This window comes from Tessaracoccus sp. O5.2 (assembly GCF_964266725.1).
Lineage (GTDB): Bacteria > Actinomycetota > Actinomycetes > Propionibacteriales > Propionibacteriaceae > Arachnia > Arachnia lapidicapta.
The window spans coordinates 1-201,081 of record NZ_CAXWGV010000012.1; the positions used below are offsets into that span (position 1 = coordinate 1).

The 201,081-nt window shown below is 70.9% G+C and carries 165 protein-coding genes and 5 pseudogenes; 83 read left to right on the forward strand and 87 right to left on the reverse strand.

Going from position 1 to position 201,081, the window contains the following annotated elements:
* Window positions 1–11: 11 nt before the first annotated feature.
* Together ACFQPD_RS06050 and ACFQPD_RS06055 are read right to left on the reverse strand one after the other, a co-directional pair.
* Entirely contained in the window at window positions 12–713 is a 702-nt protein-coding gene (locus ACFQPD_RS06050; protein ID WP_385899446.1) for a transposase, read from the reverse strand.
* Window positions 682–1,164, reverse strand: a complete 483-nt coding sequence (locus ACFQPD_RS06055) for a transposase (RefSeq protein ID WP_385899649.1) — start codon at window positions 1,162–1,164, stop codon at window positions 682–684. Before ACFQPD_RS06055 ends, ACFQPD_RS06050 begins: the two co-directional genes overlap by 32 nt.
* Window positions 1,165–1,360: 196 nt before the next feature.
* On the opposite strand from ACFQPD_RS06055, the gene ACFQPD_RS06060 reads away from it, so the two are divergent.
* Window positions 1,361–2,740 (forward strand): hypothetical protein, encoded by a 1,380-nt coding sequence (locus ACFQPD_RS06060; protein ID WP_385899447.1) that lies wholly within the window; start codon window positions 1,361–1,363, stop codon window positions 2,738–2,740.
* A gap of 46 nt (window positions 2,741–2,786) precedes the next feature.
* Here ACFQPD_RS06060 and ACFQPD_RS06065 read toward each other — a convergent pair whose 3' ends face one another.
* The 8 genes from ACFQPD_RS06065 to pglW form a co-directional block, all read right to left on the reverse strand.
* On the reverse strand, window positions 2,787–3,701 hold the full coding sequence (locus tag ACFQPD_RS06065; RefSeq protein ID WP_385899449.1) for an FRG domain-containing protein: 915 nt from the start codon (window positions 3,699–3,701) through the stop codon (window positions 2,787–2,789).
* A 477-nt stretch (window positions 3,702–4,178) separates the two neighbouring features.
* On the reverse strand, window positions 4,179–6,308 hold the full coding sequence (locus tag ACFQPD_RS06070; RefSeq protein ID WP_385899451.1) for a DEAD/DEAH box helicase: 2,130 nt from the start codon (window positions 6,306–6,308) through the stop codon (window positions 4,179–4,181).
* On the reverse strand, window positions 6,308–7,639 hold the full coding sequence (brxD, locus tag ACFQPD_RS06075) for a BREX system ATP-binding protein BrxD (RefSeq protein WP_385899453.1): 1,332 nt from the start codon (window positions 7,637–7,639) through the stop codon (window positions 6,308–6,310). Before brxD ends, ACFQPD_RS06070 begins: the two co-directional genes overlap by 1 nt.
* 294 nt (window positions 7,640–7,933) lie before the next feature.
* Window positions 7,934–8,704 (reverse strand): hypothetical protein, encoded by a 771-nt coding sequence (locus ACFQPD_RS06080; RefSeq protein ID WP_385899455.1) that lies wholly within the window; start codon window positions 8,702–8,704, stop codon window positions 7,934–7,936.
* A gap of 83 nt (window positions 8,705–8,787) precedes the next feature.
* The gene (pglZ, locus tag ACFQPD_RS06085) at window positions 8,788–11,460 is read right to left on the reverse strand and encodes a BREX-2 system phosphatase PglZ (protein ID WP_385899456.1); all 2,673 of its coding nucleotides are present in this window, start codon (window positions 11,458–11,460) and stop codon (window positions 8,788–8,790) included.
* Window positions 11,457–15,188, reverse strand: coding sequence for a DUF6079 family protein (locus tag ACFQPD_RS06090; protein WP_385899457.1), 3,732 nt, complete (start codon window positions 15,186–15,188; stop codon window positions 11,457–11,459). The genes pglZ and ACFQPD_RS06090 overlap by 4 nt, the downstream gene beginning before the upstream one ends.
* Complete coding sequence (gene pglX, locus ACFQPD_RS06095; RefSeq protein ID WP_385899458.1) at window positions 15,185–18,706, reverse strand: BREX-2 system adenine-specific DNA-methyltransferase PglX; 3,522 nt, start codon at window positions 18,704–18,706, stop codon at window positions 15,185–15,187. The genes ACFQPD_RS06090 and pglX overlap by 4 nt, the downstream gene beginning before the upstream one ends.
* Window positions 18,703–22,953, reverse strand: coding sequence for a BREX system serine/threonine kinase PglW (pglW, locus tag ACFQPD_RS06100; protein WP_385899459.1), 4,251 nt, complete (start codon window positions 22,951–22,953; stop codon window positions 18,703–18,705). The genes pglX and pglW overlap by 4 nt, the downstream gene beginning before the upstream one ends.
* Window positions 22,954–23,606: 653 nt before the next feature.
* Here pglW and ACFQPD_RS06105 point away from each other — a divergent pair.
* Entirely contained in the window at window positions 23,607–24,566 is a 960-nt protein-coding gene (locus ACFQPD_RS06105; RefSeq protein ID WP_385899461.1) for an aldo/keto reductase, read from the forward strand.
* Window positions 24,567–24,891: 325 nt separating this feature from the next.
* Complete coding sequence (locus tag ACFQPD_RS06110; protein ID WP_385899463.1) at window positions 24,892–25,743, forward strand: serine protein kinase RIO; 852 nt, start codon at window positions 24,892–24,894, stop codon at window positions 25,741–25,743.
* 95 nt (window positions 25,744–25,838) lie between these two features.
* Here the strand turns inward: ACFQPD_RS06110 and ACFQPD_RS06115 are convergent, their stop codons facing one another.
* The gene (locus ACFQPD_RS06115; RefSeq protein ID WP_385899465.1) at window positions 25,839–26,096 is read right to left on the reverse strand and encodes a helix-turn-helix domain-containing protein; all 258 of its coding nucleotides are present in this window, start codon (window positions 26,094–26,096) and stop codon (window positions 25,839–25,841) included.
* On the opposite strand from ACFQPD_RS06115, the gene ACFQPD_RS06120 reads away from it, so the two are divergent.
* Window positions 26,086–26,211, forward strand: a complete 126-nt coding sequence (locus ACFQPD_RS06120; protein WP_385899466.1) for a hypothetical protein — start codon at window positions 26,086–26,088, stop codon at window positions 26,209–26,211. The two genes, ACFQPD_RS06115 and ACFQPD_RS06120, sit on opposite strands and share 11 nt — an antisense overlap.
* Before the next feature lie 285 nt (window positions 26,212–26,496).
* Window positions 26,497–26,946 carry a helix-turn-helix domain-containing protein gene (locus ACFQPD_RS06125; protein WP_385899468.1) on the forward strand — a complete coding sequence of 150 codons (450 nt, stop codon included), beginning with the start codon at window positions 26,497–26,499 and terminating at the stop codon, window positions 26,944–26,946.
* A 36-nt stretch (window positions 26,947–26,982) separates the two neighbouring features.
* Here ACFQPD_RS06125 and tal read toward each other — a convergent pair whose 3' ends face one another.
* From tal to ACFQPD_RS06145, 4 genes are all read right to left on the reverse strand, one after another.
* Entirely contained in the window at window positions 26,983–28,056 is a 1,074-nt protein-coding gene (gene tal, locus ACFQPD_RS06130; protein WP_385899469.1) for a transaldolase, read from the reverse strand.
* Window positions 28,057–28,417: 361 nt separating this feature from the next.
* Window positions 28,418–28,729 carry a hypothetical protein gene (locus ACFQPD_RS06135; protein WP_385899471.1) on the reverse strand — a complete coding sequence of 104 codons (312 nt, stop codon included), beginning with the start codon at window positions 28,727–28,729 and terminating at the stop codon, window positions 28,418–28,420.
* Window positions 28,730–28,871: 142 nt separating this feature from the next.
* Window positions 28,872–29,126, reverse strand: coding sequence for a hypothetical protein (locus ACFQPD_RS06140; RefSeq protein ID WP_385899473.1), 255 nt, complete (start codon window positions 29,124–29,126; stop codon window positions 28,872–28,874).
* Between the two features lie 21 nt (window positions 29,127–29,147).
* Window positions 29,148–29,450 carry a hypothetical protein gene (locus tag ACFQPD_RS06145; protein WP_385899475.1) on the reverse strand — a complete coding sequence of 101 codons (303 nt, stop codon included), beginning with the start codon at window positions 29,448–29,450 and terminating at the stop codon, window positions 29,148–29,150.
* Between the two features lie 45 nt (window positions 29,451–29,495).
* On the opposite strand from ACFQPD_RS06145, the gene ACFQPD_RS06150 reads away from it, so the two are divergent.
* The 3 genes from ACFQPD_RS06150 to ACFQPD_RS06160 all read left to right on the forward strand — a co-directional run bounded on the left by ACFQPD_RS06150 (window position 29,496) and on the right by ACFQPD_RS06160 (window position 30,929).
* Window positions 29,496–29,837: a type II toxin-antitoxin system Phd/YefM family antitoxin gene (locus ACFQPD_RS06150; RefSeq protein WP_385899476.1), complete on the forward strand. Its 342-nt coding sequence runs from the start codon at window positions 29,496–29,498 to the stop codon at window positions 29,835–29,837.
* Entirely contained in the window at window positions 29,834–30,109 is a 276-nt protein-coding gene (locus ACFQPD_RS06155; RefSeq protein ID WP_385899478.1) for a type II toxin-antitoxin system RelE/ParE family toxin, read from the forward strand. Before ACFQPD_RS06150 ends, ACFQPD_RS06155 begins: the two co-directional genes overlap by 4 nt.
* 100 nt (window positions 30,110–30,209) lie before the next feature.
* Window positions 30,210–30,929 (forward strand): DNA polymerase beta superfamily protein, encoded by a 720-nt coding sequence (locus ACFQPD_RS06160; protein ID WP_385899479.1) that lies wholly within the window; start codon window positions 30,210–30,212, stop codon window positions 30,927–30,929.
* A gap of 148 nt (window positions 30,930–31,077) precedes the next feature.
* Here ACFQPD_RS06160 and ACFQPD_RS06165 read toward each other — a convergent pair whose 3' ends face one another.
* Window positions 31,078–31,548, reverse strand: a complete 471-nt coding sequence (locus ACFQPD_RS06165; protein ID WP_385899481.1) for a nucleotidyltransferase domain-containing protein — start codon at window positions 31,546–31,548, stop codon at window positions 31,078–31,080.
* A 328-nt stretch (window positions 31,549–31,876) separates the two neighbouring features.
* The gene (locus ACFQPD_RS06170) at window positions 31,877–32,734 is read right to left on the reverse strand and encodes an NAD(P)H-binding protein (RefSeq protein ID WP_385899483.1); all 858 of its coding nucleotides are present in this window, start codon (window positions 32,732–32,734) and stop codon (window positions 31,877–31,879) included.
* 235 nt (window positions 32,735–32,969) lie between these two features.
* Here ACFQPD_RS06170 and ACFQPD_RS06175 point away from each other — a divergent pair, with 235 nt between their 5' ends.
* Window positions 32,970–33,518, forward strand: a complete 549-nt coding sequence (locus tag ACFQPD_RS06175; RefSeq protein ID WP_385899485.1) for a DUF488 family protein — start codon at window positions 32,970–32,972, stop codon at window positions 33,516–33,518.
* 352 nt (window positions 33,519–33,870) lie between these two features.
* On the opposite strand, the gene ACFQPD_RS06180 is transcribed toward ACFQPD_RS06175, so the two are convergent.
* Both ACFQPD_RS06180 and ACFQPD_RS06185 read right to left on the reverse strand, forming a co-directional pair.
* On the reverse strand, window positions 33,871–34,818 hold the full coding sequence (locus ACFQPD_RS06180) for a LacI family DNA-binding transcriptional regulator (protein WP_385899487.1): 948 nt from the start codon (window positions 34,816–34,818) through the stop codon (window positions 33,871–33,873).
* Window positions 34,819–34,861: 43 nt separating this feature from the next.
* Window positions 34,862–35,122 (reverse strand): hypothetical protein, encoded by a 261-nt coding sequence (locus ACFQPD_RS06185; RefSeq protein WP_385899488.1) that lies wholly within the window; start codon window positions 35,120–35,122, stop codon window positions 34,862–34,864.
* A gap of 151 nt (window positions 35,123–35,273) precedes the next feature.
* Here ACFQPD_RS06185 and ACFQPD_RS06190 point away from each other — a divergent pair.
* From ACFQPD_RS06190 to ACFQPD_RS06210, 5 genes and pseudogenes are all read left to right on the forward strand, one after another.
* A pseudogene (locus ACFQPD_RS06190) lies at window positions 35,274–35,600 on the forward strand (HAD family hydrolase); the annotation flags it as partial.
* Between the two features lie 196 nt (window positions 35,601–35,796).
* Window positions 35,797–36,000, forward strand: a complete 204-nt coding sequence (locus ACFQPD_RS06195; RefSeq protein WP_385899661.1) for a hypothetical protein — start codon at window positions 35,797–35,799, stop codon at window positions 35,998–36,000.
* A complete protein-coding gene (locus ACFQPD_RS06200; RefSeq protein ID WP_385899651.1) occupies window positions 35,997–37,688 on the forward strand; it encodes an ABC transporter ATP-binding protein in 1,692 nt (563 codons plus the stop codon). The genes ACFQPD_RS06195 and ACFQPD_RS06200 overlap by 4 nt, the downstream gene beginning before the upstream one ends.
* Window positions 37,689–37,700: 12 nt before the next feature.
* Window positions 37,701–38,528 carry an energy-coupling factor transporter transmembrane component T family protein gene (locus tag ACFQPD_RS06205; protein ID WP_385899490.1) on the forward strand — a complete coding sequence of 276 codons (828 nt, stop codon included), beginning with the start codon at window positions 37,701–37,703 and terminating at the stop codon, window positions 38,526–38,528.
* A 207-nt stretch (window positions 38,529–38,735) separates the two neighbouring features.
* Complete coding sequence (locus ACFQPD_RS06210; protein ID WP_068749612.1) at window positions 38,736–39,080, forward strand: HNH endonuclease; 345 nt, start codon at window positions 38,736–38,738, stop codon at window positions 39,078–39,080.
* 21 nt (window positions 39,081–39,101) lie between these two features.
* Here the strand turns inward: ACFQPD_RS06210 and ACFQPD_RS06215 are convergent, their stop codons facing one another.
* Together ACFQPD_RS06215 and ACFQPD_RS06220 are read right to left on the reverse strand one after the other, a co-directional pair.
* The gene (locus tag ACFQPD_RS06215; RefSeq protein ID WP_385899492.1) at window positions 39,102–39,602 is read right to left on the reverse strand and encodes a flavodoxin family protein; all 501 of its coding nucleotides are present in this window, start codon (window positions 39,600–39,602) and stop codon (window positions 39,102–39,104) included.
* A 91-nt stretch (window positions 39,603–39,693) separates the two neighbouring features.
* Window positions 39,694–40,206, reverse strand: coding sequence for a DinB family protein (locus tag ACFQPD_RS06220; RefSeq protein WP_385899494.1), 513 nt, complete (start codon window positions 40,204–40,206; stop codon window positions 39,694–39,696).
* A gap of 125 nt (window positions 40,207–40,331) precedes the next feature.
* Here ACFQPD_RS06220 and ACFQPD_RS06225 point away from each other — a divergent pair, with 125 nt between their 5' ends.
* Together ACFQPD_RS06225 and ACFQPD_RS06230 are read left to right on the forward strand one after the other, a co-directional pair.
* Complete coding sequence (locus tag ACFQPD_RS06225; protein ID WP_385899495.1) at window positions 40,332–41,465, forward strand: glycoside hydrolase family 3 C-terminal domain-containing protein; 1,134 nt, start codon at window positions 40,332–40,334, stop codon at window positions 41,463–41,465.
* A complete protein-coding gene (locus tag ACFQPD_RS06230; protein ID WP_385899652.1) occupies window positions 41,363–42,820 on the forward strand; it encodes a glycoside hydrolase family 3 N-terminal domain-containing protein in 1,458 nt (485 codons plus the stop codon). Before ACFQPD_RS06225 ends, ACFQPD_RS06230 begins: the two co-directional genes overlap by 103 nt.
* 294 nt (window positions 42,821–43,114) lie before the next feature.
* Here the strand turns inward: ACFQPD_RS06230 and ACFQPD_RS06235 are convergent, their stop codons facing one another.
* The 3 genes from ACFQPD_RS06235 to ACFQPD_RS06245 are packed head-to-tail and all read right to left on the reverse strand — an operon-like array spanning window position 43,115 to window position 45,502.
* Complete coding sequence (locus ACFQPD_RS06235) at window positions 43,115–43,945, reverse strand: FMN-binding negative transcriptional regulator (RefSeq protein WP_385899497.1); 831 nt, start codon at window positions 43,943–43,945, stop codon at window positions 43,115–43,117.
* Between the two features lie 55 nt (window positions 43,946–44,000).
* Window positions 44,001–44,456 (reverse strand): GyrI-like domain-containing protein, encoded by a 456-nt coding sequence (locus ACFQPD_RS06240; protein WP_385899499.1) that lies wholly within the window; start codon window positions 44,454–44,456, stop codon window positions 44,001–44,003.
* Between the two features lie 56 nt (window positions 44,457–44,512).
* The gene (locus tag ACFQPD_RS06245) at window positions 44,513–45,502 is read right to left on the reverse strand and encodes an alpha/beta hydrolase (protein ID WP_385899500.1); all 990 of its coding nucleotides are present in this window, start codon (window positions 45,500–45,502) and stop codon (window positions 44,513–44,515) included.
* A 156-nt stretch (window positions 45,503–45,658) separates the two neighbouring features.
* Here ACFQPD_RS06245 and ACFQPD_RS06250 point away from each other — a divergent pair, with 156 nt between their 5' ends.
* Complete coding sequence (locus tag ACFQPD_RS06250) at window positions 45,659–46,642, forward strand: squalene cyclase (RefSeq protein ID WP_385899501.1); 984 nt, start codon at window positions 45,659–45,661, stop codon at window positions 46,640–46,642.
* Between the two features lie 21 nt (window positions 46,643–46,663).
* Here the strand turns inward: ACFQPD_RS06250 and ACFQPD_RS06255 are convergent, their stop codons facing one another.
* The gene (locus ACFQPD_RS06255; protein ID WP_385899503.1) at window positions 46,664–47,377 is read right to left on the reverse strand and encodes an NYN domain-containing protein; all 714 of its coding nucleotides are present in this window, start codon (window positions 47,375–47,377) and stop codon (window positions 46,664–46,666) included.
* A 168-nt stretch (window positions 47,378–47,545) separates the two neighbouring features.
* Window positions 47,546–48,592 (reverse strand): LacI family DNA-binding transcriptional regulator, encoded by a 1,047-nt coding sequence (locus ACFQPD_RS06260; RefSeq protein ID WP_385899505.1) that lies wholly within the window; start codon window positions 48,590–48,592, stop codon window positions 47,546–47,548.
* A 225-nt stretch (window positions 48,593–48,817) separates the two neighbouring features.
* On the opposite strand from ACFQPD_RS06260, the gene ACFQPD_RS06265 reads away from it, so the two are divergent.
* The 4 genes from ACFQPD_RS06265 (at window position 48,818) to ACFQPD_RS06280 (ending at window position 54,956) form a co-directional block, all read left to right on the forward strand.
* The gene (locus ACFQPD_RS06265; RefSeq protein ID WP_385899506.1) at window positions 48,818–50,113 is read left to right on the forward strand and encodes an ABC transporter substrate-binding protein; all 1,296 of its coding nucleotides are present in this window, start codon (window positions 48,818–48,820) and stop codon (window positions 50,111–50,113) included.
* Window positions 50,114–50,183: 70 nt separating this feature from the next.
* A complete protein-coding gene (locus ACFQPD_RS06270; protein ID WP_385899508.1) occupies window positions 50,184–51,143 on the forward strand; it encodes a carbohydrate ABC transporter permease in 960 nt (319 codons plus the stop codon).
* A complete protein-coding gene (locus tag ACFQPD_RS06275) occupies window positions 51,136–51,948 on the forward strand; it encodes a carbohydrate ABC transporter permease (protein ID WP_068750418.1) in 813 nt (270 codons plus the stop codon). Before ACFQPD_RS06270 ends, ACFQPD_RS06275 begins: the two co-directional genes overlap by 8 nt.
* Window positions 51,945–54,956 carry a glycoside hydrolase family 2 TIM barrel-domain containing protein gene (locus ACFQPD_RS06280; protein WP_385899511.1) on the forward strand — a complete coding sequence of 1,004 codons (3,012 nt, stop codon included), beginning with the start codon at window positions 51,945–51,947 and terminating at the stop codon, window positions 54,954–54,956. The genes ACFQPD_RS06275 and ACFQPD_RS06280 overlap by 4 nt, the downstream gene beginning before the upstream one ends.
* A gap of 334 nt (window positions 54,957–55,290) precedes the next feature.
* Here ACFQPD_RS06280 and ACFQPD_RS06285 read toward each other — a convergent pair whose 3' ends face one another.
* The 6 genes from ACFQPD_RS06285 to ACFQPD_RS06310 all read right to left on the reverse strand — a co-directional run bounded on the left by ACFQPD_RS06285 (window position 55,291) and on the right by ACFQPD_RS06310 (window position 60,111).
* Window positions 55,291–56,682, reverse strand: a complete 1,392-nt coding sequence (locus tag ACFQPD_RS06285) for a hypothetical protein (RefSeq protein ID WP_385899513.1) — start codon at window positions 56,680–56,682, stop codon at window positions 55,291–55,293.
* Window positions 56,683–56,948: 266 nt separating this feature from the next.
* Window positions 56,949–57,833: a 3-methyl-2-oxobutanoate hydroxymethyltransferase gene (gene panB, locus ACFQPD_RS06290; protein ID WP_385899514.1), complete on the reverse strand. Its 885-nt coding sequence runs from the start codon at window positions 57,831–57,833 to the stop codon at window positions 56,949–56,951.
* Window positions 57,834–57,841: 8 nt separating this feature from the next.
* The gene (gene panD, locus ACFQPD_RS06295) at window positions 57,842–58,243 is read right to left on the reverse strand and encodes an aspartate 1-decarboxylase (protein WP_385899516.1); all 402 of its coding nucleotides are present in this window, start codon (window positions 58,241–58,243) and stop codon (window positions 57,842–57,844) included.
* The gene (gene panC, locus ACFQPD_RS06300; protein WP_385899518.1) at window positions 58,243–59,085 is read right to left on the reverse strand and encodes a pantoate--beta-alanine ligase; all 843 of its coding nucleotides are present in this window, start codon (window positions 59,083–59,085) and stop codon (window positions 58,243–58,245) included. The genes panD and panC overlap by 1 nt, the downstream gene beginning before the upstream one ends.
* Window positions 59,082–59,819, reverse strand: a complete 738-nt coding sequence (locus ACFQPD_RS06305) for a DUF2520 domain-containing protein (protein ID WP_385899520.1) — start codon at window positions 59,817–59,819, stop codon at window positions 59,082–59,084. Before ACFQPD_RS06305 ends, panC begins: the two co-directional genes overlap by 4 nt.
* Window positions 59,820–59,883: 64 nt before the next feature.
* Window positions 59,884–60,111 (reverse strand): hypothetical protein, encoded by a 228-nt coding sequence (locus tag ACFQPD_RS06310; protein WP_385899522.1) that lies wholly within the window; start codon window positions 60,109–60,111, stop codon window positions 59,884–59,886.
* Window positions 60,112–60,127: 16 nt separating this feature from the next.
* Between ACFQPD_RS06310 and ACFQPD_RS06315 the strand changes: the two genes are divergently transcribed.
* From ACFQPD_RS06315 to ACFQPD_RS06350, 8 genes are all read left to right on the forward strand, one after another.
* Window positions 60,128–60,913, forward strand: coding sequence for a hypothetical protein (locus tag ACFQPD_RS06315; protein ID WP_385899524.1), 786 nt, complete (start codon window positions 60,128–60,130; stop codon window positions 60,911–60,913).
* Between the two features lie 52 nt (window positions 60,914–60,965).
* Window positions 60,966–62,327, forward strand: coding sequence for a right-handed parallel beta-helix repeat-containing protein (locus tag ACFQPD_RS06320; RefSeq protein WP_385899525.1), 1,362 nt, complete (start codon window positions 60,966–60,968; stop codon window positions 62,325–62,327).
* Window positions 62,328–62,331: 4 nt separating this feature from the next.
* Entirely contained in the window at window positions 62,332–63,414 is a 1,083-nt protein-coding gene (locus tag ACFQPD_RS06325) for a phage tail sheath family protein (protein WP_385899526.1), read from the forward strand.
* 2 nt (window positions 63,415–63,416) lie between these two features.
* Window positions 63,417–64,292 (forward strand): hypothetical protein, encoded by an 876-nt coding sequence (locus ACFQPD_RS06330; protein WP_385899528.1) that lies wholly within the window; start codon window positions 63,417–63,419, stop codon window positions 64,290–64,292.
* A gap of 904 nt (window positions 64,293–65,196) precedes the next feature.
* A complete protein-coding gene (locus tag ACFQPD_RS06335; protein ID WP_385899529.1) occupies window positions 65,197–66,645 on the forward strand; it encodes a DUF222 domain-containing protein in 1,449 nt (482 codons plus the stop codon).
* Between the two features lie 680 nt (window positions 66,646–67,325).
* Window positions 67,326–69,260 (forward strand): acyl-CoA dehydrogenase family protein, encoded by a 1,935-nt coding sequence (locus ACFQPD_RS06340; RefSeq protein ID WP_385899530.1) that lies wholly within the window; start codon window positions 67,326–67,328, stop codon window positions 69,258–69,260.
* A gap of 166 nt (window positions 69,261–69,426) precedes the next feature.
* Window positions 69,427–69,864: a hypothetical protein gene (locus ACFQPD_RS06345; RefSeq protein WP_385899532.1), complete on the forward strand. Its 438-nt coding sequence runs from the start codon at window positions 69,427–69,429 to the stop codon at window positions 69,862–69,864.
* Window positions 69,865–69,882: 18 nt separating this feature from the next.
* Window positions 69,883–71,379: an FAD-dependent oxidoreductase gene (locus ACFQPD_RS06350; RefSeq protein WP_385899533.1), complete on the forward strand. Its 1,497-nt coding sequence runs from the start codon at window positions 69,883–69,885 to the stop codon at window positions 71,377–71,379.
* Here the strand turns inward: ACFQPD_RS06350 and ACFQPD_RS06355 are convergent.
* Window positions 71,376–72,206: a hypothetical protein gene (locus tag ACFQPD_RS06355; RefSeq protein WP_385899535.1), complete on the reverse strand. Its 831-nt coding sequence runs from the start codon at window positions 72,204–72,206 to the stop codon at window positions 71,376–71,378. The genes ACFQPD_RS06350 and ACFQPD_RS06355 overlap by 4 nt on opposite strands.
* 33 nt (window positions 72,207–72,239) lie before the next feature.
* Here ACFQPD_RS06355 and ACFQPD_RS06360 point away from each other — a divergent pair, with 33 nt between their 5' ends.
* The 4 genes from ACFQPD_RS06360 (at window position 72,240) to ACFQPD_RS06375 (ending at window position 75,401) form a co-directional block, all read left to right on the forward strand.
* Complete coding sequence (locus ACFQPD_RS06360; RefSeq protein WP_385899653.1) at window positions 72,240–72,374, forward strand: BBE domain-containing protein; 135 nt, start codon at window positions 72,240–72,242, stop codon at window positions 72,372–72,374.
* 84 nt (window positions 72,375–72,458) lie between these two features.
* On the forward strand, window positions 72,459–73,031 hold the full coding sequence (locus ACFQPD_RS06365; protein ID WP_083196606.1) for a DUF4956 domain-containing protein: 573 nt from the start codon (window positions 72,459–72,461) through the stop codon (window positions 73,029–73,031).
* Complete coding sequence (locus ACFQPD_RS06370; RefSeq protein WP_385899536.1) at window positions 73,028–73,777, forward strand: polyphosphate polymerase domain-containing protein; 750 nt, start codon at window positions 73,028–73,030, stop codon at window positions 73,775–73,777. Before ACFQPD_RS06365 ends, ACFQPD_RS06370 begins: the two co-directional genes overlap by 4 nt.
* Before the next feature lie 28 nt (window positions 73,778–73,805).
* Window positions 73,806–75,401, forward strand: coding sequence for a carbohydrate-binding domain-containing protein (locus tag ACFQPD_RS06375; RefSeq protein WP_385899538.1), 1,596 nt, complete (start codon window positions 73,806–73,808; stop codon window positions 75,399–75,401).
* 6 nt (window positions 75,402–75,407) lie between these two features.
* On the opposite strand, the gene ACFQPD_RS06380 is transcribed toward ACFQPD_RS06375, so the two are convergent.
* Window positions 75,408–76,502 (reverse strand): Gfo/Idh/MocA family protein, encoded by a 1,095-nt coding sequence (locus ACFQPD_RS06380; protein WP_385899540.1) that lies wholly within the window; start codon window positions 76,500–76,502, stop codon window positions 75,408–75,410.
* Window positions 76,486–77,418 (reverse strand): DUF808 domain-containing protein, encoded by a 933-nt coding sequence (locus ACFQPD_RS06385; RefSeq protein ID WP_385899542.1) that lies wholly within the window; start codon window positions 77,416–77,418, stop codon window positions 76,486–76,488. The genes ACFQPD_RS06380 and ACFQPD_RS06385 overlap by 17 nt, the downstream gene beginning before the upstream one ends.
* 59 nt (window positions 77,419–77,477) lie before the next feature.
* Between ACFQPD_RS06385 and ACFQPD_RS06390 the strand changes: the two genes are divergently transcribed.
* The 6 genes from ACFQPD_RS06390 (at window position 77,478) to ACFQPD_RS06415 (ending at window position 82,458) form a co-directional block, all read left to right on the forward strand.
* Complete coding sequence (locus tag ACFQPD_RS06390) at window positions 77,478–78,422, forward strand: Sir2 family NAD-dependent protein deacetylase (protein WP_385899544.1); 945 nt, start codon at window positions 77,478–77,480, stop codon at window positions 78,420–78,422.
* Window positions 78,419–79,195 carry a fructosamine kinase family protein gene (locus ACFQPD_RS06395; protein WP_385899545.1) on the forward strand — a complete coding sequence of 259 codons (777 nt, stop codon included), beginning with the start codon at window positions 78,419–78,421 and terminating at the stop codon, window positions 79,193–79,195. The genes ACFQPD_RS06390 and ACFQPD_RS06395 overlap by 4 nt, the downstream gene beginning before the upstream one ends.
* Before the next feature lie 48 nt (window positions 79,196–79,243).
* Window positions 79,244–80,479, forward strand: a complete 1,236-nt coding sequence (locus tag ACFQPD_RS06400; RefSeq protein ID WP_385899546.1) for a dicarboxylate/amino acid:cation symporter — start codon at window positions 79,244–79,246, stop codon at window positions 80,477–80,479.
* A gap of 22 nt (window positions 80,480–80,501) precedes the next feature.
* Complete coding sequence (locus ACFQPD_RS06405) at window positions 80,502–81,104, forward strand: DsbA family protein (RefSeq protein WP_068752376.1); 603 nt, start codon at window positions 80,502–80,504, stop codon at window positions 81,102–81,104.
* A gap of 78 nt (window positions 81,105–81,182) precedes the next feature.
* Window positions 81,183–81,668 carry a flavodoxin domain-containing protein gene (locus ACFQPD_RS06410; protein WP_068752375.1) on the forward strand — a complete coding sequence of 162 codons (486 nt, stop codon included), beginning with the start codon at window positions 81,183–81,185 and terminating at the stop codon, window positions 81,666–81,668.
* A 25-nt stretch (window positions 81,669–81,693) separates the two neighbouring features.
* Window positions 81,694–82,458 (forward strand): extensin family protein, encoded by a 765-nt coding sequence (locus ACFQPD_RS06415; RefSeq protein WP_385899547.1) that lies wholly within the window; start codon window positions 81,694–81,696, stop codon window positions 82,456–82,458.
* Between the two features lie 7 nt (window positions 82,459–82,465).
* On the opposite strand, the gene ACFQPD_RS06420 is transcribed toward ACFQPD_RS06415, so the two are convergent.
* Both ACFQPD_RS06420 and ACFQPD_RS06425 read right to left on the reverse strand, forming a co-directional pair.
* Window positions 82,466–84,130, reverse strand: a complete 1,665-nt coding sequence (locus ACFQPD_RS06420; protein WP_385899549.1) for a DUF885 domain-containing protein — start codon at window positions 84,128–84,130, stop codon at window positions 82,466–82,468.
* 28 nt (window positions 84,131–84,158) lie between these two features.
* Window positions 84,159–85,199: an LLM class flavin-dependent oxidoreductase gene (locus ACFQPD_RS06425; RefSeq protein WP_068752372.1), complete on the reverse strand. Its 1,041-nt coding sequence runs from the start codon at window positions 85,197–85,199 to the stop codon at window positions 84,159–84,161.
* 273 nt (window positions 85,200–85,472) lie between these two features.
* Here ACFQPD_RS06425 and ACFQPD_RS06430 point away from each other — a divergent pair, with 273 nt between their 5' ends.
* Both ACFQPD_RS06430 and ACFQPD_RS06435 read left to right on the forward strand, forming a co-directional pair.
* On the forward strand, window positions 85,473–85,787 hold the full coding sequence (locus ACFQPD_RS06430) for a DMT family transporter (protein WP_385899550.1): 315 nt from the start codon (window positions 85,473–85,475) through the stop codon (window positions 85,785–85,787).
* Window positions 85,784–86,158, forward strand: a complete 375-nt coding sequence (locus ACFQPD_RS06435; protein WP_385899552.1) for a DMT family transporter — start codon at window positions 85,784–85,786, stop codon at window positions 86,156–86,158. The genes ACFQPD_RS06430 and ACFQPD_RS06435 overlap by 4 nt, the downstream gene beginning before the upstream one ends.
* A gap of 16 nt (window positions 86,159–86,174) precedes the next feature.
* Here ACFQPD_RS06435 and ACFQPD_RS06440 read toward each other — a convergent pair whose 3' ends face one another.
* Complete coding sequence (locus ACFQPD_RS06440) at window positions 86,175–88,079, reverse strand: penicillin-binding transpeptidase domain-containing protein (RefSeq protein ID WP_385899554.1); 1,905 nt, start codon at window positions 88,077–88,079, stop codon at window positions 86,175–86,177.
* A gap of 163 nt (window positions 88,080–88,242) precedes the next feature.
* On the opposite strand from ACFQPD_RS06440, the gene ACFQPD_RS06445 reads away from it, so the two are divergent.
* The gene (locus ACFQPD_RS06445; RefSeq protein ID WP_385899555.1) at window positions 88,243–89,433 is read left to right on the forward strand and encodes a TerC family protein; all 1,191 of its coding nucleotides are present in this window, start codon (window positions 88,243–88,245) and stop codon (window positions 89,431–89,433) included.
* A gap of 15 nt (window positions 89,434–89,448) precedes the next feature.
* Window positions 89,449–90,774: an MFS transporter gene (locus tag ACFQPD_RS06450; RefSeq protein WP_385899556.1), complete on the forward strand. Its 1,326-nt coding sequence runs from the start codon at window positions 89,449–89,451 to the stop codon at window positions 90,772–90,774.
* Window positions 90,775–90,781: 7 nt separating this feature from the next.
* On the opposite strand, the gene ACFQPD_RS06455 is transcribed toward ACFQPD_RS06450, so the two are convergent.
* A complete protein-coding gene (locus tag ACFQPD_RS06455; protein ID WP_068752368.1) occupies window positions 90,782–91,435 on the reverse strand; it encodes a response regulator transcription factor in 654 nt (217 codons plus the stop codon).
* Window positions 91,432–92,643 (reverse strand): sensor histidine kinase, encoded by a 1,212-nt coding sequence (locus ACFQPD_RS06460; RefSeq protein ID WP_385899558.1) that lies wholly within the window; start codon window positions 92,641–92,643, stop codon window positions 91,432–91,434. Before ACFQPD_RS06460 ends, ACFQPD_RS06455 begins: the two co-directional genes overlap by 4 nt.
* Window positions 92,644–92,777: 134 nt before the next feature.
* On the opposite strand from ACFQPD_RS06460, the gene ACFQPD_RS06465 reads away from it, so the two are divergent.
* Entirely contained in the window at window positions 92,778–92,903 is a 126-nt protein-coding gene (locus tag ACFQPD_RS06465) for a hypothetical protein (protein WP_385899560.1), read from the forward strand.
* A gap of 33 nt (window positions 92,904–92,936) precedes the next feature.
* On the opposite strand, the gene galE is transcribed toward ACFQPD_RS06465, so the two are convergent.
* The 3 genes from galE to ACFQPD_RS06480 are packed head-to-tail and all read right to left on the reverse strand — an operon-like array spanning window position 92,937 to window position 95,204.
* Window positions 92,937–93,959: a UDP-glucose 4-epimerase GalE gene (galE, locus tag ACFQPD_RS06470; RefSeq protein ID WP_385899561.1), complete on the reverse strand. Its 1,023-nt coding sequence runs from the start codon at window positions 93,957–93,959 to the stop codon at window positions 92,937–92,939.
* Between the two features lie 34 nt (window positions 93,960–93,993).
* Window positions 93,994–94,617, reverse strand: a complete 624-nt coding sequence (locus ACFQPD_RS06475; RefSeq protein WP_068752365.1) for an MBL fold metallo-hydrolase — start codon at window positions 94,615–94,617, stop codon at window positions 93,994–93,996.
* A complete protein-coding gene (locus tag ACFQPD_RS06480; RefSeq protein ID WP_385899564.1) occupies window positions 94,614–95,204 on the reverse strand; it encodes a TetR/AcrR family transcriptional regulator in 591 nt (196 codons plus the stop codon). The genes ACFQPD_RS06475 and ACFQPD_RS06480 overlap by 4 nt, the downstream gene beginning before the upstream one ends.
* Window positions 95,205–95,308: 104 nt before the next feature.
* On the opposite strand from ACFQPD_RS06480, the gene ACFQPD_RS06485 reads away from it, so the two are divergent.
* The 4 genes from ACFQPD_RS06485 to glpK all read left to right on the forward strand — a co-directional run bounded on the left by ACFQPD_RS06485 (window position 95,309) and on the right by glpK (window position 102,993).
* On the forward strand, window positions 95,309–97,969 hold the full coding sequence (locus ACFQPD_RS06485; RefSeq protein WP_385899565.1) for an MMPL family transporter: 2,661 nt from the start codon (window positions 95,309–95,311) through the stop codon (window positions 97,967–97,969).
* Window positions 97,966–100,473: a hypothetical protein gene (locus ACFQPD_RS06490; protein ID WP_385899567.1), complete on the forward strand. Its 2,508-nt coding sequence runs from the start codon at window positions 97,966–97,968 to the stop codon at window positions 100,471–100,473. The genes ACFQPD_RS06485 and ACFQPD_RS06490 overlap by 4 nt, the downstream gene beginning before the upstream one ends.
* A 201-nt stretch (window positions 100,474–100,674) precedes the next feature.
* Window positions 100,675–101,448, forward strand: a complete 774-nt coding sequence (locus tag ACFQPD_RS06495; RefSeq protein ID WP_385899569.1) for an MIP/aquaporin family protein — start codon at window positions 100,675–100,677, stop codon at window positions 101,446–101,448.
* Window positions 101,449–101,472: 24 nt separating this feature from the next.
* Window positions 101,473–102,993 (forward strand): glycerol kinase GlpK, encoded by a 1,521-nt coding sequence (gene glpK / locus ACFQPD_RS06500; RefSeq protein WP_385899570.1) that lies wholly within the window; start codon window positions 101,473–101,475, stop codon window positions 102,991–102,993.
* 304 nt (window positions 102,994–103,297) lie between these two features.
* Here glpK and ACFQPD_RS06505 read toward each other — a convergent pair whose 3' ends face one another.
* On the reverse strand, window positions 103,298–103,552 hold the full coding sequence (locus ACFQPD_RS06505; RefSeq protein WP_385899572.1) for a hypothetical protein: 255 nt from the start codon (window positions 103,550–103,552) through the stop codon (window positions 103,298–103,300).
* Window positions 103,553–103,824: 272 nt separating this feature from the next.
* On the opposite strand from ACFQPD_RS06505, the gene ACFQPD_RS06510 reads away from it, so the two are divergent.
* Entirely contained in the window at window positions 103,825–105,990 is a 2,166-nt protein-coding gene (locus ACFQPD_RS06510; protein ID WP_385899574.1) for an ATP-dependent DNA ligase, read from the forward strand.
* 12 nt (window positions 105,991–106,002) lie between these two features.
* On the opposite strand, the gene murJ is transcribed toward ACFQPD_RS06510, so the two are convergent.
* The 3 genes from murJ to ACFQPD_RS06525 are packed head-to-tail and all read right to left on the reverse strand — an operon-like array spanning window position 106,003 to window position 113,133.
* The gene (gene murJ / locus ACFQPD_RS06515; RefSeq protein WP_385899575.1) at window positions 106,003–109,713 is read right to left on the reverse strand and encodes a murein biosynthesis integral membrane protein MurJ; all 3,711 of its coding nucleotides are present in this window, start codon (window positions 109,711–109,713) and stop codon (window positions 106,003–106,005) included.
* Complete coding sequence (locus tag ACFQPD_RS06520) at window positions 109,710–111,593, reverse strand: DUF6049 family protein (RefSeq protein ID WP_228383479.1); 1,884 nt, start codon at window positions 111,591–111,593, stop codon at window positions 109,710–109,712. Before ACFQPD_RS06520 ends, murJ begins: the two co-directional genes overlap by 4 nt.
* A gap of 40 nt (window positions 111,594–111,633) precedes the next feature.
* Complete coding sequence (locus tag ACFQPD_RS06525) at window positions 111,634–113,133, reverse strand: CCA tRNA nucleotidyltransferase (protein ID WP_385899577.1); 1,500 nt, start codon at window positions 113,131–113,133, stop codon at window positions 111,634–111,636.
* Between ACFQPD_RS06525 and ACFQPD_RS06530 the strand changes: the two genes are divergently transcribed.
* The 3 genes from ACFQPD_RS06530 (at window position 113,123) to ACFQPD_RS06540 (ending at window position 118,006) form a co-directional block, all read left to right on the forward strand.
* Window positions 113,123–114,001 carry a mechanosensitive ion channel family protein gene (locus ACFQPD_RS06530; RefSeq protein WP_385899578.1) on the forward strand — a complete coding sequence of 293 codons (879 nt, stop codon included), beginning with the start codon at window positions 113,123–113,125 and terminating at the stop codon, window positions 113,999–114,001. The genes ACFQPD_RS06525 and ACFQPD_RS06530 overlap by 11 nt on opposite strands.
* Window positions 114,002–114,415: 414 nt before the next feature.
* Window positions 114,416–116,698: a transglycosylase domain-containing protein gene (locus ACFQPD_RS06535; protein ID WP_385899580.1), complete on the forward strand. Its 2,283-nt coding sequence runs from the start codon at window positions 114,416–114,418 to the stop codon at window positions 116,696–116,698.
* Window positions 116,699–116,740: 42 nt separating this feature from the next.
* Complete coding sequence (locus ACFQPD_RS06540) at window positions 116,741–118,006, forward strand: glycosyltransferase 87 family protein (RefSeq protein ID WP_385899582.1); 1,266 nt, start codon at window positions 116,741–116,743, stop codon at window positions 118,004–118,006.
* On the opposite strand, the gene ACFQPD_RS06545 is transcribed toward ACFQPD_RS06540, so the two are convergent.
* On the reverse strand, window positions 118,003–119,028 hold the full coding sequence (locus tag ACFQPD_RS06545) for an alanine racemase (protein ID WP_385899583.1): 1,026 nt from the start codon (window positions 119,026–119,028) through the stop codon (window positions 118,003–118,005). The two genes, ACFQPD_RS06540 and ACFQPD_RS06545, sit on opposite strands and share 4 nt — an antisense overlap.
* Before the next feature lie 2 nt (window positions 119,029–119,030).
* On the reverse strand, window positions 119,031–120,158 hold the full coding sequence (locus ACFQPD_RS06550) for a lipid II:glycine glycyltransferase FemX (protein ID WP_385899584.1): 1,128 nt from the start codon (window positions 120,156–120,158) through the stop codon (window positions 119,031–119,033).
* A gap of 73 nt (window positions 120,159–120,231) precedes the next feature.
* Between ACFQPD_RS06550 and ACFQPD_RS06555 the strand changes: the two are divergent.
* A pseudogene (locus ACFQPD_RS06555) lies at window positions 120,232–120,602 on the forward strand (FKBP-type peptidyl-prolyl cis-trans isomerase).
* A gap of 934 nt (window positions 120,603–121,536) precedes the next feature.
* Here the strand turns inward: ACFQPD_RS06555 and ACFQPD_RS06560 are convergent.
* From ACFQPD_RS06560 to ACFQPD_RS06580, 5 genes are all read right to left on the reverse strand, one after another.
* Window positions 121,537–122,454 carry a DUF222 domain-containing protein gene (locus tag ACFQPD_RS06560; RefSeq protein ID WP_385899586.1) on the reverse strand — a complete coding sequence of 306 codons (918 nt, stop codon included), beginning with the start codon at window positions 122,452–122,454 and terminating at the stop codon, window positions 121,537–121,539.
* A 713-nt stretch (window positions 122,455–123,167) separates the two neighbouring features.
* The gene (locus tag ACFQPD_RS06565) at window positions 123,168–123,887 is read right to left on the reverse strand and encodes a hypothetical protein (RefSeq protein WP_153302381.1); all 720 of its coding nucleotides are present in this window, start codon (window positions 123,885–123,887) and stop codon (window positions 123,168–123,170) included.
* Window positions 123,888–123,939: 52 nt separating this feature from the next.
* Entirely contained in the window at window positions 123,940–124,107 is a 168-nt protein-coding gene (locus tag ACFQPD_RS06570) for a VOC family protein (protein WP_153302380.1), read from the reverse strand.
* 152 nt (window positions 124,108–124,259) lie between these two features.
* Entirely contained in the window at window positions 124,260–126,686 is a 2,427-nt protein-coding gene (locus ACFQPD_RS06575) for a sodium-translocating pyrophosphatase (RefSeq protein ID WP_083196607.1), read from the reverse strand.
* A gap of 248 nt (window positions 126,687–126,934) precedes the next feature.
* Window positions 126,935–127,333, reverse strand: coding sequence for an SRPBCC domain-containing protein (locus tag ACFQPD_RS06580; RefSeq protein WP_068752347.1), 399 nt, complete (start codon window positions 127,331–127,333; stop codon window positions 126,935–126,937).
* 227 nt (window positions 127,334–127,560) lie between these two features.
* Here ACFQPD_RS06580 and ptsP point away from each other — a divergent pair.
* From ptsP to ACFQPD_RS06610, 6 genes and pseudogenes are all read left to right on the forward strand, one after another.
* A pseudogene (ptsP, locus tag ACFQPD_RS06585) lies at window positions 127,561–129,876 on the forward strand (phosphoenolpyruvate--protein phosphotransferase); the annotation flags it as partial.
* Window positions 129,877–129,973: 97 nt separating this feature from the next.
* Window positions 129,974–130,153 (forward strand): hypothetical protein, encoded by a 180-nt coding sequence (locus ACFQPD_RS06590; RefSeq protein WP_385899654.1) that lies wholly within the window; start codon window positions 129,974–129,976, stop codon window positions 130,151–130,153.
* Between the two features lie 13 nt (window positions 130,154–130,166).
* A pseudogene (locus ACFQPD_RS06595) lies at window positions 130,167–131,931 on the forward strand (PTS transporter subunit EIIC).
* Window positions 131,932–131,953: 22 nt separating this feature from the next.
* Window positions 131,954–132,841, forward strand: coding sequence for a pyruvate, water dikinase regulatory protein (locus ACFQPD_RS06600; RefSeq protein WP_353082940.1), 888 nt, complete (start codon window positions 131,954–131,956; stop codon window positions 132,839–132,841).
* Window positions 132,842–132,942: 101 nt separating this feature from the next.
* Window positions 132,943–135,591 (forward strand): pyruvate, phosphate dikinase, encoded by a 2,649-nt coding sequence (gene ppdK, locus ACFQPD_RS06605; protein ID WP_385899588.1) that lies wholly within the window; start codon window positions 132,943–132,945, stop codon window positions 135,589–135,591.
* 141 nt (window positions 135,592–135,732) lie between these two features.
* On the forward strand, window positions 135,733–136,386 hold the full coding sequence (locus ACFQPD_RS06610; RefSeq protein ID WP_385899590.1) for a hypothetical protein: 654 nt from the start codon (window positions 135,733–135,735) through the stop codon (window positions 136,384–136,386).
* 66 nt (window positions 136,387–136,452) lie between these two features.
* On the opposite strand, the gene ACFQPD_RS06615 is transcribed toward ACFQPD_RS06610, so the two are convergent.
* The 9 genes from ACFQPD_RS06615 to ACFQPD_RS06655 all read right to left on the reverse strand — a co-directional run bounded on the left by ACFQPD_RS06615 (window position 136,453) and on the right by ACFQPD_RS06655 (window position 148,921).
* Window positions 136,453–136,575 (reverse strand): methionine/alanine import family NSS transporter small subunit, encoded by a 123-nt coding sequence (locus tag ACFQPD_RS06615; protein WP_353082934.1) that lies wholly within the window; start codon window positions 136,573–136,575, stop codon window positions 136,453–136,455.
* Window positions 136,572–138,125: a sodium-dependent transporter gene (locus tag ACFQPD_RS06620; RefSeq protein WP_385899592.1), complete on the reverse strand. Its 1,554-nt coding sequence runs from the start codon at window positions 138,123–138,125 to the stop codon at window positions 136,572–136,574. The genes ACFQPD_RS06615 and ACFQPD_RS06620 overlap by 4 nt, the downstream gene beginning before the upstream one ends.
* Window positions 138,126–138,217: 92 nt before the next feature.
* Entirely contained in the window at window positions 138,218–138,988 is a 771-nt protein-coding gene (gene yaaA, locus ACFQPD_RS06625) for a peroxide stress protein YaaA (protein ID WP_068752340.1), read from the reverse strand.
* Between the two features lie 71 nt (window positions 138,989–139,059).
* A complete protein-coding gene (locus ACFQPD_RS06630; RefSeq protein ID WP_385899594.1) occupies window positions 139,060–140,766 on the reverse strand; it encodes an FAD-binding oxidoreductase in 1,707 nt (568 codons plus the stop codon).
* Window positions 140,763–141,566: a lysophospholipid acyltransferase family protein gene (locus ACFQPD_RS06635; protein WP_385899595.1), complete on the reverse strand. Its 804-nt coding sequence runs from the start codon at window positions 141,564–141,566 to the stop codon at window positions 140,763–140,765. Before ACFQPD_RS06635 ends, ACFQPD_RS06630 begins: the two co-directional genes overlap by 4 nt.
* Before the next feature lies 1 nt (window position 141,567).
* The gene (locus tag ACFQPD_RS06640) at window positions 141,568–142,344 is read right to left on the reverse strand and encodes an SDR family oxidoreductase (protein WP_068752337.1); all 777 of its coding nucleotides are present in this window, start codon (window positions 142,342–142,344) and stop codon (window positions 141,568–141,570) included.
* A gap of 136 nt (window positions 142,345–142,480) precedes the next feature.
* The gene (locus ACFQPD_RS06645) at window positions 142,481–143,668 is read right to left on the reverse strand and encodes an acetate/propionate family kinase (RefSeq protein ID WP_385899597.1); all 1,188 of its coding nucleotides are present in this window, start codon (window positions 143,666–143,668) and stop codon (window positions 142,481–142,483) included.
* 33 nt (window positions 143,669–143,701) lie between these two features.
* Complete coding sequence (gene pta, locus ACFQPD_RS06650) at window positions 143,702–145,759, reverse strand: phosphate acetyltransferase (protein WP_385899599.1); 2,058 nt, start codon at window positions 145,757–145,759, stop codon at window positions 143,702–143,704.
* Between the two features lie 114 nt (window positions 145,760–145,873).
* Window positions 145,874–148,921, reverse strand: coding sequence for a S8 family serine peptidase (locus ACFQPD_RS06655; RefSeq protein ID WP_385899600.1), 3,048 nt, complete (start codon window positions 148,919–148,921; stop codon window positions 145,874–145,876).
* A gap of 228 nt (window positions 148,922–149,149) precedes the next feature.
* On the opposite strand from ACFQPD_RS06655, the gene ACFQPD_RS06660 reads away from it, so the two are divergent.
* Window positions 149,150–150,220, forward strand: coding sequence for an LLM class flavin-dependent oxidoreductase (locus tag ACFQPD_RS06660; protein ID WP_385899602.1), 1,071 nt, complete (start codon window positions 149,150–149,152; stop codon window positions 150,218–150,220).
* A gap of 2 nt (window positions 150,221–150,222) precedes the next feature.
* Here ACFQPD_RS06660 and mnhG read toward each other — a convergent pair whose 3' ends face one another.
* The 10 genes from mnhG to ACFQPD_RS06710 form a co-directional block, all read right to left on the reverse strand.
* Window positions 150,223–150,612 carry a monovalent cation/H(+) antiporter subunit G gene (gene mnhG / locus ACFQPD_RS06665; protein ID WP_228383457.1) on the reverse strand — a complete coding sequence of 130 codons (390 nt, stop codon included), beginning with the start codon at window positions 150,610–150,612 and terminating at the stop codon, window positions 150,223–150,225.
* Window positions 150,609–150,923: a monovalent cation/H+ antiporter complex subunit F gene (locus tag ACFQPD_RS06670; protein WP_068752333.1), complete on the reverse strand. Its 315-nt coding sequence runs from the start codon at window positions 150,921–150,923 to the stop codon at window positions 150,609–150,611. The genes mnhG and ACFQPD_RS06670 overlap by 4 nt, the downstream gene beginning before the upstream one ends.
* 3 nt (window positions 150,924–150,926) lie before the next feature.
* Entirely contained in the window at window positions 150,927–151,514 is a 588-nt protein-coding gene (locus ACFQPD_RS06675; RefSeq protein ID WP_078919811.1) for a Na+/H+ antiporter subunit E, read from the reverse strand.
* Window positions 151,511–153,061, reverse strand: coding sequence for a Na+/H+ antiporter subunit D (locus tag ACFQPD_RS06680; RefSeq protein WP_385899605.1), 1,551 nt, complete (start codon window positions 153,059–153,061; stop codon window positions 151,511–151,513). The genes ACFQPD_RS06675 and ACFQPD_RS06680 overlap by 4 nt, the downstream gene beginning before the upstream one ends.
* A complete protein-coding gene (locus tag ACFQPD_RS06685) occupies window positions 153,058–153,486 on the reverse strand; it encodes a Na(+)/H(+) antiporter subunit C (RefSeq protein WP_385899606.1) in 429 nt (142 codons plus the stop codon). Before ACFQPD_RS06685 ends, ACFQPD_RS06680 begins: the two co-directional genes overlap by 4 nt.
* Window positions 153,483–156,485 (reverse strand): Na+/H+ antiporter subunit A, encoded by a 3,003-nt coding sequence (locus ACFQPD_RS06690; RefSeq protein ID WP_385899608.1) that lies wholly within the window; start codon window positions 156,483–156,485, stop codon window positions 153,483–153,485. The genes ACFQPD_RS06685 and ACFQPD_RS06690 overlap by 4 nt, the downstream gene beginning before the upstream one ends.
* Window positions 156,486–156,570: 85 nt before the next feature.
* The gene (locus ACFQPD_RS06695; RefSeq protein WP_385899609.1) at window positions 156,571–157,365 is read right to left on the reverse strand and encodes a deoxyribonuclease IV; all 795 of its coding nucleotides are present in this window, start codon (window positions 157,363–157,365) and stop codon (window positions 156,571–156,573) included.
* Window positions 157,366–157,375: 10 nt separating this feature from the next.
* Window positions 157,376–158,404, reverse strand: a complete 1,029-nt coding sequence (locus tag ACFQPD_RS06700; protein WP_385899610.1) for a LacI family DNA-binding transcriptional regulator — start codon at window positions 158,402–158,404, stop codon at window positions 157,376–157,378.
* A 299-nt stretch (window positions 158,405–158,703) separates the two neighbouring features.
* Entirely contained in the window at window positions 158,704–159,711 is a 1,008-nt protein-coding gene (locus tag ACFQPD_RS06705) for a Gfo/Idh/MocA family protein (RefSeq protein ID WP_068752329.1), read from the reverse strand.
* Window positions 159,712–159,739: 28 nt separating this feature from the next.
* Window positions 159,740–160,672, reverse strand: a complete 933-nt coding sequence (locus tag ACFQPD_RS06710) for a sugar phosphate isomerase/epimerase (protein WP_068752328.1) — start codon at window positions 160,670–160,672, stop codon at window positions 159,740–159,742.
* 159 nt (window positions 160,673–160,831) lie between these two features.
* Here ACFQPD_RS06710 and ACFQPD_RS06715 point away from each other — a divergent pair, with 159 nt between their 5' ends.
* From ACFQPD_RS06715 to ACFQPD_RS06760, 10 genes are all read left to right on the forward strand, one after another.
* A complete protein-coding gene (locus ACFQPD_RS06715) occupies window positions 160,832–162,643 on the forward strand; it encodes an AMP-dependent synthetase/ligase (RefSeq protein WP_385899612.1) in 1,812 nt (603 codons plus the stop codon).
* Between the two features lie 45 nt (window positions 162,644–162,688).
* Window positions 162,689–163,066 (forward strand): rhodanese-like domain-containing protein, encoded by a 378-nt coding sequence (locus ACFQPD_RS06720; protein ID WP_068752326.1) that lies wholly within the window; start codon window positions 162,689–162,691, stop codon window positions 163,064–163,066.
* A 10-nt stretch (window positions 163,067–163,076) separates the two neighbouring features.
* The gene (locus ACFQPD_RS06725; protein WP_385899614.1) at window positions 163,077–163,829 is read left to right on the forward strand and encodes an SGNH/GDSL hydrolase family protein; all 753 of its coding nucleotides are present in this window, start codon (window positions 163,077–163,079) and stop codon (window positions 163,827–163,829) included.
* Window positions 163,830–163,944: 115 nt separating this feature from the next.
* Window positions 163,945–164,232, forward strand: coding sequence for a 30S ribosomal protein S6 (gene rpsF / locus ACFQPD_RS06730; protein ID WP_068752325.1), 288 nt, complete (start codon window positions 163,945–163,947; stop codon window positions 164,230–164,232).
* Window positions 164,233–164,385: 153 nt separating this feature from the next.
* The gene (locus ACFQPD_RS06735) at window positions 164,386–164,913 is read left to right on the forward strand and encodes a single-stranded DNA-binding protein (protein ID WP_068752324.1); all 528 of its coding nucleotides are present in this window, start codon (window positions 164,386–164,388) and stop codon (window positions 164,911–164,913) included.
* Between the two features lie 98 nt (window positions 164,914–165,011).
* On the forward strand, window positions 165,012–165,251 hold the full coding sequence (gene rpsR, locus ACFQPD_RS06740; protein WP_068752323.1) for a 30S ribosomal protein S18: 240 nt from the start codon (window positions 165,012–165,014) through the stop codon (window positions 165,249–165,251).
* Between the two features lie 21 nt (window positions 165,252–165,272).
* Window positions 165,273–165,719, forward strand: a complete 447-nt coding sequence (rplI, locus tag ACFQPD_RS06745) for a 50S ribosomal protein L9 (protein WP_385899616.1) — start codon at window positions 165,273–165,275, stop codon at window positions 165,717–165,719.
* Window positions 165,720–165,849: 130 nt separating this feature from the next.
* The gene (locus ACFQPD_RS06750) at window positions 165,850–166,029 is read left to right on the forward strand and encodes a hypothetical protein (protein WP_385899617.1); all 180 of its coding nucleotides are present in this window, start codon (window positions 165,850–165,852) and stop codon (window positions 166,027–166,029) included.
* A gap of 62 nt (window positions 166,030–166,091) precedes the next feature.
* Window positions 166,092–166,415, forward strand: coding sequence for a plasmid stabilization protein (locus ACFQPD_RS06755; RefSeq protein WP_385899618.1), 324 nt, complete (start codon window positions 166,092–166,094; stop codon window positions 166,413–166,415).
* Between the two features lie 55 nt (window positions 166,416–166,470).
* Entirely contained in the window at window positions 166,471–167,313 is an 843-nt protein-coding gene (locus ACFQPD_RS06760; RefSeq protein WP_385899620.1) for an oxygenase MpaB family protein, read from the forward strand.
* A 126-nt stretch (window positions 167,314–167,439) separates the two neighbouring features.
* Here the strand turns inward: ACFQPD_RS06760 and ACFQPD_RS06765 are convergent, their stop codons facing one another.
* The 3 genes from ACFQPD_RS06765 to ACFQPD_RS06775 form a co-directional block, all read right to left on the reverse strand.
* Window positions 167,440–169,767 carry an ATP-binding cassette domain-containing protein gene (locus ACFQPD_RS06765; RefSeq protein ID WP_385899656.1) on the reverse strand — a complete coding sequence of 776 codons (2,328 nt, stop codon included), beginning with the start codon at window positions 169,765–169,767 and terminating at the stop codon, window positions 167,440–167,442.
* An 85-nt stretch (window positions 169,768–169,852) separates the two neighbouring features.
* Entirely contained in the window at window positions 169,853–170,341 is a 489-nt protein-coding gene (locus ACFQPD_RS06770) for an SRPBCC domain-containing protein (RefSeq protein WP_385899621.1), read from the reverse strand.
* Window positions 170,342–170,343: 2 nt separating this feature from the next.
* Complete coding sequence (locus ACFQPD_RS06775; RefSeq protein ID WP_385899623.1) at window positions 170,344–170,670, reverse strand: ArsR/SmtB family transcription factor; 327 nt, start codon at window positions 170,668–170,670, stop codon at window positions 170,344–170,346.
* An 86-nt stretch (window positions 170,671–170,756) separates the two neighbouring features.
* Here ACFQPD_RS06775 and ACFQPD_RS06780 point away from each other — a divergent pair, with 86 nt between their 5' ends.
* On the forward strand, window positions 170,757–171,266 hold the full coding sequence (locus ACFQPD_RS06780; RefSeq protein ID WP_385899625.1) for a glycosyltransferase: 510 nt from the start codon (window positions 170,757–170,759) through the stop codon (window positions 171,264–171,266).
* Between the two features lie 5 nt (window positions 171,267–171,271).
* Here the strand turns inward: ACFQPD_RS06780 and ACFQPD_RS06785 are convergent, their stop codons facing one another.
* On the reverse strand, window positions 171,272–171,796 hold the full coding sequence (locus tag ACFQPD_RS06785; protein WP_068752314.1) for a 4'-phosphopantetheinyl transferase superfamily protein: 525 nt from the start codon (window positions 171,794–171,796) through the stop codon (window positions 171,272–171,274).
* Window positions 171,797–171,851: 55 nt separating this feature from the next.
* On the opposite strand from ACFQPD_RS06785, the gene ACFQPD_RS06790 reads away from it, so the two are divergent.
* Genes ACFQPD_RS06790 through ACFQPD_RS06805 form a run of 4 tightly spaced genes read left to right on the forward strand, consistent with a single transcriptional unit; the run spans window position 171,852 to window position 178,084 of the window.
* Entirely contained in the window at window positions 171,852–174,467 is a 2,616-nt protein-coding gene (locus ACFQPD_RS06790; protein WP_385899627.1) for an AMP-binding protein, read from the forward strand.
* Window positions 174,464–175,498, forward strand: coding sequence for an extracellular solute-binding protein (locus ACFQPD_RS06795; protein ID WP_385899628.1), 1,035 nt, complete (start codon window positions 174,464–174,466; stop codon window positions 175,496–175,498). Before ACFQPD_RS06790 ends, ACFQPD_RS06795 begins: the two co-directional genes overlap by 4 nt.
* Window positions 175,482–177,017, forward strand: a complete 1,536-nt coding sequence (locus ACFQPD_RS06800) for an ABC transporter permease (protein WP_385899629.1) — start codon at window positions 175,482–175,484, stop codon at window positions 177,015–177,017. The genes ACFQPD_RS06795 and ACFQPD_RS06800 overlap by 17 nt, the downstream gene beginning before the upstream one ends.
* On the forward strand, window positions 177,014–178,084 hold the full coding sequence (locus tag ACFQPD_RS06805) for an ABC transporter ATP-binding protein (protein ID WP_385899630.1): 1,071 nt from the start codon (window positions 177,014–177,016) through the stop codon (window positions 178,082–178,084). Before ACFQPD_RS06800 ends, ACFQPD_RS06805 begins: the two co-directional genes overlap by 4 nt.
* On the opposite strand, the gene ACFQPD_RS06810 is transcribed toward ACFQPD_RS06805, so the two are convergent.
* Window positions 178,074–179,333, reverse strand: coding sequence for a glycosyltransferase 87 family protein (locus tag ACFQPD_RS06810; RefSeq protein WP_385899631.1), 1,260 nt, complete (start codon window positions 179,331–179,333; stop codon window positions 178,074–178,076). The two genes, ACFQPD_RS06805 and ACFQPD_RS06810, sit on opposite strands and share 11 nt — an antisense overlap.
* A 77-nt stretch (window positions 179,334–179,410) precedes the next feature.
* Complete coding sequence (locus ACFQPD_RS06815) at window positions 179,411–180,934, reverse strand: alpha-N-arabinofuranosidase (RefSeq protein ID WP_385899632.1); 1,524 nt, start codon at window positions 180,932–180,934, stop codon at window positions 179,411–179,413.
* A 263-nt stretch (window positions 180,935–181,197) separates the two neighbouring features.
* Between ACFQPD_RS06815 and ACFQPD_RS06820 the strand changes: the two genes are divergently transcribed.
* Both ACFQPD_RS06820 and ACFQPD_RS06825 read left to right on the forward strand, forming a co-directional pair.
* The gene (locus ACFQPD_RS06820; RefSeq protein WP_385899633.1) at window positions 181,198–182,256 is read left to right on the forward strand and encodes a LacI family DNA-binding transcriptional regulator; all 1,059 of its coding nucleotides are present in this window, start codon (window positions 181,198–181,200) and stop codon (window positions 182,254–182,256) included.
* Between the two features lie 78 nt (window positions 182,257–182,334).
* Window positions 182,335–182,700 (forward strand): RNA-binding S4 domain-containing protein, encoded by a 366-nt coding sequence (locus tag ACFQPD_RS06825; protein ID WP_068752307.1) that lies wholly within the window; start codon window positions 182,335–182,337, stop codon window positions 182,698–182,700.
* 1 nt (window position 182,701) lies between these two features.
* Here ACFQPD_RS06825 and ACFQPD_RS06830 read toward each other — a convergent pair whose 3' ends face one another.
* From ACFQPD_RS06830 to ACFQPD_RS06845, 4 genes are read right to left on the reverse strand one after another with little or no spacing between them, the layout of a single operon-like run.
* Window positions 182,702–183,805 carry a cell wall metabolism sensor histidine kinase WalK gene (locus ACFQPD_RS06830; protein ID WP_068752306.1) on the reverse strand — a complete coding sequence of 368 codons (1,104 nt, stop codon included), beginning with the start codon at window positions 183,803–183,805 and terminating at the stop codon, window positions 182,702–182,704.
* On the reverse strand, window positions 183,802–184,512 hold the full coding sequence (locus tag ACFQPD_RS06835; RefSeq protein WP_385899635.1) for a response regulator transcription factor: 711 nt from the start codon (window positions 184,510–184,512) through the stop codon (window positions 183,802–183,804). The genes ACFQPD_RS06830 and ACFQPD_RS06835 overlap by 4 nt, the downstream gene beginning before the upstream one ends.
* A 55-nt stretch (window positions 184,513–184,567) precedes the next feature.
* Window positions 184,568–186,325, reverse strand: coding sequence for a SulP family inorganic anion transporter (locus ACFQPD_RS06840; protein ID WP_385899637.1), 1,758 nt, complete (start codon window positions 186,323–186,325; stop codon window positions 184,568–184,570).
* A gap of 35 nt (window positions 186,326–186,360) precedes the next feature.
* A complete protein-coding gene (locus ACFQPD_RS06845) occupies window positions 186,361–188,082 on the reverse strand; it encodes a hypothetical protein (protein ID WP_385899639.1) in 1,722 nt (573 codons plus the stop codon).
* Window positions 188,083–188,216: 134 nt separating this feature from the next.
* On the opposite strand from ACFQPD_RS06845, the gene ACFQPD_RS06850 reads away from it, so the two are divergent.
* From ACFQPD_RS06850 to ACFQPD_RS06860, 3 genes are all read left to right on the forward strand, one after another.
* Window positions 188,217–188,450 carry a hypothetical protein gene (locus ACFQPD_RS06850; RefSeq protein WP_385899640.1) on the forward strand — a complete coding sequence of 78 codons (234 nt, stop codon included), beginning with the start codon at window positions 188,217–188,219 and terminating at the stop codon, window positions 188,448–188,450.
* Between the two features lie 25 nt (window positions 188,451–188,475).
* Window positions 188,476–189,144 (forward strand): PIG-L deacetylase family protein, encoded by a 669-nt coding sequence (locus tag ACFQPD_RS06855; protein WP_385899641.1) that lies wholly within the window; start codon window positions 188,476–188,478, stop codon window positions 189,142–189,144.
* An 86-nt stretch (window positions 189,145–189,230) separates the two neighbouring features.
* Complete coding sequence (locus ACFQPD_RS06860) at window positions 189,231–189,953, forward strand: DUF2202 domain-containing protein (RefSeq protein ID WP_385899643.1); 723 nt, start codon at window positions 189,231–189,233, stop codon at window positions 189,951–189,953.
* Window positions 189,954–190,568: 615 nt separating this feature from the next.
* Here the strand turns inward: ACFQPD_RS06860 and ACFQPD_RS06865 are convergent.
* The 3 genes and pseudogenes from ACFQPD_RS06865 to ACFQPD_RS06875 all read right to left on the reverse strand — a co-directional run bounded on the left by ACFQPD_RS06865 (window position 190,569) and on the right by ACFQPD_RS06875 (window position 194,574).
* On the reverse strand, window positions 190,569–192,014 hold the full coding sequence (locus tag ACFQPD_RS06865) for a DUF222 domain-containing protein (RefSeq protein WP_385899645.1): 1,446 nt from the start codon (window positions 192,012–192,014) through the stop codon (window positions 190,569–190,571).
* 814 nt (window positions 192,015–192,828) lie between these two features.
* Window positions 192,829–193,882, reverse strand: a pseudogene (locus ACFQPD_RS06870) (sensor histidine kinase); the annotation flags it as partial.
* Complete coding sequence (locus ACFQPD_RS06875) at window positions 193,879–194,574, reverse strand: response regulator (RefSeq protein WP_385899646.1); 696 nt, start codon at window positions 194,572–194,574, stop codon at window positions 193,879–193,881. The pseudogene ACFQPD_RS06870 and the gene ACFQPD_RS06875, both read right to left, overlap by 4 nt.
* A 503-nt stretch (window positions 194,575–195,077) precedes the next feature.
* On the opposite strand from ACFQPD_RS06875, the gene ACFQPD_RS06880 reads away from it, so the two are divergent.
* From ACFQPD_RS06880 to ACFQPD_RS06890, 3 genes are all read left to right on the forward strand, one after another.
* Complete coding sequence (locus ACFQPD_RS06880) at window positions 195,078–196,526, forward strand: DUF222 domain-containing protein (RefSeq protein ID WP_385899647.1); 1,449 nt, start codon at window positions 195,078–195,080, stop codon at window positions 196,524–196,526.
* Between the two features lie 185 nt (window positions 196,527–196,711).
* Entirely contained in the window at window positions 196,712–196,849 is a 138-nt protein-coding gene (locus tag ACFQPD_RS06885; protein ID WP_385899648.1) for a sugar-binding domain-containing protein, read from the forward strand.
* Window positions 196,850–197,010: 161 nt separating this feature from the next.
* Window positions 197,011–199,776: an FAD-binding and (Fe-S)-binding domain-containing protein gene (locus ACFQPD_RS06890; RefSeq protein WP_385899658.1), complete on the forward strand. Its 2,766-nt coding sequence runs from the start codon at window positions 197,011–197,013 to the stop codon at window positions 199,774–199,776.
* Window positions 199,777–199,957: 181 nt separating this feature from the next.
* Here ACFQPD_RS06890 and ACFQPD_RS06895 read toward each other — a convergent pair whose 3' ends face one another.
* The gene (locus ACFQPD_RS06895) at window positions 199,958–200,947 is read right to left on the reverse strand and encodes an IS5 family transposase (RefSeq protein WP_385899659.1); all 990 of its coding nucleotides are present in this window, start codon (window positions 200,945–200,947) and stop codon (window positions 199,958–199,960) included.
* Window positions 200,948–201,081: the final 134 nt, after the last annotated feature.

Below are 201,081 nucleotides of genomic sequence, written 5' to 3' on the forward strand. Positions count from 1 at the left end.
CTAGTACCGCGTCAGGCAACCTTGGCCCTCTTGATGATTGCGGCTCGTTTGAGGACTTTGCGGAGTCGTGGGTCGGTGGCGTGGGAGTTGCGCCAGATGATGTAGCGGCGGATCAGGCTGGCTTGCTCCCGGTGGGTGTTGTGGTCGGTGCCGTCGAGGGCGAAGTAGCGCAGGCCGGTGAATTGCGCCTCGATCCGGTTCAGCCAGGAGCCGTAGAACGGTACGAAGGCGAGCTCGACGTTGTTGGCTGCGGCCCAGTCACCGACGCGGGTGTCGGTCTTGGTGGAGCGGTGCGGGCTGAAGTTGTCGAGCACGATCGCGATCCTCGTCTCGGGTGGATGGAGCGTGCGGAGGTAGCGGCAGAACGCGAGGAACTCGGTGCGGGTCTTGCGGGTCTTGATGTGTCCGTAGAGACGGTCGGTGGACAGGTCGTAGCCGGCGAGGAGGTGCCGCACTCCGTGTGGCCGGTTGTAGGTCGCTCGGCGCCGCCTCCGCCGGGGAGAGTCCTGGGTGCCGTTACCGGTGGCGACAGGGGCCCACTGCTTGCCGGGGTGGGGCTGAAGGTTGAGGGGTCCGAACTCGTCCATACACATCACCACGGACGGGTCACCCGGTGCGGGTTCCTTGCGGCCATCGGCGATGGCGTACAACTCCAGGACCCTGTTCTTCTTGGCCTCGTAGTCAGGGTCGGTGCTGGTCTTCCAGGTCTTCACGGCTTGGAAAGGAGACGCCTTGGTCACGCAGCAGCTGCCTGAGCCCTTCGTGAGAGATGTCTTCGACCACCCCCTGAGCGACCAGGTAGTCGGCCAGTTTCGACAGTGACCAGGTCGAGAACGGGAGCCCGTGATCACCGGGCCTGGCCAGGGCGATCTGTGTGATCGCGGCCCGATGCGCGGTGGTGAACTTCGGGGGCCGGCCACCGGCATACTTCGGGCGCAGCGAGTCGAACCCGTCGGTGTTGAAGTTGTGGATCACATCACGGACCCGGTCGGCGCTGGTGAACGTGACCGCCGCGATCTGCGGAGCTTCCATGCCCTGGGCCGAGAGCAGCACGATCTGCGCTCGGCGCCAGGTGACAACCGACCCTGAGTCGCGCCGTACTATGCGCAACAGCCGGTTGCCCTCGTCGTTGGTGATTTCCCGGACCCGAACACGTTCGGCCATCGAGGACACTCCTGAGGGGAAGAACAGGAACTGACCTCCGCACGATCCCGCGTCCCCGCAACCCAGCAGCGGACCCTGCCCGGTGTGTCAGCCAACAGGGCAAAGGTTGATGGCCGCGGTACTAGGTGGGGTAGCGTTCGAGGCGAAGTCGCACAGGCGCGGCAGTATCCGCCCCGGCAGCGCACAAGGAGCCGACATGAGCAACGGGATTCAACTATTCACCGACGGCGAGGGCCTGGCAGTGATCGGCGCTGCGCCTGATGTCGAGCGATTCCTTCTCGATCAGGGCCTCGACCGGATGGAGCCGAAGGTCCTGGACGTCCGCCGACTCGGATCACTCCTTGGTGGCGGAAGTGCTGCGGTCCAAACCGGATCAGAACTGGCAGCCAACTCCGGCCGCTGGGTCAAGCTCACCGCAGAGTCCGCCGAGGCGGTCAAGCGATTCGGCCTGATGCCCAGCAAGACTCGCGGCGTCGACCACGCCATGATCGGTAAGCCGGGCGAAGTCCAGCGATGGCTCCAGATTGCCAAGGCGCCCGGTGCTCTTCTCACCGGACCGTTGGCGCTGTCCGCGCTGGCCACGATGATGCAGCAGCAGGCCATGCAACAGCAGATGGACCAGATCGTCGAGTACCTGCAAGAGATCAACGAGAAGGTCGAGGACATCCTCAGGGCTCAGAAAGACGCGGTCCTGGCTGACATGATCGGCGTGGACCTGATCATCGAGGAAGCGTTCACTGTTCGCGAGCAGGTCGGCAGGGTTTCGGACGTGACCTGGTCGAAGGTGCAGGCCACCTCCATGGCCATAGCTCGGACGCAGGGGTACGCCCTCCGCCAACTCGACGCCATCGCGGAGAAGCTCCAGAAGAAGACCACCGACCTCGGCGGCCTGGCTAAAGAAACCAAGGCGGCTGAGCCGAGGGTGCGGGAATGGCTGACGGTTCTCGCCCGCACTTTCCAACTCCAGGATGCTGCCTCTGTGCTCGAATTGGATCGAATGCTCGATGATTCGCCTGCGGACCTCGACCGTCACCGACTAGGCCTGGCCGCCGCGCGCCGCAACCGCCTCGACCTCGTCGCTCGCAGCACCGCACGCATCCTGGAGCAGATGACAAGGACGGTCGGCATGGCGAACTCCAAGGTGCTCTTCAATCCCTTCGACTCGCCGGCTGCCGCTTCGTCGAGCGTCCTCGTGGCCAGTGGCGTCGTGGACTTCCGTCGGATGCTCGGCATCGAAACTGAACATGAGTCCGCCGTCCTCAAGCGGTGGAGGCAGGCCGCCGGAGAAGCGGTCCAGAAGGCGGCTGCCGCGGGCTCCGAGAGTGCTGCAGCCGTCAAGCGGTTCGGTGGCCAGGGATTCGACAAGGCCACTGGGGTCTTCCGTGCAGTGGACATCGATGGCGACGGGGTCCCGGATCAACCGCGTGCTGCCGCGGCGGTTCAGCAGGCGGGTCAGGCGCTGAGGGGCGCCGCGGGCTCGGTCGGGGGTGCGATTGGAGGCTTGTTCAGGAGGAAGTCAGACGACGCTCCATCGATCGAGGAACACCGTGAAGGTGAATCCGTCGACGGCAGCTGACCGGGAAGGGCTCCCGGGTCCCGTACGCGTCTCGGATCCGAGGACCCTATCCCCTCAGAACGCTTGGATTCCTGACGAGGTACGTGGCCAGCCCTTCGATGTCGGCGTAGATCGTGGCGAAGCGATACCCGAACCGATCTTCCAATTGGCGGCGGATTTTGGGCTTGGCGCTCGCGGTGATGCGGTACGTGAACACCAGACCTTTGGACAACGGTCGGGATTCGGGTCTGATCCTCGCCAGCCTCAGCGGGATAGACGCCACCTCGCGGGTCTGTGCGGCGGTCCAGGTAGACGCTTCGTCAGGATTGTGTCGGGGCATGGCGTTGACTGGCCCATCAACTGGGACGCCGTCGAGCAGGAACGCCGCGCTCTGGGCGGGAATTCTGGCATGCAAGGCAGGGGGAAGCCATACTCGCCGACCCAACCCGGTTCCCCAGTCCCTCGGGTTCTGGAAGTAGGCGTTCGGATGCCAGCGGGGCGAGTTGCCACTCCACTTGGTGTTCAGCTGGATCTTTCCCTTGACGGTGAAAGCAAATAGACGGGCGTCCTTGTCCGCGTCGACGTCGGAGGCGACGGCGAACCACGCTGCGATGAGGGGGTTGAGGGTGGCATCGATCAGTCTCGTGGGAACTCCCACGTGTTGCATGCGGGCGAACAGCGGAAGTGCTGGGATACCGTCGAGCCGCCAGTCCTCCCGGGCGAGAGTCAACAGCCGGCGCTCCGCGGCAACCAAGTCCTCTTCGGTCGGTACTCTCCGCAACTGCTCCGCCACCTGTCGGTAGAGGGAGCTGAAGAGACCCCACGACGCGTCAGCCTGGCCGCGCCAAACGAACTGCTCGTGCAGATAGGCCTCGCCCAATTGATCGACCGCGGCGTTCAAGGCGTGCCAATCGTCGATGAGTGTCTCGTAGGGCGCATAAAGGGGGGTTGCGTCTTCGCGCAGGCCGCCGGTGGTCAGCATGGCGCGATCCTTTCACACAGGGCTTCCTGTTGTTCCTCGAGCGTCACCGAGGTGAGGCATGGTTGGGGTATGGCTGCTGACCAGACCTACGCAAGGTTCGCCGACCTGCCTCTCGATGAGCTGGTCCCCCTGACGGCTCTCACTGGGGACCCGCACAGATACGGCGACTTCGCGGAGGGTAGCTACTGCTCGACGTGCGGAAAGAACTCTGCCAGACGCGCACGGGCCGACCTGTGGATGATGCGGCGCGAGTGGGGCGACACATTTCACACCCGGTTCTATTGCCGCGAGCACTTCCCTGACGGTCACGCGGACGGCCAGGGTGGCGGCCGGTCACGGCAGCCGGTAGACGAGGTCACGTGCCCGAGTTGTTTTCTGCGGACTCCATCGGGAGATGACTGCAGCAACTGTGGAGCGTCACTGGCCGGAATGTGACCCGCGCTCAGAGTCGCCTGAGCAGCCGATCCGCAGCTGCTATCAACGGTGGCGGCGCTCGGTGGGCGGCAAGGCCGCCTTATCAGCGGCACGGCGGTGGTCGCTGAGCCTGCGAGCGACCGTCATGACGGCCAGATCCTCCGGGAGCATGTCCGAGAACTTCAAGTCCTGGATGGCTCGGTCGCTGATCTCGGGCTCGACACCGGTCAGGTCGTCGCCGTACTGCTGCCTCGCCAGAGCGAGAGCCGCCCGCAGCTCGGCCATCGTCGTGTCGCCGCGAAGCACCACGTGATCGTTGGTGAACGTCGACACGGGGTCGCAGTTCTTCGGCGCCACCCGCTCCAGGGCTGCCCACAGCACGGCGTTGGCTCGGCTTCCCGCCCATGTCCACCACCGGGTATCACCGGACTCGTGCAGCAGGACAGTGCGCTGGGCGTCGACGCGGTGCGCCATCTCGAAACGGAGCTCGTCCAATCTCTGGCGGGCACGCCTGCTCAGCTCCACCCCATTCGGTTCGGCGCCCAGGAGGACGCGTCGCATGGCGTCGACGAGTTCGAAGCTGAGCGGCGACGATGACCCCATCCATCGGGCCAACCCCACGCCCTCCGACGGCTCCACGAACGCCCGCCGCCGATCCCAGTCGACCGACGTGACCACCCACGATCGGCCAGCCAAGGCCAGCCGCCGCGGTCCCTGCACCTTGGTGAGCAGGACCATCGGATCCACGGTCCCGATCTCGGTGCGGCCATGCAGCACCGTCACCTGGGGGTCTGAGGTGAACACCGACATCAGTTCCATGAAGTGCCGGCGGCCGTAGCGTCCCTCGGCCTCGGGTCCCACCATCAGCATGTCCTGATCGCTGTCCAGCCACCCCCGCTCGAGCAGGGTCGCGATCAGCCGCTCCTCATCGCCCGGGTCCACAAGGGCGAGGTCGCCGATCCAGTCCCGCCACGTCTGCCGGCCAACCCGGCCCTCTTGGAGCGTGATCGCCAGCACCTGCTGAGCCGCGATGTGCACGGGAGTCGGTGGGGCTGTGATCGACTCCACGAATCCCTCGGACCACAGCAGCAGCAGGGCAGCGGCCCGGAGTAGTTCGGTGTCGCTGCTGGCGAGCAGAGTCATGTTGCGGCTGGTCCCCGGGCGTCGTCCCGTCCGTCCCAGCCGCTGGAGGAGCGACGCGACAGTGGTGGGAGCCCCCACCTGTAGAACCCTGTCCAGGTCGCCGACATCGATGCCCAGCTCCAGCGTCGAGGTGGCGACGATCACGCAGTCGCGGGCCTCCGCGAAAGCCGTCTCAGACCTCCGTCGCTCGGAGGCCGACAGGCTCGAGTGTGAGACGTAGGTGTCGACGGCGAGCTCACCCAGCCGGACACCCAACTGTTCGACGGTGCGTCGGGAGTCGGCGAACACCAGGCGCTTCTCACCCCGGTGCAGCAGTGAGACCACTGTGGCCGCGTTGTCGATCGAGCCGACGAAGTCGAGCGTCACCTCGGCCTGAGTCGCTGACTCCGGCGGTGGTGCGATGACGACCCCCGGCAACCCGGTACGTCGGTTCGAGCCCTGTATCCAGCCGAGCAAGTCCTCGGCGTTACCCACCGTCGCGGACAGGCCGATCCGCTGCAGTGGACGGCTGCTGAGGTGGGTGAGCCGTTCCAGGACGGCGAGCAGATGCCAGCCCCGGTCGTCGCCCGCAAAGGCGTGCACCTCGTCGACGATGACGGCCCGCACGTTCGCCAGCAGCACCCGCGGGTCCAAAGTGCTGGAGACAAGCATCGCCTCGATCGACTCGGGGGTGGTCATGAGAATGTCCGGCCGCTCCACGGCGATGCGACGCCGCACGCTCTGTGCAGTGTCCCCGTGCCGCACGGCGGCGCTCCTGCCGAGCCATTTGGCGTAGGAATCGACGCGGTGCTCCAGGTTGTTGAGCAGCGCGCGGAGCGGGCAGATGTAGAGCACGGAGGTGCCCGACCAGGTTTCCGTTGCCATCCGGGTCAGCATCGGGAACACCGCCGCCTCGGTCTTGCCGCCGGCCGTGGGCGCGAGGAGGAGGGCATCCTTGCCAGCGATCAGGGGCTCAACAGCGGCGTCCTGAAGTGGCCGCAGGTCGCGCCAGCCCAGGGTGTTGACGATGTGGTGCTGCACCACTGGATGCAGGGCGTCGAATCCACTCATCAGTGGGTGTCGAGCTCGATCTCGTCCAGCGAGGCGGCGCCGCGGGCGGCGTTGCGCTCCACAGCGGTGAGCTCGCCGGCGTCGACGGTGAGCGCGTAGTGGGTGCGCGGGTCGAAGTCAGGGAACTGGTCGACCCGGTCCAGTACGTCGCCCACCAGCTTCTTGAGGAACACTCGCGGTGCAACGCCCACCCTGCCCCCGAGGGATCCGGCGACGGCGTCGGCCAAGTCGCCGATGTACTGCTCGTCGATCACCTGCCGGAGGCGTTCGGGCTCGTCGGCGCCGTCCGCGTAGAGGTCGCGGACCCTGCCGCCCAGCTCGATGAGGCTCTCTCGGGTGAAGCCCGGGAGCCGCACCTGCACTGCCCGGGGGTTGTCGAAGCGGGCATCGGTGGTGAAGTCGGTGTGGACGCGCTGGGCCAGCGGTGGCAGGCGGCTGAGCCCCGAAGGGCCCTCGAAGAAGGCCGGGGTACCTGTGATCAGGAGGTACAGGCCGGGGTACCGGCCGGAGTCCACCTCATCGATGAGCTGTCGCAGGGCGTTGAGGGCCTTGTCTCGGACGTCGCCTCGGACCCGCTGCAGCGTCTCGACTTCGTCGAGGACGACGAGCAGTCCGGGGTGTCCGGCGTCCTTGAGGACGGTGAGAAGGCCCTGGAGGAAGGCCATGGCGCCGAAGTGGTCGAGGTCGCCTCGGAGGCCGGCGCTGCGTTTCGCGGAGGCTGCGACGTGCGGCTGGCCGCCGACCCATGCGGCGAGTCCGTCGGCGGTGGCGACATCACCGGTCAGCGAGGCCGCGCGGTAGCCGCGCAGGGCCTGAGCGAACGCGGGGGTCTTGCTGGAGACGGCCGCGAGCCGCGCCTCCATGAGCCGCTCGACGGCCGTGGACAGGGCGCTGTCTGAGGCGTGGAGCAGCGCGGGATCGGCCTCCGTGGCGTCGGATTCGAGGGTGAACAGCCAGCCGTCGAGCACCGACCTGAACGCGCTGGGCGGGACCGTCGCGGTGCGCAGCGACTCGGTGATCCGTCGGTAGACGGTCTCGAGCCGATGCAGAGGTGTTTCGGTCTCGCTGATCTGAACCTCTGCCGTCGCCCAGCCCAGGCGGAGCGCTCGCTCGGCGAGGTGTCGGGTGAAGAAGGTCTTGCCGGAGCCGTATTCGCCGCGCACCGCCTTGAAGACGGCGGATCCGCCGGACGCAGCGGCAAGCTCAGAGTCGAGAGACGAGCCGAACCTGTCCAGCCCCACTGCCAACAGGTCCAGCCCGTTCGCGGGTACCGTTCCGCGGCGCAGAGCGTCGATCACTTCACGACGGCGACGCGGGGAGACGTCCCCCATGATTCGTCCTCCTCGGTTCATGCGTCATCCGAACCTATCGGGTTCGCCGGCGACCGACGCCGAGAAGGGCGTGACTCTGCGGCGCACGACCGCGTCGGCATCCATTGGCCCTCCAACTGGACTTGGAGCGTCGACGCCAACTTCCAAGTTTCGAGGCCGAAACTTGGACCTGCCCTCGCAGCCAGTACAGAGACGGCCGACCACGAAAAAGACAAAAAGACCTGGCTCCCAGAAGGAACCAGGTGGGTTATGGGTCAAGTCAAGCCCAGTATGCAGATTCTGTCAAGGTGTCGCTCACCATCCGCTCGGTTTCCGGAATCCTCCGGCAGGGTCTGGTAGTTGGTTCTGCGTGAAGTCCTCGGGCCGAAGGTTGCGGTTCCAGTGATGAGATGAGCCAACGGTTCCGGGCGCGACGAGATCGGCAACAGCCCTGCCGCCGCGCGGGTTGATGACTCCGACGGGCACTCTGCTGCGCGCGAAGGAGACCGCGAACTTGAGATCTGAGTCGTTGGACACGACGATGGCCGCGTCAACTGTCCCGGTGAGGACGTCGATCAGGAGGTGGCTGGCCACGTTAACGTCGCTGCCCTTCTCCTCGTCAGATTGGTAGGAGACCTTGAACATGGCTCCGCCAAGGGGCTTCCATGAAGGGTCCATGACGATAACGGGCCCCCCCGATGTGACGGGCTCCGGGGCCTGGCCCCGTTGCTGCGTTGCGAGCGGTGCCTGCTTGACCCGGGACTTGTAGATGCCGTATTCGATGTGGTCCACAGCGCTGGCTGACTTGATGGCGCTCAGATAGATGTCCTGATCCGTGGCAGCTGTTGGGTTTCTGACGCCTGAGATGCGGGCCGTACAGTAGACGACTCGGTCCACCGTGGCGTTCATCCAGGTGTTAACCGTCTGAGTGTGCCCGGCCTGTACCGCAAAGCTAAGTTGATGCGCCAGCGCCCCCTCAACCATCGTGCGGGGGTTGAACCATTTCCAGGGGAGGGTGCCACCCCCACAATGGCGGCGTCCGCCGTAGTAGAGGTTGTAGCCGTCGATGTACACCCCAATACGCATGCGAAGACAGTAGCGGGCACGCTGCGCACATCGGACTCGCCTCCGGTCACCTCAAGCGGATGGCTAGCCCCTCGCCTCGGGCATCAGGCTCGGACGCCGTACTGCTCCGCCAGCAACGAGGCGTCGAGGGTGACGGCCTGGGTGGACGCCTCGGTGGCGACGACGGGGTAGCCCTCCACATTCAGCAACTTCGACACCTGGCTCATCACCATCGAAACCCTGTTCGCCGGAACGCCCAGCAGCGACGCTGCACGGGTGGCGCTGAGGCGACGGTCGGGCGTCGAGGTGAGGGCGTCGACGAGGGCGGCGACGGAGTCGTCGGTGACGGCTACTCGGCCGACGAGCTTCTTCTGCGAACGGTACGTCGTCGATTCGATGAGCGCCCGGCCCGCGCCGCCGGCGACGGACGGTTCCGGGACGGAGGAGAACAGGTCGGGCTGCGGGACGTCCGGCACCTCGACGGGGGGCGAGGGGGCCGCGACGGGGAGCGTGGGTGCACCGGTCAGGTCCCACCACGACGGCTCAGCTACCGGGGCGGCGGCGAGCTTGTGGGAGAGGGTCGACGGCGCCAGCAGTGCGACAGGAACAACCACCTCGGCCGGGGCTGCGCCGCCGTGGTAGCCCGCCTTCAGAGGTCCGTAGCGGAGCCGTTCGTTGACGGCCAGCACCGCCTCGTGCCCGTCGGCGAGGACGCGAGGACCGGACACGAGCACCTCGTCGGGTGCGGCCGGAGCGGACGCAGTGCGGTATCGGCCGCCGAGTCCGGTCCCGCGCTGTTGCCCCCGGCGTCGCTCCACGACGTGGCCGTGGTCGCTGGTCAGCACCACGAGTCGACCCGCCGCACGCGCGGCACGAAGGAGCGGTCCAAGATGCTTGACGGTCTCGGCGGTCCAGTCGGTGCCGCCCGGGTCGGTGCGGTCGAGGGCGTCGTCGATGGTGTTGAGGACGCATCCGACGAGGCGATGGCGGTCAGTGTCGGCGATCGCGAGGCGGACGTCGTCGGCGATGGCGAAGCCCTGACGGCCGGTGTCGAGGCCCTTCTTGTGGAACAGCGGGGCCTCGCCCAGGCCCTTCGCCGAGGTGAAGGCGGCGAAGTTGCGGCGCTCGGCGTCCTGCTGGCCGCTCGTCAACCGACCAGCTAGCAGCGAGGTGCGGCTCATCTCCGTGACGCTGGGCAACACGGCCAGGGCGGGCGTGCGCCGGTCGGCCCCGGGGACGAGGCACTCAACCAAGCCGAACTCCACCTCGGTGGTGGCGTGCTGGATGATCTCGGTGGCCACGCCGGCGCTCATCCCGTCAAGCACCAGCAGCAGCGTCGGGTAGTCACGGGCCAGGGGCGCGACGATGTCGGGCAGCACCTGCTCCAGGCCGCGCACCCCGGCGAGCGAATCACCGCAGCCCTCGCGTGCCAGGGCGGAGGCGAACTCCAGGTCATGGGCGTCGCGACGGGACTCGACGGCGCGCAGCACAGCCTCGAGCGCCGAGGCGAGTTTGGGATCGTCGACCCCCGCCTCGGCGTCGTTGACAGCCGAGTCCACCCACGCGTCCACCAACAGGTGACGATCGGCCAGAGCGGCGAGCGCCGAAGGCGACTCGTCGTCGGAGGTGGCGGTCAGCCAGCGCACCAGCCGCACCCCGGCGCGGGCGGGGGCAACGCGGGTGTCGCCGTCGACCAACTCGTGCTCGGCGACTCGCGCCCACGCCGATTCCAGGGCGGAGATGTCGCCGTCGGCGCCGTGGCGAAGGGCCTCGGCCAGGCCGCGGAGGCGGTGGGTGAGCCCGGAGCGCAGCAGGGTTGAGGCCTCGGTGAGGTGCTGGGCCTGCGCCGAGTTGAGGAGGTCGTCGGCCTGGGCCAGGAGCGCGGCGCCGGTGCGTGCGGTGGCACTCGCACCCAGCAATCCTGACAGCACCACCCGCGAGAGCCGGCCGGCCGCGGCGAGCGACTCGCGGGGCACCGAGCCCCAGCGGTGCTGGAGCCGGGCCAGGGCGAGCTCTCCCTCGTGCCGGTCGCGGGCGTTGAGCAGGCAGTCGACGGCGACGCCGAGCGGCACGAGGTCGTTGACGGTGCCGGTCCGCAGCAGCGCGGCGACGAAGGGGGCCGCCTCGCCGGAGGAGTCGGCCACCCAGTCGAGGATGGCATCGACGGTGGTCTCCCCGGCCCTGCTGCGGAGCCGGGCGATGGCGGCGGGCAGCGAGGCGTCGGTGGACCAGTGGAGGACGGCGATGAGGTCGACCGGCCCGGCGGGCAGTCCCAGCTCGGCGCGGGCCGCCGACGACAGCGCGTGGTCGCGGGTCAGCACCCCGGCGGGGGCTGGCGGCCAGCCGTCGGTGGGGGCGAGCTCGAGGAGACCGGAGGCCACGTCGCGTGCGTTGCCGAGGCTGAGCAGGCGGGCGTCGACGCTGTGCGCGGCGAATGCCTGCTGCACGGCCTGCCAGGGGTCGGGGTGGCGGAGCCGCTGCCAGATGAGGTGGGACAGGAGGCCGGCGCCGAGGTCGTCGTCGCTGCGGTCGGTGACCACGACGAGCCAGCCGTCGGGGTCGGCTCTCCGGATGGCCTCGCGGAGGGCCAATGCCGAGCCGGCCGGGACGATCCGCACGGTCTGCCCGCCGAACTGGAAGGTGGTCTCGCGGGTGGCCTCGGGGCGGGCCCGCACCCCGATCACCCCGTGCGAGTAGTTCTTGTGACGGGCCTGCTCGATGAACGCGCGCGCGATGGCCGGGGTGACCGCCGCGCTGGCGGCGACGTCAACCGTCATTCGACCCGCCACTCCACGACGACGTTCTCATCCGGGTGCTCCTCGACGAACTGGCCCAGCTGCCGGGACACCTCGGACAGACCGCCCCTCCCGCGGAGGCTGGCCCGCCCCGACGTGCCGGCCTTGGGTGGAACGGGTGGCGGCGACACGGGCGGAACGGGAGGCATGGGGCCTGGGTTGCCCCGGGCGAGCCAGTCGAACAGCTCCCGGTCCGCGTTCGTGATCGCGGGCGCAAGCTGGGTGGTGAACTCGTCGGCCAGGAGCGCCTCGCGCAGCCGGGTCAGGATCCCGGCGGCCTCGTCGGCCCGCTCGCCCTCGCCAGAGGAGGCGGTGATGAGGGGCTCGAAGCGGTGCCAGTCGTACCCGGTCACCTTGGCCGCGACAGCGCCCGCGCTCGCCAGCGACCGGCCGGTGGCCGTCGCCTGGGGGATGTCTGCGGCCGCGAGCCGCTTGATCAGCGGCAGGCCGTTCAGCCCGCGCAGCACTTCGCACAGGTCCGCGGCGGCCCGGGCGGTGGCCAGCCGCTGGTTCGGCCGCGACTCGTCGAGCCCCACCGACTTCCCGGCCGCCTCAAGGGCCGTGACCAGCCGGGCGCTGGGCTCCGACCACTCGATGGCCTTCGCGCGCACGGCCTGGGCCAGGTTCGCCACCGCGCTGGGTGTGGCGTGTGTGGAGCTGGTGAGCCCGAACAACGAGCCGGCCAGGCGGATGGCCGTGGCCCACTCGTCCTCGCTGGGCATGGGTTGCTCGCGCAGCTCCATGTCGTCGCGCAGCGCACCGGGCTTGGGGGCGTCGATCGTGGCGCCGTGGTGGTACCAGGCGCGACGGCGCAGCGCCGCCCAGGCGAGGATCACCAGGTCGGCCACCTCCCGGGTCAGTCCGACCTTGGGCTCCATCGCGGCGATCCAGCCGCGCACCTCGCCCACGGTGACCGGTCCGCGGGCGTCGGCGTCGCGGGAGCCGAGCCGTCGCTCGAACTCCGGGCCCCAAGCGGCGAAGTACTCGTCTCCCATGAGGAAGTGCGTCTCTGCCGCCTTGCCCACGCCCAGCGGGTTCGCGACCCGGCGCGCGGCAGCGGCGTCCGATCCCAAGGGCACCCGGTTTTCGCGGTCCGCCAGCGCCTGCTCGACGTAGGAGTACGCCACCTGCAGCTCGCGCGGGCGCACCTCCTCGTCGCCCGGCTCGAACCGCGGGTGCGCCGGGTAGGTGGCGGAGAACGCCTCCCGCACCAAGTACTCGTAGGCCTGCTTGAGGGTGCCGCCGGCCGAGGGTCGGGGCGTGAAGCTGGGCGTCAGCGAGGCCAGCACCTCGGGGTGCGAGGCGTCGCCCACCACGTCGCCGCTGCCCAGCGGGGACTCGACGTCGTAGGCCACCTGAATAGCCTGCCGGATCCGGTGCAGCAGCGCCTCGCGCTGCGACTGCAGGATGGTCTTCGCCTGCACCCGGCCGGTCTCGGAGAGGTGGTCGGCGAAGGACGCGTAGCGGTCGCCGGCGCCGTCGAGGAGGTAGTTGAGGATCACGAGGCGGCTGACGTCGCGCATCCGCTCGGAGCTGAAGAACCGCGGCAGCCACACGATGGTGCGCTCGTCCCAGTTCCGGGCGCGCATCTGGTCGATCCGGGCAAGGTCCTCGGCGGCGGAGTGGCCCGGGTCGTCGAACGGGTGGTCGACGACGAACCGCCACGTCGACGGGCGGGCGCGGAAGTGCTCGTCGGTCAGCCAGCCGGCGTCGCGGACGTTGCCGAAGACCAGATCCACCTCGCGGGCGGTGCCGCGCCAGATCACCTTGTGGGTGTGGGCGCCGAGCATGTCCTGCGGGCCGAGCGCGTCGAGGCCGAAGCCCTCCGCGACGAGCCGCTTGATCAGCTCGCGGCGGCGGCCGTCGTTGTCCTCGCCGCGGGCGCGGTCCACCACCGACTCGTAGTCCACGTCGGAGAGCTGCACGGAGATCAGCGGGTTGCGGCCCTCGGTCTCGACGCGGATCTCCGGCACCTGCGTGGCCCACTGCCGCACCTTGGACAGCACCACGCTGGCCTCGCCGTTGGGCAGGGGGGAGCGGATGGAGCCGTGGTTGAGCGACGCCAGCCGGCCGGCGGTCAGCCCCTTGAGGGCGGGCACGTTGGGCGCGACGGCGCTCAGCAGCAGCGTCTTCGCCAGCCGCAGGTCACCGACGAGCGCCGGGGGCAGCGGGGCGCCACTGCGCAGATCCTCGGCGGTGAGGTTGTACTGCTTGAGGATCATCGGCTCCAGCCGCTCCTTGTAGAGGCTGTTGGCGGCCCGGAAGAGGGCGGCCGAGGCCTCGTCGAGCGGCTGGTCGCCCGCGGCTCCGGTCACCAGGTAGTCGAAGGCGTCGCCGACGGGGATGACGTCGGCGATGGAGAGCTCGTCGCGGCGGTCGACCAGGAGTTGCTGCATCACCTTCAGCGCGGTGCGCTCGCGCTGCATGACGCCGGCAAGCGACCGGAGCGTGGAAACCAGCGCGGGGGAGAAGGGGTAAGTGAGCCGGAACTGGGCGGCGTCGGCGCCGCGGTGCCTGTCGTCGGTGTTGATGCCGTCGAGGAGCACGTCCCAGGATTCGGCGCGCCGGTCGAGGGTGTCGAAGGCGCGGTCGATCTCGCGCTTGGCGTCGTCGTCGCGGGGGGTGAGGAGGCGCTTGTTGGCGACGTAGGGCAGGTTGTCGTCGCCCAGCCGGATCTCCGGGAAGCGGCCCTCCTGGAAGCGGAACGCCTGGTCGAGCGCCTGCTGCTCGGCGCCGCTGGCGCCCGAGTCAGCCAGCCAGCGGCGGAGGTCCATCTGGCGGGCGATGAAGGAGACCAGCGGGATACGGCGGCCGCCCTGCCCGCCCTCGACCAGCTTGCTGATCTTCTGCGCCTCGGCGCCGAAGAACGCGTGGTCGCGGATGCGGAACGCCAGCCACAACACCAGCTCGTCGAGGAACAGCACCACGGCGTCGTAGCCGAGCGACTGCGCGTGCGCCGAGATGGCGGTGAGGCCCTCGTCGAGCCCGATGTGGGAGGCGTGCCGGCTGTAGGCGGCGAAGTACCGCTCCTGCAGGGCGGCCACCAGCTCGGCGCGGCGCGGGTCCTGCGCGGAGGCGGCGCGGGCAGCGTCGTAGCTGGCGGCGTCCCAGGTGGCGGCCCCGCCGAGGAAGGAGTCCCACACGTCCCCGGCCTCGGTGCCCTCGTTGAGGCCGTCGAAGAACGCCTGGTCTCCGATGCGACGCCGCAGCGAGTCGGCGTCCTCCAGCAAGCGGCTGGTCTGGTGCAGCAGTGGCGGGGTGGCGTCGGGGTGGAGCTCGTGGACCTGGCGGAGGTAGCCGTCGAACAGGGCCTGCTCCAGCGACTGCGCCCCCAGCAGGTGAAAGGTGAGGGGGAGAATCTTGCGGCCCTGGAGCTGGGGGTCGTGCCGGGCGACGACGCCCGCCAGCTCGGGGATGGCGCGAGCCTTCGGGGTCTGCCGGAGCAGCGCGTAGAGGACGGCCATGAAGTGGCTCTTGCCGGAGCCGAACGAGCCGGTGAGGAACGCGCCCTTGCTGGAGTTGGCCGAGATGGCTGTGGCGACGACACCCAGCGCGCTGTCGAACGCCCTGGCCAGCTCGTCGGTGACCACGTAGTCGTCGAGCGTGCGGGCGAGGTGGGCGTCGTCGACGCTCTCGGTGAGCCGCAGCACGTAGTCGGCGGTGCTGGTGGTCTCCGGGATGGTGAAGATGTCACGCAGTAGGGCGCTCACTTGGCGGCCCTCCTTCCGCGGGTGGGGGCTGGGGGACGCCACGCGGCGAGGTCGTCGACGGTGAGGCCGAGCGACTTGAGGTGCTCGCTCAGCTGCTCCCGGGCGAACTGTGCCGGGCTGACGCCGAAGGTGGGGTCGAGCTCGGAGTGCCACTGCTCCACCCACGGCTGCAGCTCGGCCAGCCCCGCGACGAGCGGGACGAGCTGGGTGTCTGGGGCCCCTTCGGCGATGCGCTCGTGGAGAATCGTGGCCAGGGCGAGGGACTGCTGCGCGTGGTCCCAGCCGGCCCAGCCCAGCAGGGGGGTGGGGTCGGTCTCGCGCCCGGCGCCGGGGTAAAGGATGAACCGCTCCTTGGGCACGTCGAGCTTGCCGCGAGCCTGCCAGTAGGAGGGCTTGAGGAAGTCGGTGGAGCCGTACTTGGGCGGGACGGGGATGGCGCCGACGGGCTCGCCGGCGTCCTCGCGGCGTTGCAGGTCCCAGGTGCGCTGCCAGTCGGCGAACTTCCGCAGGCCCGGTTCTTTGAGGCGGAGCGCGGCGAGGTAGGGGACAGCCTCGGTCTCGACGAGGGAGGTGAGCGCTGCTTCGAGGTCGGTGTCGCGGCGGCCCTGCCAGAGGTCGACGACGCTGCGGAACTCCGGGTCGCGGCCGAGCGTGTCGGCGAGCTGGCTGACCGACTGCGGCCGCACCTGGCCCTGCGCCGTGAACCACAGCGAGCGGTCCTCCAGACGGTCGAGCAGCCAGCCACGCAGGGCGCGGTCGGCCTGCTTCTCGAACGGCTCGGTGGCCCAGCGGCGCTTGTACTCGGGCGCCTCCAACAGCCGGATGGCGTCGACGGACTCGATCGCGTCGATGCGCCGCTGCACCAGCTCGCGGTAATCGGCCGGCCAGTGAGCAGGGATGTCCGTGATGGGGGTGGAGCCGTGCCGGTCGAACCAGGCGGTGCTTTCCTCGCCGGCGGCGATCTTCCTGGCCAGCACGATTTCGAAGGCGCGTTCGCCGAGTTGCACCTCGGGGGGCTCGCCCGCATAGACGAGCGCCTCGTCCAGCAGGCCGTAGGAGGCGTAGACCTCCCAGTCCAACTCCTCCTGGTGGGAGATCATCCGCGCACGAAGTGACGCCTGGGTCCGTTCCGCGTCGGCGAGCAGGGCCGCCGACGGTGTGTCGACGGCGATCCGCGCGTTCACCTGCTGAGCGGATAGCTCCTGGGCGAGAGAGTCGAGGGTGGTGGCGCGCTCCAGCGGGAAAGACGCGGGCAGCGGGAAGTCCTGCAGGGTGGTGCCGTTGAACTGGTAGCGCGGCTCCCACGCCTCGTCTCCGATTCCACCACCGATTCCGCCGTTGCCCTTGTTGAAACAGTTCTGTTTGAGCCAGAAGCAGGCCGTGGATGAGTTGAGGACGCCGAGGAGCTTGAGGTGGTCGTCCTCGGTGGCGTTGGCGGGCAGCTTGATGACCGGCGCCGTCTGCTTGAACACCTTCCCGCCCCGGTCCAGGACGAAGTGGTTGTGCGTGGCGACTTCGGCGAAGGTGATCGACAGCGGGATGCGGAGTTTGGTTACCGTCAACCGTCCGTACTCGGTCCACTGCAGTCCGGTGTCGACCTTGGTCTTTCCTCCGAACATGACGTTGTTCTTCAGGTTCGTCCTCGTTCGCCACAGCCACTTTAGGATGCTTGCGTCAGAGTCCGGGGCCATGGGACGTAGGTCCTCTTCGTAAGGAAAGATGGCTGCCGTCGTCGGGGACGTGATCCAGTCTCGAATCTCGTCACCGAGCATCATCCAGCGCGTGTAGCGCCTGTTAACGTCTCTTGTCTCCAAAGACGCTCGTGGGGCGAGATACGCCTCGTCCTCCAGGGTGAACGATGTGATCCCGATGGAAGCGGCGTGATCTGAAAGGCGCCGACCTGTGGCGAGCACCGGAACTACTGCTGCGGCTCCGCCTCCTGAAAGGCTCCAGGGGTGCTGAGCCAAGGATCGTCGAGGGAGATCGGTGGTGGAGATCCACGGAGTCTCGGATTCCGGCATTTCAATATGTTGCAGGATCGAGGACCAGACCAGTCCACGGGCAGCGTCCTGTGGTCGACCCGGCTCGCCCTGCTTCCCGAGGACGGCGCGAACATGATCGCTCACGGGGCGTTGGTTTCTGCCCACAATGATGACGGTGGGGGTCCCATGACCCGGGATGTACGCGCCCGAGGTGTCGATGATGAGCTTGAGATCCAGTGCGGCCAGGAGATCTTCGACCAGAGGGGTGCCGAATTCGCGCTTCATGAAGGCGTTGGACGTGATCTGGCCGACCCAACCGGCCTGAGTCGATCCGTCGCCTCGTTTGGCGAGCTTGAAGAGTAGTTCCATGAACGGCGCGGTCAGCTGATACTTGCCCTTGAGGTAGTTGTAGCGCTCGCGGTAGCCCGCGTTGAGGGCCTTGTCCTTGACCGTGATGTAGGGCGGGTTTGCCACCACGGCGTCGTACTGTCCGCGGCGAAGGGCGTCGATGAGTTCTTGTCTGTGTTCGGTGGAGTAGGCGAAGTCGTCCTTGTGGTCGAACAGCCCCTCCTGGTCGTGGCTGAACCACAGCGAGTCGCCGGCGAGCACGTGGATGTTGAAGCCGGGTGCGGTCTCGAGGGAGGTGTGGTCGATGGCTCTGAGGGCGGCGACGGTGAGGCGGAAGACGGCGATCGCGGCGGCGAAGGGGTTGATATCGACGCCCCACACGGCGTCGAGGGCGTTCTGCACCTGGTCGCGGCGGCCGAGGGCGGGGGCCTCGGCCTGCCAGCGGGCCAGGATGCGGCTGAAGGCGCCGAGGAGAAAGTGGCCCGAGCCGCAGGCCGGGTCGATCATCTTGAACCCGTCGAGCGGGCGGTCGTTCAGGGCCGGTTCGAGGGTGCGGTCGAGGATGAACTCCTCGACGAACTCCGGGGTCTGGAGGAGGGCGTAGGTCTTCTTCGCGTGGTCGGAGAGGTCCTGGTAGAGGTCGCCGAGGAAGCGGGTACTGAGCTCCGGGTCGGTGAAGTCGTGCAGCAGGGCGCCGTCGTCGGTGCGCTGTCGCCAGAACTCCAGGAGCCGGCCGACGGCCTGGCCGGAGGGGGAGACGGTGTGGAGCATGGCCTGGTCGTCGACCAGCCCGCGGGTGGCGGGGGTGTTGGCGAGGTGGTGACAAGCCTGCTCCACCCATTCGCGGTGGGTGTGCTCGGGGTTGCGGCGGAAGTAGGCGAGCTCCGCGTCGAGGGCCTCCTGGTAGCGGTGGCCGGGGCCGGCGATCCAGACGGGGGTGAGGAGGCGGTTGTCCTCGCAGAACCGGACGAACACCGTCGTCAGCACCCAGGAGACGGCGGCCTGGGTGATGCGGTCGTCGGCCCAGGCGGTGTAGGTGGCGGCGGTGCGGTCGCCGGAGGTGGCGGCGGCGTGCTCGCTGCGCCACGGCTGGTCAAACTCCGGCAGCGTGATCCGCTGGCGCAGGTCGTCCTCCAGGAGAAGCACCTGCTTCTTCAGATCGGCGACGAGAGCGGCGGGGCTGATCACGCGGGGTGTCCTTCCGGGGCGGGGGTGCGATGGTACGTGTCGATCCAATCGCGCGGCACCGACACATATTGATTGGGGGCGGTCAGGGGCAGGGAGTGCCCGTCGACCATGGGGCCGATGTTGCCGTGGAGCTGCGGCACGACGAGCCACACCGCCGTCGGGCGGGGGGTGGAGAGGTCCATCCAGCCGGCCAGCATGCCGAGGGCGTCGTAGCGGGCGAGCAGCGAGGCGTCGAGGAGCGCGACGGGGCGGCCCGCCGCCTCCTGCAGGGTGGTCTCGATGGTGGCGCGGACGGTGGGCAGGGATCGCTCGACCAGGGCGCGGAGGCCGTTGTGGGCGCGGGAACCGGGCTGGTCGGCGTCGGCGCCGAGGACCACGTCCCAGGGGAGCCCGGCCGCGGCGGCGGTGGCGTGGAGGGCGTCCATGAGGGTGTGGGTGAGGTCCAGCGTGACGGCGTCGAAGTGGGTGGTGAGCACGCCGACGAGGCGCTCGTGGGCACCGGCGTCTACGCCGAGGGCGACGAAGGAGCGACCCTTGCGGCTATCGATCAGCCGCTGCCCGACGGCGCCGGGGCCGGAGGCGAGCGTGGCGGGGGTGCCGAGCTGGGTCTGGAGGCGCGACTCGAGGCCGGTGGTGTCCTTGCCGGCCGCGGCGGCGGCGCGGTAGCCGCGGGCCGTGTCGTCGTAGCGGAGGCCGCGGCCGAGGCCGTCGACGATGGAGTCGAGCTCGGGCCGCTGGGGGAGGGGGCGGAGCTGGGGGAACCGGGCCTGGACGCGTTCGCGGAGTTCGCTGGGGCGGTAGAGCTGGCCGGGGATGACGGCGGGCAGGGTTGCGCGGAGCGCGGCAGCGGGGGTGAGGTCGCGGTGGTGGAGTTCGCCTGCGGCGGAGGCTCCGGTGTGCCGGGAGACGAGGGCGGCTAGCTGGGCGAGGCGCTGGCCCTCGCGGAGGTCGTCGAATGGGGCGGCGGCGCGGGGCGGGGTGGCCTGGTCGAGGACGGCGCCCAGCTGCTGGGCGGCGCGGGCGGCGGGGACGATGGCGTCGGTGCCCGACCCGTTGGCCTCGTCGACCAGGGAGTCGGCGCGGCGGCCCAGTGCTTCGGCGACGTCGAGGAGGTCGTGTCGGACGGCCACGAGCAAGGGTTGACCCTCGCGACGGCGGAGCAGCCAGCCCGCCTCGCCGTCGTCGGAGCCCTCGGCGCGTTCGCGGGCGGCCTCCCGCTCCAGGGTCCAGCGCAGGAGACCCTGGGCGAGGCGGAGCTTGGTGGCCTCGTCGGCGGAGGGTCCGGCGAGCATGAGGCTCAGCAGGTGGGTGGCGAGCTCGTCGAAGGTGGCCACGCCGCCGAGGTCGGCGAGGCGCTGGTCGACGGCGTCGGTGAGTTGGCTGAGCAGGGTGAGGGCGGCGGGGTCGGCGGCCCAGCGGTCCTGGAGGGTGGCGAAGAGCTGGCTGACGCGGCCGCGGGTGAGCGGCGGTGCGAGGGCGGCGGCCAGCTCGGCCTGGGTGGCGTTGGGGTCGGTGTCTCTGAGGAGGCCGAGGACGAGGGTGGCGAGTTCGACGGCGCGGTCATCCTTGCCCCGGCGGGCCGCGGCGAGGAGGACCTCGGCGCTGTCGTGAGGGTCGGGCAGGGAGGTGGTGCCCTCGACCACGCGCCAGATGCGCTCCCTGCTCTTGTACTTGTCCCGCCAGGTCTTCGCGTGGCGCTTGATCTCCTCGCGGGTGGCGGCCGACGAGCCGGGGAGCCGGTTGAGGCGGACGGCGTCGATCTGCGCGACGTCACCCACCGTCACCACCTTGAGCGGCTCCAGCGCGGAGATGGCGCGGGGGGTGAGGCCGGACTGGGCGAGCGGAGTGTCGGCGGTGGCCTGGGCGGCGAGCTCGTCGGCGTTGGTGGGCGGCACGGAGCTGGCGGGGAAGCAGGCGCGCCAGTCGAGGAGCATCTGAGTGGCGGTGTCGTGCCGGGCGGAGGCGTCGCGGGCCAGGGCGCGGGCGAAGAAGGCGGTGAGTTGCGCGGAGGCCGAGGGGTCGAACCGGGTGGGGTCAATGGCCGCCTCGTCGGGGATGGCGGCCGGGTCCGAGAGGCCGTCGCCGTAGACGGGCGGGTGGCCGGTGGCCATCTCGAACAGCACGACGGCGGCGGCGTAGCGCTCCGCGGCCGAGTCGTACTGGCGGCGGGCGGTGAGGAACGGGTCGAGGTAGGGGCGGGTGCCGGCCTGGATGTCGGAGGCGGCGGCCTTGGCCAGGGAGAAGTCGAAGAGGACGAGGTGCTTGGCGCGGTCGCTGCTGCCGCTGCGCTCGGTGCGGACGCCGAGGTTGGCGGGCTTGATGTCGCGGTGGGTGACGCCGGCGTCGTCAAGGACGACGAGGGTCTCCAGCAGGTCGGTGCCCCAGCGGTCGAGGAGGTCCAGGGAGAGTCGCTCGCGGTTGCCGAGGTGGGTGGCGAGGGTCTCGCGACCGGCGGAGGCCAGGAGGAGGGCACGGCGGCCGGCGACCTCCAGCGGACCCTCGATGAGCTTGACGATGCGTGGGCTGTTGACCTGCCGGAGAGTGTCGGCCTCGTCCTCCAGGCGGCGGGCGGCGGCGTCGTCGACGGCCACCTTGAGGACCCGCTCGGGCCGGTCGTCGAGGCTGAGGTCCTCCACCAGCAGACCGACGGCGGTGGAGCCGGCGCCCAGGCGGCTCTTCAGTTCGAACCGGCCGCCGAGGATGGCGCCGGGGCCGGCGTCGAGGGGATCGGCCGCCTCCTCCTGCGCGGGGCCGGCGGTGGCGGCGTCGAGGGCACCGAGGAAGGCGGCCACGTCGGGGAGACGGTCGGAGACCTGCGGGTGGGTGGCCTGGAGGATGGCGTCGCGGAGGGCGGGCGGCACCTCGGGGAGCTCGACCGATACGTCGAGGCCGCGCTGCTCGCGGAGGCGGGTGGTGAGGTCCGCGCGGTTGCGGGCGGGGAGCTGGCCGCCGGTGACGAGGTAGAACGCGAGCGCGCCGAGCGAGAAGACGTCGAGGCGGAGGCGGTCCGGGGTGCCCACCTGGATGCCCTCGGGGGCGGTGAACGCGGCGCGCGCCCAGCGGTCGGCCAGCGGGATCTCGCCGGCGAGGACGTCGGCCAGTTGGGTGACGCCGCGGGTGGCCTCGGTGTGGGTGGCCTCGTCGGTGCGGCCGACGCCCTGCCAGTCGCCGACCTTCACCTGGAGACGGCCGTCGCGGTCGGTGTTGACGAGGACGGCGCGCGGGTTGAGGCCGCGGTGGACGACGTTCTTGCCGTGGGCGTAGGCGAGGGCCTCGGCGACCTGGCGGACGAGCGCGAGCTGGTCGTCGAAACCGAGGGTGGGGCGGCCGGCGAGCCAGAGGTCGAGGCGCTGCCAGGCGGGGTCGTAGGGGTAGACGAGGCCTGGCCCGAGGTCGGAATCGACCAGATCCTCGGGGCGGAGGACGGCGTCGTGGCTCAGGTGCTGCATGACCCGCATCTCGTGCTCGGCGATGCGGCGGACCCGGCGGCGGGCCTCGTCGGGCGAGCCCTCCGGGACGGTGCGGAAGCGGATGCGGCGGCGGGTCTTGAGGAGCTTGTGGGTGCCGAGCCAGTCCTGCCAGCCCGGGCCGTCGTCGACGGGCTGGGGGTCGAGGACGAAGCTGCCTGCCTCGCGCTGGTGGGAGCGCAGTCCGATGAGCTTCATCATTCCGACGACGGCGTTCTCGCGGACCTCGCTGCCTGGGTGCGGGGTGCCGTTGAACAGCTCGGTGATGGGGGTGAGGCCGGAGGCGGCCTCGTTGCCGGGGAGGCCGTAGAGGTCGCGGCGGTCGGGCTCGGGGAGATCGACGACCAGGTCCGGATGGTGGAGGAAGACGGACTCCTGGATGTAGGGGATGACGTCGCGGGCGGGGGGCGGCGGGGAGTCGAAGCGCCGGCCGCGGCGCCAGTCGTCGTAGGCGCTCATCAGCTTGGAGCGCAGGCGCTTGGCCTTGCGGTTGGCGAGGCGGAGGGGGGAGTCCTCCGCAGCGCGGCCGTCGCGGAGCCAGGTCTGGTCGTTGCCGTGGAGGCGTCCGGAGTAGTACTTCAGCTCGACCAGGTGGAGGCCGTCGGGGGCGAGGATGAGGAGGTCGACCTCGGACCAGTTGCCGCGGTCGTCGCGGAACTCAAAGTTGGTCCAGGCACGGAACGGGGCACGCTTGGGGAGGAGGTCGCGGACGATGCGGAGGCCGTCGGCTTCGTGCGCGAACTGGGAGGGGGTGACTTCGACCCACCGGTCGTCGACCACGCAGCCCCTCCTTGCCTCGATGCTCCGAGTCAGCTTAGCCAGGTCGGGGTGCGGCGTCTCGCCGACGCCGTAGCGCCCGCTGCTATCACCCGGAGAGTCATAACTTTGAGAGGAGACGCCGTCTCACAATGAAGCACCTGCTCCCGGAACTGGAGGCTTTGGGAGTGTCGCGCGCCACCTTCGAATCTCGGGGCAGGGCCGATGATCAGCGGGATCGGCGCATGCTGGATACTCTCCGAGCGGACAGGTCTATGGGCTCCCTACTCAGGATCCAGCATCAGCCTGGCCGGAGCGACCCAGTGCTCTGGGTGCCTGACGCCCTCTGTGGCATCGTCACGGAAATGCGTTGTGGAGATCTGGAGCTCTGGGAGCTCGTCCAGGCAAAGGTCACGCTCAGAGAGATCAGCCCTTGAGAAGCGCGAAACCCGGGCCCTGTCGTCCGGCAGGAATCCCGGGTTCACTTCCAGCACCACCGCAATGGGCTGGCTACACGGCCATCATGCCAGATCTGAGGGTCTCCGCCAAGGGAGGGTGACGAATCCATCCTCTGCTCACCCAGGTACCTGGGTCGCGGTGGCTGGCGGCTCCGCGCCAGTGCCACGCCAATGGGAACCACGGCCACAGTGTGGCAGGTACTGATCGAAAGGACCCCCATGCATCAGCGGCAACTCGGCACCTCCGGCCTCTACGTCTCTGACATCGGCCTGGGTTGCATGAGCCTCACCACCTCGGAGCAGGCGTCGGCGGTCATCGGCGCCGCCCTCGACGCCGGCGTGATCTTCTTCGACACCGCCGAGGTCTACGGCGCGCACGAGAACGAGCGCCTCGTCGGCCAGGTGCTGCGCCCCCTCCGCGAGCAGGTGAAGATCGCCACCAAGTTCGGCTTCAACGTCAACAACGGTCTCGAGGGCCTCAACTCCAGGCCTGACCACATCAGGGAGGTCGTCGACGGCTCCCTGCAGCGACTCGGCGTCGAGCGGATCGACCTGCTGTACCAGCACCGCCTCGACCCCGGCGTCCCCATCGAGGAGACCGCCGGCGCCGTCAAGGGGCTGATCGAGGCGGGTAAGGTGGCCCACTTCGGCCTGTGCGAGGTGGGCGTTGACATCATCCGTCGCGCGCATGCTGTGCAGCCGGTGACGGCGCTGCAGTCGGAGTATTCGCTGTGGTGGCGCGAGCCGGAGGCGGAGATCCTGCCCCTGTTGGAGGACTTGGGCATCGGGTTCGTGCCGTTCAGCCCGTTGGGAAAGGGCTTCTTGACGGGCACCATCCAGAGCGCCGACGACGTGGCGGGTAAGAACGCCGCCATCTTCCCGCGCTTCAACGACGACACCCTGGCCCGCCACCAGGGGCTTGTCGACGCCGTCGCCGCGGTGGCCAGCAGGCACCGCTGTACGCCTGGCCAGGTCGCGTTGGCGTGGATCATCGCGCGACTGCCGTACGCGTCGCCGATTCCGGGCACCAGCAAGGCCGAGCGAGCGACGGAGAACTCCCGCGCCGCGGACGTGCACCTCACGCAGGCCGACGTCGCGGAGCTGGATGAGATCTCGGCGAAGTTCCAGGTGGACCCCGTCAGGTACCCGGAGCACATGCAGCGGTGGGTCAACCGCTGAGGTTGGGGCTGGGCTGGTGCGGGCGGCGGCCCAGGTGGGCGCAGACCGCGCCGCCGACTCCGGCCGATGCGTCAAGCTCACGGCAGAGTCGGCGGAGGCGGTCAAGCGCCACGGACTCAGCGGGTCTGGCAGCCGCTTCCCGGCACCTAGTCACGCGGTGTTCGGTTTGCTAGCCTGAATGGGCGCAAAGCCGCGCTCCCGAGCCTCGTGAAGGGAGGAGAGAGATGTCACCCGTTGCCGTGCACGCCTTCTCAACCCCCCACACACTTGAGGCCCCCGCCGCCTGACATTCACCGCCGGGTGCCTCCTCCTCAGGAGAACACCCTTGCCCAACCTTCTGTCGTCGTTCAGCTGGAGCGACGCCCCCACCACCGCCTACCGCGACACCCTCGCCGACAACCAACGCTGGTCCACCTGGGACTCCATCGAGCGGCTCTGCCGCGGACCTGAGCCCTGGCCGGACTGGCTGGTGACCGCCGCGGCCGCCGTCGACACCGACCTCGGCCTCCTCAAGTCCGGCAAGGAGGCGGACGTCTCCCTGCTCGAACGCGCTGTGCCCGACGACCCGTCGCGCTCCGTCGTCCTGGCCGCCAAGCGCTACCGGTCCACCGACCGCCGGCTCTTCCACCGCGACACCGGCTACACGGAGGGCCGCCGCATCCGCAACAGCCGCGACACCCGCGCGGTGGCACGGAAGTCGTCCTACGGCCGCACCGTCGAGGCGGGCCTCTGGGCGCGCGCCGAATGGAACGCGCTCGTCGCCCTCCACACGGCCGGCGTCCCCGTGCCGTACCCCGTGCAGATCGACGGCACGGAGATCCTCATGGAGTTCATCTCCGACGGCGACGCCGCGGCCCCGCGCCTCCACCAGACCCGCCCGTCGACGGCGCAGCTCGAGCAGCTCTTCGAGCAGCTCCGGGAAGCGATGCAGACCATGGCCCGCCTCGGCCTGGTCCACGGCGACCTCAGCCCGTACAACACGCTGGTCTCCGGGATCGACGACGAGCCGTGCCTGGTGATCATCGACGTGCCGCAGCTGGTGGACCTAGCGTCCAACCCGTACGCCTTCGACTTCCTCCACCGCGACTGCACCAACATGGCCACCTGGTTCAGCCGCGCGGGGATGGAGGTCGACGGCGACGACCTCCTCGGGGAGGTGTTGGCGCACGCCTGGTGAGTGGCGGCGAACCGGTCGCTCTCATGGTTGGTCTACCCACCTCGAGAGCGACCGGTTCTGTCACACCTACTGCAACACCAATGTTGCAGTAGGTGTTACAGCTGACCCAGTGCCCAGGTGGCCCGTGGATCGCGCTTGGAGTTCCCGCGCCACGTGATGATGCCCTCCTGCTCCAGCGCGGCCAGCGCCCGGGTGGCTGTCATCCGGGTGACGCCGGCGAGGTCGGCCAGCTCGCCGGTGCCCATGGGGCGGTGGTGGAGCCGCAGCACGGTCAGGATCGCCTGAGCACTGGACGTGAGACGCGCGGTGACCTCCGCGGGGAGGGCGTCGACGGCGAGCAGGGTGAGCTTCACGGAGGAGGACATCCTCGAGGACGCCGTCGTGCATGCGGACCATGATGACGCCGCCGTCGGCGTTGGCCATGGCTACGAGCGGAACCGCCAGGTCGCGTGGCGAGACCCGGGCTGACTTGTGTTCGAATTCGAACCACTGGTCCTCTGGCACCCTGGCGAGGGCGCTCTCGAGCAGGTCCGGGTCTGGGCCAGCGCGGCGTCGATGACGGCTGATGAACAGGCTTACTGTAACAATGTGGCAGCACGATGCAGTGCTCGACGTCAGCACCGTGAGCGAGACGCAAGTCACCGCCCCCTGATGCAGAGGGCTTTCGAATATTGCGAATTAGACTAAGCTGGGGTCATGACCGAGTCAACGACGCGCGGCACGACCGTTCTGCCTCCACAAGACCTCGAGCCCATGCTGGACCTCTCGCGGTTTCTGGAAAGAGTCACCGAACCCGCAGCCCTTCTGGGCCCCGACGGCCAGACCGTCGCGCTGCCGCTCGAGGCCTATCGGGTCCTGGTTGACGTCGTACACGCCATGCGCGACGGCAAGGCGATCACCGTCGCCCCGATCGATCAACTCCTCACCACGCAGCAGGCGGCCGACTTCCTCGGCATCAGCCGTCCCACGCTGGTCAAGCTCCTGGAATCCGGCGAGATTCCGCACGAGTCACCGGGGGCAGGGAGGCACCGTCGAGTCCGGCTGCGAGACGTGCTTGATTATCAGGACCGCAAGCGGTCTAGACGCCGACTGGTCCTCGATGAGCTCACCCATGATGCCGTCGCAGCGGGCCTGTACGAGGCCGAGCAGGCTGATTACGCCGACGCATTGAGGCGGGCGCGCCAGGTGCGAGGCGAAGGCTGATCCCTGACGCGCGACGATCGCTCCCCGGGGGACTCGTCAGGCGAGGGCGCGCCTCACCGTCTCCTGGAGTTCCTTCCAGCTGACGATGAACTTCTCCACGCCCTCGTCCTCGAGGACTTGGAACGCGTCGTCGAGGTCGACCCCGGCGTCGGTGATCTCCTTCAGGACCGCGCGACCATTCTCTTCGGTGCCCTCCATGGGGCTGCCCACCTCGCCGTGGTCGGCGAACGCGTTGAGCGTCTTCTCGGGCATGGTGTTGACGATGTTGCTCGCCACCAGCTCGGAGACGTAGAGCGTGTCGGGGTAGGAGGGGTCCTTGGTGCCGGTCGACGCCCAGAGGGGGCGCTGCAGGTTGGCGCCCTTGGCCTTGAGCGCGGCGAAGCGCTCCGAGCCGAACACCTCGTCGAACGCGCCCAGCGCCACCTGCGCGTTGGCGATGGCGGCCTTGCCCTTGAGGTCCTCCCGGCCCAGCGCGGTCAGGCGGGCGTCGATCTCGACGTCGACCCGCGAGATGAAGAACGAGGCGACGGAGTGGATCGAGCTGAGGTCGCGGCCAGCGGCGTCGGCGGTCTCGAGCCCGGTCAGGTAGGCGTTCATGACCTCGCGGTACCGGTCCTCATTGAAGATGAGGGTGACGTTGACCGAGATGCCGCGCCCGATGACCTCCGCGATCGCCGGGATCCCGGCCTTGGTGGCGGGGATCTTCACCAGGAGGTTCTCCCGGCCCACGACGTCGTAGAGCTTCTGGGCCTCCGCGACGGTGGCGTCGGTGTCGTGGGCGAGCTCCGGCGACACCTCGATCGACACGCGGCCGTCGAAGCCGCCGGTGCGGTCGTAGATGGGCTTGAGGAGGTCCGCGGCGTCGCGGACGTCGGTGGTGGTGGCGAGCTGGATGGCCTCGTCGACGTCGGTGAGGCCCTGGAGCTGCCCGGCGTAGGAGTCGCCGTCGCTGAGGGCCGCGGCGAAGATCGTCGGGTTGGTGGTCACGCCCACCACGGACTTGGTCTCGATCAGTTCGGCGAGGTTGCCGGAGGTGAGGCGGTCGCGGGAGAGGTCGTCGAGCCAGATGGAGACGCCGGCGTCGCTGAGGGCCTTGAGTCGGTCGGTCATAGAGTCCTCCTGGGGAGTTGGGGTCTCTTCGAGCCTAGGCGCCCCCGCCTTCCGGGCGGTCGGGTTGCCCGTTGTTGCCTGCTTGGGCGTTGCGCCCGGGCACCACAGCAACTTTCTCGCTGTAGGGCTTCTCCTGTGCATATGCACGAAGAAAGTCCCACAGCGAGAAGTCTCCGGTCACCTCTGGGGAGTTCTTACTCGCGCAGGTGGTTTTCTCACAGCTCGCGCGTCCAATGCGCGTCCATCACGACGTAGGGCCCCGGGTCGGCGCCCTCGACACCGTCGGGGATCACGTTGTTCATCACCATGCGGAGCTCATCCCCGTCTTCCGACAGGCTGATGGTCCACCCCCAGCCGCTGTTTACTCCATCTCGAGGTGGACCACGCCGTCGACGATCGACCCCGTCAGGATGCCGAGGTGAGGCTTCTGATGCCACGCGTCGATCCAGGCCGCGTTGACGGCGCCGTCGTCGTCGGGGGAGCCGACGAGGAGTGTGCCTGCCTGGACACCGTCGGTGGGGTGGGTCCACTGGTAGCGCAGCGACCAGCCGAAGGCGTCAGCCTCGGCCGAGGACGTGGCGGCAGAGGGGGCGGTGGCGAACTCGTCGGTGGGCATCATGCGGAAGGCGCAGACGCCCTTCCACTGGCCGACGTGGTTGGCGAGGGGGTGCATGACCCCGAGTCTGGCACGTCGACCGGGTGCGCCACCGTCAGGAGGCCGAGCCGACCCTGGGAACCGGTCGCTCTGATGGTGGGTAGACCAACCTTCAGAGCGACCGGTTCCGCGGGTGCCGGAGCCCAGCGTCGTCAACGGCTCAGTTCCAGGGTTCACGCAGCAGATTGAGCGCCGGAACGAGCACCGCGCGCGCCGCCTGGGTCAGGGAGACGCGGTCGTAGAGGCGCAGGGTCTCGCGGAGCAGCTGCTCGTCGTCGGCCGCGGGATTGGCCTCGCGGATCCGGCGCATGATCTCCACCAGCTCGCGGGGCGGAACCTCGTCGAGCGTCCGCGGCCCCAGGTCGCGCACCCGGAACTCGGGCTGCTCCGGCAGGCGGTAGGTACGGCTCTGCACCCCGGTGGTGTGCCGAGCGGGCTATCGGCTACCAGATCGCCCCCCCCTCACGGCGCGGGTGATCGCGGTGTCGAGCACCTGCGCGATGGCCTTCCCCACGCGCGACCCGCCGGACGCCCGCACGTACGCGGTGCGGAGCCGGTTGCCCCGCACCGGACCCTCCACGGCGACGATCCGAACCAGTCCCTCCAGGATGTCCGCGGACGTGCCCTCTCCGACCGGCACTGTTGAACCGTCGAGCTCCCGATACCGGGCCAAGCCGGCCGGTGGGCGGAAGATCGCGTCCACGGACCCGCCCAGCTGCGCCAGCGGATCCCACGTCACGCCCAACGCCGAACGTCTCGCCTGCGCGGGTGCGGGCGAGGGGAAGTGGACACCGCGCCGCGCACGATCGAGGGCCAGGTGCAGGTTGACTCCCGACGATTAGGCGCCACAATTGTGACCATGACAGCCGAGTCCTTGCGTGAGGTTCGCGACCACTTCAGCGAGGTCGTGGACCGCGTCGAGCTCCACCATGAACGGGTCACGGTCACTCGCAATGGCCGTCCTGTCGCGGTGCTGATCAGCCCCGCCGACCTGGCCGAACTGGAGGAGACCCTCGACGTTCTGTCGGATCCCGACGCGCTGGCCGACATCCGGGAGGCGGACGCCGCCTATGCCAGAGGCGACGTCGCGCGAGGGGATGACGCAATCCGGAGCCTTCGCCGGTGAGCCGTGAGGCGAACTACGAACTGGTCCTGACTCCGCCCGCCGTCCGTGCGATCCAGTCAGAACTGCCAGAGGCGGTTGCTGCCGCGGTGATCGAGTTCATGACCGGACCGCTGGTCGAGAACCCGCGGCTGGTGGGCAAGATGCTTCGGCGCGAGTTGGAGGGCATCTGGTCCGCTCGACGAGGCACCTATCGGGTGCTCTACCGCATCAATGATCATGTCGACGAAGTGGTGGTGCTGCGCATCGACCATCGTCGAGACGTCTATCGCTGAGTCCGGCACTGTCGACGGCTGGCCGTGCAGTGCGCACCGGTACCCCCCGGGGGATCGCTTCATGGGTGCCCGAGCAGCGCGGTGCCGTAGATTCTGGGGCATGAAGCCCGCCGTCGAGATGGGTATCTGCCTGGAGCCCGCCCGATTCGTCACCGGCCTTGCCCGTGTGCCGACCGGCATCGACGGCCGAGGCGAGGTGGACTTCGAGCACTACCAGCGGCACACCGTGTGGGACCAACCCGGCGGGTTGGCCAACCGCTCCGGCGCCGGCGACCTGGACGTGGTGATCTACTCGGCGCGAAAGTGGTGCCGGCTCGCGCTGGCCGGCAATCCCACCGTGCTGCTCGCGCTGTTCGTTCCGGACGAGGAGGTGGTCTACCGCAACCGCGTCGGCGCGGAGCTGGTCGACAACGCCCACCGCTTCGTCTCGAAGCTGGCCGCTGCGCGATTCCTCGGATACCTGCAGTCGCAGCGCGCCGCAATGACCGGCGAGGTTGGGGCGCACACCAACCGGCCCGAGCTGGTCGCGGTGCATGGTTACGACACGAAGTACGCCATGCATGCCCTGCGCCTGGGGATCCAGGGCGTGGAACTGCTGACCACCGGCCGGATCACGCTCCCGGTGCCCGCGGCCGACGGAGACTACCTGCGGCGGGTCCGGCGGGGTGAGGTCGGGCTGGAGGAGGTCGTCGAACGCATCGATGCGGCTGCCACCCGACTGGCCACCCTCCGAGATTCGACGGCACTGCCGGCTGAGCCGGACCGACGGTGGGTCGATGACTGGCTGCACCGTTCCTACGCGTGGTACTGGGCCGGGTGACGGCGGCCGACACCGACTAGGGCTCGTCGATCCGGCCTGTAGCTCGCCTATATCGAAGTCAGATAGAGGGGGACAAAGCGGACAGCGTGGCTCTGCATGATCTCGAAGTGGGCAAGAGACTCGCCCAGGGTCTCAGAAGTGTCTCTGCTCACAGCGCTACCGCCTCGGCGAGGATCCGATCCCGAAGATCGGGCCGTAACACCGTGTCGGGCACCAGATCCACCGGGCACCCCACCACCTGGCTCACGTCGCGCTCAAGCGCACCGAGCTGCATCAGACTGAGGGGGCGGGCCATCGTGAACAGCAGATCGACGTCAGAGCCCTCATGGTCCTGCCCCGTAGCCACAGATCCGAAGACGCGGACATCGCGGCCACCGGCAGCTCCCACGAGCCCCTTGACTTCACCTGCGTGCTGGCGCAACCTCCGACCCAACGGAGACGTGCCGTGGAAGCGGAGCAGGCGGGACACCTCGGGCTGGCTTCGACCGATCTCGGCCGCGATCTGCGTCTGCGTCATTCCGGCCGCCGAAGCCTGCCGCACGGCCCGGACCAACTCGCCACGGCCCTGTGCGATCAGTTGGTCCGCGCGGCGCGCTGCCTCTGCCAGAGTGCTGGACATGTGCCAATTATAACAATTGCTATGGCGCCTGCGGCAGCCGGACGACTCGCTCAACTTCATCGTGCTCTGGTTGCGGTGGATGAGTGACGGAGGCGCCAGCAGTGGGCATGGTCCGTGCATGAATGCCCGGCCGCGACGGCGGTCGAAGTCGCCACGGTGCACGGCCGGGCAGTCCGACGGCGTGTCGTGCCAGATCTGAGGCGGAGTCCCCCGGGGACAGCTCCATGCCCGCAGCTGTGACGCCTACTGCAACACCGATGTTGCAGTAGGTGTTACAGCTGTGCCCGGCCCTCCGCTGGCTACCGTTCGGATGGGAGTGGGAGTGAGGTCAGGCGATGCGCGCCCAGGACCGGATCGCGTCGGCGATCGGCGTGGTGGGCCTGCCGATGAGGCGCGACAGGTCGCCGCTGGTGACCAGGAGGGTGTCGTCGGCGGTGTTGCTGTCCAGGGTGGTGATGAACCCGATGGTGGCGTCGTCGAGTCCGGCCTCACGCAACACGCTGACGTGCTCGTCGGTGGAGACCTCGTGGAGGGAGACGGGCCGGCCGAGGACATCGGCGAAGGTTTCGGCGAGGTCCCTCATGGTCCAGGCCGTGTCGCCGCCGAGTTCGTAGGTCGCGTTGTCGTGCCCGTCGCTGGTGAGCACGACGGCGGCCGCCTCCGCGAAGTCGGCGCGGGCGGCGCTGGACACACGGCCGTCTCTCGCGCTGGAGACGACGACGCCGGTCTGTCGGGCCTGCTCGAAGGCGGGCTGGTAGTTGTCGTGGTACCAGCCGTTGCGCAGGAAGGTGTAGGTGAGGCCGCTGTCCCTGATGGCATCCTCGGTGGCCGCGTGCTCGGGGGCGACGAGCAGGGAGGTGGCGTCTGCGCCGACCACGCTCGTGTAGACGATCCGGGCGGCCCCCCCAGCCTTGGCCGCCGCCACGACGTTGCCGTGCTGGGCGATCCGCTGGCCCACGTCGGTGCCGGAGATCAGCAGCACCGTGTCGCCCTCGCTGATGACGTCGTCGGCGGGGTTGTTGTAGTCGAGGACAGCGGTGCGCACGCCCTGGGCGCGGAGCGCCTCGAGCCGGTCCAGTGAGCGCCCGGTGGCGACGATGTCGTCGGCCTTGACCCCGCGCTTGAGCAGGTTCTGGACAACCAGGGTGCCGAGCTGGCCGGTGGCGGCGGTGATGACGAATGACATGGGGCTCCTCAGGACTCACGCGGATGACGTCTCCAGGATAACCGATCCTTGAAACTTCAAGTTCAATCCGCGCTGGGCTGAATCGAAGGTCCGACGGCGCAGTCGCCGCCCAACCCGCCTCGTCGCGGTGGCTGAACTCCAGCTGATCATGCGAGCGTGGAGGGTCGGCTGCGTCCATGCCTCCCGCGCCCGGTTCGGGGACTGGCCAGGAGCGCGACAGCGTAACGTGCGAGGCATGGAGATCTGGACCATCGGACACTGGACCTGTCCCGTGCCGGAGTTCCTCCAGCCCTTGGAGGAACACGGGATCGGGCTCCTGGTCGACGTGCGCGCCCACCCCGGTTCCCGCCGGAATCCGCAGTTCGGCAGCGACGCGATGGCCCAGTGGCTGCCGGAGGCCGGCATCGGTTACCTCCACCTCGCCGAGCTGGGCGGGCGTCGTCGCAAGCAGGGGGTGGACCCGGCGGTCAACGCGGGATGGAAGAACGCGAGCTTCAGGAACTACGCGGACTACACGCTCACGGAGGGGTACGAGGAGGGGATCGCCCGATTGACGGCGCTGGCCCGGGACAGCCGGACTGTGCTGATATGCGGGGAGCCGATGCCGTGGAGGTGCCACCGGCTGCTGATCTCGAACACCTTGACAGCCAGGGGCTGTACCGTGTGGCACCTGATGGGCGAGGCGGCCCCGCGCCGGCACCAGCTCGGCCAGTGGGGCGCCGTGCCGGTGGTCGACGAGTCGCCTCGGGTCTCCTACCCCGACGACCGGCACGGCTTTGCCTGACGGCGGAACGCGCCTGCCTTATCGCGGCTCGCCTGCGCTCCAGGACAGGTGCCGCGCAGAAAGGCTGGCGAGGTCGCAGGCGTGGGGACGCAACGCAGGCGTCGGGACGCAACGCAGGCGTGGGGACGCAACGCAGGCGTCAGGGGGGACGCGCCTGCCTTATCGCGGCTCGCCTGCGCTCCAGGACAGGTGTCGCGCAGTCAGGCTGGCGAGGTCGCAGGCGTGGGGACGTAAGGCAGGCGTCGGGACGTAGCGCAGGCATCGGGACGCAACGCAGGGGACGCAACGCAGGCGTCGGGACGCAGCGCAGGCGGCGCGCTCGTGAGCGGGAGCAACCCGACACCGCGCGGGATCAGGCGGGGGCCGACGACGCCCTCACCACCAGGTGCGGCGCGTGCGTCTCGCGCACCACCTCCCCGCCCTGCAGGATCTCAAGCGCCCGTCGGCCCATATCGAGCCTCGGCTGGGCGATCGAACTCAGCTGGGGTCTGACGAGGCGCGCGAGGTCCGTGTCGTCGTAGCCCACCACGGCCAGCTCCGTCGGCACCGAGACCCCCGCGTCGTGGGCCGCCGCCAACACCTGTACGGCTCCGCGGTCGTTCGACGCGAACACCGCGTCCAGCCCCCGCAGAGTCTCGGCGTCCAGCCCCTCCGGTGAGAGCACCGTCGCCGGCAGGCCCCGCTCGGCAACGACGCGCAGGTAGGCGTCGCGTCGCGCCACCGCCGACGGCGACCCCGACATCTGCAGGAACCCCACCCGCGAGCGTCCACCGTCGGCGAGGTGCGTGACGGCGAGTCGGCCGCCGAGCTCGTCGTCGTTGCTGATCCCGCTCACGGCCTCCGGCAGGGCGGCAGGGCGGCCGACGACCACCACCGGCATCACCCGAGCCGCCTCGGCCAGCGCGCCGGGCGGGGTGTGTGCGGAGACGATCACCACTCCGTCGACCCCCAGCTGCACGAGCCGTCCCAGCTGCGCCGCCATCCGCTCCGAGTCCCCGCGACCGTGGCTGATCACCACGCCCATCCCCTGCTCGGCGGCCGCGTCCTCGACGCCGATCACCACGTCGGTGTGGTAGGCGTTGCCGAGGTCGGCCAGGAGCACGCCGACGAGGTTGGTGCTGCCCTGCACCAGGGACCGGGCCCAGAGGTTGGACCGGTAGCCCAGCTCGTCGGCCACCCGGAGGATCCGCTCGCGGGTGGCCGGGCCCACCCCCGGGTCGTTTCGGAGGGCGACAGAGACCAGGGACTTCGACACCCCGGCCGCGCGGGCCACGTCGACGATGGTGATGCGGGTCTTCATCCCCCTTGCCTACCACGTTTCTGGATCGCTCCAGCACTGTTCATCATGACGTCACCGTCTCGTCACCCTGCCGCTCTAAGGTCGAACCGGAACGTTCCAGAAGTGAGGTGCCATGGGTCTGAACCGCCGTCCCGACGGGCTGCTGCTCGATTTCGGAGGGGTCATCGTCGAGACCCGCAAGCGCCCGACGGGCCCGCGGGAGGTGGCCGTCCACCTTCACAGGATGCTGGCCCGCGGAGGGCACGAGCTGGACCCGGCCGTCCTTGAGCGCACCTTCCTCGCCGGCCAGCAGGCCCTCAAGCACTGGAAGCACGCGTCCTCCCGGCGTCCCGCCCCGCAGGGAGATGTCGCACCGCGAGGTGGTGGGGGAGTTCCTCCTGGCAGACCTCCCCGACGGCGCCCGCGAGCTGGTGATCGCGGAGGCCTCCGAGCTGCTCGCGATGGTGTCGGTCACTATGTCGGACCACATCGTACGGCCCGGCATCCCTGAGCTGCTCGCCCACTGCCGCGCTGAGGGCATCGGGGTGGGGGTGGTCTCCAACGCTCACGCCGGCCTCAGCCATCGCCGGATACTGGCGGAGCGCGGCCTCGACGCCCTCGTCGACGTGCAGGTCTACTCCGACGAGGTGGGCGTCCGCAAGCCCACCCCGCGGATGATCGAGATCGCCGCCGACGCGCTCGGTCTGGAACCGCGCCGCACCTGGTACGTGGGCGACACCATGGACCGCGACGTCGCGGCCGGACGCCGCGCCGGGGTGGGCGCCGTGCTGCTCACCCGGTCCAAGCACACCGACCATCCCCCGTTCGACATCGCGGAGCGCCCGGACGTCATCCTCGACGACCCCCGCGGCCTCCTCGACGCGCTGCGCGCCGCCTCCCGCGGGCCCGCTCTTGCCTCCGTTGCCCCCCGCGCGGAGGGCCGGCCGGCGCTCCTCATCGACCACGGTCTTCGCCTTCCTCGAGTCCTGGGACATCGAGGTGGGCGTCTTCGAGGCCGAGTTCCTGGACCTGTACGGCACCAGCTTCCTGTGGGTGGGTGTGGGGGCGATCGTGCTCACCACCGTCGTCGCGGTCCTGGCCTACCGGTTCGGTACCCGCGGCGTCACCCGCCCCGAGGTGGACGCCGAGGAGGCGGTCCGGCTGGCCGAGGCCGATCTGCGCAAGGAGAAGGTCGACGCGTGAGCGACCCGATCATCAGAGTGTCGGACCTCAGCTTCCGCTACCCGGGAGCTGAGGCCGACACCCTGCGCAATGTCAACCTCACGATCGACCGCGGCGACTTCGTGGCGATCGTGGGCGGCAACGGTTCGGGCAAGACCACCCTGTGCAAGAGCTTCAACGGGCTCGTCCCGCACTACTGGTCCGGTGACTTCGCTGGGGAGGTCGTCGTCGACGGCGTCGACACGTTCACCTCGTCGGTCGCCGAGCTGTCGTCCAAGGTGGGCTACGTCTACCAGGACTTCCTCAACCAGCTGGTGCGCCCCACGGTCCGCGACGAGATCTCGTTCGGGCCGATCAACTTCGGCCACGACGACCACGCCGTGCGCACCGCCGAGGTGATGGACCAGCTGGACCTCGGCCCCCTCTCCGCACGCTTCACGTGGGCGCTCAGCGGCGGGCAGGCGCACGCCACCGCCCTCGCCGCGGTGCTCGCGCTCCGCCCGCAGGTGGTGGTGGTCGACGAGCCGGTGGCCGAGCTCGACCCCGCCCGCGCCCACGAGATCTACCGGCAGCTGAAGCGCCTCAACGAGGAGCTCGGGCTGACCGTCATCACCATCGAGCACCACGCTGAGTTCGTCGCGCAGTACGCGAAGTCCGTGTTACTCATGGCCGACGGCGCCCCCGTCTGGCACCTGGGCATCGACGAGGCGGTCAACCGCATCGGCGAGCTGCAGCGCCACGGCATCCCGGCGCCGCAGGTGGTGCAGGTGTGCTCCGCCGTCGGCGCCGACCGCGCCCCGCGCGACGTGGCGGGGGCGGCCAACCTGCTGCGCGAGCGTGGCCTGGTGCCCGGTCCTGTCGTGGCCGAGCCGCCCCATCGGCCGCAGGAGCGCGTCGTGGCCCGCACCGTCGACCTCCATCACGGCTACCGCACGGTTGCCGGAGACATCCAGCCGGTCCTCACCGGGCTCGATCTGGAGCTGTTCGCCGGCGACCGCGTGGCGCTCGTCGGCGGCAACGGGTCCGGCAAGACCACCCTGCTCAAGCACCTCGCCGGCCTGTCGGTCCCCCGCTCGGGCGAGGTGGAGATCGACGGCGTCAACACCCGCACCCGGACCCCCGGCAGGCTGGCGGAGATCGCCGCCTACCTCTATCAGCACCCGCAGCAGATGTTCCTCAAGGACTCGATCCGCGCCGACGTCGCGCTGTTTCCGTCGGGTCGCGCCGTCGCGGGGTGGGAGGGCCTCGTCGACGACGTGCTCAGGCGGGTGCGGCTGGACGGCTTCGCGGACCGGGACGGTCGCGGGCTCTCCGGCGGGCAGCAGCGCCGGGCCACGCTCGCCATCGGGCTCGCAATGCGCCCAAAGCTGCTCCTGCTCGACGAACCCACCTCGTCGCTGGACGTGTCGAGCCGGGAGGACGTCACGGGCATGTTGGCCGACCTGGGCCAGGTGATCGAGTGCACCGTCGTGGCCACCCACGACATGCATCTCGTGGCCGAGTGGGCCAACCGGGTGATCGTCCTGGAGGCCGGGAGGGTGGCAGCCGACGTCGACCCCCGCGCCCTGTTCACCCACCCCGAGCTGATGCGGCGCGCCAGGTTGGTGCCCCCGCAGGTCGTCGCGCTGGGCGCCGAGCTGGGCATGGACCCGCTGCCGCTCAGCGTGGACGAGCTCGTCGCCGCCCTTCGCGTCCCCGAACTCGTCTAGGAGCAGCACCCCATGGCCCGCAAGCAGCGCGACGTCCTGTCCGTCGAGTGGATCAAGCTGGAGCTGATCCGCACCGCGTACGCCACCCGCGGCGGCCTGTTCACGCGGATGGATCCGCGGGTGGTGATCGTCTGGTACCTCGTCCTGGCGTTCGTCCCCTGGTTCACGCACAACGTGACGGTGCTGGCCGGGTTGTTCCTGCTCGGCGTGGTGAGCGTGATCCTCGCCCGGGTGGGGCCGCTGGTGCTGGGGCTGTTCGTCATCGGGCTGGGCTTCGAGATCATCTACCTGGTGGTGGCGTCGCTGCTGTTCGGCGGCGACGTCGAGACGCTCATCGCGCTGGCGGTGCTCAACCTCAAGCTCGGCGCGGTGTCGATGGCCTCCATGGCGGCGTTCGTGTCGCTGGATCCGGAGAGGCTCTCCGACGCGCTGCTCGCCTTCCGTGCCCCGCACCTGGTCACGTTCGGGGTCAGCTACGGCTACCGGATGCTGCCGATCATGGTGGAGGAGTTAACCACGGTCTTCGACGGCTACCGGCTGCGGATGGCCGCGCCGGCGCGGGCTGGGCTGCTGGGGTGGCGCAACGTGTACCACTGGGGCCGGATGGCGATCCTCAGCTTCTACCCGATCTTCCTCAACACGGCGCAGAACGTGCGCACCACCGTCGAGGCGCTGGAGACGCGGGGGTTCACCTACGCGCAGGCCGACCCCCGTGGCCGGCGCCTGCGGTTGGCGTACCTGCGGGTGACGGCGTTGGATGTCGCGGTATTGGGGGCGACGGCGATGGCGGTGATCGCGTGCTTCTGGGCGGGCGTGGTGTGGCCTGTCTACCGCGGCTGAGCGCCGTCGGGCGGCACGAATGGCGGGGTCAACCGTGTCTCGATGCCCGTGAGGGGGTCGAGCGGGCAGTTCGACGGCGTGTCGTGCCGGGTGGGGGCGCCTGGGGCGGGCGTAGCCTGCGGGCATAGCAGGTGGACGGGCGTGATGGGCGGACGGCCGTGATGGGCGCGGGCGTTGCGGACGGACGGGCATGGCGGGGGGACGGGCATGGCGGGGCGGACGACGATGCGGGTGCGCGCCGCGCGACGACGCAAGCGACGGCTGGGCGCCAAGGTGCAGGACCTCACCGTCGAACAGTGGTCCGCCCTGTGTGACCGATGGGGCGGGTGCGCGTACTGCGGCGCCGTCGGCGTGGCCCTGCAGAAGGACTGCGTGCTCCCGATCTCCCGCGGCGGCCGCTACACCGTCGACAACGTGGTCCCAGCCTGTCGCGCGTGCAACACCAGCAAGTGCAACAGCGAGGTGACCGGCTGGATGCGGCGGAAGAAGCTCGACGAGGAGTCGTTCCTGATCCGCCAGTGGGAGATCTCGGCGGTCCTCAGCGAGCGCTAGCTGTCGCGGTCCGGGCGTGGGTCAGCGGACGACGGCGGCGCCCAGGGTCTCGCCCCACCGTCGGGCGCGGTCCAGCTCACCGTCGCGTAGCGGGCCGTACTTGCCCGTCACGAAGAAACCCTCCGGCTTCACGACCGGCCGGTACCCCTTCGCCTCGAGCTCCTTCGCGATCGTCGGCGCCCCCTTGCCGAAGGGGCCGCGGACTTCGGTGTCGAAGGCAGCGAACGGTGTCGTGGCGGGCGGGAGCGAGTCCATCCACTCCCGGATCGACGGGTTGCTGAGGTCCGGCGGCGGCGACCCCGGCTCCGGGTGCTCACGGATCTCGGTGCGAGTGCGCTCCGACGACAGGTGGAACGCGAACACCGGCCCGCCCGCGACGATCAGGTCCGCGTCGGCCACCACGTCCGGCGTGGCGTCCTTCGTCGACATCGCGACGGCGCCCTCGCCCAGCCCGTCGGCCACCGCGCGCGCAATCTGAGCGGTGTTTCCCCACAGCGATTCGTACACGACAACGGCCTTCATCGCCCGTCCTTTCGGTCGTTCCCAGCGTACGCCGCGGCGGGTAGACGGGTGCGGGAATGTGGCCGCGGGCTGCCGAACGTGAAGGGAGGGTTCAGGGCGCCTCGGCCGGCATGCCGACGACGTACGCGGCCTGGGCGATGTGCTGCGCGGCGTCGTCGATGACGCTGACCAGCCGCACGCCGCGCGTGACGGGCGGATTCCAGTGGCGGTCGACGACGTCGTCGAGGTCGGCCTCGCTGAGGGTGTCGAGGTAGGCGAGCAGGGCGTCGGTGCAGGCGGCGACGTAGTCGATGAGGACGGCGGCGTCGTCGACAGCGATCGCGCGCGCCTCCTCGGGCGAGTGGCCGTAGCCGACCGGGTCGCCGGAGGCGCCGAGTCCGCTGCGGTCGCGGAACCCCTGCGCGCGCCAGACCTCGTCGTCGCCGGTCAGGTGGGCGAGCTGCACGTCGAGCTCCCGGCCGGTGTGCCAGAGGAGCCACGCGATGGAGTTGTCGTGGCCGGCGGGGTGGCGGTTGAGGTTCGCCGGGGTGATGCGGTCGGCGATGGACCGCAGGGAGTCGATCGGGCGGGTGGCGGCGTCGCGGAGGATGTCGAGTGCGTCCATGGCACCAGTCTGGACCCCTGGTGCGAATCGAAACGCTTCGTTTATGATGTGATTCCACACAGCGGTGATCCTGCCCGGCGACCGACGCCGCCACGCCGCTGACCGAGACCCTCCGAGGACACCGCATGCCACAGGAACTCTGGCGCCTCTACCGCCGCGCGATGCACCGCGTCGTCAACGGCCTGGCACAGCAGTCCGTCGACATCGTCGACCCCGACCGCACCGTCGCCCCCCGCCTCGTCGAGCTCTGCCGGCTCGCGGCGGGCGAGGGCGTGGTGCTGCTGCGCAACGTCGACGGCGTGCTCCCGCTCCCCGCGCACGCGCCGGTCGCGGTGTTCGGGCGCGTGCAGTGCGACTGGTTCGCCGTCGGCTACGGCTCCGGCGGGGACGTCAAGGCGCCCTACGAGGTGTCGCTGCTGGAGGCATTGCGCGAGGCCGGTGTCGCGGTGGTGGGCGAACTGGCCGCCGCCTACGAGACGTGGTCCGCGGCGAACCCGCCGGACGAGGGCTACTGGGGCAACTGGCCGCGACACTTCGACGAGATGCCCCTCGACGCCGGGCTGGTGTCGCGGGCGGCGCGCGAGGCCGGTGTCGCGGTGGTGGTCATCGGCCGGGCCGCCGGCGAGGACCGCGAAAGCGTGCTCGAACCCGGCTCCTACTATCTGACGGACGCGGAGCGGGCGATGCTCGACGCGGTGGTCGCGCGGTTCGAGCGCGTCGTCGTGGTGGTCAACACGGGCAACGTCATGGACCTGTCGTGGGCCGACGACTACGGCGACCGCTTGGCTGGCCTCATCCTCGCCTGGCAGGGCGGCATGGAGGGCAGCCGGGGGCTGGTGGACGTGTTGACCGGGGCGGTGTCGCCGTCGGTCGGCTCACCGACACCATCGCGCGCCGCTACGAGGACTACCCGTCGGCGCCGAACTTCGGCCACCGCCACTTCAACAACTACGCCGAAGACGTCTTCGTCGGCTACAGGTACTTCGAGACCTTCGCGCCCGAGGCGGTGCAGTTCCCGTTCGGGTTCGGCCTCGGATATGCGTCGTTCGAGCTGGGAGCGGCGGAGTTCTCGGGTGGGGGTGACGGCGACGTCGCGGTCTCCGTCGAGGTCCGCAACGTCGGCGAGCGGGCGGGCCGCGAGGTCGTCCAGCTGTATGTGGCCGCGCCGGACGGCGCCCTGGGCAAGCCGTCGCGCGCGCTCGTCGGCTATGCGAAGACGGCTGAGCTGGCGCCCGGGGAGTCTGAGCGGGTGTCGCTGACCGTGCCGCGGGCGGCGCTGGCGAGCTACGACGACGGCGGCGCCACCGGCCACCGCTCCGCCTGGGTGCTCGAGCCGGGGGCCTACACCTTCTATATGGGCGCGGACGTGCGGACCGCTGAACGGGTGGGCGCGGTCGAGGTGCCGGAGCTGGTCGTCGTCGAGCAGCTGGCCGAGGCGTGCGCCGTCGACCCCGAGGCGCCGTTCCGGCGCATGACGGTGCGGCGAGACGGCGCTGCGGCCCGAGTCGGGTGGGAGGACGTGCCCACCCGGACCGTCGACCTGCGGCGCCGGATCCTCGACGCCCTGCCCACCGAGATCCCGGTGACGGGGTACCGCGGGGTCCAGTTCGACGACGTCGCGGCGGGGCGGCGCTCCATGGACGAGTTCGTCGCGCAGCTGAGCGACGAGGAGCTCGAGGCCCTCACCCGCGGGCACGGCCGGATGAACAGCCCGCTCGGCGCCGTCGGCAACGCGGGCGTGTTCGGCGGGATCCTGGAGTCGCTGCGGGCGAAGGGCGTGCCCCCGGTGACGTGTACGGACGGGCCGTCCGGCATCCGGCTGAGCGCGTACGCGTCGCTGCTGCCGTGCGGCACGGCGCTGGCGTCGACGTGGGACCCGGGGCTGGTCCGCGAGCTGGCCGCCGAGCACGCGCTTGAGATGGTCCGCAAGGGGTCCGACGTCCTGCTCTCGCCCGGCATGAACATCCACCGCGACCCGCTGTGCGGGCGCAACTTCGAGTACTTCTCGGAGGACCCGCTGGTGACCGGGCGGATGGGCGCCGCCGTCGTGGCGGGGGTGCAGTCGCGGGGTGTCGCGGCGTGCCCGAAGCACTTCGCCGCCAACAACCAGGAGACCAACCGGAGCAAGAACGACTCGCGGGTCTCCGAGCGGGCGCTGCGCGAGATCTATCTCAAGGGGTTCGAGATCGTCGTCAAGGAGGCGCGGCCCCAGACGATCATGACGTCGTACAACAAGATCAACGGGGTCTGGGCGCACTACAACTACGAGCTCGTCACGACCATCCTGCGCGACCAGTGGGGCTACGACGGCATGGTGATGACCGACTGGTGGATGCAGCACTCCCGCGACCCGCACTTCCCGGACGTCTGGGACTCGGCGTACCGGGTGCGCGCGGGCGTGGACGTGCTGATGCCCGGCTCCACCGTCGACGGGCTGCGGCGCGGGGTGGACCGCTCGCTGCTGCGGTCGCTGGCGAAGGGCGACGGGGTGCGTCGTGGGGAGCTGCAGGCGGTCGCGGGGCGGGTGCTGCGCTTCGTGGCGGTGTCGCGGCCGGCGCGCTCCGGGCGCGGGGAGGGCGTTGAGCCTGACACGCGGTCTGCGGGGATTGGTTGAGCCTGACTCGCGGCCTGTGGGGATCGGTTGAGCCTGCGACTGGTGTCGTCGCGGTGAAGGCGGTTCTTGAGGCTCGTTGAGGGGGTTGAGCCTGCGCCGATTCTCGACGCGGGGAAGGCGGTGTGCGGTGACTTGAGCCTGCGTCCAGTCTCGACGGCCAATTCGGGCCGACTCCGCCGATCTTCGTGGTTAACCCTGGCCGCAGGCTCGTCCATCCCCGACGAGCCGCGTGTCAGGCTCAACCACGGTCCGCAAGCCGCGAGTCAGGCTCAACCCGTAGTTCGGCAGGCGCAGCTACTCGCCAGCCGACGCTGGAGGGTCGCCCGCGACGGGGCGGGGCAGGGGATCGACGGCGGGGCCACTCGCAGCGGTCGCGGGGCTACCTCCAGCTGACGCGACGCCGCGGGGGAGCGGATCCACCGCCTCGACGGCGTCCGCGACCCGCAGATCACGGTCGCGACCCCGTTCGCGGAGCCCGGCCACCACCCCGGCGCGGTCGGCGTCCGTCCGGTTCCGCGACAGCTTGAACCGCCCCACCACCTCGGTGATCTCGAGCTCCACCCCGACGATGCCCTGGAGCATCGCCGCCATGAAGTCCGTCGGCGCCTCGGCGCCCGACCACGGTCCGCGCTCCGCGTCCGCGGCGCCGGGGGTGTCGGCCAGGCGTGCCGCGTCGACCGACCGCGCCTGAGCCATCACCTCGCCACGCAGGCGCCGGGTGTCGCGATGCACGGTCAGCCAGCCGGCGATCTGGACCTGCTCGTAGTCCCACGTGCCGACGGCGCGGCCCTCGGCACGCCCCCTCGCCGCGCCACCGTGCTCGGCAGGCTGGATGCTCGGGTACCAGCGCGGGCTCACGTAGGTGTGCGAACCCTGGATGAGCACGCGGCACGGCACGCGCTCGTCGTCGGCCAGGTCGAACTGCGGGTTGTGGGCTGAGGCGTGTGCGATGAGCCGTTCGCCCTCCCACACCGTGGGCAGTAGCGTCGCCGACGGCGCCCCGTCGCCCCCCGTGATCCACAGTGCGGCGCCCACCTCGGCGAGGAGCGCGCGACAGCGTTCGACGTCGTCCACGCGCTGGCTGGCTGGGACGTACACGGTGCTGGCTGGGATGTCGCGCTCCATGGTCGGCCATCGTAACCGGGCTGCACTCCCCGCCACCGCGGCCCCACCCGAACGCTCAGGCCAGCGGCCAGACGATCAGCGTCCGCCACGTCGTCGGGTCGGGCTCGGCCGCGGGATCGCTCACATACTGCTCCCACATGCCCTCGGCCAGGGTCAGCCCCTCGAGCTTGACCCACGTCATCAGCTCGCCGTAGGTGCGCTCCAGGTCGTCGTACGGACCCACGTGAGTGCCGACGACCGCCTCCCCGCCCGGAAGCTCGAACGGCTGCACGTCACCGGCCTCGACCGCTGCCGACACCGGGAATCCGATCGATACGTCGACCGTCTCTCCCGGCATCGAGTGGTAGTAGCCGAACGGCGGCCCCGTGACGGTGGCGCCCTGCTCGGCGACGGCCCGCATCACCTCAGTGAAGCCCGTGTCGAACGCGGTTGTGAGCTCGCCCATCGGCACGGTCCGGCGGACCGCCGCCGCCTGCTGCGCATCGAGGGTACTCAAGCGGAACTCGGTCATCGCTCCTCCTCGACCCCGTCCGGGGCCCTTGAGTGCCAGTATGCGCCTGGTCGAGGTCAGCGCAGGGCGGTGAGCTCCGCGTCGAGTGCGGCCAGCGCCTCGTCCGACATCGCGCCCGGCTGGTAGCTGACGGCCTGGCGGATCGACACGACGCCGGCGAACGCGTCGGCTCCGACGGCGGCGGCCAGCTCCGGGGCGTGCCGGCGCACGACGTTGGCCGCGCGCTCGTCGGCCATCAACCGGCCGAGCGGCATGTCGACGCCCAAGCGGCGACGGTTCACCAGCGTCTGGTACGTCTCGGCCTCGCCGTCGACGGAGAAGTCGCCGAACACGGTCTGGAGGAACCGCACCGAATCGGCCAGCCACGGTCGCACCGACGCCTCGGCCATCTCGGCGCGGCCGTTCGCCGTCGCGTTGGTAGACAGGCTGAGGCCGTGCGGGCCCAGGAGATAGATGTGCGACTCGAACGGCACCTCGTGCTCGGCCAGCGCGGCGAGGAAGGCGATGGAGTTGCGGATCGGGACGACGGTGTCGTCGCTGGTGCTGAACAGGAACGTCGGCGGCGTGGCGGCGCTCACGTGGCTGGGCACGTCTATGAGTTCCTTGCCCACCGGCGGCCCGAACTCCTCGAGGGTGACCGGGTATCCGGCCACCAGCGCGTCGGGCTTGTCCTCGGCGGCGGTCGCGAGGCTCGAGGCGAGGTGGCCGCCGGCGGAGAACCCGACGGCCGCGACCTTCGTCGGGTCGATGTGCAGGTCGGCGGCGTTCGCCCGGATCCAGGCGAGGGCGGCCTTGGCGTCGTCGAACGACTTCTCGAACGGGGACTCGGCGCCCACCGCGTAGCGCAACACGAACGCGTTGAACCCGGCGGCGAGGTAGGCGAGCGCAACCGGCTCCGCCTCACGGTCCGAGGTCATGAAATAGCCGCCCCCGGGGAGGACGAGGACGGCGGGGCGGGTGGCGGCGGTGGCGAGCTCGGCGCTGGGCTCCTGGACGTAGCAGGTGAGGGGGGCGTCGTGGCCGACGGTCTGGGTGAAGAGCTTCATGCCCCCATTCTTGCCCAGCCCCTGATCAGCGCGCCGCCCGCCCCACCCCGCCTCCACTGGCACGACACGCCGTCGAACTGGCCCCTCGGGCGCGCAGGAGGCGCCGAGGTCGGTCGGACCCTGTCATTCGTGTCGATCCCGGCCTACGCTCACCCCATGCAGCACCCTCGCGCGATCACCGACTGGCTGCTCGACTCCGACCCGGCCCTGCGCTGGCAGGTGCAGCGCGACCTCCTCGACGCGCCGGAGCACGTCTGGCAGCAGACCCGCGCCGAGATGGCCACGACGGGGATGGCCGCGCGGCTCCTCGCGCTCCAGGACGACGACGGGCAGTGGGCCGGCGGCGCCTACTTCCCCGGCCGCGCGGACCCCCGGGCGCTCAACCGCCCCGACGACGACCAGGGCCAGCCCTATACCGCCACCACCTGGACCCTCAACACCCTGCGCGAGTGGGGACTCGACCCCGCCCCGCTGACCGGCACCGCCTCCAAGCTGGCCGCCTCCAGCCGGTGGGAGTACGACGACCTGCCCTACTGGGGCGGTGAGGTCGACTGCTGCATCAACGCGTTCACCCTCGCCAACGGGGCGTGGCTCGGCGCGGACGTCGGCCGCCTCGTCGACTGGTTCCCTGAGCACCAACTCGACGACGGTGGCTGGAACTGCGAGTGGGTGGAGGGCTCGACGCGGTCGTCGTTCCACTCGACGCTCAACTCGATCAAGGGCATCCTCTGGTACGAGCAGTGGACCGGCGGCCACGACGCCCTGCGCGCCAGCCGGCAGCGCGCCCAGGAGTATCTGCTCGAGCGGCGCCTCCTCTACCGGGCGAGCATGGGCGAACGCGTGGGGGAGTGGGTGGAGTACCTGGCGTACCCGCTGCGCTGGGTGTACACCGCGCTCAACGTCCTGGACCATCTCCGGGCCGCGTCGCTGTACGACGGCGTCGCCCCGGATCCGCGGGCGGCGGACGCCGTCGAGATCGTGCGCGCGGCGCGGCAGCCGGATGGGCGCTGGCTGCAGGGCCGGCGCTACCGCGGGCAGGTGTGGTTCGACGTCGACGTGCCGGTCGGCGATCCGTCGCCGTGGCTCACGTTCCTCGCGACCCGCGTGCTCGACTGGTGGGACGAGGGCCGCGACGCCTGAGCCGGGCGCCCGCCGTCGGCGCTACTTCGGCTGGACGAGCACCCCGTTGGGCTTCTTCTGTACGACATAGTCGGGGTGCGCGGCGAAGAGATCCTTGAGCTTCGCGAACCCCCAGGTGCGGGAGTCGAAGTCCGACGCCAGGCGGGAGAGGTTGCTGCCGACGGCGGCGAGGTTGGCCCAGTTGTCGTCGCCGGCGGCCGCGTCGACGGCCTCTGCGAGCAGCTTGTCCAGGAAGGCGTCGCTGACGAGCGTGCGCTGCTCCACCGTCGCGGGCTTCGCCGTCGAGGCTGCGGTGAGGTTTTCGACGTAGATGAAGGTGTCGCACGCGGCGACGAACGGCTTGGGCGTCTTGCGCTCGCCGAAGCCGTAGACGACCTTGCCGTCCTCGCGGATGCGGGCGGCGAGGCGGGTGAAGTCGCTGTCGCTGGAGACGAGGCAGAAGCCGTCGAGGTTGCCGGCGTGGAGCAGGTCCATGGCGTCGATGATGAGCGAGCTGTCCGTCGCGTTCTTGCCGCTGGTGTAGCTGAACTGCTGGATCGGCTGGATGGAGTGCTGCAGCAGTTCGGCCTTCCACGACGTCAGCTGCGTCGAGGTCCAGTCGCCGTAGGCGCGCCGCACCGAGGCGCGGCCGTACTTGGCGACCTCGACCAGCAGCTGATCGATGTGCTGCGCGCGGGCGTTGTCGGCGTCGATGAGCACGGCGAGGCGGGCCTCGCGTGGTGTCTGAGTGGTCATGGGTCCCCTGTCGTCGACACGAACCTACCGCCAACTCGCACATCGACCCGCGTCAGGGGGTCGGGGGTGGAGTTCGACGGCGTGTCGTGCAGATTGGGCCCGGGGAGGCTGGGCGGGGGCGACGACGGCGGGGGCCAGCGGAGCGGCGAGGGGCGACGACGGCGCGGGTCAGGCGGAGGGTGGCGGGGCGGTCGTGCCGCGGACGATGAGCTCGGTCGGGACGACGACGCGGTCGTGGCGCGCGGAGCTCACCCCGCGTGAGCGGATCTGCGCCAGGACCAGCTTCACCAGCTCCTGCCCGATCCGCTGGAAATCGTGCCGCACCGTCGTCAAGGGTGGATACGAGTACTCGCTCAGTGCGATGGCATCAAACCCGACGACGGACACGTCGCCCGGCACACCGCGCCCGGCCTCGTGTAGCGCCCGGATCAGGCCGAACGCCATCTCGTCGTTGGCCGCGAACACCGCCGTCACATCCGGGTCCTCGGCGATCCGCTTGCCGATCTCGTAGCCCGAGCGCGGCGTCCAGTCCCCGATCCACGCCTCGGGGGCGCGCACGCCGGCCGCCTCCAGCGCCCGCTGCCACGCGCCCCGGCGCATGAGCGCCGGCTCGGAGTCGGTGGGCCCGGCGAGGTGGTGCACCGTCCGGTGCCCGAGCTTCAACAGGTGGCGGGTGGCGTCGCGGCTGCCCTGCAACTGGTCCCCCATCACCGCGGGATAGTGGCCGACCAGCCGCGAATCCGACACCGCCACGGGCATGCCCGCCGGCAGCGTCAGGGTCTCGGGCGTGGCCTCCTCGGCGCGGATGATCACGAGCCCGTCGATGGCCTGGTTGGAGATCCGGTGCGCGGCCGACTCCCAGTCGGCGGCGTCGGCCGTCTCGGACTCGATGCTGAGCAGGGTCACGGTGTAGCCCTCGTCGTCGGCCGCCTTGACGACGCCGCCCGTCGTGAGCACCTCGCCGGTCCGCTCATACCGGTGCGCGAGCAGGCCGATGGTCCCGAACGAGCCGTTGCGCAGGGCGCGCGCGGCGCGGTTGGGCGAGTAGCCGAGCTGCGCCATGGCTTCGAGCACGCGGGCTTTGGTCTCGGGCCGCACCGCCTCCGCCCCCGTCGACACCCGCGACACCGTCTGCGCGGACACGCCCGCCAACCGTGCCACGTCCTCGATGGACGGGCCGGTCTTTCGTCGTCCTCGACCCGAGACGGTGCCCATGGCGACACTGTAGCCCCTCGTTGATGTTGACGTCATCACGACGCGAACCCAGGCGGAATTCAGCGAGAACAACTGTTACCGGACCGTTATGTGACTCGCTGGTCAACCCGCTGGGGGTCGTGCTACGTTTACGTAAACATCATCCAGGATGTGGGGCGAGGACGCCCTCTGGGGAGCGCCGACCCATAGCCTCGGCGCAGGCCACACGAGACTAAGGAAGTACTCATGACGACGTGGAAGAAGATCGCCGCCCTCGCAGTGGTGGTGCCGCTCTCGCTCACCGCCTGCGGCGGTGACAACGGCTCGAACGGATCCGACGGCGGAGACACCGGCGACGGCAAGCTGACGGTCTGGGCCTGGGACCCGGCCTTCAACATCTACGCCATCAACGAGGCGGCGAAGATCTACCAGCAGGACAACCCCGACGTCGAGGTCGAGGTCATCGAGACCCCCTGGGACGACCTGCAGACCAAGCTGACCACGCTGGCGCAGTCGCAGGAGTTCGGCGAACTCCCCGACATCTTCCTCATGCAGAACAACGCGTTCCAGAAGAACGTCATCAACTACCCGGACCTCTTCAGCGACTTCTCGGACTCCGACGTCGACTTCGGCGAGTTCCCCGAGGGTGTCGTCGCCTACTCCACCGTCGACGGCGTCAACTACGGCCTGCCCTTCGACAACGGCACCGCCATCAGCGCCCTGCGCACCGATGTCCTCGCGGAGGCCGGCTACACCGTCGACGACTTCACCGACATCACCTGGAGCGAGTTCATCGAGAAGGGCGAGGACGTCCTCGCCAAGACGGGGAAGCCCCTCGCCTCGGGCATGGCGGGATCGGCGGATCTCATCATGATGATGCTGCAGTCGGCCGGCGCGAGCCTGTTCGACGACGAGGGCAACCCGACCATCGTCGGCAACGAGGCGCTGATCAAGTCGATCGAGACCTATCAGCAGCTCGTGGAGTCGGGCGTCTTCGTCGAGGTCAACTCGTGGGACGAGTTCATCGGGACCTTCGTGAACTCCAACGTCGCCGGCGTCATGCAGGGCGTGTGGATCATGGGCTCCATCCAGTCCGCAGAGGATCAGGCCGGCAAGTGGGGCATCACCAACCTGCCCAAGCTCGACGACGTCGACGGCGCCACCCACTACTCCGCCAACGGCGGGTCGTCGTGGGCCATCAGCTCCAACGCCGACAAGGAACTGGCCGCCGACTTCCTGGCCAGCACGTTCGCCGGGTCGACCGAGTTCTACGACACCATCCTCCCGTCGGGTGCCGTGGCCAACTGGCTGCCGGCCGGTGAGAGCGACGCCTATGGCGAGCCGCAGGAGTTCTTCGGAGGCGAGCCGGTCTTCAGAAAGGTGCTGGAGTTCGCCGCCAAGGTGCCGAGCAACAACACCGGCGTCTACTACTACGAGGGCCGCGACGCCGTGAGCGCCGCTGTCACCAAGATCCTGGGCGGAACCGACGTCGAGACTGCGCTGCAGGAGGCGCAGGACAACGTCGAGTTCGCGATGCAGTGATCCCTCGTTAGTCATCCGTGGTGGGGGCCGGGCACCCGGCCCCCACCCGCGCGAGAAGGTGGTTCCTCACATGGCAGAACAACGATTCGCGGCGGTCCCCAGGACCGCCCCCGACGCGGCGGACCCGACACCTGCCTCCCGCCGTCGGCGCTTCGGACTTGAGCAGCGCCGCAACCTGACCGGATGGATCTTCCTCCTCCCGGCAGCCGCCCTCATCCTCTGGATGAACTTCTACCCGATGTTCCAGGCCCTCATCCTGTCGCTGAAGACCGGACGCGGGACCCGCCTGAACTTCGCCGACCCGCTGTGGTTCAACTACGAGCGGCTGTTCAGCGATGAGATCTTCAAGCTCACCGTCGGCAACACGTTCATCTATCTGGCGATCCAGGTCCCGATCATGCTCGTCACCGCGCTCGTGTTGGCGAACCTGCTCAACGACAAGAACCTGCGCTTCAAGGGCTTGTGGCGCACCGCCATCTTCCTGCCCGCCGCGGTCTCCCTGGTCAGCTACTCCCTGGTGTTCCGCACGATGTTCGCCAACGACGGCTTCGTCAACGACGTGCTCCTGTGGCTGAACCTCGTCGACTCGCCCATCAACTGGCTGGGCGAGACCGACACCGCCCGCTTCGTCATCATCCTCGGCCTGCTGTGGCGCTGGACCGGCTACAACATGGTGTTCTACCTCGCGGCGCTGCAGAACATCGACTACTCGTCACTCGAGGCGGCCAAGATCGACGGCGCGGGCTCATTCGCCACGTTCTGGTACGTGACGATCCCGCAGCTCAAGCCCATGATCCTGCTCACCGCGATCATGTCGACCAACGGCACCATCCAGCTGTTCGACGAATCGTGGAACCTCACCCAGGGCGGGCCGGCCTACACGTCGATGACCATGTCGCACTACCTGTTCGAGGTGTCCTTCCAGCGGAACCCCAACTTCGGCTACGGCGCCGCATTGTCCTACGTGATCCTGATCATGGTCGCCGTCCTGGCCGCGGTCCAGATGAAGATCGGAGACAAGCGTGACTAAGACGCAGGCCCGCAAGCTGCCGGGCTACATCTTCCTGTCGCTGACCGCGCTCGCCTCGGTCTTCCCCCTGTACTTCATGGTGGTGTCGGCCACGAACACCAGCCGGGACGTCCTGAACTCCCGGCTGCTGCCGGGCACCGCGCTGTTCGAGAACTTCTCCAAGCTCGTCGCGCAGCAGGACGTCGCCTCCGCCATGTGGTACTCGTCGCTCAACGCGGTCGGCACCACCGTGCTGGCGCTCATCGTGTGTTCCATCGCCGGCTACGGCTTCGAGGTCTTCCACTCCCGCGGCAAGGACCGCCTCATGGCGTTCCTGCTGCTGGCGATGATGATCCCGTTCGCCGCGACCATGATCCCGCTGTTCCAGATGTTCGCGGACTTCGGGCTGGTCAACTCGTCGGTCGCCGTCATCCTGCCGGCCGTCGCGACCCCGTTCCTCGTGCTGCTGTTCCGGCAGTCCGCCCGCAGCTTCCCGCACGAGATCGTCGAGGCCGCCCGCCTCGACGGACTGGGCGAGCTCAGCATCTTCTTCCGCATCTTCCTGCCGACGATGCGGTCGACCCTGGCGGCCGCGGCCGTCATCACCTTCATGACCGCATGGAACAACTTCCTGTGGCCCAAGGTGATCCTCGTCAACAACAGTTACCAGACCATGCCGATGCTCATCTCCAACCTGCGCGCCGGCTACGTCACCGACTACGGAGTACTCATGCTCGCGGTTCTCCTGGCGTCCCTGCCCACGATGGTGCTTTTCCTCGTGCTGCAGCGCGCCTTCGCCGAGGGCATCACAGGAGCCATCAAATGACTTTCGACCGCACCCGCATCGCCGACCCGACCTTCTTCGCCGAGAACCGCCTCCCGGCGCACTCGGACCACCGCTGGTTCGCCGACGCCCACGAGGCGTCGCTCGGCACCAGCAGCTTCGAGCAGTGCCTCAACGGCACCTGGAAGTTCCACCACGCCAAGAACCCGTCGCTGGCGCCGGAGGGCTTCGAGGCCCTCGACTACGACGCGGACGCCTGGGACGACATCCGCGTCCCCGGCCACATCCAGCTGCAGGGCTACGACCGCCCCCAGTACGCCAACGTCCAGCACCCCTGGGACGGCTACGAGGACATCTGGCCCGGCCAGATCCCGCAGAAGTACAACCCGGTGGGCAGCTACGTCACCCACTTCACGCTCGACACCCCGCCGGCCGACGGCGAGCGCGTCAGCATCTCCTTCAAGGGTGCCGAGTCGACGATCGCGGTGTGGCTGAACGGCGCCTACGTCGGCTACGGCGGTGACGCGTTCACGCCGTCGGAGTTCGACATCACTGACCATCTGGTCGACGGGGAGAACAAGCTCGCCGCGCAGGTGATCAAGTGGAGCGGCGCCGCGTGGATCGAGGACCAGGACTTCTACCGGTTCTCGGGCATCTTCCGCGACGTCATGCTCTACCGCCGCCCCCGCGTGCACGTCGAGGACCTGCGCACCACCACCGAGGTGGCCGACGACCTGGCATCGGCGACGGTGCGGCTCGCGGTCGCGCTGCAGGGCGAGGGCTCCGTCCGGGCCACGCTCGGCGGGGTCGGGGAGCTGACGGCCGGTGACGACGGCGTGCTCAGCGTCGCCGTCGACGAGCCTCGGCTCTGGAGCGCCGAGGACCCGCACCTCTATGACCTGACCCTCGAGGTGCGCGATGCCTCCGGCGCGGTCGTCGAGGTCATCCCGCAGCGCGTGGGCATCCGCCGGTTCGGCATCGAGGACGGCGTGCTGAAGATCAACGGCCGCCGCGTCGTGTTCAACGGCGTCAACCGCCACGAGTTCGGGCTGCAGGGCCGTGTCATGACGCGCGAGCAGACCGAGGCCGACCTCAAGGCCATGAAGGCGCACAACATTAATGCCGTGCGCACCAGCCATTACCCGAACAACTCGTTCCTCTACGAACTGACCGACGAGTACGGGCTGTACGTCATCGACGAGATGAACCTCGAGGCCCACGGCATGTGGCACGCCGTGGTCGTCGGCCGTGTGCCGCTCGAGGGCGCCGTGCCGGGCAACCTGCCCGAGTGGCGCGACATCCTCCTCGACCGGGCATCCAACATGCTCGAGCGCGACAAGAACCACGCGTCCATCGTCATGTGGTCGTGCGGCAACGAGTCCTTCGGCGGCACTAACCTGCGCGACGTCGCGGATCACTTCCGGTCCCTGGACACGCGCCCGGTGCACTACGAGGGCGTCCACTGGGATCCGCGGTTCCCGGAGACGACCGACGTCGTCAGCACCATGTACACCCCGGCGGCCGACATCGAGGAGTTCCTCGCCTCGAACCGGTCGAAGCCCTACATCCTGTGCGAGTACGCGCACACGATGGGCAACTCGTTCGGCGCCGTCGACAAGTACATCGACCTCGCCTACCGCGAGCCGCTGTTCCAGGGCGCGTTCATCTGGGACTTCTCGGACCAGGCCATCGCGCTGAAGGACCGCTATGGGCGGGAGTACTTCGGCTACGGCGGCGACTGCGGCGAGGCCCCGCACGACGCGGAGTTCAGCGGCAACGGCATCTTCTTCGCCGACCACAGCCCCAGCCCGAAGCTGCAGGAGGTCAAGAAGCTCTACCAGGGGCTGCGGATCGAGATCTCCGGCGACTCGTTCGAAGTCGAGAACCGGTTCCTGTTCACCGACACGTCGGCCTACCGGTGCGTGGTGACGCTGGCCCGCGAGGGTCGCGTCGTGGCGCGGGGCACCGTCGACACCGAGGTGGAGCCGGGCGACACCGGCAACTACCCGCTGCCGGTCGACCTGCCGGACGCGGCCGGCGAGTACACCGTCGAGGTGTCCTTCCAGCTGCGGCGGCCCACCCTGTGGGGCGCGGCCGGGCATGAGGTGGCGTGGGAGCAGGCCGTGTTCACGATCGCGGGCTCGACGGCGCCGCGCTCCCCGGCCCGCGCGCCCGAGCTCATCGACGGCATCCACAACTTCGGCGTCCGGGGCCGGCACTTCACCGCCCTGTTCTCGAAGCTGTACGGCGGGCTCGTGTCCTACCGCTACGGGCTGAGCTCCGACGGCGGCCGCGAACTGCTGGGCGGCATCCCCAAGCCCAACTTCTGGCACGCGCCCACCTCCAACGAGCGCGGCTGGAACATGCCGTTCCGCGACGGGCAGTGGCTGCTGGCCAGCCGCTACTCGGAGGCGGCGGAGGCCGGTCCGTCCGCGCGGGTGGTCGGTGACGCCGTCGAGGTGCGCTACACCTACGAGCTGCCCAGCCAGCCGTCCGGCGAGTGCGACGTGGTGTACCTCGTCGACGGCGACGGCCGCATCGAGGTCACGATGACCGTGCGTCCCGGTGACGGGCTGCCGGACATGCCGGAGTTCGGGCTGCTGCTCACCACGGGCGCCGACTACCAGCACCTGACCTGGTACGGCGAGGGGCCGGAGGAGAGCTACGTCGACCGGCGTGCGGGCGCGCGTCTCGGAGTGTGGTCCGGCGACGTCGCGGAACAGCTGACGCCGTACATCCGGCCGCAGGAGGCCGGCAACCACACGGGAGTCCGGTGGGCGACGGTGACCGACGCCCACGGCGCGGGGCTGCGGTTCGAGTACGTCGACGAACCCATGGAGTTCTCGGCTCTGCCGTGGACGCCGTGGGAGGTGGAGAACGCGGCGCACCCGGTGGATCTGCCGCCGATCCAGAAGACGGTGCTGCGGCCGGCGCTGATGCGTCGCGGTGTGGGCGGGGACGACTCGTGGGGGTCGATGACCCACCCCGAGTACCGCCTGCCGGAGGGTCAGGAGCTGGTGTTCCGGTTCGCGTTCCAGGGCATCCGCTGACGATAGGTGAGGGGCGGCGCGGGCTACGGCCCGCGCCGCCCCTCACCGTTCCCTGAGGAGCTGTGCCGCCGGCAGGCGGCACAGCGTCTCGAAGGGTCGTGGCGCCGCCCCTCACCGTTCCCTGAGGAGCTGTGCCGCCGTCCCCGTTCCCTGAGGAGGTGTGCCGCCGCAAGGCGGCGCACCATCTCGAAGGGTCGTGGCGCCGCCCCTCACCGTTCCCTGAGGAGCTGTGCCGCCGGTGAGGGCTGCTCTTCACCGTTCCCTGAGGAGCTGTGCCGCCGGCAGGCGGCACAGCGTCTCGAAGGGTCGCGGCTCCCACGGACGCCGTCGCTCCTCACGGATCGACGTACAGACTGCCGCCGATGAACTCCCGCAGGATCGAGTTGAACGGGACCCGATCGGCGGGCAGCGGGTCGAAGAAGCCCAACAGATTGAGCAGCCGGTCCCTCGTATCGACGTGCGGGCTGTCGTCGGGGATGGTCGCCAGGGCCTCTTCGGCGTACGGCCGCAGCACGTTGAGCTCGTACATCATGCTGGAGTTGACCATCACATCCGCGTCCTCCTGGAACACGAAGATGTGCTCGTACTCGCCGCGGCGCACGCTGTCCCACTGACCCAGCGTCGTCTCCGGCGTGATGCCGCGGTAGCGGTGGTCGCGGATGATGCGACGCAGCAGCCGCACCTCCGTCGTCGGCACACGGTTCATCAGGTCGATGTTCAGCCCGCCCAGCGCGCTGACGTAGACCTTGAACACCGCGGTGCGGCTGATGCTGCCCGTCAGCCGCGGATTGAGGGCGTGGATGCCCTCGATGAGCAGGATCTCGTCGGGGCCGACGCTGAGCGGCGTCGTCGCGGGCAGCCGCGACCCCGTGACGAAGTCGAAGTGGGGCGTCCGCACGGTCTCCCCGGCCACCAGCCGGGCGAGGTCGCTGGTCAGGAGGGGGAGGTCGAGGGCGTCGGGGCTCTCGAAGTCGTAGCGGCCGTCGTCGTCGCGGGGGGTGTGGGCCCGGTCGACGAAGTAGTCGTCCAGCGACAACGCCACTGGCTTCAGGCCGTTGACCTCGAGCTGCGTCGCGAGGCGGTGCGTCGTCGTGGTCTTTCCCGACGACGACGGGCCGGCGATCGCCAGCACGCGCAGGGCCCGCCGTTCGGCCAGGATGGTGTCGGCGATGTCGGCCAGCCGCTTCTCCTGCAGCGCCTCCGCGATGCCCACCAGCTTGAGGGCGCGCCCGTCGCGGATGTAGGCGTTGACGTCGGCCACCACCTCGACGTCGACCCGGTCCAGCCACGCCTGCGTCTCCGCGTAGGCCGCCGACAGGAGCGTGGGCGGGATCAGGGGGGCGCCGTCGCCCTTGTCGATCTCGCCGAAGTCGACGATGAAGCCGTCGGCGAAGGGGAGCACCTCGAACGGTTCCACCTCGCGCGGGTTCTCGAGGGCGGGGTAGACGACGCGCGCGGTGAGGCCGTCGACGTCGTAGACGTGGTAGCCGCCCTCGCGGCCCAGGAGCGTGATGCTGCTGGCCGGGTCGGCCGCCCACTGTTTGAGCCGGGTGCCGATCTGCCGCACCTCCCGGGTCGACAGCGCCGAGCCGACGAGGCCACAGAAAACGCCCTCGAGGATCGAGTAGGACGTCTTCAGCCGCTCGCCCGGGAACAGGTCGTGGATGGCCTTGATCAGTCCCAGCTTGACCGTCTGCCGGCCTTGTCGGAGGTGGGTTTCGCGCATGGCGTGCCCCTTTCGGCGCTCGCCTCCGACGCTACTCCGCTCTAGGTACCTCGCGCCTGCCTTGCGTGCCGACGCCTGCGCCGTGTCCGGGGCGCCTGCCTTGCGTGCCGACGCCTGCGCTATAGCGCGAGCGTCGTGAGTTAGAGCAGGCGTCTCCCCAGCGCCTGTACTAGAGAGCAGGCGTCGCGAAGGAAGGCAGGCGTCGGGACGGGGCGCAGGCGTCCGGACGGGGGGCAGGCGTCGGGACCGGGGCAGGCGTCAGGGCGTCAGTGGGGGGCGGCGCGGAAGGCGGCCAACTCGTCGTCGGGGATGCCGTAGCAGTGCTCCGGCGCCGGGTAGGTGCCGTCGCGGACCTCCGCGGCGAACGTGGCCAGGCCCTCAACGGTCGCGGTGTGCAGGTCGGCGTAACGCTTGACGAAGCGCGCCGACCCGCCCGACGACATGCCGAGCAAATCGTGCAGCACGAGCACCTGACCGTCGACGGCGGGGCCGGCGCCGATGCCGATGACCACCGCCGTCATCGACCGCACGATCGTCTCCGCGACGGCCGCCGGGATCGCCTCGAACACGACGGCGAAGCACCCGGCATCCTGCAGCGCGAGCGCCTCGTCGGCCACGCGACGGGCGGACGCCGCAGTCCTGCCCTGCGCCTTGAAGCCGCCCAGTTCGGCCGCTGACTGCGGCGTCAGGCCCACGTGCCCCATGACCGGGATCCCCGCCGCGATGATCGCCCGCACCCGCGACACCGACCCGGGCCCTCCACCCTCCAGCTTGACGGCGTCGCAGCCCGCCTCGTCGACGAACCGGCGCGCGGTCGCGACGGCCTGCTCGTCGGAGTCCTCGTACGACCCGAACGGCAGGTCCCCCACCAGCAGCGGCGCCTGCAGCCCCCGTCGCACGGCGGCGGTGAGCATGAGCATCTCGTCGACGCTCACCTCGTTGGTGTCGGGGTACCCGAGCACCGTCATGGCGCCGGAGTCGCCGACGAGCACGACGTCGACGCCGGCCTCCTCAGCCGCCAGCGCGCCCGGGTAGTCGTAGGCCGTCACCATGACGAGCTTCTCGCCGGCGCGCTTCTTCGCCGCGAGGGCGGCGAGGGTCACGGGCGCGGGGCCGTGGGCGGCGGTACGGACCGGGGGTCGGGCGGACATCGGCGGCCTCAGCGCTGGTCGGGGAGCTCGGTGAGCAGCGTCGCGACCTCGGCGTCGACCTCCACGATCGCGTTCGTTCCCCGCTCGACATGCACGACGACGGGTTCGTGCGACGCGATCTCCTCGCCCTCGTACTGGCCGTACGAGATGACGATGATGGTGTCGCCGCGGTGCACCAGGCGGGCCGCCGCGCCGTTGACCTTCATCTGGCCCGAGCCGGGCTCGCCGGCGATGGTGTAGGTCTCGAAGCGGGCGCCGTTGTCGACGTTGACGACGCTGACCTGCTCGTACTCGAGGATGTCGGCGGCTTTCAGCAGCTCGGGGTCGATGGTGATCGAGCCGACGTAGTGCAGGTCGGCGTCGGTCACCGTGGCGCGGTGGATCTTGGACTTCAACATGATGCGCTGCATCAGGCCTCCTCGCGGGCGGGGATGGTCAGGTTGTCGATGAGCCGCACGTCGCCCACGTGGGCGGCGACGACGGCGAGGGTCGGGCGGGTGAGGTCGTCGGCCGGCGCGAACGTCGCGGGGTCGACGAGCGCGAGGTACTCCGGGTCCACGCCCTGTTGCCGCATGACGTCGGCGCCTCGGCGCTCGGCGTCACGTGCGGCGGCGCCCTGGTTCACGGCGGCTGCGACGGCGTCGAGGCCCGCCATGAGCGCGAGGGCCCGGGGCCGGTCCGCCGCACTCAGCCGGACGTTGCGGCTGGACATCGCCAGGCCGTCGGGCTCCCGGACGATCGGGGCAACCGCGATCTCCACGGGCAACCCCAGATCAGCGACCAGCCGCCGCACGACCGCGACCTGCTGGGCGTCCTTCTGCCCGAAGTACGCCACGTCGGGCGCGACGGCGATGAGCAGCTTCGCGACGACGGTGGCGACGCCGTCGAAGTGGACGGCCCCCCGGTGCGCGCCCTCGAGGGGCTCGCTGACGCCGCGGACGCTGATGGTGGTCGCGTAGCCGTCGGGGTACATCTCGGCGGGGGAGGGGGCGAAGAGGACGTCGGTGCCGGCGGACGCGGCGAGGTCGGCGTCGCGGGCCTCGTCGCGCGGGTAGGCCTCGAGGTCGCGGGTGTCGTTGAACTGCGTCGGATTGACGAAGACGCTTGTCACGACGGTGTCGACGGCGGCGCGGGCCGCGCGGATGAGCGAGAGGTGCCCGTCGTGGAGGGCGCCCATGGTGGGGACGAAGCCGACGCGGCCGGCGTCGCGGAGGGCGGCGCGGAGCTCGGCGACGGCGCGGACGATTCTCATGCGGCGCCCCTTCCGGCGAGGCGGCCTGTGGCGGCCGCGAGGGTGTCGAACAGGTCCAGGTCCGCGGGGCTCATGGCGTCGACGGCGGCGCGCTGCCGGGCGACCGTCGCGGTGTCGCCGCGCGCGATCGGGCCGGTGAGGACGGCTGCGGCGCCGTGGGCCGCCCAGTTGTCGACGGTGGCGCGCACCAGGGGGACGAGGGCCTGGCGGGGGACGCCTGCGACGGCGGCGAGGCGCTCGGCCAGGTCCTCAACGGTGAGCAGGTAGTTCGACGCGACGGAGGCCGCCGCGTGGTAGGCGGGGCGGGCGCCGTCGTCGAGGGTGAACGGCAGCATGCCCAGCGAGGTGGCCAGGTCTCGCGCCGTGGCAAGGGCGTGGGCGGTGGTGCCCGCGACGCCCGCCGTCGCGCCGTCGAAGCGGGTGGGGGCGCCGGCGGGGATGGTCATCAGTGGGTGGAGGCCGAACGACTCGTGCGGGGCCAGCGCGGTGAGGGGGGTGGCGCCGGAGCAGTGGCCGACGAGGACACCGGCGCGGGGAGCGAGGGCGGCCGCCGCCGTCGCGATCTCCCGATCCGGCACGCAGAGGAAGACGACGTCGGCGCCTTCCGGGGCGGTGTCGCGGCCGAGGGGACCGTCGACGGTCCAGCCCGCGTCGCGGAGCGCCGGGACGAGCGCGGATCCCAGTCGGCCGCGGCCGACGACGGCGACCCGCGGGCGCGTCGGGGCAGTGCGCATCGCTTCTCCGAAAGCTGGGGGACGGGGTGTGGCAACTGTAGTTGAGGGTGGTTCGAGGGCAGCATCAATGTCCGGCGCAGTTCGCTCTCGGCGCCATCTGCGGGGCCCGGGAGGCAGTTCGACGGCGTGTCGTGCCGGTGAAGGTGGCGAGCGTGGCACCGCCGGCGGTGAAGACCATGCCGAGGTGCGCGACCGCGACGGTGAAGCCGCTGCCGGTCTTGGTGAAGGCGAGGTCCGCGGTGAGCTGCTGACCGAGCACCGCGATCATCGACGGCGTCGCGGTCGGTCTCAACAAGGGCTTCGTCGGCGTGGGCTCCAACCAGGCGCGCGGCAAGTTCGACAGCGTGTCCGTCGCGGTCCTGCCGCCGCAGATCACGCTGGACGTGACCGAGTCCTTCGACGACGGCCCGGGCCTGGTCGACGACGTGCAGACCGGGTCGTGGACCGCGGCCGACGGCGCCCTCACCGCGTCGGGCACACCGACGGCGCCGGCTGTGACGTTGCTCGACCTCGGTGACACGCTCGAGGCCAACTCCTACCTCGAGATCACCGCGAGCCTGCGGATCGCCGAGGGCGGCATCGCGGGTCTCGTCTACGACTTCTACAGCCTCGACGAGTTCAAGTTCATCGTCCTCGACGTCGCGACGCAGACCGTGATCTTCGGGCACGTCACCCGGGGCTCGTGGTCCATCGACCAGTCCGTCAGCCAGGTGCTCGTCGCGGGTGCCGACTTCACGATGGTCGTGACCATCAAGGGCGCATCGGTGTCGTTGGAGCTGAACGGATCGTTCGTCCGGTCGATGGCGTACAGCGCGGCTCTGGCCGATGGCCGGGTCGGCCTGGTGGTGGGGTCCGCGAGCGCCTCGTACGACTCCGTGCGGATCCGCACCGACGGGTGGACCGCGCCGGAGGGAACGGTGACCGAGCCCGTCCCGACGGATCCCGTGCCGGCCGACCCGGTGCCGACCGATCCCCTCCCGACGGATCCGGACCCGACCGACCCCGTGCCGACGGACCCGGAGCCGACCGACCCCGTACCCACGGAGCCGGAGCCGACAGAGCCGGTGCCGACGAAGCCCCCCAAGAAGAAGTGACCCTCCTGATCACTTGCCTCCGCGGTGGGGGAGCGGCCTGTAGCGTGAGCGCATGAAGGCCGTTGTGGGACTGGCGACGTCGATCCTCGCGTCGTGTGTCCTGATCGGCTGCACCTCCGCCCCGTCCTCCCCGCCCAGCCCGTCGCCCTCGCCGTCGTTGTCCCCGTCGCCGTCCGCATGGCCGGAGCGGCGGTGCCAGGATCTCGCGGGCACCGTCGGCGCGGCCCTCCAGCGGGTGGTGGACAGCTACGACGACCGCCTCGCCTCTCCCGCGCCGTCGCCGACCCCGACTCTCACGGCGACGCCCTCTGCCACCCCCACCGCCACCGCCCAGCCCGCCGAAGGCGACGAGATCCAGGACGCGCTGGCCGAGGTCCGCGACGCCGTCCAGGAGCGTCGCTGCTCCGCCGCGCAGATGCGCGCCGACGTTGACGCAGGTGTCGACGCCGTGCGAGCGGAGTCCCCGCTGGCCGAGGCGGTGCGCGCGCGACTGGTCGCGGGACTCGACGGGCGGATCCCCGAACTGCCGGTGCGTCGCGCGGTGTTCCCCGACGAGGACCTCGCCACAGCGCTCGCGGAGGTGCCGTCCGGATCGACGCTGCTGCTCAGCGAGGGGACCTTCACACTCGCCCAGCCGCTCGTCATCCTCAGCGCCGTCACGCTGCTCGGCGAGGGTGAGGAGGCCACCGTCCTGACGTCCGCCGCGCCGGAGGCAGCCATTCTCATCGCGACCGCCGAGCCCGTCACCCTCGACTCCCTCACGCTGAACCGCGACCCCGCGGTCCCCGGCTCCGGCGTCGTCGCGGGAGGGGCGGCCACACTGGCGCTCGCGCACGTCACCGTGTCCGGCGGGCGCCCGGACGACACCGGGGGCGGAGCCGGGGTCATGCTCGTCGGCGGCGACAGCGAAGCGGAGCGTCGCACCACCTTCGAGGCCACCGACGTCACCCTCCGCGACAACGCCTGGGCGGGGCTCGCGGTCGCCGGCGCGCACCGGGTCAGTGTGGCGGACGTCGACCTGATCGGAAACGGCGAGTGCGGCGTGTGCTTCCTCGGTGCCTCCGACGGCTCCCTGTCGGGCGGGACCTTCTCGGGCAACACGGTGGGGATCGCGGTGGCGGAATCGGCCCGGCCCGCGCTGCTGGACCTGCGGATCGACGGCGGGGAGCTCGGCCTCCAGGTGGAGGGCGCCGCGGCGCCGGTGATCGAGGGCGCCACCATCGCGGGGTCGAGCCGGGCAGCGGTGATCGTCGGCGGAACCGCCACCGGAGCGCTGGCGCGGGTGGTGTGCACGGACGTCGAGTTCGGGATCGTCGTCACGGGCACCGCAGCCCCCACCCTCACCGACAACGAGTGCGCCTTGGCGCGGGGCCGCACCGGCTCGGAGTCGCCGTCGCCAACCCCGGGGGGATGACCGCATGCCCTACGTCGAGGAGATCCCCGCGGCCCGCTCCATCCGGCCGCTGCCCGCGTCCGTGACCGGCTTCGTCGGCGCCTGCGACGCCGGGCCCGTCGACACCCCCGTCGTCGTGACCAGCGCCGGGGAGTACCACGCGATCTTCGGCCCCACCCTGGACCCCGGGCGGCCCCTCGGACACGCCGTCGACCTGTTCTTCGTCAACGGCGGCAGGCGGTTGACGGTCGTGCGGGCGGCGTCGCCTGCCCCGGATCATCTCGTCCCGGGCGCGGAAGGAGGGGTCCACGCACTGGCCGACTCCGGCATCACGGTCCTCGCGGTCCCAGGCCTGACGGCGGACCACCACCTCCAGGTGAGCACTGCCCTCGCCCTCTGCGCGGCGTGGCGCGCCGTGTTCGTCCTCGACCTCCCGCCCGGATCATTCGACGACGGCGCGGGCGCAGCCGCACGCCAGACCGGCCCACACCGGGAGCGCGCGGCGGCGTACCATCCCTGGCTCGTGACTGGCGGGGTCGCGGTCCCGCCGTCGGGCGCCGTCGCGGGCGTGATCGCGCGCACCGACGCAGAGCGCGGGATCTGGAAGGCGCCGGCCGGTGTCGCGGTGCACGGGCTAGACGGGTTCACCGAGGCGCTCGACGACGTCGCCAACGAGGCGCTGCTCCAGGCCGGGGTCAATGCGATGCGCGAGTTCCCCGGCCGGGGGCGGCTGGTGTGGGGCGCGCGGACGCTCGCAGGGGCCGACAGCGCGGAGCCGGCCCGTCGCTACCTCCCGATGCGGCGACTCACCGATCACGTGCTCGGGTCGCTGGCCGCGGGCCTGGAGTTCGTCGTGTTCGAGCCCAACGAGGCCCCGCTCTGGCTGCTCGTCAAGCAGCTCGTAGAGAGCTTCCTCAACGAGCTGTGGCGGGCCGGAGCGTTCCCAGGTGACCGGCCCCAGGACGCCTACGGGGCGCGGTGCGGGCTCGGCGAGACGATGACTCACGCGGACCTGCAGGACGGCAAGCTGGTGGTGGAGATCTACCTCGCGACCATGCGGCCGGCCGAGTTCGACGTTCACCGGTTGACCTTCCAGACCCAGGGGTAGCCATGTCGTATCCGTCGCAGCGGGCCGTGGCCGACGTCGTCGCGATCGCCGACCCCGTGGTCCGCAACACCGCCATCACCGCCTGTTACCGCGACCTGGCGCTCGCCGTCGCGGACCTCACGGGCCGCAGCGACGTCAACTGGCTGGCGTTCGGGGCGTGGGCCAGCGCCTCGGCAGGCCGCGTCATCCGCAGGGAAGGGCTGCCGCTCGGGCTGGACCCCGGCACCTCGGATGAGGTCGCGGAGGGCAATCGGACGATCATCGCCGACGTCGCGCCCCGATTCGTGCGCTGGCTCGACGAGGTGACCCGCGCAGGTGGGCCCACCCGGACCGCGCTGGAGGTGGCGGTCGCGGACCCGCTGTTCGACGACGCCCCCGATCTCGGCGCGGCGATGGTGGCCTACCAGTCCGCGCTCGAGTTGCGGGCCCTCGCGGCGGTCGAGGAACTGGACGAGGAGGCAGACCGGGCGGTCGCGGAGCTGATGCTGTTGGGCAACGTGAGGGTGGCGGCGCACGAGCAGTGGATCGCGGACGCGCTGATCGACGACGCGATGCCGTTGGGTGGGCTGTTCGGGCGGATCGTGACCAGGTTCGTCGACGTCGTCACCCCGGACGGGCCGGTCGATGTCTGCCGTGAGGTGCCCGCGCCGTCGTATCTGGGCGGCGCCCGATTCCCGGCAGTCCTGGAGCACCTGCGGCAGGTGGAGCTGTGCGAGCTCGCGGCGCGGTTCGACCACGCTGTCGCCGGGGAGGTGGTCGGGAGCGAGGCGACGACGTGGGAGTGCTACGAGGAGCGGATGGGGTTCATCTTCGCGTTCTTCCGTGCATACGCGCGCGACGCCCGCTTCTTCGACGCCCCGCCTGCCCTCGCTCGCTGAGGTCGCGCCCTGCTCCGTTCGCAGGTCGCGCCCGCCCCGTTCGTTGAGGTCGCGACCCCCTCGTTCGCTGAGGTCGCGACCCCCTCGTTCGCTGAGGTCGCGCCCGACGGCGGAGCCGTCCGGGCGAGTCTCGAAGCCGACGCCGGAGGCGTCGATCTCCCAGCCCCGCTCGCTGAGGTCGCGCCCGGTGCGGAGCACCCGGGCGAGTCTCGAAGCCGACGCCGTAGGCGTCGATCCCCAACCCCAGCACGAATAGCAGCCGCTCTCGGACCTGGCGCCGGCATAGGGCCTCGAGGGCGGAGTTCGACGGCGTGTCGTGCTGGTGGAGGGGTGGAGCGCGGCGCGGCGGGGGCGGGGGTTGCGGCTCGTTCGCTGAGGTCGCGACCCCCTCGTTCGCTGAGGTCGCGCCCGACGGCGCAGCCGTCCGGGCGAGTCTCGAAGCCGACGCCGCAGGCGTCGATCCCCCAACCCCGTCCGCTGAAGGTGTGGGGAGCCCTGACCCGACGCTCGGGCGGCCGTGGTGGTCGGGTGTACTGTTCGGCCCGCAGTGCCGCCGGTGTCGGGTGAATCGAGGCCGCCCGAGCGTCGGCTCCCGTCTCCCCCCACTGGTTCGGGCGGTGGCGTGGCCGGGTTCGGGGGCGTGCCGGTGGCGCGGCCCTGGCACGGGTTCGTCTAGGCGGGACGCCAGTGGGGTGTTCCTCGGGTTGGGCATCACTGCGCGCAGCCGCCCCACCGTCCCACCTCCTCGCGGACCCCCGCTCGCTGAGGTCGCGACCCCCTCGTTCGCTGAGGTCGCGCCCGACGGCGGAGCCGTCCGGGCGAGTCTCGAAGCCGACGCCGCAGGCGTCGATCTCCCCTGCCCCGGAGATCAGAAATTGTCAGTGCCCCCGCAAGAATAGGTCACATGAGCGACTTGCGGGATCTCGGGCAGCGGCACCTCGCCGCGCTCTGGGACGCCGCGCGCTCCCTCACTCAGGATCCGGGCGCCGCGGCCGAGCGTCTGGGCACACTGGTCGCCGCGGTCACCGAGGCCGAGGCGCAGCTCGCCGGTCTCCGCCTTCACCTGCTGCATGAGGCGAAGCTGGCCGCGGCGGAGGCCGTGATCGACGGGGTGCGGCAGTCGGTGCGCACCACCCCCGCCCAAGCCACCGCAGCGTTGCGGCTCGCGCAGGACCTGTGCGACAGGTTCCCGCTGATCGGCGCCGCCTTGAACGACGGCTCGATTTCGTTGGCGCAGGCCGACGCCATCGTCGCCGGTCTGCGGAAGCTGCCCGGGCGATTGTCCCGGGCGGAGTTGACGCGTTGCGAGGAGGAGATCCTGCACCACGTCGACACCCTCGGCCCAGCCGAGCTGCGGGTCCTCGCCGTTCGGCTGGTCGAGATCATCGACCCCGACGCATCAGATGCCGACGATGCGAAGCGCCTCGCGCGGGAGGAAGCCGCAGCTCATCGGGGTCGGTTCCTACGCCTCGCGCCGGACTATCACGGCTCCATGCGCATCGCCGGCCAACTCCCAGTCTCAGACGCGGCACTGCTGACCGCGCAGTTGGATGCGTTGATGCCGGACGCCTCCACCTACACCGCCGCCGGTGAGGCCGCGTCACGCGACGCCAGGCGCGCCGATGCACTGGTCCTGCTCACCCAGAAAGCCGCCACCACTGGCGCCCTGCCCGCGCATGGTGGGGACCGGCCACAGGTGCACGTCACCCTCGACCTCGACACCCTCACCACCGGCCTCGGTCGGGTCGGGCTGATCGGGGTCGACGACGTCGACGGCCTGTCCGCCGGGGAGGTCCGCCGCCTCGCCTGCGACGCCGGCATCATCCCCGTCGTCCTGGGCGGACCATCCCGGCTGCTGGACGTAGGCCGCACCTACCGCACCTTCACACCCGGCCTGCGTGCTGCTTTGATGCAGCGCGACGGTGGGTGCGCGTTCCCCGGCTGCACCGCCACCCCGGCGTGCTGTGAAGCGCATCACATCATCCCCTGGTGGCAGGGCGGCGATACCCAACTAGGAAACGGGGTACTCCTCTGCCCGCACCACCATCGCCTGGTGGAGCCCGATCCGTCGCAGTCCGAGGCCTCGCAGTGGCGGGTGGATCTGGATTCGGTGACCGGGCTGCCGTGGTTCACCCCACCCCGGCATATCGATCCGGCCAGGCGGCCGCGACAGCATCGCCGGTTCCGACTCCAACAGATACGCTCCGGGGCACCACCGGGCCCAGACGGCGACCCGCCAGACACCGACCCAGCTGAAGTCGACCATCCCGAGACGGAGTTGTCAGCCGCCGACCGGCCGGATCTGGGCGACCTCATTCGCCGCTCCGCCGCCATCTGGGGCGACGGCACCTGACCTGCGCCGAGGGGGATCGACGCCTGCGGCGTCGGCTTCGAGACTCGCCCAGACGGCTCCGCCGTCGGGCGCGACCTCAGCGTACGGAGTGGCGCGACCTCAGCGAGCGAGGGGGTGGGACGGTGGGGCGGCTGCGCGCAGTGATGCCCAACCCGAGGATCACCCCACTGGCGTCCCGCCTAGACGAACCTGTGCCAGGGCCGCGCCACCGGCACGCCCCCGGACCCGGCCACGCCACCGTCGGGACCAGTGGGGGGAGACGGGAGCCGACGCTCGGGCGGCCTCGACTACTCACCCCCAGCCAGTCGGTCAGCCAAACAGGGCACCCGGCCACAAGGGCCGCCCGAGCGACGGGTCGCGGCTCCCCACACCTTCAGCGGGCGGGGTTGGGGGGATCGACGCCTGCGGCGTCGGCTTCGAGACTCGCCCGGGTGCTGCGCACCGGGCGCGACCTCAGCGATCGGGAAGGCGTCGGCTTCGAGACTCGCCCGGATGCTCCGCCGTCGGCCGCGACCTCAGCGAACGGATAGGCGCACCTCAGCGAACGGATTGCGCGACCTCAGCGAACGGACAGGCGCGACCTCGGCGAACGAGGCAGGCGCGACCCGAGCGCGGAGTGGCTAGTCGCAGCGTCAACGACCGCGCAGGAGTATCGTAGAAAAGGTTCCCTGGAGGGCATCATGAGCACCGCGACTCACCCCACATCCACGCCCACCCACGGCCCCAGCGCCCGCGAGGCCCGCACCGTTGCGGAGGCGGCACGACAAACCGAGTGGACGAAGCCCAGCTTCGGCAAAGAGCTCTTCCTCGGCAGGCTGCGGCTGGACCTCATCGAGCCGTGGCCCACACCCAGCGCGGCGGCCAAGGCGAAGGGCGAGAGCTACCTCAAGCGGGTCGAGGACGTGTGCCGCCGGATCGACGGCGCCCGCATCGAGCGCGACGCCAGCATCCCAGACGAGACCTTCGCCGAACTCGCTGAGATCGGTGCCTTCGGGATGAAGGTTCCCGAGCCGTACGGAGGTCAGGGTCTGAGCCAGTACCACTTCAACAAGGCGCTCACACTGATCGGGTCGGCCAACCCCGCGGTCGCCGCGACGCTCTCCGCGCACCAATCCATCGGCGTGCCCCAACCGGTCAAGATGTTCGGCACCACCGCCCAGAAGGACGAGTACCTCCCGCGGGTGGCCGCCGGTGAGATCTCCGCCTTCCTGTTGACGGAGCCCGACGTCGGGTCGGATCCCGCCCGCCTCGCCACCACAGCCACGCTCGACGGCGACTCCTACGTCCTCGACGGCGTGAAGCTCTGGGCCACCAACGGCACCATCGCCAGCCTCTACGTCGTGCTCGCCCGCGTTCCGGCCACCGCCGACAAGAGGGGCGGCATCACCGCGTTCGTCGTCGAGGCGGACTCGCCCGGCATCACCGTCGAGCGGCGCAACGCGTTCGTCGGCCTCCGCGGGATCGAGAACGCCCTCATCCGCTTCCACCAGGTGCGGGTCCCCGCGGACAATGTGCTGGGCGCCGTCGGCAAGGGCTTGAAGATCGCGCTGGCCACGCTCAACACCGGCCGGCTGTCGCTGCCCGCCATGTGCGTGGGGGCGGCGAAGTGGTCGCTGCACGTGGCGCGCGGCTGGGCGGGGGAGCGGGTCCAGTGGGGTCAGCGCGTGGGCGACCACGAGGCCATCGCCACCCGGATCGCGTTCATCGCGGCCACCACGTATGGGATGGAGTCAATGCTCGATCTGGCCAGCATGCTGGCCGACGACGACGCCAACGACATCCGCATCGAGGCCGCCCTGGTGAAGCTGTATGCCTCCGAGATGGGGTGGCGCGTCGTCGACGACCTCGTCCAGATCCGCGGAGGCCGTGGGTACGAGACGGCCGAGTCGCTGGCGGCGCGCGGTGAACGTCCCGCGGAGGTTGAGCAACTCATGCGCGACATGCGCATCAACCGCATCTTCGAGGGATCCACCGAGATCATGCATCTCCTCATCGCCCGCGAGGCCGTCGACGTCCACCTCGAGGTGGCCGGCGAGATCATCGACCCGGAGGCGTCCACGCGTGCGCGGGCGGAGGCCGTGGCGAGGGCGTCGGCCTTCTATGCCAGGTGGCTGCCGATGCTCGCTGTCGGCGCGGGGACGGTGCCCGGGGCCTACCGCGAGCACGGACCGCTGGCGGAGCATCTGCGCTACGTCGAGCGTGCCGCCCGCCGTCTCGCCAGGGCGACCTTCGCCGGGATGGCACGCTGGCAAGGCAGGTTGGAGCATCGACAGGCGTACCTGGGCCGGATCGTCGACATCGGCGCCGAGCTGTTCGCGATGGCTGCGTCGTGCGTGCGGGCCACCGCCGAGCGCGACTCCCATCCCGGCGGCGTGGAACTCGCGGCCGCGTTCTGCGAGCAGGCACGGGTACGGGTGGACGCGCTGTTCGGTGAGCTGTGGCACAACTCGGACCGCAGTGATCGCCGCCTGGCACGTCGCGTGCTGGACGGACACCATACGTCGCTCGAGGAGGGGGTCTTCCATATCGCCGATGATCTGCCGTGGGTCGCGGCCTGGGCGCCCGGGCCCTCGACCGCCGAGGACGTCCGGCGACGGGTCCCCCGCCCGACCTGACCGTCGCTCCGCCGCCCAGGATGCCGGGCAGCCACTGAGCCCCGGCCCAGGACGCAGCGGAACTGCTCGTGCATGTCGGCGTGCCGCTCAGACATCGGCGCACAACGCGCACCTTCCGCTCCCCGAAACCCGATCCGGCCCGGCCCCGCGCACCTAGCATGGCGACATGTCCCGCACCGCAGCGTTCGTCGTCGACCTGCCCGCTTCCTGCCCGCCGGACGAGGCGCTGCGCCGGGTACTGGATCTCCGCGCCCACTCCCGCCTCATCCCGCTCACCACGGTCACGCCTGCGGTGGCTGCGGACGATCTCGTGACAGGACTCACATTCGTGGGCCGAACCGCCGTCGGGAGGGTAGGTTTCGACGATCCCATGCGGATCCTGTCACTCTCCTTCGATCCGCCCGCGGCGCGCATCGTCAAGGAGGGTCGCGTCATCGCGGGCGCCATCAACGTCACCGCCATCCCCGCCGCGACCGGCAGCCGGATCAGGTGGGAGCAGACGGTCGAGATCCCCTGGTTGCCGCGATCCCTCCAGCCCGTCGCCGCCCGGATCCTGCGCGAGGGATACCGCAGAGTGCTGTCTAAACTGCTGGACGGCGGGTAATGAGGGGACATGGAGTCGATGACGTCTGTCTGGTTCGCCACTCACCCCGCGCCGCACGTCGCGCCCCAGCCGTTCCCTGAGGGGAGCCGGTTCGACACTGTCGTCGCCGGCGCCGGCCTGACCGGTCTCGCCACCGCGGCGCTTCTCGCCCGTGCCGGGCAGCGGGTCGCTGTGGTCGAGGCCCGCAGCGTCGGCGCTGTCGCCACGGGACACACCACCGCGAAGGTGTCGCTGCTGCAGGGCAGCACCCTGTCGGACATCCGGTCTCATCAGAGCGACGAGGTGCTGGCGGCGTACGTCGACGGCAACCGCGAGGCCCAGGCGTGGCTCGCGCGCTTCCTGGAGGAGCGCGACATCGGGTTCCAGCGCCGCACCGCCTACACGTTCGCCTTCGGGGGCGACGGCGTGAGCACGCTCGAGGACGAGCTCGCGGCCTGCCGCGCCGCCGGGCTGACCAGCGTCACGTGGACCACCGACACCGGGCTGCCCTTCGACGTCTCCGGCGCACTCGCCCTGCCCGACCAGCTGCAGGTCCATCCGCTGGTCGTGCTCGACGCTCTCCTCGAGGACCTCGTCGAGCACGGTGGGGTCGTCATCGAGGGCGTCCGGGTCACCGACGCCGAGGCGGACTCCTCGGTGAACGTGAGCACCACCGCGGGCGGCCTCGAGGCTGACCAGCTGATCCTCGCCACCGGCACCCCGATCCTGGACCGCGGGGGCTACTTCGCGAAGCTGGAGCCGCACCGCTCCTACGCCACCACCTACCGGGTCCCGGGCGCCATCCCGCAGGGGATGTACCTGAGCGTCGACGGCCCCGGCCGGTCGCTGCGGACCGTGCCCGTCGACGACGGCGAACTCCTCATGGTCGGCGGCAACGGCCACGTCGTGGGCCGGACGGACTCCGAGGCCGCCGCCGTCGCCGACCTGCGGCGGTGGACCGCCGAGCATTTCCCGGGCGCCGAGCCCGCTCACGCGTGGTCCGCCCAGGACTACCGAGCCGTGGACCGGGTTCCCTACGTCGGCGAGTTGCCGCGCGGCGACGGCCGCATCTTCGTGGCGACGGGGTACAACAAGTGGGGCATGACCAACGGCGTCGCCGCGGCGCTGATGCTGAGCAGCCGGCTCCTGGACGGATCCATGCCGTGGGCCGACGTGCTCGCCGAGCGGACGCCGACGTCGTCGACGATCCTCAGCGCGCTGGCGCCGAACGCCAAGGTGGCCGCCACGCTCGCGAAGGACTGGGTGCAGGCTGAGGTGGGCGGCCTGCCGGACGAGGCCCCGGCCGAGGGCGAGGGTGTCGTGGGCCGCGGACCGCGCGGCGTCCCCGAGGCGGTCTCCACCGTCGACGGCGTCACCTGCCGGGTGTCCGGCATCTGCACGCACCTCGGTGGGGTGGTCCGATGGAACGACGCGGAGAAGTCGTGGGACTGCCCGCTGCACGGGTCGCGGTTCGCTCCCGATGGCTCGCTCCTCGAGGGCCCGGCCGTCGCCGATCTCCCGGGGTCGGGGGGCTAGCCCCGAACCGCGGCGGGCCGGCGCCGCGACGCACCCAGCGCCTCGGGCCCGAACCGGACGGCCAGGGCGGCGCCGACGACCACCATGGCGGCGACCGCCGCCGCGATGCCGGTGGGCAGCGATTCGGGGGCGTCCGTGATCCGGCCGACCGCGATCCAGCTCAGGCCCCAGGCCATGGCGGCCGCGACGGCGAGCCGCCCGCCGAGGGTGCGGGCGAGGATCACCCCGAGCACCGCGGCGACCACGAGCACCGCGACCGCGAAGAACTCCGAGGCGGGGCGACCGGGGTCCACGCCCGCCGCGACGAGGGTCGCGGTGATGTTCGCGATGGTGGCCACCGACACCCAGCCGAGGTAGAGCCCGAAGGTGCCGTCGACGACGACGCGCTCGGCGTCGATCCACCCGCGGGACGACCGGGGCGCGATCACCGTTAGGCGTCGCACGAGGGTCCCCAGCACGAGCGCCAGCGCGACGATCACGACGACGCTCAGCCACAGCTGGCCGACCTGGGTTACCAGCAGCCAGGAGGCGTTGAGCACCATCGACCACGCGGCGAGCCACCCGATGGCCCTGGCGCGAGGGGTGGCCGCGTTGGCCGGCAGCCACTGCCACACCACGTAGGCGATGAGCCCCATGTAGATGACCGACCAGATCGAGAACGCGCTCACCGCCGGGGCGACGAGCGTGGCGGTTGCGGAGAGGCTGCCGCCGGCGCTCTCCTCGACGCGAGTGCCGATCACCCCGATCCCGAACAGGGTCCCGATGATCATGAACACCGCGCTGGCGGTGACGACCACCTGTCGGATGCGGTCGGTGGTGCTGGTCATGGGAGCCCCTCTCATCAAGCTTGAACAAAGCTTATACAACATCGCCTCGTTTGGGAAGCGACCCACGGCGCCAACGAGGAGCGGCTGGCCGACGTCAAGGAGCTCTACGACCCGGCCCACCTCTTCCGATCCCGAACGCCTCGCGCGACGGTGAGCCGACACTCATAGCGGCGCAGCAGGACGGGCACAGACACCCCACAGATTCGGCTGGCGGAATGGACTCACCACCACCCGCGATCCGAGGAGTTCCCCGTGTCCACCACCGCCCTGTTGTATCTGGCCAACGTCGCCGCCATCGCGATCCTCACGCTGGGGCTCTACTTCCCCCGCCACGGGCGCCGCGACCTCGTCGTGGCCTACCTCGGCGTCAACCTCGGCATCATGGCGGTCAGCTCCGTGCTCCTGTCGACGGCGGTCGGCGCGGGCCTGGGCCTCGGGCTCTTCGGCGTCCTGTCGATCATCCGACTACGGTCCGACGAACTCGCTCAGCACGAGATCGCCTACTACTTCTCCGCGCTGGCTCTCGGCCTGCTGAGCGGCCTCGGGTCCGAGCCCGTCATGGCGCTCAGCCTCATGGCCACGGTGCTCGCAGCCATGTTCGTCGCCGACCATCCGCTGCTCCTGCGCGGCTACCTCCGCGAGGTCGTCGTCGTCGATCGCGCCCTCACCGACCGGGCTGCCCTGGTGGACTATCTGGAGGGCCGCCTCGGCGGCACCGTCAAACACCTCGCCGTCCAGCGGCTCGACTTCGTCAATGACACCACCACCGTCGATGTCCGCTACCGCGCCGCCTCCCGCCGCCCGGCCCTGGCGGTGGCCCGATGAGCATCGCCGTCGTCGATCGCGCCCCGGTCACGCTCGACGACCTCAACCGGGCCGCCGCGCTCCTGACGCGGGTCGACCGCAAGTACGTCCTCGCCGCCAGCGCAGCCGACGCCGTGCTCGCCGCGCTGCCGCATGCGACCCGGGTCCTCGAGATCGACGGCGCACGCACGTTCGCCTACCGCTCCACGTACTTCGACACCCCCGACCTCGCCTGCTACCTGGGCACGGCACACCGCAGACGGCGCCGCTACAAGGTGCGCACCCGCACCTACGTCGACAGCGGCGAGTGCTTCCTGGAGGTCAAAACCCGGCGCGGCGACGCCACGGTCAAGCGACGCCTCCCGTGGTCGGGGCCGGCCGACAGGATCGACGCCGATGGACTGGGCTTCGTCGACGGCGCCCTCTCCGAGGACCGGATACAACTCGACGGCGCCCTCACACCCACCCTCGACGTCGACTACCTGCGCACCACGCTGCTCATGCCCGACGGCGCCTCCCGCGCCACCGTCGACTCTGCGCTGACATGGCGCGACAGGGCCACCGGCCGCACCCGCACCGCGCCCTGCCTCGTGATCGTCGAGACCAAGTCCGGCGCCGGGCCCTCGTCCGCCGACCACGTGCTCTGGCGGCGCGGACACCGACCCGTCGCCGTGTCCAAGTACGCCACCGGACTCGCCGCCCTACGCCCGGGCCTCCCGCGCAACCGGTGGCACCGGCTCCTGAGCCGGGCCGACCTCGCCGCCTGACCATCCGGAAGAACGAAGGAAACCCACAGTGAAACCCCGATCCATCCTCGCCAGCCTGTCCTCGCTCGCCGTCGGCGCCCTCCTCGTCGGCTGCGGCGCCACCGGAGTGGAGAGCACGGCCGCGGCCGGCACCGTCTCCGCCGCCTCATCCGCGTCGACGTCCGCCGCGACCGTCACGACCGCCACTGGGGACGCGGCGCTCACCGTCGACGCGGCGCGCGCCGCGAACGCGTCCCCCGACGCTGCCGACACCGCGTGGGACGCGGCCTCCTCCACGACCGTCACGCTCACCGGCGACTCCGCCTCCGTCGACGGGGCGGGCGCCACCGTCGACGGCGCCACCGTCACGATCACCACCGGCGGGACCTACGTCCTCACGGGCACCCTCGACGGGCAGGTCGTCGTGGACTCCGCCTCCGACGACGAGGTGAAGCTCGTCCTCTCCGGCGCCGACATCACGTCCGGCACCGGACCGGCGATCTCGGTCGTCGACGCGGGCGAGGCGGTCGTCGTCCTTGCCGAGGGCAGCACCAATTCCCTCACCGACGCCGCGACCTATGCCGACACCGGCGAGGACGCTCCCAACGCCGCGCTCTACTCCACGGCCGACCTCACCATCGGTGGCGACGGCTCGCTCACCGTCACGGGTCGCAGCCAGGACGGCATCGCCGGCACCGACGGCCTGGTGATCAGCGGCGGCACCCTGTCCGTCGAGGCGGCCGACGATGGCATCCGCGGCAAGGACCACCTCGCTGTCACGGGCGGCGCCGTCACGGTCGACGCCGGGGGCGACGCGCTGAAGTCGACCAACGACACCGAGGCCGATTCGGGCTTCATCGACATCTCCGGCGGGACGCTGACCCTCAGCGCCGGGACGGACGGCTTCGATGCCGCCACCGACGTCGTCATCTCCGGCGGGGCCGTCCAGGTCGACGCGCTCGACGACGGCCTCCACGCAGAGTTCAGCCTCGTCATCGGCGGCGGCGACGTCACCGTGACCCGCTCCTATGAGGGCCTCGAGGCGCAGTACCTCGCCCTGACCGGCGGCACGGTCGAGATCACGGCCGAGGACGACGGCCTGAACGTCTCCGCGGGCTCGACGACCTCCGACACCGCCCCGCAGATGGGCGGAGGGCCGGGCGGGGGCGGCGTCGTCGACGGGCTGGCGCTCGTCACCGGCGGCAGCCTGACCATCGACGCCGGTGGCGACGGGTTCGACTCCAACGGCAGCGCGGAGATCGCGGGCGGGACCGTCGTCGTGCACGGGCCGCTCACCGACGGCAACGGCGCGCTCGACGTCAACGGCACGTTCCTCGTGACCGGCGGGACGCTGTTGGCGGTCGGCTCGGCCGGGATGGCGGAGGCCCCGGACGCCGAGTCGACACAGGGCTGGATCCAGGCGCAGACGTCGGGTCCGGCCGGGGCGACGATCCAGATCCTCTCGGGCTCTGACGTCGTCGCCGAGTTCACCGCTGCGAAGGACTTCGCCAACGTCGTCTACTCCGGAGCGGGGATCGCCGCCGGTGAGGAGTACGCGATCGTCGTCGACGGCCAGTCCACGACGGCGACGGCCGGCACCGCGACCGGCGGCATGGGCGGCGGTGGGCGCGGCCCGCGCCGCTGACCCGCCTCAGCCGGCGGACGACCAGACGTCCGGGGACACCCGGACGTCTGCGCCCGTCCGGGCCGACTCCTCGATCGCCAGCCCCAGCGCGTGGTCCTGGCATGCGTCGGCCAGGGGATAGGGCGCCGGGCCGTGGCCCCGGGCCCAGGCGCCGGTGTCGGCGAGGATCTGCGCCACCGCGATGTCGTCCTCCGACATCCGCGACCCCGCCCAGGCGTTGCGGTACACCACGGACCCCTCGAACGACACCGACACCAGGTCGTTGCCCTCCAGGTTGAGGTCGACGCCGGTGCGGCGGTAGGACAGCGGCGACACGACGACGTCGCCGTCGGCCCAGCGCCGCACCACGTCGTCGGCGATCTCCCCGTGCGTGCCGCGCACGACGATCCGCCGTGACAGCAGGGGGTTCCACCACTGGTTCTCGACGAAGTCGTACAGGCCCATGCGCCCCTCGCCGAAGTCGATGGTCGCGATGGTGGTGGTCCGCGACACCGGGCGCGGGTCCTCCGCCCAGCCGGCGGGCGACAGCGGGTCGGTCAGCGGCGCCGCGAACGACCGCGCGGTCACCGTCGCCTCGGCCATCCCGACGCCGAGGAGCCCACGGATCATCGACGTCGCGTGGTACAGGTGGGTCGAGGCGACCTGCACCGACGTCGGCGTCCCGATCGCCCCGGAGGCTACGACGGCGGCGCGGGCCGCGTGCCCGGGCATCAGCAGGTACTGCTCGGCCACCTGCACGAGGCCGGAGTCCCCGACCTCGGACCACAGCGCGCGCAACCCGTCCAGGGTCGGCGCCGGGGGCGTCTCCGCGAGCACGCGGGCGCCGCGCTCGACGAGCCCGGCCACGACCGTCGGCATCGCCTCCCACGTCACGGCCGCGACGACGAACTCCGGGGCGTGGGCCAGGGCGTCGTCGAGCGTGCGGACCACGGGGATGCCCGACCAGTCGGCGGCCAGCCGCGCGGCCGAGGAGTCGGAGTGCGCCACGAGCGCGACCACGCGGAGCCGCTCGGGCGCGGCCGCGGCGAGCCGCAGCATGAAGCGGGTGCGCCATCCCGATCCGACGATGGCGAACCGGACCGGCTCAGTGGGCGTCGGCATGGGACTTCTTCCGCGGGATGAGGTGCATGACGACCACGGCGATGGCACCCGCGACGATGCCGAGCAGCGCGGAGGCGAGCGTGTTGACCAGCCAGCCGACGAACCCGCCGGCCGCCTCGGCGGCCGCGACCTCCCAGTGGTGCACCAGGTCGTACATGGGCGTCCAGCCGAGGTCGTAGATGCCGACCAGCAGGATGTGGCCGCCGACCCACAGCATCGCGGCGATGCCCACCGTGGAGAGCACCTTCATGACGATCGGCATGGCCTTGACCAGCAGCTCGCCGAGGCGCTTGGTCGACGGGTTCGCCGCCATGTGCAGCCCCGCGTCGTCCATCTTCACGATCAGCGCGACGGCGCCGTAGACGAGTGCGGTGATGCCGATCGCGACGACGACGAGGGTCAGCGCGCGCATCCAGAAGCCGACGTCGGCGATCTCGTTGAGCGAGATCACCATGATCTCGGCCGACAGGATGAAGTCGGTGCGGATGGCCCCGCTCACCATCGTGTCCTCGTGGTTGGGGCCCTTGATCGCCGCGGGCGCCTCCTTGACCTTCGAGTGGCCGCTGACGGCCTCCCAGATCTTCTCGGCCCCCTCGTACGAGAGATAGAGGCCGCCGAGCATCAGGAGGGGGGTGAGCAGCCAGGGCAGGAACTGGCTGAGCAGCATGATGGCGGGGAGGATGAACAGCAGCTTATTGCGGAGCGACCCCTTGGCGATCTTCCAGATCACCGGCAGCTCGCGGTCCGGGGTGAAGCCGTCGACGTAGCGCGGCGTCACGGCCGCGTCGTCGACCACCACACCCATCGCCTTGGTTGACGCCTTACCCGCCGCTGCGGCGATGTCGTCGACGGAGGCCGCCGCGGCCCGGGCGATGGCCGCCACGTCGTCGAGTAGTGCTGCAAGGCCGCCGGCCATGGGGTTCCCCTCTCACCTGATACCGGGACGAGTCTAGGGTCCCCTCTACGCTGGGGGCGATGAGTAGCGCACCGATCCCCGACGTCGGCGGCTGGTTCCGCACCGCCGCGGACGGCGTTGCGCTGCCGTCGCTCCCCTCGTGGGGGCCGGGGACGGGTGGGTTCGGCCGGACCTCGCCGGAGGAGGACCTGGTCGCGGCCGCCGAGCTGTTCCGCGGCCGCCCCACCATGGTGCTGACCGGGGCGGGCATGTCGACGGGGGCCGGCCTGCCCGACTACCGCGGCCGCGACGCCGTCCCGCGCTCGCCCATGACCTACCAGGAGTTCGTGGGATCGGACCTCAGCCGTCGTCGCTACTGGGCCCGCAGCACCGTCGGCTGGCGGTGGTTCGAGCGCGCCCGGCCGCACCACACCCACCTCACGCTGGCCCAGATGGGCGACCTGACGCCGCTCACCGGCGTCGTGACGCAGAACGTCGACGGGCTGCACCAGGCGGCGGGGTCGCGGCCGGTGCTCGACCTGCACGGCAACCTGGCCCGCGTCGTGTGCCTCGGCTGCCGGGCGGTGCTGGACCGCGGGCGGCTGCAGGATGAGCTGCTGGCGCTCAACCCCGAGGTGGCGCGCCGGCTCGACGCCCTCGCCGAGGAGACCCGCACCGCACCCGACGGCGACGCCGAGGTGGACCGCACCGAGGACTTCCGCTACCCCGCCTGCCCGCGCTGCGGCGGCATGCTCAAGCCGGAGGTCGTGTTCTTCGGCGAGAACGCCGACCGGAGCGTCGTCGAGCGGGCCTGGGCCATGCTCGAGGACGCCGCTGTGCTGCTGGTGCTCGGCTCGAGCCTGTCGGTGATGAGCGGACTGAGGTTCGTGCGCCGCGCCGCGCAGCACGGCAGGGACGTCGTCATCGCCAACGACGGCGCGACCCGCGGGGACGACCTGGCCACCCTACGCATCCACGGCCGGCTGGAGGACGTGCTCACGCGGTGGGCGGAGCTGCTCACGTGAGCACCTTCCGCAAGACGGGCAGTCGGCGTGCGGTCGCCACCGAGGTCGCCAGCCTGCGCTGGCTCGCGGAGGCCGAGGCCCACGGCGGCGCCGCCGTCGCGGAACTCGCCGGGTCCGGGGAGACGTGGCTGGAGACGGTCCTGCTGAGTACCGGGCACCCGTCGCGGGCCGACGCCGCCGAGTTCGGCCGCAGACTGGCCCGCACCCACGCCGCCGGGGCGAGGTGGTGGGGCGAGGCCCCACCCGGGCTGGACCCCGCGCACCTGTCGACGGCGAACCTCGGCACGCCCGCCGCCGCGGAGCCGGTGTGGGACACCTTCGGCGAGTACTACGCCGAGGGGAGGCTCCGGCCCTACGTCGCGATGGCGCCCTGGCTGGACGCCGATGACGCCGCGCTGCTGCACCACGCCTGCGACGCCGTCGCCACGGGCCGCTTCGACTCGCCGCAACCCGCGCTGTGCGGCCCCGTCGCCCGTATCCACGGCGACCTCTGGGGCGGCAACGTCGTGTGGACCGCCGACGGGGTCGGCACCCTCATCGATCCCTGCGCCAACGGCGGCCACGCCGAGACCGACCTCGCCGAGCTCGCGCTGTTCGGCTCCCCGCACCTCGCCGACACCGTCGCGGGCTACCACGAGGTCAGCCCGCTCGCCGACGGATGGCCGGCTCGCGTGCCGCTGCACCAGTTCCACATGCTGCTCGTCCACGTCGTCCTCTTCCGTGGGGGCTACGTCCGGCAGGCCCTCGCCGTGGCCCGCGAGCTGCTGCGTTAGCGGGCCTCGGCTGCGCGATGGCGGCGATGCTGGGTTAAGTTTGCGCGCATGAGCACAGCCGCTGCCGCCCAGAAGAAGAAGTTCACGTTCGGGCTCCTGCCCCAGATCGTCGTCGCCATCGCGCTCGGCGTGCTGTTCGGGAACTTCTTCCCGGACTGGCTGACCAGGGTCTTCGTCACGTTCAACGGCGTGTTCGGCCAGTTCCTCGGCTTCGCCATCCCGCTGATCATCCTGGGCCTCATCGCACCGGCCATCGCCGAGCTCGGCCGCGGGGCCGGCCGGTGGTTGGCCATCACGGCCGCGCTGGCGTACTCATCGACGCTGCTGGCTGGATTCCTCGGGCTCAGCACGTCGCTGATCGTCCTGCCCCGCGTGCTCCCGAAGGGCGGGGCACCCTCGCTCACCAACCCGGACGAGGCGCTGCTCGCCCCGTACTTCTCGCTGGAGATCCCGCCGCTGTTCGGCGTCATGTCGGCGCTGGTGTTGGCGTTCATCGTCGGCGTGGCGATGACCGTCATCCAGGGAGACTCGCTGCAGCGGGGCTTCCTCGAGTTCCGCGAGGTGATCAACCTCGTCATCCAGAAGATCCTCATCCCGCTGCTGCCCATCTACATCTTCGGCATCTTCCTCAACATGACCCAGGGCGGCCAGGTGGCCACCGTCATCGCCACCTTCCTCGGCGTCGTGGTGTTCGTGTTCATCCTCACGTGGATCATGCTGCTGCTGCAGTACACGGTCGCGGGTGTCATCACGGGCAAGAACCCCATCAAGATGCTCGTCACCATGCTGCCTGCGTACGCCACCGCGTTGGGCACGTCGTCGTCGGCCGCGACGATCCCGGTCACGCTGCGCCAGGCGATCAAGATGGGCGTCTCGCAGCCCGTGGCGGCCTTCGCGATCCCGCTCAACGCCACCATCCACCTGGCCGGATCGACCATCAAGATCACGTGCTTCTCGATGGCGGTGATGATGCTGGCCGGCATGGAGATCAACGTCGGCGTGATGATCGGCTTCGTCATGATGCTGGGCGTCATGATGGTCGCCGCCCCTGGTGTTCCCGGCGGCGCGATCATGACCGCGGCGGGACTGCTCTCGACGATGCTCGGCTTCTCCGAGGCCCAGGTCGGCCTGATGATCGCGGCCTACATCGCCATCGACTCGTTCGGCACCGCCACCAACGTGACGGGCGACGGCGCGCTGGCGGCGATCGTCGACAAGTGGGTGTCGCGGTCGAAGCACCGCGACGAGCTCGGCGACGAGGCGGCGGTCCGGGCCGCCGCCTGACGGGATGTGCTGAGATGGGCGCATGACGACTGACGTTGACTTCTGGTTCGATCCCGTCTGCCCGTGGGCCTGGATGACCTCCCGCTGGATGCTCGAGGTGGAGAAGGTCCGCGACGTGAAGGTGACCTTCCACGTCATGAGCCTGTCCGTCCTCAACGACGGCCGCGACCTCCCCGCGGGCTACCGCGCCTTCCTCGACAACGCCTGGATGCCGGCCCGCGCCGCGCTGCTGGTCGAGCAGCGCCACGGCTCCGACGTGCTGCGCGACTTCTACACCGAGCTCGGCACCCGCTTCCACCCCGGCGAGCAGGAGGTCGGTCCGGAGCCGGTCGCGGCTGCGCTGGCAGCCGTCGGCGCCGACGCGGACATCCTCGACATCGCGCAGACCGACGCCATCGACGACGACCTGCGCCGCTCGCACCACGAGGGCATGGATCCGGTGGGCGACGAGGTCGGCACCCCCGTGATCCGCGTCAACGGCATGAGCCTGTTCGGCCCCGTCATCTCCCCGGCGCCGAAGGGCGAAGAGGCCGGCGAACTGTTCGACGGGTTCGTCAAGGTCACCGCCTACCCGGGCTTCTTCGAACTCAAGCGCACCCGCACGGTGGATCCGATCTTCGACTGAGGCATTAGCACAGCCACTTGGATAAATTGGCCGACCCCACCCGAAGCGTCCTGCGGGCCCACGGCTACCGTGTCTCGCATGGGCAGGGTTCTGGTCGCGTACGCGACCCGTGGTGGTGCGGCGCGCGACATCGCCGAGACGGTCGGTGAGGTGCTGCGCGCCTCGGGGCACGCGGTGCGCGTGGCTGATCTGAAGTCGAAGCCAGGCGTCGACGGCGCCGAGCTGGTCGTCGTCGGCAGCGGCATCAATGCCGGATCGTGGTACCCGGAGGCGACGTCGTGGCTGGCCGCCGAGGCCGGCGCGCTGCGGACGGCGCGGGTGGCGGTGTTCAACGCCTGCCTCAACGCGGCCGACCCGGCCAAGCGCGACGACTCCCTCGCCTACAACCGGTCCGTGGCCGAGCGCGTGCGCGCGTCCGCGAGCGAGTCCTTCGCCGGCCGGTTCGTGCCGGAGCACATCAGTTGGTGGCGCCGGCTGTTCCTGCGCACCATGCAGAAGCCGACGCAGGATCACCTGGACCTCGACGCCGTCCGGGCCTGGGCGTCGACGCTCACCGTGAGCTGATCGGGAGCGCGCATACCATCGGGGCATGCGTCGGCGTGCCTTCCTCCTTGGCGCCGCCACCGTGCCGCTGGCCGGGTGCGGCGACGACGGGTCGCTCTCCGTGCCCGACGTGCCCATCGATCTCGGCGGCTTGGGCGGGTGCCGTAGCCCCGAGTCGCTGGTGACGTTCTCGACGCTGGGCGGGGCCCCGCTGTCCTACGAGGTGACGGGCGCCCCTCAGTCGTTCCGGGCGGACCCGCGGTTCGTCGAGGCCTTGGAGGACTGGGCGGCCGGGTGGGCCGCCGCGAGCGGGCTGGGCCCGCTGACCGGCGTGTCGACCTATGGTGCGTTCGTCGACAAGTGCGACTCCTGGCATGCGGCGGGTCGGGCCTTCGACTTCGCGACGCTGACGCACGAGGGCGGCGTCGTCTCCTGCCGCTACGACCAGTGGGGTGACGACCCGGCCGAGTTGCGCGGGTACTGGCGGCTCGCGGCCTCCGTCGCGTCGCGGTTCACCTACACGCTGACCTACCGGTACAACGCGCAACACCACAACCACATCCACATCGACAACGGCGTGAACGGCTACGACGCCGCGTCGCTGCGGGAGGGGTCGCGGACCCAGGTCGACCTCGTGCAGGGCGTGCTGCGCTTCGTGTTCGGCCGCGACGTCGAGGCGACGGGCCGCTACGACGACGCCACGAAGTCAGCGGTCCGGTCCGTCCAGCGCGAACTGGGCATCACCGTCCCGCTGGCCACCCCGGACGGATGGCGCGAGTTCCTGACCGGCGCCGTCGCTCTCGGCCGCTGACGCAGGCTCAGGCTGTGTGGCGGAGTGCGTCGCGCAGGACGTCCAGTCCGACGGAGCCGAGATCGAGTGCCCGACGGTGGAAGTCCCGCAGGTCGAATGCCGCCCCGGCCCGCGCCGCGGCCTCGTCGCGCGCCTGCTCCCACAGACGCTGCCCGACCTTGTACGCCGGCGCCTGGCCCGGCCACCCCAGGTAGCGGTCCAGCTCGAAGCGCACGAACTCCTCGGCCATGTTGACGTTGGCCTTGAGGAACGGCCACGCCTTGTCGCCGTCCCAGGTGCCGCCGCCCCACTCGTCGGGGGCGGGCTTGCCGAGGTGCACGCCGATGTCGAGGACCACTCGGGCGGCCCGCATGCGCTGGGCGTCCAGCATCCCCATCCGGTCGCCCGGGTCGTCCAGGAAGCCGAGCTGCTCCATCAGGCGCTCCGCGTACAGCGCCCAGCCCTCACCGTGTCCCGACACCCAGCAGATGAGGCTGCGCCAGCGGTTCAGCTGCCCGGACAGGTACGTCGCCTGCGCGATCTGCAGATGGTGCCCCGGCACGCCCTCGTGGTAGACGGTCGTCTTCTCCCGCCACGTGCCGAAGTCCTCGACGCCCGGCGGAACGGACCACCACATGCGCCCGGGGCGGGAGAAGTCGTCGGTGGGGCCGGTGTAGTAGATGCCGCCGTTCTGCGTCGGGGCGATGCAGCACTCGAGGGTGCGGATCGGGTCGGCGATGTCGAAGTGCGTCCCCGCCAGGGCCGCGATGGCGGCGTCCGAGGTCTCCTGCATCCAGCGCTGCAGCGCGTCGGTGCCGTGCAGCCGGCGGTTGACGTCCTCGTCGAGCCGCCGCATGGCCTCGTCGGCGGTGGTCCCGTCGCCGTAGAGCTGATGGGCGACCTCGTCCTGCTCGGCGACGATGCGGGCCAGCTCCTCGCGGCCCCACTCGTAGGTCTCGTCGAGGTCGATGGTCGCGCCCAGGAACTGTCGCGACAGCAGCTGGTACCGATCGCGGCCGACGCCGTCGGCCTTCGGGGCGCGTGGCGCCAGGTCGCGCAGCGCCTCCGCGAGCCGGGCGTACGCCGCGCGCGCCCCGTCGGCGTTGGCGGCCAGCGCGGCGGCCAGCGATTCGGGGAGGTCGGCGGACGCACCGAACGTGCGCCAGAAGGACCCCTCCCCGGCGAGCTCCTCCGCCTGCGCGATGCCGATCTCCATTTGCCGGACGGCCGGGGCGGGGCCCTCATCGACCGCGAGGCGCAGGGACTCGATGTAGCCGTCGACCGCCGCGGGCACGGCACCCATCCGGGCCGCGATGACCTCCCAATGGTCGGTCGTGGCCGTGGGCATGAGGTCGAAGATGTCGCGGATCCCCTGCAGCGGCGACGCGATGTTGTTCAGCTGCGCGTAGTCCTCGCCGGCCTCGAAGAGCTCGACGTCGAGGCCCAGCCGTTCCCGCATCGCGGCGGCGGTCACCCGGTCGACGTCGTCGACGATCTCAGTCGCCTCGACCTGACGCAGCGCCTCCCGGGCGGCGTCGGCCTTGGCCGCCATGCCGGCGGGGGAGAAGTCGTCGAGTTCGTGGTCGTGCCCCGGCGCGCCGATGTGGGTGGCGACGATGGGGCTGAGGCGGACGAGCGTGTCGACGTAGGCGTCGGCGACCTGGTCCAGCGGGGTGGGCGTGCGAGTGGTCATGCCGTCGACGCTACCAGCGGGCCGCCCGTCAACTGCCCGAGAGCATGTCCTTCACCAGAGGGACCACCTCGGTGCCGTAGAGGCCGATGGTGTCGAGGATCGCCTCGTGCGACAGGCGGCCGGTGGAGACCTTGAGCTGGAACCGCTGCGCGCCCAGGGTCCGGAAGCCGTGGGCGATCTTCGCCGCCACCGTCTCCGGCGAGCCGACCGCCATGGCGCCGTGGTCGGCCTCCTCGTCGAAGTGGTCGCGGGACATGCGCCCCCAGCCCCGCTCGCGCCCGATCTTGGAGGTCTGCTCCAGCCAGGGCCGGAACATCCGCTCGCGCGCGGCGTCGTCGGTGGCGGCGAGGTGCCCGTACGAGTGCCAGCCGATCGGCTGCGGCTCCTTGCCGAGCTCCTCGAGCGCGCGGCGATGCAGGTCGGCGAAGGGAGCGAACCGGTCCACCGGGCCGCCGATGATCGCGAGCATCAGCGGGAGCCCGTAGTGCGCGGCGCGGAGCACCGACTGCGGGCTGCCGCCGACGGCGACCCACGTCGTCAACGGGGTGCTCGCGAGGCGGGGGAACAGCTCGACGTCGTCGAGGCTCTGCGTGAGCTGGCCCTGCCAGGTCTGGCGGCCGCCCTGGATCAGCTGCGCGAGCATGGCGAGCTTCTCCTCGAAGAGGGCCTCGTAGTCCTGGAGGTCGTAGCCGAACAGCGGGAAGGACTCGATGAACGAGCCGCGGCCCGCGATGAGCTCGGCGCGGCCCCCGCTCAGCGCGTCGAGCGTGGCGAACCGCTCCACGACGCGCACCGGGTCGTCGGAGGACAGGACGGTCACGGCCGTGGCGAGCTTCAGGCGCGTCGTGCGGGTGGCGATGCCGGCGAGCACCATGTCGGGCGCGGAGATGGCGAAATCCTCGCGGTGGTGCTCCCCGACGCCGATCGCGTCCAGGCCCACCTCGTCGGCGAGGACGGCCTCGGCGACCACGTTGCGGATGACCTGATCGTGGGGGAGGAGGGCGCCGTCCGGGCCCTCGGTGACGTCGCCGAAGGTGTCGATGCCGAATTCGAGCCGCTCGATGTCCATGGGGTCCTCGCGAAGATTGAGAGATCAACTATCCCCAGCCTAGCCCACCCGTCAACCGCGCCTGCCTCCCGTCGGGGCGCCTGCCTTATGTTTGGGAGCCTGCGCTCCATCGCAGGCGTCTTCCGCACGCCTGGTTTCCGTGCACCTGCCTGGTCTGTAGGGCAGGCGTCAAGAGCTAAGGCAGGCGTCGGACGCAAGGCAGGCGTCGGGAGCTAAGGCGGGCGTCGGGAGCTAAGGCGGGCGTCAGAACCACAGCTGGAAAGGGAACTTGTCATGGAATGGGTCATCCTCCTCGGCTCGGGCGTTCTCGAGGCCGTCTGGGCCACGGCCCTCGGCCGCTCCGACGGTCTACGCCGCCCCCTCCCCACCGTCGTCTTCGTCGTCGGGGCCGTCCTCAGCCTCGTGGGCCTGGGGATCGCGCTGAACACCCTCCCGACCGGCACCGCCCACGCGGTCTGGACCGCGACGGGGGCGTCGCTCACCGTCGCCTGGGCCATGCTCACGCGCGTGGAGCCGGTCAGCCTGGCCAAGGTGCTCCTCCTGGTCGGCATCGTCACGTGCGTGGTGGGGCTGAAGGTGGTCGCATGACCGCCCGGTGGGCCTGGCCGGCCCTGCTCGTCAGCTCCGTCCTGGAGGCGGTGTGGGCCAACGCGCTCTCCGCCAGCGACGGCTTCACACGTCCGCTGCCCACCGTCGTGTTCGTCGTGGCGACGGCGCTGTCCACCGTCGGCCTCGCCTACGCCATGCGCCACATCCCGACCGGCACCGCGTACGCCGTCTGGACCAGCGTCGGCACCGTGCTCACGGTCGGGTACTCGGTCGCGGTCGGCGCGGAGGCCCTGTCCTGGCTGAAGGCGCTGTTCCTGGCCGGGATCGTCGCGTGCGTCGTCGGCCTCAAACGCCTCGACGGCGGACGCGACGACGGCGCCCGCCCCGCAGGACCGGCGCCGTCGCTCTGACGGCCACGGTGCGGTCTCAGCGGAACAGCGCCGTGATGAGCGGCGCCGCCGTGGTGCCGCCCGAGCCGCCGACCTCGACGAAGGACGCGACGGCGTACGTGTCGTTGTAGGCGATCATCCAGGCGCTGGTCTGCAGCTTGCCCGTCTCGCCCCACTGGGCGGTGCCGGTCTTGGCGCCCTTCATGAGGCCCTGCAGCGAGCGCCCGGTGCCGGACGACACCGTCGCCTCCATCATGGTGCGCAGCCCCTGCGCCTCGGCGGCGCTGAGCGGTGCCGCCGTCGGGGAGGCCTGCGTGCCCTGCACGAGCCACGGCAGCGTGGTCTTGCCGGCCGCGACCGACGCGGCCACGGTGGCCATGCCGAGCGGCGACATGGTGACCTGCCCCTGACCGATCATCGACGCCGCCCGGTCGATCGAGTTGCCCGGCTCGACGGTGCCGAAGTTGGACGTGAAGCCGACGTCGTATTCCGTGCCCACCCCCAGGGACGCCGCCGCCGCGTGGAGCTGCTCGCCGCTGATCGACGACGCGGCGGCCGCGAACGCCGTGTTGCACGACTGCGCGAACGCTGTGGTGAGCGGGATGCGGCCCAGGGCGCTCGACGGGTAGCCGGAGTAGTTGCCGAAGGTGTAGCTGCCCACGGTCAGCGAGGGGGTGCAGTTGACGGTGGAGGTGGGCGTCATCCCGGACCGGAGCATCGCCAGGGCGGAGACGGCCTTGAAGGTGGAGCCGGGCGCGTACTTGCCGAAGGTCACGTGCGGGTAGGTGCCCCCGGCCGGTGACTGGGCGGCGGCGAGCACCGCACCGTCGGCCACCGACAGCACCACGAGCGCGGCTATGCCCGCCTGGCCGCTCAGGATCTCCTCGGCCTTCGACTGTAGGTCCCGGTCCAGGGTCAGCGTGATGCCCGTGCCGACGCTCGGGTCCTGCTGGAAGAGCGTCGTCTCGGGCACCGGGGATGCGCTGGCCCCGGCGGCTGACTTTCGGGCGACGGCGTCGATCCGGATGCCGGGGACGCCGCGCAGCTGGTCGTCGTAGCGGGACTGCAGGCCGCTCAGGCCGACGCGGTCCAGCTCGGTCAGCGTCCCCTCCGACTCGGCGATCATCTCCGCGGTCGGTGCCCCGACGCTGCCCAGGAGCGGCGCCGCGAACGACCCGCCCGGCCCGATGATGGCGGAGATCTCGCGGACGAGGACGCCGGGGACGGTCGTGATGGTGGCCGGGATCTCGGCCTGCAGCATCGTCGCGGCGACCACGTACGCCTTGGGGCCGTTGGCCAGGACCTTGCGCGTGTAGGCGGCGGCGTCCACCTTCAGGAGCGCGGCCAGGTCCGCGGCGGCGGTCTCCCACTCGGCCTGATCGACGGCGCCCTTGTCCAGGCCGACCTCGTACATGGCGCCCTCCTCGACGATGGCGATGCCCTCGCGGTCGTTGATCGGGGCCCGCTTGGCCTCCTGGCGGGTGTGCCGGAGCCTGGTCTGCGGGGTGAGGTCCGGGTGGACGATCGTCGGCTCCCAGTCCACGCGCCACTGGTCGCCCGCGTACCGGAACCGGGCCTCCGTGGTGTAGGTCCAGCCGTCGACGCCGAGCGGGTAGTCCATGGTCAGCGTGGCGACAGCGACGTCGTCGGTGGCCTCGTACGCGATGGGCCCGGCGGTGACCGCCGGGACGATGCCGTCCATGCCGGCGAAGATCTCCGTCAGGTCCGCCTGCGCGTCGGCGGCCGGGCGCACCATCGGCAACGCGGACACGTCCTGCGCGGCGAGCGCAGCCGCCAGCGCGGCCACGGCGTCGTCCGCCGCGGGCAGGTCGTCGCGAGTCACCGCCGAGTCGCTCGGCGACGGCTCCGGTGAGTCCGGGCCGGGGGCGCAGCCCACGAGAGTCAGGGCCGTGACCAGCAGCGTCGCCAGTAGTCGTCGCATCAGACCTCCTGTTCGGCCCCAGGCTACAAGGCGGCCCCGACAAGCCAGGGGAGGCGCGGGGCCCGGACGAGGTTTGTCGCTCTTCCCGGCGCCGGTACCCTGGGAAGGTGCCTGGAGGCTGTCCGCCTCGGCGCGCCGGTCTCGACATAGGAGCTGTTTCACGTTGAACGTACCCCTGTGGGTCTGGGCGATCACGGTCGTCGTCATCCTCGGCCTCCTCGCATTCGACTTCTTCTTCCACGTCCGTAAGGCGCACACGCCGACGCTGCGCGAAGCCGCGGTCTGGTCGGCAATCTACGTCGGCCTGGCGCTGCTGTTCGGCGTGATGGTGTGGGTCTTCGGCGGCGCCCAGATGGGCGCGGAGTACTTCGGCGGATACATCACGGAGAAGGCGCTGTCGGTCGACAACCTGTTCGTGTTCCTCATCATCATGTCCAGCTTCGCCGTGCCCCGCGAGGACCAGCAGAAGGTCCTGTTGTTCGGCATCGTGTTCGCGCTCATCGCGCGCACCGCGTTCATCTTCGCCGGCAAGGCGATGATCGAGACGTTCTCCTGGACGTTCTACCTGTTCGGCCTCATCCTCATCGTCACCGCCGGCAAACTGCTGGCGCCCGAGAAGGACGGCGAGGAGGAGGGCGCCGACAACTTCATCATCCGGCTGGCCAAGAAGTATCTGCGGACCACGGACCACTACGACGGCGACAAGCTGTTCACCGTCGAGAACGGCCGCCGCGTCCTGACCCCCATGCTCCTGGTCATGATCGCCATCGGCGGCACCGACATCCTCTTCGCGCTGGACTCCATACCTGCGATCTACGGCCTCACCACGAACGTGTTCATCGTCTTCACGGCCACCGCGTTCTCCCTCATGGGGCTGCGTCAGCTGTACTTCCTCATCGACGGCCTGCTGGACCGACTCGTCTACCTCAAGTACGGGCTGTCGCTCATCCTCGGCTTCATCGGCATCAAGCTCATCCTCCACGCGCTCAACGAGAACAACCTGCCGTTCATCAACGACGGCGAGCACGTCAACGTCTACGAGATCGAGATCGGGCTGTCGCTGAGCGTCATCCTCGGCATCCTCGTGGTGACGGTCCTCGCGTCGATCCTCAGCCCCACCGGCAAGCTCAAGACGGCGATCAACACCATCCACCGCTTGGCTTACGGCTACGTCCACACCGAGTACCACGGCGTCGAGGCCGAGCGCGAGGCCAACTACCAGCGCATGCTGGACGCCGAGGCGACCCTCACGAAGTTCGACCAGGAGAAGGTCATCGAGCTCATGGAGGAGTCGGGCGCCGCCTGGCTGGTGGACAAGGCGCACCGCATGCACGCGGACGCCACCCGGCGCTGACCGAGTTCCCGCGCCATGCGGATGGTCGCCGCGCTCCGGCGGCTCTGGCACCACGCCCCGTTCCGGCGGCTCCTCTGGCTGCGGACGGTCAGCCAGGCGGCCGACGGCACGCTGCAGGTCGGCATGGCCTCCTACATCCTGTTCTCCCCGCAGTCCCAGCCGACCGCGGCGGCCATCGCGGGCGTCCTCGCCCTCACCCTGCTGCCGTTCACGCTCGTCGGGCCGTTCGTGTCGCCGCTGCTGGACCGCTGGCCGCGCCGCGACGTCGCCCTGTACTCGGACCTGGCGCGGACCGTGCTCGCGGCCCTTATCGGGGTGATCATCGCCACCGGCTCGACGACGGGGGCGTGGGCTGCGGCGCTCTACACCGCGCTGCTCGTGGCGATGAGCATCAACCGCTTCATGCTCGCCGGGCTGTCGGCGGGGCTGCAGCACACCGTCGAGCCCGATGAGTACCTGACCGCGTCGTCGATCCTTCCGACGGTGGGCCCGCTCGGCGTCGTCGTCGGGGCGGTGCTCGGGTTCGCGACCCGCGCCCTGCTCGGTGGCGTCCTGCCCGCGCACCAGGCCGACGCCGTCGTCTTCGCCATCGCGGCCGCGCTGTTCCTGGGTTCCGTGTCGATCGCGCGCGGCTTCCCACGCGGTGCGCTCGGGCCCGACGTGGTCGGCGAGGCTCCCGGCATCCGCAGGGTCGCGGTGGGACTGGCGGAGGCCGCGCGCCACCTGCGCGCCCGCCCCGCCTCCGTGCTGGCGCTCGCGGTGATGGCGGCGACCCGGCTGCTGTTCGGCCTGTACAGCGTCGCGGTGATCCTCGCGGCCCGCCACCTCTGGCATCCGGCCGACCGCCCGGGCGACGCCCTGGCGGACCTCACGGTCTGGGGGCTCCTCACGGGGGCCGGGTTCGTCGTCGCGGCGCCCGTGGTGCCGGCGCTGGTGCGGGTGCTCGGGCTGCGCCGCGCGAGCGTGCTGCTGCTGACCGTCGGGGCGGTCGTGTCGGCCGGTATCGCGTTCACGACCGCCCGGCCGGTGATCTTCGCCGCGGGTTTCGCCGTCGGGCTCGTGGTGCAGTCGGTGAAGATCTGCGTCGACACCGTCGTGCAGGCCCACGTCGAGGAGCAGTTCAAGGGCCGCGCGTTCACGTTCTACGACATGGCCTACAACGCGGCCTTCGTCGCGGCCGGGCTCGTGGCGATCGTCGCGCTGCCGCCCACGGGCCTGAGCGCGCCGGCGTTCCTGGCGGTCGCGGCCGGCTACCTCGCGGCCGCCGCCGCGATGCTGGCCGGCGCGGCCCGCCTCGCCCCGGGGGATCTCGAGCGGGGGACCGCGGACCTCCTGGGCTGACGGCCCCTCAGCCGTCGAGCAGCCCGCACTCGTGCGCGATGAGGACCAGGCCCACCCGGTCGCGGGCGCCCAGCTTGCTGAGCAGGCGGCCGATGTGCGTCTTGACAGTGCCCTCGGCCATGTAGAGCCGCTCGGAGATCTCGGCGTTGTTGGCGCCGCGAGCCACCTCCTGCAGCACCTCGCGCTCGCGGTCGGTGAGCACGTCCAGCCGCTGGTCGGGGCCGGCCGTGGTGCGGGGGAGCAGCGGCGCGAACCGGTCGAGCAGGCGCCGGGTGGCCGACGGCGCCACGACGGCGTCGCCGTCGGCGACCGCCCGGATGGCTCCGAGCAGCTCGTCGGGGTGCGCATCCTTGAGCAGGAACCCACTCGCTCCGCCGCGGATCGCGGCGAAGACGTACTCGTCGAGATCGAACGTGGTGAGGACCAACACCTTCGTCTCGCCGCCGAGCGCGGTGATCTGCCGGGTGGCCTCGGTGCCGTCCATCACGGGCATGCGGATGTCCATCAGCACGACGTCGACGCGGCGCGTCCGCACCATCGCGACGGCGTCGCGGCCGTTGTCCGCCTCGCCGACGGTCTCCATGTCGTCGGCGGAGTCGATGAGCATCCGCAACCCGCTGCGGACTAGGGCCTGGTCGTCGGCCAACAGCACCCGGATCATGTGGTGGCCCCTCTCAGCCAGCTCTTGCCCAACTGGTTCGGCATCGGCAGCCGCGCCCAGACCTCGTAGCCACCGCCCGGGCGGGGGCCGGCGCGGAACTCGCCGCCCATCGCCACGACGCGCTCGCGCATGCCGCGCAGCCCCGAGCCCGTGCCGTCCGGCCGCGACAGGCTCCCGATGCCGTCGTCGCGGACCAGCAGGTCGACGTGCTCCGTGGTGTACGCGACGCGCGCCTCCGCGGTCGCGGTGGGCCCGGCGTGCTTGAGCACGTTGGTGATGGCCTCCTGCATCACGCGGAACGCCGTGAGCCCCAGCGACTCGGGCACGATCGGCGTCGGACCCTCGACCGTCAGCGTGATCCGTCCGCCGGCGGAGTCCACCAGCCCAGGGATCTCCGCCAACGACGGCGAGGGACCGAAGGCGGCCGATTCGTCGTCGCCGCGCATGAGCGCGACGATGCGGCGCACCTCCGCGATGGAGGTGCGCCCCGTGTCCGCGATGACGTCGAGGGCCTCGGCGGCCGCCTCGGGCCGCTTCGCGGTGAGCGCCCGCGCCCCTTCCGCCTGCACCACGATCACCGACAGCGAGTGCGCGAGCACGTCGTGCAGTTCCTGGGCGACCCCGGCCCGTGCGCGGCGCTCCGCCAGCTCCAACTCCTGCTCGGCCGAGCGCTGGGCCGCCGAGAAGCGCTCGGTGACGATCTCCCGGTCCAACGACTGTGTCAGCGCGCGCTCGCGCAGGAACCGGCCCCACAGGTAGGCCAGCGCGACGATGGCGGCGCAGAGGAGAACCAGCAGCGTGGTGCCCAGCACGCGGTAGGGGTCGGGGATGCCCGCGGTCCACGTGATCGGGCCGGCGAGGGAGCCCGCGACCCCGAGCGCAGCGACGGGGAACACCGCCGACATCCGCTGGTAGCGCCCGACGCTGTACACGACGACCGGGACCGCCAGAATCGCCGGGACCGGCGTGCTGAGCATGGCTGCCATCCCCACCCCGGCGGCCCCCACGGCGGTCAGAGCCGCCAGCGGGGCCATCCGGCGCAGCAGCAGTGCGCCGCACATCAGCAGCGACCAGGGCAGCGAGCGCATGACGAACTCGGAGTCCTCGTTCACCAGCAGCGGCGGCACCGTCGCGACGGCGAAGGTCAGCGCGAGGGCGCCGTCGCCCAAGAGGGTGCGGCCGTCGCGCGACCACTGCAGGTTCACCATGATGCGCCCAGCCTAGGGCGCGTCGCGCATCGCGGGATCAGACCGGCGGCGTCGATCCTCGCCCCGCGGCACCCCCGGGGTCTGACGCCGGCGGCCCTGCCGCGACAGACCGAGCTGCGCCTAGAGTGGGCCCCATGTTGCGCAAGGTGTTCTGGCTGCTGGGGATCCTCGTGGCCATCACGACGGTGTCGACCATCATCGACCGCCGCGAGGCCGCCCGCCGCCGCGACCTCTGGGCCGAGGCGACCGACCCCCACTGATCTACCGCTGCCGGGGCGGCGCCGGGGCGCTGCTCAGTAGCCGAGCATCTCCTTGCGGACCGGCAGCCATGCGATGGCGTCGCGGACGGCCTCCTGCTCGGTGAGCTTCGCCTCCCACCCGAGGACGTCCTTGGCCTTCGACGACACGGTGTACACGCCCGCGACGTCGCCCGGCCGCGGGGGACCGTAGGTGACCTTCAGCGGGTCGCCGGAGATCTCCTCGAACGAGGCGGCCAGCTCCTTGACGGTGACGCCGTTGCCGGTGCCGATGTTGAACACCTCGTAGGACGACTCGGCGGTGGCCTTGTCGAAGCCCTCCAGCGCGGCGACGTGTGCCTGCGCCAGGTCCCACACGTGGATGAAATCGCGGATGCCGGAGCCGTCGCGCGTGGGCCACTCGACGCCGGTGACGGTGAACGTCTCGCCCTTGCTCCAGGCCTCCAGCAGCTTGGCCAGCACGTGGCTGGGCTTCTCGAGCTGCTGGCCGGAGCGCAGCTGCGGGTCGGTGCCGATGGGGTTGAAGTAGCGCAGCGACAGGACCTTCATGTCCGAGGCCTTGGTGTAGTCCTCGAGGATCATCTCGACCATGTACTTGGTGCGCGCGTAGGGGGAGCCGGGCGACAGCGGGGAGGCCTCGGTGACGACGAAGTTCTCGTCGGGGGCGTAGATGGAGGCCGACGACGAGAACAGGAAGCGGTGCACGCCGGCGCGGTCCATGGCGCGCAGCAGCGTGATCGTCTTGGCCACGTTGTTCTCGTAGTAGTCCAGCGGCATCTCGACCGACTCCGGCACCACGATCTTGGCGGCGCAGTGCACGACGGCGTCGATGGCATGCTCGGCGAAGATCCGGCCCAGGAGGGACTCGTCGGCGAAGTCGCCCTCGTACACGGCCCGGTCGCGCACGAACTCGCGGCGACCGGTGGAGAAGTCGTCGAGGATGACGACCTCGTGGCCGGCGTCCTCGCACGCCGAGGCCACGGTGCTGCCGATGTACCCGGCGCCGCCGGTGATCAAGACCTTCATAGGTTCCCTTCCATCCCAGTGCTCGCCTCTCATCCTATGGCGGGCGGGGGTGGGTGGGAGCGAGGGGTCACCAGCCGCGGCGGATCCACTCGGCCAGGTGCGGCCGCTCGGCGCCGATGGTGGTGGAGGGGCCGTGCCCGGTGTGGACGGTGGTGGCGTCGGGGAGGGTGAACAGCCGCGACTCGATCGACTCGATGATCGTGCCGAAGTCCGAGTAGTGCCAGCGCGTGGCCCCGGGGCCGCCCTGGAAGAGGGTGTCGCCGGTGAACACGCACCCCAGGTCCTCGGCGACGAGCGAGGTCGACCCGGGGGTGTGGCCGGGCGTGTGCCGCGCCTCGAGGACGACCCCGCCGGCGCGGAACACGTCCCCGTCGAGGAGCGGCTCGAACTCGGCGTCGCCGTGCTCCTCGCGCCAGAGGAACAGGTCGGCAGGGTTGAGGTGCACCTGCGCGCCGAGCTCGGCGGCCACCGCCAGCGCCGCCCGGACGTGGTCCCAGTGGCCGTGCGTCAGCAGGATCGCGGTGACGATCCGGTCCTCGACGGCGAACGCGACGGCGTCGGCGTCGTGCGCCGGGTCGATGACGACGACGTGCTTGTCGTCGCCCACGATCCACACGTTGTTCTCGTGGACGGGCGGGCCGACGGGATCGAAGTTCCCGGCAGTGACGAGCCGGCTGACAGTGGTGCTCACGACGCCTTCTTCCTGGTGAGGTGCCGGGCTACGGTCCCGATGAGGTGGTTGCGCGGGTCGGGCTGGTCGCTGGTCGCCGTCCGGGGGAAGTGCCAGATCGCCTCGAAGATGAGCAGCAGTTCCTCCGTGTCGATGAGGAATTCGAGGCCCGCCCGGTCCGCGGCGCGTTCGACGAGTTCGACGTAGCGCGGCCACACGTCGCCGCGGACCTCCTCGATGCGGGCCCGGAACTCCGGGTCGCGGTACGCGCGCAGCTCGATCTCCATGAGGGTGCGCAGCAGGTCCGGGCTGGTGCGGTTGACGCTGAGGATGCCGACCACGATCTCGTCGGTGGTCATCTCCCGAGGCAGGTCGGCCAGCGCCGAGCCGTAGAGCTCCACCTGGTCCTCCGCGACGTGGCGCATGATCTCGACGCACAGGTCGTCCTTGGTCGCGAAGTTGGAGTAGAACGCCCCCCGCGTGAACCCGGCCGCCTGACACAGGTGCTCGACGCTGGTGGCGTCGATCCCGCGCCGACTGAACTCCTCGATCGCGGCCTGCACCAGCCGTCGCCGGGTGTCCTCGCGGCGTCGCGTGGGTTCCGACATGGTCCTCCGATCAGCGCTGATTCATGCGGTTCGGGACGTCCGATGCATAGTTGTATCCTGAAGCCTAACGCGCTGTCCCTCACTCTACGGATCGGGCCCCCTGGATGTCTGCTTGGCTGTATGCCGTCGGCCGCTGGTGTTACCGGCGGCGCCTCACCGTCATCGCGCTGTGGCTGTCGCTGCTGGCGCTGCTCGGGGTCTCCGCCGGCCTGTGGATGGGGTCGTTCAACAACGCCTTCGAGATCCCGTCGTCGCGGTCCCAGGAGGCGCTCGACAAGCTGCGCATGACGTTCCCGCAGGGCGCGGCACTGTCCGCGCTCGCCGTCGTGGTGGCCCCCGAGGGGCAGCAGGTGGCCGAGTCCCGCGAGCAGATCGAGGCCGCCGTCGCCGACTTCGACGACCTGCCGATGGTGGAGGCCGCGACATCGCCGTGGAACGAGTACGTCGACGGGCTGATCTCGGACTCGGGCCGCGCCGCCATCATCCAGCTCAGCCTCGACTTCGGGGGCGAGGTGCCGACGGAGGAACAGCTCGCGCCCATCACCGACGTCGCCGACGACCTCGAGGCCGCCATGCCCGCGGGCACGCAGGTGAGCATGGGCGGTGAGGCGTACAACATCGAACTGCCGTACCTCAGCATCATCGAGGGCATCGGCCTCATCATCGCGCTTGTGGTGCTGGCCGTGGTGCTCGGCTCGCTCATCGCCGCTGGCCTGCCGCTGCTGACCGCCGTGACGGGTGTCGGCATCGCGATGGCGCTCATGCTGCTGCTCACGCGCATCTTCGACATCAACTCCACCACGCCGCTGCTGTCGGTCATGCTCGGCCTCGCGGTCGGCATCGACTACGCGCTGTTCATCCTGTCGCGGCACCGCGACCAGCTCCGCGACGGGCTGGACCCCGAGGAGTCGGCGGGCCGCGCCGTCGGGACCTCCGGATCGGCCGTGGTATTCGCCGGGCTCACGGTGTTCATCGCGCTGCTCGGGCTCGGGGTGGCCAACATCCCGTTCCTCACCGTCATGGGCATCTTCGCCGCCGTCACGGTGGCGGTCGCGGTGGTCATCGCGCTCACCTTCCTGCCCGCGCTCATGGGCCTGCTGGGGGAGCGGATGCGGCCCAAGCCCCGTGCCGCCGCCGCGGCGTCGGGAGCCCGTCGTCCCGGGCTGTTCGCCTGGTGGGTCGGGGTGACGACCACGCACCCCGTCGCCACGATCGTCACGGTGGTGGCCGCCCTGGTGGCGCTGACCCTGCCGGTGCTGGGGCTGCAGGTGTCGCTGCCGAACGCCGGCCAGCAGCGCCCGGATCAGCCCGCCCGCATCGCCTACGACCTGCTGAGCGAGCACTTCGGGCCCGGCGTCAACGGCCCGCTCATCGTCACGGCCGACATCATCGGCTCCACCGACCCGCTCGGGCTGATGGCCAGCCTCAAGGACGACATCGAGGGCATCGACGGCGTCGCCCAGGTCCCGCTCGCCACCCCCAACCAGAACGCCGACACCGGCCTCATCCAGGTGGTCCCCGAGACCGGCCCCGACGATCCGGCCACCGCCGACCTCGTCCGGGCGCTGATGGAGCGCCAGGACCACTGGCTCGCCGAGTACGGCGTCGAGACCGACGTGACGGGACTCACCGCGGTCCAGATCGACATCAGCGAGAAGCTGACCGCGGCCCTGCTGCCGTTCGGCGTGCTCGTGGTGGGGCTGTCCCTGGTGCTGCTCGCGGCCGTCTTCCGGTCGGTCTGGGTCCCCATCAAGGCGACCGTAGGCTACCTGCTCAGCGTCGGCGCCGCGTTCGGCGCCACCGCTCTCGTGTTCAACTACGGCGTCGCCAAGGAGGTCGTGAACCTCGAGCGGCCCATGCCCGTGATCTCCTTCCTGCCCATCCTGCTCATGGGCATCTTGTTCGGTCTCGCCATGGACTACGAGGTCTTCCTCGTCAGCCGCATGCGCGAGGAGTACGTGCACGGCAAGAGCCCGCTCGAGGCCATCCGGGGCGGCTTCGTCGCCTCCGGGCCCGTCGTCATGGCGGCCGCCATCATCATGATCGCCGTCTTCGCGTTCTTCGTCCCCGAGGGGATGGGGGCCATCAAGGCCATCGCGTTCGCGCTCGCGGTCGGGGTCGCGGTGGACGCCTTCCTCGTCCGGATGACGCTGGTCCCCGCCGTGTTGACGCTGCTGGGCGAGAAGGCCTGGTGGCTGCCGGCCTGGCTGGACCGCATCCTTCCCACGTTCGACGTCGAGGGGGAGGTGCTCAGCACCGAGATGGCCCTCAAGGACTGGCCCGGCGACGGGTCCGTCCTGTTCGCCGACCAACTCGCCGTCGCCGGCGTCGTCGGCCCGCTCGACCTGCGGCTCGTGCCGGGCAACGTCATCGGCATGGTGGGCCCCACCGGGGCCCGCACGGGCGCCGCGCTCGCGCTGAGCGGGCGGCTCGAGACCACTGGGGGGCGCGCCCGAGTCGCCGGAGCGCTGCTGCCCGAGGCCGCGGGGGCGGCCCGGCGTCGCGTCAGCTACCTCGACCTCGCCCACGTCGACGACCCGGCGCGGGCGCTGGCCGCCATGCGCCCGGGCAAGGTCGTCTTCATCGACTCGGTCGATCTCATCACCTCCCCCGAGGCGCATGCCGCGCTCGACTCGCTCATGGACCGCGTCCGCGGCGACGGCGCCGTCGTCCTCTGCGCCGCCGTCGAGGACCACCTCACCGACCACCAGCTCGACGGCGTCTTCGCGGCGCCGTCGGCCGCCCACGAGGAGACCAGGGCATGACCCCCGACACCCAGTCCGGACGCCGCGTCACCTGGCCGGCGATCATCGCCCTGGCGCTCATCCCCCTCCTCACGGTGGCGGCGCTCATCGGCCTCACCCGGCCGGACGCCGAGCGGATCGACGCCGCGGTCGTCAACCTCGACGAGGCCGTCACGGTGGACGGGCAGCTCATCCCCATGGGCCGCCAGCTCGCCGCCGCCATGCTCGAACGCGACGGTGAGAACGTCTCCTGGACCCTCGCCGACGTCCCCGGCGCCGCCGCGGGGCTTCGCTCGGGGGAGTTCGCCGCCGTCGTGACCATCCCGGAGGGCTTCTCCGCCGCCGCGACCTCCTTCTCCGCCAACGACGCCGCGCAGGCGCAGCAGGCCACCATCGACGTCGAGGTGAGCGATAACGCCCCCGTGACCGACGCCCAGCTGGCGCAACAGGTGGCCCGCCTCGCCACCGAGACCATCAACGACACGCTCACCGAGGGCTACCTCGACGGCATCTACGTCGGGTTCAACACCGTGGGCGAGCAGTTCACCACCATCGTCGACGGCGCGCGCCAGCTCGCGGACGGGTCGGGCCAGCTCGCCGACGGCACCCTCGAGGCGTCACAGGGGGCCAACCAGCTCGCCGACGGCATGACGCTGCTGGCGGACAACGGGCCGCGCCTCGCCGACGGCGGGGACCAGCTCGTCCTCGGGGTCGGGGAGCTGGGCGACGGCGCGGCGCAGCTCGCCGACGGCGCCGGTCAGCTCGCGTCCGGCATGCGGCAGTACGCCGACGGCGTCGACCAGTTCGCGGCCCGGACGCCCGAACTCGTCGACGGGGTCGGACAGCTGGCCGACGGCGCGGACCAGCTGCTGGGCGGCCTGCCGCAGTTCGCCGACGGTGCCGCGCAGGCCATCGGCGGCGTGGCGCAGCTGCGCGACGGCCTCGATCAGGTGGTCGCGGGGCTGGACCAGCCGCAGGACTTCTCGCAGCTGCAGGAGCTGGCCGACGGCGCGGCGGGTGTCGCGGCGGGCGCCGAGGGCGTGTCGGGCGGCATCGGGCAGGTCGACGCGGCCATGCAGGGCTTCGCCTCGGGCGCCGTGCCGGCCCCGGCGGAGGTCACCGCCATCTCGGGCCAGATCGCGGCCGGATTCCCGTGTGAGGCCGACGCCGCCACCTGCGACATGCTCAGGGAGGCATTCGCCGCCGGCGCGGCGGCGGGCGTGGGCGCCGGCTTCCAGGCGGGCACCGGGGCGGCCTCCGCCGCCCTCAACACCCCCGACCCCACCACGGGACTGTCGCTCGTCCAGGGTGCCGAGGCGCTGGCCGTGGGCGCCGGGCAGCTGTCCGACGGGGTCGACCAGCTCGTGACGGAGCTCCCCGCCCAGACGGAGGCCCAGCTCGGCACGCTCAAGGCCGGGCTCACCCAGCTGCGCGACGGGGCGGACACCCTCGCCACCGAGGCCCAGCCCATCGTCGACAACGCTCCGGCCATCTCGTCGGGCGCGACCCAGCTCAACGCGGGCATCCAGCAGCTCGACGAGGAGATCGGTGCCCTCCCCGCCGGTGTGGCCCAGCTCAGCGACGGCGCGGACCAGCTCGCCGACGGCGCCTCGGAGCTCGCCACGGGGGCCGGCCAACTGAGCGACGGCGTCGGACAGCTGGAGACCGGCGCCGCGACGTTCGCCGCCGGCGTCACGCAGTACACCGAGGGTGTCGCGTCCGCATCGGACGGCACGGCGCAGCTCGCGGACGGCCTCGCCCAGCTCGCCGACGGCGCGGCGCAGCTCGACGACGGCGTCGACACCTTCGCCACCGAGCTCGCCAAGGGCGCGGAGCAGGTGCCCAGCTACTCGGCCGCGGACCGCGAACGGCTGGCCACCGTCGTCGCGTCCCCCGTGGACCGCGCCGACGACCTCGTCCAGTCCTCCCGCGTCCCCGCCGTGACGCTGCTCCTGGTCTCCGCGTTGTGGCTCGGGGCGCTGGGCGCGTGGGTCGTAGCCCGGCCGGTGCCGCGGGACGTGGTGTCGTCGCGGGCGCCGAGCGTCGTGCTGTGGGCCCGCACGATGTGGCTGCCGCTCGCGGTGGTCGCGGCCCAGGGCGTCGTGCTCGGGCTCGTCGGGGGCGTGGTCCTGGAGGCCGGGTTCGTGACGACGCTCGCGCTGGCCGCGCTGCTGACCGTCATGGGTGCGTCGTTCGTGTTCGCCAACCACGCCCTCGCCGGCTGGTTCGGCCACGCGGGCCGGGCGATCTCCGTGCTGCTGCTCGTCGTGACGGTGGCGCTCGGGCTGTCGTCGGCCGTGTCGTGGCTCGCGCCCGTGACGTTCGTCTCGCCCCTGCACAACGGTCTGCTGCTGGTTCGGGCCTGGCTGGGGGGCGGTTCCGGTGAGATCGGGCTGGCCGCGACCGCCGTGCTGATGGCGGTCGTCGCGCTGGGCGCGTCGGTGCTCGCGGTCTCCGCGCGGCGGCGCCTCAGCGCGGAACAGTTCCGTCGCCGCACCGCGACGGTATCTACCGTCGGAGGTTAACGGAAGTGAGCCCTGACAGTGTGCTTCGGGCCGAGACCCGGTTCGAAGTGCACGCGCCGCACCCCAGGTTGCACGATCGTGCATGGAGGTTGCACCGACGTGCAACCCGGAGTTGGCTAGGGCTGGCGGCCAACGGGTCGTCAAGAGTCATGCGTCACAGATGACGCCGATCTGACAAGGCTGTCAGGAACGGAGTGAGGGATGGAAACCTCCTTGGGTGTTGTCTTCCTCTCGGAAGTCGTGGGATCAGCGATGCTGCTGCTGCTCGGTGGAGGTGTGGTCGCCAACGCGATCCTCACCAAGACCAAGGGCAACGGTCAGGGATTCCTCTTCATCAACTGGGGCTGGGGTATCGCGGTCTTCGCCGGCGTCCTGGTCTCGTACAAGTCCGGCGGTCACCTGAACCCCGCCGTCACGCTCGGCCTCCTCGCCTCGGGGTCCGACACCTACGCAGCCGGTGTTGAGGTCACGGCCGCGTCCACCGTCGTCTACCTCGCCGCCGAACTCGTCGGCGCCATGATCGGTGCCGTCCTCTGCTGGCTGGCCTACAAGGACCACTTCGACGAGGAGCCGGATCCGGCCCTCAAGCTCGCGGTGTTCTCCACCGGCCCTGGCATCCGCAACTACGCGATGAACGTCGTCACTGAGGCCATCGCCACCTTCGTCCTCGTGTTCGTGATCCTGGGCGCCGGCAAGTTCACCGGTGCCGGCGGCTCAGACCCGGCCAACCTCGGCTGGCTCGGCGCACTCGGCGTCGCGATCCTCATCGTCGGCATCGGCGCGAGCCTCGGTGGCCCCACCGGCTACGCCATCAACCCGACGCGTGACCTCGGCCCGCGCATCGTGCACGCCATCCTCCCCATCAAGGGCAAGGGCAGCTCGGACTGGGGTTACTCCTGGGTTCCGGTCGTCGGCCCCATCATCGGTGGCGTCCTCGCCGGTCTGCTGGCCGGCGTCCTCCTCCCCGCAGTCTGATTCTCGAAAGGATTTGAGTAAGTAATGGCTGACAAGTACGTTCTCGCAATCGACCAGGGGACCACGAGCTCCCGCGCCATCATCTTCGACCACAGCGGCAAGATCGTCTCCGTGGGCCAGAAGGAGCACGAGCAGATCTTCCCGCGGGCCGGCTGGGTGGAGCACAACCCGGTGGAGGTGTGGGACAACGTCCGCGAGGTCGTCGCCACCGCACTCAGTGCAGCCCAGATCAACCGCCACAGCCTCGCCGCCGTGGGCATCACCAACCAGCGCGAGACCACCGTCGTGTGGGACAAGAACACCGGCGAACCCGTCTACAACGCGATCGTCTGGCAGGACACTCGCACCGACAAGATCGTGAAGGAACTCGGCGGCGACGAGGGCCAGGACAAGTACAAAGACCGGGTCGGTCTGCCGCTGGCCACCTACTTCTGTGGCCCGAAGGTGAAGTGGATCCTCGACAACGTCGAGGGCGCCCGTGAGCGCGCCGAGGCCGGCGACCTCATCATGGGCACCATGGACACCTGGGTGCTGTGGAACATGACCGGCGGCGTCGACGGCGGCGTGCACGTGACCGACGTCACCAACGCCTCCCGCACCCTGCTCATGGACCTCAAGACCCTCTCGTGGGCCGAGGACATCTGCGCCGACATGACGATCCCGATGTCGATGCTCCCCGAGATCAAGTCCTCCGCCGAGGTCTACGGCTACGGCCGCAAGCAGGGCCTCCTCATCGATACCCCGATCGCGGGCATCCTGGGCGACCAGCAGGCCGCGACGTTCGGTCAGGCCTGCTTCGAGAAGGGCATGGCCAAGAACACCTACGGCACCGGTAACTTCATGCTGCTCAACACCGGCGAGGAGATCGTTCCGTCGAAGAACGGCCTGCTCACCACCGTGTGCTACAAGATCGGCGACAAGCCCGCCATCTACGCCCTTGAGGGATCGATCGCGGTCACCGGCTCGCTGGTGCAGTGGCTCCGCGACAACTTGAAGATGATCAGCTCGGCCCCCGAGGTCGAGGAACTGGCGGCCACGGTCGAGGACAACGGCGGCGCGTACTTCGTGCCCGCGTTCTCGGGCCTGTTCGCTCCGTACTGGAAGTCCGACGCCCGCGGCGCGCTCGTCGGTCTGACCCGCTACGTCAACCGCGGTCACATCGCCCGCGCCGTCCTGGAGGCCACCGCCTACCAGACGCGTGAGGTGCTGGAAGCCATGGAGGCGGATTCGGGTGTGAAGCTCGCCGAGCTCAAGGTCGACGGCGGTATGACCGCCAACGAGACCCTGATGCAGTTCCAGGCCGATCAGCTCGGCGTCGACGTGGTGCGCCCCGTCGTCGCCGAGACCACCGCCCTGGGTGCTGCCTACGCGGCGGGAATCGCCGTCGGCTTCTGGGAAGGCGAGCAGGACGTCATCGACAACTGGGCCGAGGACAAGCGCTGGACGCCCAAGGTCGACGAGACCGAGCGCGATCGCCTGTTCCGCAACTGGAAGAAGGCCGTCACGCGGACCTTCGACTGGGTCGACGAGGACGTCAAGGAGTGATCCGCAACTGACGTTGCCACACGGAGGGGCGCCGGGAGACCGGCGCCCTTTCGCGTCGGTCCGTTCGCTGAGTTCAGCCCGCTCGTTAGCTGAAGTCGCGTCCGGTCCGTTCGCTGAGGTCGCGCCCGCCCCGTCCGCGGAGGTCGTGCCTGGTCCGTTCGCTGAGGTCGCGGCCTCTCCGTTCGCTGAGGTCGCGCCCTCCCCGTTCGCTGAGGTCGCGCCCGGTGCGGAGCACCCGGGCGAGTCTCGAAGCCGACGCCGGAGGCGTCGATCCCGGAACCCCCAGCACGAATAGCAGGCTCACTCACCGCTGGGGCTTGCCTGCGGCGTTGAGGGCGGAGTTCGACGGCGTGTCGTGCCTGGTCCGTTCGCTGAGGTCGCGCCCGGTGCGGAGCACCCGGGCGAGTCTCGAAGCCGACGCCGGAGGCGTCGATCCCGCACCCCACAGCACGAATAGCAGGCCTACGCCCCACCGGGGCTTGCCTGCGGCGTCGAGGGCGGAGTTCGACGGCGTGTCGTGCCTGGTCCGTTCGCTGAGGTCGCGCCCGGTGCGGAGCACCCGGGCGAGTCTCGAAGCCGACGCCGGAGGCGTCGATCCCGCAACCCGCAGCACGAATAGCAGGCCTACTCACCGCCGGGGCGCGCGTACGGCGTCGAGGGCGGAGTTCGACGGCGTGTCGTGCTGGTGGGGGCGGCGGCGGCACAGCGGGGGGCGGCCGCGGCGGCGCCGCGTGGCGGCCGGCGGGGCGGCGGGGCGGCGGCGGAGCGACGACGGGGGCCGGTGTTGCGGGAGCGGCCCGGCGTCGGCGGGTCCGCGACTAGCCTGGGCCCATGGCGGAGCACGTAGTCATCCGAGCAGGCGAGCACGAGGTGCGCATGACGTCGCCCGACAAGGAACTGTGGCCCGGCGCCGGGATGGCCGACGGCGCCCCCGTCACCAAGCGCGACCTCGCCGACTACCTCCTCACGGTGGCCGACCAGTTCCTCCACCTCAACGGCGACCGCCCCATGACCCTACAGCGGTTCCCGGAGGGCATCGACGGCGAGGAGTTCTTCTCCAAGCGCCCGCCCCAGGGCGCGCCGGACCATCTGCGTCGCGTGATGTGCACCTATCCGTCCCGCCGACGACACGAGCAGCTGGTCTTCGACGAGCCGGCGGACCTCGTCTGGGCCGCGCAGATGGGCACCCTGACGTTCCACCCGTGGCCGGTGCGCACCCCGGAACTCGACAACCCCGACGAGCTGCGCATCGACCTGGACCCGCAGCCCGGCCGTGACTTCCACGACGCCGTCACCGCCGCGCTCGCCCTCCGCGACGTCATGGCGGAGGCGGGCCTCACGGCCTACGCCAAGACCTCCGGAAACCGGGGTGTCCACGTCTACGCCCGCATCCGGCCGACGCACGAGTTCCAGGACGTCCGGCACGGCGTCATCGGGATCGCGCGGGAGCTGGAGCGCCGCATGCCTGAGCTGGTCACGACGTCGTGGTGGAAGGAGGAGCGCGGCGAGCGGGTCTTCGTCGACTTCAACCAGGCCAACCGCGACCGCACCATCGCCGCGGCCTACTCGCCCCGCCCGCTGCCCGGGGCGCCCGTGTCGACGCCGCTGTCCTGGGACGAACTGCCCGACGCCCACCCCCGCGACCTCACCCTCCGGACCGTCCCCGCGTTGCTGCGGCGCAGGCCGTGCCCGTGGAGCGACATCGACGACGAGCCGGGCGACGTCGCCGGCGCGCTCGCCCTGTGGGAGGCGGACCTGGAGCGCGGGCTGGGGGAGTTGAACTTCCCGCCCGACTATCCCAAGATGCCCGGCGAACCGCCGCGCGTGCCGCCCAGCAAGCGCCGCACCGATCGCGCCGACGACGAGTACCTGGCGCCGAAGGCCGAACGCGACGCCGAGTGGGGCACCGCCATCGCGCCGCCCTACGGCCCCATGCTGGCGAAGGCGGTCAAGAAGTTGCCCACCGGCGACTTCCTCTACGAGCCGAAGTGGGACGGGTTCCGCTCCATCATCTGGCGGTCCGGCGACGAGGTGGAGATCGGGTCGCGCAACTCGCGCCCCATGACCCGCTACTTCCCCGAGATCGTCCGCGCCGTCGTCGACAACTTCCCCGACCACTCGGTCATCGACGGCGAGATCATCCTCGTCGATCCCACGACGGGTGACCGGCTCAACTTCGACCTCCTCCAGCAGCGCATCCACCCGGCCGCGTCGCGGATCAAGAAGCTCAGCGAGGCCACGCCCGCGAGTTTCGTCGCGTTCGACCTGCTGGCGCTGGGGCAGGAGAACTTCGTCGAGCGGCCCTTCCGGGAGCGCCGCGCGGCACTGGAAGAGGCCCTGGCCGACGCCGAGGCACCCATCCACCTCACGCGCGCGACGCTCGATCCCGCCGTCGCGGAGCAGTGGTTCGAGCAGTTCGAGGGCGCCGGGCTGGACGGGATCGTCGCCAAGCCGCTTGGCGAGCCCTACGTCGAGGACAAGCGCGTGATGAGCAAGTACAAGCACGAGCGGACCGCGGACTGTGTGGTGGCGGGCTACCGGCTCTACCGCGGCGAGTCCGACGCCATCGGCTCCCTGCTCCTCGGGCTCTACACCGACGACGGTGTCCTCAACTCGGTGGGCGTCATCGGGGCCTTCCCGATGGAGCGCAGGCGCGAGCTGTTCGCCGAGCTGCAGCCCCTGGTCACGACGTTCGAGGACCATCCGTGGGCCTGGGCGCAGCCGGAGGAGACGTCGCCGGACAACCGCGACCAGTCGTTCCCCCGGACGCCGACGGCGGCCGCACACTCGCGCTGGAACGCGAAGAAGGACCTGTCGTTCACCCCGCTGCGGCCGGAACGCGTCGTCGAGGTGCGCTACGACCACATGGAGGGCGACCGGTTCCGGCACACGGCGCAGTTCGTGCGCTGGCGCGACGACCGGGAGCCGGAGTCGTGTACGTATGCCCAGCTCGATGAGCCCGTGAGCTACGACCTCGGCGAGGTGCTGGGCGGGTGAGCGCGGCGGCCGCTACTGCAGCGTGATCTCGGCGATCTCGGCGCGGTAGCCGCCTTCGACCTCGGGCAGGTTCGTCACGTACACCATGAGGTAGCGCGTGTCCGTGGGCGCCTCCAGCGCGATGGTCGCCGCCCCGCTGGCTGCGTCGTCGGATCCGACGACGGTCCAGTCCTGCTCGGTCCGCGTCGACGGCTCGGAGCCGGCGGGCACCCTCAGCTCGACGGCGGTCGGGCCGCCGCCGACCAGGGTGACGGTCGCCGACGTCACGGTCCGCGCCTCGCCCAGATCCAGCACCAGGCCGACGCCCGGCTTCAGCCCGCCCATGTCCGGGCGCCGCAGGTAACGCATGGTTACCCAGGTGGTCTCGGGGTCGCCGTCGATGACGTTGGCCACCCGGTCCGGGTTCTCCTCGGCGTTGCCGCCGTCGGCCTCGGGATCGAAGTCCGTGACCGACGCGATCGTGGGGGCGGCCGCGCTGGGCGAGCCGGAGGCCGTCGCCCCCTCCGTGGGGGAGCCGCTCGCCGACTGCGACGACGTCGGGCTCGTGCCGGGATCGCCGCCGCCGGTCCACAGGGCGATGAGCGAGGCGACGGCGATCAGGGCCAGGAGCGCCAGCAACGCGACGAGACCGCGCCGGGTACGGCGCTGGTCCTCGTCCCCGTCCGCCGTGGTGGGGGCGGCCGCCGCGCGCCGGGCGCCGGCATCGTCGACCGGCAGTCCCGCCCCGGCCGCCGGGGCTGCGGGCGGCACCTCGGCGATCCGCTGCTCGCGCACCGGCGTCCAGATGGCCGTGGCGGCGGCCGCGCGGGGGGCGGTGGCGGTGCCCGGGTCGGCGGCATCCAGGGCTCGGACCCGTTCCTCCAGGTCCGGCGACGCGTTGGCGGTGCCGAGCACGGCGGACAGCGCGTCGGCGAGCTGCGCCACCGACGTGATCCGCGGATCCCCCGCGGACCCGCGCTGGGTCAGGGCTGCGGTGCAGATCCGGTCCAGTGCCGGCGAGATCCCGGCCTGCACCTGGTGGGGCGGCGCCGTCTCCCCCGCGACGATGGGGGCGGGCGGCATGCCGAACGCCGCGCCCCCGGGCCAGCGGCGCACGAGGGACGCGTACAGCAGCGCGGCGAGCCCCACGACGTCCGAGCGCTCCCGCGTCGACCATGCCGACTCCGGCCCGTCGCCCCGGGTGAGGGCGGCGTCGACGCCGAAGCCCCCGAGCCGCACCGCCCCTGCCGTCGTGATGATGACGGCGTCGGGCGAGATCCGCTCGTGGAACAGCCCCTGGGCGTGCACGGCGACCAGCGCGTCCGCGAGCTCGCGCACGATGTGGGCGGCCTCGAGGGCGCTGAGGGGCCCCGCGGCCAGCAGCTCGGTGAGGGAGCGGCCGGGCGCGTACTCGCGCACGACGAAGGCACCCACCCCCATGTCGGGGGCGATCACCTCATCAGCGTCCAGGACGCGGAGGAAACGGGAGTCGGTGGCCACCGCGCCCTTGCGCGCGGCGAGCATCAGGTCGGGGATGCGCGGGTCGCCGGGGGCCACGACGTGGACCACCACGTCCCGGGAGAGCACCTGGTCGTGGGCGCGCCACGTGCCGGAGCCCGCGCTGTCACCCAGCGCCTCCACCAGCTCGTAGCGGGTGCTGAGCAGCGTGCCCGCCTCGACGGCGCCCACGGCCGGCTCCTCGCGGAACAGCCCGGGCAGGTCCAGCGCGCCCGTCGGTTCGTCGGCGAGCCCGGCCGCGACCGGGGGCAGGTCCACCGGGTCCGCGCCCATCGGCGCCTCAGCCTCCGCCGGTGATCCGCCGGCGACGGCGTCATCTGGCTCCTCGTCCCACGCGTCGGGCTCGCGGGTCCACGCGTCGGGGGCATCCGCCCAGGGGTCGGGCTCCGCCGCGCTGGGGCCGGGGAACCGGTGGTCGCCCACCAGGGGGCGGTTGCGCACCACGGTGGCCGGGCCGGTGTCGAAGGAGTCGATCATGTCGGCGCGGACTGCGGGAAGGACGTCTGTCGGGTAGTCGTCCGACGGGTGCGACGAGCCGCGCGGCACTGCCACGACGGCGTCGTCGGCCGGTTCCGTGACCGGCCTCCGCCGCCCGAACCGGCTCCCCACGAGCTCCGACAGGCTGGCCAGCTCCTTGACGTGCAGGAGCTTGCCCATCAGCAGGAAGCCGCCGAGGATCAGCAGCCCGCCCGCCGCGATGGCGGCGATCTGCCCGAGGATCCGCTGCTCGATGACGTCGGTCAGCCACCGGGCCGCCGCGTACGCCGCGGCGCCACCGATGGCGGCCCCCAGCAGCAGCCGCACCAGGTGCAGGGCCAGGGCTCGGCCGTCGAGTCCCGGCACCCTGGAGTGCAGCGTGCGCCAGGTCACGCCGACCCCGATGAGGTAGGCCAGCGAGTAGGCCAGCGCCAGTGCCGCGGCGATCCACTCGTCGGACCCGACCGCCCACACCAGCGCGATCGCGCCCACGATGTTCAGGCCGGCGATGACGATCTGCAGGAAGAACGGCGTGCGGGTGTCCTCCAGGGCGTAGAAGGTGCGCAGGCACACGAACTGCAGCGTGAACGGGATGAGCCCGAGCGCGAAGGCCATGAGGGCCCACGCGATCCAGCCCGCATCCTCGGCGCCGGTGCCGTGGCCGAACAGCAGTCCCGCCATGGGCTGCGCGAGCGCGATGAAGGCGACGGTCGCGGGCACGATCGCCACCAGCGCCAGCCGCACCGTCTTGGTGAATTCCGCCGCGACGCCGTCGAGGTCGCCCTGCGCGGCCAGCCGGGAGGCGTTGGGCAGCATCGCTGTGGCGAGGGACACCGTGATGAGGGAGTGCGGGAGGATCCACAGCAGATGGGCGTTGGCGTACACCGTGACGCCGGCGCCGTGGCCGCCCGCGGTGGCGGAGGTGGCCAGGCGGTTGACGACCATGAGCGACACCTGGTTGACCGCGACGAACCCCATGGTCCACTTGGTGAGCGCGAACGTGTGGCCGAGCCCGGTGCCCTTGAGATCGAAGCGCGGGCGGATCCGGAAGCCGACCCGCCGGACGTACGGCAGCATGACGAGGGTCTGGGCCGCGATCCCGAGGGTGGAGCCCAGGCCGAGGACCAGCAGCTGGGGGGTGGTGAACGGGCCGCCGTGGTCCTGGCCATTGCCCCAGACGACGAAGTACAGCCCGAGCACGATGATCGAGATCACGTTGTTGGCGATGGGGGCCCACATCATGGGGCCGAACTTGTCACGCGCGTTGAGCACCTGGCCCAGCAGGAAGAACGCCCCGTAGAAGAAGATCTGCGGGAGGGTCAGGTACGTCAGCGCGATCATCGACGCGTACTGCGCCGACAGCCCGGGCTGGCGCCACTCCTCGGAGGTGTAGATGGCGGTCACCACCGGCGCGGCGATGGTCACCACGACCGCGACGGCCGTGACGATCAGCATGAAGGCCGTCATGATGCGGTTGGTGTACGCCTCGCCGCCGTCGTCGTCGTTCTTGATGGCGCGGACGATCTGCGGCACCAGCACGGTGTTGAGGGCGCCGCCGGCGAACAGGATGTAGAGCGAGTTGGGCACCATGGTGGCCAGGCCCAGCATGTCGGCCTGGCGCGTGCCGTTGCCGAGGATGAACGCGATGAGCATCACGCGGATGACGCCGAGGACGCGCGAGATCATCGTTCCCGACGCCATGATGGCGCTCGCGCCGACCAGCCTCTTGGTGCTACTGACTTGACTCACGGTTCTCCTTCAGGGCCGGCCCGTTCGCGCTGCACGGCTCGGATGCGCAGGGCGGTGCCCCCGACCACCACTGCACCCGATACGACGATGATGATCCAGCCGACGCGCCCGAAGTCGGTGGCCGTGATCTCGATCGGCACCGGCGCCCCAAGGGGAGTGCCGTCGATCGTGGTCAACTGGGCGCGCACGATCGTGACGCCGTTCGCGGAGGCCTCCGGAGTGATGTCGACGGTGGCCGACTCGCCGGGCGCGACGGTGACCGGCCCCACGGCGGGGACGCGGATGCGCTGCGGCGCGTCGGAGGCGAACCCGATCCGCACCTGGATCGGGATGCCGAGCCCGTTGGTGACGGTGGCCGGGAACGTGTTGGTGCGCGATCCCATGACGAAGGACTGCGCCGCCTTCAGGGTGATGCGGGAGGCGTCCACGCGGGCGGGGGTGGTGGCGGCGACGTAGGTGACGGCGTCGGCCTCGGCCCGGAACGCCGACGAGAAGGACAGGGCGGTCAGGCGGGTCAGGTCGGCGGGATCCTCGGCCCCCATGAGTTCGCGCCGGAACTCCGCGGTGTCGCCCGCTTCGTCGAGCGCCTCCGCGAGGGCCGGCCACGGCTCGGTGGCGGCCGCGGCGGGCCAGGTGATCGTCGAGTCCTCGGGGGCCGCGGGCCGGATGCGTCGCAGGGCGTCGTCGGCGGCGGCGTCGAGGGCCGCTTCCGCCTCCGTGGTGACCAGCCGCAGGGGCGGGGCGTCCGCCACGAGGGCGTCGGCCACCATGCGGCCGGCTCGGACCCCCTCGGGCAGCGCGGCCACCGTGGCGGAGGATCCGGCGCCCAGCACCGCCGGCGAGCCGGCCGTGGCGCCGTCGGCGCCGACGACCACGACGGTGTCCGCCCCCGTCAGGGCGGCGACCAGCCCTGCGTCGGCACCCGCACCGACGATCGCCGCGAGCGGCAGGTCGCGCCAGGGCGCAGGGGTCGCGGTGTCGGCGGCCGCCCACACCTGCTCGAGGCGCTCCGTGGCCCGCGCGCGGACCAGGTCCGGGTCGCCGTAGGGGAGCCGCCACAGCCGGTCCGCGGCGGCCAGCGCCGCGACGCGGTCCGCCCAGCGCAGCGCGACCCCGCTGCCGGACCGGCCGACGCCGGCGACCACGTGCTCGTCGGCCATCCGGGTCACCGCCTCGAGAAGCGCCGGGTCCACGGCCGCCACCACGCCGTCGCGCTCAGCGCTGGTCAGCAGCGTGTCGAGCCGGCCGGAGAGCTCGTCGGTGAGGGAGTCGTCGAGGAATTCGCCGGTGGGAAGCCACGACGGCGGCGCGGTGAGCTCCACGACGGTGCTGACCTCGGGCTGCGTCGTCGTCGCGGCGACGACGACCTGGTCCTCCCCGACGACCTGGTTGCCGCCGGAGGCGGGGATCCCGCGGACCTGCACGCCGAGGAGGTAGGCCGCGTCGTCCCGCGGGAAGGCGTACTGGCCCGTGGTGAGCTGCGCGACGGTGGCGCGGACCTGGAAGTCCGCACGCTGCCCGGGCGCGAACTCGTCCTCGCGGGTGAGGATGTGCAGGTTCCCCGCGGCCTCGTCGACCAGACGGGCCCCGAGCGGGACCTCCGCGACGGCCGCGTCGAGCTGAGCCGGCGTCGTGAGGGCGGTGCTCAGCCGCCAGAAGTGCACGTTGACGTAGCGGATGGGTTCAGTGGAGACGTTGGTGAGCGTCCCGGAAAGCTCCACGACCTGCGTCGGGTCCGACAGGTTCAGGGTGGGGGTGGACACGGCGGTGAGCTCCACCGCGAGGAGGTCGCCCGCCGCGGCGGCGGGGCGCGGCAGGGCCAGCCCGGTCACCGCGAGGAGGGTCGCGACGAGCAGCGCGCGCACCCACCGACCGACCATCACCGTCCCATCGTAGATGCCGCCGCCGCGGCGGCGGCCGTCACCGCTCGCCGCGATCGGCCCACCACCGGCGCAGCAGCTCGACCGCCTCGTCGTGGGGGACGGGGCCGTGCTCGGTCCGGTGCTCCAGTAGGAAGGCGTATGCCTCCCCGACGACTCGTCCCGGGCCGATGCCGAGCACGGCCATGATCTCGGTGCCGTCGAGGTGCGGCCGGAGCGCGGCGAGTTCCTCCTGTGAAGCCAGCTCATCGATGCGCCACTCCAACTCCTCGTAGGCGCGACGCAGCCGGGTGGCGCGCTGCCGATTGCGCGTCGTGCAGTCGGCGCGGGTCAGCATGTGGAGGCGCTCCAGCTCGTCGCCGGCGTCGCGCACGTAGCGGCGCACCGCGGCGTCGGTCCAGGCGCCCTCGGAGTAGCCGTGGAACCGCAGGTGCAGCTCGATGAGCTTCGCCACCGACTTGACCACCTGCGTGGGGTAGTTGAGGGCTTTGAGCCGCTTGGTGGCCAGCTTCGCGCCCACGATGTCGTGGTGGTGGAACGTCACCTTCGGGCCCTCGAAGCGCCGGGTGGCGGGCTTGCCGATGTCGTGCAGCAGCGCCGCGAGCCGGTTGACGAGGTCTGGCGCGTGTCCCCGGGCCTTCTCCAACTCGATCGCCTGGTCCAGCACCGTCAGCGTGTGCTGGTAGACGTCCTTGTGGCGGGCGTGTTCGTCGAGCTCCAGCTGCAGAGCCGGCAGCTCAGGCAGGATCAGGTCCGCGATGCCCGTGCTCACCAGAAGGTCCAGCCCCACGCGCGGCGAGTCCGTGAGCAACAGGCCCGACAACTCCGCCTGGATCCGTTCCGCGGACACGATCTGGATGCGCTCTGCCATCTCCGTCATGGCGCGCACTACCTCGGGCGCCACCTGGAAGCCGAGCCGCGAGGCGAAGCGCGCCGCGCGCATCATCCGCAGCGGGTCGTCCGAGAACGAGTGCTCCGGGGTGGACGGGGTGCGCAGGACACCGTCGGCCAGGTCGTCGAGGCCCCCGTAGGGGTCGACGAAGGTGCGGGTCGTGACGTCGACGGCCATGGCGTTGACGGTGAAGTCGCGGCGCACGAGGTCGCCGTCGATCGTGTCGCCGAAGGCGACCTCCGGCTTGCGCGACTCGCTGCGGTAGATGTCCGCCCGGAACGTGGTGATCTCGATCTGCCACTCCTGGTCGTCGGCGCGCTTGAGGGCGCCGATGGTGCCGAAGTCGCGGCCGATGTCCCACGTCGACGGTGTGAACCGGCGCAGCAGGTCGTGCGTCTGGTCCGGGGTCGCCGACGTCGTGAAGTCGAGGTCGTGGCCCAGGCTCCCGAGGAGCGCGTCGCGGACAGAACCCCCCACCAGGTAGAGCTCGTGGCCGGCGTCGCGGAAGAGCCGGCCGAGGTCGTCGATCACCGGCGCGATGCGCAGCAGTTCATGCATCGCGTTGGTCTGCGCTTGGGTCAGGCTCGGCACAAGCGAGAAGTCTACGTCGTCGCCGCCGTGCGCCATCATGGGCGCTATGGCTGACATCTGGGAGAAGCTGCTGCTGAGCGTCATCGTCATCGTGGTCGCGTTGCTGACGCGCCTGGTGCTGCGGCACGTGATCCGCCGCTCCGTGGCCGCACTGGTCGAGCGCGGCCGGGACCGCAACGACGACCTGGGTGCCAAGGCCCGCTCGATCCTCGCCCGCGCCGGAGGCCTCAGCGCCGAGCGGCACCGGCAGCGCGTCGAGACGCTGGGATCGTTGCTGCGCAACGTCGTCGACGTCGTGCTCATCCTCGTGGTCGTGCTCACGATCCTCGCGACATTCGGGGTCCCCATGGGCCCGCTCATCGCGTCGGCCGGCGTCGGCGGGGTCGCGCTCGGCTTCGGGGCGCAGTCCCTGGTCAAGGACTACCTCTCCGGCATCTTCATGTTGGCCGAGGACCAGTACGGCGTCGGTGACCTCATCCACGTCGGCGACCTCAAGGGGACGGTGCAGGAGGTGACGCTGCGCGTCACGAAGCTGCGCGACCCCTCCGGGACGGTCTGGTACGTCCGCAACGGCGAGATCCTCACGCTCGGCAACGTCTCCCAGGGCTACTCGACGGCGATCGTCGAGGTCCCAGTCGCCATCGACGAGGACCCGGAGCGCGTACAGTCCGTGCTGCGGGCCGCCGTCGGGACCATGGCGGAGGAGCCCGAGTGGTCCGAGGTGTTGTTGGAGAACCCCACCGTTCTGGGCGTCGACTCCATGAGCGAGGGCACCATGGTGCTGAAGATCCTGCTCAAGACCGGCCCGGACCAGCAGTGGGGACCCATGCGCGAGGCCCGGGCCCGTGCCCTGCGGGCGTTGGCGGCCGAGGGGGTGCGCGGACCCATCCTCCCGGGCCTTCCGGGGGCACGTCCCGGCGTCTGACCTGGCGAAACGCCGCCTCGGGGGGCCGTGAGGTTTGCGTTGTCGGTACTACTCGTGGTCGGAGGACCCATGGTCAAGCGACTCATGGAGGCCCAGGCCGCCGCCGGCGAGTTCGACTCGCAGGGGCTATACATGGTCGACACCGTCACCGGCATCGCCGCGGGCGGGCTGGCCGCTGCGTCGCCGCGACCGGCGCCGGCCGACGTGGGTGGGTCTGCAGGTGGGCGCCGGAGTCGTCGGGGCATGGGTGTACGCGATCATCCACGTCATGTTCAACCCCTACTGAGCGCGGCCGTCTTTGGCCAGCGTGGCGGCGCCGCTTACGCTGGAGGGGATCCGCGCCCGTCCCGGCGCGGGATGGTTCGGACGAGCTGCAGCCGCGGCTCGTCACCCACGAGACCGTAGAGGACGTGCATGGCTAGGACGAAGGCGAAGCGGGCGGCGGGGAAGAAGTCGCGGATCTGGAAGCGCATCGGCATCGGCGCGCTCGTGACGTTCATCATCCTCGGCCTGTCCGGGCTCGGGGCCTTCGCCTATCTCTATTCGTCGACGGACCTGCCAGACCCCAACGCGGACTTCCAGACCAACACCACGTTTCTCTACTACAACGACGGGCGCAACCAGCTGGGGTCGCTCGCCGTGCAGAACCGCGTGACGCTCGACTACGCCGACATGCCTCAGGTGATGAAGGACGCCGTCATCGCGGCGGAGAACCGGTCGTTCTGGGAGGACCCCGGCTTCTCGATCTCCGGCATCGCGCGCAGCGCCGTGTCGATCGCGACGGGCGGCGAACTGCAGGGCGGCTCCACCATCACGCAGCAGTACATCAAGATCCTCTACCTCGACTCCGGACAGCGCCTGTCGCGCAAGGTCAAGGAGCTCTTCCTCGCCATCAAGATCGGCCGCGAGATGCCCAAGGAGGAGATCCTCGAGGGCTACCTCAACACCATCTACTTCGGCCGCGGCGCGTACGGCATCCAGGCCGCCGCGAAGTCCTACTTCCTCAAGGACGCCAAGGACCTCACCGTCGACGAGGCGGCCGCCCTCGCCGCCATCCTCAACAACCCGGCCGGGTTCAACCCGTCGGGCGGCCCCGAGAAGGTGGAGCGGCTCCTGGGTCGCTACCGCTACGTGCTCGACGGCATGCTCGAGATGGGCGTGATCACGGACGCTGAGCACACCCGGGCCTCCGCGCAGCTGCCGGAGTTCCCCGACGTCCCGGTCAACGACCGCTATGGCGGCCCGAAGGGCTTCCTCATCAAGTCGGTCGAGGACGAACTGATCGCGCAGGGCTTCACGGAGGCCGAGATCCAGGGCGGCGGCCTCAAGGTCGTGACCACGCTCGACAAGACCATGCAGACCGCCGCCATCGCGACCGCGCAGAAGTACACCGCCCAGGCCGCCGCGGACGCCGACGGCTCGCCCGACGCGGCTCAGCTGCACGCCGCCATCGCCTCCGTCGACACGGGCAGCGGCGCGGTGCTGGCCATGTACGGCGGCCGCGACTACGTCTCGAGCTCCCGCAACTGGGCCACGACCGACCGGCCGGCGGCTTCGACGTTCAAGACGTTCGCCACCATCGCGGGCCTGCGCAACGGATTCTCGCTGAACTCGCTGTTCAACGGCGACACCTTCACCCCACGTGGCGACACCAAGACCGTCCGCAACGAGTTCGGGTGGGAGTACGGACCCGTGACGCTGCGGCAGGCGACCGCCGAGTCGATCAACACCGCGTTCGTCGACATGACCCAGCAGATCCCCGACGGGCCCAACGAGGTCATCAAGGCCGCCAACGACGCGGGCGCGCCCCGTAGCCGCGGCTGGGACGCCAACAACCGCATCGCGCTCGGCGCCGCCGAGGTGAGCCCGCTGAACATGGCCAACGCGTACGCGACCCTCGCCAACGGCGGACAGCGCCACACCACGCATATGGTGGCCCGGGTCGAGGACCGTAACGGGCAGGTGCTGTACGAGGCCGAGGCGACCCCCGAGCAGACCATCGAGCGCAACGTCGCCGCGAACGTCACCGACGCCCTGACGTCCGTGGTGCAGGAGGGCACGGGCCGCCGCGCCGCCGAGCTCGGCCGCCCCGTCGCCGGCAAGACCGGCACCAACGGCGTCGACGACGACATCACGTCCGCCTGGTTCGTCGGGTACACCCGGCAGATCTCCACGGCCGTCATGTACGTGGCGGGCGACTCCGGCAACGAGGACCTGGACGACTACAAGCGCCCCCAGGACCGGACGTTCTTCGGGTCGAGCTATCCGCTCATGACCTGGGTCGACTTCATGGCCCAGGCAACGGAAGGCATGCCGGTCGAGGAGTTCGACCGCCCGCAGGAGATCAAGGCCACGAAGGGCTCGGTCAGCGCGTCGCCGTCGCCGAGCCGCACCCGCAGCGCGTCCCCGACGCCCTCACCGTCCGAGTCTCCGAGCGAGGAGCCCAGCGAGGAGCCGACGCCCTCCGAGGAGCCGACCCCGTCCGAGGAGCCGACGCCCTCTGAGGAGCCGACGCCGTCCGAGGAGCCGTCCAAGCCGGGCAACGGCCAGGGTCAGGGCCAGGAACCGGCGCCCTCTCCCGAGCCCACGACGTCGGAGACGCCCGCGGCGGGGGCCGGACCAGGGTCCGATCCCGGTGACAAGCTTCCTCCGCCCAAGGCGCCCGACCTCGGCCCCAGCCCTAGCCCCACCGCGTAGCAGCCGCCCGGCGGTTGCCGTCGTCGCGGCTAGAGTGACCGCGTGACGAACGCGCTGGTCCCTGGCCTCGGCGGGCCCATGGGGCGTCACGCGCGTCCGCGGGGGATCTGGTTCGACGCGCTGCCGTGGGCGGTTGCGGTCGGGACGGCGTCGTTCCTGGTGCTGTTCCTGCGGCACACCCCGTGCGTCCAGACCGAGGTCGGCGTCGACATCAACGCCTACGCCCGGCTCTGCTACTCAGACGTCCAGACCATGGTGCGTGGGCTAGCGCTGCCCGTTGGGGCCTCCCCATTCGACGGGTCGACGCTGGCGGTCGCGCCGTTGGTCGGCGTCCTGCTCCTCGCGGGGATGGCCGTTGCGCGGCTCGTGGGGATCCCCGTCGGCCCCACGGCGACCGACCAGCAGCAACTCGACGCCAGCGTCGTCGCGGTGGGCGCGGTCACGGTCGCGCTCTACCTCTGCTTCCTCGTGTGGATCGTCACGTCCGCCCGCTGGGGGCGCAGATCCCCCGGCCGGCCCTCGTGGGTCGCGATGCTGGTGGCCGCGTCGCCCATCGTGGCCGCCTCAGGCCTCGTCAGCTGGGACCTCCTGCCGGTGGCGCTGACGTCCGCGGCGCTGGCGCTGCTGTCGCGGGGACGGGCCATGGAGGCGGGCATCATCCTCGGGCTGGCCGCCTCGGCCGGCACGATGCCGATCGGGATCGCGCTGGCGGTCACCGTCGGCGCGTGGCTGCGCGGCGCATGGCCCGCCGCCGCCCGCGTGGGCGTGCCCGCGCTGGTCACGTGGTCCGTGGTCCACGCCCCGCTGCTCGTGACCAGTCCCGGCGCGGTCTTCGCGTTCTACCACGGCGAGGTGCACAAGGAGCGCGGCTACGGCTCCCTCTGGTACCTGCTGGAGCTGCTGGGCAAGCCGGTCCGGCACGCGGGGTCGCTGGCGTTCGTCATGCTGGCGGTGTTCCTGCTCGCCGGTGCCGCCTACCTGTACGTGACGCGACGGCGGCCCCACGACGCGTCGCTCATCGCCGTCGTGGTGTTGGCGGCCGTCGTCGTCGGCCCGTCGTTCCCGCCGCAGACGTCGCTCTGGGTGCTGCTCGCGGTTCTTGTGGCGCGGCCGTTCCGCCCGGAGTTGATCGCGGCGACCGTGGCCCACGTGGGCTACTACCTGGCGATCTGGGGGTGGTTGGCCGGCAGCCTGACGCCGGCCCAGTACGGGCCGTACGGCGTGTACTGGGGCGCGATCATCGTGCGCACCGCCGTCGACACCTGGCTCCTGTCGCTGGCCCTGCGGGACATCCGCGCGGCCACCTAGACCATCCGCACCTCGTCGGCGGTCACCGTCGTCATGCGTGCTGTCACGGGAACCTCGTCGCCGATCCGCACCCCCGCGTCGGCACCGGCGACGAACACCATCGACGAGTGCATGTGCGGCGGCTCGGCGAACGCGCGCTTCCTGCCGCCGATCGCGAACGGCGACAGCGAACGCCCCAAGGCATCCAGCACCCCTTGCGCGACCGTCACGCCTCGTTGGCGCAGCGAGCGCTGCGGCGTCGGCGCGGCCATCGCCACCCCGTGGGCGGTGCCGCCGGACACGACGACGATCCACCCGTCCCGCGGCGCCTTGACCTGGTGGTAGCCCAGCCGCTCCCCGGATCGCACCCGGTGCAGGTCGAGCACCGTGGCGGTCGTGGTGTAGGCCCGCTTGTCGCCCAGCCACAGCCGCGTGCCGATCCGCATGTGCGTGCGCACCCCCAGCGCGGTGCGCAGCGCGCGGTAGTCGCTGACGCTCAGGTGGGACACCCAGACAGGGGCACGCTTGACCGCCAGCGCGGCCGATGCGAGCCGCTTGGCCTCTTCCAACGAACCCGACGCGGGCAGATGCACAGCCCATCCCTCGAACGTGAGGTCGGCCAGGTCGCGCTCCGACAGCTCGTCGGGCCGGAGGCCATGACGGTGCATGGACGTCTCGATCTCGACGATGACGCGTGCGTGGGCATGCGAAGCCGCCACGGCGCGGAGATCCTCCGCGCGCGAGATGGTGGTGATGATGCGGGAGTCGTCGAGCAGGGCGGTGGCGGCGTCGTCGAAGGGCCGCCAGGGGTTGAGGACGACGACGTCGCCCGCGAATCCCCCGGCGCGCACCGCGGCGACCTCCTGCGCGACACCGACCGCCAGCGTCCGCAGCCCCAGCCGCGCCGTCTCGGTGGCCAGCATCCGCAGCCCGAACCCGTAGCCGTTGCCCTTCGCGACGGGGACGAGCCCCGGCACATCCTCCAGGAGACCCCGCAGGTGGGTCTGCCAACGGGTGCGGTCCACGGTCAGGGTCAGCGGCATAGTCAGCGTCTCTTCATGTAGAGGTCGAACGCCCGGTAGAGGGCCTTGTTAAGGGGGTAGTCCCACTCGCCGAGGTAGGCTACCGCCTCGCCGCCCGTGCCCACCTTGAACTGGATGAGGCCGATCTCCGGGTCGTCGGCACCGACGCCCTCGACGATGCCCCGCAGGTCGTAGACCGCGCAGCCCGCCTCGTTGGCGTCGCGGATCATCCGCCACTGCACCGCGTTGGAGCCGCGCACCTCACGTTTGGCGTTGGTCGACGCGCCGTAGGAGTACCAAGCGTGTTCGCCGACGCGTACGAAGGTGGTCGCCGCCACGAGGTCGCCGTCGTGCTCGGCCAGGTAGACCCGCATCCGGTCCGGGTCCTCGTCGTTGAGCGCGTCCCACATCGTCTCGAAGTAGGACAGCGAGCGGCCGGTGAAGCCGTCGCGCTGCGCGGTCTCCAGGTAGATGCGGTGGAAGGCCGCCAGGTCTGCGCGGTCGCCCTGCCGCACCGCCACGCCCTCCTTGTCGGCCTTCTTGATGTTGCGCCGCCACAGCTGGTTCATGCCCTTGAGCAGCTCGTCGTCGGACTTCTGCGTGCCGTCGGCGTGCCGCAGCGGGAGCTGGAAGTTGAACATCGGCTGTCCGGCCGCGAACCCGTGCCCCGTCGTGTCCGTCACCCAACCGCCGTGGATCAGCTGGTTGATGATCCGCGTGCCGACGAGGGTGGTCTCGTCCGGCTCGACGTCCGACAGGCGGGTGACGACGTCGTCGGCGATGGCCGCCTTGATCGTGTCGGCGGCCCAGCGACGATGGACGACGGCGGGGCCGATCCGCACCGCGAACGCCCGGTTCCGCTTCGCGTGCACGACGAGCGCCCGCAGGTGATCCGCGACGTCCGCCCGCCCCCAGTCCAGCACCGGGCCCTCCGGGAGGTAGGCCAGGTAGCGCTTCAGCTTCGGCAGCTGCCGGTAGAGGATCAGGCCGACGCCGGTGAGCGTCGCGCCGTCGAAGAACCCGACCGACTCGCCCCGCCATTCGGGCTTCACCGCCGCCCACGCCGGAGTCTGGAGGAACGACGCCGACCCCCGGTCGCGGATGAAGGCCAGGTGCTGGTCTGCGGAGATGGGGCGACAGGTGATGCTCACGAGAGTCAGGCTACCCCGTGGGTCCGTGGCGCGGCGGCCTCCCGCGGGCTGGTCATGGCTCGGGGCCATGAGCATGAATGAGAAGCCCGAGATCGACTTCCCCGGCGGCGAGCCGCCCGCAGACCTGGAGATCACCGACGTCGTGGTGGGTGACGGCGCCGAAGCCAAGGCCGGCGACCTCGCGCACGTGCACTACGTCGGCGTGTCTTTCAGCTCCGGTGAGGAGTTCGACTCGTCGTGGAACCGCGGCGCCCCGCTGTCCTTCCCGCTGGGTGCCGGCCGCGTGATCCAGGGCTGGGACCAGGGGATCCAGGGCATGAAGGTCGGCGGTCGACGCCAGCTCGTCATCCCGGCGCACCTCGCTTACGGCGACCGCGGCGCCGGTGGCGTGATCGCGCCCGCGAGACGCTGATCTTCGTGTGCGACCTCGTCGGCCTGAACTGAGCCGCGACAATCCGTTCGCTGAGGTCGCGCCCGGTGCGTAGCACCGCGGCGAGTCTCGAAGCCGACGCCTTCCCGTTCGCTGAGGTCGCGCCCGGTGCGGAGCATCCGGGCGAGTCTCGAAGCCGACGCCCTCCCGTTCGCGGAGGTCGCGCCCGGTGCGAAGCACCCGGGCGAGTCTCGAAGCCGACGCCCTCCCGTTCGCGGAGGTCGCGCCCGGTGCGAAGCACCCGGGCGAGTCTCGAAGCCGACGCCGCAGGCGTCGATCCCCTAACCCCATCCCTGAAGGTGCGGGGAGCCGTGACCCGTCGCTCGGGCGGCCCTTGTGGCCGGGTGTTCTGTTCAGGTGAACGGCTGGCTGGGGTTGAGTAGTCGAGGCCGCCCGAGCGTCGGTTCCCGTCTCCCCCCACTGGTTCCGGCGGTGGCGTGGCCGGGTTCGGGTGCGTGCCGGTGGGGCGGCCCTGGGTCGGGTTTGTCTGGGCGGGACGCCAGTTGGGTGATCGTCGGGTTGGGCATCACTGCGCGCAGCCGCCCCACCGTCCCGCCCTCTCTCTCGATGGCTGAGGTCGCGCTGCACCGTTCGCTGCGGTCGCGCTGCACCGTTCGCTGCGGTCGCGCCGACCCCGTTCGCTGCGGTCGCGACCACCGATCGCTGAGGTCGCGCCCGACGGCGGAGCCGTCCGGGCGAGTCTCGAAGCCGACGCCGCAGGCGTCGACCCCCCAACCCCGCTCGCTGAGGTCGCGACCACCGTTCGCTGAGGTCGCGCCCGACGGCGGAGCCGTCCGGGCGAGTCTCGAAGCCGACGCCGCAGGCGTCGATCCCCCAACCCCGCTCGCTGCGGTCGTGCCTGTCCGCTCGCTGAGGTCGCGCCCCGACGGCGGAGCCGTCCGGGCGAGTCTCGAAGCCGACGCCGTAGGCGTCGAGCCCCAAGGGTCGTCAGGTGCCGTCGCCCCAGATGGCGGCGGAGCGGTGGATGAGGTCGTCCAGGTCCGGCCGGCCAGCGGCGGACAACTCCGTCTCGGGCGGGTCGACTTCCGCTGGGTCGGTGTCTGGCGGGTCGTCTTCTGGGCAGGGTGGTGCCCCGGCGCGGATCTGTCGGAGCCGGAAGCGGCGGTGTTGCCGCGGGCGTCTGGCGGGATCGATGTGTCGTGGTGGGGTGAACCACGGCAGCCCGGTCACCGGGTCGAGGTGCACCCGCCATTGTGATTGCTCGGACTGCAACGGGTCGGGCTCCACCAGGCGATGGTGGTGTGGGCAGAGCAAGACCCCGTTTCCTAGCCGGGTGTCCCCGCCCTGCCACCAGGGGACGATGTGATGTGCCTCACAGCAGGCGGGGGTGGCGGTGCAGCCGGGGAACGCGCAGCCGCCGTCGCGCTGCACCAGCGCGGCCCGCAGGCCGGGGGTGAACATGCGGTAGGTGCGGCCGACATCCAGCAGCCGGGATGGCCCGCCGAGGACGACGGGAATGATGCCGGCGTCGCACGCCAACCGGCGGACCTCCCCGGCGGAGAGGCCGTCGATGTCGTCGACCCCGATCAGCCCGGCCTTGCCGAGGCCGGTGGTGAGGGTGTCGAGGTCGAGGGTGACATGCACCTGCGGCCGATCCCCACCATGCGCCGGCAGAGCGCCACTCGAGGCAGCCTTCTGGATCAGTAAGACCAGCGCATCCGCCCGACGCGCGTCCCGCGACGCGGCCTCACCGTTGGCGGTGTAGCTGGACGCGTCCGGCATCAACGCATCCAACTGCGCGCTCAACAACGCCGCGTCCGCGACCGGCAACTGTCCGGTGATGCGCATCGACCGACTGCCGCACCCCCTCCACAACAGCCTCCGCGGCGGCCAGCTTCGCCTCAAAGGGATCTCGGGCAGCGATACTTCGCCGCGCTCTGGGACGCCGTCGGCACGCTCGACGGCGACGCGGCCAGGACTGTCGACCGGCTGGGTGGGCTGGTCGAAGCGGCTGGCGCGGGAGGCGCTGACAATTTCTGAGCCCTGGCTAGGGGAATCGACGCCTGCGGCGTCGGCTTCGAGACTCGCCCGGACGGCTCCGCCGTCGGGCGCGACCTCAGCGAACGAGTGGGCGCGACCTCAGCGAACGGGTTGTCGCGACCTCAGCCATCGAGCGAGGGGGCGGGAGATCGACGCCTTCGGCGTCGGCTTCGAGACTCGCCCGGACGGCTTCGCCGTCGGGCGCGACCTCAGCGAGCGAGGTCGGCGCGACCTCAGCGAACGGACCCCCCCACCGGCACGACACGCCGTCGAACTCCGCCACCAACGCCCTAAACCGCCCCCGAGCCCGAGTGCGGCTGCCATCCGTGCTGCGCTCGGGGGATCGACGCCTGCGGCGTCGGCTTCGAGACTCGCCCGGACGGCTTCGCCGTCGGGCGCGACCTCAGCGAACGAGGTGGCGCGACCTCAGGAGCGGTGGTCAAGGGATCGACGCCTGCGGCGTCGGCTTCGAGACTCGCCCGGACGGCTTCGCCGTCGGGCGCGACCTCAGCGAGCGGGGTGGCGCGACCTCAGCGAACGAGGTGGCGCGACCTCAGCGGACGGCGCGGGCGCGGCCGCTAGTCGTGCTGGATGTCGACGACGATCCGGGCCGGGTCCGACAGGGCGAAGACGCGGTAGGCCGTCTCGTCATCCAGGCCGATCAGAATCTGCTGCTGGGCCTCGAAGAGCCCGCCGAACACCACCTCCTTCACCACCTCGAGCCCCTCCCCGTCGACAGGGGCGCCCGAGTAGCGATCGGGCGCGTCCGTGGTCCAGTCGATCCCGAAGACGCCCAATTGCAGGAACGCGTCCCCCTCGACGTCCATCGGCTCTCCCGTCGGGTCCTGGACGGCCTCGTCGGTGAAGCCCGCGAACCACCCCAGAATGGGGTCGCTCCCAGAGAGGTCCAGCACCACGCGGTCATAGCCGTCGTGCAGCCCGACCCGGACACCCACGATCTCCTGGCCGACGGCCGGCGCACCGGCCGGGGGATCCTGGCGGGCGGGTCCGGTCTGCCACGGGTGGAGAGCCGGGTCCACGTCGTCTGGGGTGGGTGAGGAGGGAGATGCGGTGGGGCCCGCGGGTGGGGTGGTGGTCCCCGGCGGACCCATCGATGAGTCGGTGGGGGAGGCCGACGTCGGGGACGGATCGGCCGGGGCCGTCGTGGAATCAGATGTGGTGGGCGAGGCGGCGGGGGTGGAGGTGGAGCCGGTCGGCTGCGTCGGAGCGGAGGTTCCGTCCGTACAGCCGGCGAGCAGCAGCACCACCGCGGCTGTCGCGGCTGCTGCGCGTCGCATGGTTCAACGGTACGCCCGCCGGCGCCCCATAGCTACGGCGGATTTCCGCCCGCTACACCCCGGCGGTCTCGTCCGGCTGATGGATGCCGAAGACGTTGCCCTCGGTGTCGACGAAGTAGCCCTGCCACGCCATCCCGGTCAAGGGGAACTTGGGCATGGCGACCGTCCCGCCGGCCTCCTCGATGCGACGTGCGGCGGCGTCGAAGTCGTCGACCTCCACCGTCAGAACCGCCCCCTGCACGGTGCTACCGGCGGGGGGATTGGCGCCCTCGCGCTGCGTGACGGCCCCGCTGATCCCCGGCTGCCCCTCCTCGTGGGTGGTGAGAGGGCCAGAGGCGCGATGCCCCTGGCCCTGTCGACCACCGATGAGGGTCAGCCGACCGTCAGCGCCTCGTCGACCTTGATGTCCTCCAGCGACTCGCCGATCCGCATCTCGTAGAACGAGCGGTAGACGAAGTATGCGGAGGCGAGGAAGAACACGGCCGCCAGCGTCGTGGTCAGCCCGCTGCCGTTCTGCGCGCTCAGGCTCACGGCCAGCTCGACGGCGAGGAGCCCGAACAGGGTTGTGAACTTGATCACCGGGTTGAGCGCGACCGAGGAGGTGTCCTTGAACGGATCGCCGACGGTGTCGCCCACGATTGTCGCGTCGTGCAACGCAGTGCCCTTCGCGTGCAGGTCGACCTCGACCAACTTCTTCGCGTTGTCCCAGGCGCCACCGGCGTTGGCCATGAAGATCGCCTGGTAGAGGCCGAACAACGCCATCGCGATGAGGTAGCCGATGAAGAAGAACGGCTCGATGAACGCGAACGCGAGCGTGGAGAAGAAGATGCCCAGGAAGATGTTGAACATGCCCCGCTGCGCGTACTGCGTGCAGATCTGGACCACGCGCGACGAGTCCTCGGCGCTGGCCCTCGTGACACCGTCGAGCTTGATGTTCGCCGCGATGAACTCCACGGCCCGGTAGGCGCCGGTGGTGACCGCCTGCGTCGAGGCCCCGGTGAACCAGTAGATCACCGCGCCGCCGACGAGCAGGCCGAGCAGGAAGGGTGCGTGCAGCAGCGACAGCTTCTCGACGTCGTGCTCCAGCCCGCCCGTCAGGCCCATCATGATCGAGAAGATCATCGTGGTGGCCCCGACGACGGCCGTGCCGATGAGGACCGGCTTGGCGGTGGCCTTGAACGTGTTGCCGGCACCGTCGTTGGCCTCGAGGAGGTACTTGGCGCGCTCGAAGTCCGGCTTCTGGCCGAGGTCGCGCTCGAGCTCCTCATGGATGCCGGGGATCTCCTCGATGGTCGACAGCTCGAACACCGACTGCGCGTTGTCCGTGACCGGCCCGTAGGAGTCGACCGCGATCGTGACCGGCCCCATGCCGAGGAAGCCGAACGCGACCAGACCGAAGGCGAACACGGCCGGCGCCAGCATCAGAGCGGCCAGGCCCATGGTGGAGATCCAGTAGGCGATGGCCATGAGCCCGGCGATCGCCAGCCCCAGCCAGTAGGCGGAGAAGTTGCCGGCGACGAACCCGGACAGGATGCCCAGCGAGGCTCCGCCCTTGTTCGCCGAGATGACGACCTCGCGGGTGTGCTTGGCGTTGGTCGAGGTGAACACCTTGACCAGCTCGGGGATCAGCGCGCCGGCCAGGGTGCCGCAGGACACGATGAGCGACAGCTTCCACCACAGGCCGTCCGATTGGCCGCCCAGCAGCAGCGCCGAGGTGAGGAACGTCAGGCCCAGCGAGACCAGGGAGGTGAGCCACACCAAGCTGGTGAGCGGGCGCTCGAAGTCCATCTCGTCGGCATTGCCGTAGCGGGCGCGGGTGAGGGCGCCGTTGATGAAGTACGAGGCGCCGGAGGCGATGACCATGATGGTGCGGATGACGAACAGCCACACCAGCAGCGTGATCTGCATCGTCTGGTCGGGGACGCCCAGCAGGATGAAGGTGATGAGCGCGACGCCCGTGACGCCGTAGGTCTCGAACCCGTCGGCGGAGGGGCCGACGGAGTCGCCGGCGTTGTCACCGGTGCAGTCGGCGATCACGCCGGGGTTGCGGGCGTCGTCTTCCTTGATCTTGAACGCGATCTTCATGAGGTCGGCGCCGATGTCGGCGATCTTGGTGAAGATGCCGCCGGCGATGCGCAGCGCCGACGCGCCGAGCGACTCACCGATCGCGAACCCGATGAAGCACGCGCCGGCGATCTCGCCGGGCAGGAACACCAGGATGATGAGCATCATCGCCAGTTCGACGGAGATGAGCACCATGCCGATGCTCATGCCGGACCGCAGCGGGATGTCGTGCGCGGGGTAGGGCTTGCCGGTCAGGGCGCCGTAGGCGGTGCGGGAGTTGGCGAGCGTGTTGACGCGGATGCCATACCACGCGACGCCGTAGCTGCCGGCCATGCCGATGAGCGAGAACAGGATGACCACCGCGGTCTTCCCGACGCTGAACCCCACCAGGAACAGGTAGTAGATGACGATGATCGTCGCGATGAAGGCCCACAGCAGCAGGAGGAATCGGCCCTGCTGCTTGAGGTAGGTCTTGCAGGTGGTGTAGATGAGCTCGGCGATCTCGCGCATGGCCGCGTGCGCCGGCATGCGGCGCAGCTGCGTGTAGGTCATGACGCCGAACGCCAGGCCGAGCGCGCAGACGATCAACCCGAGTCCGAGCAGGACGTCGCCGGGGAGCCCGAAGAAGGTGACGCTGCCGAGATCCGGCAGCTGGAGGTTGGCCTCGCCGCCCACCTGGTGTTCGCCCGGGGCCGGGCCGTCGTTCTGGCACGCGGTGAGCCAGAGTGCTGTCATGGATGCCAGCGCCACCCCGCCCCACCGGGGCAGGCGGCGTGTGGCCCTACGTTCGGATGCTGTCAACTGCATCTCGACCTCTTCTCCTCTGAAACAGGTCAGCGGTAAGCCGCCGTCACCGGTCATCCTACGCACGGTAGTAGGTGGATCGTCCGGGGGTTGGTTAGAACAAAGTCAGGCGGCCACGGTGCCGGCCCGGGTCACGACAAGGAGCTGGCCCGGGAGGTCTCCCGGGCCAGTGGAACATGTCAGGATGCGGCGCTCTCGATGCGTTCGAGGGCCGACAGCCAGCGTTGCGCGAGCGCGTCGGTGTCGGCGTCCTGAGGCAGGTGGTCGTGCACCAGTTCCAGCTCGGTGGCGGCGCCGATCGGGCGCATGTGCAGGTCCACGAGGGTCCGCGGCGCGCCGTCGCTGGCGTGCCAGGAGAAGCGGATCTGTTCCTTGGGGTGGAAGCTCCGGGTGACCCCGTAGGTGCCATCGGCGGCCCGCCAGTCCTCGCCCTTGTTGCCCAGATTGCCGCCCTCGCCGAGCAGCGCCTCTGCTCCGTGGGGTTTCATGAGGACCGCCCAGACGCTGTCGAGCGGATGGTCGACCACGCGGGTCACCTTCACGCTTCTCGGTTCGGTGGTTTCCTCCATGGTGTCCATGACTGACCTCCTGATCGACCGGGCAACGCCTGCGGTGCCCTGGTGCGACCCAGCGTAGTACCGCGGGCACGGGCCCGACAGGGGGGAGGGGGAGTTCGTGGTCGATGGAGTCGCTGGTAGGGGTTTCGCCCACCGTGGCCCGTTCACGCTATACGCTGCGAGCCATCAGACGGTCTCGCCGGCGAGCTCGATCCCCGGTCCCTCCGGCGTGGCTGAAAGGGGCAGGCATGAGTGCAAACCCGATCACGACGCTGTCGCTCGTGGCTCCGCTCACCGGCGTGTTGGTGCCGCTGGACCAGGTGCCCGACCCGGTGTTCGCCCGCAAGATGGTGGGCGACGGGATCTCCATCGACCCGCTCAGCAACGTGCTGCTCTCGCCGGTCTTCGGCGAGGTGGTCGACGTACAGCCGTCCGGGCACGCGGTCACGGTCCGCAGCGACGACGGCCTCGAGATCCTCATGCACATCGGCCTCGACACCGTCCGGCTCGTCGGGGAGGGATTCCACCCCCGGGTGAGGGAGGGCGCCCGGGTCGCCGCCGGTGACCCGCTCATCGAGTTCGACCTCGACGAGGTGGGCCGCAAGGCCAAGAGTCTGCTCACGCAGATCGTCATCACCAACTCGGAGGTCGTGGCCCGCATCGACGCGGCGACGGGGCTGGTCACGGCAGGTATCGACGTCGTCGCCACCGTTGTGCTGGCCGACCCCGCCGACGGCGCCGGCGAGTCCTCCGGGGCGGCCCGGGCCGCCGCCTCGGACGCGGTCCTCGTCCCGAACCCCACCGGCATCCACGCGCGCCCGGCGGCCACGCTGGCCGCGCTGGCGAAGCAGTTCCACTCCGACGTGCGGTTGAGGCGCGGGGACGACTCCGCCAACGCCAAATCGATCGTCTCGGTCATGGGCATGGCCGTCGGCTACCGCGAGAAGGTGACGTTCACCGCCCACGGCCCGGACGCGGAGGAGGCCGTCTCCGCGCTCGCGCAGGCGGTGCGCGACGGGCTCGGCGAGGACTGCCCCCCGTTGCCCACCGAGGAGGCGACGGCCCGCCGCGGCGTCGTGGAGCCGGAACCCGATGCCGTGGCAGCCGTGCCGGAGCCGGCGGGGCCCCGGTCCGGGGACTGGAACCTCCTGCTGGGGGTCGCCGCCTCGCCCGGCCTGGGAATCGGCCGGGTCGTACAGCTGCGCCGCGACGACATCGTCGTCGACGAGGTGGCCGACGACCACCACATCGAGCGCCGCAAGCTCAACGCGGCCATCGACCGGGCGCTGCTGGACCTGTCCGCGCTGGAGAAGCGGCTGCACGACGAGTCGTCACCCGACAAGGCCGCCATCTTCGCGGCGCACCAGGAGATCCTCGCCGACCCGGACCTGCTCGACCTGGCCGCCAGCGCCATCGACAAGGGCAAGTCCGCGCCCTTCGCCTGGCGCGGCGCGTTCACGGCGTTCGCCGAGCAGTTGTCGGGGCTCAGCAACGAGGTGCTCGCGGGTCGCGCGAACGACGTCCGCGACGTCGGCCAGCGCGTGCTCGAGGAGCTGACCGGCCAGCGCGCCGAACGGGCGGAACTGCCCGAGAACTGCATCCTCATCGCCGAGGACCTCACCCCGTCGGACACCGCCCAACTGGACCGCAGCCGGGTGGTCGGGTTCGCCACCACGAGCGGCGGCGCGTCGAGCCACGTGGCCATCATCGCCCGTTCGCTCGACATCCCGGCGGTGGCCGGCATCGAAGAGCGGGCCATGGACATCGCCGACGGCGCCCTGGTGGTGCTCGACGGGACCGCCGGGTCGCTGAGGATGAACGTCACCGACGACGACGTGGCGCAGATCCGCGTCCGTCAGGAGCGCCTGGCGCAGCGCAAGGCCGAGGAAGAGGCCCGCCAGGACGAGCCCGCGGTGACCCGGGACGGTCATCAGGTCGCGGTCGTCGCCAACATCGGCGGCGTCGAGGACGCGCGCCGGGCCATGGCCACGGGCGCGGAGGGCGTCGGCCTCCTGCGCAGCGAGTTCGTGTTCATGGGCCGCGCCACCGCACCCACGGAGGAGGAGCAGGCCGCGGTCTACGCCGACTGCGCACGGGCGCTGCGGCCCGGGCAGCCCCTGGTCATCCGCACACTCGACGTCGGAGGCGACAAGCCGCTCGCCTACCTGCCGATCCCGAAGGAGGAGAACCCGTTCCTCGGGGTGCGCGGCGTCCGCGTCGGACTCGAACAGCCGGAGGTCCTGCGCACACAGCTGCGCGCCATCCTCGCCGCGGCGGACGAAGGCGCCGCGCTGCACGTCATGTTCCCGATGATCGCCACGATCGACGACTGGCGCCGCACGAAGGCCATCGTCGACGAGGAACGCGCCGCCCACGCGCCGGACGCACACGTCAGCGTCGGGATCATGATGGAGGTGCCGTCCGTGGCCGTCATGGCGAAACAGTTCGCCGCGGAGGACGGCTGCGACTTCTTCAGCGTCGGGACCAACGACCTCACGAGCTACACCCTCGCCATGGACCGGGGGCATCCCAAGCTCGCGGCCCAGGTCGACCCCTGCAACCCGGCGATCCTCACGCTCATCGGCGGTGCCGCCGAGGCGCTGCACGCGCGCGGCAAGTGGCCGGGGGGTCTGCGGGTCCGTCGCATCGGATCCCCAGGCCGTGCCGATCCTCGTCGGCCTGGGGGTGGACGAGTTGAGCTGTTCCATCCCGGCCATCCCCGCCGTCAAGGCCATGGTCCGCGCCTACGACCTCGCTACCTGTCGAGACCTGGCCGCCCGCGCGGTCTCCTGCTCCACCCCGCAAGAAGTCCGGGCCCTCGTGCCCATGGACGAGAGCTGAGAGGGATCCGGTCATGAGCACTGCACACGACATCGTCCAGGCCGTCGGGGGGGGCGGGCAACATCGTCTCGCTCAGCCACTGCGCCACCCGGCTGCGCTTCCAACTGCGCGACGCCTCGGGGGTCGACGTGCCCACCGTCGAGTCCATCAAGGGGGTCATGGGCGCCGTGCCGCAGTCCGGCGAACGCTTCCAGGTGATCATCGGCGGCGCCGTGCAGAACGTCTACAACGAGATCAACTCCCTGCCGGAGATGGCCGATCAGAAGCCGCTCAGCGACGAGGAGATCAAGGCCGCGGCGCGGGCGGGCGGCGTCCGGGGCCGGTTCGACTGGATCGACTCGTTCTTCGAGTTCTTGTCGGACTCCTTCCGCCCGATCCTCGGGGCCCTGCTGGGCGCCTCGCTGTTCATCACGTTCATGTCGCTGATGAGCACCCTGGGCGTGATCGGGAACTGGGCCGACCCGCGGGTCACGCTCCCGCCGTCGTGGCAGTTCATGAACCTGCTGTGGCAGTCGGTGTTCGTGTTCCTGCCCCTGATGGTGGCGTACAACGCGTCCAAGAAGCTCGGCGCGGATCCGTGGGTGGGCTTCGCGATCATGGGCCTGGTGATGCTGCCGGGGTTCACGGCGCTGGGCGGGATCGGGGAGGCCTACCAGGCGACGGTCGCCGGCAGCGAGGTCACGCTCATCGACATCTTCGGCGTGCCGCTGACCATCTTCAACTACTCGTCGCAGGTCTTCCCGCCTCTGCTGATGGCGGCCGTCCTCGGCCCCCTTTACCGGATCCTCAAGCGGATCATCCCCGAGAACCTGCATCTCATCTTCGTGCCGTTCCTGTCGATGCTGATCATGCTGCCGCTGACGGCTTTCCTCATCGGCCCCATCGGCGTGTACGTCGGCGCGGGGCTGGCCTCGGTGCTGCAGGCGATCAACAGCTTCTCGCCGTTCATCTTCGCCATCGTCATCCCGCTCGCGTACCCGTTCATGGTGCCGCTGGGCCTGCACTGGCCCATCAACGCCATCATGCTGCTCAACATCTCCCAGAACGGCTTCGACTACATCCAGGGCCCCATGGGCGCCTGGAACTTCGCGTGCTTCGGCGCCACCGCCGGCGTCCTGTTCCTAGCCTGGAGGGACCGCGACATCCAAATGCGGCAGACGGCCACCGGCGCGCTGGCAGCCGGTCTCCTCGGCGGCATTTCGGAACCGAGCCTCTACGGCATCCACCTGCGGTTCAAGAAGATCTACCCACGCCTGCTGGCCGGCTGCCTGGTCGGCGGCGTCATCATCGGCTTCGGCGGTGGTCTGAAGACCAGCGCCTTCGTCTTCACGTCCCTGCTCACCATCCCAGCCTTCGACAATATCGGGCTCTACGCGCTGGCGATCGGCGCCGCGTTCCTCACGTCGATGCTGCTGGTGATCTTCACCGACTACCGCACGGCTGAGCAGAAGGCCGCGGCCCGTCGCGGCGGCGTGGACGCCGTCGCGGAGCCGACGCCCGAGCCGCGGGTCATCGTCGTCGACGACGTGCAGGTCAACCAGGCCCGCCAGTGGGTGACCGCACTGGGCGGCGAGGAGAACATCGACGGCGTCGAGTGGATCGCCGAGACGCGCGTGCGTGTCGGGGTGAAGGACGACTCGCTCGTCGACGTCGAGGCGCTGCAGCGCGCCGGTCTGGCGGGCGCGGTCCGCGTGGCGCCGAACGTCTGGCACCTCGTGGCCGGGCTCGAGGCGGAGCAGTACGCCGAGGGGATACGCCGCCGCGTCGCCTCCGCCTGACCCGGGGCCTAGAGTGTGGACCATGTCAGCAGAGCCGCTGGAGATCCACATCATCGCCGACTCGACCGGGGAGACCGCGGCCCGCATCGCCCGGGCCGCGATCACCCAGTTCCCCACCCGCGAGTTCAGCATCGTCCGCCACCGCAAGATGAACTCGACGGCGGCGCTCCTGCGCGCCCTGGAGGCGGTCCGCGACAGCGCGGCCCCGGCCGCGGTCTTCTTCACGCTGGTCAACGAGGAGCTGGCCGACCTGGTGCGCAACTTCTGCCGCGACGCCGACATCCCCTTCGCCGACCTCATGACCGACGCCATGCACGCGCTCGAGCGGATCACCGGCATCGAGGCGGATCAGGTGGCGATGCGGCCGCCGGGGGTGGAGGCCGAGTACTTCGTCCGGATGGCGGCCATCGACTTCGCCGTCCGCATGGACGACGGCTCCATCCCGGCAGCGCTCAAGGAGTGCGACATCTGCCTGGTCGGGCCGTCGCGATCCGGGAAGACGCCGTTGTCGATCTACCTGGCCTACCTGGGGTACAAGGCGGTCAACGTGCCACTCGTGCCGGGGATCCAGCCGCCCTCGGAACTCTTCGAGCTGGAGCGGTGGCGCATCGTCGGCCTCACGATGGACGCCGAGCGCCTCCTGCTGATCCGCGGTCAGCGGGTCAAGGGCATGGGAGGCTTCGGCACCAAGGACGGCTACGCGGACCTCGTCAAGATCTACGACGAGCTCGACGAGATCGGCCGCTGGCACCGCAAGCTCGGCTGCCCGGTCATCGACACCACGGGGGTGGCGATCGAGGAGGCGGCCTCGCGGATCACCGACATCGTCGACGAGCGGGCGCGGAAAGTGGGGGCGCGCCTGCGCCGCCCGCCGGGCATCGTCCGGGCGGGATCGCACTACCGGCCGTGAACTTCACCCCTAGCCCGCGCGTGTTCTGTGGCGGGTCTAGTCTGGTCCGCGGAAGGGGACATCGAGGTCCCCAGGGTGTTGTCGAAGGAGATATCCCCAGCATGAGTGACGATCGTTACATCTACGACCTCTCGGAAGGTGACGCCACGATGCGTCACCTTCTCGGCGGTAAGGGCGCCGGCGTCGCCGAGATGAACCGCGTCGGGGTCCCGGTCCCCGACGCCTTCACGGTGACGACGACGGCGTGCGTCCAGACCATGAAGCGCCGCGGCGAGTGGCCCGAGGGCCTGGCCGATCAGGTGGCCGAGGGGCTCAAGCGCCTCGAGGAGCGCACGGGCCGCACGCTCGGCGGCACCGAGAAGCCGCTGCTCGTGTCCGTCCGCTCCGGCGCCGTCCACTCCATGCCCGGCATGATGGACACCATCCTCAACCTCGGCATCTCCGACGAGTCCGTCGAGGCGGTCGCGGCCGAGTCCGGCAACGAACGCTTCGCGTGGGACTGCTACCGCCGCTTCATCCAGATGTACGGCGAGGTCGTCGAGGGCGTGCCGCAGCACCTCTACGAGGACGCGCTCAGCGAGCTCAAGCACGCGCGCGGCGTCGCGCAGGACACGGACCTGAGCGCCGAGGACCTCAAGCAGCTCGTCGGGACGTTCAAGGAGATCTCCAACGAGCACCTGGGCGGCGAGTGGACGTCGGACCCCGTGGAGCAGCTGAACCGCGCCATCGACGCCGTGTTCAAGTCGTGGCTGAACCCCCGCGCCGAGGTGTACCGCCGCGCGAACAACATCCCGGCCGACCTCGGCACCGCCGTCAACATCATGCAGATGGTGTTCGGCAACCGCGGCGACACCTCCGCCACGGGCGTCTGCTTCACCCGCAACCCCTCCACCGGTGAGAAGGCGCTCTACGGCGAGTTCCTCGTCAACGCGCAGGGCGAGGACGTCGTGGCCGGCATCCGCACCCCGCGGCCGCTGGAGGAGATGAAGGAGGTGCTGCCCGAGGCCTACGACGAGCTCATCGCGACGATGCACAAGATGGAGCAGCACTACAAGGACATGCAGGACATGGAGTTCACCGTCGAGAACGGCAAGCTCTACCTGCTGCAGACCCGCAACGGGAAGCGCACGGCAGCCGCGGCCCTCAAGGTGGCGTCGGACCTCGTCGACGAGGGCGTCATCTCCCAGGAGGAGGCGCTGCTGCGCATCGAGCCCGCACAGCTCGATCAGCTGCTCCACCCGGCCATCGACCCCAGCCACGGCAAGGACGCCATCGCGCAGGGCCTGCCCGCCTCGCCCGGCGCCGCCGTCGGTGAGGTCGTCTTCGACGCCGACACCGCAGCCGAGCGCGGCGGTCGCGGCGAGCCGGTCGTGCTCGTGCGGTTCGAGACCACGCCCGACGACATCCACGGGGTCATCGTCGCCCAGGGCATCCTCACGGCGCATGGCGGCATGACGTCGCACGCGGCGGTCGTGGCCCGCGGCATGGGCAAGCCCTGCGTCGCGGGCGCCCAGGGCATCCGGATCGACCCCGTGGGCAAGACGCTCACCATCGGCGACCGCGTGATCCGCGAGGGCGATGTCATCACCCTCGACGGCACCGAGGGCCTCGTCTACGGCGAGGCGCTCGACCTCATCCCGCCGCAGATCAACGAGGACTTCCAGCGGGTCGTGCAGTGGGCCGACGAGGTCCGCAACCTCGGGGTGAGGGCCAACGCCGACAACTTCGAGGACGCCTCGAAGGCGCGCGAGCTCGGCGCCGAGGGCATCGGGCTGTGCCGCACCGAGCACATGTTCATGGCGCAGGACCGCCTCCCGGCCGTGCGCAAGATGATCCTCGCCGAGACGCCGGAGCAGCGTTCCGCCGCCCTGGCCGAGATCCTGCCGATGCAGCAGACAGACTTCGAGAGCATCTTCACCGCCATGAAGGGCCTGCCCGTCACGGTCCGTCTGCTCGATCCCCCGCTGCACGAGTTCCTGCCCAACCTCGTCGAGCAGTCGCTGCTGGTGCAGCGGCTGGAGCTCCAGGGCGGCGACGAGCAGGAGTTGGGCGAGGCCCGCGCGACCCTGGCGCAGGTCAAGCGGCTGCACGAGCAGAACCCGATGCTCGGCACCCGCGGCTGCCGGCTGGCCATGCTCTACCCCGAGATCCCGGACATGCAGGCCCGCGCCATCGTGCGCGCCGCGCTGGCCGTCCTGGACCGCGAGGGCGAGACGGTCGGCGTCGAGATCATGATCCCGCTCGTGGCGCTGACGCAGGAACTGGACGCGCAGCGGGCGGTCGTGGTCGCGGCGGTCGAGGACGAACTGGCGAAGGCCGGCCGGACGCTCGAGTACACGGTCGGCACCATGATCGAGCTGCCGCGTGCGGCGCTGGTCGCGGACAAGATCGCCGAACATGCCGACTTCTTCTCGTTCGGCACCAACGACCTCACCCAGACCACCATCGGCATCTCCCGGGACGACGCCGAGAACGGTTTCCTCACCCAGTACGTGATGGACCGGGTGCTCGAGCGCAACCCGTTCGAGTCGATCGACGTCGAGGGCGTCGGCCAGCTCGTGCGGATGGGTGTGGAGAAGGGCCGGTCGGTCAAGCCGACGCTCAAGACCGGCGTGTGCGGTGAGCACGGCGGCGACCCGGATTCGATCGAGTTCTTCAACTCGGTCGGACTCAACTACGTCAGCTGCTCCCCGTTCCGCGTGCCGATCGCCCGGTTCGCGGCGGCGAAGGCGGTGCTCAAGCAGCGCTGACGCGACCATCGACGCCGGGCCGGGTGGACGACCGGCCCGGCGTCGTCGCGTCCGGCAGCTTCGGCCTGTCGCGGCAGGATGCGTGACGGATGGACCCCCCATCCGCGACAATCGTGGACGAGCCGATTCTCAGGAGGAACCATGTCCGAGCAGCCCGGATTCCGACAGCCCGACTCCCAACCGACGCCGGAGCCGCAGGCCTCGGATCCCTACGCCACGCCGGCGCAGCCCGGCTACGGTCAGCCGGCACAGCCGGGGTACGGCCAGCCGGCGCAGCCCGGCTACGGCCAGCCTGAGCAGCCGGGGTACGGCCAGCCGGCGCAGCCGGGATACGCGCAGCCCTACGGTGCGTCGCCCGCCTATCCCTCCAGCGCCCCCGACGCCCCGCAGTACGGGCAGTACCCCACCGAGCCGGGCCAGGCCCCCTACGGCCAGGGCCCCTACGGCGCCTCGTACGGGCAGGATCCCTACGCGCAGAGCCCCGCGCCGTACGGCGGCTACGGCCAGCCCGCGTACGGCTACGGTCAGCTCCAGCCCGAGCACCCGCAGGCCACGACCGTCCTGATCCTGGCCATCCTCGGCTTCTTCGTCCCCGTCGTGCCGTTCGTCGCGTGGTACATGGGCGGGCAGGCCAAGAAGGACATCGAGGCCGGCGCCCCCTACCAGTGGGACGGACAGCTGAAGATCGGTTACCTCATCGGCAAGATCCTCAGCATCCTGCAGATCGTGTCGGTCGTGCTGATCGTCGTGTGGTTCGTCTTCATGATCGGCCTGTTCGCCACCACCGGCTACTGACCGACATGCGACGGGGCCGGGGCGACACATCGGTCGCCCCGGCCCCGTCGTGTGTGGGTACCGGTGTTAGTCGTCGCCCTCGTCGACGATCACCTCGGGGGAGCGCACGAGGTGCACGATCGCGGCGGCCAGGCCGCCCCAGAGTGTGAGCATCGCGACGATCATCATGATCAGAGCAGTGGTGGTCATTTCGCCATGATCTCCTCGTACTTGGTGTCGAGAGCATCCTCGTCGACATGCGTGATGGTGGACCGCTTCCACGGCGTGGCCGCCAGTGCGATGGCGCCGACGACCGTCAACACGACCATGCCCCACCCGAACACGGCCAACAGGCCGGTCGGGTAGCCGCCGTAGGGCGTCGTCACCTTGGTGATGATCTCGGTGATGAGGATGTAGCCGAGGACGACCGGCACGACGATGCCCATGAGGACCAGCCAGACGCGGCCGAACCGGACGCTGGAGACGCGGTCGACGTGGCTCTGCAGCAGCGGGAGCTTCCGCAGGACCCAGGCCACGGCCACGACCATGGCGAATGCGCCCGCGAGGATGCCGAACTTGTTGATGAACTCGTCGGTGATGTCGAGGAAGTACAGCCCGGTGGTGGTGGGCAGCAGCAGCATCGACACGGCGGCCATCGGCAGACCGACGACGAGCGTCGACTGGAGACGGCCCAGGCCCAGCTTGTCCTGGATCGCGGCGACGACCACCTCGACGATCGAGATCATCGACGTGAACCCCGCGAAGACCAGCGACGCGAAGAACAGCACGCCCAGCAGGGGCCCGATGCCCGTCGACGACACGATGCTCGGGAAGGCGACGAACGCCAGGCCGATGCCGCCGGCGGCGACGTCCTCCATGCTCTGCCCCGTGGACTGCATGAGGAAGCCCAGGGTGGCGAACACGCCGATGCCCGCGAGCAGCTCGAACCCGGAGTTGGCGAAACCGACCACGAGACCCGAGCCGGCCAGGTCGGTGCGCCGGCGCAGGTACGACGAGTAGGTGATCATGATGCCGAACCCGACCGACAGCGAGAAGAAGATCTGGCCGTAGGCCGCGGCCCACACCGCCGGATCGCCGAGCGCCGCCCAGTTGGGCGTGAAGAAGGCGTTGAGGCCGTCGACGGCGCCGGGCAGGGTCACCGCCTGGACGACGAGGATGAGGAACATCACGAGCAGCAGCGGGATCATGACGACGTTGGCGCGCGAGATGCCGCGCTTCACGCCGAGCGCGATGACGCCGATCGTGAGGATCCACACGACGAGCATGGGGATCGCGACCTGGGGCACGAAGTCGAAGCCGACGCCCGGGGTCTCAGCCACCTGGAGGAACTCGCCCATGAGGAAGGCCCCGGGGTCGGCGCCCCAGGCCTCGGTGAAGGAGAAGAAGAAGTACATGGCGGCCCACGCCAGGATCGCGGCGTAGTAGACGCCGATGACGAAGCAGACCAGCACCTGCCACCAGCCGAGGGCCTCGGTCCACTTCTTCCCGGCGCGGCGCAGCGCCAGCGGCGGGGCGGAGCGGTAGCGGTGCCCCAGCGCGTAGTCGAAGAACAGCAGCGGGATACCGGCGGTCAGTAGGGCGACCAGGTAGGGGATGACGAACGCGCCGCCGCCGTTGGTGTAGGCGACGTACGGGAACCGCCAGATGTTGCCCAGGCCGACGGCGGAGCCGATCGCGGCGAGGATGAAGACGTTGCGCGAGCTGAAGACCTCTCGCGTCGCGAGCTTCGGTTCAGACATGTGCCTCCCTTCAGGGAGCGAGGTTGATGTGACCCGCGTAGCGTAGAACACCCCCGCACCGGCCGGTGGGAGGGGTCAGCATGCGGCGAGCCTCAGCGCACGAACACCGGGTGGTCCGGGGTCGAGCGGGCCTCGTCGTAGGTGTAGCCGTCGACGGCGAAGTCGACGATGCGCCCGGGGGTGCGCACCCGGTGCCGCACGAGCCACGCCGCCATGCTGCCGCGCGCCCGCTTCGCGTAGAAGCTCACCACGCGCGCCGTGCCCTGCCGGTCGCGGTCCTCGAAGCGGGGGGTGATGACGCGGGCGTCGAGCGCGTCGGTGTCCACCACGCCGAAGTACTCCTGCGAGGCAAGGTTGACCAGCACCGGGGAACCGGGGGAGTCGTCGAGGTCGCGGCGCAGCAGGTCCGTCACCCTCCCGCCCCACCAGTCGTAGAGGCTGCGGCCGCGCGCGGTGGCCAGCCGCGTGCCCATCTCCAGGCGGTGCGGCTGGATGAGGTCGAGGGGGCGCAGGACGCCGTAGAGCCCCGACAGGATGCGCAGGGTCTTCTGGGCCTCAGTGAAGTCGCGCTCCCCGAACGTACCGGCGGCCATCCCCTGGTAGACGTCCCCGTTGAACGCCAGCACCGCCGGACGCGCGGTGGCGGCGGTGTGCTCGGGCGTGAACTCGGCGTACCGGGTGGCGTTGAGGTGGGCCAACTCGTCGGAGATGTGCATGAGCGCGGCGATGTCGGCCGGCGACTTGCCCCGCATGACGTCGATGAGGGCCGTCGTCTCGTCCAGCAGCCGCGGCTCGCTGTGCTTGCGGGTGGGGAGCCTGGACTCGAAGTCGAGCGACTTCGCCGGCGACAGCACGGTCAGCATGCGCCGAGTCTAGCGACGCACTGGAGGGGGCAGACCGCGCGATCCGGTGCCCGGCGCCCGGGTGCGGGCGCTCAGGCCTCCGTGGAGTTCGTCGAGATGCCCGGGGCTCCCTCGTGGATGATCTTGCCCGGGTTGAGGTTGCGGCCCGGGTCCACGCCGTCGAACAGCGCCTGCTGGATGAACACGCCCGCCGGCGAGATGTCCTGGTCCATCCAGGGGCTGTGCTCCTCGCCGACGCCGTGGTGATGCGACACCGTGCCGTGGTTGTCCATGAACGACTGCTGGATGACGCGCTTGGCGTGGTCGTAGGTCTTCTCCGCGTCCGGGGACGAGTCGGCGATCGCGAACGTGAAGTACTGGCAGGCGCCCGAGTGGTAGGAGTGGCTGAGGTGGCAGAACACCACGCCCCGCACACCGATCTCGTCCATCGCCCGCTGGAAGGCTGCGACGGTGTTGGTGTGGATCTGCTCGGCGTACGCCCACGGCGTCGACGTCTCCGACACGTCCGCGACGAGGCCGCGATCCAACATGAAGTCCCGGATGTAGGGGGTGTCGTACTTCTTCTGGTCGTACAGCGACCCGGGGCCCTTGCCGACGCCCATGCCGCCGTGCCGGCGCACGATCTTGGACACCAGGCCCTTCTCGTAGCGCACGTGCGTGGGCGACCCCTCGAAGCCCACGAAGCTCATGGCGATCTTCTCCAGGTCCCAGCCCTTCTGGAGCATGATCTTCTGGATGGCCTTGCTCGACAGCGATCCGAGGCGGCTCGACTTCTTGCCGTTGGCCATGATGTATTGCGTCTCGATGGCGTCGGAGACGCGCGCCATCATGACGGCGGCGTCCGATTCGACGATCTCCTGGCAGGCCTTCAGGCCGTCCTCGTAGGTGGGGAAGAAGTACGCCTGGATCTCGCGCACCTCGGGGATGCGGTGCACGTTGACCCACGCGGAGGTGATGATGCCCAGGCGCCCCTCGGAGCCCAGGACCATCTCGCGCACGCTGGGCCCCGACGACGTCGACGGCAGTGGCCGCAGCGTGAGCACGCGCCCCGGCATCACCATGGTGAGGCCGCGGCAGATGTCGGCGATGTCGCCGTACTTGTCCGACTGCATGCCCGAGGACCGCGTGGCGATCCAGCCGCCCAGCGTCGACCAGACGAAGGAGTCCGGGTGGTGGCCCATGGTCCAGCCGCGGGCGCGCAGCTGATCCTCCATGTCGGGGCCGAAGACGCCCGCCTCGATGTGGGCCAGGCCGGACACCTCGTCGATCTCCAGCACCTTGTTCATGCGCCCGAGGTTCACGCTGACCACCTGGCGGTGCTCGTCGGGCTTGGCCTCCAGGGCCGCCACGATGTTCGAGCCCCCGCCGAAGGGGATGAGCACCCCGTCGGCGGCGACGACGGCGTCGACCAGGCGCTCGACCTCCTGCTGCGTGCCGGGGTAGACGACGACGTCGGGCAGCCGGCTCAGCCGGCCGGAGCGCACGCGGAGCAGGTCGCGGACGCCCTTGCCGAAGCCGTGCACCACGCGGGTCTCGTCGTCGGTCTGCACGAACCCGGCGCCGAGGACGGACTCCAGGTCGGCGCGCAGCGCGTCGCTGAGGCGCGACGCCGGGACGTCGAGCGACGAGAACGGCGGCACGGGGGCCACGGGCGCCGTGATGTCGACGCCCACCATCTTCTTCACGAACGGCGCGAACTTCGGCTTGTCCTCGTGGTGGTAGGCCTTGCCCTCCTCGCCCCAGCCCCACCACTTCTGCTGCTTCACGCCGTCGATCATCGGTCCTCCTGCTTGTCTGCCTGCTGTTTGGCGTCGTCCTCCAGAGCCGCGATCGGGGTCTTCCCCGCGCTCTCGAGGGCCACGGTGCGCTCGAACTCGGCCAGGGTCTTCCTGCCGTAGGCGCGCGCGGTGGTGTCGTGGAGTTCCAGCACCTGACGACGCATGCGCTCGTTGAACTCGTGGGCGATTTCGCCCGGGTAGGGGACCATGGGACGGCCGAAGACGACGTGCACCTCGGGGCGGCCCTTGGGCAGGTGCCGCTGCCGCGAGGGCCAGGCGTCGTAGGCGCCGACCAGCGCGACGGGCAGTGCGGGCACGCCGCGGGAGATGCACAGCGACGCCACGCCCGGCAGGAAGGGCCCCATGGCGCCGGTGCGCGACCTGGTGCCCTCAGGGAACAGCAGCAAGGGGACGCCCTCGCTGAGCAGCTGCGCCGACATGCCGCGCTTGCCCTTGCCGCCCTTGCCGCGGTCGATGGCGAAGGCGTTCATGAACAGCGACATCGACACGGACTTGACCCAGTTGTCGAAGAAGAAGTCCCCGGCCGCCCCGGTGGCGACGAACTTCGACAGCCGGCCGGGCATGGAGCTGAGGATGAGGGGGGCGTCGAGATGGGAGGAGTGGTTGCCGAAGACGACGAAGGCGCCCTCGAGGCTGTCGAGGTTGGCCAGGCCGTGGACGTGGATCCGCAGCAGCCTGAGGAGCGCAGGCTTGAGCAGCAGCATCTGCGCGGTCTGTCGGGTGGTGGCCTGCAGCCGCGACGTGTACCGGGAGTTGTCCGGCTCGACGTCTCGGGCCACGTCAGTGCCGCTTCCGCGAGGCGCTCAGCTTGCGGGAGAACCACCGGGTGAACGCCCGCGGCCCGTACTCGGCGATGAAGTAGGCGATCTTCCACTTCAGCGTCGGCACCGAGATGTAGCGGCCCTTCTCGGCGTCCGCCAGGGCGCCGCGGACCAGTGTCTCGGCGTCGATCCACACGATGCTGGGCAGCGACGTGGCCTTGATTCCGGCGCGCTCGTGGAACTCGGTGCGTACCCAGCCCGGGCACAGGGCCGTGGACGTCACGCCCGTGCCGCGCAGTTCCACGCCGAGCGCCTGCGAGTAGGTGGTGGCCCAGGCTTTCACGGCGGAGTAGTTGCCCGTGAAGATGGTGCCGGCGGTCGAGGAGACGGTGATGATCCGGCCGTGCCCTCGGGCCTTCATGGAGCGGGCCGCGGCGCCGCCGAGGATGAGGACCGCCAGGCACATGACGTCGAGGGCGCGGGCATGCACGTCGATGTCGGCCGGGTCGAGCAGGGTGGTGTGCAGGCCGAAGCCGGCGTTGTTGACCAGCAGGTCCACCGGGCGGGAGGGATCCTCGAGGCGCGCGGCGACCCGGAGCGCGTCCTCGCGGACTGCCAGATCGGCCGTGATGATCTCGACGTCGACGCCGTGGGCCTCGGTCAGTTCGGCGGCCACGGAGCGCAGGCGATCGGTGTCGCGCGCGACCAGGATCAGGTCGGTGCCACGCCCGGCGAGCTCCCGCGCGAACGCGTGCCCGATGCCGGAGGTACCGCCCGTGATCAGTGCAGATGCCATGAGTAGTACCGTACGCCACCCGCGCGGGTCCCCGCGATGCGGCCGCCACGGTGGCGCCGGGAGTCGTCCGATCCCGACAACGAGAAGCCCCGGCGATTGTGGGGGTGCCACAACCGCCGGGGCGTCGCTCAAGGGCTCAGCGGCCGATGATCTCCACGGTCTGCCGGGCCATCGCCAGCTCCTCGTTGGTCGGGATCACGAGCACCTTCACCGCCGAGTCCGGCGTGGAGATCTCGCGCGCCTCGCGGGAGCGAACCTCGTTGGCGGCGGGGTCCAGCGTGAGGCCCATGCCGGCGAGGCGCTCCACGACGGGCCCGCGGATGTGGGCCGCGTTCTCGCCGACGCCCGCGGTGAACACCAGCGCGTCGAGGCCGCCGAGGAGGGCCATGTAGGCGCCGATGTAGAACACGAGGCGGTGCACGTACACGTCGCGCGCGAGGATCGCGGCCTCGTTGCCCGCCTCGATCTGGGCGCCGACGTCACGCATGTCGGTGTAGCCGCACAGCCCGAGCATGCCGGACTGCTTGTTGAGGAGCGTGTCGACCTCGTCGGGCGTCATGCCGTGCGACGACAGGAACTTGTGCAGGCCGGGGTCGACGTCGCCTGAACGGGTGCCCATGACCAGGCCCTGCAGCGGCGTGAGGCCCATCGAGGTCTCGACGGCCGTGCCGCCGTGGACCGCGGAGATCGACGCGCCGTTGCCGAGGTGGCAGACGATCACCTTGAGGTCGGGGTCGCCCTGGCGGCCCAGGTAGTCGGCCGCCTTCTCCGACACGTACGCGTGCGACGTGCCGTGGAAGCCGTACTTGCGGATCCCGTGCTCCTTGGCCAGCTCCTGGTCGATCGCGTAGGTGTAGGCCTCGGGCGGGAGCGTGGTGAAGAACGCGGTGTCGAAGATGCCCACGTGCGGGATCTCCGGCAGCAGGTCCATGGCCGCCCGGATGCCGGCCAGGGCGGGCGGGTTGTGCAGGGGCGCCAGCTGCGAGAGCCGCTTGAGCTCGGCGATGACGTCGGCGTCGATGCGGACCGCCTCGCGGAACCGGTCCCCGCCGTGCACCACGCGGTGGCCGACGGCGACGACGCCCTGCAGGCCGGGGCCGAACTCCTCGAAGGCCGCGACGACGGCGCCGAAGGCGACGGTGTGGTTGGGGAACCAGCCTTCGCGCACCGTCTCCTCGTCACCGTGGCGGTGCTTGAGCTCGCCGGACGCCTGTCCGATACGTTCCACCAGCCCGGACGCGTGGGACTCGTGCGTCTCGGCGTCGATCACCTGGTACTTCATGGACGACGAGCCGCAGTTCAGCAGCAGGATCGGTGTGGGCACGGTCGGTCAGGGCTCCTTGATGTCGGTGAGGGGTCAGTGCTTCTGCGCCTGGATGGCGGTGATGACGATGGTGGAGACGATGTCGTCGACGAGGGCGCCGCGCGACAGGTCGTTGACGGGCTTGTTGAGGCCCTGGAGGACGGGGCCGATGGCCACGGCGCCGGAGGTCCGCTGCACCGCCTTGTACGTGTTGTTGCCCGTGTTGAGGTCCGGGAAGATGAACACGGTGGCGCGGCCCGCGACCTCGGAGCCGGGCATCTTCTTCTTCGCGACCACCTCGTCGACGGCGGCGTCGAACTGGATGGGGCCCTCGACCTTGAGCTCGGGCGCACGCTCGCGCACCAGCTGGGTGGCCTCGCGCACCTTGTCGACGTCCGCGCCGAAGCCAGAGTCGCCCGTCGAGTACGACAGCATCGCGATGCGCGGCTCGATGCCGAAGTTCTCGGCCGTGCGCGCCGACGAGATCGCGATGTCGGCCAGCTGGCTGGGCGACGGGTCGGGGTTGACCGCGCAGTCCGCGTAGACGAGCACGCGGTCGCTCATCGCCATGAGGAACGAGCCGGACACCACGGACACGCCGGGCATGGTCTTGATGAACTCCAGAGACGGCCGGATGGTGTTGGCGGTCGTGTTGACGGCGCCGGAGACCATGCCGTCGGCCATGCCGAAGTGCACCATCATCGTCGCGAAGTAGGACAGATCCGTGAGGGTCTCGCGGGCCTTCTCGATCGTCATGCCCTTGTGGGCGCGCAGCCGGGCGTACTCGGCGGCGAACTTCTCGATCAGCTCGGGGTCCTCCGGGTTGACGACGGAGGCGGCGGCCAGGTTCAGGCCCAGCTCCGAGGCGCGCCGGCTGATGCGGGCCGAGTCGCCCAGCAGGATGATGTCGGCCACCTGGCGCTGGAGGACGACGTCGGCGGCGCTGAGCACGCGGTCGTCGGCGGCCTCCGGCAGCACGATGCGCTGCTTGGCCGAGCGGGCCATCTGCATGATCTGGTGCTCGAACATCGTCGGCGTCCGGATCTCGGTGCGCGGCAGGTCGATGGCCGCGAGTAGGGCCGACTCGTCGACGTGCTGCTGGAACAGCGCCCGCGAGGCCTCGATCTTGCGCAGCGAGCTCGTGGAGGTCCCGCGGATGCCCTGCAGCGCGACGGCTGTCGGGAAGGTGTCGCCCTGCGTCACGGCGATGGGGAGGTCGATCTCGGAGTCCGCGAACAACTTCGACACCGACTCGGGCACCTCGAAGCCGCCCGTGAGGATCAGCGCGGCCAGCGGCCCGTAGTCGGGCGAGCGGTGGGCCATGAGCAGCCCCGGCAGCAGGTCGAGGCGGTCTGCCGGCACGATGACGGTCGCCTCGCGCTTCAGCCGCGTCAGGAGGTTGGGCAGCGTCATGCCCGCGACGATCGTGTGCAGCGACTCGTGTGTGCGGAAGTCCTGGTTGCCGAGCCAGTGCGTGGCGCCGACGGCGTCGAACTGGGCCCCGACCGACGGTGCGGTGAGCACCGGGTCCTCCGGCAGCACCGAGACCGCGACGTCGCGGACACCGCGAACAGCCTCGCGGAGCGCGTCGATCTGGTCCGGCGCGGCGTGCGTGACGATGATGCCGATGACCGTGTTGTGCTTGGCCTCGAACGCCTCGACGGCCGACTCCGCGGTGCGGGCGACCTGCTCGGCGGTGCGGCCCTGCGCCTTGACGACGTACAGCACCGGCGCGTTGAGGTTCGCGGCGATGACCGCGTTGTGCTCGAGCTCCATGGCGGTCTCGATGTCCTCGTAGTCGGAGCCGAGGACGACGACCGCGTCGTGGGACTCGGCCAGCGCCGAGTAGCGGGCGACGATGGTGTCGATCGCACGGCCGGAGTCCGCGGCGTAGTCGGCGTACGTGACCCCGACCGCGTTCTCGCGGGCCTGCCGGACGCCCTTGATGGACAACAGCGCGTCGATCACCGCGTCGTCGGCGGTGTTGAGGACCAGGGGCCGGTAGACGGCGATGGATCGCACCTGGCGCGCGAAGAGATCGATGAGGCCGAGCGCGATCGACGACTTGCTGACCTGCCGCTCCGATGAGGCAATGTAAACGCTTTTCGTCACAGTGGTCACCTTATCGCCCTTTTCGGGGCGCAGGCGCGCCGCCCGGCGTCCCTGGGCAGTCCCCGAACAAGGTGAGGGGCCCGTCCTGACGGACGGGCCCCTCGGTTGGGGGGACTACTTGACGGGGACCAGGACGGCCTCCGCACCGGCCGGGTTGTCGTAGGCGACGGCCATGAAGCCGAGCGGCTTCTGGGCCTCGAACTGACCCGGAGTGACCGTCACCCGGAGGGTGACGGTGGCGTCCGGTGCCACCGTCGCGGCCAAGCCGTTACTCAGAGCCGGGGACGACACCTGGTAGGCGGCGGAGCCGTCGAACATGTCCCACTCCGAGCCGTAGAAGGACACGACGGAGTAGGTGAATTGGTTCGTCAGGCCCAGCAGGCTGGCCGGGACGGGCAGGAGCACGGTGCTCGAGTCCGTCGGGGAGGAGGCCAGGAAGCCGGCGGCGTACAGGCCGCCCGTCGCGTGGTCGTAGACGAACACCTCGTTGACCCCGTCGTGGTCGCCCGCGCGGATCGCGCCGGAGTCGTAGCTGAAGACCGTCACGTCCGTGGCGCCGTCGCCGTTGTTGTCGATCGGGATGTCGAACTCGATGGACGCGGCGTTGCTGAACCGGTCGTGCATGGACACGGCGAACACCAGGTAGTCGCGGCCCTTGGAGCGGAAGGACTGGATGCCCGCCGCCTTGAGGTCGAACCCGGCAGCCGTGGGCTGGTCGTCGGCGTCCTCGAGCCCCCAGACGAACACGTCCGCCCGGGCGGCCGTCGCGGCGCCCTGGTTGGTGAGGGTGAGCGTCCCCTTGGGCTCCGTGGCCGAACCCGTGAACGAGGCCGCCACGTTGGTGGCGCGCCGGGGCACCAGGAGGGCCCCGATCCGGTGGGTGGCACTGTCACTGGCCAGCACCACGTGCCCGGACACCTCGGCGAATGCGTGCTGCGTGGCACCGAGCGACGAGGGGACGTCAGCGGCCTTGACGGTCATGGTGACGGCCACCGTCGCGCTCTTACCTGCCTTCACGGTCACCGACCGCTTGTCCAGGCTCACCTTCGCCGGCAGCGAGGCATCGGTGGGCTCGTACGACACGCGGAAGGTCTGGGCGGTCTTGCCCCGGTTGACCACGGTCACCGTCTTCGTGGCGGTGGTGTCGCGGCCCAGCTCGGCGAACCCGAAGCTCAGGGTGGCCTCGCGGAAGGCGGCCTTGCCGCGGGCGGTGTCGCCGTAGGCGAAGGTGCTGGTCTCCACCAGTTCAGCCGTGTCGACCAGGCCTCCGCCGCGGGTGAGGCGGTAGCCCGCCACCGCGGCGGGGTCGGCGGTCGACACCAGCGCTGCGCTGACGTCCTGGCCGCTCCACTTCGGGTGCGCCTGGACGCCGAGCGCGGCGACCCCTGCCACGTGAGGTGCGGCCATCGAGGTGCCGGAGAGGAACATGGCGCCCGTGCCGGAACCGACGGCTGCCGATGCGACGGACACGCCGGGCGCCGTCACCGACGGCTTGAGCCCGGAGTCGCCGGACCGTGGGCCGGCCGACGTGAACGATCCGAAGCCCTCGAAGCCGGGGTTGGGGAGCGACAGCTCTGACAGTGACAGCGTGGCTCCGCTGGTGAGCGCGGCGCCGTCGCTCTTCCTCACGCCCAGGAACGGGATCGTGACGACTGCCGGAGTGCCGTCGTCCGGGTTCTCCGTGATGGGCCCCTCGAAGGGCGGCAGGGTCTCGTCCGGGTTCACCATGACGACGGCGGCAGCGCCGGTGGCCTGGCCGTGGATGGCGCGGGCCACGCGGGCGCAGGTGCCGCGCTCGCTCACGGCGATCTGGTTCTTGCCCGGTTCGACCCCCGCGTAGCGGAAGGCGTACTCCGAGCAGCCGAGGTGCTCGAGCTCGGCAGTCGCTGGGTCGTCCTTGAGCCGGACGACGGTCAGCGGTTGGCTCGGCAGCGCAGCCCCGTTGGCGTTGATCGCCTCGATGTCCTTACCCCCAACGGTCAGCGTCGCCCCGGGGAAGGACTCCGTCGCGTCCGACGCGGCGACGCTGATGACGCCGTCGCCGGTGCCGGGCGACCCGGTGAGATAGGGGCTGGGTCCGGAGTTGCCCGCGGAGGCGACGACGACGACGCCGGCAGCCGTGGCGTTCGTGGCGGCCACGGCGCTCGGGTCGTCCTTGGTGCCGTAGCTCGACCCGAGCGACATGTTGATGACGTCCATCCCCTGCTCGACGGCCCAGTCGATGGCCTCGACCGTGACGTCGGTTGACCCGCCACAGCCGAAGACGCGCAGCGCGTAGAGGTCGACCTGCGGCGCGACACCCGGGCCGACCAGGAAGTCGGCCTCGGACGTGGTGGCGTCATAGGGGCCGGCGTACGGCTCGCCCTCGAGGGTGACGCCGCCGCCGCCGGTGGTGCCGGCGACGTGGGTGCCGTGGCCGTTGCAGTCGAGCGGGTTGGGGTCGGGCTGAGGGACGGAGCCCGCGGTCGAGGCGTCGTAGTCGTCGCCCACGAAGTCCCACCCGCCCTTGATCCGGGGAGCCTTGGGGCCGAACAGGGCCGGATCCGCGGCCTGGTCAGACGTCGCGGCGGCGGCACGGAAAGCCTCCCGGGTGCCGGGGCCACCGAAGGTCGCGTGTGTGTAGTCGATGCCGGTGTCGATGATGGCGACCTTGACGTCCTCGCCGGTGTAGCCGGAGTCCTGCCACACCTGGTCGACGCCGAGGTAGGGGATCGTCGTGGCGTTGGTGGGCTCAACGATCTGGACGGAGTGCACTGCCTTGACGCCGGGGAGATCGGCCAGCGCCGCCACATCCTTGCGCGCGATCGACACCTTCACGCCGTTGTAGGCGGTCTGCACCTGCGAGCGGACCTCGCCGCCGAGCTTCGCGATGGCAGGCTTGAGCGAGTCTTGCGCCGCCTTGCGCTCCGCCTTCAGGCGTTGCTTCTCCTGGGCGGTCAGCGAGCCGCGCTGCGCCTGGACGGCCGCCACGGGCTCAGCCGCCAACTCGACCATGACGGTGACCCGGCTCTCGTCGACGGTCGCGGGCAGCTGACGGCTGGAAATCCGACCGCCTTCGACGGCCTCGAACCGGTCGAGCGGGTCTTCGGGGGCGGCCTGGGCGGCCACGGGGGCTGCGATGGCCAGCAATGCGGTGAGGGCCACGGTGCCGACTCTCTTCATGCGATCCGCCGTTTCACTAGGGGACATGCGGGATGCGGTCACCCTATTGACGCCCCCGGGTCCGGTCAATGGCCGAAAGTGGGGTCTCGAGGACAGGTTGAGGGTGCGACCGCACCACCCGTCAGTCTGGCAGCCGGCCGGGGCCGCCGGAGGCGTTGCGCGAACGTGCATGCCGATGGCTCAACGGTGGTCGGATGTGCATGTCGACGGCCGCCTAAGCTCGGGAGCATGGAGTTGTCCGTCCTCGACCTCATCCCCGTCCGCCGCGGCCAGACCACCGCCCAAGCGTTGCGCGCCAGCCGGGCCCTGGTGGAGGCCGCAGACAGGCTCGGCTACTCCCGGTACTGGGTCGCCGAGCACCACAACGCCGCGTCGGTGGCCTCCACGTCGCCGGCCGTCGAGCTCATGTACCTGGGCCAGAACACCTCACGGATCCGCCTCGGGTCCGGTGGGGTGATGCTGCCCAACCACTCGCCGCTCGCCGTGGCGGAGCAGTTCGCCCTGCTGGCCGCCGCCTACGGCGACCGGATCGACCTCGGTATCGGCCGCGCGCCGGGCACGGACCCCGTCACGTCGGCCGCCATCCGGGGGCAGCTCCGCGGGGGCCACATGGTCGACGCGAGCGGGCGCCCCACCGACCCCGTCGAGGAGTTCCCCACCAACATCCGCGACATCCTCGCGCTGCTCGGCCCGGAGGGGGCCGAGATCCGCTTGCGGCACGGCCGCACCTACCAACTGCGGGCCACCCCCGTCGCCGAGCACGCCCCGGAGCTGTGGCTCCTGGGCTCCAGTGACTACTCCGCCGAGTTGGCCGCCACGCTGGGCCTGCCCTACGTGTTCGCGCACCACTTCTCCGGCCGCGGGACCCACCGGGCGCTCGACCTCTACCGCGGCGGCTTCCTGCCCGGACCTCACGGCGAGGCTCCGCGCACCTTCGTGACGGTCAACGTCTCGGTGGCGGAGACGGCCGACGAGGCCTGGGAGCTCTCCGAGCCGCACCAGTACCTCATGGCCTCCCTGGCCACGCGGGGCACCATGGACCCCCAACCTCACGCCGGGGCCGAGGCGCGGGCTCTCTTGACCGAGGACCTGCGCGCCGTGGTGGCCCCCAGCGTCGCGACCTGGGCAGTCGGCGATGTGGACCAGGTCCGCGACGCCCTCCTCCGCACCGCCGAGGACTTCGGCGTGGACGAGATCATGGTCCACCTGGTGGCGGGGGCCCGGGAGACGGACGACGCCGACGCGTGGCCGGCGAAGCTGCGGGGGCTCGACCTGCTGGCCGAGGCGCTGCTGGACTGACGTCAGAGGTCCAGGTGCCCGGCCTCGGTGCCCACGGGGCGGGAGTATCCGGCAGCCCGCAGGTCCTCGGTCAGGTGGTCGATCCGGAGCAGGTCGTCGCGGGCCAGTCCCGCGCGGTAGGCGCCCCGCGCCACCAGAGTGGCCGCCACGGGCGCGGTGAGGAGCTGCAGGGCGACGATGAGCAGCGCGAGACCCGCCGCCCACCAGGTGCGCAGGCTGACCGCGATGCCGGCGGCGACGCAGATCAGCCCCAACACCTGCGGCTTGCTGACGGCGTGCAGCTTGCCGATGACGTCGGGGAACCTTACGAGCGACACGGCCGCGCCGAAGCAGAGGACGGCACCCGCCAGCACCAGCAGGGCACCGGCGAGATCGAACACCTGATCAATCACTGGCCCTTCCCCTCTCCGGAGCTGCGGTACTGGCGCCGGGTGGCCATGCGGTCGGCGACGAGGCGGGCCACGGACACGGCTCCCGTGAAGCCCAGCAGCGACAGGAGCAGGAGGATGAGGACCTCAGTGGGGCCGTCCGACCAGACGGTCCAAGCGCCGAGCGAGGCCACCGCGACGGCGACGATGAGGTCGGCCGCCACGGAGCGGTCCAGCTGCGTGGGCCCCTCGGCGATCCGGTTCACCCCGATGATGCCCGCGACGGCCAGCAGGACCGCGGCGACGCCCAGAACGATGTCGGTGGCCAGGTCCATGGGTCACTCCTCCATCTGGGGGGTCAGTGCGGCCGGGTGGGCGAGACAGGCGAGGTCGAAGGCGTGGATCTGCTCCGCGGACCCGAACGCCCGCACCACGCCGGACTCGACGGCCATCACCATCCGCTGGACCTTGTCGACGGACTCGGCGTCGTGAAGCTCCAGGGCGTGGAGGTACAGCCGACGGGGGTGCCGGACCACCTCGACGACCACCGTGCCCGGGACCAGCGACAGCAGTTCGGCGACGGCCACCTGATAGAGGTCGTCGTCGGTGTGCAGGTCGACCCGCACGATCCCCGCGTCGAGCTTCACCTCCCGGAGGAACGCCAGCCGGAGGATGCGCAACGAGGAGACCACCAGGTCCAGCAGCAGGTGTCCCAGCAGGCGTAGGAAGCCCAGCGGGCGGAACCGGCCCGTCCAGTGGATCGGCGGCAGCGGGAACACGACGTCGACCACCCAGGCGATGAGGATCCCGGACAGGACGATCAGCGGCGACGCGCTGCCCCACAGGAGCGCCCACACCAGGGTCATCCCGAGGATCGAGAGGGGACGGACTCGCATCCGGTCGCGCCACGGCGTCGTCGATCTCATCGCAGCCCCTCGGGAAGCACGGCCGCGATGTAGGAGCCGTCGCGCAGCGCGGCCGCCGCCGCGTGCGTGTACTCGTAGAGCGGCCCGGCGAACACGGTCAGGCCCAAGCCGAAGACGACCAGTGCCATCGTCGCGCCGACCTGCAGCGGGGGCATGGGGCGCGTGTCGTCGTCCTCGTGGCCGTCGCCGTCGATGTCGATGACACGCGCCGCGCGTCGCTCCTCGGCGGGCGTGATGCCCCAGAAGGCGCGGTTCCAGATTTTGGCCATCGCGATGAGCGTGAGGAGGCTGGTGGCGACCCCGCCGGCCACGACCGCCCACGCGAGCGGTGTCCCGGCGGCGGCGCCAGCCTGCAGCAGCCCCAGTTTGCCGATGAACCCCGACAACGGCGGGATGCCGGCCAGGTTCATCGCGGGGACGAAGAACAGGACGGCCAGCAGCGGGGCGACGCCGAGCAGGCCGCCGAGGCCGTCGAGCGACGACGTGCCTCCGCGACGTTCGATGAGGCCGGTCACGAGGAACAGCGTGGCCTGGATGGTGATGTGGTGGGCCGTGTAGAAGATGGTCGCGGCCATGCCGGCCTCGCTGGCCAGCGAGATGCCGAACACCATGTAGCCGATGTGGCTGATGAGCGTGAACGACAGCATGCGCTTGATCTCCACCTGCGCGATCGCGCCCAGGATGCCCACCACCATGGTGAACAACGACGCCACCATGAGCACGTCGTTGACCGGAGAGGTCGGGAACAGCAACGTCTCGGTGCGGATGATCGCGTACACGCCGACCTTGGTGAGCAGGCCCGCGAACACGGCCGTGACGGGTGCCGGCGCCGTCGGATACGAGTCGGGCAGCCACGACGCCAGGGGGAACATGGCCGCCTTGATGGCGAACGTGACGATGAGCAGCACCTCGAGGAGCAGTTGCACCGGCTCCGTGAGGTCCCGCAGCCTCACGGCGAGGTGAGCCAGGTTGACGGTGCCGGTGGCGGCGTAGACGCTCGAGATGGAGATGAGGAACAGCGCGGAGCTGAGCAGGGACACGATGATGTAGATGGTGCCGGCGCGGATCCGGTCGGCGGTGCCGCCCAGCGTCAGCAGCACGTAGGACGAGAACAGCAGCATCTCGAACCCGACGAACAGGTTGAACAGGTCCCCGGCCAGGAAGGCGTTGGAGACGCCCGCCATGAGCAGCAGGAAGGTGGGGTGGAAGATCGACACCGGGGTCTCGCGGCGCTGCTCGTCGCTGTCCTGGCCGGTAGCGAACAGCAGCACGCAGAGGGCCACCACGGAGGCGACGAACAGCATCAGGGAGCTCAGCCGATCGGCCACCAGCGCGATGCCGAGCGGCTCGGCCCACGCGCCCAGCCAGAGGGCGACCGGCCCCACCTGGTGCGTGTGCCACATGAGCACGCCGGCCACGCCCATGATGCCGGTGAGGCTGACGACCGACACGGCGCGCTGAACGCCGGGACGGCCCGGGAGCGCCAGCGCGACGGCGGCGCCGAAGACGGCCAGGAGCATGGGCGCGGCCAGCAGGTCGGACATCATTCGCTCACCACATCCTCTCCGCTGTCGGAGAACGTGGTGTCCTCGTAGGACTCCGAGGCCGCGTCCGCCTCCGCAAGGCGGCGGATCCGGGCGTCCTCGACGTCGTCGGCGACCTCGTCGTGGCCGTGCAGCTGGAAGCTGCGGTAGGCGACCGTCAGCACGAAGGCCGCCACGGCCATGGTGATGACGATCGCGGTGAGCACCATGACCTGGGGCAGCGGGTCCGATGTGGTCTCCGGATCCCCGAGCCCGACGATGGGCGGGGTGCCTGGCCGGCCGGCGGCGACGACGAACAGCAGGTTCACGCCGTTGCTGATGACCAGGACGCCGAGCAGGATGCGGGTCAGCGAGCGCTCGAGCAGCAGGTAGACGCCGCTGGCGACGAGGATGCCGGCGGTGACGGCGAGGAGGAGGTTCGCGGTCATCGGCGTCCCCCTCCGCGTCCGGGCGCGTCGTCGTGGGCCTCACCGGTGCCCCGGTCCGCGACCTGGCCGCGGTGCCGGGCGGGCAGGGCGATCGTCGAGTCGGGCAGCGGCATGGGGGCGATCTCGTCGGTGGCGTGCTGGTCGACGCCGGAGCCGAGGCTGCGCGCGATGTCGAGGAGCATGCCGACGACGATGAGGTAGACCCCGATGTCGAACACCGTGGAGCTGACGAGGTGGATCTCCCCGAACAGGGGGAGCTCGCCCCAGGGGGTGGCGAGCGCGTCGGGCCCGGGCACGTTGAGGTAGTAGTCGTAGCTCTGCAGGATCCGTCCGCCCGCGATCAGCGGTGCGACGGCCGTGCCGAGGGCGAGGGCGAGTCCGCCGCCGAGCAGGCGGCCGGCGTCGACAGGGGCGGCTTCGTCGAGTTCGTGGCGGCCGGCGGCGAGGTAGCGGATGATCAGCGCCATCCCGGCCACCAGGCCGCCCGCGAACCCGCCGCCGGGGGAGTTGTGCCCCGCCAGCAGCAGGTACACGGACACGATGATCATGATGCCGAACAGGAGCCGGGTCACGACCTCGAACACGAGCGACCGCACCAGCGGAGACAGGGTCTGGCCGCCGCGCAGCCACACCCCGGGCGCGGTGTCGGCCATCGGGGCGTCCTCGCGGTCCGCGAACACGTCCTCGGTGGTCGTCACCCGGCCGACGCGCGAGCGGAGGAAGATCAGCGACGCCACGCCCGTTGCCGCGATGACCAGGACCGCGATCTCGCCGAAGGTGTCCCAGGCGCGGATGTCGACGAGCGCGACGTTGACGATGTTCTTCCCGTAGCCGAACTCGTACGCCGCCTCGTACCAGGCCTCCGACACCGGCTCGGCCACCCGGGCGCCGGCGCTGACCAGCGCCACCAGCGTCACCGTCGTCCCGACGGCGACGGCCACGAGGATGCGCCACCACCGACTGGAACTGAGCGGCCGGTTGGTGAAATAGCGGGGCAGTTTACGCACCACCAGCACGAAGACCACCAACATGGCGATCTCGACGAGGACCTGCGTGAGCGCCAGGTCCGGGGCGCCCGCCATGGCGAACATGAGCGCCAGGCCGTATCCGGTCACGCCGACCAGGAGGATGGCGCGGATCCGGCCGCGCGACCATGCGGCCAGGACCGCGGCCGTGGCCATGACCGCCGCCACCAGCAGCTGCGGCCAGTGGTCGAACGCCCGGTACTCGGGCCAGATCCGGATCCGCAGCATCGCGAAGGTGGCCAGGCCGACGAGGGTGACGAGGATCGTGCCCAGGTAGATCGAGAGCGAGCCGCGCTGCGAGCGGGCCGTCACCTCGACGGCCACCCGGTCCAGCCGCTGCATCGACCGGTGGTAGACCTCCTCCGCGGTGACCGTGGAGGGGAACGTGGCTTGGACGGCCGAGATGCGGGTGCGGAAGACGAACAGCGCGATGCCGCCGGTCACGGCGGCGATCGACATGATCAGCGGCCACGTGAACCCGTGCCACAGGGCCAGCCCATGGCTGGCCTCCCCGGCCGGGACGGTGCGGGCGTACACGTCCAGCACGGCGGTGAGCTGCGGGCCGAGGAAGCCGCCGGCGAGCGAGGCGACGGCGAGCACGGCCGGCACGGCGACGATCCCGACGGCCGGCCGGTGCCAGGAGAGGACGGGACCGCCGTCCTTGGGGGCGAACGCGCCCCACCACCAGCGCAGCGAGTAGGCGACCGTGAGCGCGGACCCGAAGACCAGCGCGGCGGCCAGCGCCGCGGCGGCGAGCGGCGTGACCGGCGCCAGGTCACCGCGCACCAGGTACTCGACGGACTCGAAGGCCGCCTCCTTGGTGAGGAAGCCGATCAACGGGGGGAACCCGGCCATGGACAGGGCGGCGAGCCCGCCCAGGGCGGCCAGCCAGGGGACGCGGTAGGCCACGCCGTTGAGCTCGCGCAGATCCCTCGTCCCGGCGGAGTGGTCGATGACGCCCACGGTCATGAACAGCGTCGACTTGAACAGCGCGTGCGCGACCACCGTGGCCAGCCCGGCCAGCGCCGCCGCCTCCGTCCCGAGTCCCACGAGCAGCACCATGAAGCCCAACTGGCTCACGGTGCCGTAGGCGAGGAGCAGTTTGAGGTCGGTCTGCCGCAGTGCGCGCCAGCCGCCCAGGATCATCGTCGTGGCGCCCAGGATCATCACGGTGCCGCGCCAGAACGGGACGGTCGCGAACGCGGGCGCCAGCGCGGCGACGAGGTAGACGCCGGCCTTCACCATCGCGGCGGCGTGCAGGTAGGCCGAGATGGGAGTGGGGGCCGCCATCGCGCCCGGGAGCCAGAAGTGGAAGGGGACCAGTGCGGATTTGCTGAGCGCCCCTACCAGCATCAGCAGGGCCCCGACCGTGGCGAGCGTCCCCGACGGCGGATCGGCGACCAGCTCGGCCAGCGACAGCGTGCCCGAGGTCTGCCAGAGCGCGACGATGCCCACCAGCATGGCCAGTCCACCGGTGGTGGTGACGATGAGCGCGGTCTGGGCCGCGCCGCGGTTGGCCCGGCGGGAGGGCTCGTGGCCGATCAACAGGTACGAGAAGACGGTCGTCAGCTCCCAGAACACGTAGAGCAGGACGAGGTTGTCGGCCGTGACGAGGCCCAGCATGGCCCCGGCGAAGAGCGTCAGCACCGCAGGGGAGCGGCCCGAGTGCGTGCCGTCGAAGTACCAGCGGCTGTAGAGCATCACCGCGGCGCCGACCCAGGTGACGACGAGCGCAAGTACCCACTGCAGCAACCCGATGCGCAGGCTGACGGCCACGTCGAGTTGCTGGATCCACGTGTGGTGCTCGACGTAAGCCTCCCCGCCCAGGACGGTGGGGGCCAACGTCACGAGCCACGCCCCGGCCGCCGCGGGGACGAGGGCCAGCAGGTAGAAGGTGCGGGCCCCCCAGCGCGACACGAGAGCGGGAGTGAGCGCGCCGATCACCGCATGCGCGGCGATCAGGGCTACGAGCACGCCAGAACTCCTGTCCGGTCCGGGTCCGTGGTGGCAGGGGCCAGTCTAGCGGGGCCGACGACGGCCAGGGGCGCTGTGGCTGGCGCTACACGGCGGACTGGAGCCACGCCAGGTCCGCGGTGCGCTCCGGCACCCCGCCCGGCGTCTCCAGCAGCGTGATGGTGGCGGCGTCCCGGACCACGCAGGCCAGGAGGTCGCCGTCGATGAGGCCCTGGCCGAGGTTGGTGTGCCGGTCCGCGCCGCTGCCTGGGAGGTCGCGCGAGTCGTTGCAGTGCACGACGTCGACGCGACCCGTGATGCCCCTGACGCGCCCGACCAGGCCGTCGAGGTCGAGGCCGGCCGCGTGCGCGTGGCACGTGTCGAGGCAGAAGCCCACCCGGTCAGCGTTGGGCGACGACTCGAGCGCGGACCACAGCCGGTCGATCGCCTCGAGCTCACGGGTCATGGCGTTGGTGCCGCCGGCGGTGTTCTCGATGAAGATGGGGACCGGCAGGTCCAGGCCGTCGACCGCCTTGCGCCAGTTCGCGAAGCCGACGGCCGGGTCCTCCGACTGCGTGACGTGCCCGCCGTGCACCACCACACCCAGCGCCCCGACGGCGGCCGCCTCGGTGACGGTCTGTTGGAGCAGTTTCCGGGAGGGGATGCGGATGCGGTTGTTGGTCGAGGCGACGTTGAGCGCGTACGGCGCGTGGACGACGACGCCGATGCCGGCGTCCTCGGCCGCGGCACGCAGCGCGGGGGCGCCCCCCTCGACCAGCGTCGTCGGCTTCTTCCAGCTCTGTGGGTCACCCAGGAAGATCTGGACGGCCCCGATGCTGAGAGCGGCGGCCTCGGCCAGGGGGTCCGTGGAATCGACGTGGGCACCGAGTCGAAGGGTCATGGGCGCCACCCTAGTCGCGGCCGCCGACAGTTCCCGGGCGCGGACCGGCGGTGGAGGCGCGGTCGATGAGCCGGGCGGGCACCACGACGTCGGCATGCGTGGCGCGTCCCTGGACCCGCTCGTCGAGCAGTTCGACGGCGGTCCTGGCCAGCGTGGTCGCGTCCAGGTCCACGCTGGTCAGCGACGCGCCCGGCAGGTGCGTCAGGGACGTGTTGTCGAAGCCGGACAGGCCGATGTCCGCGCCGGTGCGCAGCCCGAGCGCCTCGACGTGGCTGGCGACCGCCGTCGCGACGCGGTCGTTGTGGCACACCACGCCGGTACCGGGCAGGAGGAGCTCGTCGAGGCCGTCGATGCGTTCGCCCGCGGCGCCGTGGTGTCGGGCGGTGAGGGTGATGGGGGGCCGGCCGCCGGCCTGCTGGGCGTCCAGGTAGCCGAGCCGGCGTTCGCGGGAGGAGTCGCCCTCCGCGGGCCGGTCGTAGCCGACGTAGATGACCGGGTCATAACCCCGCGTCCACAGGTGCTCGGTCACCAGCCGGGCGTTGGCCCGGTCATCCGAGCGGACGAGGTCCACCGTGGCGGGGGCCCGGTTGCGGGTGAGGACGACGGTGGGGGTCAGGGCGCCGTAGGCCCCCAGAGCCGCCATGTCCAGCAGTGGGGACACGAGGACCAGGCCGGCCACCCGCAGCTCGAGGAACCGCTCGATGGCGTTGACCTCGCGCTCGGCGTCCTCGGCGATGGTGGCCAGGAGGGGGACGTAGTCGTGCTCGTCGCCCGCCGCGCGCAGCGCCTCGGCCAGCTCGCCGTGGAAGAGGTTGCCGAACCCCGGCAGCACGACGCCGATGAGGTCGGACCGGTTGCGGGCCAGGGCGCGGGCGGCGGCGTTGGCGCGGTAGCCGAGTTCGGCCATGGCGGTCTCCACGGCGGCACGCCGCTCGGCCGACACCCGGGGATCACCGCGGACGACCAGCGACACCAGCGGGCGCGACACCCCGGCCAGGCGCGCGACGTCGGCCTGGGTGGGTCGGCGTCGCTGCGGCATCGTCGTCCTCCTCGCTCGGGTGGTGAGTCTATGGCCCCGCTGGGGCTGGGTGGGTTGAGCCTGACTCGCGGTCTGTGGGGAGGGGTTGAGCCTGACTCGCGGTCTGTGGGGAGGGGTTGAGCCTGATCCATGTCTCGATGGCGTTGGCAGCGTCATCACCGCAGATTCCGCCGTCGAGCCGCGGACCAGGCTCAACGGGGTGCGACGGACCGCGTGTCAGGCTCAACGCGACCCGGGGTGCGGAGCGCCGCAGCGCCCCACACCCCGTCCCCATCACCATGAGGTATCTGGCCGGCCCGTCAGTTGTAGAACGCGGGCTTGGCGATCATCTCCACGGGCACCTCGACGCCACCCGACTCCAGCGACCGGACCGCCGCGTCGACGACGACGCCCGCCGCGTACCCGTCCCAGGCGCTGGATCCGGTGTGCTCGTCACGCTCGACGGCGCGGATCCACTGCTGGACCTCGGCGTTGAACGCGTCGTGGAAGCGGTCGATGTGGCTGCGGCAGATGGGGTTGCGCTCGCCCTCGCCGTCGCGGACGACCGTGCGGTGCTGGTCGCTCAGCCGGATCGTGCCCTGCTCCATGACGAGCTCACACTCGATGGAGTAGCCGAACCCGATGTTGACGTTGACTTCGTCGTCGATGCGGACGCCCGACTCGGTGTACGCGACGAGCACCAGCGGGTCGGCGAGGTGCTCGAACCGGTGGCTGGTCGAGCGCGGGGTGTCGATGCGGACCCGCACGATCTCCTCGCCGAGCAGGTAGCGGCACGTGTCGATCTCGTGGATGGCCGTGTCATCGATCATGTTGCGGGTCGTGTAGCCCTCGGGGACCGAGGGGTTGCGGTGCCGGCAGTGCACGAGGGTGGCGTAGCCGTGGTCCCCGGCGACGAGCGCCTCGCGCATCTCCTGGTAGCCCTTGTCGAAGCGGCGCATGAACCCCACCGTGATGAGCTTCTTCCCGGCGGCCTGCTCGGCCTCGAGGATCCGCAGCGAATCCTCGGTGAGGGTGGCCAGCGGCTTCTCCACCAGGACGTACTTGCCGGCCTGGACCGCCGCGATGACGTCGGGGGCGTGGACGCTGCCGAAGGTCGCGATGAGGACGGCGTCGACGTCTGGGTCGGCGATCAGCTCGGCGCCGGTGCCGTAGGCCTTGGCGCCCAGCGGCTCGGCGACGGCGCGGGCGCCGTCGAGGTTGAGGTCGGCCACCGCGACGACCCGGCCGCCGGCCAGTTCGGTCTCGATGCGCTCGATGTGGGCGCGGCCCATGCCGCCGGCGCCGATGACTCCGATGCGTACGGTCATTGTGGTTCTCCTTCTCCGCCGGTGCGGGTCACTTGAGGCCGAGGCCGCACTCGGCCAGGTACTCGCGCATGAGGATGGCGTTGGGCTTGGGGAAGTCGGTCGGGCAGGGGTAGCAGTCCTGCTCGCAGATCGCGTAGATCTCCTTATCGAGCTCCGCGAGTGCGTCGACGAAGGCGTGCATCTCGGGCAGGCCGGCCGGCGGGCGCACCGAGGCGCCCTTGGTGACGGCCTCGCCGAACGGCCAGTCCTCCTCGTGCGCCTGGCGGGTGATGTCCTCGTCGAACGCCTTGATGTGGACGTAGGTGATGCGCTCGGGGAACTTCTTCACCAGCTCGACGGGGTCGCCGCCGCCGTAGACGACGTGGCCCGAGTCGAGGCACAGGTTGACGTACGTGGGGTCCGTCGCCTCGAAGATGCGCGCGATCTCGTCGGGGGTCTCGATGTGCGAGTCGCCGTGGGGGTGCAGCACCATCTTGAGGCCGTAGTCGTCGAGGAGCAGCTTGCCGAGGCGGTTGGCGTTGTCGACGTAGAGGTTCCAGGCGCGGTCGCTGAGGACGCGGTCGTCGGTGAATTCCCAGGTCTTGTCGTCGCGGTAGAGCGGCGGCAGGTGGACGATGTACTCGGCGCCGACGGCGGCGTGCGTCTCGGCGATGGCGCGGAAGGTCCGTTCGGTCTCGGCCCAGGCCTCCTCCTTGTGGAGGATGCCCCAGCCGGTGCCGGCGACGACGCGCAGGCCGAACTCGTCGGTCCACTTCTTGAGTTCCTTGGGGTCCTTCGGGAAGTAGCCGAAGGGGCCGGTCTCGATGACCTCGAAGCCCGCCTCGGCCATCTCCTGCATGGCGCGGCGGGGGTCCATCTGCTTCTCGTCCTCGGGGAACCAGACGCCCCACTGGTCCGGGCAGACGCCGATCGTCAGCTTCGAGTACTTCGGATCAAGGGTGTTGCGGGCCTTGGAGGTCATGGTGTGCCTTCTCTCGTCGGTGAGGGTCCTGCGTGGTTAGCACGCGCTAATGGAACGTTAGCACGCTCTAACGGGGGCGTGCCAGGGGGGTGCGCTAACGGCCCCGAGCCTGGTCGGCGCTGGGTAGGCTTACTGCACCGTCGACACCAGGAGCCAGCAATGTCGCAGACCCAGCACGTCGTCACCCGCCTGCGGGAGGTCATCGCCCGCCACGGGTCGCGTCCAGCCACCCGCATCCGCGAGGGCGACCGTTGGGTGACCCAGAGCTACGACGAGTTCGGTGCGCGCGTGCTCGCCGTGGCGCAGGGGCTCCTCGACCTCGACGTCGAGGTCGGCGGTCGCGTCGGACTGTTCCTCGGCAACCGGCCCGAATGGTCCGAGGTCGACTTCGGCGCGGCGACGGTCCGCGCCGTGCCGGTGCCGCTCTACGCCACGTCGACCCCCGAGCAGATCGAGCACATCGCGCGGGACTCCGGGCTCACCGTCATGGTGGTCGGGAACCAGAGCGAGTGTGAGCGCGTGCTGAGTGTCGCGGACCGGCTGCCCGACCTGCGCCACATCGTCATCGTCAAGCCGTACGCGGACATGCCCGACCGGGTCATGCCCTACCGCGACCTGCTGCGCGCGCCCGAGGGCGACGCCGTCGAGGAGCGCTTCTCGGGGGCCCTCGGCGACGACCTCGCCTCGATCATCTACACCTCCGGCACCACGGGCGAGCCGAAGGGCGTCATGCTCCAGCACAGCGCATTCGTGACGCAGAGCGACGCGCTGGACCAGTTCTTCGACATCACGCCCGAGGACCACTCGCTGTCGTTCCTGCCGCTGTCGCACGCCTTGGAGCGCGCCTGGACCTTCGTCGTCCTCATGCATGGCTGCATGAACACCTACGTGGAGAACGCGCGCACGGTCGCGGAACAGATGGTGCTGGCCCAGCCCACCATGATGGTCAGTGTCCCGAAGCTGTTCGAGACCGTCTACGCCACGGCGCACCAGCGAGCGTCTGACTCCCCGGTGAAGCGGCAGATCTTCGCGTGGGCGCTCAGGGTCGGCCGGCACAACCAGTACGCCTACCGTTCGGGACGGCGGCCCGGCGCGGCGCTGCGCGCCCAGCTGGCGCTGGCGGACAAGCTCGTGCTCGGCAACGTGCGCGCGGCCATCGGTGGCCCCAAGAAGGTGCTGGCCTGCGGTGGCGCCCCGCTGCGCGCCGAGATCGAGGAGTTCTTCTCCGCCGTCGGCGTCCCGATCATGCAGGGCTACGGGTTGACGGAGGCCTCGCCGCTGATCACGTTCAACGCGCCCGACGACTTCAAGCAGGGGACGGTGGGCAAGGTGCTGCCCGGCGGCGAGCTGCGGATCGGGGACCTCGGCGAGATCCTCTACAAGGGGCCCAACGTCATGAAGGGGTACTGGAAGCACGAAGAGGCGACCGCCGAGACCGTGGTCGACGGCTGGCTCCACACCGGTGACGTCGGCTACGTCGACACCGACGGATTCCTCACCATCACCGACCGGCTCAAGGACATCATCGTCACGCTGGGGGGCAAGAACGTCGCCCCGCAGCCCATCGAAGGCCTCATCCTCTCCGATCCGCTGTTCGAGCACGCAGTGCTGTTGGGCGACAACCGACCCTTCGTCACCCTGCTGGTCAAGCCGTCGCTGCCCCACGTCGAGGCGCTCGCCAAGGCGCGCGCGTGGCCGGGCGAACTGCACGACTGGTTGGCCAGCGGCGAACTGCGCGAGGAACTGAAGAAGCGGGTGGACGAGCTGACGGCGAAGCTCCCCAGCCAGGAGCGCCCGAAGGACACCGAGGTGCTCCAGGAGGAGTTCACCATGGACAACGGCCTCCTGACGCCGACGCTGAAGGTCCGACGCCGCGAGGTGGAGGCCAGGTTCAAGGCTCTCGTCGACGACATGTACGCCCGCCTGGAGCGGCTGAAGGAGCAGGGGCGCGGCGGAGCCGGGGGCGCGTGAGCCACGCGGGTTGAGCGGGCGCCGCGGAGAGAGCACCATGGCCCCATGGGACTGATGGACTTCCTCGGGAAGCGGTCGCCCGGTCTGACGATCGAGGAGACCCTGACGGCGCTCAGCAAGGGTGCGGTGCTCATCGACGTGCGCACGCCGGGGGAGTACGAGGCCGGGCATGCGCCGGGCGCGCGTCCCGTGGACCCCAAGAGCCTGCACGCCGATCCGCTCGACGCCATCCACGGCGACGACCCCCTCGCGGAGCGCGACGCCGCCATCGTCGTCATGTGCGACAACGGGCTGCGGTCGTCGATCGCGGCCGCGGAGCTGCGGGGTCGCGGGCTCCTGGCCGAATCCGTCGCGGGCGGGCTGCGCGCGTGGGCCAAGGACGGCAACCCCGTGCTGCCCGGCCCCTACCGGCGGCGGCGCTGAGGAGCCGGCCATGCGTCGGCTTCCGGTGTTCCTGGGCGGGGCCGCCGTCGGCCTCGGACTCGGCGCGACCGTCTCCGCCGCCACGACGGTGTGGCTGGAGGGCCGGCGCACCGTCAACCGTCATGTCGAGGACTACCGGTCGCACTGGGCCGCCCTGCACCACGCCCCCCGCGAAGGGCTGCGGTACGTGGCCCTCGGCGACTCCGCCGCCCAGGGGGTGGGCGCGACCTCGGTCAGCCGCGGCTATGTGCCGCTGTTGGCCGAGCGCATCGGGCGCGCGTCCGGGCGCGACGTCGCGGTGACCAACCTGTCGGTGTCCGGCGCCACCAGTGCCGACGTGGTGCGCGAGCAGCTGCCCCGGCTGGCGGACCTGCCGTTCGAGCCGGACGTCGTGACGCTCGACATCGGTGGCAACGACGTCGTGTTCCCCGGTCATACACCGGCCACGTTCGAGCGCAACCTCGACGAGATCCTGGCCGCGCTTCCGCCGGCGAGCTACGTGGCGGACGTGCCGTGGTTCATGATGCCGGTGCTCGGGCGGCGCTCGCAGCGCATGTCGGTCCTGGCGGCGGCGCTGGTCGAGCGCCACGGTCACCATCTGGTGCCGCTGCACCGCGTGTCGCGGGAGACCGGGCGGCTGCGCTACCACCGGTACACCGCGGGCGACTTCTTCCATCCCAACGACCTGGGATACGAGGGCTGGGCCGACGCGTTCTGGGGGACCATCGTGGCGAGCGGGCGCCTCGAGGAGCTGCGGGACTGATTTCCCCGGCGGCTCGGGGACCGGTAACCTTGGCGCTCGGTCGACTGCGGTCGGCCATGCCCTCCTGCCGCGGGAACGACCCGCGGCCGCTAGTCCGAAGGAGGTGGGGCTGAGCATGCGCAAGTACGAAGTCATGGTTCTCATCGATTCCGATGTCGATGAACGCCAGGTTCCCGCGCTCGTCGAGAAGCATCTCGAAGTCATCACCAACGGTGGTGGCACCGTCGACAACACCGACATCTGGGGTCGTCGTCGTCTTGCTTACGACATCAACAAGAAGTCCGAGGCGTACTACGCCGTCCTGCAGGTGACCGCGGAGCCCGCGACCGTCTCCGAGATGGATCGTCTGATGACCATCGACGAGAAGATCGTGCGTACCAAGGTGCTGCGGCGCGAGGACTGACTTTTCCACAGCCTCGACGTCGCGCGGCAAACCGGTGGGCGGCCCGCCCATCGTGACAGAGTCGGCGGCGGCGGATCGACGGTGAATCGTCAGATCCTCGTCGTACAGTGACGTTGAGGCCACTCCCAAGTCCGATCCCGGAAGGCATAACACATGGCAGGCGAAACCCCCATCACGCTCATCGGCAACCTCACCGCCGACCCCGAGCTGCGCTTCACGCCCAACGGGGCGGCCGTCGCGAACTTCACGGTCGCGTCCACCCCCCGCACGTTCGATCGTCAGACGAACGAGTGGAAGGACGGCGACGCCATGTTCCTCAACTGTTCGGTGTGGCGTCAGTACGCCGAGAACGTGGCCGAGTCCCTCACCAAGGGCATGCGCGTCATCGTCTCGGGCCGGCTGAAGTCCCGCAGCTACGAGACCCGCGAGGGTGAGAAGCGCACCGTCTTCGAGGTGGATGTCGACGAGGTCGGTCCGGCCCTCCGCTACGCAACCGCGAAGGTCACCCGCACGCAGGGTGGCGGCGGCGGTGGCGGCAGCTGGCAGGGCAACCAGGGCGGCGGCGGCAACCAGGGTGGCGGACAGCAGTCCGATCCGTGGGCCAGCTCCGGCCAGGCAGGTGGCAACCGCGGCGGCAACGACCCGTGGGCGCAGACCCAGCCGGAAGAACCCCCGTTCTGATCAACCCGCTTATCTAGCCCGGTCGGGCTAGCTGGCACATTCCGTCGCGAGACGGGCTTTCACGGGCGAGGAGCCCGAGAGACAAGGAGAGCACCACAATGGCCGGTCCACAGCGCAAGCCTGTGAACAAGAAGAAGGTCCTGCCGGTGAAGACGACGCGAGTCGCCAACATCGACTACAAGGACATCAACACCCTGAAGAAGTTCATCTCCGAGCGGGGCAAGATCCGCGCGCGTCGCGTCACCGGACTGTCGGTCCAGGACCAGCGCAAGATCGCCCTCGCCGTCAAGAACGCGCGTGAGGTGGCCCTGCTGCCCTACGCGTCGACCGCTCGCTGATCAGAAGGGACTGACACACTCATGAAGCTCATTCTGACCAGCACCGTCGACAAGCTCGGCATCGCCGGCGACGTCGTTGAGGTCAAGGACGGCTACGGCCGAAACTTCCTCCTGCCCCAGGGCAAGGCGATCCGCTGGACCCGCGGCACCGAGAAGCAGATCGAGGGCATCAAGCGTGCCCGCGATGCGCGCGAGGTCCGGGGCGTCGAGCATGCCCAGGAGATCCGCACCCAGCTCGAGGGCCTGACCGTCTCGATCGCGGCCCGCGTGTCGGACCAGGGCCACCTGTTCGGCTCCGTCACCGCCAACGACCTCGCGGTCGCGGTGAAGAAGGCCGGCGGCCCCACGATCGACAAGCGCGCCGTCTCGTTCCCGAAGGCCGTCAAGTCGCTGGGCAGCCACATCGCTGCGGTGAAGCTGCACCCGGCCGTGACCGCTCGCGTCCCCTTCGAGGTCGTCGCGGGCTGACACCCGAGGGGCCACATCGGTCCGCCGAGGCGCCGGGGTCTCCGACATGGTCGGGGCCCCGGCGCTTCGCGTCTACTCTGGTCCGCATGCCCACCACATCGCACACCCCCAGTGCCGCCGGAGGCGGCCGATGAGCGCACGCTTCCTCACCACCTGGCCGTGCCAGAACGAGTGCGGCACCATCCGCACCGACGAGCGCGTCGAGGGCGCACCCGTCTACCGGTGCCCCGGCTGCGACAGCACCTGGATCGAGCTGGGTGAACGCACCGAGCCCGCCGCGGCTGCGGGCACCGAGGACGGCCGGCGCTGACTCTGGTCCGCGCGCCGCGAGGCGCGTAGCGTGGAGGGATCTCGTGAGAAGGAGGTCGGACGATGCCGCAGGAGGCATGGAGCGCCAAGCGCGAACGCCAGTACGAACACATCAAGGAAGGTCTCCTCGACCGCGGCGAGGACGAGGACACCGCCGAGGAGATCGCCGCCCGCACCGTCAACAAGGAGCGAGCCAGGGCCGGTGAGGCCAGCGAGTCCAGCCGTCTCTCGCGCGAGGACATCTCGTCCGGACGCCGTGGCGGGCTGCGCTCGCACAAGGGCGCCGGTGGCCGTACCAAGGCTCAGCTCTACAACGAGGCCAAGGCCAAGGGCGTCAAGGGCCGCTCGCGCATGACGAAGGCCGAGCTTGAACGCGCGGTCGACTGAGGCCCCGGCCGCCCGACGCCGGACCTCCTCGCCACTCGAGCGAGCCCGGCGTGCCGTGGGGCGGACGCTGCGCAGCCGCGTGGCGGGGGAGGACGCCGACGCCAAGGCGCACCTCATCTGGCAGGTCGACGGTGAGCGCTGGCACAGCCCCGACGACGTCATCTGGCACGTGAACGGCGACGCCGCGATGTACGCGGGCGGCATCCGGGCCCTGCTGCTGCAGGCCCTGCACCCCGCGGCCATGGCCGGCGTCGCCGGGCACTCCGGCTATCGCTCGGACCCGTGGGGGCGCCTGCAACGCACCTCGGAGTTCATCGCCATGACGACCTACGGCCCCATCCCGTCGGCGCTCGCCCTCATCGAACGGGTCCGGACGGTGCACGACCGGGTGCGGGGCAAGACCGACGACGGGACCCCCTATCGCGCCTCCGATCCGCACCTGCTGGCGTGGGTGCACATCGCGGAGACCGAGAGCTTCCTCACCAGCTTCCAGCACTTCGGCGACCGTCGCCTGACGCCCGAGGAGGCGGACCGCTACGTGGAGGAGGCCGCCCCCGTCGGGGAGTTGCTCGGCGCCCGGACTCTCCCCCTCACGGAGTCGGAACTACGCTCCGCGCTGGAGGCCTACCGACCTGAGCTGCGCGCGTCGCCCGCGGCGCTGGACACCGTTGAGTTCCTGCTGCGGCAACCCCCTATCCCATGGTTGGCCCGCCCCGGCTACTGGATGCTGGCGGCGGGGGCCATCGCCACCCTCCCGACGTGGGCGCGCACCGAGCTCCGGCTGCCGACGAGCCGATTCTTCGACCGCGTCGTCGGGATCCCCCTCGGCCGGCTCGCGACCGCCGTCGTCCGCTGGTCCCTGGAGCCCGAGAGCCGCAAGGGCCGCTGGGCCCGCTGACCGCGCGGTCGAATGGAGGGCAGAATGGCCCTCATGAGAATCGGCGTGGTCGGCTGCTCGAGGTGCTCGACGCCGCCCGCACCAGCGCGCTCGAGGGCCGCGCCGTCGACCTCTGAGCCCCGAAGCTCAGGCGCCGACGTACTCGGCGAGATGGCGTCCCGTCAGAGTCGACCCGGCCGCGACAAGGTCCGCGGGGGTGCCCTCGAACACCACCCGGCCGCCGTCGTGACCGGCGCCGGGGCCGAGATCGATGATCCAGTCGGCGTGCGCCATCACCGCCTGATGGTGTTCGATGACGATGACCGACTTGCCCGAGTCCACGAGCCGGTCCAGCAGCGCGAGCAGCTGCGCGACGTCGGCCAGGTGCAGCCCGGTGGTGGGCTCGTCCAGAACGTAGAGGTCGCCCTTGTCGGCCATCGCGACCGCGAGCTTGAGCCGCTGCCGCTCGCCGCCGGACAGCGTCGTCAGGGGCTGGCCCAGGCTGAGGTAGCCCAGGCCGACGTCGCTCAGCCGTTCGAGGATCGCGTGTGCCGCCGGCGTGCGGGTCTCACCGTCGCCGAAGAACGCCAGCGCCTCGGTCACGGGCATGTCGAGCACGTCCGCGATGTTCCGGCCGCCCCACCGGTACTCCAGCACGGCCGGCTGGAAGCGGCGGCCCTCACACTCCTCGCACGGGCTCGCGACCGTCTCCATGAAGCCCAGCTCGGTGTAGATGACGCCCGCGCCGTTGCAGGCGGGGCAGGCCCCCTCGGAGTTGGCGCTGAACAGAGCCGGCTTGGTGCCGGTGGCCTTCGCGAACCCCTTGCGAATGGGCTCCAGCAGCCCGGTGTACGTGGCCGGGTTGCTGCGCCGTGACCCCTTGATGGCCGTCTGGTCGATCGAGATGGCGCCGGCGTCCGCCGGCATCGAGCCGTGGATCAGCGAGCTCTTGCCCGATCCCGCGACACCGGTCAGCACCGTGAGCACGCCGAGCGGGATGTCGACGTCGACGCCCTTGAGGTTGTTGGTCGACGCCCCGCGGATGGGCAGGACGCCGCTGGGGGAGCGGACGGCGTCCTTGAGGCGGGCGCGGTCGTCGAGGTGCCGCCCCGTCAGCGTGTCGCTGCGTCGGAGGTCCTCGACGGTGCCCTCGAAGCAGATCTCCCCGCCCGCGGTGCCCGCTCCGGGACCGAGGTCGACGACGTGGTCCGCGATGGCGATGGTCTCCGGCTTGTGCTCGACCACGAGCACGGTGTTGCCCTTGTCCCGCAAGGAGATGAGCAGCGAGTTCATCCGCTGGATGTCGTGGGGGTGCAGCCCGATGGTGGGCTCGTCGAAGACGTAGGTGACGTCGGTCAGGGACGAGCCGAGGTGGCGGATCATCTTCACGCGCTGCGCCTCGCCGCCGGACAGCGTGCCCGAGGGCCGGTCGAGCGACAGGTAGCCGAGCCCGATCTCGACGAACGAGTCGAGCAGGTGCCCGAGGTTGCGCAGCAGCGGGGCGGCGGCCGGCCGCTCCAGCCCCCTGATCCACGCCGCCAGGTCCGTGAGCTGCATGGCGCAGGCGTCCGCGATGCTGACCCCGTCGATCTTCGACGCCCGCGCGCCCTCGGACAGCCGGGTGCCGCCGCACTCGGGGCAGGTGTCGAACGTGACCGCCCGCTCCACGAACGCCCGGATGTGCGGCTGCATCGCCTCCGGATCTTTCGCCAGGAACGACTTCTGGATCTTCGGCACGAGCCCCTCGTACGTGAGGTTGATGTTGTCGACCTTGACCTTGGTGGGGGCCTTGTAGAGGAGGTCCTCGAGCTCGCGCTTCGAGTAGTCCCGGATGGGCTTGTCCGGGTCGAAGAAGCCGGATCCGGTGAAGATCCGCACGTACCAGCCGTCACCGGTGTAGCCGGGGATCGTCAGCGCGCCGTCGTTGAGCGACTTCGTCTCGTCGTAGAGCTGGGTGAGGTCGATGTCGGAGACGGTGCCCTTGCCCTCGCAGCGCGGGCACATGCCTCCGACGAGGGTGTAGGTCTTGGCCTCCTTCTGGACGCGGCCGGCCTTCTCGGTCTTGAGCATCCCGGACCCGGTGACGGAGGGGACGTTGAACGAGTAGGCCTGCGGGGAGCCGATGTGCGGTTGGCCGAGCTTGCTGAACAGGACACGCAACAGGGCGTTGGCGTCGGTGACGGTGCCGACGGTGGAGCGCACGTTGGCGCCGAGACGCTCCTGGTCGACGATGATCGCGGTCGTCAGACCGTCCAGATGGTCCACGTCGGGGCGCGACAGCGTGGGCATGAACCCCTGGATGAAGGCGCTGTAGGTCTCGTTGATCATGCGCTGCGACTCGGCGGCGATGGTCTCGAAGACCAGCGAGCTCTTGCCGGAGCCGGACACGCCCGTGAAGACAGTCAGCCGGCGTTTCGGCAGCTCGACGTCGAGGCCCTTGAGGTTGTTCTCGCGCGCCCCTTGGACGCGGATCATGTCGTGGCGGTCGGCCGGATGCGCTGCTGTGCTCACCGCGCTACCGTGCCACCCCGCCGCGACATTATCCAGAGCCCTCCGTCGATCAGCCCTCGGCCAGCGCCGCGTCGATCTGGTTGATCGCCGCTGTGGCGCCCTCGATGACGCCCATGTCGAGCACCTGCTGCAGGGCCTCCACGGTCGGGTACTCGCTCTCGAACACCGCCCTGGTCCCGCCGTCGTGGCTGGCGAACGTGTACACGTTGCGCCCGACGGGCAGCGCCGGGTCCGCCGCGAAGTTCTCGTCGGCGAAGCCGTCGTCGAAGGCGAAGCGGTGCGGCTCGTCGACCTCGGTCACGGCCCAGAAGCCGTAGTAGCGCTCACCGTCGGGACCGGTCATGTAGTAGTGCATGCGGCCGCCGGGCCTGAGGTCGTGGTCGACGAAGGTGGCGGGGTGCGTGGGCGGCCCCCACACCCGCTCGAGCTGCCGGGGATCCGCGTAGAGCTGCCAGAGGTGCTCTACGGGGGCCGCGAACTGTGCGGTCATGACGAGACGACGGTTGTCCAGGTCCTTCTGGACATCGATGACTGGCATGGTCAACCCTCCTGGGGTGTGTCGAGGAGTTCGTCGATGCGCGACACGCGGCCGCGCCAGATGCCTTCGAGCTCGGCGAGCATGCTGCCCACCGACCGCACAGCCTCGACGTTGCCGATGGCCAGGGACTCCCGCCCCCGACGCCGGCGCGAGACCAGGGCGGACCTCTCGAGCACCGTGATGTGCTTGTGGACGGCGGCGAAGCTCATGTCGTAGTGCGCCGCCAGGGCCGTGATCGACTGCTCCCCGGCCAGGACCCGGCGCAGGATGTCGCGCCGCGTCCGGTCCGAGAGGGCATGGAACAGCGCATCGGCTCGTTCCTCCGCCACTCGCCCGGCAGACTGGCTACCTGGCCGCCCCGGCCGAGGAGCTTCCGGCCGATCTCGCCGCATACCTGGCGGGCGGCGCCGAGCCGGTGTTCGTCGGGGTGGGCAGTTTCACGCCGACGACCGGCGCCGAGGGGCTCTCGCTCCTCCGGGACGTCGCCGTGCGGAGCGGCCGGCGCCTGGTGACGATGGCCCCGACGGCGGCGGACGTCGGCGAGCTGGACGACGGTCTCTTCGCCGTCGGCGACGTGTCTTTCGAGGCGCTGTTTCCCCGAATGGCAGGCGTCGTGCATCACGGCGGGGCGGGCAGCTCGCAGACCGGTCTGCGGGCCGGCCGCCCCTCGGTGGCGGTGCCGTTCGGCGTCGATCAGCCGTACCACGCCGCCCGGCTGGCGGCGCTGGGCGTCGGGCCGGAGCCCGTGCCGTTCCCCCGCCTCGACGCGCCCCGGCTGACGCGGCTGATCGCGGACCTGGTGGACGGGCCTGCGGCGCCGGGGTTCGCCGCCCGGGCCCGGGACGTGGGGGAGCTCGTCCGGGCGGAGGACGGGGTCGGCGACACCGTGCGTGCCATGCGCGACCTGGGTCTCCTCCCCGGCTGACGGTGCTAGGTGAGGTGGAGGCGGACGGTCACGTCCGCGGCGGCGCCGACGGCCAGCGCCGCCGCGTACCCCGGGAGGGGCGGCGCGAGGGCGAGCTCGGTGCCCTCCCCGGCGGCCAGCCCGGCCTTGATCCGTGCCTCCAGGGCCACCCACGCCGCGACGTCCGGCGCGTCGCCGATCCGCTGCACGTCGATGCCGACCGGTGCCGTCGCGCAGGCGGCCACCGCGATCAGCAGGCCGGAGTGGCTGACGGTCAGGTGGGGTCCCGCTCCATCCGCCGCGACGGGGCGGCCGTGCTGGGCGCCACACGCGTCGCAGGTGCGGTCGATGCCGACGGTGGCCTCGGAGGGAAGCCCTCGGGCCACCCGCAGCGCTGACTGCAGCAGAAGCGCTCCGACGAGGCGGCGGCCCTGATCGGCGGGTGTCGTCAGCTCCGCCACCCGGGCGCGCTCCGGGGGCGGGAGCTGGTCCGCCCGGCGCAGGTCGGCGGAGCGCAGGTCGGCCCACCACACGTCCACGATCGACACCACGATTTTGGCAACCTCTGCTTTGTTGAAATCCGTCTCCTGAGGTTACCCTAAGCCGGTGCAGGAACTTCGGACACTGACCAGGCGCGGGGCGCCCAGCCCTCTCCCCGCCGCGGGTCGGGTCGACCCCGCGCGGCCCGCGCTGATCGCGCCCGACGGCGCAGTCGTCGACCACGGCACCCTGCGCAGCCGGGTGGACGCCGTCGCGTCCGGGCTGCGAACCGGTGACCGCCGGCTCGCCCACATCGAACTCGGCGCCACCGTGGACGACATCGTCGCCTACCTCGCCGTCCTCGAGGCCGGGCATGTGGCGCTCCTGCTGCCCCCTGGACACGCCGCCGACGCAGTCCGCCGCGCCTGGCCGGCGGACCTCGACGTCCGCGCCGGCCGCATCGACCCCCTCCACGACGGCGATGCGCCCCGACACCTCCTGCACCCCGATCTCGCGCTCCTGCTCAGCACCTCGGGCAGCACGGGATCCCCGAAGCTGGTGCGCCTGTCCCACGCGAACCTGACGTCGAACGCGCACGCCATCGCGGCGGCCCTCGGCCTCTCCGCGGGGGACCGCGGCGTCACCAGCCTTCCCCTCCACTACTGCTTCGGCCTGTCCGTCCTGCACAGCCACCTCGCGGTCGGCGCGTCGGTCGCGCTCACGGATCGCTCGATACTCGATGCCGGATTCTGGGACACCGTCGACGACGGCGTGACCACGCTGGCCGTGGTGCCGCACATGATTGAACTCGCCGAGACCACCGGCGTCTTGGAGCGCCCTCACCCCTCGCTGCGGCTGATCATCCAGGCCGGCGGCCGCATGGCCGAGGACAGGGTGCGCCGCACCGCGCATCTCGGCGTCAGGCACGGCTGGGGCCTGTCCGTCATGTACGGCCAGAGCGAGGCCACCGCCCGCATCGCGGTCCAGGATCCCGCCACGACCCTGACCTCGCCGTCGACGGTGGGCCGCCCCATCCCGGGCACCCAGGTGCATCTCGACCGCGACGTGCCGGAGTCTGACGGCGTCAGCGGCGAGATCGTGGTGAGTGGGCCGGGCGTCATGCTGGGCTACGCCGAGCACCCCGACGACCTGGCGCTCGGGCGCATGGTGACCGAGCTGCGCACCGGCGACCTCGGGGTGCTCGACGGCGACCGGCTGCGGATCGTCGGACGGCGCGCCGGCTTCGTCAAGGTCCTCGGGCTGCGCATCGACCTCGCCCGCGTCGAGGCGGCCCTGGAGCGACAGGGCCTCGTGGCCTGTGTGACCGGCGACGACGGGGGCCTGCGCGTCGCGGCCGAGCCGGTCCCCGGCGAACCCCGCGACACCACGGCGAGCCGGGTCCGGCGCCTCGCGGCCGAGGCTGCGGGCCTGGGCGTCGGGCACGTGCGCGTCGCCGTCGCCCCGCTCGCGCGGCTCGCCAACGGCAAGGTGGACCGGGCCGGGTGCGACGTGCTGGTCCGCGCCACCGATCCCGAGGAGTGTGCCGACTCCCGACAGCGGATCGACTCCCCGGGTGCCGCGGTCCGGGTCGCGGCGGCGCTGCGCGACGTGCTCGGCGTCGGGGACGTCGACCTCGACCGATCCTTCGTGGCGCTCGGCGGGGACTCGCTCACGCATGTGCAGGCGGCGGCGCGGCTGTCGGCCGTGCTCGGGGACCTGCCCGCCGACTGGCACCACCGCCCCCTGCGCGAGCTGATCGACTCCGCGCCCACCGCGCCGGCGTCGACGACCTCGCGGCCGCGCCGCTGGCAGCGGCTGGAGGCCTCGGTCATCCTCCGGGCCATCGCGGCCGTCATCATCTGCGGCTCGCACGCGGAGCTGTTCCGGATCCTCGGCGGGGCGCACACCCTCATGGCGGTCGCCGGCTACAGCACGGCGCTCTTCGGGCTTTCGGCGTCCGGCGTCGCCGCCCGATGGCGATCCGGCACGCGGCTCCTCATCGGCGTTGCGGTCCCCACCGCCGTCACGGCCCTCATCGGCATGACGTACGGGCGCTACGGCTGGGGCAACGTGTTCCTCGTCAACTGGGCCACGGGCAACATCGCCACGGCCCGGCGCAACGAGCTGTGGTTCGTCGACGTGCTGGTCCTGTGCGTGCTGCTGGCCACCGCGCTGCTGTCCGTGCCGGCACTGGCGCGCCGCTGGCTCGCGGACCCGTGGCGGGTGGCGGTGGCGCTGCTGGTCGCGGGCCTGGTGTCGCGGTTCGCGATCCTGAGCGTCGACCACGACAGCCCCATGCGCGGGATCATGCCCACGGTCTTCTGGCTGTTCGCCGCGGGCATGGCGCTGGCGGTGGCCCGGACCCGGCGGCGCACCGAGCTCACCCTGGCCCTCGCCCTCCTCGGCACGATCGGCTACTTCCCCGACGATCCGGCGCGCAACGCCGTCATCGCGGGCGGGATCGCGGTGCTGGCGCTCGTGCGCAGCGTGCCGCTGCCGTCGCTCCTCGTGCCGCTCGTCACCGTGCTGGCCGCGGCGAGCCTCCACATCTACCTCATCCAGTTCCACGTCCTGACCCTGATGAGCCGTACGGTCACCGACGACTCACTCGCCCGCACGCTCGCGGCCCTCGCCGCGGGAGTGATCCTCTGGCGGCTCACCGCCGGCCCCATCTCCCGGCTCCAGGACCTCCTCGTGCCACTCCGTTCCCCGCACCCCACCCCCGAGAGGATCGCCCCGTGACCCCGAAGTTCAGCCGACGCCTCCTGCTCACCGGACTGGCCGCCGCCCCGCTGGCCGCGACCGCGTGCGGCAGCGACGGCGGCGACGAGTTCGTCGCCGACCCGGAGGCTCTGCTCATCTACTCCTCGCAGCACGAGAACGTGACGGCCGCGTGGGCGGAGGCGTTCACCGCCGCCACGGGCGTCAAGACCCAGGTGCGCCGCGGATCCGACTCGTCCATGGGACATCAGATCGTCCAGGAGGGCGACCGCAGCCCCGCCGACGTCTTCCTGACGGAGAACTCTCCGGCCATGACGGTCGTGCAGCGCGCCGGCCTGCTGGCCCCGGTCGATCCCGCGACGCTGGCGCAGGTCCCCACCGACATGGCGCCGTCGAGCGCCGACTGGATCGCCATCGCCGCCCGCTCGACGGTGCTGGCCTGGAACCCCGACCAGATCAGCGAGGCCGAGCTGCCCGCGTCGATGATGGACCTGGCCGATCCCTCCTGGAAGGGCCGCTGGGGTTGCGCCCCGGGTGGGGCAGACTTCCAGGCCATCGTCGCCGGGATGCTCGCCGACCGCGGCGAGGAGGAGACGGCGGCGTGGCTGGCGGCGCTGCAGGACGGCGCCAACGCCTACCAGAACAACATCGCGACCATGAAGGCCGTCAACGCCGGCGAGGTTCCCGTCGGGATCATGTACCACTACTACTGGTACCGCGATCAGGCCGGCTCCAAGGAGGGGTCGGCCAACACCCGGCTCCACTACTTCGGCAACCAGGATCCCGGCGCCTTCGTGTCGCTGTCCGCCGGCGGGGTGCTGGCGAGCAGCGACAAGGCCGAGCTCGCGCAGCAGTTCCTGGCCTACATCACCTCGCCCGAGGGACAGCAGGTGCTGGTCGACTCGAAGTCCATGGAGTACGCCGTCGGGATCGACGTGCCGTCGGACCCCGCGCTGCCGCCCCTGGACAGCCTCGACAACCCGCCCGTCGACCCCTTCACGCTGAATTCCGACGAGGTCACCCGGCTGATGACCGATGCCGGGATCCTCTAGCCGCCCCGGGCTCCAAGTGGCCGCCGCCGTCGTGGCGGCGGTGGTTCTGCTGCCCATCGTCGTGACGGTCGGGCGGGGCGCCGCGGTGGGGTGGTCCGAGGCGGTCGCCTACCTCGTGCGGCCCCGCATCGGCATGCTGCTGGCCAACACGGCCGTGCTCACGGCGATCACGGTGCCGCTGTCGGTAGCCCTCGGCACCGGAGCGGCCTGGCTGGTCGAGCGGACCGACCTGCCCGGCGCGGGCGCCTGGCGCGCCCTGATGTTGGCGCCGCTGGCGGTGCCGGCCTTCGTGTCGAGTTACGCCTGGGTGTCCTGGCAGCCCGGCCTCGTGGGGCTTGGCGGTGCGGCCCTCGTCACCACGCTGGCGTACTTCCCGTTCGTGTTCCTGCCCGTGGCCGCCCTGCTGCGCGCCCTCGACGAGGGCGAGGAGGAGGCGGCGCGCTCGCTCGGCCTGGGCCCGTTCGCGGCCTTCCGCCGCGCGGTGCTGCCGCGCCTGCGGCCGGCGGTGAGCGGCGGCGCGCTGCTCGTGGCGCTGCACCTGCTGGCCGAGTACGGGGTGCTGGCCATGATGCGCTACCAGACCTTCACCACCGCCATCCTCCAGCAGTACGCCGTCGGCTTCAGCGACGCCCAGGGCTCCCTCCTCGCCTCCGTCCTCCTCCTGCTGTGCCTCGCCGTCCTCACGCTCGAGGTGGTGGCCCGCGGGCGTCGCCGGGTGGCCCGCATCGGCTCCGGCAGCATGCGTCCCCCGTCGCGGGTCCCGCTCGGCTCGTGGCGCTGGCCCGCGCTGGCCGGGCTGGCGGCGTTGGCGGCGCTCTCGACGGCGGTCCCCGTCATCCTGGTGCTCCGCTGGCTCGTGGTGGGGACCAGCCAGTCCGGCGCGGTCGCCGACGACCTGATGCGCGTGACCGCCTCGACGCTGGGCCTCGCGGTGCTGGGCGGGCTGACCGCCGTCGTCCTCGCCCTGCCCGGTGCGCTGCTCCTGAGCCGCGGCGGGGGCTGGATCGCGACACTGCTGGAGCGGGCGACGTTCGTCGGCAGCGCCCTCCCGGGCGTCGTCGTGGCGCTGGCGCTGGTCGGCCTGGCGGTGTCCTGGGCGCCCGGGCTGTATCAGACGGTGGCCCTGGTCGTCGTCGCGTACGCGGTGCTGTTCCTGCCGCGCGCCATGGTGTCCCTGCGCTCCGGCCTGGCCGCCGCCCCGCCCGAGCTGTCCGAGGCCGCACGCTCGCTGGGACAGGGCGGCGCCGCCGTCCTGCGCCGCGTGGTGCTCCCGCTGGCCGCGCCGTCGGTGCTGGCCGGATTCGTGCTCGTGGCCCTGGCCATCTCCACGGAGCTCACCGCGACGCTGCTGCTCGCGCCCACCGGCACCGACACGCTGGCGCTGTCGTTCTGGGCGGCCAGCGACGAACTCGACTACGCGGCCGCCGCGCCATACGCGGCGGTGATGATCGTGCTGTCCATCCCCCTGACGGTGGTGCTCCGCCGCCAGATCACGCATGACAGGAGGGCCACGCGATGAGCGAGGTGGTGGTGCGCGAGCTGCGCGCCGGCTACGGGACCACGGAGATCCTGCACGGGGTCAGCCTCGCGGTCGCCGAGGGCGCGACGACGGCGATCCTCGGGGACTCCGGGTCCGGCAAGACGACGCTGCTGCGCGCGATCGCGGGCTTCCTCCGCCCGACGGCGGGCGAGATCTCCGTCGCGGGCCGGGTCGTCGCGGGGCCGCGGACCTGGGTCGCGCCCGAGCGGCGTGGCGTGGGCTACGTGCGCCAGGAGGGCGCGCTGTTCCCGCACCTGAGCGTCGCGGGCAACGTCGCCTTCGGCCTGCCGCGCCACGGACTGCGCGGCCGGGACCGGGCCCACCGCGACCGCGTCATGGAGTTGCTGGAGCTGGTCGAGCTCCCGGCGGACCTGGCCGACCGGTACCCCGCGCAGCTCTCGGGGGGCCAGCAGCAGCGCGTCGCCCTGGCGCGCGCGCTCGCTCCGCGCCCGAGCGTGGTCCTGCTCGACGAGCCCTTCTCCTCCCTCGACACCGCGCTGCGCCACGCCACCCGCGAGGCCACGGCCCGGGCCCTGCGCGCCGCTGGGGCCACCGTCGTCCTCGTCACACACGACCAGGGGGAGGCGCTGTCGTTCGCCGACGAGGTCGCGGTGCTGCGCGGGGGACACGTCCGTCAGGTCGCGGCGCCGCGCATCATCTACGGCGAGCCGATCGACCCGCAGGTCGCCGCGTTCATGGGCGACGCGGTCATGGTCCGCGGCGAGGGCGTCGGACCCGAGGTCCGCTCAGGTCTGGGCACGCTGTCCGTCGTGGGGTTCGTCCCCCGCGGCCCCGTGGACGTCCTGCTCCGCCCGGAACAGATCCGGCTCACCGCCCCGGAGCAGGGCGCCGTCACCGGCGTCGTGACGACGGTGCGGTTCTTCGGGCACGACGCCGTCGTCGACCTCGATGTCGCGGGCGACGCTCAGGGCTGGGAGGGCGGTCCGCTGTCGGTGCGGGCCCGCGTCCACGGCAACGAGACGCCCGTGCTCGGGGCGCGCGTCGGGCTGCGCGTCGTCGGGCCGGTCAGGGTGTTCAAGCACTGACGCGGGCGTCCGCCGCCGCGGGGCGATCGTCCGCTCCGCGCGCCGTCAGCGCGAGGTAGGCGAGCAGCGCCACACCCCACAGCAGCTGAGCGTTGGCGACCAGTTGCTGCTGCCACGTCAGGCTCAGGCCGTCGAGCGCGGCGTCCGGGAGGTCCCAGATCAGGCGCCCCACGAACAGCCCCAGCCCCACCGCGGCCATCGCAGCCGCCGTCAGGCTGAGCCGCCGCCGTGCCCGAACGACCAGGAGGAGCAGCGCCGGCCCGGCCCACACCCAGTGGTGCGACCACGACACGGGCGAGGCCAACAGCGCGTAGACGCCCATGGTGAGCAGCGCGGCCAGATCCTGCCCGGACCGGAACAGGTGGTGCATGACGACGAGCAACGACAAGCCCAGGACGGCGCACGTCACGAACCAGATGAGCGTGGCGGTGTCGCCCAGGCCCAGCCGGTGCAGCGCCCCGGTGAGCGACTGGTTAGACACGTAGGCCGGGCTTCCGATGCGTGTGGGGTCCCTGATCGTGCGGGTCCAGTACGTGATGGAGTCCTGCCAGGCGACCGCGAAGCCCAGCAGGGTGAAGCCGATCGCGGCGACGATCGCCGTGGCGAGGGCGCGCCAGTCGCGCCGGACCAGGAAGTACGCCAGGAACACCGCAGGCGTGAGCTTGATGGCCATGGCCAGCCCCGTGAGGACGCCCTGCCACGGCTTCCCGCGGCCCGCCACGACGTCGACCAGCACCAGCGCCATGAGCGCCACGTTCACCTGACCGAACTCCACCGTCTCGCGAACCGGGCCCAGCCACAGCGCCGCGGTCCCGGCCACCAGGCCCGCCACCACGAGGTGGCGCCCCCGCAGCCGCGTGACCTCCCGGACGGCCAGTGTCATCGCGACCAGCGTGAGGGCGACCGTGACCAGGGAGAAGACGAGGTTGGCGTGGTCGAGCGACAGCCACGCCAGCGGGGCGAACAGCAGCGCCGCCAGCGGCGGGTACGTGAAGGGCAGGTTGGCGCCGATCGCCGTGTCGGGGAGCCGGCCGTAGAGGTCGCCGCCGCTGAGCAGCATCTGCCCGCCGAGCCGGTAGACGTCCAGGTCGATCCGGTAGGGCGGATCCAGGTCGAACCGCTGCGGGAGGAACGGTTCCTCGCTCCATCGGCCGTAGATCACCGCGTACATGCTGAGCGCGAGCGCACCGAGGATGAGGATCAGCCCCGCCCAGGCGGTGACGGAGGACGACGGCAGGCGGCGGGTCACCGCCTCATCGTAGGTCCCGCGGAGGGGGTGTGTCCGCTCCGGCCGGGCGACCGGGCGGACACACCCCCTGGCACCCGTCAGCCCAGGGTCAGCTCCAGCGTGACGAAGCTGTGCGCGGGCAGGTCGACGGTCAGGGCGCCGTCGGTGACAGCGGGAACGTCGAAGGCCTGCGGGGCCACGACGTCGGGCTGGTCCGCGGTGTTGTGGGCGTTGACGGCGCCCGCGGTGAGGATGCGGCCGGTGATGCCGGTGACCCGGTGCCCGCGGAGGTCGAGAGTGACGGGGTGGGCGGCCTCGAGGTCGAGGTTGGTGAGCGACACCAGCGCCGTGCCGTTCTTCGTGGAGGCCGACGCGGAGACCAGCGCGATCTCCCGGTTCCCGACGGTGCGGGTGGGCAGAGCCTGGCCGGTCCAGTTGAGGGGCAGCAGCTCGGCGTCGTGGTGGCCCTTGTTCATCTCGAACACGTGGTAGGTGGGCGTCTTGATCAGCGTGTCGCCGTCGGTGAGAAGCATGGCCTGCAGCACGTTGACGGTCTGGGCGATGTTGGCCATCACCAGGCGGTCGGCGTGGCGATGGAACGAATCGAAGTGCACGGAGGCCACCAGCGCGTCGCGCATGGTGTTCTGCTGGTAGAGGAAGCCGGGGTTGGTGCCGGGCTCGACGGCGAACCAGGTGCCCCACTCGTCGAGGACCAGGCCGATGCGCTTGGCGGGGTCGTAGACGTCCATCACGTTGCCGTGGCGCGTGAGCAGCTCGTCGATGCGCCAGGCCGCGGCCATGGTCAGGTAGTAGGTGGCATCGTCGAACTCGGTGGCCGACAGCTTGTCCTCGAAGCCCGTCGGCATCGTGTAGTAGTGCAGGGAGATCGCGTCGAAGAAGTGGCGGGGGTTGCAGCCGCAGCCCAGGTCCCCGAGGGTCTTCATGAGCGTCTCGGTCCAGTGGTAGTCGTCGACGTTGGCGCCGCCGGCGATCTTGTACAGCTGGTTGCCGTCGTGCTCGCGGCAGTAGGTCGAGTATTGGCGGGCGAGGTCGGCGTAGTACTCGGCGCGCATGTTGCCGCCACAGCCCCAGGACTCGTTGCCGATGCCCCAGTACTTCACCTGCCACGGCTCGTCGCGCCCGTTCTCGCGGCGCAGCTCCGACATGGGTGCCTCGCCGGAGCGGGTGAGGTACTCGACCCAGTCGGCCATCTCGCGGACGGTGCCGGAGCCGACGTTGCCGCAGATGTAGGGCTCGCAGCCGAGCTGGTCGACCAGGTCCATGAACTCGTGGGTGCCGAACGAGTTGTCCTCGACGACGTTGCCCCAGTGGGTGTTGACGACGGTGGGGCGCTGCTCGACCGGGCCGACGCCGTCGCGCCAGTGGTACTCGTCGGCGAAACAGCCGCCGGGCCAGCGCAGGTTCGGGATGTCGATGGCCTTGAGAGCCTCGACGACGTCGGTGCGCATGCCGCGCACGTTGGGGATGTCGGAGTCCGCGCCGACGAAGAAGCCGCCGTAGATGCAGGCGCCCAGGTGCTCGGCGAAATGGCCGTACAGGTGCCTGGAGATGGTCGGGCCGGTCACGTCGAGATTGATCACGGCTCTGGTGGGGGTGCTCATGGGCGGGCTCCTTTGCGCTCCGGTGCAACGATGAACCAGAGGATGTCATGCTGCTGTCCACGCCGTCAATCTCCTCCCGTGCGCCTGGAATCCCGCTTAACATGGCGAGTGCTGCTTCTTGACACGTGTGACGCTCCGTGACACGCTTCTCGCATCTGTCCATCGATGAACCTACGTCGTGCGCCCTTGGTGAAGGTCGCGTCGAAGTCGGCACCCATGGCGGGTCGGTCGACGCGGCGCTGCCCGCGGGAGGTGAGGGGCTGATGAGAACCGCCGGTGCCCGGCGAGTGACGATGCAAGACGTCGCCCGGCTGGCGAATGTGTCGACCAAGACCGTCTCCAATGTGATCAACGGCAATCCGAAAGCGACCGAGGAGACAAAGCAGCGCGTCCTGGAGGCAATAGACCTGCTGGGCTACCGGCTCAACGTCACGGCCAGGAATCTCCGGCAGGGGCGCACCGGCCAGATCAGCCTGGCTATTCCGGAACTGAAGAACCCGTACTTCGGCGAGCTGGCGGACCTGGTGCTCGAGGAGGCCAAGAGCTACGGGCTCAAGGTCCTGGTCCAGCAGACCAACTTCGACCGGGAGGCGGAACTCGCCATCCTCGAGGGCGCACAGGCACTCGGGGTCGACGGGGTGATCTTCTCGCCGCTGCTGCTCGGCCCGGCTGATGCGCGGTACTTCCACGTCGACTTCCCCCTGGTCCTCATCGGGGAGAGCGTCTTCGACGTGGGGCTCGACCACGTCACCATGAGCAATGTCGAAGCGGCACGGGCGGCCACCGAGCACCTGATCGACATCGGCTGCCGGAAGATCGCCCTCATCGGCTCGGATCCCGACGAGGAGCGGGGCGCGTCGGGGCTGCGGCTCCGCGGATACAAGGAGGCGCTCACGGCCCACGGGCTGCCCGTCGACCGGACCCTGATCGCTGGGACGGACCGGTGGCACAGCGACAAGGGGGCGGCGGCCGTCTCGACGCTCCTGGCCAAGGACGCCGGGATCGACGGCATCGTCGCCCTGAACGACCTGCTGGCCTTCGGCGCCATCCACGAGCTCAGCAGGCACGGGCGCAGAGTTCCGCAGGACGTCGCCGTCGTCGGTTTCGACGACACCGAGGCCGCGGGCTACTCGCTGCCCTCGCTGTCCAGCGTCAACCCCGGGCGGGCCGACATCGCCCGCAACAGCGTCCGGTTCCTGCACGAGCGGATCACGCAGTCGTCGGGCGCCCACGCCGCGGAGCCGCCGCGCCTGTACATGGCGCCGTTCGAGGTGATCCAGCGCGACACCACCACACCTGAGGGAGCACAGCCACCGGCATAGGCCGGAAATTACAGCGGCGTAGTTCTCCCCAGCTGTGGACGGTGCTGTGGATAACTCGGGCGGGTTAGGATCGGGGCCATGGCTCGACTCGACTCCTGGCTGTGGGCGGTGCGCATGTACAAGACCCGGTCGGCCGCCACGGCGGCGGTCCGGGGCGGACACGTGCGCGTCGACGACAAGCTGGCCAAGGCGTCGCAGCAGGTGGTGCCCGGCCAGGTCATCCGCGTCCGGCGCGAGCAGCAGGAGAAGCTCATCGAGGTCGTGGATCCGGACCTGGACAAGCGGGTCGGGGCGCCGCTGGCCCAGGCGGCCTACCTGGATCGCACCCCCGAGCTGCCGCCGCCCATCGTGGGGATGAGGGGGCGCGTCGCGGTGCGGGACCGGGGGACCGGGCGGCCCACCAAGCGGGAGCGCAGGGACCTGGAGCGGCTCCGCGGCCGCTGACTCAGGGGCGCTCCACGGGGAGCCGGAGGCGGAACGTCGAGCCGGCTCCGGGACCGGGGCTCGACGCCGTCAGCGAGCCGCCATGGGCCTCCGCGAACGCGCGCGCGATCGTCAGGCCGATGCCGGACCCGCCGTGTTCCCGGTCGCGGGCGGTGTCGCCACGGTAGAACCGCTCGAAGCAGTGCCCGAGCTGCTCGGCGGTCATGCCGTCGCCGTCGTCGGTGACCTCGACGACCGCATCACGTCCCACTGCCGACGTCACCCGCACCCGCCCGCCCGGCGGGGTGTGCCGCAGGGCGTTGGTCAGTAGGTTCGTCAGGAGCTGGCCGACGCGCTGGGCGTCGACCGTGACTGGCCCATCGGCCAGGTCGACCTCCAGCGCGACTCCCTTTGTGGCGAAGCGCGGCGCGAGCGCCTCGACGGCGCTGCGCACGAGCGGGGCCAGTCCTGACTCGACCAGCTCCAGCGGGATGCGACCCTCCTCCGCGCGGGAGACCTCGTCGAGGTCCCTCGCCAGCCGGGTGAGCCGCTCGGCCTGGTCCTCGAGCACATGGCGGGTGTCGTCGTCCCAGGCGGTGACACCGTCCTCCAGCGCCTCCAGGTGCGCGTTGAGGGTGGCCAACGGGGTGCGCATCTCGTGCGCGACGTCCGACAGCAGCCGGCGCCGGGTGACCTCGATCGAGTCGAGACGGCCGGCCATCGCGTTGAACGTCTCGCCCAGGGTCGCGAGCTCGGGCCCCGCCCCGGCGGCGTCCACACGGGCCGTGTAGTCGCCGCGGCTCATCTGCACGGCCGCCGCCGTCAGGTGGTCCAGCGGGGTACGGATCCGCCGCGTCACGTACCAGGAGACCCCCAGCGCCAGCAGCAGGGCGATGACCAGACCGACCCCCAGCGAGACGAGTCCCGCATCGACGAACGCCTCCTCGATGTGGGCCATGTCCGTGACCGCGGTCGGGCGACTGGCCTCCATGAGGTGCGCGTGGAACAGCGGGGGGCCGATGACGACGGCCACGGCCGCCGCGGTCACCGCCCCGGCCGCCAGCGCCACGGCCTGCGCCGCGAAGAGCCGCGAGCCGAGGCCCCACCCGTGCGCCCGGGGCCTCATCCGCGGCCCATCCGGTAGCCGATGCCGCGCACCGTCAGGATGTAGCGGGGCTCGGCGGGGTCCTCGCCCAGCTTCCGCCGGATGTTGGCCACGTGGACGTCGACGACGTGATCGTCGCCCACCCAGGCCTCGTCCCACACCCGGTCGATGATCTGGCGTCGGCTGAGCGCCGACTTCGGCGTGGCGGAGATGGCCTCGAGCACGTCGAACTCGGTCCTCGTGAGGGACAGGGACTCGCCGTGCAGCCACACCTCGCGGCCGTCGGCGTCGATGACGAGGTCGCCCACTACTCGGGGCTCATCCGGTCCCCGCTCCGGCTCGGGTCGCCTGGGACGGCGGAGCACCGCGTGGATGCGTGCGACCAGTTCCCGAGCGGAGAATGGCTTGGTGATGTAGTCGTCGGCGCCCACGGACAGGCCGACGAGTCGGTCGACTTCGTCTCCGCGGGCGGTCAGCATGAGGATGTAGCAGTCCGAGAAGGTGCGTACCCGCCGGCAGACCTCGACGCCGTCCACGCCGGGGAGCCCGAGGTCGAGGACGATAACGTCGGGGTCGAGCGTCTCCGCTGCCGCCAACGCCTCCGGCCCGGTGTGGGCCAGGGTCACGTCGAAGCCGGCCCGTTCGATGTAGGACGCGACGACGGAGGCCAGCGCCTTCTCATCGTCGACGATCAGGACTCGGGACCGGGTGGGGGTATCGGCTGCCATGTCACCCAGTATCCAGCAGGAGCCCCGGCCGCCGGCCCGGGGTGGCGCGGACGCCTCACGGACCGAGGATCTCCCTGGGCAGGCCGTCGGGGGTGCCGCCCAGATGCTCCCGGTGCCAGGCGGCATACGCCCGCACCGCCGTCGGGAGGGTGGCGAAGATCCGGTCCTCGCCGACGCGGTCCACGAAGCCGGCAGCCGCCAGCTGATCGTGCAGGTCCTGCTTGACCCGCGCCATCGTGAACTCGACGCCGCGCGCGGCCAGTCGGTCGCGGAGCAGGTCGAGCGTGTCGACCGCTGTCAGATCCACTTCGACGTTGGCCTCCGCGTTGAGGAGGAACCAGTGGACGGGGTGGTGCGCCGCGGCGACGGCCGCCTCCGCGCGGCGCAGGAAGTCCTCGGCGTTGGCGAAGAAGAGGGGGGAGTCGTAGCGGTAGACGACGAGCCCGGGGACCTGGGTGGCGTCGGGGTAGTCATCGACGTCGTGCATGCCCGGCAGCCCGGGGGCGTAGCCGAGGACGCCGTCGTGTGCGTGCGCCATGCGCCGGATGAGGTCCAGCAGGGAGAGGGCGATCGCGATCCCGATGCCGGCCAGCACCCCGAACCCGATCACCGCGCCCGCCGTAAGGAGGGTGAGGATGAGTTCGCTCCATCGGAACCGGGCGATGCGCCGGATCTCCGCGACGTCCACGAGCCGGGTCGCGGCGAAGATGACCAGGGCGCCGAGGGCCGCGGTGGGGAACGACGCCAGCACGGGACCGGCGAACAGCAGCGTCGCGACGACGCACGCGAGCGCGACGAGCGAGTGGAGCTGCGTGCGGGAGCCGACGGCGTCGCCGAGGACGGTTCGCGACCCACTGGACGACACGGGGAAGCCCTGGGTCACGCCGGCCGCGATGTTGACCGCGCCGAGCGCCAGCAGCTCCTGGCGCGAGTCGACGTCCTGGCGGCGCTTCGCGGCGAACGCCCGGGCGGTCAGGACGTTGTCCGAGTAGCCGACCACGGCGATGCCGGCCGCGAACGGCAGGAGCGACGCGAGGCTGACTCCGTCGGGGTTGGGGACGTCGGGCATGGGCAGCCCGGCGGGAACCTCGCCGACGACCTCCAAGCCGAAGCGCTCCAGGCCGAACGCCGCCACGATGCCCGCCGCGAGCAGGAGCACCAGCAGGGGGCTGGGGGCCTTCGGCACCGCCCACCTGGCCAGGAGGAGCAGCGCCAGCACCGTGCCCGCCACCAGCACGGTCGGGAGATGCGCTTCGGGCAGCCGGGCCACGAACTCCCATGCGGTGCCCAGAGTGGACTCGGCCGCGATGTCCAGCTGGGCCACCTTCCCGGCCTGGCTGACGATCATCAGCACGGCGATGCCCACCATGTACCCCACCAGTACCGGGCGGGACAGCAGCGTGGCGAGGAACGACAGCCGGAGCGCCCAGCCGGCCAGGCAGACGAGGCCGACCGCGATGGCCATCAGCGCGGCCACCTCCGCGTAGTGCTCTGGGCCGCCGGCCGCGGCGGCGAGCGCCCCGACGCCGGCGGCGGTCATCAGGGCCGTCGTCGACTCCGGGCCCACCGACAGCTGTCGCGAGGATCCGAGCAGGGCGTAGAGCGCGAGCGGGGCCAGGATCGCCCACAGCCCGGCGACGGGCCGCACGCCCGCGATCGCCGCGTACGCCATCACCTGGGGCACCAGGTAGGCCGCGACGGTCACGCCGGAGACGGCGTCGCCCCGCAGCCAGCGGCGCTCGTAGCGGCGCAGCACTGCGGCCCCGGGGAGGTACCGCTCCCACGCCGCGTTCGTCGCCGTCGACGGGCTCATGGCCTGAATCTACAAGCCACTGCTCCCCGGTGGCGTCAGTCCTCGGGGTCCTGCGCGCGGTCGACGAAGTAGGAGTCGTCCATCGCAGGGTCAGGCGCGATCGGGATGTACTGGCGGCGGACACGCGCCAGGTCCCACTGCCGGCCCTCGACGGCCTCGCGGGCGGCGTTGACCGCGTCGCACTGGTCCTGGTTGAGGTAGAACTCGATGGCCTCGACAGCCTTGTCGGCTCGCAGGAAGCGGTCCGGGTCCTCACCCTCGGCGGACGCGGTCACCAGCCGGTCGACCGCCCGCTGGACCGTCGCGCGGCGCACGCGCCGCTTGGTCTTGGGCAGGAGGTCGATCTTGCCGTCCTCCGAGACGATGATGACCATCGCGCCCTTGCCGGCGCCGGCGAGGTAGCGGATCGCGGAGCTGAAGCGGGCGCCCCGCGACGGGTCGCCGGTGCCGGTGGCCAACCCGTCGAGGATGACACCGACGGCGTGGCACTTGCCGTCCGGCGACACCAGCACGGCGCCGTCGATGCCGGTGGCCGCGGCCAGCGCCTCGGGCCCCAGCCGCGCGGGCGTGATCGCGTACGCCTGGGGGAGGAGCCGCTGCGCCTCCGATTCGGCCTCGGGGTGCACGACGAGCATCGTGCCGTGCGGCTGCTGCGAGCAGGCCTTGGCGATCTGCCACAGGTAGCGGGCGTTGCGGGCCGACACCTCGGGGAAGACGCGGTCCACCGTGACGGAGAACTCGTCCTCGTCGAGCAGTTCCCGCGGCATGGCGGCGACGCCGTTGTCGACGCGCAGATAGGGCACGTCGCCGTCCCACAGCTCCCAGGAACCGTTGCCGGCGATGCGCGCCTCGAACGTGTGCTCGCGGGGGGTGTCCGGGTCGAGCTTGCCGACCCCGTACACCTCGCGCCCGTCGCAGAGCAGGTGCAGATCGCCGACGGAGAGCTCCAGCACCTTGCGCAGGGACCGCGCGCGCCCGATGGGCACGGGATGTTCGAGGTGCATGACGGTCTGGACCCCGGCGTCACCGCGGGGGGCCAGCAGGATCGAGCCCTTGCCCGCCCGGCCCTCGTACGGCTGAGCCGAGACTGCGTCGAAGGCCTGGAGGGCGCCGAACGCCAGCTCCTGGCCCGTGCGGGCGACGACGGCGGAGACGAACAGGTCGGCGGCCGACCGCAGAACTGCTTCCGGGTCCACGCGGACGATCGATCCCGGGACCTGGCGGTCGAGTTCGCGCGACGCCACGTCGAGGACCGTGCCGACGACCGCCTCCTGGAAGGACCGTGCGGTGAGGAAGTCGTCCTCGGCGTCGTCGGGCAACTGGGGGAGTTCCCGCCACTGGTCCTCCTGCAGGGCGAGGACCGGGAACACGGTGTGGTCGCCGATCGTCACCCCCACGCCGACGACGTGGATGCGGCCCGAGGCGCGGGAGGCGGCGTCGAGCTTGTCCGCCACGGCGCGCCGGCGGGTCCGGGCCTCCAGCGCCGCCAGGTAGCTGGGGGAGTTCTCGGCCGCCTCCTCCTCGCGCAGGAGCCGGTTGAAGCGGCGCGTGCCCAGGTACGTGGACTGGGCCACCACCGAGCGGTCGAAGTGCCCGCGGGCCGGCTCCACCACGACGTCGGAGTCGCGGTCCAGCGGAATGCCGACGACGAAGGCCCGCGCGTCGAGCCCGGTGCCGGCGGCGTCGAGGACATCGTTGGCGACGGCCTCGAGGGAGCGGCGGTAGCTGGCCTGCCCCTCCCACAGATCTGCGTTCACGCGGGCATCGTCCCACGTCAAGTCATCGATCAACAATGCGGGTCAGTCCTCCTCCCGGCAGCCTGGGCATCCGATCGCGGTCCGCCCCCAACCTACCCCGGCCCGGGCGTAGTCTGAGGTACAGGAGGCTTGCGATGAAGCACGCGACGAAGAAGTGGGAGAGCCTGCACCCGGTGGTGCGCACGGTGTTGGCGCTCGGTGGCCTGGCCGACATGGGGCTGCGCGTCTACGCCCTGATCGACGTGGCCCGGCGGCCCGACAAGGAGATCAACGGACCCAAGGAGGCCTGGATCCCGGCGTTGGCTGTGATCAACTCCCTGGGGCTGCTGCCCTGCGCGTACCTGCGGTGGGGGCGGCGGAGGCGCTGATACCCCCTGGGGTATAGTGGCCGGCATGACGGAAGCCCTACCCAACTGGAAGCGCGTTCTCGTTGTGGTCGCGCACCCCGACGACGAATCCTTCGGCCTCGGAGCGGTGATCGCGCGCCTCGTCGATGAGGGCGCCGAGGTGAGCGTCCTGTGCCTGACGGCCGGCGAGGCCTCGACGCTCGGTGCGTCCCCGGACCTGGCAGAGATCCGGGCCGCCGAACTCGACGCCGCCGCGTCCGCGCTGGGATGCCGCACCACCGCCCTCCGCACGCATCCGGACGGCGGCCTGCCGGGTCGTGAGGCCGCGCTCATCGACGACATCGAGGTCGCCGTAGACACCACCCGGCCCGACGGGCTGCTGGTGTTCGCCGTCGAGGGCGGCGTCACGGGCCATCCGGACCACGAGGCGGCGAGCCGGGCCGCGCTGGCGGTGGCGGGCGAGCGTGGCCTGCCGGCGCTCGAGTGGGGCCTCCCCGACGAGGTCGCGGCCGTGCTCCGCGGCGAGTTCGGGGCGGGGTTCACCGGACATGCCGCCGACGCGCTGCCGATCGTCATCGACGTCGACCGCGCGCGCCAGATCCAGGCCGCCCATCTCCACGTCACGCAGGCCATCCCCGGCAGCGTGCTGTGGCGTCGGCTGGAACTGCTGGGCACGCGGGAGTACCTGCGGCTCACCCAGCCGGACGGCCGCTGACTTCACGCAAGCTTCACAGTCGGCGACGACATCGCTTCACATCGCCGCGGTGGACTGGAACCAGTCACACGAAGAAGGAGTGAATCATGAACCGCACAGTCAAGATCCTCACTGCGGGTCTGGCCGTCGCCGCGCTCAGCGTGGGCGGGGCCGCCATCGCCAACGCCGACGCGGGCACCCTCGAGTCGGAGGAGTCCAACTCCCTGACGTTCAGCCGCGAGGAGGAGAAGCTCGCTCGCGACCTCTACACCGCGTTCGGTGAGAAGTACGACAGTGGCGTCTGGGACCGCATCGCCGCCAGCGAGCAGCGCCACTTCGACGCCGTCGGCCGCCTGCTGGAGCAGTACGAGCTCAGCGACCCGACCGAGGGCAAGGATGCCGGCGAGTTCGGCGACGCCACCCTCCAGGGGCTGTACGACGACTGGCTGACGGTCGGCTTGACCGAGGACGCCGCCTTCCAGGCGGCCATCGAACTGGAGACCGCGGACATCGCCGACCTCGAGGAGCAGCTGGAGGCCGTCGACGACGAAGCCATCGAGCAGGTCTACCAGTCTCTGTTGCGCGGCTCCGAGCGGCACCTCGCCGCCTTCACCGCGGCCGCCAACGGTGAGACCCTCGAAGGCCAGCCCCCGGCATGGGCCGGGCAGCGCCGTGGCGTCGACGGCACCGGGCCTGCCGGCGCGATGTGCGACGGCACCGGGCAGAACGCCCCCGACGGAGCGCCGATGAACGGCACCGGTGGCCCCGGCCAGCGGCTCCGGGACGGCTCCGGCAACGAGGACGCGCCCCGGCGCGGCATGAATCGCTGACCGATCCGGCCGTGTTCTGACGTCGCGCCCGTTACGGGCGCGACGTCGCGACATGTCTCGAAGCCGACGCCTTCCCGTTCGCTGAGGTCGCGCTCGCCCGCATCTTCCCCTGAGGTGGCGCTGGCCCGCTCGCTGAGGTCGCGCCCGGTGCGTAGCACCCGGGCGAGTCTCGAAGCCGACGCCGTAGGCGTCGATCTCCCAACCCCATCCGCTGCTGGTGTGGGGAGCCGTGATCCGTCGCTCGGGCGGCCCTTGTGGCCGGGTGCCCTGTTCGGCTGACCGACTGGCTGGGGGTGAGTAGTCGAGGCCGCCCGAGCGTCGGTTCCCGTCTCCCCACACTGGTCCCGATGGTGGCGTGGCCGGGTCCGGGTGCGTGCCGGTGGGGCGGCCCGGGGGTCGGGTCTGTCTACCCGGGACGCCAGTTTGGTGATCCTCGGGTTGGGCATCCCTGCGCGCAGCCGCCCCACCGTCCCACCCCCTCTCTCGATGGCTGAGGTCGCGCTGCACCGCTCGCTGCGGTCGTGCCTGTCCGTTCGCTGAGGTCGCGCCCGACGGCGGAGCCGTCCGGGCGAGTCTCGAAGCCGACGCCGCAGGCGTCGATCCCCCGGGTGCAGGTCAGGTGCCGTCGCCCCAGATGGCGGCGGAGCGGCGGATGAGATCGTCCAGATCCGGCCGGTCGGCGTCGGACAACTCCGTGTCCGGAGGGTCGACGTCTGGGGGGTCGCTGTCTGGCGGGTCGTCTTCTGGGCATGGTGCCCCGGCCTTGACCTGTTGGAGTCGGAAGCGTCGGTGTTGGCGCGGGCGTCTGGCCGGGTCGATGTGCCGCGGTGGGGTGAACCACGGCAGCCCGGTCACCGGATCCAGATCCACCCTCCACTGCGACTGCTCCGACTGCAGAGGATCCGGTTCCACCAGGCGGTGATGGTGCGGGCAGAGCAGTACCCCGTTTCCTAGCCGGGTCTCACCGCCCTGCCACCACGGGACGATGTGATGCGCTTCACAGCAGGCCGGTGTGGCGGTGCAGCCGGGGAACGCGCAACCCCCGTCGCGCTGCACCAAAGCAGCGCGCAGGCCGGGTGTGAAGGTGCGGTAGGTCCGGCCGACATCCAGCAGTCGGGATGGTCCGCCCAGCACGACGGGGATGATGCCGGCGTCGCAGGCCAGGCGGCGCACCTCGCCGGCTGGCAGGCCGTCGATGTCGTCGGCACCGATCAGCCCGGCCTTGCCGAGGCCGGTGGTGAGGGTGTCGAGGTCGAGGGTGACGTGCACCTGCGGCCTGTCCCCACCATGCCTGGGCAGCGTTCCGGTGTTGGCGGCTTTCTGGGTGAGCAGGACCAGCGCGTCCGCCCGGCGCGCGTCCCGGGACGCGGCCTCGCCGGTGGCGGTGTAGGTGGAGGCGTCGGGCATCAACGCATCCAACTGCGCCGACAACAGCGCCGCGTCGGCAACGGGGAGTTGTCCGGTGATGCGCATCGATCCGTGGTAGTCCGGCGCGATGCGCAGGAACCGACCCCGATGCGCAGCCGCCTCCTCCCGCGCCAACCGCTTCGCATCATCCGCATCCGATGCGTCCGGATCGATCACTTCCACCAGCCGCGCCGCGAGCACCCGCAGTTCCGAGGGGCCCAGGGTGTTGACGTGGGCGAGGATCTCCTCCTCGCAGCGCGTCAGTTCAGCCCGGGTGAGCCGGCCGGGGAGTTTGCGGAGGCCGGCGACGATGGCGTCGGCCTGCGCCAGCGAGATCGAGCCGTCGTTGAGGGCGGCGCCGATCAGCGGAAATCTGTCGTGCAGATCAGCGGCTAGGCGAAGGCTCGCCGTGGCTTGGGCGGGGGTGGTGCGCACCGACTGCCGCACCCCGTCGATCACGGCCTCCGCCGCGGCGAGCTTTGCCTCATGCAGGAGGTGAAGGCGTAGACCGGCGAGCTGGGCTTCGGCCTCGGTGACCGCGGCGACCAGCCCGCCCAGCCGGTCGACAGTCCTGGCCGCGTCCCGGTCGAGCGTGCCGACGGCGTCCCAGAGCGCGGCGAAGTATCGCTGCCCGAGATCCCGCAAGTCGCTCATGTGACCTATTATTGCGGGGGGCACTGACAATTTCTGAGCTCTGGCTAGGGGAATCGACGCCTGCGGCGTCAGCTTCGAGACTCGCCCGGACGGCTCCGCCGTCGGGCGCGACCTCAGCGAACGAGTGGGCGCGACCTCAGCCAACGAACCGCCGCGCCCCCACCGGCACGACACGCCGTCGAACTCCGCCCTCGAGGCTCTATGCCGGCGCCGGGCCCGAGTGGGGCTGCTATTCGTGCTGGGGCCGGGGGATCGACCCCTGCGGCGTCGGGTGGATCGACGCCTGCGGCGTCGGCTTCGAGACTCGCCCGGACGGCTCCGCCGTCGGGCGCGACCTCAGCGAACGAGTGGTCGCGACCTCAGTCAACGAACCGCCGCGCCCCCACCGGCACGACACGCCGTCGAACTCCGCCCTCGAGGCTCTATGCCGGCGCCGGGCCCGAGTGGGGCTGCTATTCGTGCTGGGGCCGGGTGGATCGACGCCTGCGGCGTCGGCTTCGAGACTCGCCCGGACGGCTCCGCCGTCGGGCGCGACCTCAGCGAGCGGGGTGGCGTCGGCTTCGAGACTCGCCCGGACGACTCCGCCGTCGGGCGCGACCTCAGCGAACGGGCCAGAGCGACCTCAGCGAGCGGGGTGGCGTCGGCTTCGAGACTCGCCCGGGTGCTGCCCACCGGGCGCGACCTCACCAACGAGGCAGGCTCGCCACATCAGCGGACCACATCGGCGCGACCTCGGCGAACGGTCACGAACCTGCGAGGGCGGACGCCGTCAGCCGGCGGCGGGCAGGGTCAGGGTGCGGTGTTCACCCTGACNGGGTGAACACCGCACCCTGACCCTGCCCGCGCGACTGCGCGACCAGGTCCCCACCGTGCGCCCGCGCTATCTGCCGGGCGATGGTCAACCCGATGCCCGAGCCCCCGCCACGCCGGTCGGCGTGGCGATGATCGACCCGGTAGAAGCGCTCGAAGATCCGCTCCAGGTCCTCGGCCGCGAGTCCCACGCCGTCGTCCCGGACGTCGACCCGCACCCAGCCGTCGGCCGCGGTGGTGTCGACGGTGACCGACCCACCCCGCGACACCGCCCGCAGCGCGTTGCCCACCAGGTTGGTGACGACCTGCGCGAGCCGTTCCGGATCCGCGTGGGCCCAGGCAGGGGCCCCGGCCACGGTCAGCCGCACGCCGGCGTCGTCGGCCTGGGGCCGGAGCCGCTCGGCGGCCTCGGCCACGGTGGCCGCGACGTCGATGCGAGTGCGGCGCAACTCCACCCCGACCTCCTGCGATCTCGACAGCGAGGCGAGGTCCTCCGCCAGGCGCCGCATCCGCGACACCTCGCGTCCGATGAGGGTCAGATTCTTGGCGTCGGTGGGGACGACGCCGTCGAGCATGCCCTCGACGTAGCCCCCAACGATGGTGAGCGGGGTGCGCAATTCGTGGGCGACGTCGCCCAGAAGCCTGACTCGGCGCGCCTCGGTGCCCGCGAGGGAGGCGCCGAGTGCCTGCAGGTCGACGGCGAGGTCACCCAGCTCCTGCGACGGCGCGTCCGGTACCTCGACGGCGTAATCGCCGGCGGCCATGCGCCGCGCGGCCTCCTGCAGCTGGTGCACCGGGCGGGTGAACCGCACCGCGATGACGAGGCCCAGGACCGTGGCCACGACCACCCCAGCGAGGGCGCCGATGAGCAGCGCGAGGTCGACCGACTCGAGGAGTTCCTGCCGGAAGGTCATGCCCTGCCCGGGCCGGGGGCCGCGCTGCTGCATCCGGTCGTAGAGGGCCGGGGCGAGGGTCCGCGACAGGAGGAAGGCCACCACCGAGCCGACCGCCACCACGAGGATGTGGCTGAGGGCCAGTCTGGTCGCCAGGCGCTTCATGGCTGGCCCACGGGGGTGCCGATGAACCGGTAGCCCACCCCTCGCACGGTTCCGACGTACCGGGATCCGTCGTCGCCGAGGGCCGCGCGGATCGTGCGGATGTGGACGTCGACCACTCGCTCGTCGCCGTAGAAGGCGTAGCCCCACACTTGCTCGAGGAGCTGGGCGCGGGAGAAGACGCGCCCCGGTTTGCGGGCCAGGGCGAGCAGCAGGTCGAAGTCCAGGGCGCTGAGGGTGACGGCGCGGTCCTCGAGGCTGATCTCCCGCGACGACGGCGAGATCGTCAGTCCGGCGAACCGGAGGGTGTCGTCGGCGGCGACGGATTCCAGGCGCGGCCGGCGGAGGACCGCGTGCACCCGGGCCACTACCTCTCGGGGGCTGAACGGTTTGACGATGTAGTCGTCGGCGCCGAGGCTGAGGCTCACCAGCTTGTCCACCTCCTCGGCGCGCGCCGTGACGACGATGACGTAGACCGACGAGGTCGCGCGGACGCGCCCGAGCACGTCGAGTCCTGACAGGTCGGGGAGGCCGAGGTCGAGCAGGACCACGTCCGGACTCAGGTCCGCGGTGAGCCGGATCGCCTCCTCCCCGGATCCCGCCTCGTGCACGTCCATGCCCTCGGCTTCGAGATAGGTGCGCAGGAGTGTGCGAATCTCGGCTGCGTCGTCGACGACGAGGATGGTGGGTGCCACGGTTTCCTCCTGGTGATCAGGATACCGGGCCGGGTATGCCTTGGATTCGCGGGAGGGCCTGACGCAGTCAGAGTGGTGCCGCCGTCGACTCCCGATCACGAGTTCGGGCGGGATGACCCGACGTGCCACTCGAGGCAGGAACCCCAGTGCCACCTGGTCGTTGCAGGAGAACGCGACGGTGAAGGAGTCTGGGTCGACCGTCTGGCCAAGGTGTCCCCCGACTCCGCGGACCAGTCGCCGTGGAGGACAGGGAGAGGCTGGGCGCCGCCCTGCGCAGCGTCTCGCGGTAGCCCCTTTCGCGCTCATGCCCCCGCTGGTGTTTGCGGAGCCCGCCAGATGGAGTATCCGCCGGTGTCCCAGCCCCAGGAGGTGCCCCGTGGCCAGGGTCCCGGCCTCGAGTGAGGCGACGGTGGCGGAGTCGGCGCTGAGCGACGCCGTGGGCGTCGATCCGCGACCTGACCGCCGATCAGAAATTGTCAGTGGCCTCGGTCAGAATAGTTCACATGAGTGATTCCATGCGCGAGCAGATGCAGCGATCCATCGCTGCACTCTGGGACGCCGCGCTGACACTCACCACCGACGACACCCCAGCAGACCGCCTCGCCGGCCTCGTCGCCGCGGTCACGGAAGCCGAAGCCCAACTGGCCGGGCTACGCCTCCACCTGCTGCATGAGGCGAAGCTGGCGGCGGCGGAGAATGTGATCGAGGGGGTGCGGCAGTCGGTGCGCACCACCCCCGCCCAAGCCACCGCGAGTCTCCGGCTTGCGCAGGATCTGTGTGACCGGTTCCGGCTGATCGGCGCAGCGCTCAACGACGGCACCATCTCGCTGCCCCAGGCCGACGCCATCGTCACCGGTCTGCGCAAACTCCCCGGGCGCTTAACCCGCGCGGAGCTGACCCGCTGCGAGGAGAAGATCCTGCACCACACCGACACCCTCGGCCCCAGCGAGTTGCGGGTCCTTGCCGCGAGGCTGGTCGAGATCATCGACCCCGATGCATCGGATGTCGATGATGCGAAGCGCCTGGCACGGGAGGAGGCCGCGGCTCATCGGGGCAGGTTCCTGCGGCTGGCGCCGGACTATCACGGGTCGATGCGGATCACCGGACAACTCCCGGTCGCGGACGCTGCGTTGCTATCGGCGCAGCTGGATGCGTTGGTGCCCGACGCCTCCACCTACCTCGCCGTCGGTGAGGCCCCGTCACGCGACGCCAGGCGCGCCGATGCGCTGGTCCTGCTCACCCAGAAAGCCGCCACCACTGGCGCCCTGCCCGCGCACGGTGGGGACCGGCCACAGGTGCACGTCACCCTCGACCTCGACACCCTCACCACCGGCCTGGGGAAGGTCGGGCTGATCGGGGTCGACGACGTCGACGGCCTGTCCGCCGGGGAGGTCCGCCGCCTCGCCTGCGACGCCGGCATCATCCCCGTCGTCCTGGGCGGACCATCCCGGCTCCTGGACGTGGGCCGCACCTACCGCATGTTCACCCCCGGCCTGCGCGCCGCGCTGGTGCAGCGCGACGGTGGGTGCGCGTTCCCCGGCTGTGCGGCGACCCCGGCGTGTTGTGAGGCGCATCACATCGAGCCGTGGTGGCAGGGCGGTGTCACTCGGCTTGGCAACGGGGTATTGCTCTGTCCGCACCACCACCGCCTGGTGGAACCGGATCCGTTGCAGTCCGAGGCGTCGCAGTGGCGGGTGGATCTGGATCCGATCACCGGGCTGCCGTGGTTCACCCCGCCCAAGCATGTTGATCCCGCGCGGCGGCCGCGGCAGCATCGACGCTTCCGACTCCGACAGATCCAGGCCGGGGCACCACCGGGCCCAGACCCCGACCCACCCGACGCTGACCCGCCGGACGTCGACCCTCCCGAGACGGAGTTGTCCGCCGCCGGCCGGCCGGACCTGGATGATCTCATCCGCCGCTCCGCCGCCATCTGGGGCGACGGCACCTGACCTGCGCCGTCTGGGGGATCGACGCCTGAGGCGTCGGCTTCGAGACTCGCCCGGACGGCTGCGCCGTCGGGCGCGACCTCAGCGAACGGGGTGGCGCGACCTCAGCGAACGGGGTGGCGCGACCTCAGCGAACGATCCAGGCGCCACTTCAGCGTTGGTGGGGTTTCCTGCGAGGGGGTGGGACGGTGGGGCGGCTGCCGCGCCGGATCGCCGTGGCGGGTGGGCGGCGCAAGCTCGAGGCGATCCGCGGCGCTCTGGTCGGGGGATGGTGCGACGTGCTCATCACGGACTCGGTCACTGCGCGCAACCTGCTGGAGGCGTAGCCGAGGGTAGGTGCCCGAATGGTTCGACCGAGTGCTAGGTTGCTGGTGTTCGACGATGAACGGAGCACACCATGCACTCGCACGTGGCCACCCCTCGGGCTCATTTCGATATCGGCAACCAGCAGGCGGTCGAGGCGCTGCAGGCGCTCCTCGGCCCCGACATGGTCAGCACCCGCGAACTCGACCGCGCCGCCCTCGCGGTCGATGCGTCGCACTATCTCCGCATCCCTGACGCGCTCATGCGCGCCCGCTCGGCCGACGACGTCGCGGTGGCGATGTCGGTGGCCGTCCAGGCCGGCTGGCCGCTGACGCTGAGGTCCGGCGGCACCAGCCTGTCCGGGCAGGCGCTGTCGGAGGGCCTGACGGTCGACGTCCGGCGCCACTTCCGCGACATCGAGGTACTCGACGGCGGACTGCGCGTCCGGGTCCAGCCCGGCGCGACGATTCGCGAGGTCAACGCAAGGCTCGGCCGGCTGGGCCGCAAGCTCGGCCCGGACCCGGCGTCGGAGATCGCGTGCACCGTCGGCGGCATGATCGCCAACAACTCATCGGGCATGACGTGCGGGACCGTGGCCAACGCCTACCGCACGCTGGAGTCCATGACGGTCGTGCTGCCGAGCGGGACCGTCATCGACACCGGTGCCGCCGACGCCGACGCGCGCCTCGTCCGGCACGAACCGGCCCTGGTCGAGGTCTTGACGACGCTGCGCGACCGGCTCCGCGGCGAGCGGTTCCGGGCGGACCTGGAGCGGCGCTACGCGATCAAGAACACGATGGGCTACGGCCTGAACTCCTTCCTCGACCACGACCGGCCCGTCAAGATCCTCGAGCACCTGATGATCGGCTCCGAGGGCACGCTCGGGTTCGTGGCGGAGGCGGTGTTCCGCACCGTCCCCGTGCCCGCTCGCACCGCGACCGGCCTGCTGATGTTCGACTCGCTCGATGCCGCGACGGCGGCACTCCCGCGTCTGGTCGGCTCCGGCGCCGACGTCGTCGAGCTCATCGACGCCGCCTCGATCAAGGCGATGGGCGCCGACGCCGTCGACGTGCTGCCGCCCGGCTTCGTCGTGGACCGGCAGGCGTCGCTGCTCGTGGAGTACCAGGCCGCCGACGACGAGGGCATCGAGCGCGCCTCCGCGACCGGTGGCGAGGTCTTTGCCGGGCTCCAGGGTCTGGCGGCCGATCCGGAACTCACGCGCGACGCGGCCCGCCGCGCCCGCATGTGGGTGATGCGCAAGGGCCTTTACACCAAGGTCGCCCGGAACCGCCCCGCCGGGACGGCCGCGCTGCTGGAGGACGTCGCGGTGCCGATGGAGCGCCTCGGCGCCGTCTGCTCCGAGTTGCACGTGCTGTTCGACCGCCATGGCTACCGCGACGGCGTGATCTTCGGCCACGCCAAGGACGGCAACATCCACTTCCTCGTCACCGAGGACTTCGCCGGGGACGCCTCGATGCGCCGGTACGAGGACTTCACCGAGGACATGGTGCAGCTGGTCCTCGGGCAGGAGGGGACCCTCAAGGCCGAGCACGGCACGGGCCGCATCATGGCGCCGTTCGTCCGCCGCCAGTACGGCGACGAGCTGTACACGGCCATGTGGGACGTCAAGAACGCCTGCGACCCGTCCGGCATCCTCAACCCAGGCTCGGTGCTGACGGAGGACCCACACCTGCACCTCAAGGACATCAAGCCGACCGGCCCGGTGCGCGACGTCATCGACGACTGCGTCGAGTGCGGCTACTGCGAACCCGTGTGCCCGAGCCAGCACCTGACGACCACCCCGCGACAGCGCATCGTCGTCCAGCGCGCGATCGCCGCTGCGGAGCAGGCGGGCGAGACCCGCCTCGCCGAGCGGCTGCGCGAGCAGGAGACCTACGACGTCATCCAGACCTGCGCCGTCGACGGCATGTGCCAGACCGCGTGCCCGGTCCAGATCAACACCGGCGACCTCGTGCGGACGCTGCGTCGGGAGAATCAGTCGAAGGTCCTGGACCGCGGCTGGAAGGTCGCGGCCGATCACTGGTCGACGGTGCTGAAGGTCGCCTCCGTTGGGATGACGGTCGTCGACAAGGTGCCGACGCCGCTGGTCCGCGGGGTACTGGGCGTGGCCAGGAAGGTGCTGGACGAGGACATCGTGCCACAGCTGACCTCGGAACTGCCCGGAGGTGGACCCGTACGCCGTCCGGCGCCGGCCGAGTCGCCGCAGGCGATCTTCATGCCTGCCTGCGTCGGGACGATGTTCGGCACCGACCACGCGTGCGGCACCGGTGTCGCGGGGGCCGTCCGGCGGCTCGCGACGGTCGCCGGGGTGACGCTGAGCACGCCCGACGGCATCCAAGGCTTGTGTTGCGGCACCCCGTGGAAGTCGAAGGGGCTCCCGTCCGGCTACGACGTCATGCGGGAGCGGCTGGTGAGCTGGATCGTCGAGCACACGCGAGGCGGTGAGCTGCCGCTGGTCGGCGACAACGTGTCGTGCACCGAGGGTGTCATCGTCGCGCTCAAGGCCGCCGGCGTGCACACCGTGCGGGTCCTGGACGCCACCGAGTGGGTCGCTGAGGCGGTCGCGCCGCGGCTGCCGGTGGTGCAGAAGGCCCGGCTGGCCGCCGTCCACCCGACCTGCTCGTCCACGCATCTCGGCGTCAACGACGCGTTGCTGATGCTGGCGGGGCTCGTGGCGGATCAGGCGGTGGTGCCCGACGGATGGCGCTGCTGCGCCTTCGCCGGCGACCGTGGCCTCCTGCATGAGGAACTGACGGCAACCGCAACGCGCGACGAGGCCAAGGCGGTTCGGCAACTCGACGCCGACCTGCACCTGTCCTGCAACCGCACCTGCGAGCTGGGTCTCACGCGGGCCACGGGGCAGACCTACGTGCACGTGCTGGAGGAGTTGGCCGCCCGCGTCGACTCCGCGGTGGGTCGGGGGGCCTGAGCGCGCGGCCGGGCCCCGGCGCGCTGAGCGCCTAGGGAAGTGCTGATGAATGGCGCTACTGGGCTGGAGATCGGCTGAGTCTGGTCTGTGAGGCTTCGGTCGCCCCGGAGTGGTTCCTTCTGGCCTTCGGCCCCTCGTGCTTGGGGGCTTCGGGCCGGTTCCGGGCAGGCTTCCGCCAGGGCTACCCGGTCGCGACCGCGGTCTTGAGTCTGGTCTCGATCGTGGTCGCGCGGGCCAGCATCAGCAGGTTCGCCGAGGCCATCGCTACCTGGAGCTGGTTCAGGTTCTTCGCCAGACCGCGGTAGCGGGTCTTGACCAGCCCGAAGTCCCGCTTCACGATCAGGAACACATGCTCTACTTTCGCGCGTACCGACGCCTTCCTGGACTCCAGTAGCTGCTCGTGAGGGTGCATCGCCTTCAACACGCCTTTGCGGGCAGCGATCCTCCACTCGACGCCTGCCAGGTGCTCGTCGCCGACGATCTCGGGGCGTTTCGCGGCCCCCTGGTAGCCGGCGTCTGCGTAGACGACCTGGTCATCGGCCCGAACCAGGTGGGTGATCTCGTCCAGATCATGCACGTTGGCTCCTGTCACGCTCACCGAGTGGACCAGGCCCGTGCCGGCATCCACCCCGGCGTGGGCCTTCAGCCCGAAGTACCACTGGTTGCCCTTCCTGGTCTGACGCATCTCCGGATCCCGGGTGCCGGTGGTGTTCTTCGTCGAGGAAGGTGCGGCGATGATCGTGGCGTCCACGATGCTGCCGCCACGCATGACCAGACCGTCGGCGTCCAGCCGGGCGTTCAGTGCGGTGAACATCGCCTCACCCAGCTGGTGCTCCTCCAGCAGGTGCCGAAAATGCAGCAGGGTCGTGGCGTCGGGGACCTGCCGGGTAGCGAAGTCCACACCCATGAACTTCCGCATCGCGTACGAGTCGTTGATCTGGTCCTCCACGCCTTCGTCGGAGAGGTGGAACCACACCTGCAGCAGGTACATCCGCAGCATCGTCTCAAGGGGTATCGGCCGCCTGCCGCGGGTCTTGTTGTAGTAGTACGGCTCGATCAGCTGGACCCAGTCCGCCCACGGCACCACCGCGTCCATCTTCCGGAGGAACTCCTCCCGCTTCGGGACCCGGCGACGCTGGCCGTACTCGACTTCTGAAAGACTCGGCTGCAACTCATCCACAACCAGCATTCTACCTAGCCAACACGTCATTGACCCGGCTCAACACCCACTGATCAACCATCCACCCCGACAGACCAGGCCGGCCCATCAAATCCCAGGCTCGCCGATTAATCAGCGTTTCCCTA

Coding starts and splice junctions, on each gene's coding strand:
- ACFQPD_RS06460 (WP_385899558.1), bottom strand. CDS start 92,643: ATGGTGAACCTGCAGTGGTCGCGCGACGGCCGCACCCTCTTGGGCGAC.
- tal (WP_385899469.1), bottom strand. CDS start 28,056: ATGACCGACCGACTCAAGGCCCTCAGCGACGCCGGCGTCTCCATCTGG.
- glpK (WP_385899570.1), top strand. CDS start 101,473: ATGGCTGACAAGTACGTTCTCGCAATCGACCAGGGGACCACGAGCTCC.
- ACFQPD_RS06345 (WP_385899532.1), top strand. CDS start 69,427: ATGTCCCGCACCGCAGCGTTCGTCGTCGACCTGCCCGCTTCCTGCCCG.
- ACFQPD_RS06485 (WP_385899565.1), top strand. CDS start 95,309: ATGTCTGCTTGGCTGTATGCCGTCGGCCGCTGGTGTTACCGGCGGCGC.
- ACFQPD_RS06535 (WP_385899580.1), top strand. CDS start 114,416: ATGGCTAGGACGAAGGCGAAGCGGGCGGCGGGGAAGAAGTCGCGGATC.
- ACFQPD_RS06285 (WP_385899513.1), bottom strand. CDS start 56,682: ATGCGCGAAACCCACCTCCGACAAGGCCGGCAGACGGTCAAGCTGGGA.
- ACFQPD_RS06490 (WP_385899567.1), top strand. CDS start 97,966: ATGACCCCCGACACCCAGTCCGGACGCCGCGTCACCTGGCCGGCGATC.
- ACFQPD_RS06725 (WP_385899614.1), top strand. CDS start 163,077: ATGCGTCGGCTTCCGGTGTTCCTGGGCGGGGCCGCCGTCGGCCTCGGA.
- ACFQPD_RS06125 (WP_385899468.1), top strand. CDS start 26,497: ATGCTGGACCTCTCGCGGTTTCTGGAAAGAGTCACCGAACCCGCAGCC.
- panD (WP_385899516.1), bottom strand. CDS start 58,243: ATGCAGCGCATCATGTTGAAGTCCAAGATCCACCGCGCCACGGTGACC.
- ACFQPD_RS06400 (WP_385899546.1), top strand. CDS start 79,244: ATGAGCACAGCCGCTGCCGCCCAGAAGAAGAAGTTCACGTTCGGGCTC.
- panB (WP_385899514.1), bottom strand. CDS start 57,833: ATGTCCGCCCGACCCCCGGTCCGTACCGCCGCCCACGGCCCCGCGCCC.
- ACFQPD_RS06205 (WP_385899490.1), top strand. CDS start 37,701: ATGGCCCGCAAGCAGCGCGACGTCCTGTCCGTCGAGTGGATCAAGCTG.
- ACFQPD_RS06630 (WP_385899594.1), bottom strand. CDS start 140,766: ATGATCGACGGCGTGAAGCAGCAGAAGTGGTGGGGCTGGGGCGAGGAG.
- ACFQPD_RS06225 (WP_385899495.1), top strand. CDS start 40,332: ATGCCACAGGAACTCTGGCGCCTCTACCGCCGCGCGATGCACCGCGTC.
- ACFQPD_RS06430 (WP_385899550.1), top strand. CDS start 85,473: ATGGAATGGGTCATCCTCCTCGGCTCGGGCGTTCTCGAGGCCGTCTGG.
- ACFQPD_RS06705 (WP_068752329.1), bottom strand. CDS start 159,711: ATGACCGTACGCATCGGAGTCATCGGCGCCGGCGGCATGGGCCGCGCC.
- ACFQPD_RS06435 (WP_385899552.1), top strand. CDS start 85,784: ATGACCGCCCGGTGGGCCTGGCCGGCCCTGCTCGTCAGCTCCGTCCTG.
- ACFQPD_RS06270 (WP_385899508.1), top strand. CDS start 50,184: ATGGCAGAACAACGATTCGCGGCGGTCCCCAGGACCGCCCCCGACGCG.
- ACFQPD_RS06840 (WP_385899637.1), bottom strand. CDS start 186,325: ATGAGCCCGTCGACGGCGACGAACGCGGCGTGGGAGCGGTACCTCCCC.
- ACFQPD_RS06325 (WP_385899526.1), top strand. CDS start 62,332: ATGCCCTACGTCGAGGAGATCCCCGCGGCCCGCTCCATCCGGCCGCTG.
- ACFQPD_RS06800 (WP_385899629.1), top strand. CDS start 175,482: ATGCCGGGATCCTCTAGCCGCCCCGGGCTCCAAGTGGCCGCCGCCGTC.
- ACFQPD_RS06320 (WP_385899525.1), top strand. CDS start 60,966: ATGAAGGCCGTTGTGGGACTGGCGACGTCGATCCTCGCGTCGTGTGTC.
- ACFQPD_RS06175 (WP_385899485.1), top strand. CDS start 32,970: ATGGAGATCTGGACCATCGGACACTGGACCTGTCCCGTGCCGGAGTTC.
- ACFQPD_RS06215 (WP_385899492.1), bottom strand. CDS start 39,602: ATGAAGGCCGTTGTCGTGTACGAATCGCTGTGGGGAAACACCGCTCAG.
- ACFQPD_RS06695 (WP_385899609.1), bottom strand. CDS start 157,365: ATGACCCTTCGACTCGGTGCCCACGTCGATTCCACGGACCCCCTGGCC.
- ACFQPD_RS06425 (WP_068752372.1), bottom strand. CDS start 85,199: ATGGACATCGAGCGGCTCGAATTCGGCATCGACACCTTCGGCGACGTC.
- ACFQPD_RS06165 (WP_385899481.1), bottom strand. CDS start 31,548: ATGTCCAGCACTCTGGCAGAGGCAGCGCGCCGCGCGGACCAACTGATC.
- ACFQPD_RS06735 (WP_068752324.1), top strand. CDS start 164,386: ATGGCAGGCGAAACCCCCATCACGCTCATCGGCAACCTCACCGCCGAC.
- ACFQPD_RS06245 (WP_385899500.1), bottom strand. CDS start 45,502: ATGAAGCTCTTCACCCAGACCGTCGGCCACGACGCCCCCCTCACCTGC.
- ACFQPD_RS06565 (WP_153302381.1), bottom strand. CDS start 123,887: ATGCGACGCGCAGCAGCCGCGACAGCCGCGGTGGTGCTGCTGCTCGCC.
- ACFQPD_RS06180 (WP_385899487.1), bottom strand. CDS start 34,818: ATGAAGACCCGCATCACCATCGTCGACGTGGCCCGCGCGGCCGGGGTG.
- ACFQPD_RS06055 (WP_385899649.1), bottom strand. CDS start 1,164: ATGGCCGAACGTGTTCGGGTCCGGGAAATCACCAACGACGAGGGCAAC.
- ACFQPD_RS06520 (WP_228383479.1), bottom strand. CDS start 111,593: ATGGTCGGTCGGTGGGTGCGCGCGCTGCTCGTCGCGACCCTCCTCGCG.
- ACFQPD_RS06340 (WP_385899530.1), top strand. CDS start 67,326: ATGAGCACCGCGACTCACCCCACATCCACGCCCACCCACGGCCCCAGC.
- ACFQPD_RS06250 (WP_385899501.1), top strand. CDS start 45,659: ATGCAGCACCCTCGCGCGATCACCGACTGGCTGCTCGACTCCGACCCG.
- ACFQPD_RS06660 (WP_385899602.1), top strand. CDS start 149,150: ATGGAGTTGTCCGTCCTCGACCTCATCCCCGTCCGCCGCGGCCAGACC.
- ACFQPD_RS06355 (WP_385899535.1), bottom strand. CDS start 72,206: ATGACCAGCACCACCGACCGCATCCGACAGGTGGTCGTCACCGCCAGC.
- pglZ (WP_385899456.1), bottom strand. CDS start 11,460: ATGACGGTTGACGTCGCCGCCAGCGCGGCGGTCACCCCGGCCATCGCG.
- brxD (WP_385899453.1), bottom strand. CDS start 7,639: ATGGGGGACGTCTCCCCGCGTCGCCGTCGTGAAGTGATCGACGCTCTG.
- ACFQPD_RS06880 (WP_385899647.1), top strand. CDS start 195,078: ATGAGTGATTCCATGCGCGAGCAGATGCAGCGATCCATCGCTGCACTC.
- ACFQPD_RS06265 (WP_385899506.1), top strand. CDS start 48,818: ATGACGACGTGGAAGAAGATCGCCGCCCTCGCAGTGGTGGTGCCGCTC.
- ACFQPD_RS06715 (WP_385899612.1), top strand. CDS start 160,832: ATGTCGCAGACCCAGCACGTCGTCACCCGCCTGCGGGAGGTCATCGCC.
- ACFQPD_RS06640 (WP_068752337.1), bottom strand. CDS start 142,344: ATGGCATCTGCACTGATCACGGGCGGTACCTCCGGCATCGGGCACGCG.
- ACFQPD_RS06580 (WP_068752347.1), bottom strand. CDS start 127,333: ATGGACACCATGGAGGAAACCACCGAACCGAGAAGCGTGAAGGTGACC.
- ACFQPD_RS06865 (WP_385899645.1), bottom strand. CDS start 192,014: ATGAGCGACTTGCGGGATCTCGGGCAGCGATACTTCGCCGCGCTCTGG.
- ACFQPD_RS06620 (WP_385899592.1), bottom strand. CDS start 138,125: ATGTCTGAACCGAAGCTCGCGACGCGAGAGGTCTTCAGCTCGCGCAAC.
- ACFQPD_RS06160 (WP_385899479.1), top strand. CDS start 30,210: ATGAAGCCCGCCGTCGAGATGGGTATCTGCCTGGAGCCCGCCCGATTC.
- ACFQPD_RS06545 (WP_385899583.1), bottom strand. CDS start 119,028: ATGCCGCTGACCCTGACCGTGGACCGCACCCGTTGGCAGACCCACCTG.
- ACFQPD_RS06750 (WP_385899617.1), top strand. CDS start 165,850: ATGAGCGCACGCTTCCTCACCACCTGGCCGTGCCAGAACGAGTGCGGC.
- ACFQPD_RS06510 (WP_385899574.1), top strand. CDS start 103,825: ATGGCGGAGCACGTAGTCATCCGAGCAGGCGAGCACGAGGTGCGCATG.
- ACFQPD_RS06420 (WP_385899549.1), bottom strand. CDS start 84,130: ATGACCACTCGCACGCCCACCCCGCTGGACCAGGTCGCCGACGCCTAC.
- ACFQPD_RS06220 (WP_385899494.1), bottom strand. CDS start 40,206: ATGGACGCACTCGACATCCTCCGCGACGCCGCCACCCGCCCGATCGAC.
- ACFQPD_RS06805 (WP_385899630.1), top strand. CDS start 177,014: ATGAGCGAGGTGGTGGTGCGCGAGCTGCGCGCCGGCTACGGGACCACG.
- ACFQPD_RS06835 (WP_385899635.1), bottom strand. CDS start 184,512: ATGGCAGCCGATACCCCCACCCGGTCCCGAGTCCTGATCGTCGACGAT.
- ACFQPD_RS06060 (WP_385899447.1), top strand. CDS start 1,361: ATGAGCAACGGGATTCAACTATTCACCGACGGCGAGGGCCTGGCAGTG.
- ACFQPD_RS06850 (WP_385899640.1), top strand. CDS start 188,217: ATGAAGCACGCGACGAAGAAGTGGGAGAGCCTGCACCCGGTGGTGCGC.
- ACFQPD_RS06305 (WP_385899520.1), bottom strand. CDS start 59,819: ATGCGCACTGCCCCGACGCGCCCGCGGGTCGCCGTCGTCGGCCGCGGC.
- ACFQPD_RS06410 (WP_068752375.1), top strand. CDS start 81,183: ATGGGCAGGGTTCTGGTCGCGTACGCGACCCGTGGTGGTGCGGCGCGC.
- ACFQPD_RS06255 (WP_385899503.1), bottom strand. CDS start 47,377: ATGACCACTCAGACACCACGCGAGGCCCGCCTCGCCGTGCTCATCGAC.
- ACFQPD_RS06815 (WP_385899632.1), bottom strand. CDS start 180,934: ATGAGCACCCCCACCAGAGCCGTGATCAATCTCGACGTGACCGGCCCG.
- ACFQPD_RS06600 (WP_353082940.1), top strand. CDS start 131,954: ATGTCAGCAGAGCCGCTGGAGATCCACATCATCGCCGACTCGACCGGG.
- ACFQPD_RS06770 (WP_385899621.1), bottom strand. CDS start 170,341: ATGCCAGTCATCGATGTCCAGAAGGACCTGGACAACCGTCGTCTCGTC.
- ACFQPD_RS06170 (WP_385899483.1), bottom strand. CDS start 32,734: ATGTCATTCGTCATCACCGCCGCCACCGGCCAGCTCGGCACCCTGGTT.
- ACFQPD_RS06390 (WP_385899544.1), top strand. CDS start 77,478: ATGAGTAGCGCACCGATCCCCGACGTCGGCGGCTGGTTCCGCACCGCC.
- ACFQPD_RS06525 (WP_385899577.1), bottom strand. CDS start 113,133: ATGTCAGCCATAGCGCCCATGATGGCGCACGGCGGCGACGACGTAGAC.
- ACFQPD_RS06070 (WP_385899451.1), bottom strand. CDS start 6,308: ATGAGTGGATTCGACGCCCTGCATCCAGTGGTGCAGCACCACATCGTC.
- ACFQPD_RS06465 (WP_385899560.1), top strand. CDS start 92,778: ATGTTGCGCAAGGTGTTCTGGCTGCTGGGGATCCTCGTGGCCATCACG.
- ACFQPD_RS06330 (WP_385899528.1), top strand. CDS start 63,417: ATGTCGTATCCGTCGCAGCGGGCCGTGGCCGACGTCGTCGCGATCGCC.
- ACFQPD_RS06700 (WP_385899610.1), bottom strand. CDS start 158,404: ATGCCGCAGCGACGCCGACCCACCCAGGCCGACGTCGCGCGCCTGGCC.
- ACFQPD_RS06385 (WP_385899542.1), bottom strand. CDS start 77,418: ATGGCCGGCGGCCTTGCAGCACTACTCGACGACGTGGCGGCCATCGCC.
- ACFQPD_RS06765 (WP_385899656.1), bottom strand. CDS start 169,767: ATGATCCGCGTCCAAGGGGCGCGCGAGAACAACCTCAAGGGCCTCGAC.
- ACFQPD_RS06240 (WP_385899499.1), bottom strand. CDS start 44,456: ATGACCGAGTTCCGCTTGAGTACCCTCGATGCGCAGCAGGCGGCGGCG.
- ACFQPD_RS06105 (WP_385899461.1), top strand. CDS start 23,607: ATGCATCAGCGGCAACTCGGCACCTCCGGCCTCTACGTCTCTGACATC.
- ppdK (WP_385899588.1), top strand. CDS start 132,943: ATGAGTGACGATCGTTACATCTACGACCTCTCGGAAGGTGACGCCACG.
- ACFQPD_RS06235 (WP_385899497.1), bottom strand. CDS start 43,945: ATGGAGCGCGACATCCCAGCCAGCACCGTGTACGTCCCAGCCAGCCAG.
- ACFQPD_RS06380 (WP_385899540.1), bottom strand. CDS start 76,502: ATGCCGACGCCCACTGAGCCGGTCCGGTTCGCCATCGTCGGATCGGGA.
- yaaA (WP_068752340.1), bottom strand. CDS start 138,988: ATGCTGACCGTGCTGTCGCCGGCGAAGTCGCTCGACTTCGAGTCCAGG.
- ACFQPD_RS06440 (WP_385899554.1), bottom strand. CDS start 88,079: ATGCGACGACTACTGGCGACGCTGCTGGTCACGGCCCTGACTCTCGTG.
- ACFQPD_RS06480 (WP_385899564.1), bottom strand. CDS start 95,204: ATGTCGGAACCCACGCGACGCCGCGAGGACACCCGGCGACGGCTGGTG.
- rpsR (WP_068752323.1), top strand. CDS start 165,012: ATGGCCGGTCCACAGCGCAAGCCTGTGAACAAGAAGAAGGTCCTGCCG.
- ACFQPD_RS06135 (WP_385899471.1), bottom strand. CDS start 28,729: ATGCACCCCCTCGCCAACCACGTCGGCCAGTGGAAGGGCGTCTGCGCC.
- ACFQPD_RS06610 (WP_385899590.1), top strand. CDS start 135,733: ATGTCCGAGCAGCCCGGATTCCGACAGCCCGACTCCCAACCGACGCCG.
- ACFQPD_RS06575 (WP_083196607.1), bottom strand. CDS start 126,686: ATGACAGCACTCTGGCTCACCGCGTGCCAGAACGACGGCCCGGCCCCG.
- ACFQPD_RS06820 (WP_385899633.1), top strand. CDS start 181,198: ATGAGAACCGCCGGTGCCCGGCGAGTGACGATGCAAGACGTCGCCCGG.
- galE (WP_385899561.1), bottom strand. CDS start 93,959: ATGAGAGGCGAGCACTGGGATGGAAGGGAACCTATGAAGGTCTTGATC.
- ACFQPD_RS06405 (WP_068752376.1), top strand. CDS start 80,502: ATGACGACTGACGTTGACTTCTGGTTCGATCCCGTCTGCCCGTGGGCC.
- ACFQPD_RS06825 (WP_068752307.1), top strand. CDS start 182,335: ATGGCTCGACTCGACTCCTGGCTGTGGGCGGTGCGCATGTACAAGACC.
- ACFQPD_RS06350 (WP_385899533.1), top strand. CDS start 69,883: ATGACGTCTGTCTGGTTCGCCACTCACCCCGCGCCGCACGTCGCGCCC.
- ACFQPD_RS06455 (WP_068752368.1), bottom strand. CDS start 91,435: ATGATCCGGGTGCTGTTGGCCGACGACCAGGCCCTAGTCCGCAGCGGG.
- ACFQPD_RS06450 (WP_385899556.1), top strand. CDS start 89,449: ATGCGGATGGTCGCCGCGCTCCGGCGGCTCTGGCACCACGCCCCGTTC.
- ACFQPD_RS06755 (WP_385899618.1), top strand. CDS start 166,092: ATGCCGCAGGAGGCATGGAGCGCCAAGCGCGAACGCCAGTACGAACAC.
- ACFQPD_RS06685 (WP_385899606.1), bottom strand. CDS start 153,486: ATGACCGCGAACCTCCTCCTCGCCGTCACCGCCGGCATCCTCGTCGCC.
- ACFQPD_RS06710 (WP_068752328.1), bottom strand. CDS start 160,672: ATGACCTCCAAGGCCCGCAACACCCTTGATCCGAAGTACTCGAAGCTG.
- ACFQPD_RS06495 (WP_385899569.1), top strand. CDS start 100,675: ATGGAAACCTCCTTGGGTGTTGTCTTCCTCTCGGAAGTCGTGGGATCA.
- ACFQPD_RS06370 (WP_385899536.1), top strand. CDS start 73,028: ATGAGCATCGCCGTCGTCGATCGCGCCCCGGTCACGCTCGACGACCTC.
- ACFQPD_RS06065 (WP_385899449.1), bottom strand. CDS start 3,701: ATGCTGACCACCGGCGGCCTGCGCGAAGACGCAACCCCCCTTTATGCG.
- ACFQPD_RS06335 (WP_385899529.1), top strand. CDS start 65,197: ATGAGCGACTTGCGGGATCTCGGGCAGCGGCACCTCGCCGCGCTCTGG.
- rpsF (WP_068752325.1), top strand. CDS start 163,945: ATGCGCAAGTACGAAGTCATGGTTCTCATCGATTCCGATGTCGATGAA.
- ACFQPD_RS06670 (WP_068752333.1), bottom strand. CDS start 150,923: ATGGACCTGGCCACCGACATCGTTCTGGGCGTCGCCGCGGTCCTGCTG.
- ACFQPD_RS06855 (WP_385899641.1), top strand. CDS start 188,476: ATGACGGAAGCCCTACCCAACTGGAAGCGCGTTCTCGTTGTGGTCGCG.
- ACFQPD_RS06675 (WP_078919811.1), bottom strand. CDS start 151,514: ATGAGATCGACGACGCCGTGGCGCGACCGGATGCGAGTCCGTCCCCTC.
- ACFQPD_RS06720 (WP_068752326.1), top strand. CDS start 162,689: ATGGGACTGATGGACTTCCTCGGGAAGCGGTCGCCCGGTCTGACGATC.
- panC (WP_385899518.1), bottom strand. CDS start 59,085: ATGAGAATCGTCCGCGCCGTCGCCGAGCTCCGCGCCGCCCTCCGCGAC.
- rplI (WP_385899616.1), top strand. CDS start 165,273: ATGAAGCTCATTCTGACCAGCACCGTCGACAAGCTCGGCATCGCCGGC.
- ACFQPD_RS06260 (WP_385899505.1), bottom strand. CDS start 48,592: ATGGGCACCGTCTCGGGTCGAGGACGACGAAAGACCGGCCCGTCCATC.
- ACFQPD_RS06210 (WP_068749612.1), top strand. CDS start 38,736: ATGGCGGGGCGGACGACGATGCGGGTGCGCGCCGCGCGACGACGCAAG.
- ACFQPD_RS06415 (WP_385899547.1), top strand. CDS start 81,694: ATGCGTCGGCGTGCCTTCCTCCTTGGCGCCGCCACCGTGCCGCTGGCC.
- ACFQPD_RS06530 (WP_385899578.1), top strand. CDS start 113,123: ATGGCTGACATCTGGGAGAAGCTGCTGCTGAGCGTCATCGTCATCGTG.
- ACFQPD_RS06830 (WP_068752306.1), bottom strand. CDS start 183,805: ATGAGGCCCCGGGCGCACGGGTGGGGCCTCGGCTCGCGGCTCTTCGCG.
- ACFQPD_RS06680 (WP_385899605.1), bottom strand. CDS start 153,061: ATGATGTCCGACCTGCTGGCCGCGCCCATGCTCCTGGCCGTCTTCGGC.
- ACFQPD_RS06280 (WP_385899511.1), top strand. CDS start 51,945: ATGACTTTCGACCGCACCCGCATCGCCGACCCGACCTTCTTCGCCGAG.
- ACFQPD_RS06655 (WP_385899600.1), bottom strand. CDS start 148,921: ATGAAGAGAGTCGGCACCGTGGCCCTCACCGCATTGCTGGCCATCGCA.
- ACFQPD_RS06890 (WP_385899658.1), top strand. CDS start 197,011: ATGGTCAGCACCCGCGAACTCGACCGCGCCGCCCTCGCGGTCGATGCG.
- ACFQPD_RS06615 (WP_353082934.1), bottom strand. CDS start 136,575: ATGACCACCACTGCTCTGATCATGATGATCGTCGCGATGCTCACACTC.
- ACFQPD_RS06860 (WP_385899643.1), top strand. CDS start 189,231: ATGAACCGCACAGTCAAGATCCTCACTGCGGGTCTGGCCGTCGCCGCG.
- ACFQPD_RS06080 (WP_385899455.1), bottom strand. CDS start 8,704: ATGCGTATTGGGGTGTACATCGACGGCTACAACCTCTACTACGGCGGA.